This window comes from Mariniradius sediminis, assembly GCF_021491425.1.
GTDB lineage: Bacteria > Bacteroidota > Bacteroidia > Cytophagales > Cyclobacteriaceae > Mariniradius > Mariniradius saccharolyticus.
On the sequence record NZ_JAKEVZ010000003.1, the window covers coordinates 1 to 230,686 of the forward strand.

Sequence of the window (230,686 nt, forward strand, 5' to 3'; positions counted from 1 at the left end):
GCTCCAGCCTGCGGCTGCTGCGGATGCCGTTGAAGTAGCCGTAGATATAGAGCTTGAGGAAGGCCTTTGGGTCGAAGGACGGCCTTCCGTCCTCCCGGGGATTGCCTGCGGCGAAGCCGAGACGGGCGAGGTCGAGCCTGTCCACGAAGGCATCAATGACCCGGACGGCGTTGTCCGAGGGGATCTGTCCGTCAAGGCTGGAGAAGGTGATTTGGTGGCGGTCGGTCCCTGAAATGTGATGCATGGAAATTGTACCCGGGTTCTGGCGGGAAGTCCAACTAAATTTAATAAATTTAGCTGGGCCGTGAAATGGGTGCACTAAGAATGCTGGGGACTTTTTTCACGGTCTGCCGTTATGGGCAACCTTAAGTGCGACAACACGAACCAAAAAGACAGACAATTTTGAAACGGACAATAAAACATGTACTGACCATTTTTAGCTTGACAGTTTTAGTAACTTCTTGTAACAAGAATGTGCCTGCTGGTTTCTGGACAAACTTTCATAAGGACTTAATATTGACAAAAAATAGCGACCAAGGACCATGGGGCGGTCACAGAGAAATGAACTGGAAAAGTAAATCTAACAATACTTTTACCGACAAAGAATTAATTGAATTTGCGGATAAAAATGATTGGAAACTTATTGACAGCATTACATTTTCGGCAGACACTTTAACCAAGGACATATTTTCTAAACTAAGAAATGACGACTATTCCCTTGACATATTAAATGAAAGTATTTTGCCAAAACTGAAAATAACGGACAATAAAATATTTATTTTTAAAACGACTTGGTTGAAAGTTGAGCCAGGAAATACTCGTGAGACATTTGAAAACGGATTTGCAATATTAAGTTCAGACGGTACAGAATTGAAAATTTATCATTTTTGGGGAGAGTAATATGAAAGAATTGAAAAAGGGAAGACAAGAAAGGCAGCCCATAACAGGCGGTATATTTTATTGCCGAGACAGTGCAGATTTCAGCGTTTCCGCATCTAATTAACTTTCGTGTAACCTGACAGGACAGTGCTTCGAAATCGGCAACAAAAACATACCGCCAAACCGTTGGGCAACATTTTAGAAGACCAACCACCAAAGTAAGAGCAATCTAAAAACTCAATGAATGGAAAATGAAATAATTGGAAAGTGGATATTTAAAGATGGAGAAGTTATTCCTGATTCCAATTGCCTGTTAATTAGGTCTATGGTAAAAAACGACTTAAAAGAAATAAAAGTAAGTGAAGATGGATGGTCTAAGCAATATGAAGATAAAAATGGCATTATTTGGGAATTGACTTATCCTGAAAGTCATTTACAGGGTGGCGGCCCCCCAAAATTGAGACAGATTAAATGAAAAGATTATTAAACATAGTGTTCCTATTTTTTATAAGTACACAACTCTATTCACAGACTTATCTAACTTCTGAAGTAATAGAGAAGGCTGAATCTCATTTAAAACAAGCCGTTGGCGAAGAACTGTTTAATTACTTCAAACTTGACCCAGATTCTTACTATGAATACAAAAATAGAACAGGGAAAACCAAATGGGAAAACATCAATAAAGGGAAAAAGACTAAAGGAGATTTTGTAAATGGGAAAAACATTAGGTTTATATTAAACCATCCAGAATTTCAATATCAATATGTGGACAAAAGAATTTCTGTTCAATTAGCTTCTGACCTAAGTTTGAATTCTGAAATTAACTTAGACAGAATTCCAAAATATCTGTTAGAAGGAAGAAAGTCTGATTGGCTTAATGAAAATCAGCTTGATAAGATTATTGGAAATCAAGGGTTAAAAAAATCGGTAAAGAACCCAATAAAGCGACTAGAATTTGACTTTGATGAAAGAAAATACTATTGGATGGTCTTTAATACTCTTTATGAAGAAAAGTGCTATTCTGATGAAGAACTTTTGCATATAGACCCAAAAACAGGGCAAATTCTTAAGCATTATGAAGAACGACATTATGTTATGCATTGCCACTAAGGAAATAAAAACGTTGCCCAACATTGCCTAAGAGCAAGCGGGCGGGGAATGCTAAATTGAAAGTGATTACCTTTAATAAACTTTGGTTGTGGCGGACAGTGAATCGGGTTTTAATGCCCGCCTGCTCTTAGCCTTGGCCGTTGTAGTCAATTAGACAAAATGGAATTTGAAGTAACTGAGAACTTTTACAAATACAGCCCATGGCTAAAAATATGGGAAGTAATCAGAGGTTTCCTTATGCTCTTCTATATTCCTATTGCATATGGGAAACATCATTTTGATAAACTAAGGGGTATCGAAGAACCTGAACCACGGGAACAGAATATTTGGCAGAATTACATTGAATTTGACACTTATGCGCTTGAATCTTTGGCCTTGGGTAATGAAGTATCAATGCATTTATTTGAATCGGGAGCTTTAGACTTTCCTGATTGGAAAGATTGGGATAACCCGTTCAGGTTTCTACTGAAATTTAGATCTCAACCAGAAATTGAAGCACTTAACAATGCTTTCTTTGATGAAATTGACTTGAAAACAGAGTTAGGAATTTATCTAATTCGCGTGAATGAAAAAGGACAAGGAATGACTCTTTGTCTATTACCATCAAATACTCCCGAATTAATTGAGATTGTCAAATTAAAACCTCTGAGCTGGATAATGACTGAAATGGAATCCGGGACGATAGAATTGATAGGTTTTGCGGACAAAGGGAAGCTTAGAACTGAAATAAAACTAACTACAACAAAACCTAAACTGCATTAAAACGCAGTTTAGCCAATCGTTCGCGCAAATTTTTTGAATAAAATGAACGATTTCCAGCCAATCATCTACCCAACCCTGCAATCCAATCCAGTTCCCGAAATTTGTCAGTTGCTTCTCAATGTTACTTGCCTTATGTACTTGTGAAATAGGGCAAACACTCTTGAAATTGCCAAATAGTTCAACTTGGTTAGATAGGCGTTTCCCAGAATTATCAATCGGAACGAACTAATACCTGCTCACTTAAATGCATCCGCCTTCCGATACGCCTCGATGAGTGCAAGTTCGCCTTCCATGCCGGGTTTGGCATTGCCGTGTTCCATGCCGCAGACGCCTTTGAAGCCTTTTTCATCCAGCCATTTGAAGACATTGAGGTAGTTGATCTCGCCAGTGCCGGGTTCCTTGCGGCCGGGGTTGTCACCGATTTGGATATAGGCGATTTCGTCCCAGCAGGCCTCCATCATGTTGATGAGGTTGCCTTCATTGCGCTGCATGTGGTAGATGTCGTAGAGGATTTTGCAGGAAGGACTTGCGACCGCCTTGCAGATGGCGTGGCTTTGGTCGGAATGCCTCAGAAACAGCTCCGGCGTATCGGAAAGTGGCTCGAGGACCATGACCAGTCCGGCAGGCTCGAGGATTTCCGCACCGCGCTTCAGTGCTTCGATGACGTTGGAGGTTTGGATACCGATGGGCAACCTACGTTCGAAAAATCCCGGGACGACCGTGGCCCATTTGGCATTGACGCGCTTGGCGGCTTCGACGGACTTTTTGCAGGTGGCGACGAAGGTGTCCACAAATTCCTTTTTGCCTGTGGTCAGGGAGATTTTCCAGTTGTCCCCGCCATCGATGACAAATACGCCCATCCGCATCCCGAGGCGCTCGAGTGTTTTTCCGATCAGATTCTGGTCCTCCACGGATCGCCCAAGTAGGCCATTGTCCTCCAAGGAACGGAAACCCTGCGCATGCATGTACTCCAGTTGGGCGACGAATCCGTCGCCTGCATGGGCCTTGAACATCCCGAAATGCGGGGCATAGTCGAGGTGGAAGGTTTCACCGGCCTTGTTGAAGTGGGCCGCGGCCAAGGGGCTGATGGTGCCCAAGGTGGCCGCGCTTGCCAGGCCTACGTTTTTGACAAAATTTCTCCTGTTCATACGAGTTGGGTTTTACCGGGAATAGCGAATGGATAGAAACCGTCGGCATTGGGCAGGACTTTTGGCATCGCATCCCAAGCAAGTGTGGTCGGCATCAGGTTTATGTCGGCGTTGAGGGCCTCGTCCCAAGTGACGACTTTTCCGGTATAGGTGGCATAGCGGCCGAGGATAGCGGTCATGGTGCTTTTGGCGGCATTTTCCGCATCGGCAAATTTGTATTCACCCTTCACGATCGCGGCAAAAAGCTCATCGTGCTCGACTTGGTAGGGGTTGGGGTTGTTGTCCCTGTTGTGGGAGTAGAGGCTTTTGCCCTTCCAGCTTGTCAACTCACCGTGGTTGCCTGCGCTGAGGTAAGCTTTGCCTGTGGTGCCTTGGAAAGATTCATCCACACGGTTGGCGGCGCCGGGGAAGTGACGGCACTCGCTGAAGATGACTGTATCGTCGGCATAGGTAAAGGTCACGGAATGGTGGTCAAAAATTTCGCCGTGGTCTTTGCCGGTGCGGACCTGACGTCCGCCGGTACCATATGCCTTGACTGGATAGCTTTGCTTCACCCAGTTGGCCACGTCGAGGTTGTGGACGTGCTGCTCCACGATATGGTCTCCACACAGCCAGTTGAAATAGTACCAATTGCGCATTTGGTATTCCATCTCGGTTTGTCCGGGCTGACGGGCGTTGACCCAAACGCCACCGTCGTTCCAGTACACCTGTCCGCCGATGATGTCACCGATTTTGCCGTCGTGGATCTGTTTGATGGTTTCGCGGTAATTGGACTGGTAGTGCCTTTGGAGGCCGACAACAACGTTCAATTTTTTGCGCTTGGCCTCTTCTGCCGCGGCCAATACCTTGCGGATGCCGGCGGAGTCGGTGGCTACGGGTTTTTCCATGAAAATCTGTTTGCCCTGCTTTACAGCCTCTTCAAAATGATCCGGCCTAAATCCGGGAGGCGCTGCGAGTATAACCACATCAGCGAGCTTGATGGCTTCCTTGTAGCCGTCGAAGCCTACAAATTTTCTGTCTTCGGGGACGTTGACTTTTGCTGCGCCGTATTTGTCGAAGATCGGTTTGTAGCTCTTGTCGATCCGGTCGCGGAAAGCATCCGCCATGGCGACCAGTTGGATATTGTGGCCTGTGTCAAAGGCTTGGAATACTGCGCCCGTGCCGCGTCCGCCACAGCCGATGACAGCGATCTTGATGACATCAGCACCTGCCGCGTAGGCTTGGGGCATACTGAAAGGCTGCAAAGCAAGGCCGCCTGCCACGAGGGCGGATGTTTTGAGAAAGTCTCGGCGGTTTGAAAGGTTTTTCATGGGTATATCGTTTTAGGTTGTCAATAATCTGCGATTGGAGTTTGGTTGTAATAGGCCATGATTTCCTCAGGCGATGGAGGATTGAGCGGTCTCACGACCCGAATGCCCAAAAACGGCGCTTCGGGAAACCACCATTGGCTTTTTGGAATCTGTGGATCAATGCGTTTCCATTCGGCTTTGGAGGCAATCCTTTGGCTGGAACGAAGTTCGGCGGCTGGGCTTTTGTAATGTCCACCCCGGATGGCACCCGGATAAAGCTTGGCGATGGGGACGACGGGGTCTTTCAGGGTTTGCGAAGCGCGCTGCTTGTAGAGGTTGGGGTCATATTGGTCCGAAGTCCATTCCATGACATTTCCGAGGATATCGTAAAGGCCCCAAGGGTTGGGTTTTTTCTGTCCGATGGGTTTGGTACTTCCGCCGCTATTGGCGCCGTACCATGCATAGTCGCCTAGTGCTTTTTCACTGTTGCCAAAGAAGTAGGCGGTCTCGCTGCCCGCGCGGCAGGCATATTCCCATTCCGCTTCAGTGGGTAGGCGGTAGAAGATTCCAGTCTTGACATAGAGCCATTTGCAAAATTGCAGAGCGCCGTAATGGGTCATTCCGATGGCGGGCTTGCCTTCCTTGCCCATGCCGGCGGTCATGTCCAAGTAGGGAATGCTAGGTCTGGTCAATCCGTCTACTTGGGTGGGGAGTGGCTTTTCGGCGATCGCCAACTCGTAGTTTTTGTCCAAGAACAATTCGAAGATATCCCAGGTGATCTCGTGGGTTCCCATCCAAAAAGGGGAAACCTCTACGGTATGGGCAGGCATTTCGTCGGGATTGCCTTTGTTGGTGCCCATTTTGAAAGTGCCGCCAGGTATTGGCACTAGACCGAAAGAAGCTTTGGAGTCGGGGATATTTTGGGTATAAGCCTCAAAGGAAACTTGGGTTTTGGATTTGTTGGCCACCAACAAAATCCCAAACAACCCCGAAAGGACAAGGAGATACAGGGAGGTATAAAATCGATATTGAAACATACGCGATGCGAATAGATTGAAAAATAGAGGAAATCTCGCGGATTCAAAAATGGAATCTGATGGGAAACGGAAGGAATCAAATTCCCATGGCCTCCATCACTTTGCTGATACAGTTGCCGAGTTCCTTTTTGACCTCAAAATCCCAAAACCGCAGGACTTTCCAACCGTGGTTTTTGTAGAATGTATTGATCTCACGATCCCGCTGCATATTTCTTTCGATTTTGGGAATCCAAAAGTCACGGTTGGAGTGGATGCTGTCTTTTCTGTTTTCCCAATCATAGCCGTGCCAAAATGATCCATCCACAAAAACAACCAAGCGGTACTTGATAAAGCTGATGTCGGGCTTGCCGGGTAGATTCTTCTTGTTGCTGCGAAACCGGACGCCTGCATGCCATAGGGCCCGACGGAGGAGTTTTTCGGGTTGGGTGTTTTTTCCCTTGATCCGGGACATGACCGCCGAGCGCTGCGGCGTGGTGTAGAATCCCGCTTCCTCCTCAAATTTGGGAACTTGGATTTTGGGTTCGGGATAGGGGATCACTTTCTTTGCCATCACCGCATTCCTTTTCGGCTAAATTGGTTGATTCCTATGCTGTCAGCATTTTAAGTCAGTACGCTCGAACACCAATTTTCCCCTGTGATAAAGCTGCTCCACAGGTCTCAATCTGGCTACAGTCTCCGCGGAACAGCTGGCATCTACCAAGGTGAAGCTCGCCTCGTCTCCGACTTTTGGCCAAACTTGGTTTCCTTCTTTATCCAATGGAAGTAGGCCCTTGGTCCCAATCCCCAAGGCTCTGGAAAGGCCAAATTCGTGGTTGTAGCGGTAGAGTTCGGCCATCGTTTTGGCCTTGTCCAGCATGCTGCCCGTACCAAATGGCTGCCAATGGTCGGTCACGCAGTCAGTCCCCGCCATCACCTTGATACCGTGGTTCATCAAGGTAGGTATGGGCATCACGTTGTATCCGATTGGTACGGTAGTCGTGATACCGATTTCGGCTTCGGCGAGCGCTTCACAGGTGGCTTGGAGTGTCTTGGCGTCCAAAGCACCCAAGACGAAGCAGTGGCTCAAATAGCTTTTGCCTTTCAGTTGGGGATTTTCGAGGACTTTTTTGACGAGGTATTGCAGGGTAAGCAGCCCTGATTCGCCCGATTCGTGCAGATGGATATCGAGGCCTTTTCCATAGTCTAGCGCCAGCTGGATCGTGAAGTCCATCGTCTTCTCGATACTCCCATCGAGGGAATACGGATCCACGCCTCCGATAAAATCGATGTCCATTTGCGCAGCTTCTTTCATGAGTTCCTGCGAACCAGAGTAAAAAACCCCATGCTGTGGGAATGCCACAAGCTCGGTTTCAAAGCTGCCCTTTTTGTGGTCCAAGGCTTTGTACAGGTTTGTCAGTGAATGGAGCTGTGAGGTGGGTTCGATGTTGACATGGCTCCTCGCAAAATTGGTACCCTTGGATTGCAACAGCTCGATGAGCTTCTCGGCACGCTCGGTCGAATAGGGAAGCAGCTCAGGAATGACCTTTTTTTCATGCTCGATAAGTTCCTTTACGGTTTTGTATTTGCTTTCCCGGGCTTTCCAGGGACCGCCGTAGTAGGTCTTGTCTAAGTGGATATGCATGTCCTTCATGGCAGGTAGCATGAGCAAACCTTTTGCGTCAGTCCCGGTTGATGTAGCTGCCTGAGGTAGTATTTCTGTGATTATGCCGTTTTCCAACTTTAGGGTAAATAGGCCTGTTTTGGTGCCTACTACCTCGATTTCATCCCTGATAAAGCCCGTTTCCAAAAGAACGTTCTTGAGGACTACAGGGGCGGATTCAGGTCGAATGGGATTTTTAGATTCAGCCCCGAAGGAAACAGATGGGGCAAAAACCGATACTCCAGCCAAGCCAATCGTCTTGCCAAGGAATTTTCTTCTATTGATGGATTGATCGGCCATGAAAAAGGGGTTAAATGGATTTTCATTTGAAATTAGGAAAAATCCAAGAGTATTGACCCCAATTAGCGCATTTAGGATTGACGGAACCTAGTGCTTTTCAATAGTCCTCGGCAATTTTGAATACGATTGGTAACACAAAACTGGCTTCTGTTGGAATACCGTTTTCCCTGCGGGGTTGCCAAGGCTTGGCCACAAAGGATTTGACGACCCGAAGCGCCTCTTTCTGAAATTCCGGATGCACGTTTTCCGGATTCATCACTTCAAACAGAAAGACATTCCCTGAGCTGTCCAATTCCAGCGCTATACGCACCGTACCCGCCAAATCGTCTCCCAAGAGCGTTTCTGGATAGCGTAGGTTGCGACGGAGATATTCGTACCAAGCTTCAATGCCACCTTGGGGTTCGGCATCGGTGATGGTAACGGACCTTTCTTGGCCGGATTCGTCAAAATACGTTTGGGAAATGGTGTAGTTGTTAACGATCAGTCTCGTTTCCTTGATCGTTCCATTAGGGTAGAAGTAGGTGTGGCGGGTGCTATCACGGGGCAGGTAGGTCTTGTCCGTTTCCCTACTCACCCATCCGGCCGCATCAAAGTAGATCCATTTGGTCGATAAGGATTCCTTTTTTTCACCCAAAATATCCACTCGTCGCATCGCGATCGTGCTGTCCATCTTGAAAAACTCTTTGACAAGTTGGGTACTGTCCTCGGCTACCGTTGCAAAAAAATGGGGTTCGTAGGTAGCAGTATCCTTGATTTCATAGAAGTACTTGTTATAAAAGCTAACTTGGGCATAGGAGATCGAGCTATAAAAAACAAGCAGGCAAGTGATGATGCCTATGCGAAGGTCTGTCATAGAAAACATTGTAGGAGAGAAACTTCGGGAAAATTCTTCAAGCTTGAAAACCCGACTCTACTTTATTGCAGTGATTGGCCTGATAGCATCGTCGTGCTTGATGGATTTTTTCCCCAAAAGCGGAAGTTCTTCTAATTCATGGCTTGAAAAGCTATTTTTGCCGATGGTATAAATCAACCCAAATAGCCTTTTTCGATCGATTTAATTTGTTTCAGTCGCATTTGGCTTATGAAACGTTTAGTCTGGTTTGGGTTTCTTTTTCTGGGAATTTCGTTTCGCGCTTTTTCCCAGCGTGCCGACCTGCCCGGACTCATAGCAGACAAAGTCAAGGAGGAAATCAATCTTGACGGCGTCCTGGAAGAAGCAGTATGGCAAGGCGGAGATTGGGCAACTGATTTCCAGCAATTTTTTCCCTCAGACACCTCACTTGCCAATGCCCAAACCAAAGTCCGGATCGTTTTCGATGACAAGTTCATCTACATCGCGGCAGTCATGCAAAATCTCGGACCGAGGGCGCCCAACGAGTATGTGAGCACTTCCCTGCGGAGGGATTATCGCGGTGAGCAAAACGACGGCGTGAGCTTTGTCTTTGATACCTTCAATGACTATACCTCGGCGTTTCAGTTTGGAATCAACCCCTATGGCGTGCAGCGCGAATCGCTCATCGCCAACGGCGGCATGATGTCGACGGACTTGAACCTGGCTTGGGACAACAAATGGTATTCCGCTGCGAAGATCTACGAGGACCATTGGATTGCTGAGATTGCCATACCGCTGTCGACCCTGCGGTTTAACGACGGGGCGATGAACTGGAATGTCAACTTCTACCGCATTGATTCCAAATACAACGAGCGGAGCACATGGAGCCCAATTCCGAGGAATTTCAACGTTATCAATTTGGCGTTTCTACGGAAGTTGGTTTTCTCGGAACCGGTCAAGAAACCCGGAGCCAACCTATCGCTGATTCCCTATGTCGCGATGGCCACCAGCCAAAACAACCTAGAAGGTATCAACAACCCCCCCAGGCCTGCGATTGGTGGGGATGCAAAAATCGGGGTCGGTCCCGCACTCAATATGGATCTGACAGTCAATCCTGATTTTTCACAAGTCGAGGTCGATGAACAGGTGACAAACCTGGACCGTTTTGAAATCTTCTTCCCAGAGCGAAGGCAGTTTTTCTTGGAAAACGCGGATCTCTTTGCGGATTTTGGGTCGAGAAATGTGCGGCCCTTCTTCTCGCGTCGTATCGGGGTGGACATTGATACGACCACAGGCCAAAACGTACAAAATCAGATTCTCTTTGGTGGAAGGCTCAGCGGAAAATTGGATGAAAATTGGCGGATCGGTGCGATGAATATGCAGACCGCAAACGACGAACAAAGGGGAATCGTAGGAAAGAATTTTGCGGTCGCGGCGATTCAGCGCAAGGTATTCTCACGGTCCAATATTGGCCTGATCTTTATCAACCGGGAAACGCTCAACGAAAAAGTGGATATCCCCTTGTTTGATCCGACCAAATACAATCGCGTCGCGGGCATCGACTACAACTTGGCTTCGAAGGACAATACCTGGCAGGGGAAATTCTATTACCATAAGAGCTTTGATTACGAGAATCCGAGCAACTCCGATGTCGCCCACGGACAATTGGCCTACGAAAAGACCCATATCAGGGCTGCAGCCGCTTTTTCCGATGTCGGCGAGAATTATAATCCGGAAGTCGGTTTCACGCCGAGAAATGACTACAAGCGCGTATTTGGCGATTTCGCCTACCGATTTTTTCCCCGCTCCAAGTTGATCAACCGGCATGGACCAGCCATTGAAACGGAGTTTCTTTGGAACGAGCGATTGGGCACCACCGATGAGTTGCACAGCTTGGTTTATGACGTAAGGTTCCAATCATTGGCGCAGCTATCGGTTGGCGTGAGTAACAGATATACCTATCTGTTTGCCTCCTTTGACCCCACACGCACTGGAGGGGTTCCTTTGGAGGCAGGGACTGACTACAGGAATACTTTTGCGACCTTGCGGTATTTTTCCAATCCGAGGAAGAAAGTTTTTGTGACTTTGATCGCCAATGCCGGGGAGTATTTTACCGGAACGCTTAAGGGGGTACAGGGCACGATGAGTTGGCGATTGGGTTATTTGGCCAATATTTCGATGAACTTTAGCTACAACAATATCCGACTTCCGGAGCCGCAGAACAATGCTGATTTGGTCTTGGTGGGCCCAAGAATCGACTTGACCTTCACAAGGAGTTTGTTCTGGACGACCTTTATCCAATACAACAACCAAATCGACAATATCAACATCAATACACGCCTGCAATGGCGGTATGCTCCTGTGTCGGACTTGTTTTTGGTCTATACCGACAACTTTTTCCCCGATACCTTTGCCTCAAAGCAACGCGCGTTGGTCATGAAGCTCAACTACTGGTTCAATCTGTAGCTTCATCCGGAGTTCATTGTCCGAAGCATGCAAATTCGGATCACTGAGTCGTTCGTTCTCCTCGAATGAAATCAAACCTGACAAGCCAAAGATTCCCACCTGTGAAAATCTGTGCCATCAGCGGTAAAATAATAAACCACAGATTTCACAGAACGACACAGATGTGGAGGCCTGACCAGTGAATTTGCGCCAAGCCTTTCGAATACCGATCTATAAAAACCTTTTTATCAGTTTAATGGGAAACATTGATTTCCCCAATTAGGAAGATTAAGTTACTGCAACTGCTCCCGGGAATATGCCACAAAAAAGTAGACCACAGGACCGAAGATCAGTAGCGGGAAAATCAAGATAAACCAAATGGAAATGCCATCTCCCGCTGACGACCCGGTATGAAAAGAGAAATATTCTATGATCAGCAGCACCAAAATCAAGTTCAGCTTTAGCCAGCGCCATAGACGTTGGTTGATGCGCAAAACTGCGGCGCTTTTTTCTGGATTGAACTCGTATTCGTACTCGTTATGTTTTCGCTTTTTATTGTAAATAGTCAATCCTATGTAAACCAGGGTTGCAATAAATGGAATCGAGTAGGTCATTTGGCTTGCCCAAAACTCATTTGGTGACTCCAAGAAGGTGTAATCCTTGGGAACCAATTCTGCGCCAAGATGCTGGAAATAGTAGGTCTCGGCCCACAACATCACCAAGGCTCCAATCGCCAAGATCTCAACCAAAATGTCAGATTTCGTAAAAGTCGAAGGCTTTTTCTCTTCAAGGATGTTTTTCATCGGGCAATTGTTGTCGAGCTGTTTTTGCGAAGTTAATGTCTTCCGCGAGCGCGACCAAGCTGCAGGCCAACGTGCACGCCCTTCGATAAGCGCGAAAAGCAGGAAAAGGTTCTATTTCTGTGCTTCCACTCTCATTTTTTTGCCGCTCATGAGAACCCGTCGGTAGCCATCCTGTGTATCTGAAGAGATTTCCTTACCGAGGATTCTTACTTTGGAGAATTCCTCGGGAAACTCGATCGAAATGCCCCATTTGGATTGGATTTGGCTGACCTCGATGGCCAAAACGCCATCTTTGTTGGTATAAAGGAGATTGATCTCATTGTCGCCGACAAGGACTTTTTCGATGGAGGCTTCCTGCCAGTTGCTCGGCATTTGGGGACGGATGTAGATGACTTTGTTGCCGGCATCGGGCTTGATACCAAAAAACTGGTATACAATCGGGACACCATAGCTGTAGAGATTCCATGCCTGTGCCATCATGCCATAGTCCGGCGACACCTCGTAAATCGATCCTGGCAAAGCAAAGCCAAAAGACTTTGTCATCCGCTGTAGGTAGGATAAGGCCTCATCCGGACGCCCGTAGTTGTTTTCACCAATTGTCAATACTCCCGTCGGTAAGGTCATGACAGCACCTGTGTAGGAAAATACCTTGCTTCCAGCAAAGGAGCCGTCTTCACTTGCTGCGGCTTCGTCCCGGTCAATACCCGTAACATAGACCCCAAATGGGTTGGTAAACCGCTTCGCTTTGTCCAAGGCGCGGATTGCTTTATCTGTATCTGCTATACCCATTTCCATGGGTGTGTTCACCACCCAATTGTGGAATACCACAAATCCCCGTTTTTGGTCTTTGGGGTAAGTCGCAATTTTGGATCGGCTTGCCTTGAGTTCCTCGACTGCCCAAGGCTTATTGAGTGTATCGGCCCGCACAATCGCGGCATCGATCAAATGGAGCGCTTCGTCCGGTGTCCCGATGAAATCCGCAAATCCATTGAAATCCTCCACCCAGAATTCTTCATTGATTTTCTGTTTCAACCGATCTGCCAAAGCTTGGTATTCTTTTGCGAGCTCTGGTTTTCCCACTACCGCTGCGATCTGCGCCGCATCCGCGAAAGCTTTTTGGGTATAGACAGCCACGTCGACCATTTCGGAGGCAAGGCCATGGATTTCCATCATGCCATAACCGTCGGGGAAAAGGTTGCCATCTTTGTCATTTTCGTCCATCAGCCATTGGAGCCCCTTTTGGATCGTAGGGAAATATTTTTCCAAAAATTCCCGATCTCCTGTCCACTGGTACACCCACCAAATCAAGGAAGTGAATTGGGGTGTTTCGTTGATATTGCCGGGGTTGAAAACCACCCCATTGGTACTCGTCTCATGCATGATGCGTCCGTTGCCGTTGGCTTCGGAGAGTTTGTGGATCAGGTCGATGGTAGCGTAGACGAGGTCCTTGCGTCCTGTCGCGATCGCGCCCTTGAGCGTATATTCATTGTCAACGCCAAACCACCATGGATAGTCAGGCATGCCGGCGGCCAATCCGCGGCCGATTTCCGGTACATCGCGCACCAGCCATTCGGTATTGTACTTGACCCATTCGAAAGCCTTTTCAAGATCTTTGTCCGGGATGCTGACTTTTGCAGTGGCAGCGATCGTTTCGTAGTGCTTTCTTTTTGCCAAAAGGTCCAGTTCCGCATTCGCCTTCAAGTCAGCGAGCGTGGATTCCAGCTCAGCCTTGTTTTTATAGGATCCTGCGATAATAAACCGGAGGTGTTGCGCTACTTGTGGTTCGAGCGTTAATTCATAGCCCAATCTACCTGCAGTACCTTTGCCTTGGGGCTGATAGTCACAAGTCGCAGAGGGGCCCTCGGTGTATTTTGCCGGACGATCTCCGCCAAACATCACCCACCATTCATTTCCCTGATCCTTTCCGATCCAGGCATTGGCTGCTTCATCAAAAACCAACTGATCGGGGTGATCTACCAGGTTGAGCCTTTCCCCGAGCCAAACGGGCATCAGGTCGGTATGGCCCGTAAATTCAAACCCGATTGTTTTTGGACTTGATCCCGTGTTGACGATGGAAAACTCGACCACCAGTCCTTGTTTTCCGTCCGGTGCAAATTGGAAGCGCTGGATTTCCAGATCCGGTACCGCTGTGCTGAAAATATGCTTGTTCGCAAAGGGATAGTTGATAAATGCATCTGCATTGTCGAGGCAATAGGAATTGCCATCCACGCCGATGGCTGCCGTAAAGCCGTCCATCAGCTTGATGGGATGGTTCCAAATCCCGCCCATTTCTCCCTGCACATGCCAGCCAAGGTCGGGAAAATTGCCGTCTTGATGGCCCACCATATAGACCCTGTCCCCAGCCGTAACAAAGGGAGACGATTTGTATTCGGCCTTGCCTTCCAAGCCTTCGGTATCTTCAATCAAGGAAAAAAGCTGGGTTTGGCCGCTGGGCTTGGTACAGGAAAAGCCGCCAAGGAGTAGCATTCCCACCATGCCATGCGCAAAAACACGTTTCATAGGTTGACTTTTTGGATCATCAAAAATAAAGGTAGGATTTTTATCCCAGCGACTCCAAAAAACCGCTACATCATGGCACCAAGTTCACCAAAATAGCAGGTGTCTTGATCACTTTCCCATCTGCTAGCCGCAGTTCCATGACGAGTGAGTGCATTTTGGCTTCTGCCGGGCGCCTCGAAAAAGTGAAATAGTAGCTGCTGATGTTAGTCTGATTCAGGATTTCCTCCATGAAGACTTCCTTGGACATAAAGGCCTTCAGGTCTGTAAAGGCAATGATTTCTGACAGGTCCGTACCTGCCGGATGCTCGATATCGAAATCCTGATTGCTCAGCAAGGTAAGTTCCGACACGGGATTATTGTTTTCAAATACGACGGGGCAGTTGGGATTTGCGGTAAAGAAAACCTGCACAGGTTTGGTAAATTCCAGCTTCACCAGCAGTCTATCGATGGAGAGCCCTGCACTGTTCAGCCACAGTGCATTTCCGGTATTTGCTGGATCGAGGGTTCGCGGGAAGGCCTCGATTTCCTTCAACTCAAACAGGGTTTCTTTGCAGTTTTCTTCACAGGCAGTTTGGAAGAACAGGATGAGCACGACCAAGCTTAATAAGCCGATCCGATAGGAAAATTTCATAAGAATCTTGTTTGCGAGATGAATAAGTTGATTTGAAACTAGTAAAACCGATTGAAAAAAAGAAATTCGATGGAGCTTTCGAGAGGCTTTGCCTGCAGGCTTGACTGACCTCTTTGCAGCTTGAAAGCCAGTTTTTTGCCTTTGGAAGAAATACGATTGAAGTTGGTCGGCCAAAACCCATTTTTTTCCTGAATAGAATCTTATTGGATTAATTTTGCCAAAATCCCAAATCTCCATGCCAGTTATGCCGCGTTCCCTTTCCCAATTGATTGCCCTCCGGCAGGAACTCCACCGCTTCCCGGAATTGTCTGGCGAGGAGTCAGCAACCGCCCAACGGATAAGTGCATTTTTTGCTCAAATGTCTTACACGAAACTCATCCCGAATTTGGGAGGAACGGGGCTTGCCTTTGTTTGGGAAGGGGAAAAGGAAGGGCCAACGACCTTGTTCCGCTGTGAATTGGACGGTTTGCCCATCTTGGAGAAAGGCGAGGTTCCATACAGAAGCGAAAAGGTCGGCAAATCCCACGTTTGCGGACATGATGGGCACATGGCGATCTTGTCTGGATTGGGCCTTTACTTAGACGAGAGCCCACCGATGCGGGGAAAAGTGGTGCTGCTTTTCCAACCTGCCGAGGAGACTGGTGATGGGGCAAGGGCTGTTTTGGCTGATCCGAGATTTGCGGAAATAAGACCCGATTATGCCTTTGCACTCCACAATCTTCCGGGCTTTCCCCTCCACCAAATCGTCGCCAAGCCAGGAAGTTTTGCGGCTTCCTCGGTCGGGATGAGCATTTTCCTGCACGGGCGAAATGCCCACTCGGCGCATCCTGAAGCAGGCAACAGTCCCGCCCAAGCCATGGCTGAAATCATTCAAATGTTGGAAAAGCTACCAAAGGATTTTGAAGATTTTACCCTGGTGACGGTTATCCATGCCGAATTGGGTCAAATCGCCTTTGGAACCACGCCGGGCGAGGCGGTAGTTCGGGCAACGATGCGGGCATTTGACAATGCGGTGAAGGCAAGGCTTGTTGCGGTGGCGGAAATGAAGTCTTCTGAAATTGCTGGAATATACGGACTGGGGATAGAATTTAGGTACCAAGAGGATTTTGCCGCGAGCCATAACCATCCTGAGGGATTTGATATCCTCAGGCAGGTAGCCCTGGATTTGAATTTGGACTTGAAGGAAGTGGCCGTTCCCTTCCGTTGGTCTGAGGATTTTGGCTTGTTCTCGGATTACGCAAAGTCGATGTTGTTTGGCTTGGGTTCCGGCTTGGAACAACCCCAATTGCATGAGCCGAATTTTGATTTTCCGGAACAGTTGATCCCCACGGGTATTTCCATTTTTTCCAAAATCATCCAAAAACTGAACCATTGACGATGATCGACCTACCTGATTTTCATACCCATACTCCGGGGAAGACATTGGGAATACTCAATTTGGGAATAGCGGAAAGCCCATCGGTGGGGATCTATTCCATGGGCTTGCATCCTTGGTATTTGGATGGAAATTGGGAGAAGGATATCGAAATCTTGACCGAAAAACTCGAGGATCTTCGCATCCTTGCCGTCGGTGAATGCGGCTTTGACGGGATCAGAGGTCCGGAATTGGCGATTCAAAAAGCTGCCTTTGAAGCACAGGCCGCCATGGCAAAATCCCTTGGTTTGCCCATCATCCTGCATTGTGTCAAAGGGCTTCATCTTTTGCAGGAATTCCTGAAAAAGCATTCCCAACCCATCATTTGGCATGGATTCAATCTTCATCCCGATGCCGGGAAAAGTTTACTTGGCCATCCGGTGTATTTCTCTTTTGGCAAGCATATCCTCATCGAGGATTCCCATGCCCAAGCCTGGCTCAAAATCTGTCCACTGGACAAAGTATTTTTCGAGACGGATGATTCAGGCTTTCCGATTGAAGCCATATATCGGCAGGCTTCCTTAATTTTGGGCCTTCCAATCGAGCGTCTAAGGGAAGTCGCATTGGAAAATTGGAACAGGATTTCAAGTCGAAAAATACATGGATGAATTTGCTTGGCTGTCGCGAACCGAACTGATTGTTGGCCGCGCGGGATTGGAAAAATTGGCCAAAAAACACGTGCTTGTTGTAGGAATGGGTGGCGTAGGTTCCTTTGCCGCGGAGTTTATATGCCGGGCAGGCATCGGCGAAATGACCATCATCGATGGCGATATCGTTGACATCAGCAACTGCAACCGACAGCTTCCTGCGACCCAGAAAAATGTAGGTCAGGCCAAAGTCGAATGGATGGAAGAACGCCTCCTCAGCATCAATCCAAACCTCAAGATCCATGTCATCCGGGAGTTTCTCATGCCCCATGATATGACAGCACTGTTGGATGAAAACCACTATGATTTTGTGGTAGACTGTATAGATAGCTTCACACCTAAGCTGCACCTGATCGATGGAGCACTCAAGCGGGGATTTCCTTTGGTGAGTTCGATGGGCGCAGGCGGTAAAGTAGATCCCACACAAATCAAGATCGGCGATATCTCGGAAACCTACCATTGCAGGTTTGCCAAGATGGTGCGCAAGCGCCTGAAAAAAAAGCAGATTTCGAGGGGATTCAAGGCGGTATTTTCCTCGGAACTCGTAATCCGGGAGAGTCTGATGTTGACCGATGGGCGCAATTTCAAAAAATCAGCCTACGGAACGATGTCTTTTTTGCCAGCGGCATTCGGCTGTGCCTGTGCATCCGTTGTCGTCAATGACCTCCTGGCCAGTTGATACTATTGGAAATGCAGGTAGAGTGTAATGGATTTCCTCCGCATTTCCGAAATCGCATCGCGGAAAGCCGGATTGGTGGCTTCGGCCCTGTACATATTCAGCAGGCCATGGGAAAAGCGCACTTCAGGGGAGAATTTGAAATATTTGAAATAAAAGTCAAAACCCAGACCCAAATCGACGGTAACGTCTCGGCCCAAAGTGGCGATGTCCTCTATATCGGCTTCCTCCTGTTCCTTTGTCCGGAACATGTAGGAACCCCCTCCAGTGAAGAACATGCGCGTATTATTGAAGCGTTGGGCTTTGTATTTGAATAGCAGGGGGAATTCGACCATCGTGGCCTCGTTGACGTAGGTTTCGGTATTGCGCAGAAAGTTGTTCTCGCCATTTCCGGGCTGTGAGACTGAAAATGTGTTGACATCGGTTCGAAACTCGTAGAAGCCTACTTTCGGCGTGAAGAGGATGTTTGCCTGGTCGTGCAGGCGGAAGGTCACTAAGAATCCCAAGGAAAAGCCAGCGGTGTAGACCGGGACGATGCTTTGGATATCCCTTAGCTCTGTATTGTTGGGGTCCAAAAAGGCGTCTGAGTATTTCAATCGCCAATAGTTGGTATGCGTCGCCAGAAAAAATCCATAGGAAACCAACTTGTCGTCCTGTCCCGCCTTGCTGATTTCACCATACCTTGCCTGCCCCAATGCCGGGACGGTCAACAGCAGGGTAAACAGGAGGAAAAGGCTTATTTTTGCCCGATATAGATGGAACTGATGCCGAAAGTGAGCGGTTTGCATTGCGTGTTTTTAAAGCCGACTTTTTTCAATACTGCCAGGAAATCTTCTCCGTCCGGGAAAGCTTGGACTGATTCGGGTAGGTAAGTATAGGCCGCATTGTCTTTGGAGACAATCTTCCCGATTTGAGGCAGAATATATTTGAAATAAAAGTTATATCCTTGCTTCATCGGGAATTTTTTGGGCTTTGAAAACTCCACGATTACCGTCTTTCCTCCAGGCTTGAGCACCCGGTACATATCCCGGAGTCCTTTTTCCAGATTTTCAAAATTCCTGACACCGAAGGAAACGATCACGGCATCAAATTTATTATCCTCAAAAAGCAACCTTTCCGAATCTCCTGTCTGCAGCTCGATTCGGTCGTCGAGTTTTCGCTTTTTGAGTTTTTTCCTTCCCTCAGCAAGCATGCCTTCCGAAATGTCCACACCGATGATCTTGTCAGGATTCAGGGCCAAGGCTTCAATGGCAAAGTCCCCCGTCCCAGTCGCAATGTCCAATATAAGCTTGGGCTTGTCGGCAGCCAGCATTTTGACTGCTTTCTTCCGCCAGGTAATGTCGATGCCCAAACTGAGAAAGTGGTTCAAAAAATCATACTTTTTGCTGATGTTGTTGAACATCTCGGCTACTTGTTCTTTTTTGCCTTCCTGCTTGTCTTTGTAGGGTACTACTGCCATGAATCTTTGAAAATGAAGCACAATATTACTGAAGAAACCCGAGCAATCTAAAATTGTTGGCGATTATGGCAAATCACCTGCATTTCTTTGGGACTGTGGCCGACAGGAGATTTCCGCCCAAAAGCCTTACCTTTGGGCCTCAAACAAAAGTGCCATGATCAAGAAAGCCGTTTTTTCCGTCAGCAACTCCGATTATACCAAATGCCCTAAAACGGATAAACCTGAGATCGCATTCATCGGCAGATCAAATGTCGGCAAGAGTTCCCTGATCAATATGCTGGCGGGTGTCAAGGACCTCGCCAAGACATCCGGCAAGCCAGGCAAGACCCAGCTCATCAACCATTTTGAGATAGATGGCAGGTGGTACATGGTCGATTTGCCAGGGTACGGCTATGCGGTCGTCAGTAAGTCAACAAAGTCATCTTGGGAAAAGATGATCCGGGGCTACCTCACCAATCGGGCAAACCTGATTGCCGTGATGGTCTTGATCGACAGCAGGCTGGAGCCGCAGAAGATTGATTTGGAGTTTATCACTTGGTGTGGAGAGCATGACGTTCCGTTTGTCTTGGCGTTTACCAAAGCCGATAAGCTCGGGTTGGAAAAAACCAAGGTCAGCATCCAAAGATTTCTGGATGCGGCAAAGGAGATTTTCGGGGAAGAACCCCAGTATTTTATTACGTCCGCCAATAAAAGAGAAGGAAAGGAAGAGCTGATTAGGTTTTTCGAGGCCGAAATATCAGAATATTATGAGGCACTTGGCTGATCCTTGGGCATTCGACGGGATGTCTTATATTTGCAGGCCTTAACCAACAAGAAACATGAAATTCAACGAAATAGCCACCATTTCAGGCAAACCTGGTCTTTACAGAGTACTAAAACCCTCACGCGGAGGGGCAATTTTGGAATCTTTGGATGAAAAGAAGACAAAGCTTGTAGTTGGTGCCAACCATCGGGTTTCCATTTTGGCAGAAATCTCCATTTACACCATGACCGAAGAGGGCGCAACCCCGCTGTACGACGTAATGAAGAAAGTCCATGAGGAATTCAACGGAGACCCCGGACTGGACGCCAATGCTGATGCGGACGAGCTGAGGGCTTTTCTGAAGCACGTTTTGCCTGACTTTGACCAGGAAAAGGTGTATCCTTCCGATATCAAGAAATTGGTGGCATGGTATAAAATCATCAGCTCCCATGCACCGGAGGCATTTGCGGAGTCGAAGGAAGAAGCAAGCGAGGAAACGGCGGCTGAATAAAAGCTTTGCAAAAAAAGCCCCCAAGGTTATTGGAATCTTGGGGGCTTATTCATTTCGATTACATCAGGGTCCTAAGCGCATTGTACATCATGGAAAATGAGAACCGGGAGTTGTTGAAAGAAGCCGCAGGTCTGATTTCCTCTGATCTCCAAACGCCGATTTCCATGCAGGACTGGGATGAAGAAGCGCTTGTCCAGTACCTTACCCCGCTGGTCCGCGGCATGTTGGATCGGGATTTCAACCGATTTCTCCAAATCTGCTATCGGATAGACCTCGGGGAGAAAAAGCTCAAAACCATCCTTGCCGAAGCCCCACCTGAGACACTGGCCGAAACACTTGCCCGAGAGTTGGTCGCACGCCAGGTACAAAAGATACTCCTGAGGAGGAAGTACTCGGGTCACTGAACCAAGACTCCTTTTCTGGCTACTGTCGTGGCATTTTTCTTTAGGAAATTCCCCGCTTCATCCACCATGTTTTTGGAGCCGATAAAGAGTGGTGTCCTTTGGTGCAGCGCCGTTGGTTGGATGTCCAATATCCGGCCGTGTCCATCCGTAGCTTTTCCGCCCGCCTGTTCTGCGATAAAGGAAAGCGCATTGGCTTCGTAAAGCAGCCTCAGTTTTCCTTTGGGAGATTTTTGTGTAGCGGGATAAATATAAATTCCCCCTTTCAGCAAGTTTCTATGAAAATCCGCCACCAGTGATCCAATGTACCGCGCGCTGTAGAGTTTCGCCTTGCAGTGTTCTATATACTCTTGCAATCCGGCTTCAAATTGGTAATAGCTTCCCTCATTGACGCTGTAGATATTTCCGTCGGAGGGAGCGACCATGTTTTGGTGGGAAAGAAAAAACTCTCCCAAGGATGGCTCGTAGGTGAAGCCGTTGACGCCATGGCCGGTGGTGTAGACGAGCATTGTGGAGGAACCGTACAGCACATATCCTGCGGCAACTTGTTGATTGCCGGGCTGCATGATATCTTCGGGTTGAATGGGGCTACCGATGGGTGTCACGCGCCTGTAGATGGAGAAAATGGTCCCGATCGAGATGTTCACGTCGATGTTGGAGGAGCCGTCTAGGGGATCAATTGCCACGACATACTTTCCGGAGCCATTTTGCAAGTCGATTACTTCGTCGTCTTCTTCCGACACGATCGCACAGACTTCTCCGCCTTTTGTCAGGGCTCTGGTGAATCGGATATTGGCAATGACGTCCAATTTTTGTTGCTCCTCTCCCTGGACGTTGGTTTGACCAAATGCACCACCGATATTTGCCAATCCGGCACGGTTTGTTTCCCGGTTGACAATCTTTGCTGCAAGCGCGATGTCCCTCAACAACTGGGAGAGTTCTCCGGATGCGAACTGGAACTCCTCCTGTTTCAGCTTGATGAATCTGTCCAAAGTGGTGCCCACTGGATAGGCAAGGGACGAGGTGTTAGGTGAATAAAGTTTTGTTTTCATAAAATTGGAAAAATACAATATTTGGGTTTATCTACAGAAAATTACAAATAATTTCGGATGTCAAAAATTTTTGTTTTCAAATTTGGAGGGGCCTCTGTAAAAGATGCTGCATCCATTCAAAACCTTCGCAACATTTTGCACAATCGATTGCGAAATCCAACCGTCATCGTCGTGTCAGCCATGGGGAAAACGACAAATGCCTTGGAAGAAATCCTCGGGCTGAAACTGGCGGGAGAGGATTTTTCTTTGAAAAGTACAACACTGAAGAACTATCACTTGGGGATTTGTGCCGGGCTTTTTGACAAGGAGCACAGGGTTTTTTCGGTCGTCGAGAATTACTTTTCCCAGCTGGAGCGATTCCTACACAAGAAGCTCAGCAAAGAAAACTACGACGAGTACTACGATCAGGTGGTATCGTTTGGAGAGCTCATATCCTCCCGGATTGTGCAGGAATACCTTTGCGAGTCGGGGATTTTTTGCGTTTGGCAGGATGCCAGGGAGGTGGTCATTACCAATGAAGACTATCGATTTGCAAAGATTCATTGGGAAAAGACTGCCCAACTTTGCCAAAAGATACTCAGGCCGATCTTGGAACAATACCCAATCGTGACACAGGGATTTATCGGAAGTGAACCTGGTGGAAAGACCACCACCTTGGGCCGCGAAGGCTCAGACTTCACGGCGGCGATATTGGCTTCCGGTCTGAAAGCGGCTTCTGTGACGATTTGGAAGGATGTAGACGGGGTATTGAACGCCGATCCCAAGCGATTTCCAAACACCGTCAAGTTTGACGAACTGGATTACCGCGAGGCTGCCGAGCTCACTTATTATGGAGCTTCTGTCATCCATCCCAAGACGATCAAGCCGCTGGCTAATATGGGGATCCCGCTGTTTGTGAAGTCGTTTATCCATCCTGAGGGAAGTGGAACCAAGATACACCAAGTGGATAGGGCAAATACCGTTCCCTGCATCGTCGTCAAGGATTCCCAAATCCTCGTCAGTTTCAAAGTCACCGATTTTACTTTCATCAATGAAGCCCACATCCATCAAGTGTATTCTGAATTGGAGCGGCTGAAGTTGCGGGTCAACCTGCTGCAGACTTCTGCGATCAGCATTTCGATCGTTATCGACAAGGAGCTTTTCAAATTGGAAAAACTTATCGCGGCACTGACCAAGGACTTTGAAATCAGGTACAATGAAGGCTTGCAATTGATCACAGTCAAAAACCATCAACCCGAAATCATGGCAGAATTGGTGGCTGGAAAGGAGGTTTTGCTGGAGCAAATTACCAGGACTACTTTTCAGATCGTGGTAAAACCTTCAGCCAACTAGGTATTTGACGGTCTTTTCGATCGGAGGGAGGTAGCTTGTTCCAAACAATAGCAGGTGAACCAAAAGTGGATACAGGTTATAGATCGCTTCCCTTTCTTCAAATCCCGGTTCGAGGGGAAACACCTCATCGTAGCGATTGTAGAATCGCTCGGAGAATCCCCCAAAAAGCTTGCTGAATGCGATGTCCATTTCACGGTGGCCGAAATACACAGCCGGGTCAATCAGCGCAGGCTTGCCCATCGCATCTGTCATCACATTACCCGACCAAAGGTCGCCGTGAATCAAAGCTGGTTTTTCTTTTGGGAAAATTCCCTGCAACTTTGGGTAGATCGACTGAAATTTTCTTAAGAAAGGCGCATCAATCATGCCCTTGTAAAAGGCCTTTCCGACGAGCGGTTCCAATCTGTTGGAAATAAAAAAACCGCGCCAATCCTCTTGAATTGAATTGATCTGTGGCAATGAAGCGATGTAATTGTCTTCCTGTAGCCCAAACTGTTTTTGGGTAGCCATGTGCAACTCGGCCAAGCCCTCGCCCAGGTTTTCCCAATACAAATCCGCATTGCGACCAGACTCAACCCATTCCATCAGCAGGAAGTTTTGATCCTGCTCCCTGCCAAAAGCGATTACTTCCGGAACGGTGAGAGAGGTATTGGATTTTAACAGCCGTAGTCCCTCCGCCTCTCTGAGGAAAATATCAGCGGATGGCTCAAAATTTATTTTAAGAAAAAATCTCCCCGATGAGGTGCCCACAAATATGCCTTGATTGATATTCCCAGCCGCAATCAGTCTGAGGTTTACACCACCCGAAACATCTCCAAGGCATTTTGAAAGGATTTTGTCGATCAAATCCTGTTGCTCAAACATAGATATTATGCTCGCTTTTGAGGTGCTCCATGAAGTGGTCGATGGATTCATCCAATATTCGGAAAACATCGTCGAAACTATCGTCACCGCCGTAGTAGGGATCGGGGACTTCCAATTGATCGGGGTTTGGGTGGAACTCCCGCATGAGGTACACGCGTTGGTTTCCTTTGCCAAATCGGTTTACGAGGGTATTGATGTTGCGCTTGTTGGAATGATCCATCGCAATGATGTAGTGGAACTCCCGAATGTCCACCCGATTGATTTGACGGGCGCGGTGATTGATCGGGATATTGTTGCGTCCTGCACAGGCAATGGTACGTTCGTCAGGAAGTTCACCGATATGGTAATCGGACGTGCCGCAGCTGTCACAGGTGAATTTTCCATGCAGGCCTTGGGAATGAACCTTGTGGTTAAAAATCGCCTCAGCCAATGGCGAACGACAAATATTTCCTAGGCAAACAAACAATACTTTTACCATACAACGGGCTTATCTTAAAGGTCTGATAAAGATACAATTTAGCAACTTTTTGTATATGTGTAAGGCTTGGGGGGTGCAAGCAATTGAATGATAGGAAAAAATAGAAATATTATTTTGAACTAGCCATAGTTGAAGGGAAGAATTCCTCAAAAATCCGAGAATCAGTGACTTTTTGAAGAGAAAAGAACATTTCCTGAACTTCTAACCAAACAATGTTCTGAAATTTTTTTTCTGCAAATTTCGCATCAAATGGAGGGATAGATGAAGTGGAGATTTTTGAACTTTTAAGTTTCGGCTTTTAGGCTTTCTCCTTTCATTATCCTGCATAACGTTTTAGTTTCTCCATGCCCACTTGAGTTTGCATTTTATTTTGGAGACTTTAAGCGGTACCTTTGACCATCCAAACAATGATGCGGGCCATGCAGGATTCGACTTCGACAAAACCCTTGAAAAAAATCGCAGCCATCACCATGGCGCGCAATGATGATTTCTTTCTCACGCGTTGGATTGGCTATTATGGCCGGGAATTGGGCGAGGAGAATATCTTTATCTACTTGGACGGAGAGGATCAACCTATTCCGAATAATGCGGGAAAATCCAATGTCATCCACGAAAAGCGGGTCGTCGAACATGTCATTTCGGCCGAAAAACGCCGATTGGGCTTTTTGTCAACCGTTGCGAAATCACTTTTGGAGCAGTATGATATCATCATTGGTGTGGATGCGGATGAATTCCTTGTCGTGGACCCAAAACTCGGTAAAAGCCTTCGGGAATACCTCAGCGAAATCGAAATCAATCCCTCTGTATCCGGGCTTGGGATGGATGTGGGACAGCACCTTGATTTGGAGAAGACGCTCGACAAGAGTGCTCCATTTTTGACTCAGCGGTCCTATGCCTACCTGTCCTCCCGCTACACAAAGCCCTCCGTCATTTCGCAGCCAGTCAATTGGGGTTCTGGGTTTCATCGGGTAAAAGGCCGCAATTTCAAAATTGATCCAAATCTCTACCTTTTTCATTTTGGTTCGGTGGATTACAAGATGATTCAAGACAGATTCCTCGACAAAGACCGGATGGCGACGGGACGTGCCGGGCATATAAAAAAGCGCGCTAAAACGATCGATATCGTCACTCAATCGAAACCCAAGACTGAAGAAAAATGGCTGGCAATCGCCCGGAGAATGCAAACCTTTCTGAGGCCGGTGTATGCTTGGAACAAGCCTACGATGGCGAAATTAAAATGGGTAGTCAAGATTCCGGACCGGTTCAGAGGAATTGTCTGATTCGTCCGAAGCTGGGAAAAAGTCCTTTTATAATCTTGAGGCGATTTTGATCAGTCCTCTTCCTCCCGACTGCGGCCGGTTTTTCCTCTTCCCTCGACTACAAGGACGATTTCGCCCTTGATGGGGTGATGTTGATAGTATTCCACCAATTCGTCGAGTGTGCCCCGGACGTTTTCTTCAAACATTTTGCTCAGTTCACGCGAAACGCTCGCCATCCTGCTGGGGCCAAATACTTCCGCAAACTGCTCCAAGGTTTTCATCAGTCTGTGGGGCGATTCGTAAAATACCATCGTGCGCGATTCGGTGGATAGTTCCTCCAAGCGTGTTTTTCTGCCTTTCTTGTGGGGCAAGAATCCTTCGAATGTGAATCGGTCATTTGGCAGTCCCGAGTTGACCAAGGCAGGGACAAAGGCGGTTGGACCTGGGAGGCAATTGACTTCCAATCCAGCTTCCTTGGCCGCTCTCACGAGCAGAAAGCCAGGGTCGGATATGCCCGGCGTACCTGCATCACTGACCAAGGCAATTACCTCGCCCTTCTTCATCCTGTCGACAAGTTTTTCCACTGTCTTGTGCTCGTTGAAGATATGGTAGGATTGCAGCGGCTTATTGATCTCAAGGTGTTTGAGCAGCATTCCGCTGGTCCTGGTATCCTCTGCAAGTATGACATCGACGGATTTGAGCGTCTCAATCGCCCTCAGGGTGATGTCCTTTAGATTGCCTATAGGTGTTGGAACGAGATAAAGGCTTACATGATTTTCAGCACCCATACTTAAATCGCGTCGATGGCCGCGGCCAGTTTGTGGTCTTTTTCGGTCACTACGTTTCCTGCGTCATGGGTGGTGAGTTCTATCGTGACGGTATTGTACACGTTGCTCCAATTGGGATGGTGCTCGTGTTTTTCAGCCAAGAAAGCAACTCTTGTCATAAAGGCAAATGCCTGTTGGAAATCCTTGAAGCGAAAGGTCTTTTTGAGTCTATTGTTTTCCTCCGTCCACATGGTTCAAGTTGGTTTTGTTAGAGTGAAATGACACCTTCTACCTCGGCGGCTTTGTCATACACTGCCAAAATCGCATCACTGCTTGGCATCATGGCTCTGATTGTCGCCGACACGTAGGTTCCTTTGGATGAAGTTTTGAGGGTCATCTTGTTGTTGGGCAAAATCGCACCAATCTCGTTTTCTTTTCCACTAGGTACGATGAACTTGAACATATAGAGGGTGGGAAAAGAAGTTTGAGCTTCCAGTTTTTCCTTAAAGGCTGTTCTGTTGAAGGTATCTTTCATAGTCTGCAAATTTAAGGGTTAACAACCTTGAAAGAAAAATAAATCCCGAGCAACGTCTTTGGCTCTCTTTTCCTGAATTTACTGGGAATTGAAGAAAGAAAAAAACCCGAGGAATGCTCCACGGGTTCTTGCTTAATCAGTGTTTTCTGGATTTTAGAAGAATTTGTACCTGTAGTCTTTTACATCGGCCAATTCCTCCAAAGCCATCATGATCATGTAGGCAGTCCTTTGTGAGGTGTTCAAGGTCAATTGTCTTTGATAACCGCTGTAGTCAGCGATTTCGCCTGCAGGAGTCAGGCTGTTGAGTTTGATAACGATAATTCCAACGTCCTCATGGATTGGCTTGCTGATATCGCCTGGGTTTTTCAAGCCAAAGGCTGCACCGATTGCTCTTGGAGCAAATCCAACGCCCGGCAATACGGAGGCATTCAGTCTCAAGTCAGGGCTTTTGTCCAAAGAGGATTCATTTGGAAACACAGCCTGCATCTCTTCCAAAGAAGCCTTGCCGTTGATTTTTTCCTTGATGATTTCTGCTTTCTTATCGTTGCGGACTTGTACCAAAACCTGTGCACGCACTTGGTCCAAAGTTGCCGTACCTTCTTCGTAGCGCTTCTTCAACGAAGCCACGATATAGGCATTGTCCAATTCAAATACAGGTGACACCGAGCCCTCTGAGGCATCATTGAATGCCCAACGGATCACTTCCCGCGCATTTTGGAGGTTGTTGAGGTTTCTGGCAAAAGCATCTACATTGTTTGCCTGGATGATACGCAAGCCATCTTTTTCTGCGTTTGCAGTAAACTCACCGGCATTTCCGGTATTTGCAGCGAAGGAATCAGCTCTTCTGAACACGTCGTTGCGGGTAGCATCGCTCGGACCCAACTCCAACTCGATGGTAGCGATCTTGTAGGAAGTGGTTTTAGGCAATTCGGTGATGCTGATGATGTGGTAACCGTACTCAGTTTCTACCAATCTATTGATCAATCCGGTGGATTTGGCTGCGAATGCTGCTTCGGCGAATGGTTCTACGAAATCAGCTTTCGCAAACCATCCCAAATCACCGCCTCTTTGGGCTGTACCATCTTGTCCGTATTGGGCGGCCGCAGTCGCAAAGTTCAATCCGTCTTGAATTTCCTTCAGCACCTTCTCGGCATTTTGCCTTACTTCCGCTTTGGCATCGTCGCTCAAACCCTGTGCGCTGAAAAGAATATGCGCCGCTCTCATCCGTGGGGTTCCGTCAAATTTGGAAGTCACTTTGTGGCTGATATAGGTCGACCGGTTGGTCAAGAAAGGACCGTAGGTTTCGCCGACCACGATGTTGTCGACATTGCTGGTCAAGGTAGCAGGAAGGTCTTCACCTGGGCCATAGGTCATAAATGGACCATTACCCTGTGAGTTTCTGATCGCAAAGGCAGAATCAGAAGCCGTGTTGCGAAGCTCCTCAGTCAATTTGGTGATTTCAGCGATCACCGCAGCAGAGTCTTCACCGCTTGGAAGCAGATCGAAGGAAATGTATTCGAGGTCGGCCGCGTTTTTGACTTTGAACTTGTCCTTGTTCTTGGTAATGTAGGCTTTCAACTCATCGTCTGAAACCTTCACCGCCGTGTCGGAGATGGCGTAGAATGGAATGAACAAATGGTCCACATCCGCTACGCTATTGGCCATTTTGTGCTCGAGCTTGCCTTCTTTGGAAGTGGAATATTCAGAAGTTGATAGCAAGTTGTCATATTTGATCCTCAACCTGGCATTGGCAAAGGTTTTTTCCTGCTGTTCCCAAAACGCAACTTGTTCGGGGCTGGCTGTCTCCAATGACTGTAAGAAGCTGATCAACTGCGCCCTGTCAAACTCGCCAGTTTGTGGGTTGGTGAGTTGCTGACGAAGCTCGGCGACGATGTTTTTTCCTTGCACCATATCTACCAATTCAGGGTCGGATACAGTTAGTCCAAGTGCTTCATACTGTTTTGCAAAAACTTTGTCCACGATCAAGGCCTGCCAGGCTTGCTCGCGGATGCTATACATATCTGCTTCGGAAGGAGTTCTTCCGGTACTTTGTTGAAAGGAAAGCTTGATCTGTTCGATCTTTTGGATGTATTCTTCATAGGACACATCTTCACCTGCAATCTCCCCTACGTAATTCCTGCTGTTCCCCAAAAGGGTCGAGTTTGGACTCAAAATATCCCCTCCTACGAGGAAGAATATCAAGCCAACTGCGATTACACCGATTGCAAGACCTGTTCTCTGTCTGATTTTTTTAATTAAAGCCATTCGCCTTTTTTTTAAAGTGCCGCAAAATAATTCAATCTCCCCGTAAATTCAAAATAAAACCGCTGTCAATAAATTACTTAATGGGTTCACCGTCACCGTGGATTTTGAGCCTGAGTGTCTCAATCCGGTGCTCGAGTTTTGAGATGACAGTAAAAGTGTAGGAACCATAGGTGATGGATTCTCCTTTTTGGGGGATGTCTTCCGTGAGGGAAAGTATGAAGCCAGAAAGGGTCTCAAAATCGCCATAAGGAAGAGACCAGCCGTATTTTTCGTTCAAATAATCGATCTCATGTCGGGCGCTCAAGAGATACTCATGGTCCGAAATCTTCTGCTCGATCAGGTCGTCGCTGTCATATTCATCCTGGATTTCGCCGAATATTTCCTCAATGATATCTTCCATACTGACGATGCCCGATGTACCGCCAAACTCGTCCACCACCAAAGCCAAGCTCTTTCTTTCTTTGATAAATTGTATCAAGAGCTCATTGGCTAATGCCGATTCGGGTACAATGATAATGGGTGTGAGGATGTCAGCGATCTTTTTTGGCTTTTTGAATAGTTCAAGTTGGTGGCAATAGCCGACTACATTATCGATGCTTTCGCTGAAAACGATGATCTTGGTATGGCCACTTTCTGCAAATACCTGCTTGAGGTCGTCCATCGTATCATCGATTTCCACTGCTACGATATCTGTCCTTGGCACCATGCATTCACGGACTCGGATGGTCTTAAACTCGACCGCATTATCAAATATCCGCGTGTCCATATCGACTTTTACATCTTTCCCGCTGTGCCGCAGGTTGTTTTGGATAAAGCTGTTCAAGTCAGTGATCTTAAAAACCGGCTTGTCCTCGCTGTAATCATATCCCAATACCTTGGTGATAAAGAATCTACTTAGACCCACAACCAACCATACAATCGGGTACATGATCGTATAAATCACTTGAAAAGGCAGCGAGAAAGCCGACAGCAGGCTGTTTGGATTGAGCATGAAAATACTTTTTGGCAAAAACTCGGCAGTCACCAGAACCAAAATAGTCGATAAGAAAGTCTGCAATAGCATCACTGAAGCCTGATTGTTCAGGCCAGGAAGGTACGATTGCAGCCAAGACTGTATCCACGGCTCAAGCAGGTTTGCCATAAAGATGCCGTAGACGACAAGGGCGATGGTATTGCCAATCAGGGTTGTGCCCAAAACCTGTCCGGTTTGCTTCACCATCCGAGAGAGGATTTTTCCTGATAGTAGACCTTGCTTGTTTTGCAGCTCGATCTGAAGGCGGTTGGCGGAGATATAGGCCATTTCCATTCCCGAAAAGAAAGCCGAGAAAATCAAGGTAATGACCACATATATAAGGTATTGGCTTTCCATTATTTCCTTTTTTTGGTTTTGGGTAGCGCAGGCTTCTTAATGTCGCCGGTCGTCTCTTGCCCTGTGTTGTTTTTCCGATATTTATACCAAAATAGCAAAGCTACCGCCAACATAAAAATGGGGTAGGAAAAGGTGATGCCGCCCACTATAGTCTGATGTGTGCCCACGATTACCAGGGCAGCAGACAAAGAAAGCAAGAGAATATCGGTCAGTTTCATTTTTGCTACATTCCTTCCCCGGGTAGTATCGTGCGGCTGTTGGTCACTTTGTACATTTTGTATTCGTTGAAACCCTCATCGGCCTCCATTCCCGTGCCGTTGAACACGGTTTCCTTCTCACGCACGGTTACGAATTTCTCAGTATAGATCTTTTTGGCATTGGGATCCCAAAATACCTCCTCTGATGCGAGACTTTGGTCTTTTTCAAAGTTTTCGACACGCACGTCACCTTCTCCTCTGTATAGGTTGGCATTCCGATCAAAATAGCCGCGATCCGCCCGCATGGTCGTCGTCGTATTTCCTTCTTTGTCAAAAAACTCAATCTCGATGCCCTCGGGAAACTCGATGTTGCCATTTTCGAATTCCATCTGCTTTTTGGCCTTCAGGTGCGTACGTACGATCGTGGAGTCGCTATGCACGAGGTCGATGTTATACGCCACGCTGACAGGTCCGGTGTATTTTTCCAAGAGACTCACGTCCACGGTCTCCCTGCAGCCAAACAGCGTCAGCGAAAACAGAATTAACAGGATCAATTTTGAATGTGATTTGATCATTGCGCTGCAAAGATACCAAAGTAGGGATTGCTATGAAAAAAGAAAGGCAGCGTTAGCGGCTGCCTTTCCATTAAATCAATCATTTAAGCTTAGTCCCTGGTTGCCAATGTGACTGTTTCTCCAATCCAGCATCCTGTGCTGATGGTTTCACCAGCCATTTTTCCTTCCGTAAACAATTCCTCTTTGGACGGGAAGCGTGCACGTGCGTCACGCATGCCTTCGGAATTTCCTGCCTTTTGGAATGCATTGTAAGCAGCGATATAGACAGAGGAGTCTTTGGCGCGGCTTTCACCACCTTTGCAATCGTTGAAAGACATCATGTAAAGCTGACCGATCAGAGTATATGCCTCGGATACCCTTGATGGATCTAATTTTGCGGCTTCTTGCGCTGCAGAACGTGCAGCGGATTTCCTGCCTGCCTGTCCATGTACCCTTGCAAGGTCCATATGTATTTCAGCTTTTTGGGCGTCATTTTCAGCTAAAGTAAGCGCTTTTTCCAACACAGGTTGAGCTTTATCATACTCCCTTGCTTGCATGTAACGCATTGCCCTCACTTGAGAAGTAGCGAAAGTTGGATTGGCGTTGTCGATCACTTCCAAAGCACTCAAGAACGCAGGAAGTTGAAGACATTTGTATTGTACAGAATACTTGAAGATCTGCTGTGCCACCACCATATTAGTTGGGTCGGCTGCCAATCTTGGACCCAAGGTTTTCTCGATAAAATCACAATTGATCAACTCCATGGCTACCAAAAGGGCTTCCACGTTTGATTTTGGAGTCGTTACGTCCTTTCCTTGTGCTTCTGCTTCATCCAGTAGTTTGGAGATTTTGCTATGGATATCAAGTACTTGTTCGGCTGTATAAGCCTTGTTGAGCAGGTAATGTCTCCTTACCAAGTCAAAATAAGCAGCAGTATAAGCTGGGTTGATGCTTCCGTTTACTTCGAACGCCCGATCATAATATCCAATTGCTTCGGCAAGCTTGGTTTTGTCTTCGCGGAAATACTGGTATCCATAATAAGCTTTATTCTCGATCCACTTAGGCTCGTTGTCGTAGTTGGCCTTCCTCAACTCGTACACTTTCATGACAGAATCTTGGTAGACCCTTTTTTGAGCAGCGTCTGTAGTTTTTCCTGCAGCACCATGGTAGATGGTTACACCGTTGATATAGATGGACTCATTGAGTTTGGGCACATTCACCAAAAGCCAATGCAAAGGCTTGGTGGCCTCGACAAACTGCTCTGACTTCATGTAATCCACATAGGCAGCATTGTATTCCCTTGCCTTCGCTTCCATGGCTGGATCGCTAGGGAAGTTGAACTCCTGTGCCTGAACGGTGCCTACCATGGCTAGGGCCATCAGCCCTACAAGTGCGTGTTTCAGTTTCATAGTTATTAGTGTTAATCAAATACTCGTTTATAGAACCAAGTGTTATCATTCAAGGAAAATCCAAGGCTGAATCCAAAGAAATCTTCCTGAAGCAGACCATTCTCCGTTGTCCCTCTCCTTCCGACTTTGAATGCAAAATTGAGAAGAGAAAGACTGTTTACAGGAACCGAAGCTCCAAAATTGATGCCAATGTCGTTGATACTCGTTTCGTTGACTACGTACGGAGTCTGTTGGTAAAATACCCCAAACCTGAAAGTGGACCTCTTGAAGATATTCTCCACGGAGGTATAGTCCGGTACGATTTGCCCGCCAAAAGCCACCCTGATATTCTCTTTAAGGGAACTCGGATTTCCCTCAAAGGTTCGATATTGTGTAAAATCCTGTCTCTGAGCCTCTAGGCCTAGTACAAATTTATTGATTTTCTCGTAACTAATACCGAAGCCGATATTTTGCGGCACGTAGACCGAACCTTTTACATTGTTGCTCAAGATATCCCCATCCGTATCGGGCCTGCTAGCTTGACCAAATTCGGCAAGCTTCGCAAAGTCTTTTCCATTAATATTTCCAAAAGCATTATAAATGGCTCCAAGATGGATATTGCTTCTTTTTCCCGCTTTAAAGAAATAATACACGCCGGTTTTGAAGGTTACGTCGCTGACGGTAAACCGCTGGTAGTATTCCGTGCTTATGCCTGTCGGGGTGCCGTTATTGATCAGTGAGAGTTGGTTGGTCCGGATGGTGGAGCCAAAAAGGTAGGAGCCATGCAAGCCGATGCTCAGGTTTTTTGCCACCTCAAGACCACCTGATAGGTAGGCCTCAGACACGCCACCTTCTCCATCGATTCTATTGATGAAATTGTAGTCAGAATTGGTCACATCCCCATTCACCACAATACTGTAGTTGACCGAAGTGATCTGATTGAGGCCAAGGCCGAGTGAGCTTTTGCCCGATTTGATGGGAAGAGACATTGCAGCGTAGGAAAGTCCTCCACCATCCACCGTTGTACTGCCACCGGTAGAAGAAACTCCCAGCCTGTTGTAGTTAAAAGCTGCTTGGAAATTGAAAATCGTGTTGCGGGTGCTAAGTGCCGGATTCATGTAGTTGACACCCCATCCAGTACCGAAACTGATGCCCAAGCCTCCCATGGCCTGGTTTTGGGTAAGACCCGCATAATTGAATTCACCGATACCCAATGAGGTATAGGTGGAAGCACTCGATTGTGAAAAAGCCTCTGAAAATATGATAAAGGCACCTATGGTGCCCAGCAATCTCAACCTATTGGTAATGGACATTGTAGCTTAATATTCGATTCAGCCCATAGAGGACCAAATTGGGGATTACAAATATGTGGTCTTTTGTCAAGCTTTCAAAGATTTTAGAGTCACCGCCACAAATTATGACTTTCAAATCCGGGTATTTGGCCCTGTATGCCTCGATCATGCCCTGTATTTCATAGTGAATCCCAAAATAAACACCGCTTTGCATGCAGGATTCCGTGCTATCCCCAATCAGCTCCGGCTGTTGTTTTTCCGGCATCCCGACCAAAGGCAGGCGTGCGGTCTGCTGATGCATCGCGCGGAACCTCATTTGCAGCCCAGGGCTTATTCCTCCACCCAAATATTGGTCTTGCCTATCCAGCAAATCATAGGTAATGCAGCTTCCCAAATCGATTGCCAAAACGTCGTCTTTGGGGAATTTACACCGTGCACCCATGACGGCGGCCTTTCTGTCCACTCCCAATGTATGCGGCGTGGCATATAAATTCTTGAATGGGATTTTCGTTTCTCGGCTTAGAAATAGGAAATTGAAGGGCAATTTCTCCTTCAAATCAGCCTCCGAAAGGGTTACCGAACTGATGATACAGGCTTCGAAATCAACGCTTTCCGAAAACTCAGCGATATCGTGGATGTCAATAAATAACTTTTCCTCCACGAATGCCTCATCTTCAAAAACCGCTGTTTTGATCCGGGTATTGCCGATATCTACGATTAGTCTTTTCACCTTACAATTATTCCTAAAAAAGCCGGATATGTTGTGTCAGCGAAGTTACAGAAATTAGGTCCGCACCGATTTTGATTAAAATAAAATTAACTTTAGCAAAGAATTTTTAACATCATTTAACCCATGGAGCAAAAGACATTCTATAAAGTGGTTGGGCTTATGTCCGGTACATCAGGTGACGGGTTGGATATAGCTTATTGCGAATTTGAGAAAAATGATACTTGGGCTTTTTCAATCCGAACTGCTGAAACAGCTCCCTTTCCAAAAAAATTGGGCAAGAAACTGAAAAAAGCCCATACGCTCAATGGGTTGAAACTGACCAAACTCGATGTGGACTTTGGGCGGTGGATGGGTGAACAGGTCAAAGAATTTGTCAGCAGGCATGGACTGGAACCCGAAGCGGTAGCCTCTCACGGACACACTGTGTTCCACCAACCCCAAAACGGAATCTCCCTCCAAATCGGTAACGGATGGTCGCTTAGGCAGGCTTGCGGCCTCACGGTCATCAATGACTTCAGGATGCTAGATGTCCAATTGGGTGGGCAAGGTGCGCCTTTGGTCCCGATCGGCGATCAATTGTTGTTTGGTGCCTATGACTATTGCATCAATCTCGGTGGTATCGCCAATATCAGTATGGACCGCGCTGGGAAAAGACTGGCCTTTGACGTGTGTTTTTTTAATCTTTTGCTCAATCACTTTGCAGAGGCTTGTGGCAAACCTTACGACAAGGACGGGAAGTTGGCGGCAAAAGGAAAGTTACTAAAAAGGGTGCTGAAGCAATTGAATAAGTTGCCTTATTATCATATAGAAGGAGCGAAATCACTCGGTCGGGAGGATTTGGATGCTTATCTCAAGATACTCGAATGGTCAGAAGCCCATAAGCCTGCCAATATACTGCATACCTTGGTCGTACATTTTGCCCAACAACTCCAGCGGGTTTTGGAGCCCATGGAAGGCCGGCAGACATCGGTCCTGATCACAGGTGGTGGTGCCAAAAACCTGTTTTTTATCGAAAAGCTGAAAGAAACAATTGGGCCAGAGTTCGTGATTGTGCCAGCGGGTGACATGCTTGTGGATTTCAAAGAGGCGCTTGTGTTTGCTTTTTTGGGCGTTTTGCGGCTGAGGGGCGAGATAAATACACTTGCTTCGGTTACAGGTGCTTCCCGGGACAATTGTGGTGGAGTGATCTTTAACGAAGCCTAGCGGGGTTTTCCAGCCGAAGAATATTTCTATTTTTGCCGGCGATAAACCCAAAATAGAGATGAAAGATTTATTAAAAAAATTTGAAAACAAGCAGCCGGAGATTGTTTTTGAATGGAGTGACAACGAGTCCGAGGCAGAAGGCTGGGTTGTGATCAATTCCCTTCGCGGCGGTGCGGCAGGTGGAGGCACTCGGATGCGTAAAGGCTTGGACAAGCGGGAGGTAGAAAGTCTCGCGAAAACCATGGAGGTGAAGTTCACAGTATCCGGTCCTGCAATTGGTGGAGCGAAGTCGGGGATCAATTTTGACCCCCGGGATCCAAGAAAACCCGAGGTGCTCAAACGTTGGTACAAAGCCGTGATGCCACTATTGAAAAACTACTACGGCACCGGTGGCGACCTCAATGTAGACGAAATCCATGAAGTGATACCCATCACAGAAGATTATGGTCTTTGGCACCCGCAAGAGGGTATCGTCAACGGACATTTTCATGCCAGCGAGCCAGAAAAGATCAGGAAGATTGGTCAATTAAGACAAGGGGTTTCGAAGATTTTGGAAGACCCTCACTATACGCCTAATGGTCCAAAGAAATATACGGTCGCGGATATGATCACTGGATTCGGGGTAGCGGAAGCAGTAAGGCACTATTATCATATTTGGGGTGGAAAAATCGAAGGCAAGCGGGCCATCATCCAAGGTTGGGGAAATGTCGGTGCGGCAGCTGCTTGCTTTCTCGCGGTTGAAGGGGTGAAAATAGTTGGTATAATTGACCGGGTTGGAGGGTTGATTAAGGAAGATGGATTCACGCTGGACGAGATTAGGGAATTGTTTTTGAACCGGGAGGGTAACACACTCGTGTCCGATTACCTTATTCCATTTGAAGAAATGCAAGAACGCGTTTGGGATTTATCCGCTGAAATATTCATTCCCGCGGCCGCGTCAAGGCTATTGACCCAAAACCAAGTGGAAAGAATGGTACGGTCCGGACTCGAGGTAATCAGCTGCGGCGCCAACGTCCCCTTTGCGGATTCAGCGATATTTTTGGGACCCATCGGCGAGTGGGTCGACGATCGAATTTCGGTGTTGCCGGATTTTGTTGCCAATTGTGGTATGGCCCGGGTGTTTGCGTATCTGATGTCAGAAAAGGCATCGGTTACGGACCAAGCGATTTTTTCGGACGTGAGCAAGACGATTTCGAAGGCCCTGAAAAATGTCTACCAAAAGAATCCAACCAAGACAAAGATTGCACAAACTGCCCTGGAGATCGCCTTGAAACAGTTGGTATAAACATTTTACCAATCATCAGCCAAGAGGGGTGACATTTAAATTAATTCCTCTTGGCGCTGGGTCTTCATATAGTCTGTTTCATTCAAAATAGGTAGTTTAGCGGAAATAAAGTCCAATTTTGTATATTGGATTGTTGATTTTAAGTGGTGTTTTTTTCAAACCAGCATTGTTGAAAAAATTTGCTAAACTGACCTGAATGAAGAATCTATTCGCTGTTTTTGTATTGGTTTGTGGAGTTATCCTTTTGTTGGGAATCTCCACTGGCTATTCCCAAACAGACCTATCCGTACAGCAAGATACAATCGAACAGAATGACCACGATCAGCATTCGGCTGAGGCGCATGATGTACATGAAGGTCACCACGGCGCTGCACCGGTTTGGCTAGTAATTCCCTTTGTGGCCTTGTTGTTGATGATTGCCACGGGTCCGCTTTTTTACGAACATTTTTGGCACCACAATTATCCCAAAATCGCTGTAGGCCTTGCCATTTTGGTTGTGTTCTATTACCTTTTTGCGTTGCATAATGTGCACGGGCCAGTACATGCATTGGCGGAATATATTCAGTTTATCGCGTTGTTGGCCTCTTTGTTTATTGCCTCTGGTGGGATTTTGATTGAGATTGATAAAAAGGCGACGCCAATCGCCAATGTATCGCTACTCGTGATTGGAGCCTTGGTGTCAAACCTCATCGGAACCACAGGGGCTTCGATGCTGCTAATTCGTCCGTTTATCCGACTCAACAAAGGCAATATCCAGGCATACCATATTATTTTCTTCATATTTATGGTAAGCAATATCGGTGGCTCATTGACCCCAATCGGCGATCCGCCTCTGTTTTTGGGCTTCTTGAAGGGCGTTCCATTCTTCTGGACACTTACCCATAATTTTCCAGCTTGGCTGTTGGCACTGTTTGCTTTGGCGGTAATTTTTTATGTCATTGATCGCAAGTTCGGAACTGCCAACGAGGATGATTTGGAGGATGTCGTTTACACGAACAAATTCGAGATGAAAGGCTCGAGGAATTTCTTTTGGCTATTGATCATCATCCTCTCCGTTTTCTTGGATCCAAACGTATTGGATTGGGTACCAGCAATTCATTATGATGGACAGAAGTTTTCATTCATCCGTGAGATCATCATGTTCTCAGTTGCCTTCTGCAGCTATCGGTTTGCTGATAAAGCCGCACTCAAAGGCAACGAGTTCAATTTTGAACCCATCCGAGAAGTTGCATTTATATTTATCGGAATCTTCGGTACGATGATGCCCGCATTGGAACTCGTCGGAAACTTTGCCAAATCGCCCGAAGGATCGGCTTTGATCACACACAATACGCTTTATTGGGGCACGGGTGTGTTATCGGGTGTTTTGGACAACGCACCTACTTACCTTAACTTCCTCGCCGCCGCAATGGCTTCCCAAAATGCTGAGATCAGCAATATCCAAATGGTGCGGGATTTCGCGATGGACAAGTATGATGACTCTGCATTTGAACTCATGGCAATCTCTGTCGCGTCAGTGTTCTTTGGGGCGATGACCTATATCGGAAACGGGCCAAACTTCATGGTGAAATCCATCGCAGAACAAAGCGGGATCAAGATGCCATCGTTTTTCGGGTATGTGATCCGTTTTTCGGTGCCGATTCTTTTGCCAATACTCTTCCTAGTATGGTTGGTTTTCTTCGCGTTTGTGTGATAAGGAGTAGGAGTCAACACTAAAAAATTCAAAAACCCCGAAAATCACTTCCGGGGTTTTTGTTTGAAAGCCAATCAGAGGCAAGCTTGATTTTGATTTGTTTTCGTCTGAATTCAAGTAGAATGAAGTGCCTGTTTCGGAAACTCAAATCAATTATTGATTGATGCGCGAATGACCATTCGATTCGGCTTCATGAAGACGACTTTTTGGTAGCTATCGAGTACGTAGTGATCCAAATTGCCGGTAGTGCTGCGATTGAAGATCGCACCACGGGTTTCGCTTTTATAAAATGGGTTTTCTGATTTTGCGTGGAAACTCAACTCCTTGATAATCCCATCTTCGTACCGCACGACGATTTTCTGGATTTTGGCTTTTTCGCCCGGTTTCAGTTCGTGGATGAGGTATTCCTCGGAGCGCTTGGTTTCATAACTTTTTGCCAAGCTAGGCCGATTGATGTCTGCCTGAGTAAACAATTCCAGTTCCTTGATCCAATCCGCCGTGCCCATGATTTTTTCCATCCGTTCCTTTTCACCGTTGATGGTGATTTCCTTGACCACCAAGGTGCTGTCGAGGTCTTGGGCTTTGACTTCGATGTAATCTTTGAGAGGGAAGTAAATTGCTTCCTCCGATTGTTTACTTTCATTTCCGCCGCAAGACCATATGATCAAAGGAGCGACGGCAAACAGGATTCGTATGTTTTTCATAGGGTGATTTTGAGAACTCAATGTGGAAGCCAAACCAAGAAACTTTTAATGCTAGGTTGTCATTGTTGCCTTGGATCAGTTCAATAGCACATTGCCGGTCATTTCTGTGGGAACTTCAAGCCCCATAAGCGTGAGGATTGTGGGGGCTAAGTCGCCAAGCTTGCCGTTTTTCACTTCCAAGCGATTCTTGTCGTCTACCATAATGCACGGCACGAGATTGGTTGTATGGGCCGTATTGGGAGTACCGTCCTCATTGATCATGACGTCGCAGTTGCCATGGTCGGCAATCACGATTGTTGTGTAGCCACTTTCCAAGGCTTGGGTAATGACTTGTTTTGCACATTCATCGACTGTTTCACAGGCTTTTACCGCGGCTTCGAAAACGCCTGTATGTCCAACCATGTCAGGGTTGGCAAAGTTGAGGCAGACGAAGTCAGGATTCTTTTTCTTGAGTTCGGGCTTGATTTTGCTGGCGATCTCAAATGCACTCATTTCGGGCTTGAGGTCATAGGTTGCCACTTTTGGAGAGGGGCAAAGGATTCTACTTTCTCCTTCGAACTCTTTTTCTCGGCCACCAGAAAAGAAGAATGTGACGTGGGGATACTTTTCTGTTTCGGCGATCCGGATTTGCTTCTTTCCGTTTCTGGCGATCACCTCACCGAGCGTGTTGTTCAGGTTGTCTTTTTCAAACAGCACCTTCACACCTTTGAAGGTTTCATCGTAGTTGGAGAAGGTAACGTAGTGTAGGTTGAGTTTTTTCATGTTGAAATCCTCAAAATCCTGCTGGGTAAGTACTTGGGTAATTTCCCGGCCCCGGTCTGTCCTGAAGTTGAAGCAAATGACTACATCCCCCTCGGCAATGGTGGCCAAGGGTTTGCCGTTTCCGTTTACCTGGATAATCGGGCGGATAAACTCGTCCGTTACGTCATTCGCGTAGGATTTGACCATAGAGGCGATGAAATCTTTGGACATCTCTCCTACGCCGTGTACCATGGCATCATAGGCTAATTTTACCCTTTCCCATCTTTTGTCCCTGTCCATCGCATAGTAGCGGCCAACGACAGAGGCTACTTTGCCAACAGAGTGCTGTAGGTGTTCCTTCAATTCATTCAGGTAATTGATCCCACTTTTCGGATCTGTATCGCGGCCATCTGTGAAGGCATGGATGAATACTTGGCTCAATCCGTGGTGCTTGGCTGCATCACACAGTCCTTTGAGATGGTTGATGTGTGCATGCACTCCACCATCGGATACTAGCCCGATGAAATGGACTTTTTTGTTTTCTTTTTTGGCGTAGTCGAATGCCTCCACCAATACAGGATGGGTGTTGAGGTCGCCTTCTTCCACGGCTTTGTTGATCTTGACGAGGTCTTGGTAGACGATACGGCCGGCACCGATATTCATATGGCCTACCTCTGAATTACCCATTTGTCCCTCAGGTAGCCCAACGGCCAATCCCGATGCCTCCAGTTTTGAATGGGGATATTTTTGATAAAGGCTGTCGATAAAGGGCGTTTTGGCCTTGGCAATGGCGGAAACTTCTGGATTGGTACCCAAGCCCCACCCGTCCAAAATCATCAATATTACCTTTTTGTTCATGAGTCAGTCGGCTATCGTTGAATGTATAAAAATTTCTAATCACAAATTGGGCTGTAAAAATGCCTATTCTTTGGCAAGGGGACAAAATTCGGCAGATAATATTTTTTTTGGACTATGGCGAAAGTGCTATTAGGTGACGGCTAATCCCGGTCAGTGAAGTGGAAGCCACTTTCATTTCAAGTGATTAGGGAGGGGGGTGTCCACTTGATCTCGCGATATTGTTTAGAATGGATTTAATTCTTGTATGAATCAGGAATCACCTAAGAGTTGGCGCAGTATTTGATATTGGTCAGTCGTATGAATAAAATACTCCTTCTCGTTTTTTTGGCAAGCCTGTTTTTTGCACCTTCCCGCGCTGTGGAAGAAAGGGATACTGCTGCCGTTTTCAATCAGGTCTTGGCTTCGTTTCGGACGGGATCAAGTAAAGAGTTGGCGAAGCATTTTGAACCATCGATTTTGCTCAATTTGAATGGCCAAAACGGAAATTATTCCAAGACCCAGGCTGAATTTATCCTCAAGGATTTTTTCCGGAAAAACCCACCAAAGGATTTTAGCATTTTGCACAAAGGTGGAAGCGGAAATGCCTCACTCTATTATGTGGGCACTTACCTTTCCGAAAATTCACAGTTTAGGGTGTTGATCAAGGGCAATCCAAAGGATGATGGTTTTAGGATTTTCAGCATGGAGATCCTCCAGATGAACAGTTACTCTACGACGCGTCTTCGTGATTAGTCAGTAGGATTGTCTTTTCCCTTTCGCAATCTATTTTGTGTTAGAGTCCAACCGCCCGCAGGTTTACGAGCGGTTCTTTTGGTATACGCGATCTTTCCTATTTTTGGCATGTGAAAAACATACCATATCTCTCCCCCGAAAATATTTCTGCGTTTATCAGCGAAGCCTTGGCTGAGGACGTCGGACCAGGTGATTACTCCACCTTGGGTTCCGTTCCTGCAGAGGCCAAGGGACGGGCACGGTTGATCATCAAGGAACCGGGAGTGATTGCCGGATTGGAATTGGCATCAATGATTTTTAAACAATACGATGCTGATTTGGAGGTGCAACTGTTGGAGAAAGATGGGGCGAAGGTTTCGGAAGGCACCATTGGTTTGGTAGTAAGCGGTCGGGCACGTTCGATTCTCACCACCGAGAGGCTGGTACTCAACTGCCTGCAGCGGATGTCGGGTATTGCTACAAGGACTGCCCAACTCACAGCATTGATTTCCCATACCAAAGCCAGGCTCATGGACACAAGAAAGACCACCCCCAATTTCCGAATGATGGAAAAATGGGCCGTACTACTTGGGGGAGGACTCAACCACCGGTTTGCGCTCTATGACATGGTCATGCTCAAGGATAACCACGTGGACTTTGCAGGTGGCATCCGAAAAGCGATTTTGTCCTCCAGGGCTTTTTTGAAGTCAAAGGGCCTGAACCTAAAGATCGAAATCGAAACGAGAACCTTGGAAGAAGTCGAGGAAGTGCTGGCAGTCGGAGGTGTGGACATCATTATGCTCGACAACATGGATGAGGTTACCATGAGAAAGGCGGTCGCACTTGTGAATGGGCGCTATCCGCTCGAAGCCTCGGGTGGGATTACGGAGGAAAACCTCCGTGCAGTGGCCGAGTGTGGGGTGGATTACATTTCTGTCGGCGCATTGACGCATCAAGTAAAAAGCTTGGACATCAGTCTGAAGGCGTTCTAAAAAGCTTTCTTTCTCTTTGAATTCGTCAGGACTTGCAACCATGAAATATTTAGAAACTGAATTTGGAACCCATGAAATTTTCTCGTTTGCCCAAAGCGATTCTCTTTGACATGGACGGCACATTGGTGGATAGCATCCCATTTCACCAAGAGGCTTGGCTCAGGTTTTTGGAAAGTCATGGGATACACCTAGGTCCAGATGAATTCCACGCCCAAAACCACGGGACCATTGATGAGATGATCCGCAGGTTTTTCCCAGCAGTCCAGGATTCCACAGCCCTGTATGCCCTCGGCCAAGAAAAAGAAAGGACGTATCGGGAAATCTACAAACCGCATATCCACGAGGTTGCTGGCCTGACTCCATTTTTGGAGCGAATTCACACCTTGGGTATTCAAGCCCACCTCGCCACCATGGGTGACCGACCGAATATCGATTTTGTTTTGGATGGACTTGGGATCAGATCATTCTTTTCCTCCATCACAGGTGCCGAAGAGGTAAGCAAAGGGAAGCCCAATCCAGAGGTTTTCCTTCGAAGTATCGAAAAGGCTAAAGTCCACGCCTCTGACTGCTGGGTCCTTGAGGATTCCAAAGGTGGGATCTTGGCTGGAGCGGCAGCTGGCTGTTTGGTAATCGGGATCACTACCAGTCATTCTCCCGAAGAATTGATTTCCTATGGCGCCGAAAGGACGGTAGTTGACTTTTTGGAACTTATGGAAGAGTTTTGCTAAAGACTGCATCTTCAATCCCCCAAAGGCAACTCGACTTCCTCGCCCCACACGTACTTCGCAAACCAGACCCAATTGTGCCAAGTCGCCGCGAGCCTTTCCTTGGGCTTTGTGATCCCATGCCCAAATCCTTTGTAAACCACCAACTCAGCTGGGACGCCTTGGTCCCTGAGTCCTTGAAGCAGCTCATAGGCATTGGGTATGGGTACACGCCTGTCAAATTCGCCATGTTGGATAAGCGTTGGGGTTTTGGCATTTTTGATGTTAGTCATAGGTGAGGTTTTTCGGTAGATATCCTCATCGTCCCAAGGAGTGGCCTTTAGGTATTGGCGGGTAAATGGATGAATGTCCGTATTGACATAGTATGTCATCCAGTTGGAGATGCCAGCACCGACGGAAACTGCTTTGAATTTGTCTGAATTGGTTGTGAGAAATGCTGAAATGTAGCCGCCTTGGCTCCAACCCATCACGCCGATTTTTGTGCTGTCAACCATTCCTTTTGCAATCAAGTAGTCCACGCCGCTGATTACGTCCCAAGCATCTCCCACGCCGAGGTTTTTAACGTTGAGTGAGCGGAAAGCCTCCCCATATCCTGCAGATCCACGGTAGTTGGGACGCAGGACCAGGCAGCCTTTGTTGAGCCACTGGACAATCGGGTACACGTATCCTGGCACGGGCGAGGGTGTGTCGATGCCTGTCGGTCCGCCGTGGATTACGACCATCAAGGGGTATTTTTTTGTCGGATCATAATCCATGGGCTTATGTAAAACACCCTCGATCAGGGCATCGTCCTTGCTTCTCCACATGACCAGTTCGCTTTCCGCAACCTTCCATTCGGCAATCTGCTGGGTGAAATTACTGATCTGCCTCAACGTCGGTTTTTGCATGGGCGTGATCCAGATTTCGGCAAGTTGATTTCCGTTTCGAGCATTGAGTATCAGTTTTTCCGAATTCATCGAAAAGGCAAAAGCTTGAACCTGCTCGGGCATTCCGGGTATTTTGGCGAAGCTTCCATCTTTCGGTTCGATCCGGTAGATATCCCTTGCTGTCTTGTTCCAAAACAAACCATAGATGCCGCGGGGGTTCCACTGTAACATTCCCGGGTTTTCGTCCAGTTTCTCGGCGAGGCGTTTGTTGTTTTGCCCGTCGATTTGGATGCTGAAAATCTGGGCATTCCGGTAAAAGTTTGAAACCGTATCGTCGACAAAGCTCGTGTACAGAATGCTCTTCGAATCCGGCGACCAGTCTTCAAAACTGTCCGAACTGGGGTTGGCCACCAAAACCGAGACTTCTTTGGTGTTGAGATCCAACATCGAAATGTCAGACTTCACAAACGAGTTGATCAAAGGATCTGGCTGATGGGAAAAGGCAACCTTTTGTCCATCTGGGGATATCTTGAAGTCATTGACGGTAAATGCACCTTCTGTCAAACGGTGCGCTTTAGGCTTCGTGATGCAATTTTCGGCTACGCGCAGCGAATCGGTGGCCGCATAGCAGGGAAGCTCTGATGGATCCCTACCTTCGATGTCCAAGCTGATTTCCCAAAGGTGCTGCAGCGTGTATTCCTTGTCGTCCATTTCAAATGCCCCGTAGCGCTTTTGTTGTTCTCTGTGCTTTTTTGGTTCTTTTTCTTGTTTGAGGAAAAAGATGCGTTTGCCATCGGGATGCCATTCGAAAGTGGACACACCTTCATCTTCATTCGTCAAGGCAATGGGTTCGCCGCCATTGACACGCATGGCAAAGACCTGCATCTTGTTGCCGCGGTCGGAGAGGAACGCCAGCCATTTATTGTCAGGAGAAAAGACAGGAAATACGCTGCTTCCTTTTGGATTGTTGGTGAATTGATAGGGTTCCGAGCCGTTTTTTACCATCCAGATTTCAGAATCAAAGCGATTGTCTGTCCAATCGGTTTTTTGAACAACAAATGCACCCAGTTCACCATTGGGGGATATAGTCACGTAGCCGGCACCACGCAGGGAAATGATTTCTTCAAAACTTGGATTTCGTTTGGACTCCTGTGCCCAAGCGCCATGCAAAGACAGAATTACAAGCAAGGTTAAACATGCTTTTTTCATAGTGATCGTGTAGGATAGGGTAAAAATCTGTGCTTATTCTTCCAATTTAATACAGCGACTTGGTATTTCATACGGATTTGATGTTAAGGATAATCCAAGGAAACACTGATTTTCGAAATTTAAATTGTTGAATAATCATAAAAATAATTTGATTATTAAAAATAATGTAAATATTTAATATCAACATTGAAATTATTTCAACATAATAGATGTTTTATTAACTTTGAAACATCAAACAAAGACAAAAGGTCTTCTCACACTGTAGGATGTTGAAATTGGCAGACAAGCCCTCCTGTCTCGGGGGTGGGGATTACGGCACAAAGCAAACATGGAGCTCGTGTTTTGCCTAACTGCCCCGTGGAGGTTCGAATCCTTCTCCTACAGCAACCATTGATTGGAAAAGCACAAGGTTTTTCCCAAAGAATTGACGGTTTTATACTGTAGGGTGTTGAAATTGGCAGACATGCCCCCCTGTCTCGGGGGTGGGGATCACAGTACAAAGCAAACATGGAGCTCGTGTTTTGCCTAACTGCCCCGTGGAGGTTCGAATCCTTCCCCTACAGCTGGTTATTTTGGGTTTATTGTTAATTGACTAAAGCTGTGAGATTCTGTTTCACAGCTTTTTGTGTTTTTAGATTTCTGTAGGTCTGACTTTGGAGGCGATCCAAGCAGGCCTGAAAGAAGCCAGAAAAGTGATGGCGATGACGGCCAATGTTGTCCACAAGAAATCCGTCCAAATCATTTTCACGGGATAGCTCTCCACAATCGATGAGGCAATTCCCAATGAGACGATGCCAAACTGGTCCTGTGCCCAACAGGTGAAAAAACCAACCACAAGTCCAATTGCAGCACCAGTCAAGGCAATGACTGCGCCTTGTTTGAGGTAAATTTTTCGAATGAGCGATTGTCGTGCGCCCATAGCTACCATGACCGCGGTGTCCTTTTTCTTTTCGATGGCAAGCATGGATAGCGAGAAGAAAATGTTGAAGGAAGCTACGGCGAGGATAAAACTGAGCGTGAGAAACACAAAAAGCTTTTCAATCTTGATCGTCCGGAGGATTTCAGCATGCTGCTCGTCGGTGTCTTTTACAGTAAAATCATTTCCCAAAAGGGTTTTCAATCGTGTTTTGACTTGTTGGATGTTTTCGCCTTCCCTCACTTTCACTTCCAAAGCGGTGCGCTTTTGTCCATAGTTGAGCAGATCGCAGACAAACCAAATGGGGGCCAAAATGTAATTGTCGTCAAATTCCTTTTCGACACTGAAGAACGCACCAGGCTTCAGGCTCGCCCGGCTGTAAAGTTGGTTGGGGTCGATCGTACCGGCACTTCTAGGCGCTTTTGGATAATATACTTGCAACAGATCGACTGGATTGTCCAAATCCACAGAGAGAAAGAAAGCTACACCTCTTCCCAAAATCGCCATCGGCCTTGTCTCCGAGCCGAAATCCAACTGCCCCCATATATATCCTTTCTCAAAGCGGCCTTGCTGCAAGTAATTGTCACTGACGCCTTTGATGCGTGCGAGGTGTTGGTAGTCCCGGTAGCGAAAGAGCGCATTGTCTTCAATCACTTCGGTCAGCACTTCCACACCTTCTACCGATTCGATTTCTTTCAGCCAATTAGGTTCAGCCAGAAATGATTTCCCTTTTGCTGCTTCGATTTTGATCTCGGCGTCAAAGGACGCATACAGGCTTTTGACCAAATCCTCCAGGCCATTGAATACAGACAGTACGATCACCAGCGCCGCAGTCCCGACAGCCACTCCCACCATCGAGATCCGCGACAGAACCGTGATGAAGTTCCGTTTCTTTTTGCTTTTGAAATACCGGTAGGCAATGAAAAATGAAAGGTTCAAAACAGCTTGGGGTTGGGTTTAATTCTCTTCTTCGTCCTCTTCGCTAGCCTCGGGGATGTCCAAAGAACTGATTACTTTGTCCATGTGCTGTGCATAGGAACCGGATTCATCCATGAACAAGGCCAATTCTGGTACGATTCTGGCTGATTTCCCGATTCGGTTGCCCAAGTGCTTGCGGATTTCGCTTTTTCGGTCTTCGATTGTGTCGAAGACTTTTTTGTCTTTGTCCAAGAGAAAACTTAAATAAACCCTCGCTACACTCAAGTCCGGGCTGATGATGACCCGGGATACGGTCAAAAATGCATTGCCGATCATATGCTTAGCCTCACGTTGAAAAATCTCCCCCAATTCCTTTTGAATGAGTTTATTGTATTTCTGCTGTCTTTTGCTTTCCATGATTCTAATTGTTGTTGCAAATTTAGTGATTTAAAAATGGAAGCCTTAATTTCGGCCCTGTAGTTTAACCCGTCCTTCAATTCAGAAGTCTTGATCAGTTTTTTCCGAATCAACGATCCCTTCAGGCTATTTGCCGTCATGGCTATCCTGGTTTTTTTGACTGGTATTTACATTTGGGTATTGGAGGTTCCGATGTTGCAACCGGAAATGACCTGGCTGCTTATCGGGGAAAGAATGGCCGAAGGCAAAGCGATGTACATTGACATTGTCGACGACACAGGCCCCTTGTCCGCGGCAGTTTATTGGCTTTGTCATTTGGCATTCGGTAGGTCTTGGTTGGCCTTGAAGATTTTGGCCCTGGTTTTGGCGATGTTCCAGATCACCTACCTCAACGGGATTTTCATCTATTACAAGTCCTTCAAAGAGAATACCTACATCCCTGCGCTGCTCTTGGTGATTTTGTTCCATTTGTCCTTTGATTTGCTGACGCTTTCACCGGCCTTGATGGGAAGTACCTTCTTGGTATTGGCGCTGCGGCACCTTTTTTCCCAAACCGTGCTACAGAAAGAAGGCTCCGATTCCATTCTTTTGATCGGGTTGTTTGGCGGAATCGCGGCATGTTTTCATTTTCCTTTGGTCACCTTTTTGCCATTCATGTTGATTTCGGGCGTAATTGTGAGTGGGTTTTCCTTTAGGCAGTTGGTCCTTTCAATGATCGCCTACTCGCTGCCGTTTACCATCATTGCGCTTTTTTATTTCTGGAATGATTCGCTTTGGATTTTTTTCGAGGAGTTTGTCATTGATCCGCGGAGGGTGGACAGGTACGCACATGTGGGCCTGAGGGATTTGTTGGTCTTGTTTTTACCCGGAATGGTTTTTTCTGTGATGGGATTTGTGGTCGGTGCTGTGTTGCAATCACAGACGGTCAATCAACAGAAGCAATTTCAGTTGATGTTCCTTTTTGTTCTGTTTGGTATGGGGTCATTGTTTTTGAGTAATCGCATCACACCCTATCAGTTGGTGATGATTTTGCCAGGAATGGCCTATTTTGGGACTCAGCTGTTTGCGGCCTATGAAAAAGGCCCTTTCATGAAGGCACTGTCTTGGATTTTTATCTTGGGGATCCCTTTTGGTGGCTTTCTGTGGATTGTATTGAAATCAAACTCAGGGGAAATCAATACCTACGCGATTGAATTTATGGAAAAACACGCATCCACCCGGGGAAAACGAATCCTGGTTTTGGGCGAAGACTTGGGGTATTATCAGGATGCATCGCTTGGGAGTCGGTATTTGAATTACAGCTTGACCAAAAACATTCTGAACGACACGACAGACCTGCGGAATTCCGCCGAGGTCTTTAGGGTTTTTTCAACCGAAAGGCCACAAATCATCATCGATGAGGATGGTTTGTTTGAAAACCTTTCCAACCGCCTTTCGCCGCTGAAGGAAATCTATCAAAAGCAAGGTGAAGGAAGATTTGAATTGAAGTAGAAAAATTAAGTCTTGATTAAGAAATAGTTTTTATTTGTTTAATTCAATTAATTTAATTTTTAATAATCGACTTTTTCAATTTTTGTCGTTAAATTTATAATTCCTCGTACTTGAAGCTTTTTTGTTCCTGGGAAAAAAGGGCGGTCAAAATCGTTATCCTTCCGATTTTTGGCAGTACCAGGATGGTTTTAGGAAGAGGTATATTTTAGATTCCTTCACTTTTCAACCCAATTACCATGGAGCAGCATTGTATCATTGGCGAAAACACCTTACTCTCCAAAGGCCTGCAAAATTACCTTGAGATTCAGCGGAAGGCTGAGGTAAACCTCTTGTCCACGAAGGAACTCAAGTCGCTCGAGTCGGGAGTTTTCCGGAATATCCAATACGTGTGGATAGACGTCATGCAGGAAATCGATTCCCTTCTCAAACTCTCCCAACGCATTCTGCGGCAACAGGCCAAGACGAAGGTGTTTGTGTTTGGTGAGTTCCGTGATGCCCAAACCATCAAGGCGATTTTCAAGACGGGCATTGTAGGGTATTTTCTCCCCAACTGCGGCATCAAGCAGATCAAGGAGGCTATCGTGAAGGCTGGGTCTGGAAATACCTACCTTGACCCGCAGCTCGCCAAGATTTTTGTCCAAGATCTGCTCCAATCCAATACCTCGCAGGAAGCCAAACACAACCTTACCAAGCGCGAAAAGCAGATTTTGCAGCTCATCGTTGAGGAACATACCACCCAGGAAATTGCCAATAAGCTTTTCATAAGTTTTTGTACCGTAGAAACTCACCGCCTACATCTCATTCAAAAAATGGGCGTCCGAAATACCGCCGGACTCGTCAGGGAAGCCATTTCGTCCAACTTGCTGGGCTGATATCCATGAAAACCATGAGTTTTGAAAATCAAGGTTTTCATGGATTTTAATGCGGGTTTTATTGGTCAATTTTGAAATAGGAGTCATGCTGTGTCGCAGCATCAGTGCTTCTTGTTTCAGCGATTTTTAGCTCAGACGTCTCGCAACATGATAGATCAAGTATTGACAGCGATTGTTGGTTTTTTGAACACCCATATCGGGACCATGGCCCCCGATGTAGTTCTTGGAAACCTTTCGCTGACTGAATCCCCCCAGGACGAGGGTACCAACATCAATGATAGCGTGGTGGTATCTGTGGTGAATATCCAACAGGAAAGTACCTTGAGAAACCTTCCCGCCAATCGACAAATCATGGATGTGAATGGTTTGCCTCGGGGTGTCGCACGTCATCCCCCACTGCTGCTCAATGTCTTCGTATTGATCGGAGCAAACAAAAGGCAATATGACGTCGGGCTACAGCGTGTTTCCCAAGTGCTTTCTTTTTTCCAAGCCAATCCAATTTTCACGGAAGCGGAAATACCGGGTCTACCGGCAATGGGCCTCGAAAAGATCATCTTCGACCTGCATTCCACCAGTTTTGAGGAACTGAACCAGCTATGGTCAATCATGGGGGGAAAGTACATTCCCTCCGTGATTTACAAAATGCGCATGGCCTATATCGATTCCATAGAGGAGGATATGGAAGTTCCGCTCGTCAAGTCTATCGAAGCCACATTCAAAAACAAAACCAAATAGCCATGGACCGAATCATCTCGAGGTACGAGAAACTGTTTTCAATCCATTTTTCCCATCCGGAGTATCCCTCCTCGGGACCTTCGGGAGGGGTTTTGGGTGGGCTTCTCTCCTTGCAGCCCGATGAAACGACAAGGAGATTGTTCAAGGCACATGACATCCACTTCAAGGTCCGCCAGGATCACCTTCTTTGTTTTGTGCGAATCAGAACCGATGCGGATATACCTTATTTCCGCTTGCCGAGTGCTTTTTCGGCTAGGTTTCTCTTGCAGTTGCGGGAGGATTTGGCCAGACAAACGGATGTGCAAGACACGCACGGAAAGGAAAATATGTATCGGTTTCGGATCAACGTACGCGCTTCGGCCAACGCGATGAACCTAACTGGCGCAAGCTTAGGGACAATTCTTTCCCGCGATCCTGTAAGGGAATTTACAGAAGGGGAACCCGGTACTTGGACTACCACCTTTACCAACCTCAGTGGGCATTTTGGGGTCATCGATATCGTCACCGAGGGATCGAGCACTCATCGACTTTATACAGACGTAACCAACCAAGTCCTTAATTATACGCCAGCCAACGGTCGTGAGCATGAGCACCTGTTCACCATTCAGTTCAGTATGTGAGAGAATCATCAACATTTAAAAGTGTAAACCATGTCACAAATCAATGAATCCGCCATCAAGACCCCGGGAGTGTATATCAACGAAATCCCGCTCTTCCCGCCATCGGTAGCCCAAGTGGAGACCGCCATTCCGGCCTTTATCGGCTATACCCAGATCGCCATCAACGAGATCGGAGAATCCTTGGAAAACGTACCGACCAAGATATTCTCGCTCAAGGAGTATGAGAATTATTTTGGGAAAGCTGAAAACGAAGAAGGGATCACCGTATCCGTCGAAATTACTACCCAAAGTGGTGTAAGGGTCTCCATGACAGGCGATGCAGCCATCGCCAATCCATCAGACTTCACCATGTATTACCACATGAGGATGTACTTCATCAATGGCGGCGGACCCTGCTACATTATTTCAATAGGAAGCTCTTCCGGAACCGCGGATCCAAATGATTACACAGCTGGCCTTACCGCTTGTGCCGCTGAGGACGAGCCAACGATTATCGTGTTTCCGGATGCGATCAATACGCTGACCGAGGCGCAGTACTATACTTTGGTTTCCTCGGCTATCGACCAATGCGCCAGCCTGCAGGATAGGTTCACCTTGGTGGATGTACATACTCCTGGTACAAACAATACGACCACCATCAGCGGATTTAGGACAGCGTTTTCTAAGAATGACTCACTCAACTATGCCGCTTCCTATTATCCTTCGCTGAAAACCACGTTCGATTTCATGTATGACGACGATGACGTGGATGTAACCATTACGACTGATGGAACGGCCGCAGCAGCCGTGGCGCTGTCCACATTGGAGACCAGCGAGACCGCAATCTATAACTTCTGTATCGCCAAAATCCGGGAGAAACTCAGCCCCACGCTCAATCCTTGCTCGGCGATGGCGGGTGTGTATGCACGCGTGGACGGATCGAGGGGTGTTTGGAAAGCACCTGCGAATGTTTCCTTGAATGCAGTCTATGACCTCACTGCCAAAATCAGTGACGCCGAACAGGGATCTATGAACATTGACCCCACGTCGGGAAAGTCCGTCAATGCGATCCGCCTTTTTCAAGGAAAAGGATTTTTGGTGTGGGGAGCACGGACGCTCGCCGGCAACGATAACGAATGGAGATATGTAAACGTCCGTAGATTTTTTATAATGGTCGAGGAATCCTCCAAAAAAGCCACCATGCAGTTTGTATTCGAACCCAACGACGCCAACACCTGGGTCAAAATCAGGGCGATGCTGGAAAACTACCTCACCCTGCTTTGGAGACAGGGCGCATTGGCGGGAGCGAAACCCGAACATGCGTTTTATGTCCGCTGCGGATTGGGGCAAACCATGTCCGCGATCGATATTCTCGAGGGGAGATTAATCGTCGAAATAGGAATGGCAGCCGTCAGGCCCGCCGAGTTCATCATCCTTCGTTTCTCACACAAAATGCAGGAATCCTAATGCAGTGTAGTGTTTAGTCCTCAACATTTTAACAAAGACAATCATGGCAAATTATCCTCTTCCCAAGTTTCACTTCCAAGTTGATTGGGGTGGGACCAAAATCGGATTCAGCGAAGTGTCAGGCCTCGAAGTGACCATCGAGCCAATCGAATACCGCGATGGCGCAAGCCCTGAATACCACAAAATCAAAATGCCCGGTATGCAGAGCTTTTCCAACATCACGCTGAAGCGCGGTATTTTCAAAGGAGACAACGAATTCTACGCATGGTGGAATACGGTCGCGCTTAATACAATCGAGCGTCGGGACCTCATTATTTCCCTGCTGGATGAGAGCCACGCCCCAGTGGTCGTATGGCGGGTCAAAAATGCCTGGCCCATCAAAGTGCAATCCACCGACCTCAATGCTACCGGCAACGAAGTCGCCATCGAGACGATGGAGGTCGCACACGAAGGTCTCACCATGATCAATGAATAGGCATGTTCACATACCCACCTGTTGGTTTTCATTTCTCGGTCGTGTTCCAGTTGTTTCCACAGACTCCCAATGACTTCCGCTTTCAGGAAGTCAGCGGATTGGATATGGAAATGCAGATGGAAACCTTTGCCGAAGGAGGCCAAAACCGCTTTGATTGGCAGCTACCGGTCAAAGCGAGGTACACGGACATTGTGCTGAAGCGCGGCATGTTTATCGGTTCAGGTATTTTGGTGTGGTGCAAAAACGCCTTCGAAAACTTCGTCTTCGAACCGGTCAACATTATCATCAGCCTCCTCAACGAGAACCACATCCCGATCCAATCCTGGTATGTGGTCAATGCCATCCCCAAGAAATGGTCCGTGTCCAGTTTCAACGCGGAGCAAAGTTCCATCGTAGTGGAGTCCATTACACTCAGCTATCAGTATTTCAACATCATCAGCGTGGATTCCGCGCTATCGATGGCAGGAAGTGTAAGCGCATCGGGAAGCATCGGTATCTAAATTCATGTAGAAAAAAATGCCAATAGAAATCAGGGAACTCCAAATCAGGGCCGCCGTCGGTCCAAGGGAAACGCCGTCGGAAATCCCGTCGGCCAGTCCCACGGATTTGGAGGGGATAAAGCAGGAGATCGTCCGTGAAGTCACGGAGGAGGTTTTGAAGATGATCCAACTCAAACTCGAACGATAATGATTGACTTGGGGCAAAAAGCCGAAAAACTCTACGTACAAGCCTACAGCGACGCGGAATTCCAGAATCCCGTACCTGACAACAAGTTCAGTGCGCTGATCAATCCAGCCACCTACAAGGTGAGCTACAGGTACGAATTTGACTCCTCCCAAGCCCCAGGGACCTCTGCCGCGAATCTCCGGTTTAACCGAATCCTTCCTCAGGATTTCAATTTTGATTTTCTCTTTGATGCCACAGGTGTGGTAAAGGATCTGTCCGTGCTGAGCCTTGGGATCGCCAATCCTTTCGAAAAGCCAGCAACCGTCACCGACCAGATTGAAAGCTTCAAGCAGAAAATCATCAATTACCAATCCGATCAGCATCGGCCCTATTATTTGAAAATCCATTGGGGAGAGCTACTCTTCAAAGGCGTGCTCAAGCAAATGGATATCGAGTACAAGGTCTTTGCGCCGGATGGAAAGCCGATCCGGGCAGTCGCCAAATGCCAGTTTTATGGGAGTGTGGATGACAATACCCGTGCCTTGCAGGAAAACAGACAAAGCCCGGATATCACCCACGAAAGGATTTTCAAAACGACCGATCGGATCGACCGCATGTCGGAGTCTATTTATGAAAAGGATAGCCACTATATCCACATTGCCGAGGTCAATGGACTTGATAGTTTCAGGAATATTACCCCAGGGTCAAAACTCTTTTTTCCACCACTTTCGAAATAAAAAAACGCCATGATAGCAACCGAAATTGGGGACTTGGTTACCACTAGGATCCTTTTGGGGACTGGCTCCGGTGCTCCTGCAACCCAGGAGGTTTCCGGGGAGGTAAATGTCATGTCCGTTTCGGTATACCATGAGCTCAATAAAATCCCCACCGCGATTGTCAAGGTCGCTGATGGGGAGCTGAGTGATGCAAGTTTCCCGGTAGGTGATAGTGGGGAATTTGCTTTGGGGAAAAGTATCGACATCCAAGCAGGATACAATTCCCAAGACACCTCCCTCTTCAAGGGGATCATCAGTAGCAACAGCCACGGCCTTCAGGCAGGTATCTCGCAACTCCAAATGACCTGCAAACACGATGTGGTTAAGATGACGATGGGAAAGAAAAACCGCCATTTCAATGAACTGAGTGACAGTGATATCGTCGAAAGCATCCTTCAGGAAAACGGAATCACGGATTTGGACGTCCCTGCGTTTGGAAGTACGCATGAGCAACTGCTCCAAGCCAATGTCAGCGATTGGGATTTTATCCTCAGCAGAATCGACTCCAATGGTATGGCCTGCAGGATGGAGGGTACAAAGTTTGTGGTGTTCAGGCCAGACCCTTCCTTGGATGCAGTCCTTACCTTGACCTATGGAGCGGATATTTTTTCCTTTCAATCCGAATCCGATATACGCTCCCAAGCGGCGGAAGTGAAGTTCAAGGCTTGGGATTACGCCAACCAGACGGTCTTGGAGGCAAGCGCAACCGATGCCATCGGTGACAACGCCGGAAATTTTTCGACTTCGGATATGGCGGGGATTCATGGTCAGGGTTTTGAAGTCGGGACGCCATCCCATTTAAAAACTGAGAGCTTGCAGGCCTTTGCCGATTCCAAAAAGCAAAAAATGTCGCTTTCTAAAATCCGTGGGAAAATCATTTTTCAGGGAACTTCAAATGTAAAACCCGGGGATTGGATCGAATTGGAAGGAGTTGGCGAGCAGTTTACGGGAAAGGTTTTTGTCAGTGCCGTCAGGCATGACATCTATGCAGGCAGGTGGATGACCGAAGCCAATATCGGTTGGGAGACGGATTTTTTTACGGAAAAAGTCAACCCCTCCGCCATCAGCGCCGAAACCGGTCAGTTTTCCCGCATCCAAGGCTTGCATATCGGTATCGTCACCGATATCGTGGATCCTTTGGGCGAGGGCAGGGTGCGGGTACGGCTTCCCATGGTCAATGCCGCGGATGCCGGGCTTTGGGCGAGGGTCGCCACTTTGGATGCCGGAAACAACAGGGGTACTTTTTTCCGGCCTGAGATCGAGGATGAAGTCATAGTGGGGTTCATGAACGATGATCCCTCTTTCCCTGTGGTGCTCGGTATGTTGCACAGCAGCGCCAAGCCTACCCCTTTTGAGCCAGGGGAATCCAATGACAAAAAGGGATACGTGTCGCGCTCCGAAATCAAGATTACGATCCATGACGGTGACCGTAGCATTGTGATTGAAACCCCGGGCGGTAGGAAGTTCACAATGGATGATGAGGCGGGAATCATTCAGGTAGAGGATGCGGTCGGCAATATCCTCACTATGAACGATAGCGGAATTACCTGTGAATCTCCACAGGATATTTCAGTCAGTTCTTCCACCAAAATCAGCCTTGCCGCTCCTGAGATCGAGATCAAGGCAGACACGAGTGTGAAGATGGAGGGTTCTGCCAGTGTCGGTGTAAAAAGCGGCGGCACCACAGATATCGAAGGTTCCATGGTCAATGTCAAAGGAAGTCTTGTGAAAATCAATTGATAAAGATATGCCCCCAGCAGCAAGAATCACTGATATGCATCTTTGCCCGATGGTCACCGGTACGGTCCCCCATGTAGGTGGGCCTATCCTTCCCGCGGGTGAGCCGACAGTCTTGATCGGTGGATTGCCCGCAGCTAGGGTGGGTGATATGGCTGTTTGTGTTGGTCCTCCGGACACAATCGTGTCGGGTTCCGGTTCGGTGCTCATAGGCGGTAAACCCGCAGCGAGAATGGGCGATTCTACAGCCCATGGTGGTACCATTATCATAGGATGTGCAACAGTCATTATAGGAGGGTAGCGCTATGGAAAACATACAGAAGTCTTTTCTCGGTACAGGATGGAGTTTCCCGCCCCAGTTTGATCAGGGCGGTTGTAAAACCCATATGCTTAGCGACGAGGCGGATATCCAAAGCAGTCTGGAGATACTCCTTGCGACCAAAAGGGGTGAGCGGGTGATGCGCTCAGACTATGGCTGTGATCTGCACGAGTTGTTGTTTGAGCCACTTACTACCACCTTTAAAACCTATATCGTAGACCTCATCCGCACCGCAATCCTTTACCACGAACCAAGAATCGAAGTGGAAAAAATAGACCTCAATGATACGGGCGAACTGGAAGGCAGGATCATCATTACCATTACCTACAAGGTACGCTCCACCAATTCGAGATTCAATTTTGTATTCCCTTTTTTCAAAAACGAGGCAAATACACCAATCTAAATCCACATGGCCTGCACGGACAAAAACCCACTTACCAGAGAAGGTACCAACCATCAGTCAAGATCCTTGACTGCGCTGCGGCCTGATTTTGCACAGGTGGACGAAAGGTCCGTGGAGGATTTGATGCTTTTTGCTCGGAGGTATGCGGCCTTTATCAAGTACAAAAATCAAAACAACGCCGAGCACGGTACTTGGGAGCCTTTGATGCGGCAGGATGTATCGGTCGTATTGGCAATGCTGCTTTCGATCGACACGATCCAAGTTTCGGATTACATCAAGCTGCTCTACAAGAAAATCAAATTGGCCATCACAGCGGCGGATGACACAGAGGCGCAGTTGCAGTTCAAGTTTTTGTTTGATGCCGTTTTCACTTTGGTCAAAAATGTGGACGAGCAGTGTAGCCTACTCAAAAAAGAACCGGATTATCAACAAACGCTGCTTTCGCTGATACAGACCAAATTGAACCAGCCCTTTTGGCGCTTGTTCAATTTCAAAAATGACAACGCCTCCTTGGTCTCTTCATCCCATCAGATGGACGCAGAGGCACCTTTTCCTCCGGTGGATTCCAACTTGCCGCTCAATCTGACACAGTTTACCCCTACCGCGGACAAACTGAAGATTACCATGGTAGGCAGTACCGCTACAGAGCAAATCAGCCACGTGGTCAACCACAACCTTTTCAACAGCCAGATTACGCTGTTGTTGAGCGGGCTAGCCAGTGTGCTCCAAAATGCCCAGGCGCTGTTCCAAAAATCCTTGACCGAATATGACAACCATGAGCCTCACTATGGGCTTTTTATCGCTTTTCTGAGACTTTTCAAGGAAGCCCAAGATAGCCTCAACGAGTTTACCGGCAAGCATTTGGATTTCTACTACAAAGATGTCCTCCGGCTAAAAAAGAAACCTGCTGTCCCTGACCAAGCCCATGTTGCCATCACCCTCCAAAAACATATCCCTCAGCATCTACTCAAACAGGGGACAATCTTCAAAGGAGGCAAAGATCCAAACGGCAAGGAGCGACAATACAGCCTTACAGATGATGTGGTTTTCAACCAAGCAGAGGTTCAGTCGCTGAAGGCTTTCCAAATATTCCAAAAAAGGCTTTTGGTATATCCTCAAATCAACAGTTCCGATGGGATGGGCGGAAAATTCGAGGGTGAAGACAAAAGTTGGTTTGCATTTGGGGACAGGAAGATGACACCGACATCGGAAGCAGGATTTGGAATTGCTTCGAACCTGCTCTTTCTCAACGAAGGAAAAAGGACGGTTACGCTGAGGATCGAATTCGCAAACCCCTTGAAATCCGGTATCGCTTTTTCCAAGTTCAATCCATTCGGCACCATAAAAACGATCCCTTTTTCCGTATCCTTAACGGGGGAAAAGGCATGGATCGACAAAGCTGTCAATGCCACATTCAGCCAAAATTCCTCGATTTTGGAACTCAAATTTGTGTTGGAGGTTGATGAACCTGCCGTAGTTCCCTATCTGGAAAAGACCCATCAGAAAGGCTTTGCCACCAACCTACCTTTGCTTATCGCGAAGCTCAACCAAGCCGCAGGTAGTGTGCTTTATGCTGACTTGATGAACAATCCACTGCTCTCGCTCCGTCTGACGGTAGATGTGGATGGGGTCAAAAATCTTGCCCTCAGCAGTGACGGCGGCTCGATAGATGCTGCAAAGCCATTCAAACCCTTTGGGGATTTTCCAAAGCTCAATGCCAGTTTCTACATCGGCTCGCGGGAGATTTTTCAGAAGGAATTGGAAAGCCTCACGGTCAATTTCCCGGTCAACGAGCCCATGACATGCCAATACCTGCACGGCAATGTTTGGGATGACTATCCCTTTTCAAAGACTAGTGATGGTGGGTATCTGATCCAGGAAAACATCTCCGGCAATTACCTCAAGCCGACCTTGGTGAATTTTGGCGCACCTGAACTGTTGAAGGCCACGGCTTTTGAAGGGTACTTGAGATTTCGATTGAATACGGGCAAATATTCCCTCGCTTCCCATATGGCGGAAGTGAACAAAGCGCTCGACAACATCGTCGTCAACTCCCAGCAGGGCAATTTCCAATTAAAAGCTGCAGAAGGCTCTCCTGCCTCTGAGATCTCAGCCAAGGTTGACCTTGGGAACTTGGCGATCAAGGAAATAGATACCGTGAAGTTTGAGAAGATTGGAGAAATAGCCGCGCTCACTACCATCTCGGGTAATTCGGTTCCTGTTCCCAAAGAAGTCATTTCCGAAACGTTTTCCATTGACTATACCGCTTCATCCCTGATTCCGATTACCGCATCGGGAAATCAAAGACATGCACTGTATCACCTTACGCCCTTTGGGCATTTTCAGCCGATTTCGGGTGGGGAATCGTCGCTTGTCCCCAGGTTCAGCCAGGAAGGGGAGCTATTGATCGGACTGGCAAAGGTCCAAGTACCCGGTACGGTCAACTTGCTTTTCCTTTTGGCTGACGGCAGTTCCAATCCTTTGAAGAGTCAAGAATCGGTTGCCTGGTCTTTTTTGAATGCGTCCGGGACATGGTCGGAATTCGAGAAGGGCAAGGTGATCGATGGGACAATCAACCTGACGAGAACAGGCATTGTCACGCTGAATATTCCGGCAGACGCGACTTCTTCACATACGGCGCTTCCGACAGGATTGGTTTGGGTCAGGGCGTCAGTCTTGTCCAATACAGATGCAGTTTGTAGAATCATTGAAGTCAAAGCCCAAGGTGCCTTGGTCGAGTTGCTTCAGGAAGATAAGGGAGGAACGGCATTCTTGGAACACGCCCCAGCAGGCACGATTGCCAAATTGAAATTGTCTGACAATGCCATCAAGTCCATCTCCCAACCCGCCGATTCCAAAGGTGGGAAAACGGAGGAAAAAAGTCTGGATTTCTACCCTCGTGTCAGCGAGCGCCTCAGACACAAACAACGTGCGGCGACGATTTGGGATTTTGAACATTTGGTATTGCAGGAATTTCCCGAAATCCACCAAATCAAATGCCTTAACCATACCGGTTTTTATGAGAAGAGCGGGGAGAAAGTCTTTTGTGAAAATTTCCCAGGACACGTCACGCTAATCTGCATTCCCGACTTGCAGCACAAATCCAACCGCAATCCGCTACGGCCCTACACGCCCATCGGAACCCTGACCGATATTGACCTATTCCTTCAAAAGATCAAGAATCCCTTTGTCCAGCTCCATATCGTCAACCCAAGGTTTGAAGAAGTGCAAGTGGAATTTGAAGTGCACTTCCATGACAACATGGACGAGACCTTTTATAGAAACCTCCTGGATCTGGAAATTGAGCAGTTCCTCTGTCCTTGGGCTTGGGATCTGAACCAAAAGCTGGTTCTCGGTGGGAAAATCAATAAGTCTACGCTGATCAATTTTGTGGAGGAAAGGCCTTACGTCGATTTTGTCAGCTGCTTCAAGTTGCACCATATCCTTCGCGACGACAGCGGTACCATCGTCGGCAAGTTCACGGACCTCGAGGAAGTCGCGGCTTCGAGTGCACGGTCCGTGCTTGTGTCACATTTCGACGAAGCCAATTTGGCTGCGCCCCGCCATTTGATCGAAGTAGTCCAAACCTGTAACTGCTGATGAAAGCCTCTCCGACCATACCAAAGAATCCGGCGCTCCCATCTTCCATGGACTTCGAGCAACTGCGCCAATTGGGGCTTCAGCAAATCGAACGCCTGTCCAGTGCCTATTGGACCGACTACAACTCACATGACCCGGGGATTACCATTCTCGAGGCGCTTTGCTATGCGATTACCGAACTCGGCTACCGCGCAAAATTCGAAATCAAGGACCTGCTCGCTGATGCAAGTGGTCAAACGTTTTTCACGGCCCGACAGATATTGACCTCAGCGCCTTGGACGATTGCCGACTACCGGAAGCTCTTGGTGGACATAAAGGGCATCAACAATGCTTGGCTGCTGCCAGAGGGCAAGCAAGAGGTACCTGTTTTCATCCATTGTGAAAAAGACCAACTCCAATACGAAATCACAGACCAGCCGCTTTTGCTGAAAGGTCTCTATACCGTCCTTTTGGATTTGGAAATTGACTTGGAATCCGGCGATTTGAACACCGGCGATATTGAGATGGAGAATATCGCATTTCCATTTTCCCCGATGGTAGGCATCGAGGCGGGCGAGTTTCAGGTGAAGTTTGAATTGCCGAGTGTAAAGGAAATTGCGCCAAAAGTGCTCAAAGAGGAAGTTTCGTCCATCGCAATCGTCAAAAATGTCGAGAAAAACTGGCACTACAGTTTTAAGGTCGAATGGGCCGACGGCGACACCGCTGCGATTCCATTTAGGGTGAGCATTGCCAAGCATCCCAAGAAAGGAAAGGTCCAGGATAGTCATGTTTGGCTGATGCTGCAGGACAGTACCTATGCGGAAGCGATTTGGCAGGGGTATTTGGAAAAAATCCTCAAGGCCCATACGATTATCCAAAAAGCCATCAAGACGCTCCACGAAAACCGAAATATCTGCGAGGATTTTGTCAAGGTCGAGCCTATCAGCAGTGAGGAGATCGCGTTTTGTTTTGACGTGGATGCCAGGCCTGAGGCAGACATCGAATGGATACAGGCCGAGATATACTTTGCGATCCAAAATTACCTCAATCCACCCATTCGGTTTTATACGCTTCGCGAATTGACCGAACAGGGGATTCCCTCGGAGGAGATTTTTGAAGGACCGGCGCTGGGTCATGGCTTTATCAAAAGCGATGAAATCGAGCAATCCCAACTGAGGTCGGTGATCTATGCATCCGACATCATCAGTTTGTTGATGGATATCGAGGGCGTTTTGGGCGTGCGGAATTTCCTGATGACCAAGTATGACAAAGAAGGAAAACCGGTGGCTGGAGAGAAGGGGATCTCTTGGTGCATGTCAGTAGCGCCTTTGCACAAGCCGGTGATGAGTGAGAGTTTTTCCAAGATCCTTTTCTTCAAGGATGGCTTTCCCTTCTTTTCCCGATATGAGGAAGTAAAGGATACCGTCCAATTGCTCCATGCCCAAAATACGATGGGGAAATTGGTCCCCACTTTCGCGGACCTCCCTGTGCCAAAAGGAAGAAAGCGCGATACCCTGAGTCATTGGCCGGTACAATACGACCTGCCGATGGTGTATGGCGTGGGTGAATTTGGATTGCCGACAAATGCCGATTCACTCCGCAAGGCGCAACAACAACAGTTGAAGGGATATCTGATGTTTTTTGAGCAATTGCTGGCAGACTTCTTTGCCCAATTGACCAATGCCAAAACCCTCTTTTCCACCGACCCGATCAGACAGACGTACTTTGCACAATACCTTGGCAGCATCAAGGAAACGGAAGAAATCCTCCATCTTGATCTCGAAAAGGCCATTGCCAATGATCCCCTGGATACGGCAAGTCAGGAACTATGGCGCCGACTGTACGAAAACCAACCCGCATTTTTTGAGCGCAGAAACAGGTTTTTGGACCATCTCCTCGCGCGATTTGGGGAGTCGTTCAATGACTTTGCCCTGCTGATGTACCGGATCAACTTGGAAAACATCAGCTTGGAAAAAGTCGAGCCTCAGGAACTGCTGGATATCAAGATCAATACCTTGGAGACTTACGCCGAGGTTTCGCACGCGAGAAACCTTGCTTTCAATTATTTCCCCCAAACTGAAGCTTTTGAATTGGATGAAGGCAGGCTTTGGGATACAGACAACGTCTCCGGCTTGGAGAAAAGGATCAGCTATCTGACCGGAATCCGGGATTTTACGAGAAGGTTTCTGTATTGTATCAAAAACGTGGAAATCATCTGTGAAGAAAAAGAGGTTGGCGAGGAGATTCACTGCCACCACCATTTTTCGATGGTTTCACGCGCTGGTACCATCCTGGTGTCCAAGCAGTACCCAGGTAAATCCGAGGCCGAATCGGTGTTGGCCGACGTATTGGAATTGGGGATCAACAAAGACAACTTCCACTATACCAACAAGAAGATCAAGCTCAAGAAAGGCAATACAATTTTGCTGACAAGTGAGCAAAACTTCCAGACAGAGGAGTTGGCATTGGCTGAAATCAATGCAATTGTGGAGGAATTGACGGCACCCTGTCCAGACCCTGAGGGACTGCACTTGGTCGAACATATTCTTTTGCGGCCCAAGAGTAAAAACTTCGATCTGTTGGAAGTCTGTCTTCAGGACTGCGATTGTCCCTGCGAATGGGATCCTTATTCCTCTAGGGCTTCGGTGGTCCTGCCGCATTGGCCAAAGCATTTTGACAATATGGCGTTCAGGAAATACTTCGAGGACAAAATCCGTGAACAGGCGCCCGCGCATATCCAACTGAAAATCTGCTGGGTCAGCAATGAGCAGCTCCGTGAGTTTGAGGTCCGTTACCGAAAATGGATACTGGAACTCGGCAAATTCAGTGCAGGGGCAGACAATCAGCCGACTTACCAGGAAGCAAACGACAAGATGGTCGAAATCCTGTCCATGCTCCACTCGGTCTATCCCAAGGCCACGCTCCACGACTGCGAGGAGAGTGATGCCGACAAAAACCCAGTCATGCTGGGCAAAACCATTCTAGGAACTCAAAAATTATAAACATGCAGGCTTTACAATCATATCCCGTCTTTGAAGCTGATCAGGTATTGTCCAATTCCCACCTGAACAACTTGTTGAACTACCTGGAACAGCAGGAACGGCTGACTCGCATCAAGCTCCTGGGTAGAGGTATCGTCTGCGGTTTGGAAATCAACAGCAGCAATTCCGCGATTGCCATCAGCAAGGGCTGTGGTCTCAGTTCCCAGGGTTTTCTCTTCCAGCTTTGCGATACGAACTACACGCATTTCGTTGGTTACACGCCGCCTGCCTTGCCGACTGACCTTTACTTTTTGACCCAATGCAGCACCGAAAATCGCGCAAGTGTACCATTTTACGGAGAAAAGGATTTACTCGAGCTGATCCCGGATAGCGACAAGGAAACCGAAGGGAAGCAGCCGCTCACGATGCTGAAATTGCAGGATTATGTGGTCGTTGTTTTTCTGGAAGCTTCCCAAATTGACCTCAAAAACTGCGATACCCAAGACTGCAACGACAAGGGAAGCAGGCTGGACTTTGTCCAAAAGACACTTTTGGTGAAAAAGAAATTATACACCTACATCCGGCAGTTGGGATTCAACTCCATTCTGCTAAAGAGGTTCAATGTACCGGTCGCTGACATGAACACAGCGGAGGATATTCTTAATGGTTTCCTTGCGATTACAGACGACAATACACTGAAAAGGCTTTCGGAAAACCTCGTTCGGAGTTGGGATAGGTTTGCACCGCTTTTGGGCCTTCCTTTGGAAAATCCCCTCGCAGGTCTCGACCTGATCGAAATCAAAAAGAAACTCTCAGGCAATACCACCCAGCGCATTTTTGTCCAATACTTTTATGACTTTGTGGATGATCTGCTCAAGGCCTATATTGAGTTTAGGGCCCAAACCCGGGAGGTGTTTGGAGAATGCTGCCCCGAGGAAATGGATTTCCCGCTGCATTTGAATCTCGGTTCGGCCCACGAAAATACCCGCTTGGGAAGAAGGAATAGCCAGCGCCATTATTTTGAGCCTTCGCCGATTTTGGATGGACAGGGAAAAAAAGCCGAGGAAGCCGCCATGCTGCTCGAACGATTGGTGGCCATGGTGCAGGCGTTTATCGGGGACAAGCTTCGGACCAACGAGGCCATCGCCATCACGCCAAGTACCCTTGGTGGCGATTACATTTCCTACAGGGCGATTCCTTATTACTACGATTGGGAGCGTGTCAACCCGCTTTGGTACTTCAGTCGTGCCTACAACGGCAACGAGCGCTTCACATTGGGATACCGCGCGGCGCTTCAATCCGATGCGCCTGAGCCTGTCAAAAACCCCTTGCTCTATGATATCGAGCGCTACAATGCCTTCCGAATCGAAGGACATATCGGGAAAAACTACAGGACTGCGCTCACGGAGATCCTCCGACAGCAAAAACGCTTCAATTTGCCCTTTGACGTGATCGCCCTGAATGCCGTGGACCTCTCTGCCATCCTCAATGGTAGGGATATCCGCTGTCATGTGGAGGATTTGGAATCTGACTTTCGGGTGATGATCACGGGCATCGTCTGCCAGCTACAACAAATCATCGCATACGTCGGAAATCTCCGGCCCAAGCGTGCCATTATCCCCGACCGTGGGATCACAGATTTGGTATCGAGGAAAAACTTCTACATCTCCAAAAACCTTGTGGATATGCAGAAGTCCATCAAATCCGATATTTCCAAAAACATTCCCATCAGTATTTCCAATGCAGATATTATCAAAAACCTGGCGCTAAAAGATGTCGAGGAGGGCGAGAAACTAGCAGATTTTGTCGGTATGGATGTGGGACTGTTCATTGTCAACCAAAAGCCTTTCTACGACTACATCATAAAGCAGCCGGATTTGTTGGTGATTTTCTTGCAGCAATTGGCCGAGATCGTGAAATACTTGCTCGCAGTAGATCTACATACATTCGAGGAAGAAAGCTTCACAAAACTCTGGACGCCCTATTCCAAAACCGTCGAAAGTCTGATCAAGGAATCCGCCAACTCCGAAAACGAGGAGATCAAGAAATTTTTCACGGCCTCCAACCGGGAGTTGCTATTCAAATGTGCCAATGAAAAGCTTTTTGCACTCAAGGATGAGTATTTGTCGCGGATGGAAGCTTACCATGCCGCTGTCAATTTTGACAAGTACTTCAAAAAGCATCCCGGCATGGAGCATAAGGCAGGGGTGACCAAAGGAGGTACTTTTATTTTGGTCTACAATGGAGAAACCGAAAGAGTCTTGACACTTCCCGAACTGGCAAATCCGGGTCTGAATCTCAATCTCGATTTGATCCGGAACGCATTTGCCGGCTTGGCGATCAAGGAAGCGCAGCCGGCTACCGCAAACTTGGCGAAATCAGCCAATATTGTTTCAAAATCAACCGTTTCCAAAGAGATCGAATCGCTTAGCTTGGCCGCAAAACGGACCGAATTTGAGTTTGCTTCCGACCTCATCAAAGAGCTCAATCTCGGGGATGCAGCCAAGGCGGTCTTGGATGCCTTGCGCAACAGGGACAAGGAAATCAAGGAACGGGCAACACCGATTCCAAAAGGGACTGTGATTGCGGATTTCTATTTGCCCTACATGATCAATAGCGACTGTCCGCCTATTGCCTATGTGATTCCGGAGGAAGAGGAACCCGAGAATCAAGGACCAACCGCAGACGCAGGAGCGGATAGAACACTGGAAATGCCTGTCGATGGATTGGCAACAACGACACTCGACGGATCCAACTCAAAGGATCCGGAAGGAGCGGCATTGATTTTTGAATGGTCGCAGGCTTCGGGTCCTGCAGCACAGATTGTTAATCCGGATAAAGCGGCGACAGAGGTGAGATTCCAGTCTCCTGGCGTATATGCGTTTACACTTAAGGTTATGGATGACAAGGCCGCTTCCGCCCAAGATACGGTTACAATCACCGTCAATGCCCGGCCAAACGCAGCACCGATTGCCAAAGCGGGTCCGGATCAAACGGTCACGCTCACATTCAATAGACCCACTTCGACGGTTTTGGATGGCTCGGCATCTTCAGATGCGGATGGTTCGATTGTCGCCTTTGCTTGGTCGCAGGTAAGTGGTCCTGCCGCAACAATACAAACTCCAAATACAGCCGCAACGACCGTGATCGTGCCTGCCCTTGGCGAATATGAATTTTCACTCAAAGTCACCGACGATAAGGGCTTAACCGCTCAGGATGCCGTGAAAGTAACGGTCGTGGGCAGACAGAACCAGCCACCCACTGCCAATGCCGGACAGGACCAAAGTATCTTCATCCCAAATCCCAACAGTCCGGGTAGGGCGATTCTGGATGGCAGCGCATCGGCTGATCCTGAGGGTGCTGCACTTAGCTTTGAATGGAGACAGGAGGCTGGGCCGGTAACCGCGATCATTTCAACACCGAATCAAGCAAGGACGGACGTTTCGGGACTTATGCCCGGAGAATATACATTTGGCCTCAAGGTGACCGATAATGCCGGAAATTTCGCTTCGGATACAGTCCGAATTTCTGTCGCCATCAGGGTAATTGACGATGGACCACGGGAAAAAAGCTGCGGGTCTTTGGAAGAGATCATTAGGCTCTTTGAATCGTTTGACAAAGGAGGTACCACGGACCAGTTCAAGCGGTTTGTGGAAATGTTCCAATCCTATGGGCAGGTCAAGGAGTTTTTTGCGGCGTTGCGCCAAGTTTCGGGAGCGAATATTGATGATCAAATCAAGTTCCTCCGCGAAGTATTCGGCGATGGGGGATTCGAAAAAACCCTGATTGCATGGCTGAATCAGCTTCAAACCATCATCCTCGAATCCAAAGAACTGAGGGGGCTGGCACTGCAACTCTATAGGATTCTCGCATTACTGTTGATGTATATTGTTTGCGTCCAAAAAGGAGATTTTGATCGAGGCGAACTTCCCTTGGCAAATGTATTTGAGGTGATGTTAAGGCACGCCCGGGATTGGGCAGTGCTACGCGAAAGGGGGCAATTGGGCCGATTGGAGGCCCAAATCCTCAGCAGGATAGGCAATGACATCGCCGTAGCGATTGCCCAGACTGAACAAAACGGCGAAGTCAGCGCCAAACCAAACTACCTGAATTTGCTGAAAAAATGGGGAGAAATCCTGTAAAGGATGAACAGAGCCCAATACCATAAGATCCATACAGCCTCCCTCCAAGTTCAATTTGAAGGAATGGAGGGGGCGCTGGGTATGCAGGATAATTTGGGATTGTTGTTTTACGAAAAGATTGAACCCCTCCTGCAAAAGGCTTTTGACCGGTCTGCAGATCCTCGCGCGACGATCGTATTGGACAAGCTGATTTTGGACTGCGGGAAACTCTCTGGTGAAAATTGGGAAGAGGAAATGCTGCTGGCTATCCCCAAGCTGTTGGAAGAGAAACTCCAAAGCGTCCGCATGAATCCCAGGTATGAAAAGACCATCGAGCAGCAGGCCGAAGAGGTCATGGTATTTTTCCTCGAAAAAGGCTATTTCCCTTGGAACAGCCCCTTTTCTGCGCCGATAGAATTGGAAAAGGGTCTGGACATGACTACTTCCCAAGCCCTCAAACTCGCCGCGTTTTTGAGGAGGTCTTCTGTCTTTCGCATGCGTTTTCATCGGGGTTTTTCATTGGCTTTTCGAAGGGATTTCTTAAACCGCCTAGCAGATAACCCGCCTCCAGAGATCAGCGATTTATTGGATTTTGCCGCACAAAAAGCCCACGTCGATCGATCCTTTTTTGAGTCGGTTTTTGAAGTCATTGTTTCGATTCCTATGGTTTCCAGTACTGCCTGGCTGCAGTTCTTTCAAAGGATCATCGAGGTGCAACCTGAATCTCAGGTGCCGATACTCGCCGAGTTTTTTTCAGTACATTGGATGGAAAACCCGGATAGAATTTGGGAATTTTTTAATTTCAATGGTCAAGAAACTCGGGTTGGGTTTTTGGAAAGAGTAAGCCAATTGGTGCAGAAGGTAGTTGCCTTGCAGCCCGTATTGGCTGAGGACTTGGGTAAAGCGTTTTCCAATTTTGTGAAGCAAAAGATGCGTCAAAGCCCTGATACCGGTTCAAATGCCAGTACTGCGGATAAACTGCAGGCTTCCAAGGCAGACCCAAGTTCATCCCCCAACACAGCACAAACGCCTATAATGCCCCAAAAAGATGGACCTCACGAGGAAGTATTGGAGGACATATATGTTTCCAATGCGGGTTTGGTACTCCTGCACCCCTTTATTCCGGCACTTTTGGATACCCTGGAATTGCAAAAAGAGGGGCATTTCATCTCTCCTAACGCGCAAATGGCAGCAGCGAAAATCCTACAGTTTTTGGTTTGGGGCGATAATACGCTGAGTGAAAATCATTTCCCATTGATCAAAGTCCTGCTCGGGATTCCCCTGCACCAGGTTTTGGAACTGGAGATTGAGTTGGCCGAATCTTGGAAAATGGAATGTGAAGCAATGCTTTCGGAGGTAATCCAGCATTGGGCTGTTTTGAAAAACACCAGTAATGCGGGTCTGCGGGAGACTTTTCTCCAGCGGGATGGCAAGATAATTCCCGCTACAAATGGATGTAAACTTCAGATCGAGCGCAAGACCGTGGATGTACTTCTCGGCAAGTTGCCTTGGGGAATTGGCATCATCAAGTTGCCTTGGATGAACGAAATAATGTACGTGGATTGGAGTTAAAACGAAGAGATTATGGCTTCCACCGCTTCAAAAAAAGAATCCTTATCGGGGAACAATGCCCAAAGGAGATCGCCATTTTTTCAGGCGAAACTCACCGTGAATGCCCCTAATGATAAGTATGAGCAAGAAGCTGATACCATCGCCGACAGAGTCCTCGCTACAGAGGGGAAGTCTGTACATGAACTTGGCGGGGTTGGCGGACTTTTCATTTCACAGATTCAAAGAAAATGCGCGGAATGCGAAGAAGAGGAAAAAGTGCAGATGAAGAGATTTTCCAAAGGCGGGGAAGCAGATGGCGAAGTGGAATCCGCCATCCGGTCTGAGTCAGGTGGAGGTGAAGCTTTGGGAAAGGATACGCGCTCTTGGATGGAGTCCCGGTTCGGAAAAGGCTTTGGAAACGTCAGGATTCAAGACAACCACCAGTCCCATCAAATCAATAGAAAACTGAACGCACGGGCATTTACCCATCAAAACCATATTTTTTTCAACTCGGGACAATACAACCCGGAATCTAGTTCAGGAAAACAGCTCTTGGCCCATGAACTGACGCATGTCGTCCAGCAGACAGGCGGTGGTGGATTTGCAGAGCAGCTCGACGAGGAAGTTGGGATTGGGGGAAATATGATCCAGCGTGATTTGATGGTCGAGCCACCCAATCCGACGGCAGAGGCGAGGGAATTGACCGAGGCCGAGATTCAAACAGCAATTAGGTATAACGAGACGCGGTTTCATGATCCATACAATATCATGAACGTGCGGGATGTGATCGGCATTGAACAATATCCCGCAGTAATCGACCAGGAATTTGTAGAAGCGGTGGTCCGGTGGCAAGCCATGTTTGACTTGGAACAGGATGGGAAAATGGGTGCAGATACCACCCAAACCATCCTTGCGGAATTGAACGCCGCCGGCGCTACCCATGAAGCAGAGACCTTGGCTGTCGACAATACCGTCACCACGGTCGACGTGGTGCCGCGGACTTACAACACCTGTGCGCCCGGCCTGCCGTTTGAGTTCAACTGGCAGGTTGGATTCCGAACCACCATGCGCAACGGATTCATCGTCCAGCGGATCGACAACACTTTCAATGCCACAATGTGCGATGGATCTGCCTACACCGGATGGCAACCGATTCGCAGGTATTGGGAGGCATGGAGCGTGGATGGCAATGGTAACGTAAGACCGATCCTCGGCGGCGTAAATGATATGTTTACCCGTCCACTTCGTGCAGGCTCGAGGGGTAATTGGGTGATGCGCGGAACCCTTTATACGACCAAGACGCTTCCGCCCTCCTTTGTGGCGAGTTCGGTCGCTGACGCCGGGATTCTCAGGGCCACATTGACCAATCCAGGCGACGATTTCCTCGGCTATGTAGCCAATACCAGAAGAGTCGGTGGCACTTGGGACTGCTGCGCGGCCACACCGACACATACGCCTTCCTAATCTAACCTCTATGAAAAGTACCTTCATTCCTGCTTTTTCATTTTTGGAGCAAGCCATCCGCAACCGGCTTGACCATTTTTTTCATGAAAAACCGTTTCACAAGCCAGAGTTTGTATTGGAGGAAAATACAGAAAGCGACCCACTGTTGGCCTTTTTCAGACATTACCAGCTAAGCGACGAAAACATCATTCTGCTTACTGCGGCGATCGTGCCCCACTTGGTGCCGGGCTTTTTCGAACGGCTGATCCGGGATTACCTTCCACAGGGTGGTGAATTTCCTGAGTTTGGTGGGACAAAGGGGGAGAATTCACGGGGAATGGTAGCGACGGGAGAAACGGTGGTGTTCATTTTGGCCGGGATGGACCTGGAACGGCGCTTGAGTTTTCTTCCGCTTTTTGACCAGGACAATCCGCTGGTGAAGCACCGGGTACTGTACCTCGAGCCCGTCAAAAATGGAGAACCCAAGCTCAGCGGCAAGCTTTCCATCGATCCCGAATATGTGGAGGTACTGACGACCGGAAAAATCAGCCTGCCGACACTCAGCATCAATTTCCCCGCAGAACACCTCCAATCCAACATGTCTTGGGAGGATTTGGTCTTGCCACCACAGGTATGGCAACAGATCGAAGAACTGCAGGCTTGGCTTAGGCACAAGGATACCATTTTGCGTGAATGGGATATTGGACGGCGGATTAAACCCGGCTACCGTGCCTTGTTTTACGGTCCGCCGGGAACGGGAAAAACCGTCACGGCAACGCTCTTGGGGAAATATACAGGTCGGGAGGTATTCAAGATAGACCTATCGATGGTGGTTTCGAAATATATTGGGGAAACGGAAAAAAACCTCGCCACGCTGTTTGACAAGGCCGAAAACAAGGATTGGATCCTCTTCTTCGATGAAGCCGATTCACTCTTCGGAAAGCGGACAGGCGTACGTGACGCCCATGACAAGTACGCCAACCAAGAGGTATCCTACCTGCTACAAAGGATTGAGTCCTATAATGGACTTGTCATTTTGGCCTCCAATTTCAAAAACAATATCGATGCGGCGTTTATCCGCCGATTCAATGCACTGATCTATTTCCCGCTTCCGAGGACAGAGGATAGATTGGCTTTGTGGAAAAAATCCCTCCCAAGCCAGCTTCAAGCCAGTAGGGAACTCCATTTGCCCGAGATTGCGGAGCGCTACGAACTGACGGGTTCGCATATCGTGAACATCGTCCAATACCTTTCCCTGACAAGCATTGAAACAGGGAATTATGTGCTTTCCAAGGAACAGCTACTGCGCGGTATCAAGCGTGAATTGGAGAAGGAGGGGAAGTAGATTTTGAAGTAAGACAATTGATGATTCCGCAAAATGAAGGGACGGATGAAAGAGCAGAAAACCACAACGCAACCCAAAAATTTCACCCGTAAGGGGGATTTTTTTTCGTCCGATCAGATTTGCAAGGATACCAAAGTGAGCCTGCCCTCCGACCAGCGTGAGAAGGCGGCGGTAGATTTGGCGGGGCAAATCATGGGATCGACCAGAGAGGCCGCGACGCCACATCCAGGACCGGCATTCATTTCCGATGCAAAGTCTTCTACAGGGACCGCCCTGCCAACGGATACGAAGACGCAAATGGAGCGTTCGTTTGGTCGGAATTTTTCGGACGTACGGATTCATACCGACGATCATGCCACCCAATTGAGCAAGGAAATCAACGCCAAGGCATTTACGCTTGGCTCGGATATATTCTTTCAGAAAAAGTATTTTGATCCAAGGGGTGGATTGGGCAAGCGGCTATTGGCCCATGAACTCGCCCATACGATCCAGCAAAAAGAACTTTCGGGATATAATTTTATCCAAAGGGAAGGGGAGGAACAAAAGGATAAAGCAAAGGAGACCCCAAAAGTCGAAACGAAGGTAGAGGTTGTGACTGAGCAAAACATTACAAAAGGGGAAACCAAAGGAAAAGCGACGACAACCCGCTCGGCGGAGCAATCTGTTGGGGAGGGAGTTACCGCAAAAGCTTCGGAAAAAACCACAGGAGATGCTCGGACAGCATCTGCTGAGTTGGCGGCAAAGGACAAATCAACTGGTCTCTCGGCATCGACGGGAATAAAAGCCGAAGAGTCTACCGTTGATCCTACCCAAGCGGACAAAGCGAAAGGATTTATAAAGTTAGGAGGGAATTGGACATTGTTTGACGCCCGGCTGAAGTTGGAGTCGGGTATTTCTGCCGAAACGGATTTCAAGTACAAACCCTCGGTGTCTATAGACGGCAAGGCGGTCTTTTTCCCCAATGGGAGACTTTCGCCTGAGCTTGCGGGGAAATTCCTCTATGGAAAGGATGGTCCCTCCGGGCAAATCACACCTGGATTGAACTTCAAGATTACCGATGCACTTTCAGCCAAAGCAGGAGTCCCCATCACAATTGATTCTTCCGGAAAGGTCGGCGCCTCCGTTGGACTTGGCTTTGTGATCAAGTTCCCATAAGAGAAAGCGGGTGAGGCAATGCTGGTATTCTTGTGGCTGCCAATATTGTGTATGCTCGATTATTGCTCCCAAACCCTGAATCATCCTCGACATATTCCGTGCCTTATGGATCGATATTCCGTGTAGGCTTGATGCATATTCCGTACATAAGGCATCTCTTATTGATGGCCAAATAGTAGAAAATAGGGAGGGCTTGGGCCTTCGGCTTAAAGTGGATGGGAATCACGAAAGGATAGATGGACAGCGGAGATTGATATGCTGTACATCATTAACTTTTTGTTATTTCATGCTAGGGTTAGCCTTATTAATCTTCTAAAAATTCCCTAAATTTATCAATCTCGAAGTTTCACTTTTTACACCTTAATTTTTACGCTATGGAAAGCAGACATGGATTCACAAAAATGACCCTGGCCGAGTTCGGAACCTGGCTTGGACAACAGCGCGTCGGACGGACAATCCTCCACATCCAACAACACCATACCTGGAACCCAAGCTATGCGCATTTCGACGGTAGAAACCATTTCGAACGGCAGCAGGCCATGAGGAATCACCATATCGGCGCCAACGGCTGGGCAGACATCGGTCAGCATTTTACCACTTTCCCCGACGGAACGATCCTCACTGGCAGGCCCTTGGAGCGTGTCCCGGCGTGCATATACGGGCAAAATTCGAATGCCATCTGTCTGGAGCATTTCGGGAATTTTGATAGGGGTGGTGACAATATGACTCCCCAGCAACGCGATACCATCGTCAAGATGACGGCCATGCTTTGCAAGCGGTTCAACCTGCCAGTCAATGTGTATTCCATCGTGTATCACCATTGGTTTGATCTGAGTTCGGGCGTGCGCAACAATGGCGGCAGGAATACCAAGTCCTGTCCAGGTACCAATTTCTTTGGAGGTAATTCGGTCTACGATGCCACCAAGCATTTTTTGCCCTTGGTGCAGCGGGAGTTGGATGGATATCAGCCCGCCACTTCCAGTCCCAACCTCAAAGGATATGCAGTCGTCACCGCCTCACGCCTCAATATCCGCGACGCACCGACAACCACAGCCCTTATCGTAGCTGATCGCGAACCACTCCTGACCGGGTCCATTTTGAGGGTTTATGACGAAAAGAACGGCTGGTCGCGCATATCCAATTCCCAATCGCATTGGGTGGCGACCAGATTTACCCAACCTGTAAAGTATGCGACCGTCAAGGCAGATGTCCTCCGTGTACGCAGCGGCCCGCAAAACACATTCTCCATGGTGGGCACGGTCGGAAAGGGCGAGGAACTCTTTGTCGTCGAGGAAATTGGAGGATGGAGTAAAATCAGCCTGGAAGACCGCTGGGTCAACTCAGGATTCTTAAATTTTCCCTAAAGAAAAGGTTATACTCTCAATCACAATAGGAGGGCGAGAGCCTTCCTTTTTTGCTTTCTTACAACGGCTTGGGATGACTTCTCTGCTTTTTCGATCGAAGGATGCATGTAAAAAAAATTTTCATTGAGTTTAGATTAGATTAAATCTAAATAAAATAAATTTTATTTACTTTTGTGCCTTTCAGGATCTTGTATGTGGAAAGTCGTTCGTAAAGTCTTCCAAAAAATCCACCTCTACGCGGGGCTCACCGCGGGCTTGGTGGTGATCGCCGTCTGCTTGAGCGGCACGATTTACGTCTACAACACCGAAATCCGCGAGTGGGCAGACAAGGATCGGTACGTGGTGAAGCCGGGCTCGGAGAGGATTCCGCTGGATCATCTGAAGACACAGCTGGAAGGCAGTCTGGAGGGGGAAGTGACTTCTGTGCAGATTTATGGTAGCGAAGACCGCAGCGTTATTTTTTCTCTTAAAAAGGCTGAGGAAGAACGTCCCATCAATTATTATGTAGATCCCTATACCGGAGGTATTCTGGCATCCAACAAAGACAAGACCTCTGCCGAAACTTGGATGGGATACATGTTTTCCTTACACAGATGGCTGCTGCTTGATCAGGTAAAAGAGCCCATCCTATCCTCCATGAGCAATATGGAACTGGGACGATTGATCAATGGAATTGCCACATTGCTTTTCTTGTTGGGAGTCTTGACAGGCATCGTCATATGGTTTCCCCAAAAAATCAGCGCATGGAAACAAGGCTTGACAGTCAAATGGTCGGGAAATTGGAAAAGAATCAACCATGACTTGCACAATACCCTGGCATTTTATTCCCTGATCTTTCTTTTCATTATGTCTGTCACAGGTCCTTTCTGGTCTTTCCAATGGTACAAGGAAGGTTGGCAGAAAACTTGGGATACTTTCCAAGCCCCCAAATCAGAACCGAAAGTTGAAATCGAAGCACCGAAATTACCTGCGGCTGATTTTTCACTGGATGAAGTACTTTCAAAAACACAGGCGCGGCTTTCCTACCCCGGAAACGTCAGGATTTCCATTCCTGCTTATGCTGACGAGCCCATCAGCGTTAGCAAGTCCCAAATTGGGTTCTGGGCAAGGGCGGGTGCCGACCAACTTTCATTTGAACAATCGCGCCTTGAGCTTGTCGAAGCCAAGCTTTTTGCCGACTTGAGTTTTCGGCAGCAAATCGGCCGCTCGGTGAAGAGCCTGCATACTGGAGAGATTTTTGGGCAGGCAACCAAGTTCCTATGGTTTTTGGCTTGTATGGTAGCGACGTCGTTGCCAATCACAGGTACGTTGATTTGGTGGAACAGAAGGACGAAAAAGAAGCAGAAGAGATCCCGCCGCATGAATCTTTCCCAAAAGCCGGTCTTGGAGACATCTGCCTCCTGAGCACCATTGCCTTCTTGGAAATCCCTTTTCAGCGGATATTGGGTCAAATGAAATCCATGCCCAAGCGTTACGATTTCTTGGAATTGGCGACAGTTTGGTTGGATTTAAGAAAATTTAGGTAATTTTCCATTCCCAGCCCACACGCAAACACCCCATCAAGATGGCTCAAGCCTCCAAATCATTGCAAGACAAGAAAAGGAAGATTTACATTTTTCTGGCTTTGATAGTCGTACTGACTACCGCTCTTGTTATCAAGAAAATTTACCATCGAGTGAGCAGCGAAGGAACAGTTTCTGACGCACAGGTTTCCAATCAGGAAAGCCCCTACGAAAAACAGCTCCACCTGCTTTCCGAGGAAATCAACAAGGGCTGTCCGACGCAGGTAGATCAACAGACCCGCTTGGATAATACAGAAATCGTGGGAAAGAACGAGTTTCGCTACAATTATACGCTGATAAATCTGGAAAAGGGGAATTTTGACGAGGCGGACCTCAAGCAATACCTTTCCGCCCAGATCTTGGCAAATCTAAAGGATAACGAGGGCATGCGCTTGTTTCGTGAACAAAAGACCAAACTTTCCTACCACTATAAAGACCGAACCGGACAGCCGCTTTTTGAGCTGAATTTTGGGGAAGGGGAATACAACTGAGCTTCAGTACCAGGATTTGGGCAGGAAAAATGATGTAAAGCTTTGTCTTCCGACCTGCGTTATTTTCCACGAATTTTTTCTTTATTTTTAAGGTAAACTTATTGACACCATGAAGCTTTTTTGGATCGTTACGTTTATCCTCGCGGCCTGCGGGGGAGGAAGTTTGGAAGTTCCAACCAGTGAAATGGCTGATTTTGAGGAAGTGCTTGATGTTCCAGTTACCGGACAGCCCGCTCCTTTTGCCTCAGAATCCAATCTCTCGGAACCAGCCCTAGTCGAAAAGAAAATTCGGAAATCCGGGAATATTTCCTTCCAATCCCAGGATTTGGAGAAGGACTACGCACAAATCAAAGGCCTTTTGCCGCGGTACAAAGCGTATATCGAAAATGAAAACCAATCCAATGACCAGTATCGCCGAAACTACCAACTGAGCATCCGGGTGGAGGGCGCCTATTTTGATAGCCTATTGAATGCGATCGCCGGGCTCGCTTGGCGCATCGAATACAAGACCGCCAATATTGATGACGTGACTGCGCAGTACTATGACCTCAAAACCCGCATCGAAAACAAAAAGGCTTTGGAGCAGCGGTACAGGGAGCTCTTGACAAAAGCCAATGAGATAAAAGACATTTTGGAAATTGAAAAAAACATCAACGAGGTACGCACCGACATCGAAATGATGCAGGGCCAATTCAATTACCTTAGCAGCCAAATCCAATACAGTTCCCTGAATGTCACATTCTACGAAGAGCTCCCCTATGCCGTTAATTCCGGCCAAAAGAAAGGATTTGGCAACAGGATACTGAATGCACTCAGCAATGGTTGGAATGGAATGCTGACGATATTGGTCGGATTCGTGACGATTTGGCCATTCTATCTGATAGGATTCGGGATCTTTTTATTGATCAGGTTTTTGAGAAAAAAAGTCAATAAAAACCCATGAAAACCCGATTGATTCCAGTAATTCTGCTGATGTCGTTGGCTTGCACTACGATTCATGAACCTACGCTTTATACCAGGAATAGGGACAATAACTGTTACAAACAATACTATTACGACTATCACGAGGACGAAATCCCGCCACCGATCCATAGTGTCGAACTTGCCCCTGTCGTCGCTGAAAACTTTTCCTTTTCAAGTATCAATATCGCCCACGCCATGGGCATGTTGGAGCTACTGAATGTCTACCTGTCCAGCCTCGAGGCGTTTGAAAAAAATCCAAGTTTGGAAAATCGCCTGCGCCATTTGGAGCGGTTCCAGCAACTTTCCCAACAAATCGAATTTGCTGAACTGGAAATCACATCTGTCGTTTCTGAGATCAACTGTGAAGAGGAGCGGATATATCAAGTTGCTAACTACCTCAGGGGTAAGGAAAATGAGAAGACTTCCAGACTGACCATTGCCTCCATTGTCGTGGGAGGTGTTGGCGCGATCATGGCTGTAGCCTTGGTAGGACAGGGCAAGGCGCCAGAATTGGTCGGTTTGGGTACAGGTATCACAGAGGCTTCCCTCGGTTTGCTGATGTTGTTCAACGAGAAGGAAATTGAGTTTTCCCATGAAAGGAACCATCTAAGGGAAATATGGGAAGCCCCGACTGTGTCAAAGGTTTTTCCCGCTCCGGTTTGGTACTATCTCAATTATGTCGCTGACAATCCTGATGCAGAACCCGCCAAGAGAGAGCAGATTATCAAAAATTGGAGAAGTTTGGCCTTTTACGACGAGGTAAAGGAAAAACATCGGGCCGAATTAAGGGATAGGTTTTTTGGCACCGGAGGGCGCTACAACAGTGATGAATTGACCAACCGGGCGAATATGTACGAGCAACTCAATTCCGAGATCAACCTGATGCTTCAAGACTTGAAACATCTTTCTTTCGAAATCGAAAAGGTCCAGTCAAAAAAATTGAAAGGATGGGCGGATAGCAACAAGAGCAGCATTTAGACCTGGGAGGCGATTTTTTTCAGTGCTTCTACCAATCGATCCAGATCAGAAAGTTTGGTGTACACATGTGGCGATACCCGGACCAAGTGGATATTTTCGACTGAAATCGGGGAGGTATGGATCTTGTATTTAAGCATCAATTCCCGCTCCAACTCGCCTGGCGTCAAACCTTCTACCGATACCCCTGCCAAAGCACAGGAAAACTCTGGCTTGAGGGAAGTATGAATGTGGACCCCCGGGATTTCCTTGGCTTTCTGCGCCCAATAATCTTTGAGGTAGCGCACACGCTCCTCTTTCCGTTTTGTTCCGATAGCATTGTGAAAGTTGAGCGCCTCGCCGATCCCTTGCTCGATGGGGAAGCTACGGGTTCCGAGATTCTCAAACTTCCGGATATCCCCGCTTTTTGGGTCACCCGCACAGACCAATGGCCAAACCTTACCGATTTTCTCCTTTTTGATCCACAGCATCCCGCTGCCAATCGGGGCCGACAGGTACTTGTGCAGACTTGTGCCAAAATAATCCCCGCCCAAGTCCGGAATCTTGAAATCCAATAGGCCGTAGGAATGTGCCCCATCAATGATGACCTCGATGCCTTGGGCATGTGCCATGTCGCAGATTTTTCTGACGGGCATGATCTGACCGTTCCAATTGACCACATGGGTGAGATGGATCAGTTTGGTTTTGGAAGTGATGGCTTTGCGGTAGGCCTCCACGATGATGTCATCGTTTTCGATTGGAAAGTCAAAAGTGAGCTGCTTGTATACAATTCCTTCCCGCATTGCACGCTGCTTCCAAGCCTGCATCATATTTGGATAGTCTTGGGTCGAACCGATTACTTCGTCCCCTTTTTGTAGATCCAGTCCATAGATGATTGTCACCAAAGCCTCTGTGGAATTCCTGTTGATTGCTACTTCCTCGGGGTCGCAGCCTCCTAATTGCGCCAATGCCGCCCTTAGGTTTTCCCGGCCTTGGTCGAGTATTTTCCACATATAGTAGGATGGCCCTTGGTTTGCCATCGTGTTGAACCTTTCTACGGCTTGCTGCACCACAATCGGGCTGGGTGATACGCCGCCGTTGTTGAGGATAATGACCGGAGAGGCGGAGGCCGAATATCCCTGTTGGATGACAGCCCAATAGTCCTCGTTTTGGGCCATTTCCAAGGGCTCCAAATGCCGGTAACGTTCCTCCAATTCGCTCCAAGTTGCAGCATGCAGCTCTTGGAATAGGCTGTGTGCCGAAAACGCACTTACAAGCGCTCCGGCCTTTTTGAGGAAGGCTCGTCTGTTATCCATGATTGGGTTGGGGGATATTTTCAAGGAAACTAGTGAATATTCGAATTGGAAACTGGTAAAAAATGACAGTTGGGCAAAAAATGATTCAGACAAAGTGCTAAAAAAGGAACCTAAAGGAAAAAAGACAGATGTCGCTTTTTTGGCATTTGTCATCATTGAAGCAAATATGACAAAGGCGACACAGTAAAAGAGAAGTGTCTGCCATTGATATGTTACTTTTTGGGTTCTTTAATTCAACATAACCTTTTACTAATTATGAAAAGATTAACCTTATTGTTTTTTCTGCTGGCAGGCGTGGTTCCACTTAGTCAGGCACAAGCCCAAAAGAAACCCAATATCTTGGTGATCTGGGGCGACGACATCGGAACCTGGAACATCAGTCACAATAACCGTGGCATGATGGGGTATCGCACACCCAACATCGATCGGATTGCTAAGGAGGGGATTGCATTTACGGATTATTATGCACAGCAGTCCTGTACCGCTGGACGGGCGGCATTTATCAGTGGATCTGTTCCGGTGCGTTCGGGTATGACCAAAGTCGGTTTGCCGGGTGCAAAAGAAGGCTGGCAAAAAACCGATGTCACCATGGCAACTGTTTTGAAAGCCCAAGGCTATGCCACCGGGCAATTTGGCAAAAACCACCAAGGCGACAGGGACGAACATTTGCCCACAATGCATGGCTTTGATGAGTTTATGGGGAGCCTATACCACCTCAATGCCGAAGAAGAGCCTGAAAACAGGGACTACCCTAAGGATATGGTCTTGGCAAACGGAAAGACCTTTTATGAGACATTCAAGCCACGTGGAATTCTGCATACCAAATCAGATGGCAAAGGTGGACAAACCATCAAGGAGCTTGGACCGCTGACCAAAAAGCGTATGGAGACCATCGACGATGAGACCGTCGCTGCGGCAAAGGAATTTATCAAAAAACAGGTAGCAGCAGGCAAACCTTTCTTCACCTGGTGGAACGGTACCCGCATGCACTTCCGCACCCATGTAAAGGAAGAGCATATTGGCATTTCTGGTCAGGACGAATATGGTGATGGTATGGTCGAGCACGATATGCATGTGGGCGAATTGCTCAAACTTCTGGACGAGTTGGGAATCGCGGATAATACCGTCGTGATGTATTCGACGGACAATGGCCCGCACTACAATACTTGGCCAGATGCCGGCACGACTCCTTTCCGTTCGGAAAAGAACTCCAACTGGGAGGGTGCTTATCGGGTGCCTACATTCGTTCGTTGGCCTGGGAAGTTCCCCGCAGGCATCACGCTCAACGGCATTGTGTCCCACGAAGATTGGCTGCCGACCTTTGCTGCGATCGCAGGAGATACCAACGTGAAGGACAGGCTCCTCAAAGGGACTACCATCAATGGCCGTACTTACAAGAACTATATCGATGGATACAATCAGCTCGACTATCTGACTGGAAAAAGCCAGGTGTCTCCGAGAAATGAGTTTTGGTATGTCAATGACGATGGCCAAGTGGTGGCTGCACGCTATGGTGACTGGAAAGTTGTGTTTTTGGAAAACAGAGGCGAAGCCTTTGGCGTGTGGCGAGAGCCTTTCGTTGAGCTTCGTGCGCCTTTACTCTTCAACCTACGGAGAGATCCATTCGAGAAAGCGCAACACAATTCCAATACCTACAACGACTGGTTCTTGGACCGTCCTTTTGTGATCGTGCCAATTCAAGGACTTGCGGCGAAGTTTCTAATGACAATGAAAGATTATCCACCTTCACAAACTCCCGGGTCATTCAACCTAACCAAAATCGAAGAGATGTTGAGAAGTGCTGGCGGAGGTCGATAGCAGATGATTTATCACTGAGCAGTCCTTTCGGGTTGCTCAGTTTTTTCCACATTTCAATGAAACGATGCTTCGATGTTTGGCGTGGCCTTCAACAAGGTCCTAGGAAGAATGTGATTTTTTAAGCGTTCATCTCATTTTGGGGGAAAAAGACATCTCCCTTTGATTTGAGCATTTTTTCCTCCAATTTTCAACTTTTGAATTTTGGGATGGAAATCGTCATTCACTTAAAGGATCTGGTTTATTTGGGTTCCCATTTGTTTGGGATGGTGATTTCCGCCGTGTTGCTTTATGTTGGAGTGCGTAAATATGCCCCAAACGTCTTTTTGGGTTTCTCATTCTTCACTTTGACATACGGTACCTTCATCGCCTGGCTGGTATCCTCCGGAAATTTCGTCCATTTTCCGGCACTTTACCGGACCGGTAATATCGGAGGACTTTTATTTCCTGCATTTTTCTACCTGTACATCAGGGCCGTGCTTTATCCAAACTCACATTCAAAGCGTGACCTGCTTTTTTTCCTTCCGGCGTTTCTCTTTGTGGCGGACTATTCCCATGTGTTATTTGGGATGTCGATTGCGGAGAAAAGAGCGCTAATCATGCAGGAGATTTTTGATCCACAGCTATTTGTGGCGTATAACCAATCATTGTTTCTCCCAAAAAATTTCCATACGCTCTTTCGGACCTTTGTCATTCTTTTCTATTTGTTTCTCTCCGTTCGACTGTTGATTCAGCGATATAGGGGAAAAGAAATTCCGAAATTCGAGCGACCTTGGCTCAATTGGATGGTCATCTACTTGGGTTTTCTGTCTTTGATGGTCTTTCCGTTTTTGGCGGCCAATCTGTTGAAAATGGGAAGTCTGCAATATGACCTTTCCCATCTTACGGCCTCCGTTTTGATATTGGGTTCTGGGTTCGCCATTTTGTTTTTCCCCAAAGTGCTATATGGCCACAATGAATTTGAATACCTCCGCGTGGTTCAGGAGGAGAAGGCCGAACAAGACCCAAAAACAACAGAAGTATGGCCAGCCGAGAAATCAGCGCTTTTGGAAGGGAAACTGAAAGAAGTTATGGAAATCAAAAAGGCCTATTTGCAAAAAGGCTATACCCTCGCCGACTTGGCAAAGGACACCAAAATCCCCGCCTACCAACTCACCTACTACATAAACCAAATCCAAGATTCAACTTTTCATGACTTGATCAATCGACACAGGATAGAGGAAACCTGTAGCATCATCCAATCAGGCGAATTCCAGCACCTTACTTTGGAGGCGCTGGCAGAGAAAAGCGGCTTCAACAACCGGAATTCCTTTTCCGTTGCTTTCAAAAAATTCAAGGGCATGAAGCCTTCGGAGTTTTTGAAGGAATTCCAGCGTGGTTAATTGGTTTTGAAAAGGGTACGAAGACAGGATTTTATCTCATATTCGCCTCCTCCATCAGCCTTTTCGCCTCCGGTTTTTGGCTGCGTTGGAGGGCGTCTTTCGCTTTGTCGATTTCCCCCTGCTTGAGCCAAGTCAGTCCTAGATACCACCAAGCATCATCGGCAAAGATGCTGTTTTGACTTTCCAAAGCGGTCTGGAAATAACTTGAGGCTTTGTCACCTTGCTCGGAAGCCAAGTAGGATACTCCCAAAAAGTAATTCAGCGTGTCGTTTTTTGGCTTTTGCTGTAGTAGTTTTTCCCAGCGCTCGATGGCTGCTTGGTATTGGGCCATTTTGTAATCTACCATTCCCCGGTCAAATTCGTACTGATCACTGACGCCCATGGCAGTCACAAGTCCCGGGTCGGGCTCAAAGTAGGCGGTAAAGAGGCGCTCATTCGCAGACTGTCCACCACCCACAAGTACCCACAGGCCCAAGGCAAGGATAAGCGATGCGGCCACCGCCCAGGGGATCCAAGCAAGTTTCTTGGAAACCTGGGGTAGGGGAACGGTTTCGGTCGCAGCAATCTCTTCGTGGAATCTGTCCAGCGTATGGCGGAGATTGGTCGTTTCGACTTCCTGTAGGATGATCCTGATTTCCTTTACGTATTGGCGCAGGGCGGCATCGGCAGCCATTTCCTGTTCAAATGCAAGTCGCTCCGCCTCCGGCATTTCCCCGATGAGGTAGCGCTCGATCCTTTCAAATTCTTCTTGCGATATGTGGTTGGAATTTTCCAATGTCTAGGATTTTATTTGGGTCTTTACTTTTTCTCTCAGGCGCTGTATGCAGCGGTATTTGGTGTTTCGGGCTGTCGCTTCCGTCCATTGAAAGGCCTTGGCGATCAGTTCCATGGATTCCTTGGCGAAGTAAAACCGCCGCAGGATTTCCCGGCAGTTGTCCCCGAGGTTATTGATCTCGGCGGCTACCAATGTCCGGTACTGCATCCAGTCGTTGTCTTCCTCCTCGTCGATCTTGTCATGCTCCGTCTGGAGGAGGACGGTTTTCTTGAATTGGGAGGACCGGAGGAAGTCCAACCATTTGTTTTTGGCAATCTGGTATAAGTATCCCGTGAGTGCGCTGCCGTTTTCGGGTGTGAATTTGTTATCCTTTACATTGTTCCAAAAGGCGATAAATGCTTCTTGAAACAGGTCCTTGGCTTGGTCCTCGTCGCCGTTGTTGTCGAGGACAAACTTCCGTATCTTGGGGAATTGGGATTGGTAAAGCCAGCGCAGGATAGCGGCATCATTGGCGCGGACGCCATCGACCAACTGCTCCTGTGTGTAAAAAGTATCTTTCTGCATGTTAGCAGAAATATACTCAATTCCGGCTTTGAATCAATTTCTTTGCCTAGTACCGATACATCGGGCTGGCAGGGAGATGTCATCAGCATAAATTCAGAAAATTATTGCCAGGTGGGGTTGATAGCTGATTGCTTTGAAATCCATCGAAAAGTAAATGCCATTCATCATTTGGGTAGGGGAAATGAATCATCGAGAATTTGGTTAAATTTGAAATATGGGACAAGCTGTTGACATAGAGTCCAAACTTCAACAATTGATGCCACTTTTGGCAGATCGGTTTCATGTTAGCAAAATCGGGTATTTCGGTTCCTATGCTGCTGGACAACAGACGGAAAGAAGTGATTTGGATTTGTTGGTTGAGTTTTCTCAACCGATTGGGTGGGAATTTTTTACACTGGAGAAATTCCTCGAAAAGGAATTCGGTCTTAGCATCGACTTGGTGACTAAAGAAGCATTGAAAGAAAGGATAAAAAGACCAATCCTAGACCAAGTAAAATACATTTGAAACCTAGCAAGCGAGACAACATCTTGTATCTTGAAGACATCGTATTGGCGATGGAGCGAATTCAGGAATATATCCATGGCTTAGACTTCAATTCTTTCAAACGGGATTACAAAACAGTTGACGCAGTGATCCGGAATTTTGAAGTAATTGGAGAAGCCAGTAAAAACATATCCAAAAAAATCAAGGACAGCTACCCCAATGTTCCCTGGGAAGAAATGTACAGGCTAAGGAACAGGATTTCCCATGAGTATTTTGGAGTTGATTATCGCATAATTTGGGATATTATTTCCAGGAATCTACCTGGCAACCTTACTGAAGTCAAGGATATTATAGAAAAGGAACGTTTGAAGGAATAAGATACAGGTGGCATAGCGCAAGAGATCCCTTTGTCCTCTACAGATACATCGGGTTGACGGGGAGACCTCATCACATTTTTTGAGAAGAAATCAGCCGAGGATTCCCCCGGCTGATCGTAGCTGCCTCAAATGAAAAAATCAAAACTGGTCGATGCTTTGGTACACCGTAAGATTGTTGGTGAGCAAATCCACCAAGAGGGCCTGGTGGGCCTGCACAAAGGCATTGTTGGCGGCCGCATTGGTATAATCCGCATTGCCGTTGAAGATAAGCGCGACAGCCATTCCATTGCTTTCCGTCATGTAAGACGACCTGGTTCCAGGCAAAGCCCCATAGAAATACAGCCTACTTCCCCATCTGACGATGCCATTTCCAAAGTCTGGACTGAGGGGTGCCGGGCCTGAACCCTGCAGAAATTGGCTGTAGGTCGAGGCATTCAGAATGTCGGGTCTGGTAGGCACGCCATCGATGGCGGTTACGAATTTCAGTAGATCACTTGCGTTGATCACCAAGCCGCCGTCACCATCCCTTCGCTCCAAAGCGATGTTGTACTCAAATCCCTTTGTCCCACCTTGCCCATAGTATTTGACTTCGTTGGGGTGTCTTCCGCTGAGCGTGCCTTTGCCCATGATGGCGCTGCCGATTCCAAGTGGGTCCAGGAAGTCATCCTTCATGAATTGATAGAAGGACTTGCCCGATACTTTTTCTATCACCCTCGCGGCGACAAAATAGTTGGTATTGATGTACCAAAAACGGGAGCCTGGATCGTGTTTGAGCAGGGTATTGTCCAGCATCCAATCAAAAAAGGCCTTGTTGTTCATCGCAGGATTGGAATCTATCGCATCGCGGTCGTTGGACAATACCCAGCCACCGGTCGTCATTTGCAGCAAATGCCTTACAGTCACATTGAGGACCCGCGCGCTGTAGGCCTTGGTGCCGAATTCTGTTCCCAGAATTCCTCCAGACCCAAATACTTTGTCGTCGAGTGTAAGCTTACCGGCCTGTACGAGGCGCATAATCGCGACTCCCGTAAAGGTCTTGGAAACACTGGCGACTCTAAACCGGTGCTCAGTGGTCATGTCCACATTCGCTTCTACATCTGCTTTGCCGTAGGCCTTTTTGTACACGAGCTTTCCATTCTTGGAAATCGCCAAAGAAGCTCCCGGGATTTTGTGGGTAGTCAAAAACGTATTGATCTTGGCATCGATTACCTCGATGTCCTTTTGGGTTTCGGGAGTTGGGGTGATAGGTGTCGGGTCTTCCTCCTTGGGACTACAGGCTATGCAAAACAATAGAAACGAGAGCATGAATGTGCCCAATGTGCTGAATCTGAATCTGTTCGAGGTTTTCATTTTTTTGGTATTTGGTTGGAAAATAGGCTGCAAAACAATTTGAAGATCATGCATCCCTAGATCCATGGGGATTTGGGAATCAGATACATTCTTACATCGGGAGGATTGGAGCTTGTCATCAATTCTTTTTGAAAAAATTATTTGCAGTCTTCTTTGCTAAAGGTTTTGGATACAAAATGTGACGTTTTTTGGGCAAATGAATGATTGGAAGATGGTCGTCAGGCTACACATTGACCGTCGAAAACTTGCCGTCTCGGTACCATACTTTTCTTTTTTTCCAAATCAACCCGGCAATTCCAAGGATAGCAAGGGCCAACAAGGTGTACTTCCACCAAGGGATATTGGTGTCCAATGCTATCGGGCTGGGATCCCCGATCAGTACAATCCCGGCCCAAAACTCCGGGGATAATGCCCTTCCGCTGGCATGGGCAAGATAATGCAACTTGGCCGCCCGCAGTGCCGAGGGCTTATCCATGCCTTCCGCCAGCTTCTGGTAAAATATCTCAGTGATTTGGCTGCTCGCCTTTTCGTCAATCTTCCACAGGCCTACCAAAAGGCTTTGGCTTCCGGCATAGGTGAAGGCATGGGCGAGCGAAAGCATGCCTTCGCCAGGAGCTACTGTACTTTTGCCCGTTTCGCAGGCAGTCAAGACGGCCATCTGCGCGCGGAGGTTGAGCTTGTATATATCAAAGGCGAAGAGTTCGTTGCTTCCTTCCAGACTGGCAGGATCTCCGGATTTTGAAAAAATCAACTTCGAAAAATCGGGGCTGAGGTTGTTGGATTCGGCATGGGTACCAATGTGCAGGATACGGTTGTCCCCAGCCGAACCAATAAAGTTTTGGATTGTGGACTGGGTTTCCGTAAACGTTTTTCCGCCAAGTAATCTCTTCATCCTTGACACTAGTTCTTGGGTAAAAGGCTGCGGAACCAAAGTCAGGTAGGCGCGGTCCAAGTACAGGGAATCACGCACTCGGCTGAGGTAATCGATTTTCATTTGATCCGAAAAGCCCGGTGCAAAGGCCACGTAATTGGACTGATATGATTGTGGATTTCTGCCGGACTTCAGCAGATGCGAATGGAAATGGTAGCTGATGCTGTGTTTTGACAACAAACAGCCGTTTGCGAATTCACTGTAGTCATTGAGCCGTGTCGGAGTGAGAAGTTCGAAACTGAGGTTATACAAATCACGATCCGGGATGATGATCACTTTCTCATGCTTGATATATGGCAGAAGCGGCTGCCAAAGATGGGAATACAATTGGTTTAGGATTGCTAGGCAAACCTGGGGTTGATTCCAGTTTTCCGTCAGCGTAGCGATGTGGTTCTCCATTTTTCCATAGTCCAATTTGACCAAGTCCCTGGAGTCCGCGTCCATCACCATCGCGGTAAGATCATCTCCGACAAACATATAGCGAATTAGGCTGGTCCCGGCGGGAATGGTCTTTTGGATATCATCCAAACTGGCTTCGAGATTTCCATACCTGAATTGGTAATAATTAGGAAACTTTGTCTTCAGGGTTTCCAAGAAACCTTCCCAAGCACTGTTTGCAATGAGGTAAGATTCAAATCCCTCGCCATCCATTTGCAGCGATTGGGCCAAGTCGGTCTTGAGTTGCAGTTCGGTTTCCTGGATATCAGAAGGCACATTGGCAAAGCGCAGGTTGTCGAAGCGCTGCAAGCGTGAGCGAAGGCGGTTGAACACCGAGGATTCATGACGGGAGAGGAGCGATTCCATGTACCGTTTTTCTCCCGTGATTTCGAAAAGCTCCAGATCCAGTTTTTTGGCAAAGTCATACAATTCCTGGTTGTCGGCGATTAGCAAGCCCATGTCCTGATCGGATTGCAGGACGGTTTTTCTTCGCTCGATCGCATCAATCGCTTCATCCAGCATGGCGATGGATTTTTCGAGAAAAGCTTGGTCCCTTTGGGTTTCCAGAAAATAGGATGACTTCACTTGTATCAGGATAGCCTTTGGTTTTTGGGTCTCGATTTGGATGGAATCCAACCAAGACCGCTCTCCCCTCAGAAAATCCTCCTTGAAAGTTTCCAAAGCAGTTCTGCTCAATCGCAGGGATTCACCATAGGACTTGAGCAGAAAATGAACCTCTGCTAGGTTGATTTGGTGGTTGAAATCAAGCAGCGTTCCTGCGCCTTGGTTGGCGCGCACATACTTCAAACCTTTTTCCGCTGCATTCAAAGCCTCCTTTTTCAGTCCCGCTGCTGCAAAGAATGTGGATGCACTGGTTAGAAAATCCAAGTAGATAAAATCATAATCACCTCCGAGGATTTTCTGGTATTCGGCATCGGCCTTTAGGTACCAGTTCTTGGCCGAATCGGTATTCCCGCGTGACTCTTCCAACCTTGCCAAAGTCCCAAAGGCATCGGCTTTCCAATCTATATAGTCCCCCTCAAACTGATCCATCAATCCAAGCCATTGGCGCAAGAGCAACTCCGCCTGGTCATATTCTCGAAGCGCAAAGTAGATCTGCCCCAACAATATCTGCGACTTAAAGACCTCCGCACTTTCGGGCCCAAACGTGCTTTTCTTTTGCTCATAGGCATACTCGAGCAATTCCCGTGCTTTGGAATAGTTGCCGAGACCCTTGTGCATACCAGCCAGATTGTCGATGGCTTGGTAGAGGAATTCTTGGCCTTTGGCGATTTCCAATGGATCGGACATGGCCTCGATAAAATCACTCAGGTGGCCGATCGTCATTTCCATCGATTGGATGCCGGCCGAGGTTTTGCCTAAGACCGCCTGTACGCCAGCGAGGTTGTTGAGTACCATGGCAGGGCGATAATGTTGGTTTTTGGGTGTGTCTTCCATTTTTGGGAATTGCTTCAAAGCTTCCGAGAAGTAATATTCCGCGGAGTCGAACCGCGACCCAAACCAATTGATATTACCGAGCGCGTTGTAGCTCAGGTACATAGACTCAGGATCGAGTTTGGGTTCCTTGCGATAGAGCGCAATGGCCTTAAATGAATGTTCTTTGGCTTGCTCCCTTTTTCCCAAATAGAGTGAATAGCTGGCTAGGTTGTTTTGGATCCTTCCCCGGTCCTTGAAGCTGGTTTTCGGATCTTTGCTGGCCCAGTCAAAAGCTTTGATGTTTGCCTCGTAGGCCAATGCAGTAGCTCCGATATATTCAAAATATCCGGCTGCTTCCCGAAAGGCCTGTTTGTTAAGATTTGGGGCAAGGCCCTTTTCCAGGAATTCGTCGACAAAGCGATTCACTGCTTCGATACCTTTGGCATCGCCACCTTTTTCCCCTGCAATCCTTCCCACGTAGGACACATACCTGGGAAGGGAATCGTCCATTCCTTCGGCTGCAGCGAGTTTCAGTTGTGCCTTGAGCGCAGAATCTGCCTTCGATACTTGATTATTCTCAAGAGCATTTTCGATCCAAACCAAGCCTGATTGTCCTACTTGGGCAACAGTTTCCTGCCGGCCCAGCCAAAAAATCAGAATCAAACCGGTGAAAAATCTGGCTGACATGCTGTGTGGTTTTGAGGAAAAAGGGGGGCTCAAGTCCTTGAAAAAGAAAGGCTGTCCCTCCCCGCTGATTTGTGAAATTTAAAGAAAATAATGAAAGATTCGAAGTGCCTAATCCGTGATTTCGATCACGATGTTGGCCCGGCCTCCGAGTGGTTTGTAGATTCCAATATAGTGGTCAAGCTTCGACAGGCAATCGTCCCGTTTTGGCCCATCGCCCCATGATCTGCTGATCGTGAACAGGTAATTCCCATCAAGGGTTTGGTTTGGTCCTGCCCCTGGATATCCATATTCTACGGGAGGGGTTTGTCCAGGTCTCCAAGTTGAGGTTCTGTTGTCCCAACGGTAGGGTTTCTTGAAGCCATAGAATGTAACAGTGTATTTGACGGCTTTGGGATGAATTGGAACCACTGCCATAAAATTCGCACCGACGTTGCACCGTGTTGCGGTACTGTTATCCCATGTCTTTACTTCTAGCGGAACATCCAATACAATCTTTTTGGGGTCATTGGCGACGGTTAGTTCGCCTTTGACGATTTCTCGGAGTACCCAGTTTCCATCTGATTTACCTTTGAAATATACCCGTGCAATGAATGTTTCTTTGCCTTCTTTGACCTCTTTATCCAGCACCTCATAGTTCAAGGCATTCCCCATGGTCGTGGCGCTTTTAAGTGTGCCATTGAATTTACCGTATTTCCCGGAAGTCTCCCATTCGACTTTGTAGTCCAATGCGTCGTTTTGAACTATGTCATTTACCCCATCTGTCCTTTCAAGGTAAAGCCTCACGCTTTGCCCACCCATCAGGGTGATTTTTTCGGGCTTCATGACGAGCTTGAGTTTTTTGACGTTGATCTTGGCTTCTGCTTTTCCAAGACTTGTAAGGGTGGTTCCTTTTTTGATAAACACTTCGACCGTGATTACGTCCATGTTATTACCATCAGACAGGTCCGCAGCCTTCGCGTCACTTCGATAGGTCATCATGGCGGTGCTTGTCTCCACTTGTGTGTGTTTTTTGCTTTGATGGTAGAGGTAGATGTATTTGCCTGGTGTGGACCATTTGTAGACGAAGGACTCGCCTTCTGCCAGCGGCGTCTTGGTTTCCACTTTGACGTTGTAATAGGCCGATGTAACGATCATTTCCTCTTTTGGGGTCATGACAAGGTCATCTGCCTTGACTTTGGCGGTGAATTCGACCAGGTAATCGGACAAAGCAATATGGTCCAAAAGGAACTTGTAATCTGCTGCCTTGAGGACGTAATCAACCAGTTTTATCGCATTTAGCGCTGACTTCACCTTTTTGGTTACTTCCTCGGGAGTCTCTGTGACAAGACCTGGTTTTTTGGCCTTGAGGATCTTCAATCCATCCAGTGCCAAATCCTCCACCATATCATCAAATTTTTTGCTTGGATATTCTGATATTCCCATCCAAATGGTCTCTTTGAACGCTTTAATGTAATCCCCTTCTTTAAGGGCTTGTTCAATCGCGGGGGAGGACTTTACGAAAACGTCAATGGTCCAGAGGATGTCTTTAAATTCATCGGATTGGGTTCCAAACAAAGCATCATCCATGCTCAATACATCAAATATGAAGGGCACTAGAAAGTCCAGTGCAAACGTCTCTATAATCAACCGATCGAGCTTTTCCTTTTCTGCATTGGTGAGGTCCAAACCTGAAATGTTTCCCATTCCAGGACCAACAACCCTTACCTTGTACGTAGCTTCAGATTCTGATTCCTTCATGGGGAGGTTGACCGGGCCATTTTCTGTCATGGCAAATTCAGGTTCCTTTTCCATGATTTTTCCCATCATCCATTCTTTCAAAGTTCCTGAAAATGAGGTGATCCCGATTCTCGGATTGATAGCAATATCTTTTTCGGAAACATCGGCTCCACCAATTTTTTGTTTAATGGTGGTTTCCAAACCCTCTTTGTCTTTAAATGCGGTTTTGTAAGTAAACGCATGGGCCCTCCTTCTTCTCTCATTTCGAATATTTACGTTTTGGTGGTCCAATTCATAGACCTGAATTCCGCTTTTGAACCCTTTAGTGTCCACATCGATCTGTTTTGCTCGGATGTCAATAGTATCTGATGGAGCAAAGGTTGAGAGGTACGCTGTCAGCGAATTCATGAATTTCCCGGTCTTTAGCATATCTGGGCTGGTTGAAAATTCGTTCGATAAAGATTGGCTGAATTCAGACATGCCGTCCAATGTTGAAAATCCTTCCAAGTATTTCTTCTTGATTTCGTGGGGCTGAAATGAAATCCCCATACCGAAGTATACCAATACCGAAGCGGTCGTGGCAATGGAAATTTCCTTGTTGGTATCCGTTATAAATCCAGCCAACAGGGTGTTTCCGGCTTCATCTACCAGAAAAGCCAATTTGGAGGCGCCGGCAGCAAACCGGACTTTGGATTTGCCTGTGTTGTCTACCGGGTACTCGGCAAAACCCGAAAGTAGCTTTGTTTTGGAAAGATCGACAGTACTACCCGTAGGCAGGACGATGTTGACGTCCGACGTCGGGAAGACAGTTTGTACAGGATCGGTGCCCGGGTTTGTACCCGGATTCTCTTCTTCCTGGCAGGAAAATACCAGCGACAGGACCAGCAGTAGGGGAAAAGTGTATTTTTTCATGGCGGCTAGCAGTTTTTGGAAACACATCGGCTGATTTGGTCATTGTCATCAAGGAATTTGAGGATTTTTTCAAAAACTTTTTGTCGCTAAGCTGAAACAGCGACCAATCGCCCCGAAAGCAAGAAATCCCCGGAAAACGGGGATTTCTGTACAGGATTTCAGGTAACTCTAATCCCTTATTTCGATTTCGACATTGGCATAGCCACCCCAACCTTTGTAGAAAGCATGGTAGCCGGGAATATTGGGGTTACAATCGACCGGTTGCCCGGAGCACCAGGTGCTGCTGACCGACAGGTGGTATTGGTTACCCACGATGCCCGTTTGGCCTCCCGGAGGATAAAGCCAATCGGAGGGTGCTTCCTTGCCAGCCTGCCAGCTCCAGATTTTTGTCGGGGAAATATTCCCTTGTTTGAGCCCATATATTTTGACGGAGTATTTCACGGCTTTTTCATGGATTGGTACCTGGGCGATAAGGTTAACTCCGGCCGTGTAGCCTCCACCTTGACTGATATTCCAGTCCCGGGTGATGAGGGGCACGTTAAGGACGATTTTCTTGGGGTCGTTGACAACTTTTACTTTTCCGGTTACTATTTCTCTCAATACCCATTCTTCACCGGGCTCACGGAAGTAGACATGTGCGGTGACTGTCTCTATGCATTCCTTTAATTCGTCTTCCAAGGCTTGATACACGATTTTATTACCTCTTGTCGTGGCCGTTTTTGTAACCCCATCAATCATCCCGCAGCTACCGCTTAGAGTCCATTCCACTTTATACTCCAGCGTGGGTGTGCTGATGATGTCGTTGATATTGTCGGCACGTTCCAAGTATAGGGCCACGCTTTCTTTGGATTTTCCGTCGAGTGTGATTCCGTCCGGTTTCATCAAAAGCTTCCTTTTGACCACATTCACAGTAGCCTCACCATCCCCCACCAATGTCATGGTTGTTCCGGATTTGATATAGACCTCAACCTTGACTGTTTCAAAATTATTGTCTTCCAGTTCATTGACATTCTTTTCACTTCTGAAGTTGACAGTAGCCGAACTCGTTTCGATCATGGGGCCTTTTAGATTTCCGGAGGATATTATTCCATATGTTCCAGTGGTGGACCATTTGTACACAAAGGTTTGGCCTTGAGATAGCTGGGTTTTAGCTTCTGCTTTTAGCGCTAGATTGGCAAATGGAACTACCGTAGATTCTTTGGGATCAATTTTGACTTCACTTCTGATCGATTTAGCGGTAAATACATCCATCTGATTGGACATCCCCAATTCAACCAAGAGTTTGGTCATATCCAAGAGCTTTCCAGTGAGCTCCACAGACTTTACTAAACCGGCATATTTTTCGACAGCTTTCGCATTGGTATAGTCCCTGTCAATATCGATCCAGGAGGGATCTGAGCTGTTTTTGTATTTGTTCACTATTGGTGTGATGATCTTTTGTTTGAGAATTTCCTGGCCTGCGATATCCAAAAACAAGTACTTGACCACTTCAAAAGTTGCCGTTTTCCAATCCCCTTTCTCTACAAAGGCCCAAAGCTCTGGAGACTTGCTAAAAACCAGCTGTATGGCTTCCAACCCTAATTCCGGGTCTTTCATGTCTTTGATCTCAGAGAAAACCTCAGCAAGCATAGGCATCACAAAATCCAGTGTCAATTGCTTCATCAATAGCAAATCATACATTTTTTTCTCCTCCTCGGTCATTTCAGACGAACCTATCGGCATGAAGCCTGGACCTACTACCCGTACTTTGTAGGTAGCTTCGTCCTCATTGTCACCTAAAGGAAGCGGAATAGGATCGGTTTCCTTTCGGGCTTTTTCTATTCCCTTATTTTGGATCTGTTCAGCCAAGGAGCCAATAAGCCCATCAAATGCGGAAGTAGGTTCTATTTCCTTTGTGGTCATCGCTTTTTCACCTTTTCCTATGGCGGAAAGCACGACCGTCTCTTTATCTGCGCCTTTGGTTTTATAGGCCGTTTTGTAAAAAAATGCATGGGCACGTCTACGGTATGTGTTTGCCAATTTCACGGTGAGGGCGTCATTCTCAAAAATCTGAACTCCACTCTGAAAACCAGTCGGGTCGACGTTGATTTGCCTGGCGCGGATGTCAATCGGATCTACAGATTGGGAGAATTCAGACAGATATTGCCCCAAAGGCTGTTCGTAGCTACCCTTGGCGATGAAGGAAACATCGGCTTTTATCCCCTGCTCAATCTTGTCTTTGAATTCCTGCATACCCGGAAGAGCTGAACCAGATTGCAGATAGTCTTTTGTTACTTTTTCGGGCAAGTAGTACACCCCTGTCCCCAGATAAAATAGTGCTTCGGCAGTAGTAGCCGCACTTATGGTTTTATTCTGATCATGGATAATTCCCATCATCAGAATTTGGTTGTTCTCATTCTGAAGGTATGCCATCCTGATGATCCCGTCAGGAAGTATAGCTTTTGACTTTCCGGATGCATCAACATTGAAATCCATCAAGCCGGTGCTCAGTTTGGTTTTGCTGAGATCAAGGCTCACACCCGCAGGTAGGATGACATTGACATCCACTGTTTTTGCCAACAGCTTGGAAGCAACGGGTGGATTCGGCCCGGGATTCGGATTCGGACTTTCCTCCTCTTGGCATGAAAAGAAGAAGGCCAAAAAGAAAGTCAACAAAAGGCGAAAAGATGAAGTTTTCATGGTGCAGCTATTTGGATATAGTTGGCCATCGTATGGAATCGAAAATATCATCAATAAAAGCCGGGATTTTTTCAAAAAAATTTTAGAGCTTGGAATTCCCAAAGCCGAATCACAGATGATGAAATACCTCGTTTTTTCCCTTCTTTTTCTAGCCGCCTGTACCCAATCCGTACCGACGCCCCCCGCAGCCGTCGAGCCCGTTCCCTCGGAGCACCAACTTGCTTGGCATGAGCTGGAATACTACGCTTTTGTCCATTTCAACATGAACACCTTTTCGGATATGGAATGGGGTATGGGAGACGAGTCACCGGCTGCTTTCAACCCGACCGAATTGGATGCCAAGCAATGGGCGCGGGTCGCGCGGGATGCGGGGATGAAAGGGATCATCATCACCGCCAAGCACCACGATGGATTTTGCCTGTGGCCTTCGGCGTACACCGAGCATTCAGTCAAAAATTCCCCTTGGCGCGACGGAAAAGGTGACCTGATCCGCGAACTGCGGGAGGCCTGCGACGAATACGGCCTCAAAATGGGAATCTACTACTCCCCTTGGGACCGCAACCATCCTGCCTACGGCAAGCCCGAGTACATCACCTACATGCGCAATCAGCTCACCGAACTGCTGACCAACTATGGCGACATCTTCGAAGTATGGTTTGACGGGGCCAATGGCGGCACAGGCTACTATGGCGGTGCCAATGAAGACCGCAAAGTGGACAAATTTACCTACTATGATTGGCCAAATACCTATGCACTCGTACGGGAGTTGCAGCCGGGTGCGGTGATGTTCAGCGATGGCGGCCCGGATGTCCGCTGGGTCGGCAATGAGGAAGGTTTTGCCTACGAGACTACTTGGGGCAACTTGATGCGTGATTCCGTCTACGCAGGCATGCCCGAATACCCCGAAAAATATGCCTCCGGGCAGGAAAACGGGACACATTGGGTACCTGCCGAAGCGGATGTATCGATCCGCCCCGGATGGTATTACCATGCCTATGAAGACCACAAGGTCAAATCGCTCGCCCAACTCGTGGATATCTACTACAACAGCATTGGCCGCAATAGCGCACTGCTGATCAATTTCCCGGTAGATCGCAGAGGCCTGATCCATGAAAAAGACGTCGAGCAAATCATGAAACTCAAAACCAAAATCGACGAGGATTTCGCAGAAGACTTGGCGCTCAATGCACAGATCGAAGCCAGCAATGAGCGAGGTAAGGGTTTTGAAATCGGGAATGTGCTTGATGGAAAAAAAGAAACCTATTTGGCAAGTGCGGACGGGGTGATTGAAAATACGGTTACGCTGGATTTTGGAAAGCCGACAAGGTTCAACAGGTTTTTGGTACAAGAATACATCGCCCTCGGGCAAAGGATCAAGGGCTTTGTCTTGGAGGCTGAAACGGCGGAAGGTTGGAAGGAAATCCATAAAGGCACCACGGTGGGTATCAAGCGGATCTTGCGGTTTGACGATGTAGAAGCCAGTAAATTGAGATTTACCATCTCGGATGCCAAGGCGAGTCCAACCCTTGCCAGGATTGGCGTTTTCCATGCGCCGAAGTTGGTTGTCGAACCCGAGATCATCCGCGATAAAAGTGGCCAAGTCAGCCTGCAGGTGCCGGAGAAATCCGTGGATATTTTCTACACCTTGGACGGTACAGAACCCAGCGCGGAAAGCCAACGGTTTGAGAATGCGTTTTTGGTCGAAAGGCCAGCTGTTTTGAAGGCTGTCGCTATCGACAAAGAGTCCGGAAGGAAATCGGAAACCGTGGTCCGGTACCTCGATATACCCAAAGCCACGTGGATGGTCGTTTCCAATGACAGCATCGCCGCAAGGGCAATTGATGAGGATAAGGACACATTTTGGAAAAGTGCCAACAATGAAATCGTGATCGACTTGGGGGCGGAGACAGCTTTGCAGGGCTTCACTTATTGGCCACCTCAAAACAGGTTTATGAGCGGGGTGATTTCCGCCTATGTTTTCGAGGGAAGTATGGATAGGAAAAACTGGAAAACCCTCGCGCGCGGCGAATTTTCCAATATCCAAAATAATCCGATCGAGCAGACCGTACGATTCCCGGAGGCAAGGGCGAAGTACATTCGCCTCAAGTCACTCAAGACCACCGATGGCAATCCGGCTTCCTTTGCGGAGGTGGGCGTAATCACTGTGGAATAGTTTGACGGTGAACTCAGGCTACCTTTCGGGTTGGTAATCAAACGGCAGTAGATCAGCGACTTTTTCCCAAGCCATATAGCCTTCCATGTAGAGGTCATAGGGATGGTAATAGCTTCCATTTTCGAAGATTTGGACGGCTTTGGCACGCATCAGGATTTTGCTGATTTGTACAGATTCCATATTTGGGATGCCGGGTTTTGGTTTGAGGACGGATGGATGGAGGTTACCGATGCTGAAAAGTCGGAACGATTCAGGCTCTTTTTCCCCCGTGAAATAGACAAAAAACGGACGGTTGTCTGTAATGAAAACTTTGCCATCAGACGTTCTTTGCACCAATTGCTCCAAGGGCAGCGGTGTCAGGCCTGGGAGCAAAAGCGTATCCTGTAGGATTTCCTTTGCCCCGTTTTTCTCTGGGCGCAATTTGTCAAAACCCTCGGAGGAAATGGAAATTGTTGTGGAGGAGATTTCGCGTGTGACCTTCTCGGTTGGGAATAAGTGAAAACCGTTGGCTTCAAGGTTTTTTTCATACACAGCCCGCATCAGGTGCATAACGCTGCCGGTGTAGGCGGTTTTTCGATTCTGCTCGATCTTTACCATCCGTCGTTTGGGAAGATTTTTTTCCACAAAAAACGGATATCCCGCATATGACACTTGGCGGGCTTTTTTGTCATAGACAAAGGCCGTCAACACATATTTGATATCGTAACCAAGGCTTGGGTTTTCTATCTGCAACATGTCAGTGGCCCGCGCGACGAGGAGATTGGGGTCGGACTCCGAATCCAAGATGATGACCTCGGGATTTTTGATCGTACAGCTGGCAGCGTTGGGACTGCTTCCCAAAAAGAACTGGACAAAAACCTCATAATTTTGATACCAAGCCGGATCTCGTTTCGATTCTACCGACTGTTCACCAAGGTCAATCACCAAAGGGGCAATCCTGAATTCGTAGGAAGCACGCAGGGCTTTGGTGGAGATTGCATAGGTGAAAGGCTGGAATCCCACATGGCTGATCACAAGCTCATGGTCTCCTGCCGGAATCTCAAATGAAAATGTGCCGTCGGGTTCGGTAATTGCCCCAAAGCTGGTATTGTTGAGAAAGACGGTCGCAAAAGGAACAGGTTCCAGGCTTTCGCCATTGAGTACCCGTCCCTTGATTTGGTATTGGGCAAAGGCTTCCTGGGAGAAAAATGCCAATGCCAATATGGTGACCAACTTTATGTACCCAGCCGTTGTCATCCCCTATTTCACTTTGAAAACATAGGAACCGAATACAGGCTCATTGTCTTTGGACAGGCCTTCGATAAGGACTCTTACCTGGGGATTTCCTTCTGTGAGTCGGAATGAAACAGAGCCTTTGCCATAAGCATCCGTCTTCAACATCGGTTGCCAAGAAATTGTGGAGCGATAATCCAATGCAACGGGTGAATTGATATCGGGGATCGCGGGCGGTGTATAGAACTCGCGGATGGGTGCGTAGCCCTTGGTGATGAGTGTCGTATTTCCCAATATTTTGATTTCTGAAAAATCCCGGTTGGGGTTCCCAGCTTTGGTAAGGATATTGACCACGCCGCCTGCCCCTTCTGAACCAAATACGGCCCCTTTGCTCAATCCACGAAGCACATCGATCCGCTCGATGTCGGCAACGGGTAGTGCAGCAACAGTTCCTGGCATCGCCCGCATTCCATCTATGAACAATGTCGCACCGCCATTGCCTACTATGGAGGGAGCCCCGCCACGAATCACTATAGTGGGTGGTGGACTGATGCTGAACACATCGCCGCGCACATCCACCCCGGGGAATCTCCCCCTCAATAACTGGAAGACATTCTGAAAATAGACGTGTTCTTCAGTCACGATAAATGCACCATCAGGCTCATTGTTGTACTGAATGGCACGATTGTCGGGCAGCAAATCACTTCTCTTTCCCGTCACCGTCACTTCTCCCAATTCTATTTCCTGGTTGAGCCGAAACTGCTCCATCATGTTTTTGGCTTCCTTGACCGTCACGAGATAATCGTCAAAATCGGTGTATTGCTTTCCCGGGACAAATTCCGCTGGGATGTAGAATCCTGGCATTGGGATTTCGACCCGGTAGATTGTCACCTCATTCTTTTTGAGTTCCTTGACCTGTCCGGCCTTTTTTTCCTTTTCAGTGTAGGCCTGCATATAGACGACAACCGAATCCTGATAATCCATTCCCGTGAATGCAAAGTTGCCGAGACTGTCGGTCATACCCTCGTAAAGAATCGGCATTCCATAAAGGTTGGAGACCAGCATCGTAAGCTTGTGTGATTCTTTTGTGGGTTTTTCGCTCACGGTATGGACTCTCCCGACCAAGCTCAACCCAGGTTCAAACCCATATTCTGGCCCTTTTTCTAACCTTGAAAGATGGCTCCAGGAAAACCGCCTCCATCCCTGCGTCAACAGCAGGTTGTCGAGGTGTTTTTCAGCATCCTTGTTTTCGGAATTGAAATAGGAGGAGGGCATCTCCACGGTCCCCTTCACTTCGGAGACGAGCTGCAGGTAGGAGAAAATGTTCTGGGTTCCTTCTTGGTAGTTTACCTGAAAGTCGTCGATCACGGCAACTGAGAATTCGCCTTCTATTGGACTTCCAAACTCATCCTTGATTTCGAATTGAAGCTCCACTTCCTCTTTGGGTCTAAAGGACTCCTTGTTGGGCGAAAAATCAAATGAACTTTGGGCAAACGGATGGAAATACACCAAGCGTTCTGCCAGCAAATGCGTTTCGTCGTCCATCAGGGTAAAGGTGACCACGCCTGGCAGGAAATCATCCTTGGAAGCAGTCCATTGCATTTTGCCGTTTTTCGGTGATAATTGTTTTTCATACACCAACCTGCCTTTTGAAAGTCCAATCAACTTGAGTGTCTCAGGCAGCGCTTCAGGTTGGATATTCACATGGCTGACCTCAAAGCTTACATTTTCGGTGTCGGCGTTGGCATCGATATGGAGAACATACCCGGTAGGTTCGATTTTGGAGAAATTGAATGTTTCCCAAAAGCCCCTGGCTGTTCGAGCCTTCACTTCGTATTTTTCCCCGGCTTGAGGAGTGAATTCAAAGCTTCCCATGCCGAGGTGCTCGGATTCAAAACGACGGATCGTATCTCCTTTTGAATTGAGTATCAAACCAATAAAATCTGTTCCACGGCCATATTCATCCACGGCCTTGAATCCCACTTTGTTTCTGAGGCCTGTGACGAGGTAGCCACCTTCAGGAAAAAATTTCAAGTCTAACTTTGGGTTGGTGTTTGCAAAGTCATATGCCTCCCCGAGCGGTCCGATCCAAATATGCTTTTCAAAAAAAGCCTCCTCCCCAAAATTCTTCATCCAATTCGTGTAGGCTCGGATGGTGAAGATTCCCGGTTTCAAGTCTTTGGGCAGTGGGATATCGCCCCGCCCGCTTCCCGAGTCCAGTTTGATGATTATCTCGTCCACCAATCGATCGAATGACCGCTCGATCAGATCGACATACAGCGGAACAGATTTGCTTCTTCCCACTGATTCGCTGCCATCCTCCAGAATCGCGTAGGCCTTGATCCAAATCGTATCCCGGAGTTCATAGTGCGGCTTATCGGTGTGGAGGTAGACGCGTTCCCAAGGGTATTTTTGGGAGTAGGAGGAGATGGACTCCGACAGTTGCTGTTTGGTGTCCTGCCCAAAGCTATTTGAAGCTAAAGCGGCGAGGACCGAAAGGCAGACGATATATTTTGGCAGGGTCATTGACATAGATGTGAATTTAGGGAAAGAACGTAAAACATCAAGAATAGAGTTTTTGATGGAAACCGAAATTGGTACTTGCAAACTCTGTCAATTCCCGGCCGGGATGATCACTTTTCAACCAAATAACGGCTGTGATAGTCATAAGTTTTTTAAATGTTAAAAAAGATTAAGATAAGCGTTTTTAATTAATTATGTCTGCCATAAAAGAATATTATCCGACAATCCAGTACCAACCCAAGACTGTCAAAAAAGAGAGGGGGATACCCACTCCGACGAGGAGCGATGCCAGCTTGGGCTCCAGGTCATGGCTGATGGCAATGATCGAACCCGTGATCATCGGCGCCATCGCTGTCTCTACCACCGAGACCTGGAATAATAGACCATCCAATCCAAAAAGGTACCTGTACAAAAGGAAGATGATTGCCGGGATAAGCAGTAGCTTATATCCTAGCCCCATCCAAAGGTGCCGATTGCTGAGGGCGGAAAAACGGAGGTTCAACTGCATTCCCACTGCCGTAAGTGCTACGGGCGTTAACATGGCTGTCAGCACGTCCACTACCGGGAGTACAAATTCCGGGACTTTCCATCCCTGCATGTTTATCAAAATGGCGAAACAGAAAAAAATGAAGGGCGGAAAACCGAGGATCTTTTTGGTGATGTCGCGTTTGCGTTTTTTCCCTTTTCCATAGATGTTGGCAACGACGATGGCCACGCTGCTGACGATGATGAAAGAACCCGCCTGATCGATCAAAAACGCCAATTGAACCGCCTCGGGGCCATAAAGCGCATTGACCATCGGAATGCCGACAAAAGAAGTATTTGCCAATCCCGCCACGATAATCAGACAGCCTGTAAGTGACCGTTTCCATTGGAGTTTCCTCCCGAGGGTTCCGAAAAGGAGCCAGGATACCCCAAAATTGATCCAAGCGGTGAGAACGGGCAGCAAGAGTTTTTTCTCCAATTGGATGTTTGGCATGTATTTCAAAGCCAAAGCAGGGAGAATCACGTAGATCAAAAATTTATTGAGGTAAAAGGAAGCATTCTCCGGCACAAAACTCCAACGGCGGGAGACAATCCCCAAAACCAAGAAGAACAGGATCAGAAAAAGCTGCAGCATTTGCGGGGATTTTTGAAAATGGCTTTAGATTCCTAAATAAGCCCAAAATCTAAAATTAACACAAGGGTAAATTTACAATAACTCTCCAGTCAGAATTTTGCGTTTCTTTTGTATCACCAAACGAAAGCAGCATGAGACTGATCCCGATGGTTGTAAACGGCCAGAAAATAGTCCAACTCTCCCAACTCACGATCGACCAGGCAACCGACCTTCGGAGTTGGTTGCCGCCTCAGTCCATCCAAAAGGTAAGATTCCAGGGCATGGACCTCAATGACTGTATCCCTTTCGAGACTTACGACTACTGGTTCAAAACGCACCACATCCAGACTTTCACCTACGAGACGATTCTGGATTTTTAGTTTGGGAGTTCTCTTGTTGACTAAAATACGAGCATCGTGTTTCCGAATGTGCTATTGCGTCTTTCTTCAATCTAGTCCCAGTCTTTTTCGCTTGGAAAAAAAATAGTCACCAAGTCCGGGATAGAAATCACTCACAACCTCCGGTATTCCCAACAGCGTCAGTTCAAGGTTTCCTGAAGGGTTTTCGTCGGCAGGTTTCATTGTTTCGATCATACAGATCATCTTCTTGATTAGCAGCGGTTGCTGCGAAGTGCTTGGTTCAAGCACAATGTCATTGCCATAAAAGTCGATAGCTTCAAAGGCAAAGCCCTCTTCGGTTTCTGTCACATAAAGTGATATGTCTTCTCCCCATTGGCTTTCGGGGTAGTGCAACTTGGCGATGAGGACGGGCTGGTATTTTTCGCCTCCATAGCTTAGTGGTTGAAAATCAGGATCAATCATATATTTTTTTCAATTTATCAGTCATTATTCCCGTCCGTAAAATAAACCAAAGTCCTCCGTTGTGAGTTATCGATTTTACTATATTTGCCCTGTTTAATTGAAAAATTCGCATTGTGAGCACGTTTAGACAAATACTGCCTGCATTCAGCCACTTCTGCTTAACATTGATGTTGAGCGTGTTGGCCAACGGCGTATTGTTTTTTCACTCGCATGAGTTGGCCAACGGAAAGATCATCACCCATGCCCACCCGATTCTGACCGAAGAGCAGGAATCTTTACCGGACCACGGGCATACGGACACGGAATTGATCACGCTGGATCTGATTTCGGATGCGGAATACGACTTCTTTGTTTTAGAGATTCCGGTGCCGGAGATAGTGCTTACTCCTGTGGTGCCAGGTTCCGTTTTTTTTACATCGGATATTGACCTTCAAACTCAGGTCGGATTTGAACACCGAGGCCCACCCGCCAGGGCTTGATTCTTTTTTGGGTTGATCCTGTGAAAGGTAATCCTCGTTTTTTCCATCCCCAATTTATCTGTTCATTCCCAAGCAATGAGAATTATACTGGCTCTCGCCATGGTGTTCATTACTTTGAGCGCTTTGGCTGCACAAGATTTAAAATTATCGGGTCGGGTAGTCGATAAAACCAGCAACTCCCCGATCCCAGGCGTTACTGTATTTATTCCCGAGCTCAACAGGGGTGCCGTAACTGACCTCGACGGGACATTTACGATCACATCCTTGCCACAAAAAAACCTTACGGTCCAGGTTTCCTTTGTGGGTTATGGGACGATTGTGAAGAGGATTGAAGCAAAGGCAAACATGGATGAAATCGTCATCCAACTCGAGGAAGACATCGCCAACATGGACGAAGTGGTAATTTCCGGCGCCTATGTCATGAGCAAGGAGAGTTCGCCAATTTCGATCGAAAAACTGGGTCGTGCAGATATACTCAAGGCTCCTGCACCGAGTTTGATGACGGCATTGACAAGGACTCCCGGCGTGAGTGAGATATCACTTGGACCTGGAATCAGCAAGCCTGTCATCAGGGGACTTTCATTCAGTCGGGTATTGTCTGTGTATCAAGGAGGAAGGTTCGAGAACCAACAATGGGGAGCCGACCATGGTTTGGGCCTTAGTGAAACAGGGATCGGAAATGTTGAAATGATCAAAGGCCCTGCGTCGCTGATTTACGGTTCGGGCGCGATGGCCGGAGTAGTCAATCTGATCGAGGAAAAAGACGCTGCCCTGGGCGATGTCGAAGGCGACGTTAACCTGCGCGCCTACAGCAATTCCCTTGGGCTTCGCTCTGATTTGGGTGTCAAGGGAGCTACCACTAACGGCTTTGTGTGGTCCGCAAGGGGTGCAGTAGAATCCCATGCAGACTACTTGGATGGCGATGGGCGGGCCATTGGAAATACGCGATTCAATACCCAAAACTTCAAAACTGGGGTGGGTTTGCAGAAAAAATGGGGAGATACACGCTTGCGGTATACCTATCTAAAACAAAAACTTGGCATTATGGAGCCGGACATTTTGGATGAACTGGTGACCACGCGCGGAGACCGCAAATCACAAGTACCCTACCAAGATGTCACTGACCATTTTTTCAATTCTGAAACAAATGTGTTTTTGGGAGAAGACAAGCTCAAGGCCACCTTCGGATATCACATGAACTTCCGCGAAGAAGTAGAAAGCGGCCCAGATGTAGTGGATTTGGGATTGAAGATCAACAACTTCCTCTATGACATCAAATACTTCAAGTCTATCAATCCCCATTTGGAAGCGATCGTTGGTGTACAGGGTTTCTACTTCAAAAATATCAACTACGCCAATGCCCAGGAGTTTCTGATTCCAGATGCCACGAAGGACGACAGGTCTTTGTACGGATTGTTGAATTACAACAAAGACAAGTGGGTCCTACAGGGCGGATTGCGCTATGACTACCGAAAAGTAGTTGCAGACGCTTCGGCGCAGCATTTTATAGATTTTGGATTTATACTTCCCGGAGAACCTGAGGATAGACGCTTGACACGGGAGTTTGACGGCTTCACTGCAAGCGGTGGCGCTACTTTCCGACCCAACAGCCATTGGAGATTCAGAGCCAATGTGGCCCAAGGTTTCCGTGCGCCTGATTTGGCGGAGCTGTTCTCAAACGGCGTACATCCCGGCACCAGCAGGTTTGAGCGGGGAAATGCTTCTTTCCAACGCGAGCAGAATATCCAGACCGATTTTGGGATCCGCTATGCCGGAAAGGGCTTCGCGCTTTCGGGGGAGGTTTTCTACAATTTTATCGACAATTACATCTTCTTTGCGCCTACCGGGGAAATGGAAGGCAACCTCGATATCTGGGAGTTTGAGCAGGCGGATGCGAGGCTATATGGCTCTGAGTTGGAGTTTGAGCTGAACCCGACCCAAGCCAAATGGTTTGGATTCACGACTTCGTACAGCATGGTCATCGGCCAAAGAAGGGATGACTGGAGCTATTTGCCCTATATTCCAGCATTCCGCTGGATCCAATCGGTGGATTTCAGGCTGCAGGATATGGGAGCGATCAAGCGTCCTTATATCAGCGTTTTGGGCTCATGGATTTTTGACCAGAACAGGGCCGCGCCATTGGAAGAAGCGACGCCCGGATATTATCTATTGGGGATGAACGTGGGGGGCAACATTGAGATTGGTAAAAATACGCTGGATGTGTATTTGTCTGGCACCAACTTGCTCAACAAAACTTACCTCGACCACATGTCCCTTTTCCGCCCTTTCGGCATCAACCAAATGGGTAGAAACATTGCGCTGAATGTGAGGATACCGTTTTGATCAATTGTCAAGTACTTTCTGAATCCCACCTTCTGTTTGGACGGTGGGATTCTTATTTTCTTTCATTGGATTATCCATTGGTTAAAGCTATTTTTGGCGCTGAATTGAAATTCCCCCCATGAAAAGAGACCAAGTGATTTTTGACCTCATCTCGAAGGAAGAAAACCGGCAGCGAAGAGGCATCGAATTGATTGCATCCGAAAACTTTGTTTCCAAGCAGGTAATGGAAGCCGCAGGGACCGTATTGACCAACAAATATGCGGAGGGCTTGCCCGGAAAGCGGTATTACGGAGGCTGTGAGGTGGTAGACGAAATCGAGCAGATTGCGATCGACCGCGCCAAGCAGCTCTTTGGTGCGACTTGGGCCAATGTGCAGCCGCACTCAGGAGCACAGGCCAATGCCGCAGTTTTTCTTGCCTGCCTCAATCCCGGTGATGCGATCCTTGGTTTCGATCTCTCCCATGGCGGTCACTTGACCCACGGTTCACCGGTCAATTTCTCCGGGAAACTTTACCAGCCACATTTTTATGGTGTGGAGGAAGCAACCGGCGTCATCGATTATGACAAAGTAGAGGCTAAAGCCTTGGCCGTAAAGCCAAAAATGATCATCTGTGGTGCCTCTGCATACAGCAGGGATTGGGACTACGAGAGACTCCGGGACATCGCTGACCAAGTGGGCGCATTGCTATTGGCGGATATTTCCCACCCTTCGGGATTGATTGCGAGGGGCTTGCTGAATGATCCATTGGATCATTGCCATATCGTCACGACTACCACGCACAAGACTTTGAGGGGACCAAGAGGCGGATTGATCCTGATGCGGGATGATTTTGACAATCCGTTTGGGCTAAAGACCCCAAAAGGAGAGTTGAGGAAAATGTCTTCACTTTTGGATTCCGGCGTGTTTCCAGGTACCCAAGGTGGACCGTTGGAGCATATCATCGCGGCGAAAGCCGTTGCCTTTGAGGAGGCTTTGTCAGACGACTACATGGCCTACATCCTCCAAGTGAAAAAGAATGCCGCTGTCATGGCGCAGACTTTTGTAAGCTTGGGCTACCAGATTATTTCCGGAGGTACTGACAACCACTTGATGCTGATTGACCTCCGCAACAAAGACCTCACCGGAAAACTGGCTGAGGAGACGCTCGGCAAAGTCGATATTACGATCAATAAAAATATGGTTCCTTTTGATACCCGTTCACCCTTCGTTACTTCAGGCATGAGGGTCGGTTCGGCTGCCGTCACCACGCGGGGGCTGAAAGAGGAAGATATGAAGAAGATCGTCCACCTGATTGACAAGGCACTCCACAATCACGCTGATGATAGTGTCCTCGCTTCCATCAAGAAGGAAGTGAATGATTGGATGATCCAGTTTCCGTTGTATTAATTATATCCTTCATCTGTGGCGCTAGATCAGTATAAAGACGAGGAAGAGGAAGGCATGTCCTTTTTGGACCATTTGGAGGAATTGCGTTGGCATCTCTTGAGATCGCTGGCTGCGATTTTGATTCTGACCATTGTTGCGTTCCTTTCAAAGGGGATTGTGTTTGGGCAAGTCATTCTTGGTCCTTCCAAGGTTGATTTTATCACCTACAGGGTTTTGTGCCAGGTCGCAGATTATTTTGGGATTACCGCTCTTTGTATCGATACGCTTCCGTTTACGATCCAAAGCCGTCAGATGACGGGGCAGTTTTCCATGCACCTGACCTCAAGTATGGTGGTGGGATTGGTGATTTCGTTCCCCTATATTTTTTGGGAGTTTTGGAAATTCATCAGCCCTGGCCTTTACAGTAAAGAAAAGCAGGCAGCGAGAGGTGCGGTGTTTTTTGTTAGCTTGCTATTCTTTGCAGGTGCAGCATTTGGATACTTTATCCTAGCCCCGCTTTCGATCAACTTCCTGGCCAACTACCAGTTGGATCCCACGATCCTCAACGAATTTGATATTACATCTTATGTCAATACGTTGGTAATGCTGGTTTTGGCATCAGCGATCATGTTCCAACTTCCAGTGGTAATCTATTTCCTGTCCATGTCGGGCTTGGTTACTTCGGCAATGTTGAAAACTTATCGACGTCATTCGATTGTTGTAATCCTAATAGTGGCGGCAATTATCACACCGCCGGATGTGATTTCACAGTTGTTGATTGCAATGCCAATTTTGGTACTTTACGAAGTCGGGATTATGATTGCCAAGAGACTGGAAAAAAAGAGAGCGGAGAAAGAACGCCTGGAGAACCTCAAATACAATGACAATGCCTAAGAAAATCGCCATCGGTGGGGACCACGCCGGATTCGAGTACAAGAATAAAATGATTCTTGCATTGCAGGAAGCTGGATACGAGGTCAAGGATTTTGGACCCTTTTCCAATGCTTCCGTCGATTATCCGGATTATGTGCATCCTTTGGCAACGGCGATAGAACAGGGAGAGTTTGACCTTGGAATCGTCATTTGCGGAAGTGGCAACGGCGTGGCCATTACCGCCAACAAGCACCAAGGCATCCGCGCCGCGCTCTGTTGGAATGAGGACTTGGCAGCGCTTGCCCGTCAGCACAACGACGCCAACGTAATTGCTATACCTGCGAGGTTTGTGTCCTACGATTTGGCTGAAAAAATGGCCAAGCTGTTTATCACAACCGAATTTGAGGGCGGAAGGCACGAGAATCGGGTAAAGAAGATTGCTTGTCATTAAAAATTTGAAAACCCTCGGAGGAATCCGGGGGTTTTTGTTTTTTGAACGTTGGAGATGAATAAAACCGCCTTCGGGATTTTTTTCTGCCATTTGAAATCAGGCACTAAGTCCGACAATACCACCAATCCTCCATTTTTTGTTCCCCAGCTTTGCGTTTCTCTTTACCTTTCCCAAAAATTCCACCCATGAAGTATTGGTTGATTTTCTGTTTGTTCATTTTGAATTGGAGTGCTTTTGCCCAGACCCTGTTGACATTGCGGGATGCACAGTCGAAGGAAACGATTCCCGGCGTCGTGGTCAAAATCCAAGGAGGCTCCAACCAGATTTCCGATCAAAATGGGCAAGTAATTTTGAATATTTCCTCATCGGTTGCCGTCACTTTTTCACATATCGCTTATCAGACTTACAGTATACAAATTGACCCAAATCAAGGTCAAATAGAGATTTTGCTTTCTCCTGCCTTAAATTCCCTCGGCGAGGTGATTGTGCAGGGTTTTGAGTCGGAAAGGCCCATCACGCATCAGGCAGGTGCCATCAGCAAGGTGCGCGAAATGGAATTGTACCGCTTCAACGAGAATTCGTTTCTCTCGGCTTTCAACACCAAGCCAGGTATTCGGGTTGAAGAAAGAGCGCCGGCAAGCATCCGTATTTCGATACGGGGAAGTGCCCTACGGTCTCCTTTTGGTGTGCGCAATGTGAAGGTTTATTGGAACGATGTGCCCTACACCGCGCCGGACGGTACCACGGCCATGAACCTGCTGGACCTTTCCAACATCCAAAACACGGAGATCATCAAAGGCCCCGCGGGAAGTATCTTCGGCGCGGGGAATGGCGGCGTCATCAGCATGGAAAGCAGGAAGCAGGTCGAACAAAATCTGCTTTCGACGGATTTTGGAGTCGGGGATTTTGGCTTAAGGAGGTACAGGATAGGCATTGATCAAAAAACCGAGAAAGGTGGCGTCAGCGCTTCTTTTGTTTCCCAAAAATCAGATGGCTACCGGGAACATAGCGCCATGGACCGGAAGGTTTTCCAACTCGCCTTGCACAGCAATCCTTCGGAAAGGCAGTCCATTTCCACCCAAATCCTGTACGCAGATTTGTTTTACCAAATTCCCGGAGCGCTCAACCAAACGCAGGTGAATGAAAACCGCCAACAGGCGAGACCGGGCTCAATGGCACAAAACAGTTCCATTGCACAAAAAACCCTTTACGGTACGCTCAGCCACCGGTATCGACTGACTGACAAAGTCCAAAATACCACGGCGCTTTACATCAACACCAACGATTTTGAAAACCCTTTTATCCTTGACTACAAGAAAGAGACGGGTTTCAGCTACGGCGGCCGTACCAAATTCAACTTTCAGGACAGATGGGCTGGGATGCCCGTGAGGTTTGTGGTAGGAGCTGAATACCAATTGGGAAAAACATCTGCCCAGAATTTTGGCAACCGTGGCGGCCAAGCGGATACGATCCGTTTTTCGGACGAGCTACAGACCACGCAGGCATTTCTTTTCCAGCAATTCGAGATTGATTGGACACAAAAGCTGATCATGACGCTGGGCTTTAGCGAGAATTTTACCCGCTACCAAATCAATCGTACCGTGGATGCCGGTCCCAACGATCCATCCAACAACACCAAAAAGTTTGACCCGGCTTTCGTCCCCCGCTTGGCATTTGTCTATAAGCTCAACGAGCTGTCGGGAATCCATGCCAGTGTCAGCTCGGGATTTTCGCCGCCGACCGTAGCTGAAGTTCGTACCAATGAGGGAAGCATCAACCTGGACCTGCAAGCCGAGCGCGGCATCAATTATGAACTGGGCTATCGAAGCTCATTTGGGATTTTCAACCTGGATGCGACAGCATTTTATTTCAGGCTTTCGGAAACCATCACTTCCTATACCAATGACCAAGGAGTGGTCTTGTTTCGAAACGCCGGGGCAACCGACCAAAAAGGCGTGGAGGTTTCTTTGGATTATGCGCTGCTGAGAAATCAAGCCACTAGGATCCAAGAGATCAAGTTGGCCCATGCGTTCACGGGCCATTATTTCTATTTTTCAGACTACGAAAGTGGGGGCAATGATTTCTCGGGCAACCAACTGACCGGAGTTGCTCCAAATTCCTTGGTCAATATGTTGGATATCAGGAGCAGGTTTGGATTGTATGCCAATGTCACCCACCATTATGTGGATTCGATTCCGCTCAATGATGCCAATACCGTATTTCAGGATTCCTACAACCTTCTTGGTGCGCGTTTGGGATGGAGGTATCTGTTGGGTGCGAGCTGGGACTTGGAGCTGTATGCCGGCGTGGACAATTTACTGGATGAAGCCTACAGTCTTGGCAATGACCTGAATGCCTTGGCAGGAAGATTCTTCCAGCCCGCGCCAGGGAGAAATTACTATGGTGGGCTGAAACTGGGATTTAGGTACTAAGTTGTCAGCGAATCAAGCTTCGAAAATCCGCAATGCCCTTTTGCTCAGCCAGTTTCAACAGCTTCATCAGCAGTTGGGCGGTGAGAAAAGCGTCGCCTGCGGCTGTATGCCGATCGTCCAGCGGTATTCCATAACGGGCACAAACTTCGTCCAAGGCATATTCTCCAGGCTTCATGGGTATTTTTTGGGCGAAGGGCCCTTTCTCCAAGCGAAGTGCCAGGCTATGTGTATCGAGTAAGGGATTCAGGAATTTGGCGAGCCCAAATGGACGAAGCGTTTTTTCCAGCATTTGGATATCAAATCCAAGATGATGGCCCACCAAGATATCCGTCCCGATATATGCCAAAAAAGCCTCTGCAAATCCGAGTTTTGACAGGGGATTTGATGGATTCAGGATTTGGTGGACGGCAACGGATTCTTTTTTGAATTTCTCCGTATCCAAATAGAGTTCGATAGAATCCTTCACCTCAATCAGGTATCCTTTCACCTTTACCGCTCCAAAAGAAAGAATCTCATCCCTGCGGATATCCAAACCTGTGGTTTCTGTGTCCAAAACGGTAAATTGGAGTTGGGGTATTTTCCGTAGCGGTGAAATCGGCTTTGAGAACGCATCTTCGTAATGCCGAACAAAATCGGCTTTATGGATTCTTTTTGGGAATAGGAAGTCGAGCAAGCCCATATCAGCCCTTGAAAAAATCCAGTTGGTACCGAACCTGCACGATCTTCTGCAGCTCATCGATCGGAGCAAAAGCATTTTTCAACAGCTGTCGTTGCAATTTCCCAAGGCTTCCCGGGTCAATATAGCGGCCATCGGTTTGGGTGTTCAGACCCTCGATCGCCCGCATCCGCATGAGTATTTCATAGGCTTTGCCTGCTTCCTGCATCAATTCGACATAATTGAGCTCGAGTTCCGCCAACTTCTCGAAGCGCTTGAAGGTATTGTTGATACCAACCACTCTGTGGCTCAATACCAGCAACCGCGCAATGTCAGCCAATGGCATCATTGCCCGCAATTTGATATCGAACTTATCCTTTTGTTCCCCCGATTTCTCGACGAGGAAGTTTTTGAAAAAGCCCAAAGGTGGGGGATTCGTGAGCGCGTTTTTTGCCAAGAAATTGAGGAAAATATTTCGATCCGCGATCTCTTGGTAGATATGGGAGCTTAGTGCTGTGGCTAGGGACTTTTCTCCGTAGACCGGCCTGAAGTCAAAGAAGATCGTGGCGTTGAGTAAAGCTTTTTGATTTGGGCTGAGGATCCAGTCGGAGAAATACTTTTTCCAAGCGGAAACTGGTTGGCACCATTGGGGATTATTGGCCATCATTTCAGCGGGACAGGCTCGAAATCCGCATGCCATCAGGCTTTCTATCACTTCCTGGCCGATCAGCTGCATGTAGGCCTGCGCTTTTTCGGCATCCGAATCAGACACATCCTCATAGACAATTGCGTTGTCCAAATCAGTTCGGAGCAACTGCTCTTCCCTGCCTTCACTGCCGAGGGACAAGAAACAGAAATTGAGATCACCGAATTCGGAATATTCAACAGCATGTTTTTCGACCGCCAATTGCACCGATCTTTGGATGATCGTATCGTTGATCTCAGTGATCACACTTGCCACAAAGTCCATAGAGACTTCATTTTCGAGGTAATACTTCAGCAGCTTTTCGGCTTGGTCGCGGATTTTTGCCATTTCTTGAATGTCCCAGGTATTCATCAGGGCATGTATCAGGACAGCCGGGCTATTTCCCTGCGAAAGCAAGATATCGTGGTCGGAAAGGATTCCACAAACCGGACTGCCGTCGGTTCCGTCTTGGGTGATGATGAGGTGGTGCAGCCTGTTTTTGATCATGCTGAGGTACAGGTCTGAAAACCCTGCATCTTGGCTTTTGGTCAGTACCGGGCTGCTCATCAGTTGTTCGACAGGTGTCGCCATGCTAAGGCCTTCCGCGACCACCTTGTTGCGCAGGTCCTTGTCGGTAATGATGCCGAGGGGATGGTGGGATTCGTTGACCACGACAATCGAACCGACGCCGCGTTCGGCCATCAATCGGGCAGCGTTTTGGATAGCTAGTCCGCTTGGGCAGGTAAGAACTTCTTTTGAAAACCGCCAATCAGATTGACCGGTGAAAATCATCAATCCGTTGTCTTTGGAGATGTCTTGGAATGCCGTCCGCGCCTTTTGTGACTGGGAAAGGTCCTTGCGGACGACCAACTGACCCGAGGCGAATCCAGCCGCAAAGAATAGGGCTACTCGGCTGTTTTCCTGCAATATCTTCTCAAAAACTGCTACCGGAACCGCATATACCAAGCTGTCCTCGATTGCCAAGGCATCGAGGATGTAGGGGCGCTTTCCCAGCAGTGCCAAGACGCCAAAGACGTCACCTTCATCACATACCTCTGCGACCTTTGTCGATATTCCATCCTGCGCCAAAAGATGTACCTGTCCCTCCTTCAGCACAAAAAAGAATTGTTGGGCGGGTTCGCCCCTGCGAAACAGGTATTCCCCTCGGCCATGGTAGCGAACTTCGACAGCGCTGGCGACCGCAGACAGCGACCGTTCATCGAGGAAGGAGAACGGCGGGAACCTTTTGAGGAATTCCTGGACGCGGTTGATGATGACGTTGGACATTCGAGATAGGCCGTCTTTGTTGACCCTTAGCCAATTTGGCAGGTTTGGTTCTTGGCACTGTACTTGTTTACTTCAAAATCTAGATCTATCAAGCCATGAAGCCGTTCAGATTTCTCCAACCGCTGCGACGATTGTTTTGGGCACTCATCATAGCCTATATGGTCGGCATTCACAATTTTTACAAGCAGGAAATGGATTCACCTGATTCGATCGTGTCTTCGATAGAAACGGATAAAGAACAGGAAGACACGATGCCAAAAGCCTAGCTGAGATAATCCAGCCAGGCCTCTGTTTCCTCTTTGTTATTTCCTCCCAGCAATAATCTTTTCCACCACCTCAGGATCCAAAAGCGTAGAGGTATCTCCCATGTTGTCCAAGCTTCCTTCTGCAACCTTCCGCAGGATGCGGCGCATGATTTTTCCGGAGCGGGTTTTGGGAAGGCCGGGTACGATTTGGATTTTGTCAGGCTTGGCGATTGGACCAATGATTTTGCTGACGGTTTCCTTGATTTCATTGATCAGGTTTTCTTCTGTCCTGTGCGACATGTCGCAAATGACGTAAGCGTAGATTCCCTGTCCTTTGATTTCATGCGGATAGCCGACTACTGCCGATTCGATCACCAGGGGATGTTCGTTGATGGCGTTTTCGACCTCGGCAGTACCCATGCGGTGGCCCGAAACGTTGATCACATCATCGACACGACCCAAAATCCGGTAGTAGCCGTCGTGGTCACGCTTGACCCCGTCTCCGGTGAAGTACATGCCTTTGTAGGAGGCAAAGTAAGTTTGTCGGCAGCGCTCGTGGTCTCCCCAAGTCGTCCGAATCATAGATGGCCAGGGGAACTTGATGCAGAGATTCCCCTCGACGGAGTTTCCGGTCAATTCATTGCCCTCGGCATCCACGATGGCCAGTTGAATACCGGGGAGTGGCAAAGTCGCAAAGGCGGGCTTGGTGGGTGTGATCCCCGCAATCGGTGAAACCAAAATCCCTCCAGTTTCGGTTTGCCACCAAGTATCGACAATCGGGCAGCGGGATTTGCCGATATGGGTATAATACCATCGCCAAGCTTCCTCATTGATCGGTTCGCCAACCGAGCCCAATACTTTGAGTGAGTCCAAGTTGTAGGGCTCGATGGGGTCCGTGCCGTAGGCTTGTAGCGCGCGTATCGCGGTAGGTGCGGTGTAGAATTGGTTGACCTTGTGTTTTTCGATTACCGCCCAGAATCTCCCCGCATCGGGATAGGTAGGTACGCCCTCAAACATCAGCGTGGTCGCCCCAGCCAGCAAGGGCCCGTAGACGATGTAGGAGTGTCCTGTGATCCAGCCGATATCTGCCGTGCACCAGTAGACATCTCCGGGTGCATATTGGAATACATTCTCGAAGGAATATTTGGTGTAAACCATGTAGCCGCCCGTGGTATGGACGACGCCTTTTGGCTTGCCCGTGGATCCAGAAGTATAGAGGATGAAGAGTGGATCTTCGCTGTCCATTTCTTCCGCTACATGTTTTTCTGAGGCGCCATTGATCAACTCATGCCACCAAAAATCCCTCCCGGGTTTCATGGTGACCTCTTGGCCGGTCCTTCTGCAAACGATGACCGTCTCGACGGAGGACTTTTCCAAAGCCTCATCGACTACGGCCTTGACAGGGATTTTTTTGTTGCCACGGAAATTGCCATCCGAAGTGAGGATCGCTTTGGCTTCGCAGTCATTGATCCTGTCCGAAAGCGCGGTCGAACTGAATCCGGCAAACACCACCGAATGAATTGCCCCGATCCGTGCACAGGCAAGCATCGCCACGGCTGCTTCCGGAATCATGGGCATATAGATGATTACCCGGTCACCTTTACCGATTCCTTTTGAGAGCAGTACGTTCGAAAACCTGCAGACTTCGCGGTACAATTCTGCATACGTGATATGGCGCGCTGATTCTCCCGGCTCGCTGGGCTCCCAAATGATCGCGGTCCGGTCTCCGTTGGTGAAGAGGTTTTTTTCGAAGATATTCTCTGTGATATTCAACTTGGCGTTGACAAACCACTTGACGCTCGGCCCTTCAAAATTCCACTTGAGTATTTTGTCCCATCTCTTCCTCCAATAAAAGGAATCGGCGATTCTCGCCCAAAAGTTTTCGGGCTCGGTGACGGATTTTTGATATTCGTAAAAATAGCCGCTCAGCGTATGTATTCTATCACTCATGGTGTCTGGTATTTTGGTTTTTGTTAAGGCTGGATGCTAAAATAAGGGATTTGTAGGCAAAATCTGGACAAATTTCACCCAAAGGACAGAATCAATGGATCAAATAAGTGTGGGGGATCAATGTCCCGTAGCCTGTCCGGCGCCTCTCGGAATCCGAATTTCCTCTACCATCCTTTGGACTTCCTGTGGGGGTGCCGGGGTAAATCTCGAAACGAGCATACACACGACGAAATTGATCAACATGCCAATAGAGCCAATCCCCTCCGGCGATATGCCAAACCACCAGTTTTCGGCGCTGTTCATCTCAGGAGCCACAAACTTGAAGTAAACGATATTGGCCATCGTGAACACAAGCCCGCAAAGCATTCCCGCGATTGCTCCTTCCTTGGTCATTCGGGAGGAAAAAATTCCCATGATGATCACGGGAAAGAACGATGCCGCCGCCAGTCCAAAGGCAAAAGCCACCACTTCCGCCACAAAGCCTGGAGGATTTACGCCAAAATACCCCGCCAAAATTACGGCCCCTGCCGCTGCAAGCCGGGCAATTCGGAGTTCTTTCTTTTCGGACATTTTTGGGTTGAAGGTTCGGAACAAATCCCTGGAAACCGAGGTGGAAATGACCAAAAGCAAGCCCGCAGCCGTGGACAGTGCAGCAGCCATCGCGCCAGCTGCCACCAATCCCACGACCCAATTGGGTAAGTTCGCTATTTCGGGATTTGCGAGTACCATGATGTCCTTGTCAATCGTCAGTTCGTTGGCACCGGGGTCAGCAAGGTATTGGACGACGCCATCACCGTTTTTGTCGTCCACTTTGATCAGGTTTGTTTTTTGCCAGTTGGTCATCCATGCTGGAAGCTCATCGATCGGTTTTTCGACAACGGTATCAATGGCATTGTAAATCCCAAATGCCGCTACCGCTGGGGCTGTCGTGTACAAAATGGCGATGAAAATCAACGCATATCCTGCCGATAATCTGGCGTCTTTGACCCTTGGCACCGTGAAAAACCTTACGATTACATGAGGCAGTCCCGCAGTGCCGACCATCAGCGCAAGGGTAATCGCCAACATATCCACCATTCCTTTTCGGCCGGAAGTGTAAGCTGCAAAGCCTAATTCCTGAAGTACTCCGTCAAGCTTGTCCAAAAGTGCGCTGCCGTCGGCCACTGTACCGCCTAGTCCTACTTGTGGAATGGGATTGCCGGTCAGTTGCATCGAGACAAAAATCGCCGGAACCATATAGGCGAAAATCAGGACACAATATTGGGCCACCTGCGTGTAGGTGATGCCTTTCATTCCGCCTAAAACCGCATAGAAAAACACGATACACATTCCGATAACCACGCCAGTGTTGATATCGACTTCCAAATACCTTGAGAAAACAATTCCCACGCCGCGCATCTGTCCAGCGACGTAGGTGAATGAGATGAAAAGTGCACAGATCACAGCCACGACACGGGCTTTGTTGGAATAGTACCGATCTCCGACAAAATCCGGCACCGTGAATTTTCCGAATTTCCGAAGGTATGGTGCCAACAGCAATGCCAGGAGTACATATCCACCTGTCCAGCCCATCAAGTACACCGAACCGTCATAACCCGCAAATGAAATAATCCCTGCCATCGAGATAAAGGAAGCGGCCGACATCCAATCCGCTGCGGTTGCCATGCCGTTTGCTAAAGGCGACACGCCGCCACCGGCCACGTAGAATTCCTTTGTCGAGCCTGCGCGCGTCCAAATGGCAATGGCAATGTAGAGTGCAAACGAAGCACCAACGAGTATATAGGTCCAGGTGATGATATCCATATCGAAATAGCGATGCCTTAGTTTTCGTTGACGTCAAATTCCTTGTCCAGCTTGTCCATCCGGTACACGTAGACAAAAATCAAGATCACGAAGCTGTAAATCGAGCCCTGTTGGGCAAACCAAAAACCTAGCTTGAACCCGCCGAGTTTGATGGCATTCAGCGGTTCGACCAAAATAATCCCAAACCCAAACGAGACAACAAACCAAATCAGGAGCAGGGAAAATAGCGTTTGAAGGTTTTTGCGCCAATAAAGCTTCTTGGAGGTATTTTGATCCATGGTATGGGGAAGGATTGGTTTAAAAACAATATCCAATCGGTAATTTTCCTCCTAAATTCGATATTTCCAAATGAAATGGGATGGGGAGTCGTTCCAGGGGAAATAATCCCTTGGCAAATATTCTGTGGGCGTATTTTTTCTTTGGACTATTTGAATTTGCAAAAAACACAGATTTCTCCTAACCTTTCGCCGGGTGTTTTCAACAGGAAATGGCGGGTACCGGAAAACAGATCAAACCACCATCTCCAGCGCCACCGCCAAAGCAAAAGCTGCCATGCTGATCAAAACCTTGTTGAGATAGAAGCGATGGTCGGGACTGCTTTCGAAAAATATCGTCGTGGAAATATGCAGGAATCCCCCGGCGACCATGCCGTAGAAAATACTCAAGGCCTCTTTTTCCATGATCTTGCTTTCGTAAAGAAAATTACTCAGCAACATACCGAGCGGGGAAGCCAAGGCAAATACGACCAACAATGCGAATACCCAACGCTTCTTGATGCTGCTCATCAGCACGGCTACCAAAGCAAATGCTTCGGGGCCCTTGTGCAGCAAGATGCCTAACAGGAGATTTCCATTACCATGGCTGTGATGGTGGTGATGTCCTTCATGGTCGTGATCATGGGAATGACCCAATATTTCGCCAGTTTCAGTCAGGAGCGTGCCTTCCAAAAATGCATGGAGAAAAAGCCCGATCATGATTGTCCAAACCCCCACCTGCACGCCGTGGTGATGGTCATGGTCGGGATGATGGATATGCCCATGCTCCACGCCTGTCGACAGCAAGGCCAAAATCTGCTGCAATAAGAAACCCAATAGTATGTACAAACCCATCCGTGTCGGATCGGATGATTCCATAAACAGCTCTGGCAAAATATGCAATACCGTAATCGCAAACAGATATGAGCCAGCAAATACGAGCACAAGTTTGAAGTATCGCTCCTCCCAACTCGGGATGAAGTATGCCAAGCCACCAGCTAGCAGCGCAGTAAAAAACAACAGGAGAAAATTGAACAGCATCTAGGTTTGGTTCAATAGGTGATGGGTATGTGTCAATTTGTAGGAAATGAAAGATAAGGTTTCATCCCTTCGCTCGCGTGGAACTGCATTTGGCCGAGGGAGTCGTTGAAGATCAGGAAGATTTCAAAATCCTTCAATTGTTCTTGCAGCGCGATGGCTCTTTCTGTTCCCACGACCATCATAGCCGTGGCCATGGCGTCTGCCCGCATGCAGTTTTCCGCCACCACGGTTGCGCTGAGCAATCCATGCGACACAGGTCTGCCGGTTGCCGGATTGATCGTATGGGATATTTTCAGTCCGTCTACTTCGTAGTAGTTGCGGTAGTTTCCCGAGGTGGCCATTCCTTGGTTGTTGAGTGCGAGAATGCTGAACAGGTCATCTGACCGTCCCAATTCTTCCGGCTTATTGACTCCGACTTTCCAGAGTTCGCCTTTTTCATTGGTGCCCCTCGCGACAAGCTCTCCCCCGATTTCGACCAAGAAATTTGATATGCCATTATTTGCGAGAAAATCCCCGACCACATCCACACCGTAGCCTTTTGCGATGGCCGAAAAGTCCAGGTAAATCCCCGGTTTTGTTTTCCGGACTGAAATGGAATCAAACTGGATATGGTTGAATCCGACGAGTTTAAGGATTTCCTCGATATTAACGCTATCCTTGAGTTGGGGTCCTCCCGGACCAAAACCCCAGAGATTTACCAAGGGCCCGACCGTTGGGTCAAATGCGCCTCCAGTTTCCTCAAAGACCTTTTTGCTCTCAATCAGCACCGGCAGAAAATAGGGCAGTCCAAAGCGCAATGAATCTCCCTGATTTAGGCGGCTCAGCTCCGAGTCCGGAATGTAGGTTGATAAGGATTGGTTGAAAACACCGAGGAGCGAATCGATTGCCTGTTGGAAATTGCGCTCCTCTGCATCCAAATACACGATTCGATAGGTAGTGCCCATGGTGTTTCCTGTGAGCGTTACCTTTCCGGTAATTGTCTCCTGTTCCTCAGATGCGGGCTTTTCCTGCTTGTTTTGTCTGTAAAGCCAAACGATGGCTACCAAAAACAAGAGGATTATGGAATAAATGATGTTCTTGTTGGCGTTGGAACGCATGACATGGAATTTTCTCGAAAGTTAAGGCTTATTTTCCAAACAAAGTTCCAAATCCAAACATCAAATGCAATTCGATTGCAGAATGTCGGACGAGGAAATGGGAGGCAGTAGCTTGCCCCGATTTTTCTATATTTGCAGATAGGCCAACCGGAAGTATGAGAGAAGATTATTTGAGTGGTGACAAAAGTAAAATGAATTCCTCTGACCGGGAGATAGAACGGGCATTGCGCCCCTTGAGCTTTGATGACTTCACGGGTCAGTATAAAATTGTAGAGAACCTCAAGGTTTTTGTCTTGGCTGCAAAGCGGAGAAATGAACCGCTCGACCACGTACTCTTGCATGGACCTCCCGGCTTGGGAAAAACCACCCTGAGCCATATCATTGCCAACGAGCTCGAAGCGGGTATCAAAATCACTTCAGGGCCTGTTCTTGACAAACCCTCCGATTTGGCGGGACTTTTGACCAATCTGGAATCGGGAGACGTACTTTTCATTGACGAGATCCACCGCCTCAATCCCGTTGTGGAGGAATACCTCTACTCGGCAATGGAGGATTTCAGGATTGACATCATGTTGGACTCAGGTCCCAATGCCCGCTCGGTGCAGATTTCCCTGAATCCATTCACACTCATCGGCGCTACCACACGGTCAGGATTGCTGACTTCTCCGTTGAGGGCAAGGTTTGGGATCAATTCAAGGCTGGAGTATTACGATGCCAAGTTGCTGACGGACATCGTGACGCGGTCTGCGGGGATATTGCAAACACCGATCGATGAGGTAGCTGCTTTTGAGATTGCGAGAAGAAGCCGGGGGACACCACGCATCGCGAATATGCTCCTGCGTCGGACCAGGGATTTCGCCGAAATCAAAGGCAACGGGAAGATTACCCTGGAGATCGCCAAGATTGCGCTACAGGCACTCGATGTGGATGAAAATGGCCTTGATGAAATGGACAACAGGATCCTGCTGACGATCATCGAAAAATTCAAGGGCGGCCCGGTAGGTTTAGGGACCATCGCTACTGCCTGCGGCGAGGAATCCGAAACGATCGAGGAGGTATATGAACCGTTTTTGATCCAAGAAGGATACCTGAAGCGGACATCCCGCGGTCGAATGGCCACCGAACTCGCCTACAAGCACCTGAAGATCAAACCCAATTTCGGGGGAGGAATGGGAACTTTGTTTGACACGGAAATTTAGGATAGAATGGACGGCCTTGCCGAAAAATATGCCCAGATCGTCAAGACCCAAGCCAAAAGCTTGGGCTTTGATTTTTGTGGCATTGCCAAGGCGGGTTTTTTGGAGGAGGAGGCGCCAAAGTTGGAAGCCTGGCTCAACAAGAATTTTCACGGCCAGATGTCCTACATGGCCAACCACTTTGACAAGCGCCTGGATCCGACCAAGCTGGTCGAGGGTGCCAAGTCCGTGATTTCATTGATTTACAATTATTTCCCTGGGAAGAGGCTTCCCGAGGGCCCCGAAGACCTCAAGATCGCCAAGTATGCATATGGACAAGACTACCACTTGGTGGTCAAAGACCGACTCAAGACCCTGATGGAAAACCTCCGAAAGGAAATCGGCGAGATCGGTGGAAGGGCCTTTGTCGACTCCGCCCCGGTAATGGAACGTCAGTGGGCGCAGAAGTCCGGATTGGGTTGGTTGGGAAAAAACAGCCTGTTGCTCAACAGGGATATGGGAAGCTTTTTTTTCCTCGCAGAGTTGATCGTCGATGTGGAAATCAGCCCTGACCCGCCGATGGTCAAGGACTATTGCGGCACTTGCACCCGCTGCATCGACGCTTGTCCGACGGATGCCATCGTGGCTGATGGTGTCGTGGATGCATCCAAATGCATTTCTTACCTGACCATCGAGCTGAAGGAAAACATTCCCGCCGAGTTCAAGGGGAAAATGGAGAACTGGATTTTTGGCTGCGATATCTGTCAGGATGTCTGTCCATGGAACAGGTTTTCGAAGCCGCACAGGGAGCCGCTTTTTGAGCCGAGCCCCGATTTGGCGAATATGGGCAAGCGCGAATGGCTGGAAATCACCGAAGAAGTATTCCAGCAGGTCTTCGCCAAATCCCCCCTCAAGCGTAGCAAATGGAGCGGCTTGAGGAGGAATGTTTGGTTTGTTGAAAGCAGGGAAGGTTAGTCAAGTAGTCTGTGTAGTTCGAATTGTTCTGGATAGACCCTGGCATCAGGAAGGCCGAAAAAGATTTTTCCTTCGATCACAAATAGTTTGCCTCTCCTCCTTTCTACAAAAGGGATTGATTGTAAGGGTGTCAATTTGTTGTCCGTGAGGTTTAATCTGAAGATTTCTCTGCTTCCATCCGATATAAATAATTGATTTTGAAATCCAACCATGGAAGGCTGACCATCTCTATCATACCATGTACCGGATGACACAGGGATGGGTTCCGTTCCGATTGTCAAAGAACGAATAATCAACTGGCTTTGCTCGAAGGATCGACCCAAAAAATAGACTCTATTATTAGCGATGGCATATGCTTGGGAATCTTTGAATTCTTGTGGTACTAAAATGCCCGTGTCGATCCAGGTTTGATTCGAAGGATTGAAATAAAAGTAACTTTCCCTGTTTAGAAATACGACGTAAATGAGTCCGTTTAACTCAAAAATCTTATTTACAAAAGTGGGTCCTTCAGACATGTCGGGCAGTTTTGTCCATTTCTTTGAATCCAAATCAAACTTGTGAAAGTCGGTATATCTGAGCAAATCTTCGGAGTTTGCCGGATAGTATCCCCCAAGACCATAATAGATCGCATTTTCGTTTCTTAAATACAAGAATCCATAGCCGGCTATATCTCTCGGTTTTGGATTCTCGGGTAGTCGACAGCAAAACGATAAATTTCCGGACAAGTGATCAAAAAAACTTACGGTGGATTGGTCTTGATTCACCCCAAATACAGTTTCTCCGAAGTTTTCGAAATGGGTGAAGTGGTGGGTATTTGGGTCTATCGTCGCCGCCAACTCCCAGCTTGACAAAACAGTTATGGGTTCAGGATATTCTACGAAGTCCTCCCATAGTATTGGCTTTAGTCTGAGTTTGTACTTTCCTGCTTTGACGTTTGGAAATCTGAATGAGTAATTGTTTTGTCCTGATTTTTCGACTGTTATGCCGATAGATCCGAATCCTTCCTCCGGTACCAAGTGTGCGTTGTTGACCCATTCAGTTGGTTCAGACGTAGAAAAACTTACTGTTTCACCCACTTTGACTGAGGTCTTGTCTACAGATACAATCGTCGGCGCATCCAGTTCGAAGACTCCGGGAAATCTGAATGCCGATCCATACAAACGGAGCACCAAGTCGAATTTTTCTCCGAATAACTCTGTAGGGAAGGCCTGACTACCAATTCTATTCGCTTCAAAAACAATTTTCTTCCTTTCGCTTGAAATCATTTTGATCTGAAACAACTCTTCTAATCCCTGAATCTTAACCTCAACTTGGCGCGGATCAGAAGGGAAAAAGTCCCCTTCAATCGTCACATCGTGCCATGCAAGCAAGCGACTTGGAGTAACAGATGTCACGCTAGCATCCTGTATTCCTTTACTGGTAAATTCAAGCGCCTCGCCTCGAATCATTTGTTGTCCTTTTCTAACAAAAGGAGTCACTACATATACTTGATCTTTGACTAAGTCGTACTTTAATCTAATGCGGTTTATTGATTTTGGGCTGCCGGTGTTTTCCTCGGTAAAAGTAAAGTTGTCATAGGCTGCTTGAGAACGATACTCCACCCCATATGCGTCCACAGTCGCCGTCCCTTCTTTCAATATCTCAAACTCCACCGTCGCACCGGTACCGTCAATCTCCGTGACGGCGAGGCTTTTGATCAGCGGATAATCCCGCTCCGTGACGGTCGAATCCAATTGGCACCCGCCAATTACCAGCCATAGGCTGATGATGAAATAGCTGATTCTCTTTTCCATATACTTAGAATCTATATCCTATCTGTAAATTGATGAAGGTGATTTTGCTATCAATCTTCTGGCCTGTTAGGGAATTGCTCTTGATGCCGACGTGTGCCTTGAGCGGAATGATATCAAGGCCAATTCCGTAAACCATTCCTCGGTGCTGCTCGGCAATGGATACGGGTCTGTTGTCCATTCGCACCTCTGCGGGCTTGACCAAGGCCCCGGTTTGGATAGACTGTTGGCTGAGGGTCATGGAGAGCGTATAACCGACTTCAGTATAAAGCCGCAGCACTTGGGGCTTGAGGTCAAGGTAGTACCGTGCCGAAATTGGAAGCTGAACACCGATCCAAGTCAGGCTGATGTCTGTTTCAAATACTTCATTTGGCCTGACGGTCATCGTATGAAAGCCAGTCGAATTGAAGCCTGCTAGGTACGGCATAAAGGAAACCGACAGATTGCGCCGAAAATTGGGGAAAGCTTCTACGCCTATCCCGCCCGTCAGCAGCATCATCGATTGCTCGACTGTGGCGTTCTGAAATTCAATCGGTATTTGGACATTTCCAGCCCCGGTTCCTACGAAGGGTATGACCGAAATCGGCTTTGAAAACGTCCGCGGCTTGGTGACCTTGTGGTCGTTTTGAAGCAAATAGGGAAGCGAAAACTCATTCCGGTTGGTAAGTGCGATCAGATTTGCCACCAAAGGATTGTCGAGTTCCTCGGCAAGTGTTTCTTTGTAGCTTTCGTCCAGGAGCTTGAGTTCTCCGGATTTTGGATTTTCGATGTAATAGGAGGAGGTTTGACCTTGTCGCCTGTAGACCTTAAAATTGGGGTTATCGGACGGTAGGTATTCCAAGAATACACTTTCGCCATCGACGGTTCTTCGGAAAAAAAGCCGATCGTTATACCTGAACTCAGAGACTTCATCGATGCGGTAGGTAGTCGGAATATCCCTTTTAAATTTTTTGAAATTGATCTCGGAAAAAGCTTTGCTGGGCAATTTTTCGATGTATCCGTTGAAGTGGACGGTGTCCATCAATAGGATGTAGTCGCTGTTTTTCTTTTCACGTTGCTGAGCCTTCGCCGGCAGGCACAAACCGACTAGCAATAATGTATACGTGAAAAATCGGCTGGCAAACAAGACTGTTTTGTAGGACGATTGGTGTGACATGGGTCAAGAGGAATTGAGCGCAATAAAACTAATCCTGCTGCTATAACAAAAAATTTTATGCTTAATTTTAGTTTTATGTCGAAGAATATTTGATTTGACACGGGTTAGATGAAGCAAGGTGAAAATCAAGGTTAACCCAGATTTATTGGATAGATTTGTATCCCCAAGCACCACCCAATGAAACTTAGAGAAATAACCACGCCCCGTGACGAGCAAGATTTCTTGATGGCTCATGTCCGGATAAACCAGCCTTATCCCAATTGGATAAGGCCGTTTGACAAGGATATTTTGGAGGTTTTTGACCCGAAGAAAAATCGCCTGCTCCGTACGTCTAAGGCCGTACGATGGGTGCTTGAAAATGAAAAGGGAGATCTTGTTGGTAGAATTGCCGCATTTGTCAACCCGAAATACAAAAGCAAGGGAGACGATGTGCCAGTTGGAGGTATTGGTTTTTTTGATTCGGTGGATTCACAGGAAGTGGCGAATCTGCTGTTTGACAAAGCGAAGAATTGGCTGGCCGGACACGGCATGGAGGCTATGGACGGTCCCATCAACCTCGGCGAGCGCGACAAATGGTGGGGTCTTTTGGTGGAGGGATTTGAGCCGCCCATCTACAATACCAACTACAATCCCCCTTACTATCAGCGCTTGTTTGAAAATTACGGATTCAAGGTTTTCTTCAATCAAATATGTTGGGGACTCAAAGTGGCAGATTCAGCCAGTCAGCTGGATTCGAAGTTTTATGAGGCCCACAGAAAAATAGCTGACACAGGGGAGTATTATGTCAGACACATCAACAAGTCCCAATTGCCTCAGGCTGCCAAGGATCTAAGTATTGTGTACAACAAGGCCTGGGCGAAGCACCAAGGCAACAAGGAAATCACTCCAGAGATGGCGCTGAAAATGCTTAAATCCATGAGCGCGGTGATGGACGAATACCTGATTTGGTTTGCTTACCACCACGATGAGCCGATTGCGATGTGGGTCAATCTTCCTGACATCAACCAAATTGTCAAGCATCTCAATGGCCAATTCAACCTTTGGGCGAAGCTGAAGTTTTTCCTTATTCAGAAGTTTAGCAAGATGGAGAAGTTTGTTGGATTGGTGTTTGGTGTAGTGCCAGAGTTTCAGGGCAAGGGCGTAGATTATTTTATGATTGTGGAAGCCGAAAAAGTCATCAAAGCAAAAACCCATTACAAAGACCTCGAACTTTATTGGCAGGGTGATTTCAATCCCAAGATGCTGAATATCTCAAAAAATTTAGGGGCCAACCAAACCCGACGGATGGTCACCTACCGGTATTTGTTTGACCCCAATAAGCCTTTTGAGCGCCATCCAATTTTGGATTAAATGGCGCTTAAGTATGTATTAACCAGCCAAAGCGACAAAATACTTGTCTAATACGGGCTGATATTTTCTGGAAAATTTCTGGTAACACCATTCTTTAAACTCTTGGATTTCGGCGGGCATCAGAAGATTCAGCGCCTTCCGCAATTCTTTTTCGAATAGTTTTTTGTCGAAACTTACTTTCGTCAAAATTGTCTTCACGTACTCTAGCATATGTCAAACAGTTTAAGGTGAAAAGAATTGGCAACGCCTAGTTTTACGACACGTAAATAGGTTTGTTGCGTTTAAAATATAAAGCTATTTTGCAGGCCTTATTGATTTGCCTACCATGTTGAAAACGATTGTCGGTACTGTATTGGTATTATTTTGGGTGTTAAATTTTGCCCAGGCCCAAGAGGTGACGATTGAACTGGGACCGAGCGAAATAGGTCTGAACGAGACTTTCAGCATTAAGGTCACTATTTCAAATGACAAAATCAAGTCCTACGACGAATTTCCGGACATTCCGAGTTTCCAAAAGCAGGGCTTGTCGCAATCTTCCTCGATGAATGTCATCAACGGACAGGTGAGCAGCACCAATTCCATTATTCAATATTACAAACCCACCAAGAAAGGGGAATTTACCTTGGGTCGGTTTAGCATCAAGATTAATGGTGTTGATTATACTTCTCCCGGCAAGACAATCACGGTCGGCGACCCCCGTGGGGCCCAGCGCCAGTCCAATGTGTTTGACCCCTTCAATGACCTTTTTGGAGCTACGCCCGAGGAGCCGGAATTTATCGAAATTGAGGATGATGCATTTTTTGCGTCCACGGTGGACAAGGAGGAGATATTCGTAGGGGAGGGTTTGAACGTTAGTCTGGCATTCTACATGTCTGAGACCAACCAGGCTCCATTCCAGTTCTATGAGCCCGGAAGGCAACTGGATGAGATTTTGAAAAAAATGAAGCCTTCAAATGCCTGGGAGGAAAACTTCAATATTACCAATATCCAACCCGAACGTGTTAGCTTCAACGGCAAAAATTGGATCAAGTACAAAGTGTACGAGGCCACCTTTTTCCCTTTTTCCGAAGGAGAAATCACCATTCCGGCCATTTCTTGGGAAATGATCAAGTACAAAGTAGCGAAGAACCCGACTTTCTTTGGAGCCAATCGCTTGGAGGATTTCAAGAAGTTTTATTCTTCGGCCAAAAAGATAAAGGTGAGGCCACTTCCCCCTCATCCACTTCGCAATGAGGTTAGTGTCGGCGTTTTCCAACTTAGGGAAAATATTCAGGAATTTGAAGCCCAAACTGGAGAAGGGTTCACGTACAATTTTGGTATCAGTGGGGAAGGAAACATCAATTCCATCAATCCCCCAAAAACAAAACAAATCCATCTTCTCAATACCTACGACCCCAACGTCCGACAGCAAATCAACCGCGGTAACGGGCGTGTCACAGGAATCAAGGAGTTTAATTACTATATGACCATCAATGAACCGGGCCAAGTGAAATTGGCGGACTATTTTGACTGGATATACTTCAATCCGGTGACCGCCAAGTACGATACGCTCCGCCCCAAGGCAATCATCAACGTCAGCGGGGATTCCAAGGTCAACCAAGCGATATCCAATCAGCGCTTGGGCGGCATTTATGATTTGATCGATGTGGAAAACAACAAACTTTCAAACAAGCGATATAAGTACTATTTTTCAGTTTTGATGAATTTATTATTGGTCGGATCGGTGATTTTGCTGGCCGTCCTGATTATGAGAAAAGGCAATGGGTAATTCATTCGGGAGAATTTTCAGAATCAGCACCTTTGGGGAATCCCACGGATTGGGCCTTGGAGTCATCATTGAAGGCTGTCCTGCAGGCCTGCCGATTGATGAGGATTTTATCCGCGAAGAAATGCAGCGGCGAAAGCCCGGTCAGTCCAAAATCACAACACAAAGAAAAGAGGAGGACGAATTCCAGATCCTTTCCGGGGTATTTGAGGGCAAAAGCACGGGTACGCCCATAGGCTTGGTTATCATGAATACCGACCAGAAAAGTAAAGACTATAGCCATATTGCCGACAAATTCAGACCTTCCCATGCCGATTTTACCTATTTCGAAAAGTACGGAGTCCGTGACTACAGGGGTGGAGGCCGCAGCAGTGCGAGGGAAACGGCCGCTCGGGTAGCGGCAGGAGCTATCGCAAAGTTGTTTCTAAGGCACTATGGAATCACCGTTCAGGCTTTCGTAAGCCAAGTCGGTGACTTGAAATTAGGGAAGTCTTACCAAGAATTGGATTTAGCAAAGACCGAGGATAATATCGTTCGTTGTCCTGACTCGGAGACGGCCGATCGGATGATCGAGCTGATTGACCAAGTGAGGAAGGATAGGGATACCATTGGCGGTATCGTGAGTTGTGTGGTCAAGGGTACACCGGTAGGTTTGGGAGAGCCGGTTTTTGACCGTCTCCATGCAGATCTGGGGAAAGCCATGCTGAGTATCAATGCCGTAAAGGGCTTTGAATATGGAAGCGGCTTCGAAGGCGTGAAGATGCGTGGGTCTCAACATAACGATGCCTTTTACCAAGAGGGCGACCGCGTCCGCACCCGAAGCAACCACTCGGGTGGAATCCAAGGCGGTATCTCAAACGGCGAGGATATCTATTTCAATGTCGCGTTCAAGCCAGTTGCCACGATCATGCAGGATCAAGAATCCGTCAACGAGTCGGGCGAATCTGTGGTTGTCTCGGGAAAGGGCCGCCATGATCCTTGTGTAGTGCCGCGGGCGGTCCCGATCGTAGAAGCGATGGCGGCGCTCGTTTTGGCGGATCACTTGTTGATAAGCCGTACCAATAAGTTATAACCTCAACATTTCGACATGTTCAAGAAAATCTCCCTCCCTACCCAGATCATCATTGGCCTCGTGCTCGGACTCGTATTTGGTTTGGTCATCATCAAGTTTGGATTGGATCCTTCGTTCACCCTTGATTTTATCAAACCCGTCGGGACAATTTTCATCAATTCATTGAAAATGATCGCGGTGCCCTTGGTCTTTGCTTCATTGGTGATCGGCGTATCTAATTTGGGGGATATCTCCAAATTGTCCCGGATTGGTGGAAAAACACTATTTGCCTATCTCGTGACAACAATCATTGCGATATCGGTAGGTTTGTTGTTGGTGAATTTGCTTCGCCCCGGCGAAAGTCTTCCGCAATCCACCCGTGACAATTTGCTATCACTCTATGACGATACCGTTGGCACAAAGGCGAGCCAAGCAGCCCAGGTAAACCAACAGGGCCCTCTCCAGCCGATTATCGATATGGTTCCCGAAAATATCGTGAAAGCCGCCGCTGACAATGGCAGTATGCTCCAGGTTGTGTTTTTTGCCATCATCGTCGGCATTGCCTTGCTGCAGATTCCAAAAGAGAAAGCCAGGAGTTTCACCTCATTTTTTGATGCGTTCAATGATGTCATTATCAAAATCGTCGAATACATCATGCTCATAGCGCCTTACGGTGTGTTTGCATTGATGGCCTCACTGATCGTGGAGATCGCTGGCGAAAATCCCGATTCGGCTGTTGAATTGCTTTTTGCGCTGGCCAAATATTCCCTCATTGTCATAGGAGGGTTGGTCTTGGTCGTCGCCGGGGTGTATGTGGTTATTTTGAAGAGTTTCACCAAGTTGCCCGTTAAGGATTTCTTCAAAGCGATTCGTCCTGCGATGTTGCTGGGATTCTCTACCTCATCAAGTAATGCTACGCTGCCCGTGACCATGCGTCAGGTGGAAAACGAGATAGGTGTCTCTGAGGAGATCAGCAGCTTTGTGCTTCCTTTGGGTGCGACCGTTAACATGAATGGGACAAGCCTTTACCAAGCGGTGGCGGCGGTCTTTATCGCTCAAGCCTTGGGTATGGACCTGACACTTTCACAGCAATTGACAATAGTACTTACCGCGACTTTGGCGGCAATTGGCTCAGCTGGTGTCCCTGGCGCCGGCTTGATTATGCTGATTATCGTACTGGAGGCTATTGGCGTGCCCGGTGCTGGAGTAGCGCTGATCATCGCCCCGGATCGGATTTTGGACATGTTCCGTACGGTGGTCAATATCACGGGCGACGCCGTGGTGTGCGTCGCGGTAGCATCTACCGAAGGTGAACTTCCCGATGGGCTTATTCGGCAGTCCAATCCGTTTACTCCGAATCTGGAAAACAAGGAGTAGCGCTGCAAAGACGCTGCTAAAGGGCTGGAATTCTTTTCCTCTAAATCCTTAAGGGGGTGCTGGAATAGGGGTGTTTTCCCCTATATTCAGGATCATGAAATTGATCGACATTCAAAATCCTCCAACTTCGCTGAAACATGGGCTCGGTTTTTTGGGGCCAGGATTGATTTTGTCGGCTTCGATCGTAGGTTCTGGAGAACTGATCGCCACCACGGTCCTAGGTGCAAAGGCTGGGTTCGTGACTTTTTGGGTGATTTTGTTGAGCTGTCTAGTGAAAGTAGCCGTCCAACTTGAGTTTGGGAAAAACGCCATCCTTTCAGGGCGGCCCTTGATGGAGGAATTCAACCATTTCGAGGGCCCCCGTCTTGGAAAAGCGAATTGGGCAGTCTGGTCTGTTTTTGCTCTTACCCTATTCAAAATCCTACAATTAGGCGGTATGCTGGGTGGAGCGAGCATCATTCTCAGCCTTGTTTTTCCGCATATCCCTGTCGCGGTTTGGGTGGTTTTGTCCGGTTTGTCGCTGAGCCTTTTTGTTTACAAAAACAAATACTTCCTGATTGAAAAAACAGCAACCGTGCTGGTATTTGGGTTTACGATCTTCACTTTAGTCTCCCTGGTAGCACTCTTTTTCACGCCATTTGCATTCAGTTGGGAGGAAGTGCACTCTGGATTGGAATTCAAACTTCCCCGGGAGGCGATATGGGTGGCAATTGGGGCATTCGGTATCACGGGCGTGGCGAGTGATGAGATCATTGCCTATACTTATTGGTGCCAGGAAAAGGGATATTCGAAATATGTGGGGCCAAATGATGGCAGTGAGGCGTGGCGAAATCGCGCCGATGGCTGGCTGAGGGTGATGTACCTGGATTCGTTTTTGGCCATGGTGGTATACACCATCGTTACGGCTGCCTTTTATCTGTTGGGTGCGGCGGTATTGCATGGGGAGGAAAGCATTCCCGATGGCAACGATTTGATTTTGGCTTTGGCGGGAATCTATACCGAGACGCTGGGAACTGGTGCCAAGTTGGGGTATTTGGCAGGAGGGTTTTTCGCACTTTACTCAAGTGTGTTTGCCACCTTGGCCTACTGGTCCCGCTTACTGCCGGATGTTTTTGCCCAATTTGGCTGGATAAAGGCATCCAGAGATCGGGTTAAATGGGTCGCTATTTTGGCTTGGGCATTGCCCGCTATTTGGGCGCTTACCTTCCTTTTCGTCAAATTACCCGGGGTCATGATCATTTCGGGTGGCGTAGTCGGTTCGGTTTTGCTATGGGTAGTCGTTTGGGCAGCGATCAAGTTTCGTGCTAAGAACCGCTCTTTGAAACTATTGACGGGACCTTGGACCGAGGCATTTTTTTGGGTGAGTGTAGCGGCTATTTTGGCAGTCTCCGTATATGGCCTGAGCAAGTTGTGGTGAGTGAGCGCATGGATTGCGAGGAGCATTGCTATCATTTTTCCATTCGTTTGCAAATCCAATGTTAATGCGTAAATTGCGTTACGTAAATTGCGTTACGTAAATTGCGCAATAAAATCTCTAATTTGAAAATAATATGAAAACCCCCGACAATCCATTCGTACTGCATACCTATCACGGTAAGAAATACTTCTGTGACAGGGAACATGACATCGAGAAATTGCAGGAGCACATCCAAAACGGGCGAAATGTGGTCTTGTATGCTTGGAGGCGATTGGGGAAGACAGCCTTGATCCAGCGGTTTTTCGATCTGCTCGAAGAGGAGGGAGAGCACGAGACGATTTTTGTGGATTTTTTGGCCTGTCATTCGATCGATGAAGCGGTACAGGCCATTGCCAGTTCACTGTATGATCGGTATGGGAAATTGGAGACGGGTTTTTCCGCTTCCTTGCAAAAACTACTGGCTTCGATAGGGGCAACGCTTAGCTTTAGTCCACTTACCGGTGCTCCTGAGCTAAGTGTGGGCGTGCGCCCTCCGGACAGCGAACCCAAGTCATTGACGGCCTTGGGCGAGTTTCTGCGCGAAAGGAAAAAGAAAATCGTGCTTTGTTTGGATGAGTTCCAGCAAATCGCCCATTTTGAAGAAGCCAAAGCGGAGGCTGTCTTTCGGTTTTGGACACAGCAATTTCCCGATATCCGCTTTATCTTCAGTGGAAGTCACCGCACGATGATGGTCGAAATGTTTGCATCGACAAGTCGTCCATTTTACCAAAGTGCCCAGCTGATGTCTCTGAAGCCTATCCCTTTGGACCGCTACACGGATTTTATCCAAGGGCATTTTGCTGATGCCGGTAAATCCATTTCCAAAGAACAGATTGAGCGAATCTATAATTGGGCAAGGTCGCAGACTTACACCATCCAGTTGGTTTGCAACTATTTGTATTCCCGGTCGACCGTCGTCGAAGATGCCGAAATCGAGCAAGTTTTGGTAGAAATCTTGGAGCAGCAGCAGGCGGTTTTTGCCAACTTCCCAAAAATCCTAACCCATACCCAATGGCGGGTTCTCAAGGCTATCGCCAAAGCCGAACCTTTGCACAATCCACTGAGTAAGGATTTTCTGCTGAAGTACCGTCTTGGAGCGGCAAGTTCGGTCAGCACAGCCCTGAAGGCCCTCCAAAAGTCCGAAATGGTCGTAGTAGATGAGGGTGCCTACTTGGTGCACGAAGTTTTGCTCGCTCGTTGGATGGCAAGACTTTAGGACGTTTTACTTGTGGTCTTCTTCTTCGAAAAGAATCTTCAGATAGCTTTCGTACCGATAGGGATGTATGTATCCTTCCTCTACTTTTTGCAGGACAATACAGCCAGGTTCGTTGACATGGCGGCAGTTGTTGTAGCGGCACCGCCCTAAGAAGGCGCGCATTTCGACGAAATAGTGGGAAAGTTCAAATTCGTCGATATCCAAAATCCCAAATTCCTTGATGCCCGGCGTATCGATCAAGTACCCATCGCCCTCCCATTCAAACATCTCGGCAAAAGTGGTTGTATGCACGCCTTTTGAGCTGAATTTGGAAATCTCCTTGGTACTTTGTTGTGCCGCGGGGATCAGTTGATTGAGCAATGTGGATTTTCCCACGCCCGAATGTCCTGATAGCAAAGTGGATTTTCCATCCAGCAGTTTTCCCAATTTTGATTTCAGGTCACGATCGTTCAGTGCGGATACTTCAATCACAGGATATCCGAGTGGGTCGTAGATCTCGTGAAGTATTCCGAGAAAGTCACGGTCTTTTTCAGATTGAATCAAATCTGCCTTGTTGACAATGATCGTCACCGGTATCCTAAAGCTCTCCGTGCTGACCAAAAAACGGTCAATGAATCCGAGCGAAGTCCGGGGCAGCGACACGGTCACGATCAGAAATGCCTGGTCGATATTGGAAGCGATAATGTGGGAGAAATGGGTCTTTCTGGTGGATTTGCGGATGATGTAATTCTCACGGGGCAAAATCTCCATGATGACCATATTGCTGGAATTTTCCTCTTTTTCCAACTCCACCTCATCACCTACCGCGATCGGATTCGTCAGTTTGAGATCGTCTTGCTTGAATTTTCCGCGTAGCCTTGCCTGCACATATCCAGCCGGCGTCTTGACAGTGTACCAGCTTCCGGTTGATTTGATGACCTTTCCGAACATGGATTATTTTTGTCCAAAAATAGCTGATTTCACCATCTTTTCTTTGCGAAAAAATGCCCGCTACGCCGATCACAAAATCAGACGCAGCGGGTTAGAGAAACTATCATTCAGATTGCGAACTACCCTTGATGTTGTACCAGTCGATGTTGCGGGTGATGTACATTGTCGCGGCCAAGATTACAAATAAGCCAACGCTTCCCATCAAGAGTGCATAATCTTCCATTTGTAAGGTCACGAAAATGAACCCAAAGGTTCCCAGCAAAACACCTCCCAAAGCGAGGGTATATTTTTTCGATTTGAATAGCGGCAGGGAATACAGGCATATAGTGATGATCACCGCTGACATCGCCACCAAGTATGCGAAGTTGAAATTACTATGCTCAGAAATCGCGATGAGTAACACGTAAAAAAGGCAAATAGAAAGGCCTACCATCAGGTATTGGAATGGGTGGATGTTTTTCTTTCCGAGGATTTCTACCAAGAAAAACATCAGGAAAGTAAGCGAAATGGTCAGCAGCGCATACTTGGCCGAGCGAAGGGATTTTTGGTAATCTTCCATAGGGGAAAGCAATTCCACACCGAATGCTGCGGCTTTCAGTTGTGCGTTGAAGGAATCGTCTTTCCACTGTTGGGGGAAGTTCCTGTTGAGCTCAAGCACCTTCCATGAGGCTTCAAATCCCTCTTCGTCCAGTTTTCGGTCATTTGGCAGGAATTTCCCGTCGAATTTTGGCGACGACCAAGCCGAACTCAGCTTGATTTCGGTGGTTTGGCCGACCGGGATGAAGTAAATGCTTTCGCTTCCCCGCAGTTTCAATTGAATCGAAAAGGGGATCTCAGCTCCGGGGCTAAGCTTTTCCATGGGCAATGCCACGTGGAACCCCGCCGTTTGGAGGTCGGGAATGGTGGATCCTGGAGACACGGTGAATGTTTCGGTCCCCCATTTGAGATTCACCACTTCTTCGACGCCACGAAGGTCGCCGAGCCCCACGTTGATTGTGGCCTTTTCCCCCTTGATGCCGACAAAGTGCGCTTCGTCAAATGCGGCGGGTACCTGAAAAGTCCCCCTGATCTCGATATCTGACCGATATACGATCGCGGTGAATATGCCCCTTTTCAGCTGTTCGGGGTATATCGTACCGGTTACCTTTAGGTCATCCGGCACGACATGGAGGTGCTCTACATAACTGCTCGTTTTCTGGTTTTCGGTTTTTTCAAACTGCATCGGAAAAGTCAGGATCGGACCGGAAATGAGTTGGGCTTCGGCCCATTTGCTGCCGATTTCGGCAACGGCGGTTTGTTTGAGCATTTCCCGTTCATGGATCAGCTCTTGGATCATAACTGCGGGAATCAGCAGCAAAATGGCCAAAAAACCAATTACGATGAGTTTGAACGTGATCGCAAACTTCGACAGGAAGGCGAAAGGGGAGGTGTTTGTTGTTTCCATTTTTATTGATATGAAAGTACTTTGTGATTCAAAGTGAGTGGATAAATTTTTTTATCTTAAGAGTTTTTCGATCGCGTTGAGGTGTTTGACGAAGGCGGTTTTTCCGGCATCGGTCGCGGCATATTTGGTATTTGGCTTGCGGTCTACAAATTCCTTCTGAAAGCTGACATACCCTTCTTTTTCCAACATTTTCAAATGGGTTGCCAGATTACCATCGGTCGCGCCGAGTAGGTCCTTGAGGCTGTTGAAGTCCAGGAAATCATTGACCATCAGGGCGGACATAATTCCCAACCGCAGCCGGTTTTCAAAAGCTTTGTCTAAATCCTGCAGTAAATCTTTCACGACCCGTATTTCAAATGCATCCTGACTCCGTAGATGATATGCAAGACTCCAAATCCCAAAGCCCAAAACAACAAACCATAGCCCACAAAATAGGCGGCCAATAATCCCAAAGCCACCTGCATCAAACCCAAAGCGCGCACTTCCGATAGCGTGTATTTGCTGGCATTGACCAAAGCAAGTCCATAAAATACCAAGGTGAGCGGGGCGACGATGCCTACGTACCCGCGCAACAAAAATATCAGGCACAAAATCCCTCCTGCCGCAAGCGGTATCATCAGGTTGGAAATGAGCCGTTTGGTCTGTAGGTCCCAAAGTTTCTGTTTGGTCTTTTCGGCTTTTTTTTTGGTGAAAAAAACGCCAGCTACTAGCGCCAAGACCAGAATTACCGTAGCCAAAATCAACAACTGGCTGATGGTCTGAGGCGTTAGGATTACCATCCTATATCCGAAAAAGGCGTGATCGACATAGATATACGTGTAGGCGATATAGGCACCGATGAGCGCAATTACGCCTGCCACGATACCCGACATTCCGCTCAAGGAGATAAACCGCGAGGATTTGTCCATGATCTCACGGATTTCCTTCAAGTCATCAAGGTATTTTTCTTTGTTCATAAAAAGTACTTTGTATATCAAAGTAAGATAATTAAATCGAAAGCGGCAACAGCTTTTGGAATTTTTAACAAACTCAATTGCAAAATCCTATTCCTTTGATTTCAAAGCCCACTTCATCAATGGACCGCTTGTCATGGAGGTAACCAATGCCATCACCACCAAGGCAACAAAAAGCTTTTCATTGATCAGTCCAGCTTCCAATGCGATCAAACCAAGGATGATTTCCATAGCTCCACGGGCATTCATCCCAAAACCGATGGCTAGGGATTCTTTCTTTTGAAACCCGCCACGAAATGCCCCATATCCACTTCCAAGAATTTTCCCGGCAAATGAAATAGCCAAAATGGCCAACGTGAGCATGAGGTCAAAATTGGCGACAAAGTTGATCTTTAGCCCGATAGAGACAAAGAAAAGCGGAGCGAAGATGTTGTTGATAAATTGGTGAACGATTTCTTTGGCCCGCTCAGACATATGGTCCGAGTCCCCCAAGGCCACACCTAAGAGAAAAGCGCCGAATATCGCATGAATACCCAACCATTCGGTGAACGCAGCCAATAGGAAACAGAAAGCCATTGAAACGGAAAGTACCCCTCCCGGCCAAGCCATCTTCTTGTTGACCCAAGGAAGTGATTTGTTGATAAGGAATTTTCCCAAGGTCAGCATAAAAAAGGTGAAGATCAGCGTGATGCCAATGGTATTGACCATGGACAGGTTGCTGCTTTTTCCCATTAGAGAAAGAATCACCGAAAAAATCAGCCATCCAATGATATCATTGACCATGGCGGATGCGACGATTAGCATGCCCATTTTGGTCTTAAAGAGATTCGTATCCATCAATATCCTTACCACCACGGGCAATGCTGTGATCGACATGGCAGTACCCATAAAGAGTGAAAAGAGCAGACGATCCCCATCAGCCAATCCGAAGAAATCTGGAAAAAAATAAGGAAATACAAAACCGAAAATAAACGGCACCACCAAACCAAGGAAACTTATATTGATTGCCGACTTTCCTTGTGACCAGACAAGATGGAGCTCTACTTCAAGGCCCGCTATAAAAAGTAAAAGCACAACCGCCACTTGTACAAAACCGTCCAGTGCAAGATTTGCCTGCTGATTACTCATGAAAAGAAATTCGTGAATTTCAGGTAGGAAGGTTCCCAAAATCGTCGGCCCCAACAATATGCCCGCGATCAGTTCCCCTACTACTGCGGGTTGTTTGAATTTCTGCGCTACTTCTGCAAAAACTCGCGCAAGCATCAGCATGGCAGCTAACTGCAGCAAAAGGTTGACGACTTCTTGGTGTGTCAGGTTCTCCATGCAGCCCTAGGATTTTTTGATGATCAGAAGGTTACACGGCAGGTTGCTCAAAATTTCTTCCAAATCATGGGGGAAAAGCCTGTCCAAGAAACCAAGCTTTCCCTCATCCCCTACGACGAGTAGATCAGCCTTTATGTCCTCCGCAAACTTGGCGAGTTCGACGGCCCATTTGCCGCAGGTGATCTTGACATTTACCTTAAGAGAGCCTTTGTCCATCGTTTTGAGGATATCTTCCACATAGGCGATTTCCTCGGCCACAAGTTTCTTGCGTACGGAGGACACCTCCTCTTCCGAGCCTTCTCCTGCAGTAGCCATCTTCATTCCGTACATTTTGATCTCGTTGACGACATGTACTTGCTTCGCGCCGTCGATTTTGCACCATTCGAGTCCCTTTTCGATCACAAAGGGTGTGTGCTCGTGTTGGGTTCCGTTGATGACGACTTTGCTGAAAGGCGTTGGTTTTTCCAAAGGCTCGATCAAAGTCAACACAGCGCATTTCGATTTTCGGATGATTTTTCGGGCGATTGAGCCGATGTAATAATTGACAAAACTTTCGCTTTTCAGTGCCCCTGCTACCAGCAAATCGACCTGCTCAGCTTCGCACATTTGGAGGATCTTCTTGGCGGGCTTGCCTGTTTCCCAAATCACCTTCACGCCATCGATCGGCAATCCAATATTGTCGAGCGTGGCGTTAAGCTTTGATTCAAGTGCATCTGTTTTCTCGCCGACATGGATCAATACTAGTTGGGCGCCAAAGATGTCTTTGATGCGTTTTGACTCGGCGATCAATGCTTCCATTCTGGGGGAAAAAGCAATGGCGAGGGCGATTTTTTGGTACATGGCTGTTATTGACTGGAAATGAAAAGTACAGATTTTTTGGTAAAGTCGGGTTTAAAAAGTCGAAAAGAACCCAAGAATTCAAAGCAATTTCCAGTGCGTGCCCTTCAGTCCAATGCCGTAATGAGTGGAATCAGGAATTTCGAATTTCCAATTTCGAGTATTGAAAATACCCCCTTTTCCCCCATTTATCCACAGCCTTTGCCTTCCAAAACCACGGTTTCCAATAGGCGAAATGATTGCTGAGATTAGAATATAATTTTTTGTAACATAGGCGGCGCAAAAGGTGCATAGCAATGCCTTTTCAAAAACTAAACCTGATATACTTTATGAAGAAAATGTACTTATCGCTGATAGCCGGGGCAGGATTGCTGTTTGCCGTGCAATCAGCAGTCTTGGCACAGGGCGACTATCCGACGCTCAGCCAAGTCAGCCAACGGTTGCAGTCCGTAGCCAATGGCAGCGGGGGCTCGGCCAAGCTCAGTTCCCTCACCAAAACCGCCGGGGGCAAAGACATCTGGGTCCTCAAAGTCGGCAAAGGGGATATCGACAACAAGCCCGCGATTGCGGTCGTAGGTGGCGTGGAAGGATTCCATGTACTCAGCGTCGAGTTGGCTGTGCAGTTTGCCGAAAGACTCGTCAAGGAACATGGCAACGCCTTGGACAATACGACTTTCTACATTTTCCCCAACATGTCTCCGGATGCTTATGAGCAGTATCATGCTGCACTCAAGTACGAGAGAAGGGGCAATGCGGCCAAGGTTGACCACGACAGGGACGGTCAGGTCTCCGAGGACGGATATGAGGACCTCAACAAAGACGGATTGATCACGATGATGCGTGTAGAGAGTCCAATGGGCGATTATGTCGCACACGACAAGGATCCAAGGATAATGGTCAAAGCTGACCGCGCCAAAGGTCAAAAGGGAACGCATCTGGTGATGTCAGAGACCCGCGACAAAGACAAGGATGGAAAGTTTGGGGAGGACTTGGAAGAGGGAATCGCCTTCAACCGAAACCAAACCTACAAATTCCCGATTTTCACGCCACTCGCAGGGGATTACGCGGTTTCGCAGGCGGAAAGCCGTGCGACGCTCGATTATCTCTTTGAACAGTGGAATATTTTCGCCTTCGTGACTTTTGGACCCTCCAATAACCTATCTGCACCGTTGAAATTCAGCGCAGCGGATGCGAGAAAGCGGGTCATTACCTCCATGCTCGAAAAGGACGTCGCGATCAACGCCATGGTCTCGGGCATCTACAATGAAACCGTAAGTCAAAAGGCCTTCAACCAAAGCAACCAAGGTACCGACGGTGATTTCTTCCAATGGGCCTATTTCCATTTTGGGAGATTGAGTTTCAGTACACCAGGGTGGTGGGTTCCTGAAGTAAAAGGGGAAGATGGAAAATCCAATCCAAACGCAGAAGCCAATTTCCTAGCTTGGGCGGAAAAAGAGGGAATCCAAAATGCCTTCATCCCTTGGACCTCTGTCAGCCATCCCGACTTTCCTAACCAGAAAGTGGAAGTGGGCGGAATCCGTCCTTTTGTAATGCACAATCCTCCCTATGCGAAAGTGGGTGATATAGCCAAAGAGCACACGGATTTCATTTTGAAACTGGCTGGAATGGCTCCCAAGTTGGAGTTTCACAATGTGCAATCAGAAAAACTCGGCAACGGATTAACCCGCATTACGGCCGATTTGTACAACAATTCGCCACTGCCGACCCATTCGGAAATGGGTGAAAAGTCCAGGTGGCTTCGCAGTATCCGAATAGACATCAACCGTGACCCAAAGGATATCGTCTCCGGCGACAAGATCAAGCTTATCGATAAGTTGGGGGCTTACGAAAAGACCACGCTCAGCTGGATAGTCAAAGGTACGGGCTCTATCGATATCAAAGCAGGTGCGGCCCATACAGGAATTGCGACACTCAACGTGAAACTTTAAACCAACAAAAAGATGAAATTCAATAATTGGATATATACTACATTCCTTGGGTTGGCCTTGAGTTTGGCCGGCTTGCAGGAGGGCATTGCGCAGGAGAAATATTTCCGCGCGATTGGGACGCCCCATAATCCCAAAGTTCAGGTTTCATGGAATCGCTACCATTCCAACATTGCATTTGAGGAAATCATGAAAAACATGGCCAAAAGCCATCCTGATATTGTAAAGCTCGAAAGCATCGGCAAGTCCTACCAAGGCCGCGACATTTGGGTCCTGACCATTACCGATTTCAAAGCAGGTAAGGCTGAGGACAAACCAGCGATTTGGATTGATGGCAACATCCACTCCAACGAAATCCAAGGGACCGAGTTTGTGCTCTATACGGCTTGGTACCTTTCTGAAATGTACGGGGACTTGGACTTTATTACCCAGCTACTGAAGGATAAGACTTTTTACCTTGCTCCGACGATCAACCCAGACGCCCATGATAATTTTATCTATGAACCCAACACGCTCAACTCTCCAAGATCGGGCATGATCAATATGGACGATGATGGTGACGGTGTCATCGGTGAAGACGGCTTTGACGACTTCAATAAGGACGGCCATATCACCATGATGATCCGCAAATCGCCAACCGGCAGGTATGTGAAGGACCAATTGGACCCAAGAAAACTTGTCATGGTCGCTCCAGATCAAAAAGGTGAATATGAAATGCTCGGTTTTGAAGGGATGGACAATGATGGCGATGGTTCAGTCAATGAAGATGCAATCGGATATTATGATCCCAATAGGGATTGGGCATGGAACTGGCAGCCTGACTACGTGCAGCGTGGCGCTTGGAAATATCCATTCTCTGTGCCGGAAAACAGGGTAGTGATGGAATTTGTCATGAAGCATCCAAACATTGCCGCCGCCCAATCCTATCACAACTACGGTGGTATGATTTTGCGCGGGCCGGGTGCAGAAGAGGATTTGGGAACTTATAATCAAACCGATATCCGGATCTATGACGCGATCGGTAAAAAAGGAGAAGAGTTTATGCCGGGCTACAAATACCTCGTGGTCTACAAAGATCTTTATTCAGTATTTGGTGGCCAGTTGGATTGGTTCTACGGCGGACGAGGCATATTCACGTACTCCAATGAATTGATGACTTCCTACCTCTATTTCCACCAAAACGCCGGTAGGGGTAATCAGGATGAGCAAATGAAAGTCGATACCTATCTGACTTTCGGTGACGCCTTCGTGGACTGGAAAGAATTCGACCACCCACAATATGGAAAAATCGAAGTGGGCGGTTTCAAAAAGAACTTTGGGCGTTTGCATCCGGGATTTTTGTTGGAAACGGATGGCCATCGAAACGCGGCCTTTACCATCCTCCATGCCTACCATACGCCAAAGCTGAGCGTGATGGACGTGAAGGAAGAAGACTTGGGCGGCGGCATGAAAGCGGTCACGGCGACGATCTACAATGAGCGTTTGATTCCGACACACTCATCACAAGACCTCAAATACAAGATCGAAAGGCCTGATTTCGTGACGATCTCCGGTGCGAAGGTCTTGGCGGGATTTGTGGTCGAGAATGAGGATTTCAAGAAGTACGCCGAACAAAAGGTCAATCCGGAGAAAATTGCCGTAGACAATATTCCCGGCATGGGCGCGGTCAAGGTGCGATGGATCGTTTCCGGCGGAGGCAATTACAGCATCACGGTCGACTCTGCCAAAGGCGGCAAAGCATCCTGGAAAAAGCAGTAGTGATACCAATTTGGATTCAAAAAGAAACGGCGGGCTTCAGGTCCGCCGTTTTTTTTTGGGTATCTGAAATTATGCCATCAGAACAACCTGTCTGACTGCTTTCATCATCCGAATGACTTTCTCACGCTTCCTTGCAGGATTTTTTGCAAAGGAATAAGTTTCAGCTAAAGGCCATCAAAACACTACAACATTGGTCTAGCATCTCGTATCTCGTTTCTAATGTCTCAAAACGCCTCTCCGATAAACAAATAGAATCCGCTTCCTTCCTCGGTAAACGCCACATCGAAGCGCGTGTAGATATCTTTTTTTGGGAAAAGCAAAAACCTCAGCCCACCGCCTGCTGACCAGACGACTTTGTTGATCGCGGCTTTGGAAAAATCAGGAAATACTGTCCCAGCCCCGGCAAATACCGCCGCGCCGATCCGTTTCGAAAAACCTAGCGGTAGTGGAAGCATACGGAATTCCAGTTGGGTAGCGATCTGGTTTTTGTCGCGAAAACGTCCAAGATAATACCCCCGCATCATGCTGTCGCCACCCAAAAGTGCAAGCTGATTGAATGGAACATTTCCAGAATAAAACTGTCCGATACCTTGCCAAGCCAAGACGTTGTTTTTGCCAATCGGCTTGAAAATCCGAGCATCGGCAGTGATTCCTTCAAATCCAAAAGTGCTCCAAGCTTCATTGTAATTGAGGTAAGCCAATTCGGCAAAGAAACCTTTGCGCACGTTGAGGACATTGTGGCGGTTGTCATATACCAAGCCGAGGCCCAGTCCGAGGTTCGTCGAGCCTTCATATCCCAATGGCAATTCAAAATTTGGGGCGCTTTCGGACGGTTGGAAGTCTACGCGGGACATCCGCTGAAAGTCCGTTTCGAGTCCAACGTAGAAATCCTTCCTGATTTCCCGCAGGACCCTTTCTTTTATCAAGATTTGATTGGCATCCACCAAGGCTAGGTATTCTTCAGGAGAATCCATGCCGATCCCATGGTACTTCAAGGGGAAACTTTGTAGCCGAATCCGACCCAGAAAAAACCATTTGCTCTGATCTGAATACAGCGCATGGTCAAACCAGATCCCGTATTGACTTTCCAAGGTGATGAAAGTAAATCCACTGATTTCACTTAGGCGATTTTCGATATTTCCCTTGGCATGGTACACATAAAGTGTGGAAAAGCCGATTTCCCAACTCGTTTCCGGGGCATAGGCCAGGGTGGGGTAAATCACAAACTTTGGTTTTGCCGATTCGGTAGTGTCGTTGAGGATGCTGTTGATATACCGTTTTGCTAGGCTCTGAGAAAAGACATCACCAACTGAAACGCAAAGGAAAAAGACCAAAAAATATTTCATAAATAAAGGCAAATCATTCATTTGAGCACTCTTCTAGGTCGATCGGATCAATGAGTCGATGTATTTTATGTGTATCCGCTTTCTTGCACGTAGCCATTATATAATTGGTTGAAATACCGATTATACCCTCTGTGGACAGTGGTCTGTCGTCTGTGGACGAGCATCCGCAATCAAAAAAATCTCTTATAGTCCAACGTGCAACATTCCGGATACTCATAATGTATTTTAACCCGAAGCGATCAGGTAATGTTTCAAACCACAAATTCCCTAAAATTTTCTCGGTGGACAATCTTAACCGATGTTTGGTATGTTTTTTCAAATACCGCCGGAATCTTAGCGTTAGCTTTTGGATTCCATTTGAATTCAAATCCTCTAACCTCACCGTTTCCTTCTTCAACATAATCTACCTCCTGTTGTTGAAAGTTTCTCCAAAAGTATCCGTTTACAAAATTTCGCTGATAAGCATTTCGTTTCTTGCGCTCAGCGAGAAGAAAGTTTTCCCAAAGCGCACCCACGTCTTGTCTTAACTCTAATGGGTTGAAGTTTTGGATAATTGCGTTTCTAATGCCGTTGTCGAAGAAGTAGATTTTCTTGTTCGTCTTTATCTCGTCACGCAGGTTTCTACTAAAGCTGGTGAGTGAAAATACCACAAAGCTTTGCTCCAAAAGGCTGATATAATTTGACACCGTGTTTTTGTCAATTCCAACCAACTGGGCTACTTCGTTATAACTTACTTCGCTTCCAACCTGAAACGCCAATGCTCTCAAGATTTTTTCTAAAACTTCAGGTTTTCTTATGCCTCCAAACGCCAGGATATCTTTGTAAAGATAGCTGCCTGTAAGTTCATCGAGCAGTTCAATTTCATCTCCTGGATTGTTGATTACATCTGGGTAAGAACCAAACACCATGCGGTTGTTTAGCTGTTGGAGAGCAGATAAATAGCCGCCATTTCCTTCTAATTCTTGCCATGAAATGGGAAACATTTCATATTCCCATTTCCTTCCGGTAAGCGGTTCGTTGATGGAAGCATTCAGTTCAAAGGCAGAGGAACCTGAAACCAACAGCTGTACATCCGGAAAGTTGTCGACAATGATTTTCAGCGTAAGTCCGATATTGTGTATTCTTTGCGCCTCGTCAATAAACACATACTGATGATTTCCAAAAATGGTCCTGAGGGTTTCTACATTTGGATCCGTAAGCGACTGCCTGACGGTTAGTATATCCCCATCGAGAAATAGGTATGGCCTATCCTGCAGTACCTCCTTGATGAGGGTAGTTTTACCGACTTGCCTAGGTCCGATCAACAGGATCGCTTTGCGTTTTCCAAGTTTTGATTTGATGGTGTTTTCAAGAGATCTTCGTAGCATGGTGATTTCTATTCACCAAATTTAGCTAAATTCAGTGAATATATTCACCAAATTTTGGCCAAATCGGTGAATAGAACTTCTAATCCCACAATCTACCAAACAAGCGCTGACAGTTTTTGAATGCCAACTTCTCCAGTTGGCTCGCGCTGAGGCTTTTAGAGAGTGTTTCCAATATCGCCGGATATTTGGATGCGTCTTCTACGATTGGGAAGTAGAAGGGAAAACGCTTGGGATCGGGGAAATCCTTGGTGTAGAAAAAGTCCGCTCCAAAGCAGATGTTTTCCTCTCCGCCCAGGTCAAAGCCGTAGAGGAAATGTTCAAAAATCCGCTCGGGATGTTTGTCGTCCAGAAAAGCCCGTAGGAAATTGATCCCAATGATGCCCTTACGGCGGATAATTTCCTTGGCAAACTCATCGTTGAGGTTGCGCTTGTGGTCCCAGATTTTCCGAAAATTGGAATGGCTCGCAATCACCGGAATATCCAAGGAAAGCGAGTCGACATGGTCGAGAATGCCCTCGGCCAGCCAATCCGAGGTGTGGGAGAGGTCAATGGCGATCTTTTTCCCGGAGATGTAGTCCAAGAGCTTTTTCCCATCGTCCCTCAGGCCGATTTTTTCGGTATAGTTGCCACCGCCAAACCTGTTTTCGGTATGGTGGGTGAGGCTGATATAGGCGATGCGCTTGGTGAGCTTCAGGATCAAGTCGAGTTGTTCAAAGGCTTTTCCGATCGGAACCCCCTCTTCCGCCAGACCTGCGGCATTTTCCACGGCTGTCACCAAACCGATTTTTTCCTGCATTTCCAGATTCCTGACAAATTCCCCATCTGCTTGGCAGACGTTTTTTGGATACTTCATGAGCATTTCGCGGTAGGCGTATGCCTGCTTTGTAGCCAAATCCATACTTCCGGGCTTCACGTCCGTGTAAATCGCACAGATCTGCAGGCGGACATGTCCAGACTCCAACAATGGAACGGCACAGGCAATATCCTCGGATTTCAGGGGGGAGGCACCGGGGATTTTTGCCAAGTAGGACAATAGGTCGCAATGGGTATCAACAATCGGGAATTTCATCGGAAGGACTGTTTAAGCCTCAAATTAAACCAAAATAAAGGGAGTTTTTTGATACTTTTACCGTGAAGCCAAAATCTGAATTCCCCATGCCAGTAGCCAAGCCCATCAATTTCCTGAAGTGGATAGAGGAAAACCGCCATCTCCTCAAGCCCCCGATCGGCAACCATGTGATTTACAAAGGAAACGATGATTTTATCGTGATGGTCGTCGGTGGGCCCAACTCACGCAAGGACTTCCACTATGACGAAGGCGAGGAGTTTTTCTACCAAATCGAAGGCAACATCACCCTCAAGGTCGTGGACGAAGGCGTCGTGAAGGATATCGAAATCAAGGAAGGGGAAATGTTTCTCCTGCCCGCGCGCATGCCGCATTCGCCGCGTCGCCCCGCCAATACGATTGGATTGGTGATGGAACGCTACAGAAGGCCGGGAGAGAAGGATGGGTTTATTTGGCACTGTGAAAACTGCGGCAACAAGCTTTATGAGGAATTTGCCGAGATTACCGATATCGTCAGCCAACTGCCGCCAATCATGGAACGCTTTTGGGGCAATCCGGAAAACACCACCTGTAAAAAATGCGGAACGGTGATGGAGAGGTGAGGGATGGAAATTTAAATGAAAGGCTGTACTTTGTTGTTCCAAAAACACAGGATTTTGACCTTATTTTCGCCTACCTCATACAGGAAGGAAGTATGTCGGTCCAACATGCCAAGCCTAATTTGAGGTCGAATATCAGATTTTTTGAATAAAAACGGGTTTTCCTCTAATAAGCCCAGGACCCTCCATGTATTTGACAGAAAGGCATTTGCCACTTTCTGTCCCCATTTTTCTTCGATAATTATTTTTAGGTCGTCCAAAGTGCTCAGCGCAGTCGGAGAAAAAATAATCTCATACTTCATCGTTTGGCGAAGTATTCTTTTGCATCATTAAGTGAGATTGATTTGCCTTCAGCTATTTCCAGGCGGCTTATTTCAACAGTTTCTTTTATTTCGCGGGGAATTGTATCCCAAAAATCCCTGTTTTCCATCACGGTGAATTCCACATCGATGGATTTGAGCATCGCTTCGATTTCCTGAAGCTGTTTCTCATTTTTTGGAGTGATTAGAATCTCTTTCATGTTGAAAATTTAAGAAATTTCTGGCGATCGGCAACAGGTTTTGCGTACCTGCTTCAAAACCTCAACTCTCCCGTTTCCTTCCCTTTTACCAGAATCATGCTTTTCGGTTTTTTGTCCAGGTAGAAGTTGATGATATTCTGCTGGCCCTCGAAGTGGTCAAAAAGCAACGTGCTTTTGATTTCCACGGTTTTTGGAAGCGGGATTTCTGTTGCTTCCAGATAAAACCAAGCGGCGTCTTCCTCGATCTCGTAGCCGAGATATTCCAGCGCTACCACCTTTCCGTTGATTTTGATTTGGTTGTGGGATAGGAGGTATTCACGAATCATGCGGTCGAGTTCAGTTTTATTGGTAGGCTGCAGAAAGTTGACTTTTTGACCGTTGTCCTTGGAAAGAGCCACTTCAAGGTCATCCCAAAATATCTTTTGCTCGATCTCCAAAGATTTTTGATCGGCCTTGTACCGAATCTCTGTCAGACTGATGTAAAAGGGGTGAAAAATCACCTTCCATCCCCAAATCAGCAGGAAAATAAAAGAGAATTGCATTCCGCGTGGTTGAAATTGTTTTCTTTGCAAATTACTCAATCTGACGAAGCTTGCGTACCTCGGCGGTACATTTATCCATTCACCCATGGGCCAGTTCCAACTCTATTTCCAACTAGGCATCCAACATATCCTTGATATCAAGGGCTTTGACCATATCCTTTTCGTCGTGGCATTATGCGCGATCTACATCACCAGGGATTGGAAAAAAATCCTAATTCTCGTCACGGCATTCACGATCGGACATTCGATTACCTTGGCTTTGGCCACGCTCAAGCTGGTAAAAGTCGATTCGGCTTGGGTCGAATTCTTGATTCCGACCACGATTGCGATCACAGCCGTGAGCAATATCTTCAAACCCAAGCCCAGCAGCGGCAGGGGAATCCAGATCAATTATTTCTTCGCGCTTTTCTTTGGCTTGATCCACGGCTTGGGCTTTTCCAATTACCTGCGGTCTTTGTTGGGAAAAGAAGCCTCCTTGTTTGAGCCATTATTGGCTTTCAACCTTGGCTTGGAAGTGGGGCAGTTGGTCATTGTGGCGATTTTCATGGTGGTTTCCGGCATTTTGGTGGGGATCGTGGGCATCAATCGGAAGGATTGGGCGCTTGTCATTTCCTCGATTGTATTGGGGATGGCGATCATGATGATGATCGATACCAAGTTTTGGTAAAAATTGGAAAATTGGAAAATTGGAAAATTGGAAAATTGGAAAATTGGAAAATTGGAAAATTGGAAAATTGGAAAATTGGAAAATTGGAAAATTGTTGATTTTGGAAGGTGTTGTATGCTAATAAATAGGGTGCATCTGAGTTCGTCAGTCTTGAATCTTGAGTCTTATGTCTTTTGTCTTTAAAAAAAAGGCCAAATTGATTAACAAACAAACGTGTATGAGAAAGCTATTACCAATTGTTGTGTTGATGTTTTTGGGAATCCAACCTGGATTTGCCCAATGGTCTGCGCAAAACCACGCCGAGCGCTTTGAGCAACTTGGCACCATGCTGCGCTCTCCCAATGTCTACCGTACCGCATCCGGTGCGCCGGGGCATATGTATTGGCAGCAAAAGGCCGACCACGAAATCTCGGTCGAGCTCAATGATGACAACCAATCCATCAAAGGCTGGCAGAAGGTCACCTACTTCAACAATTCCCCCGATCCGCTCAAATACCTTTGGATCCAACTCGACCAAAATGAGCGTGCGAAGGATTCCAACACCCCCAAAACAGCCGAAAGCAGCATCAATCCGCGTATGAACCTGCGGCAGTTGGAGAGCATTCTTTGGCATGATTTGGACCTTGGCTACAAAATCCACTCCGTCAAGGACATGACAGGCAAGGATATCCCCGTCACCATCAACCATACGATGATGCGGGTCGATTTGCCTCAGCCTTTGCTTCCCGGTCAAAAAACCGAGTTTACCGTGGATTGGAGTTTCAATATTCACGACAGGATGAGTTTCATCGGCGGCCGTCCCGGCTATGAGTATTTTCCCAACGACGGGAACTACCTCTATACCATGGCGGAATGGTTTCCAAGAATGGCTGTCTATTCAGACTTCGAAGGCTGGCAAAACAAGCAATTTGCCGGTCGGGGTGAATTTGCCTTGACTTTTGGTGACTACAAAGTAAAGATCACCGTCCCCGCGGACCACATGGTAGGAGCGACCGGCGTGCTCCAAAATCCACAGGAAGTCCTCAGTCCAACCGAACTGCAGCGTTGGGAAACTGCCAAAAAAACCTATGACAAGCCCGTCATCATCCGCACCCAAGCGGAGGCCGAGAAACTTGAAAAAGCAAAATCCAAGGACAAAAAAACCTGGGTTTTCCATGCCGAAAACGTGCGTGATTTTGCCTGGACTTCCTCAAGGAAGTTCATTTGGGATGCGATGGCGGTGAAGCAGGGAGGCAAAGATGTGATGGCCATGTCATATTATGCCAAGGAGGCCAATCCGCTTTGGGAACAGTATTCCACGCGGGTCGTAGCACACACGATCAAATCCTACGCCGCCAAGACTTTTGACTACCCATATCCAACGGCGATATCCGTGGAGGCGACCAACGGGATGGAATATCCGATGATTTGCTTCAATTATGGTCGACCTGACGCGGATGGTACCTATTCCGATGCGATCAAGTACGGCATGATTTCGGTCATCATCCACGAGGTCGGGCACAACTTCTTCCCAATGATCGTCAACTCCGACGAGCGTCAGTGGACTTGGATGGACGAAGGCTTGAATACCTTCATGCAGTACATGGCTGAGCAGGAATGGGACAGAAACTATCCATCCCGTCGCGGACCGGCACACAAGATCGTGCCTTACATGCGCAGCGAGAAAAATACCTTGGAACCCATCATGACCAATTCGGAAAACATCATCCAGTTTGGGCCGAATGCTTATGCCAAGCCGGCCACTGCTTTGGTCATCCTCCGGGAAACCATCATGGGCCGGGAGCTTTTCGATTACGCTTTCAAGGAGTATGCCCAAAGGTGGATGTTCAAGCACCCGACGCCAGAGGATTTCTTCAGGACGATGGAGGATGCTTCCGCAGTCGATTTGGACTGGTTCTGGAGGGGTTGGTTCTTCGGCACAGAGCCGGTAGATATTGCCCTAGAGACGGTCAATTGGTACAAAATAGATAACCTCACCCCGGCGGAAAAAAAGGCTGACGAGAAAAAAGCCTTCGAACGCGAAGAGGATTATATCAGCAAAACCTTCAACCAAAAGGACGTGCCACAGACCGTGGTTGAAGCCGATCCGGCGACGCGGGATTTCTACAATTCCTACAATCCATTTACCGTGACGCCGGAGGACGAAAAGGCCTACAACGACTTTATGGCGAGACTGAGTCCAAAGGAAAAGGAGCTGCTAAATTCCGGCCTGAATTTCTACGAGTTGAAGTTCAAAAACGTCGGCGGGTTGGTGATGCCGCTGATCATCCAGTTCAACTATGTGGACGGTACTTCCGAGGTCGAAAGGATTCCCGCAGAGATTTGGAGATATGATGAATGGGAAGTGTCCAAGGTATTTGCCAAGAAAAAGGAAGTGAAAAGCATCCTGCTTGACCCCTACCGGGAGACTGCGGACATCGACGAGTCCAACAACCATTGGCCACCACAGTATGTGCCAAGCCGATTTGAGATGTTCAAAGGAGCAGGAGGAGTAAGAGGTGCAGCCTCGGGTGACAATCCGATGAAGCGCGCCAAAAGCAAAAAATAGGCACTTGGAAAAAAGAACCCCGGAGGTCAATCTTCCGGGGTTTTTTCTTGATTTTTTTATCGAATCATTCCCGCCCAAAACAGCGTTTTTGGCTCTTTTTTAAATATCGTAATACCATTTTAAAAGTATACTTTACAAATAGTACGAGAGGGATATCTAGGATGGCCGAGGTTTTTGAAAAACTCACTGGGGACTTGCGCAATCAAATGACCTCATTCAGCCCAAAATAGAAGGCTTTTTGGTCCCCGATCGCAAAGTCAAAGCGGATATTGAGTCCGTCGGAATTGATGCGGTAGCGAAAGCCGACTCCTGCGCCATACCTGAACCGTTCCCAGCCAAATTTTCGGATTTCGGGCGCCACCAGTCCTGTATGTCCAAAAAATACCATTCCAAGGTTACGGTAGATAGGCAAGCGATATTCTCCTTGGAATACCAAAGCATGACGATCCCGGAATTTTCCTTCAAAAAATCCCCGCATCAAGTCGCTGCCGCCTATTAGCGAAAGATGCTGGAAAGTGGGAGTTCCCCAAGTGAAACTGGACCAAGCCTGCAGCGCAATCACTTGTCTTTTTCCCACCGAAATATACCTTCTCACGTCACCGACCACATGCTGAAAATCGTATTGGCTTCCCAGAGTTTGTGAAAAAACCATCCATTGGAGGCGATTGTACCAACCGCGGGTGGGTTGGAAAAGGATATTCCGTGTATCGTGTTGCAGTATCAAACCCAAGCCCGATAGGCGCTGTCCATCATAACCTGGTACTTGGGTGCTTTCCAACAAACCTCCTGCCACACGGTCGGTGATATTGTCCAAGCGGAACTCATACCTTGGACCGAAGTAGATGCCCTTTGCGATTTTTCGTTGGTAAAAAAGGTGGAAATACGCATAGCGCGTCGTGTACACTTCCCCCTCCTCAAGTTGCGGCTCATTGCCGATGCCGAAATACTTGAACGGGAAGCGGGATAGTTCCAATCGACCGTTGAAATAAGATTTGTTTTGGTCAGCCCAGAGGTCCAGTTCGGTAGTAAGGATCGCCTGATTGTTGAGCGTATATAGAAAAGTGATAGGAAGACTTGAGGGCCGCAAGAGGCTGTCGGCGGTGTTTTTGTGCCGAAAAACCCGAATCGCGCGGGCGCCGAGACCAAGACTGGTCTCCGGGGAATAGATGACTGCGGGAATGACGGTCCATTTGTCCCCGGACAATTTGTCCACGACGAGATCGCCAAAATCAAAGAGCTTTTCCACGGCTTTTTTCTCCTGGATGCTTTCAGTTTGGTTTTGGGAAAAGGAGAATAATGGCAAGAACACAATCAGCGACCAAACCGCTGCGATTCTGACACCGAGGCTAGTGATTGGCAAAATAGGAATAGGACTAGTCAAAATATTTCTCTACCTCTTCGCGGATGATGACGTATTGGAATACGTCACCGATTTTTCCGTCTTTGATGTAGGCATGGCGGAGAATGGCCTCAGGTTCAAATCCCGCATTTTCGAGCACTTTCATCGAGGGCACATTGTAATCGTAGACTTGGGAGTAAATCCGCTTGATCTCGGGAAATTTTTCCAAGGCATATTCGACAAAAAGTTGCACCGCCTGTGATGCAATTCCTTTTCCCCAGAAAGCTTCGCCGACCCAAAACCCGATTTCCATATTGGTCCTCAGCTCGTTTTTTCCAATTTCGCAGCCTACCGAGCCGACCAACTTACCTTCATACTCGATCGCAAAATTTTGAGGGGGGTTAAACTTTTGGTTGTGCTCTATCCAGTGACGCGCGTCGTGGATGGTATAGGGCGAAGGGAAACTGTCGCGGAGGTTTTTGGCGATTTTTGGGTTGTTGGCGATCGGGTACAAATGGTGGAAATGTCCCTCGTGCCAAGTATTCAGACAAACGTTTCCTTTTCCTATGATTTTCATCTACTTGCTGATTTCTCTTTTCAATATACTCCAAAAACGCCAAGTTTGACAGGTTTTTCTCGAAAACTCGGGAGAAACTTCAGGCATTTTCAAATGGTCTTTTTCCACCTGATATGCTTGGAATTTACTATTCCACGCCGCCCGCATTCATTTTCTCAAGGTTTTCCGCGAGCCGTAGGGCTGAAATAAAATCTTCGATATTGCCATCCATCACATCCGGCAAGTTGTACACGGTCTTGTTGATCCGGTGGTCGGTCACGCGGCTTTGGGGATAATTGTAGGTGCGGATCTTGTCAGAGCGATCTCCGCTGCCCACCATGGATCTGCGCTGTGCGCCGACGGCTTCGTTGTGTTTTTCGAGCTCGATTTCATATAACCTCGAGCGAAGTACCTTTAGCGCTTTTTCGAAGTTTTTGATCTGCGATTTTTCGTCTTGGCAAGTCACGACCAATCCCGAAGGAAGGTGGGTGAGACGAACCGCCGAATAAGTCGTGTTGACCGACTGACCACCCGGCCCCGAGGAACAGAAGGTATCTTTACGGACATCATTCATATTGATGTTCACTTCTACCTCGTCCATTTCGGGCAAAACGGCCACTGTTGCTGCGGATGTATGTACGCGTCCCTGTGTCTCTGTAGCGGGCACGCGCTGTACGCGATGCACGCCGGATTCGTACTTCATCATGCCGTAGACGTCCGCGCCTGTGATCGTACTGATGATTTCCTTGTATCCACCCGACGAGCCAAAGGTCAAATCAAGGACGGTGAGTTTCCATCCTTGTTTTTCGCAGAATCGCTGGTACATTCGGAACAGATCGCCTGCAAAAATCGCCGCTTCATCCCCTCCCGTACCTGCGCGGATCTCTAGAATGGAATCCTTGGAATCGTTCGGGTCTTTTGGAATTAGCGCCTGCTTGATGGTTTCTTCCAATTCCGTCTCTTTTTGCCGCAGTTCGTCGAGCTCAGCTTTGGCCATTTCACGAAAATCAGGATCCTTTTCCTTTTCCAGAATTTCCTTGGTACTGTCGATATTGTCAAGGACCAGCTTGTAGTCGTCGTAGAGCGTGACGATTTTTTCCAGGTCTTTGTACTCTTTATTGAGCTTGGTGTACTTGGACATGTCCGACATGGCGTCCGGTTGGATGATCAACTGGCCTACCTCGATAAACCTGTCCTTGAGAGCTTGTAATTTGTCAAGCATAAATGGCTGTGAAATTGGATGCCGCAAAATTAGGAAAAATATCGGTTTTGGGATTTTCCGTTCCAGCCGTTCAATTCTGTTTATCTTTGCAGCTTACTTGAAACGAAATGAAGCTTTTCCCCAATTTGGTCAGGGCGGTGGTCGAGGCTATCGATGAGGTTTTCCATCAAAACCGGTACGCCGACAAGGTGATCGAAAAGGTATTGAAGTCCAATCCAAAATGGGGCGCCCGAGACCGCGGGTTTATTGCGGAGACGGTCTATGACATGGTGCGCTGGAGGCGACTGATCGAATACCTGAGTCCAAGCGGGGATTTGTACCATCTTTTTGGCACGTATTGGCTCATGCATGACCGGACGCTCCCGGATTGGAGGGAATTCAAAGGTCTTCATCCTGACCATATATCCCGGAAGTACAGGCAGCTGGACAACCGCGCCATTCTCCAATCTATCCCCGATTGGCTGGATGAGATGGGGAGCAAGCAATTGGGGGAAAAATGGGAAAAAGAAATCGACACGCTCAACCAGCAGGCGGAAGTCGTGCTCCGGGTAAATACCCTTAAGATAAGCCGTGAGGATTTGCGCCAAAGACTCGCGGCAGACGATATCGACACCTACCTGCCTCGGGGCTACAAGGATGCCTTGGTATTGGCCAAGCGCCAAAACATTTTCCAGCATCCGGCATTCAAAGAGGGACTTTTTGAGGTACAGGATGCCTCCTCCCAAAAGGTAGCCACTGCCCTCGACGTAGAGCCGGGCATGCGTGTCATCGATGCCTGTGCGGGTGCGGGAGGAAAGTCCCTGCATTTGGCTGCCCTGATGGAAGACAAGGGAAGAGTGATTTCCATGGACACGGAGGCTTGGAAGCTGCAGCAAACGAAGTTGCGCGCAAGGCGAAATGGCATCAGCATCATCGAACCCCGTCCGATCGAAGGTACCAAAACCATCAAGCGACTCAAGGAATCCGCAGACAGGCTGCTCTTGGACGTGCCCTGTTCTGGATTGGGTGTACTCAGACGCAATCCCGATACCAAATGGAAGCTTTCCCCTGAATCCATCGAAAAGGTCCAATCGATCCAGCAGGACATTCTGCAGCGGTATTCGACCATGCTCAAACCAGGTGGCATTATGGTCTACGCAACCTGCAGCATTTTGCCTTCCGAAAATCAAGACCAAGTCAACACCTTTTTGGCGTCTACCGCAGGTAAGGAATTTGAATTGATCGAGGACGAGAAGGTATTGGCACAGGAAAGCGGCTTTGATGGTTTTTACATTGCAAAGCTGAAGAAAAGGGCGTCGATATAACCCGGGATTTGGTTTACCGCCCGGGGTTTTTTGTTTGGCTTGTTTTTGCATAAATTACACTGTAAACAAACCCCCGCCGCTATGACCTTGGAAGCTGTTTTTGGGATGGCCAGTACCTTGGCCTTTTTTTCCTGGATTGCCTTGTTTGTGTTTTACCCTCGAAAGTGGGTGTACCAAACTCTCTTCACCGGGGTTTTGGTGTTGTTGGGATTGACTTACATGTTTTATGTATTGCCTGCCCTGTTGGGTACTCCCGAAGGTGGATTCAACTCACTTGCTGAAGTCAGGGCATTGTTCCAATCCGACGAGGCACTTTTGGCCGGCTGGATCCATTACCTGGCCTTTGACCTGTTTGTGGGGATGTGGATCACGAAGGATGCTTGGGACAAACATATCAGTCGTTGGCTGGTCCTCCCCTGTTTGATCTTGACATTTATGATGGGGCCAGTTGGGCTTTTGACATATATGCTTGTTCGTGCTGCCAACACCCGGCAACTGAATCAAAGCCCTTACCATCCATGAATTTTTTTTCGGAACTGAAGAAAAGGAGCAAGTCGCTTTTTTGGGCAGGAATGCTCAATTTGACTGCATTTGCGGTATTGTTGGCTTTGTCCTTTTTCGATGATCGCCTTGTCAGCGGAGCCAACGTCTGGCATAAGCCGATGAAGTTTTCGATTTCAATTTGTGTCTTCCTGTGGACAATGGGCTGGTATTTGGATTATCTGCCCCAAATCCGGAAGGTCCAGAAAATCAAGATCACCATCATTTTGGCTTTGGTATTGGAGCAGATTGTCATCATCGGACAAGCCGCACGGGGTCAGCTTTCGCATTTCAATATCTCCACCATCGGCAATGCATTCCTTTTCCAGCTGATGGGGATCGCGATCGTTGTTAATACCGTTATGGTTTTATGGGCGCTGTTGCTGCTGCGACCCGTAGAAAACCTGCCCTTATCCTATAAGCGCGGGCTTCAGATCGGCATGTTCATCTTTATCTTGGCAAGTCTGGAAGGGTTTATGATGGTGGGCAATCTTGGCCATACCATTGGTGCTCCGGATGGGCAGGAAGGGATTTTCTTTCTGAACTGGGCCAAGGCTTACGGGGATCTGCGGATTGCCCATTTTTTCGGATTGCATGCCTTGCAGGTTATTCCGCTTTTTGCCTGGTTTGTGGCGAGGGGAAAGGTCAACTGGGTGTATGGATTCGGCTTGGTGTACTTTGTTTTTTCCTCCCTTACCCTTTGGAATGCTTTGGCAGGAAATGGAATTTGGTTTTTGGGTTAAAAAAAAAGACCTGAAGGGTTTTTGAATCCCTCAGGTCTTGTGGATTAGAGTTTGTCCATTCTATTTTTCAATTGGGTATCCTTTGGCCGCATACCAAATGCCTCCGTAAATGTGTTGCATAAAATCGTGGCTGAGAAATGCCCAATCGGTATGTCCCAAAGCCGTGTAGAAAATCCGACCCCCGTCATATTCATGCGTCCATGCCATCGGGTGAAATTCGCCCATGCCATCTTTGGCATCATAGGAAGTCTCGTCCGCGGTGATCAATACACGTACGTCGGGATTGAAGTTTTTGAAAGCATACAACTCATCCGTCCAAAGCCATTTTTCTGGAAGATGGTAGGTGGCAGGATGTTTCCTGTCGATGACATTAAGCCTTACGGATTGGATATGGGGGTGATTTTTGAACTGTGCCCCGATGAGTTTGGTATACCAAGGCCATTCGTATTCGGTGTCCGTGGCCGAGTGGATTCCGACGATTCCTTTTCCACTACGTACGAATTTTTCAAAAGCCGCTTTTTGCTCGGCATTGAAAATCGTCCCCGTCGTACTCATCAGGATGATGACATCGTAGCGGGCAAGTTTTTCATCGGTGAAGATTGTCTCATCCTCGGTCGTGTAGACTTCAAATTGATTGTCGCGAGCCAGTTTTTTCAAGGCAACCACACCGTCGGGGATAGACTGATGGCGAAAGCCCTTGGTTTTGCTGAATACCAAAGCCCTGAATTGGGCTTGTGCCATTGATTCGATAGGAGCAACTGCCACCAATAGCAGGGCGGAAAGGAGCAAGGAAAAGAAATGGATGGGGCGCATGTTTCGGTGTTTTTTGGGTGGTGATATTGATGTGTGTTTCAGTATTTTCATTCGGGTCACTCCAATATAATACATATTTGGAACGATTGATTCAACTAGACTTAGCGTCAACGGATAAGAGCAAACTTTTCGCCTGCTTCTTTTCGCGAAAAGGCATTGAAATGCCACCATTCCGAACCAATCCCTGTGAAGCCTCCGTGTGCCATGACTTTGCGGAGGATTTCGCGGTTTTTGATATGTTCGGCGGTGATTCTTCCTTCTTGGAGCATTTGGGCTTCCCTGTCAGGGTAGGCTGCGTAGCCAAAGAAATCAAAGGGCGTACCCATATCCAAGGCCTCGCCGGTGTCTTGCCGTGCCAAAGTCAAATCTATGGCCACGCCATAGTTGTGCAATCCGCCGATCTTTGGGTCGGCCACGTAGAGAGGCTTGATGCTGTCGGGCTTGTCCAAGCTGTCCCACATCAGCTGTTGTACCCGAAGTGGTCGCACGCCGTCATAGACAAGAAAGGTCAGCTCGGGATGCTCTTCTTTCAATTTTGAATGGGCCTTTTGGAGCATGTCCGCCACCACCGGCTGTACATAGCATCGGGTAAGCTCGCCATAGACGTCCTTCCCGAAAAAATTGTCCGTCGTGGAATACTTGAGGTCCACATATATTCCGGGAATGATTGCTGCGATATCAACCAATCCTCCATCTATGAGACTTTGCTCGAGCTCGGATACTTCGTAGACGATCTTGAACTGTTCCCCTCCGACTTCCACCAAATCATCCATGACCACACCTGTCGCGGTCTGCTCGTTCATTTTGGACTCGCAGCCGAGTAGAATCAGCACAAAGAGGATTTGCAGCAGGTTATTCATCATCTCATGATAAGTTCTTTTTGACCAAAGTAGCAGCAGCTTGTGCAGTTGGCAGGATGACAATATCAGCCAAGACCACATGTGGGGGCCTGCTCACTGCAAATGCGATGGTATCTGCTATGTCTTCCGCGGTGAGAGGCTCATAGCCCTTGTACACTGACTTGCTTCTCTCCGCATCTCCCTTGAATCTGACTAGGGAAAACTCCGTCTCGACAAGTCCAGGATGTACCCCAATCACGCGGATACCGTGAGGATTAAGATCCATGCGCATGCCTTTGGTCAGGGCGTCGACGGCGTGTTTGGAAGCACAATAGACATTGCCGTTGAGATAGACTTCTTTACCCGCTATCGATCCAATATTCACGATTGTCCCGCGGTTTCTTTGGGTCATGCCGGGAATGATCGCCTTGGATACATACAAAAGGCCCTTCACATTGATATCCATCATGGCGTCCCAATCATCGACGCTTCCCGTTTGAATCGGGTCAAAACCGTGGGCGTTGCCGGCATTGTTGATTAGGACGTCTATTTGTTTCCACTCTTCGGGTAGATTGCCCAAAATTTCGAAAACCGCTTCTTTGTCCCGTACGTCAAATTGCAAGGTCAAAAGTCGGGTTCCTTGGGGGAGTTCATCGGATAGCGCGGATAATCGGTCCTGTCGTCTTCCTGTGGCGATGATGTCGTATCCAAGTCTTGCAAGTGCGATTGCTGTGGCTTTCCCTATTCCCGAGGTAGCTCCTGTGACCAAGGCAATTTTTCTCTCCATGGTCTGAATCTAAGAAGATTTGACAGAGAAAGAAATACAAAAATTGATGGGTGGATTGGGAAGAGTGGCGAGGTGTTTTGCTAGGAATTGAAGTGGTATAGGAATACGAGTACGCCAGTAAATGCGGGTTTTTTCTGGTCTTTGATTTCCAACTTGACATTTACCTCCGCCTTTATAGTGCCCCTTAGATTTGCGAGGCTTTTGAGGTTGGCATTGAGACGGACCTCATTGTTGACCAGGACAGCTTGGGCAAATCTCAAGCTTTCGATACCATAGTTGACCATCATCTTGAGGTTGTTGACATGGATGATTTGGTCCCACAAGTATGGAACCAAGGAAAGTGTGAGGTAACCGTGGGCAATCGTATCCCCAAAAGTACCTTCGGACTTGGCGCGCGCCGGATCCGTGTGAATCCACTGATGGTCCAGGGTTGCCGTGGCAAATTGGTTGATCTGCTCTTGCGTAATCCGATGGTAATCGGAGACTCCGAGTTCCTGACCTACATATTTTTCGAAATCCTCAAAACTTCCAATAGTGATGATGCTCATGACAAAAGTCTGTTTGAAAAAATAAAGGTAAAAAATATTTTTTTTGAGGCTCACACAAATCCTTTGTTAAGCTGGGAAGCAATCTGACGCCTTAATCAAAAAAGAAAAAAATTCCCACAGGATTATTTTTTTAATTCAACTACATCGATAAATTTGGATAGTTACCCAGCCAGTATGCGTGCTATCTTTTCCCTTTGTTTTATCGCTTCATTTATTTCCGGTGTTTTTTCTCAGGCAACTGCCCAAGAAGAGGTGGCAGCCTTCTCCGAAATAACCAGGCATGATCAAATTACCCTTGGAAATGACATGTCAGTTCTTTATAGGAAGCACCACGTCTTGATCATAAAAAATGCAAATGGACTTGATCACGCCGCTTATTCATTCCATCAGAATTCCAGAAATAAGTTGCTTGCATTTGATGCCACGGTGACCGACCTCATTACAGGAAAGGTAGTCAAGAAGTTTAAATTGAAGGACCTTGGTGAGCGTTCTTTGATTAGCGACATCAGTTTGTATCAAGATGATAGGGAAAAATTCTTCGATGCGAGAAACTTCCCGATTCCCTGCAAGATTGAAATAATCGCAGAACACAGCAGCCTGGACAATTTTTTTATCAATTCTTGGGATCCACAGGAATATTGGAACCAAAAGGTCGTCAAGGCCGAGGTGGTTGCTTCCTATCCACCGAGCGTTGGATTGCGTTTTAGGGAGATGAATTTCGAAAAAGGTCCAGCCAAAGAAGTGAGCGAAGGAAGTATTCAATTGAAGTGGGTTTTTGAGCAGATGGAGCCCAAAGCACCCAATCCTGGAGAGGATTATCCGTGGGTGCAATTTGCACCGGCGCGGTTTTCACTGGATGGAATTTCCTCGGATATGCGGACCTGGGAGGGATTTGGGAAATTTTACGCCCAATTGATTGCCGGAAAAGACGAACTACCCAAGCAATTCAAAGCGGAAGTACACAAAATGGTGGAAGGGGCTACCGACGATTACGAAAAAGTCAGTAGGCTTTATTCTTATCTCCAAAAGAACTTCCGCTACTTGGTGATTTTCCTCGGTATCGACGGCTGGGAACCACGAAAGGCGGAAGATGTCTTAGAAACAAAATACGGGGAATGTAAAGGCCTTTCAACCTTGATGAAAGGTATGCTTAGGGAGGTCGGTATCAACGCACAATATGCCTTGGTGTTTGCTGACGACAAAAAGAAGCGGCCGCTTGCACCCGACTTTCCCGTACACAGTTTCAATCACGCATTCCTGCGGGTTCCAATCGGTGATGATGTGATTTGGTTGGAATGTACAAATGATTTTCTTCCAGCTGGATTTTCTGGAAATTTTACCTCAGACCGAGATGTTTTTGTGATCACCGAAGATGGGGGATTTTTGGATCGCACGCCCAAATATGCTGAGGCCAAGTTCCATCAAGTGAGAAACAACTATAGCCTCGAACTCCAGCCAAATGGCGATGCGAACTTCTCAGGTTCCAATACCTATGGAGGTTTTCCCGCTATTCCTTTTTGGGCATTGGAGCGGTATGCGGATGAGAATACAAAAAAGAGTTACCTGAATTCCCAAGCGGCGGGAAGTGGTGCAATCATCGCCAACTTCACACTGCAAAACATCGCCAGCAGGGAAGTCCCCAGCACGACAATCGATTATTCAGGGATCGTTCAGCGGTTTGCACAGCAGACTGCCAAGCGGGTGATACTGCCGACACATTGGAAGAAAATGGACGCAGATTTTTTGGGAGAAGGCAACCTTAACTGGGAAGAAAGCCTCGAAATCACGCTTTTGCCAAACCTTTCTCTCGAGTCGGGAATCGGTGAATTCAAACATCAGGACAACCTTTTTGACTATAACCTTTCTTCTCAACTTGTAGAAAACAAGCTGATCGTCAAAAGTAGTTTGTTCGTTCACAGTCCCGAGCCACTCGGGAAAGAAGACAAAGCCATATTGGTTAACAAAATCAACGACCAGTTCAAAAAAACCATCATCCTGAAAAAATCCGAAATGCCATGAGAATCAAGCCATTTCTTTCGCTGCTGCTGTTTAGCCTTTTTACAAGCATATCATTCGCCCAAAACCTCAAATTCGGAAAGTTCAGCCAAGAAGAAATCGATCTTAAGGAAGTAGACTTCGAACCCGGTGCTGATGCTGTGGTACTTGCTGAAGTGAGTTTCAACTCATTTACCGGCGGAGTCTTGGGATCGGATATACACAGAAGGGTAAAAATATTGAAAGAGTCGGGCAAAGACAATGCGAACGTAAAGCTGCAGTTTTATGCCAAAGACAAAATCGAGGATATTGTGAGACTCAATGCCCACACAGTCAATTTTGATGGTCCGAATATGTCGATTACCAAACTTGAAAAGGAGGATTTTTTTGAGGCTGATCTTGGCAATGGCTGGAAGGAAGTCCGGTTTTCGTTGAAAAACGTGCAACAAGGCTCCATCCTGGAATATTCGTACACCAAAATCTCAAAAAGTGTTAGTTTTCTGGATCCATGGATTTTTCACAATGATATCCCCACGCTGCGCTCGACCTACACAATCAGCATTCCGTCCTACTTCAACTACAGATACCTGCCACAGGGCGAAAAAACCATTGCATGCAATTTTGTAAAAGGAGACGGGCTCTATGAGTGGACTGTGACTGATCTGAACTCGGTCAAGCCAGAACCTATGATGACCAACTATGCGGATTACTTCGAAAAAATAAGCTTCCAGTTGGCCGGATACGCATTTATCAATTCTGGTTCCTACGGGGGAGAGTCGGGCTACAAAGACACCTATGGTACTTGGCAGGAGCTGACCAAGTTTATCGTGGGATTAGAAAAATTTGCTCAGTACATGAAGCCCCAAGGTTCGCAGAAAGACTATTTCGTAATTCCGATCAAACAGGACCAAGCCGAACTGGAAAAGGCAAAGGAAATTTATGCTTGGGTCCAAAAATCAATCTCTTACAACGAAAGGGACGGTAATTTCCCTTCCCAGACATTGAAGTCACTCATCGAAACAAAAAAGGGGTCCCGTCCGGATATGAACTTGATGCTGATGGCAGCATTGAAAGCCAATGGGATTACAGCCTATCCGCTGATGATCAGCAGCAAAGGAAACGGGCATTCACGCTTGGTCGACACGCCTTTCTTGGACCAGTTTGACCAATTGATCGTATTCGCAAAAGTTGACGGAAAAGACTACTACCTCGATGTGACCAATCCTGCGCGTCCATTTGGGTATCTTCCCCTGAGATTCCATGCAAACCATGGGTATATCATGCTCGAAGAAGGCAGCGGATTGATCCCACTTCAAATCACCCACCGCTCCGGCATTTCCCAAATCGTCAGCATCAAGCCAAATGCTGAAAACCGTCTTGTTTTCGAAACCAACCTCAGGTTTACAGACTATGATGCGCTGACGAGGATCAATGAAGAAAAACCTGTTGCGGATACCCTGAAGGCGGAGTTGCTCGGGAAGGAAGCTGCGCTACTTGTCAAGGATTTTACCTTTTCCCAAAAAAGTGAGCCGCGCAAACAGCTCGATACCAAGTTTGTAGTGGAAGCCGAGGCCATGGATGCCGATATGCAATTCATCAAACCCTTTACCTTTATGCGCTGGGATGAAAATCCTTTCCAATCCACGACAAGGACGTTTCCCGTGGATTTTCTTTACACGTTTAGCGACAATTATTCCGCCCAAATCCAAATCCCTGAAGGATACGAATTGGATGATTACCCCGAGGCTGTCAAGCTCACGATCCCGACTGGCAGTGCAGTCTTCACTTATGACATTACGCCCCTTTCCAACCAAGTAAATATCAACGTAACAATCGCACTGAAGTCCAGCCTCATTTACCCCGACATCTATCCGGATTTGAAATATTTCATGGAGATTCTGACCTCCAAACTCCAAGAACCTGTCGTGTTGAAGAAAGTTGCCAATCCTTGATTCTGCTGTAGCGCCGCACTTTAATTTGCCCCAAAAAACACATTTCTTTGCGGAAAATAGCACCGCTCATGAGCGAATCAACCACAACTAAGTACATCCATGGCTACCTCGACGAAGAGCAGGAAAGGCTCCGCGAGCAGGCCCTGGTCATCGAAAATCCGATTTACGATTTCATCGATTTTTCGGGGGTGAAAAAACTGCTCGAAATCGGCAGTGGTGTGGGTGCGCAAACAGAGATTTTGCTCAGACGCTTTCCGCACCTGGAGATCACAGGCGTCGAGTACGAAACAAAGCAGATCTCCAAGGCATTGGAAAATATGGCTGCCCTGGGCTACGGCCCTGACAAAGTGCATTTTGTCCAGCAAGATGCCCGACACTTGCAGCTTTCGGAAAGCTATGACGGGGCTTTCCTCTGCTGGGTGCTGGAGCATATCCCCAATCCAATCGAAGTACTGCACAGCATGAAACCCTTCCTGAAGCCCGGCGCCATGGTGTCAATTACGGAGGTCTTCAACAAGACTTTCTATACCTATCCCTATCGTGCCGAGGTCATGGATTATTGGGAGACCTACAACCAATACCAGGTCGAAATCGGCGGAGATCCACAAGTTGGTGCCCGCTTGGGAGAAATGCTGCGCGAGGCGGGTTATTACCACATCAGCCTGCGCTCAGGTGGTTTCCATTTGGACGGAAGGGAACTTGAGGAAAAAAAGACGGTTTTCGAGTATTGGAAAAACCTCATGAGTAGCGGTGCACCGCTCTTGGTACAGGAAGGAAAAGTGACCGAGTCCCAGGTGAAAGCCATGCAAACGGCCATAGATGAGCTGAGGGAAATGGCAGATTCGGTTTTTTATTATAGATTTATCCAAGCCACCGCCTTTGCCTGATATCCATGAAGCTGATCCGCCGATTTTTCAGATTGATCTTCAAAATCATCCTTTGGTTCTTTATCCTGAGTATCGGGTTTACGATACTTTATCGCTTTGTGCCTGTGCCCATTACGCCGCTGATGGTGATACGGCTCTGGGAACAGGCTTGGGACGAGAAAAAGGATATACGCCTGACGAAGGATTGGGTGTCGATGTCCAAGATTTCAAGACACATGCCCCAAGCCGTCGTGGCTGCCGAGGACCAGAAGTTTTTGGACCATTGGGGATTTGATATGGAAGCGATGGAAAAGGCCTGGCAAGGGAACAAAAGAGGCAAACGGATCAAAGGCGCGAGTACCATCACCCAACAGACTGCTAAAAACGTCTTTCTGTGGCCCGATAGGAATTTTGTGAGAAAAGGATTGGAGGCCTACTTTACACTACTGATTGAACTGCTATGGTCCAAGGAGCGGATCATGGAAGTATACCTCAATGTGATCGAAATGGGTGATGGCATCTATGGCATCGAAGCCGCCGCCCAGACCTATTTCAAAAAACCCGCTGCCAAGCTCAACCGCAGCGAAGCGGCCGTCATCGCCGCCGTCCTACCCAATCCCCGCCGCTGGAATCCATCCCGACCGACCGGCTATATCCGTGGTCGCCAATCCTGGATCATGCGCCAAATGAACAACCTCGCACCGGTAGGGATGGGGAATTGATGGGGAGATTTTTCTCGGATGAATGTAAATGGATTGTTGGTTTCCGGATTTTTCAGGCTGCTGCTGACTGTGATTTTTTCATCGATTGAACAAAATCTATTATCTTAGGAGATAGTGGGGAGGCGAGGTAAAACTTCGCTTAGCCGACAGAATTCAGAGTTAAAGGCGAAGTGATTTTTCGGGTATATTCAGGTTAGCGGCAGGCAATAGACAGAAACCTCGATGATCAATATCACAGACATAAATGAGAGAATTAAAACTGACTTTGGCGACAAAGCCTCTGTTGCTTTTGAAATTTTTAAAGATGCGATAGTAAAGACTGACTATCTAAATCATCCAAGAATAATTCGCTGCATAATATTTTTAGCGGACAAAAATATTGAAAAACTAAAATCACATATCCAAACTGCAATAAATGACCCACGTGATGTAATGTTTTGGGCAGAGTAGACGAATGGCGACTTCGAACAAAATCCTAAAAGAGTTCGAGACTTTAATAGAGCTTTTGACCAGTCCGAAATAAATGTGAAAGAATAATTCGAATAAAAGTTATGATCAATAGTGCAGACGAATTTGTCCAACTTAGACAAAGTGAAGATATTAATGAGCAAAGAAGGGCTTCAAACGACTCTGCGGACATTGGTGTTTGGCATGAGATTATTCAAAGATTTCCAGACTTTAAGCTTTGGGTTGTTCACAACAAAACAATTCCAATTGAAATTCTTACGCTATTAGCTAAGGACAAAGACCCAAAAATTAGAATTGAAGTAGCGCGTAAACGAAAAATAAGTGACGAAATATTTTCTTTTCTATCGGAAGACGAAGATGAAAATATTCGTTATTCGTTAATGTGTAATTCGAAATTATCACTTGACAAAAAACAAACTATTAAAGTGGACGACTCAACTTGGTTGACAGCAAAACTTGAAGAAATGATTAAAAACGCCGGCAGCTAACGGCACATTTGCAATATGCGGGGTTTCGTACTCCGCATGCAGTTTAGTTGTATTTGAAAGTTTTGTGCCCTGCATAATCAGAAGTGGTGAAATCCCTTTTATCATCCGACCCCCATCATCCCCAAAACCTCCTCAATATACTCCCGGTTGTTGGAAAGGCGGGGAACCTTGTTTTGGCCACCGAGTTTGCCTTTGGACTTGAGCCATTTTTCGAATAAGCCCTCTTCGGCAAAGTGGATTTTGGGCGCGACCAAGGCCAAGTCCTTGTACCGCTTGGCATCATAGTCCGAGTTGACAGCTCGGAGTGTATCGTCAAGTATCGTTGAAAAAACAGCTCTGTCCGATGGCATCCTGCCAAACTCTATCACCCATTCGTGGGCGGCCTTGCTTTTGGAATCTCCGAAATAGACGGGTGCTGCCGTGAAGTTGAGGATAATCGCCCCGGTGGATTCGGCGGCTTTTTGGATCGCCTGCTCGGCATTTTCGACAATGACTTCCTCGCCAAATGCATTGATGAAATGCTTGGTCCGGCCCGAAATCCTGAACCGGTAAGGGCTGGTATGGGTGAATTTGACCGTATCACCGATCTTGTACCGCCAAAGTCCGCCGTTGGTACTGATGACCATGGCGTAGTTTTTCCCGATCTCCACATCTCCGAGCGTGATTACCTTCGGGTTTTCCTTTTCCCATTCTTCCATGGGAATGAATTCGTAGAAAATCCCATAATCCAACATCAGCAGCAGTTCGTCGGAATCCTTTTGGTCTTGGATGCCGAAGAATCCCTCGGAGGCGTTGTAGGTCTCGACATAGTGCATTTTGGGCGAGGGAATCAGCTCCGCAAAGAGATTCCTGTAAGGCCCAAAGGCCACGGCACCGTGAAAAAACACTTCCAGGTTGGGCCAGACTTCGAGGATGTTTTTCGCCTTTTTGACTTCCAAAATCCGCCTGATCAAAACCACCGTCCAAGTAGGCACGCCGGAGATGCTGACGACATTTTCGTCCATGACCTCGTAGGCCATGCGCTCGATTTTGGACTCCCATTCGCTCATAAGTGCCACGTCCAGACTTGGTGTCCGCGCAAACTGTGCCCACAGAGGCAAATTGTGCATGATAACCGCAGAGATATCCCCGACTTGGCTGTCGTTTTCGGCATCCAGGGGATTATTGGCAAGGCTGCCGCCAATGCTGAGGCTTTTTCCCGTGAAGAGTTTGGTGTCGGGATAGTTGTTGACATAGAGCGAGAGCATGTCCTTTCCGCCCTTGAAATGGCAATCTTCCAGTGATTCCTGGGAGACGGGAATGTACTTGGAGCGGCTGCCCGTCGTACCCGAGGATTTCGAAAACCAATAGATATCCGTGGGCCATAGTACATTTTGCTCGCCCCGCATGGTCTTTTCGATGTAGGGTTTGATCTGCTCGTAGTCGTGGATGGGTACTTGGGATGCGAAATCCCTGTGATTTTTGATGTCGGAAAAATGGAACTTTCTCCCAATTTCGGTGCGCTTGGCCTTTTCGATCAAGTCTTCGAAAACCTGCGTCTGCACGGCGATCGGATGGTGCATGAAATTCTCGATCTGACCAATGCGGTTCTTGAAGACCCAGGTCATAAAAGTGTTGATCACTTCCATCAGGTGAAGACTTTTCTTTTGAGTTCAAAATGTTGGCCAAGGTAGACCCTGCGTACCTGTTCGTCGGCTGCGAGTTCCTCTGCCGTCCCGGCTTTCAGCAGTTTTCCTTCAAACATCAGGTACGCCCGGTCGGTAATCGACAGCGTTTCGTTGACGTTGTGGTCGGTGATGAGGATGCCGATGTTTTTGGTCTTGAGCTTGGCGACGATGGTTTGGATTTCCTCGACCGCAATCGGGTCCACGCCAGCAAAAGGTTCGTCCAGCAATACGAACTTGGGGTCTACGGCCAAAGCACGCGCGATTTCGGTCCTACGGCGCTCGCCTCCGGATAGCACCATGCCGAGGTTTTTGCGCACATGCGTGAGGCTGAATTCCTCCAACAGGGTCTCTACCTTTTCCTTGCGCTCGGCTTTGGTTTTGTTGGTCATTTCCAGCACGGCGAGGATGTTTTCCTCTACGGACAATTTTCTAAATACAGATGCTTCCTGCGCCAGATAGCCGATTCCCAGCTTGGCACGCTTGTACATCGGGAGCTTGGTGATGTCTTGGTCTTCCAGGTGGATGACGCCTTCGTCGGGTTTGATGAGTCCCACGATCATGTAAAATGAAGTCGTCTTTCCTGCTCCGTTTGGTCCCAAGAGACCGACGATTTCGCCTTGTTCCACCTCAATGGACAGGTTGTTGACGACTTTTCTTCCTTTGTAAATCTTGATCAGGTGATCTGCCCGTAGCTTCATGCACTAGTCAAATTTGATGTCTTTCACGTATAGTTGGAGGGAACTTGTATTCCTGAAGGTATTTTCCCGGATTTCAAAGGCAAGGTCAAATCGCATTTTCCGGTTGAGCATCTTGATGATGATTTCGTCGGGGTAGATGCTTTGGTCAGCCATGCCAAAGGCGATACAGACAGGTTTGGTTTGCTGCCCATCCTGCACGACGTTGAATCGGAGGTGTTTTTCTTTGAGAATTTTCACGTCTTCGGCATAGACCTGTTTGACACAAAAGATCGGCTCCGGGTTGCCGGGACCGAAGGGTGCCATTTGCTTCAGGATATTGTAGAATTTGTAATTGATCTGGTCGAGGAGGATTTCGTCGTCGATTTCGAGGACGGGCATGCGGTGGATTTCATCGATCCGCGCGCTGACGACTTCCTCAAACTTCGCCTGGAAAGCAGGCACCTTGTCCACCGACAAGGTGAGGCCCGCTGCGTACTTGTGTCCGCCAAACTGCTCCAGTAGATCACTGCATTCGCTGATGGCCTCGTAGATGTCGAAATCAAACACCGATCTCGCGCTCCCTGTAGCCTTGCTGTTGGACTCGGTGAGTATGATCGTCGGGCGGTAAAATTTCTCGATACAGCGGGAGGCCACGATTCCGATCACGCCTTTGTGCCAATCTTCCTTAAAAAGCACGGTGGTTTTCCGTTGGTATACTTCCTCCATGCTTTGGATCATGGAGAGGGCTTCTTTCGTGATATTCTCGTCAAAATTTTTCCTTGCCGCATTCACCGTGTCCACAAGCTCTGCACGCTCAAGCGCGTCTTCAAGATCTTGGGAAATGAGCAATTCGACCGAGGCTTTGGCATGCTCGAGCCTGCCAGAGGCATTGATCCTTGGGCCAATTTTGAACACGATGTCGGATATCCCGATGTCCTTTTCGATTTTGCTGCGCAAGATCAGGGCCTTGATTCCAGGTCTCGGGTTGTTATTGATCCGCTCAATGCCGTAGAAGGTGAAAATCCTGTTTTCGCCCGTGATCGGCACTATATCCGCGGCAATACTCACGGCAAGCAAATCCAGGTAAGCCATCACACGGGCCGGATCTTCCTTTCGATAAGCGGACAGTGCTTCCAAGAGCTTGAATCCCACGCCGCAGCCACTCAGCTCTTTGTAAGGGTATCCACAGTCCTGCCGCTTCGGATCCAAAATCGCGACAGCAGGCGGGAGGATATCGCCAGGCGTGTGGTGGTCGCAGATGATGAAGTCTACGCCGAGGTCTTTGGCGAGCTGGACTTTTTCGATGGCCTTGATGCCGCAGTCCAGCGAAATGACCAAGTTGAAGCCGTTTTCCGCCGCCCAGCGGACACCACGCTCGGAGATGCCATAGCCTTCCTTGTAGCGGTCGGGAATGTAAAAATCAACTTTGTCGTAAAACCGGCGCAGGTAATCGTACACCATGGCCACGGAAGTCGTCCCGTCCACGTCATAGTCCCCATAGACGAGGATTTTTTCATCGTTTTGGATGGCGTAGTGGAGGCGATGGACGGCCTTGTCCATGTCCTTCATCAGGAAGGGGTCATGGAGCTTATCCAAATCCGGACGGAAAAAATCCTTCGCCTTCTGGAAGCTATCCACGGCCCGATTGACCAGCATATTGGCCAAGATCGGATTGACGTTGATCTCTTTTCCAAGGGATTCGACGGCTTTGGCGTTTGCTTTTTCGCGAATGATCCATTTGTACTCCATGGGGCTAAATTACTAAAACCGCTCGTCTATCCCTGCCTATGGATTCTAATTATTGCAAATGTTTGTTAAACAAAAAAACCCAACGCTTTTGGCGCTGGGTCTCAATAGTCGGATAGTTTGGTTTCTTAGCTGTTGGCAACCAACTTCACGTCCAAGCTGACTTCATCATAGATGAGCTTGTCGGCGAGGTTTTCGAAGTAGCTTCCAGAGCGGTATTTAATGTCGAATTTTGTCCTGTCAAAGGTGATTTTTGCAGTCGCGGTGATCTTGCCGCCCACGACCTCAACCTTGGCAGGGAATGTCACGGGATTTGTGATGCCTTTGATGGTCAGGTCTCCGGTGATTTGGTAGTCTTTGCCGTTGCTGGATTTCGCTTCTTTGATCTTGAAGCTGGATTTGTTGAATTTTTCTACAGAAAAGAAATCATCAGATTTCAAGTGGTCTGTCAGTCTCTTGTTGGAGTTGGCATCGGTGATGTCTTCGACTGTGATGCTGGTCATGTCCATTTCGAAGGAACCGCCGGTGATCTTACCGTTGGCATAGTCCATCTTGGCATCGGAAAGCTTCACTTTGCCATAGTGCTCGCCGGTGACTTTGGCGGCCTTCCAGGTAATCGTACTTTCAGTGGTACTGACGGTGACAGGAGCTGTGGCTTCAGTAAACATCCAAGAAATGAGGACGAGGGAGAGGGAAATCAGCATTTTCATAGTAATTGAATTAGTTTAGATGAATATGTTTGGTTTTATAAACGCGGGTTAGACTTCACTTATCCGATAGGGTTTAATGTGTTTGGGATTATTTTTTTCGTAGTGAAAAAACCATGCCAACAAAGGCTAAACGCTGCAGCGCCGCTACATGTTTGGTCAAAAAGCTGCCTAATGGAAAAATTAACGAGAAGTGTTTCCTATTGCTTGAAGCTGTATAGGTAGGGTGCCTTGTGGTTTTTGCCGCTAAAGCGTTTTTCGTGGCGTTCGAGAATCTCCATGCTGAGCATTTTCCTTTGGAAACTTGTCCTACGGAGTTTTTCGCCCAAAATCGCCTCATAGACCGCCTGCAGCTCGTTCATGGTGAATTTTTCGGGCAAAAGATTTCCCCCGATCAGTTTTCTATCCAAGTTGAAGCGCAGGGTTTGAAGTGCTTTTTCCACGATTTGCCGATGGTCCAAAATCAATTCGGGCAGTGCATTGACATCGTACCAAGCCATCGAATCGGATAGGGAATCAGGATTCAAAGTTACCTTTTCGTAGTCTATCAATGCATAATAGGCCACCGTCACGAACCTGTCCAAAAGCCAATAGTCCTCAGGTAGGGTATAGCCATTGGCTTCCAAAATCGTCTTCATCACGGCCGGTTGGAATCGGGCCACACTCCCAAACGTATGGAATTGCTCGAGGTAAATCTCGGCTATTCCTGTCCTTTCCCGAAGGCCACGCAGGACGGCATCGTCGAGGTTTTCGTCCCGAAGGACAAATCCTCCCGGCAGCGCAAACCAACCGGTAGCATGGTATTCCATAAGCAGGATTTTCAATTTTCCTTTGGAAAAACCAAACACTACGGAATCGTAGGCAATGTGGGACAAATAGGAATTGGCTTCGGGAAGGGGCATGAAAAGCAAGGCGATTTGATAGCAAATAAATAGGATTTTTGTTTGAAAACAATTTATATTGTCTCACAGTGTAACAATAGACTCAAATCTAGCCCATTCATGAAAAAAATGTTTGTAACCAGCCTTTTGGTCTTTGGCCTCGCGAGCATCGCGTGGGCACAAGGAAGGGATGGATTTCCTGTCCAAATTACAACAAATAATGGTGTAGTGGAAGGCAATCTGGATACCCGTACCGGCGTTCAAAAGTATTTTGGAATTCCTTTTGCGAAGCCGCCAATAGGGGAACTCCGATGGAAAGCGCCGCAGCCGATGGATAACTGGACTGGCGTATTGGTGACCAAGGATTTTGGGCCGAGACCGGTACAGAAGCTTATCTGGGGCGATATGAACTCCCGGTCCAACGGCGTCAACGAGGATTGTTTGTACCTGAATGTGTGGACGCCGGCAAGTCGGAATACAAAGGATTTGCCTGTGTTGGTCTACTTCTTTGGCGGCGGATTCGTGGCGGGAGATGCTTCCGAACCGCGCTATGATGGAGAAAATATGGCCAAAAAAGGCGTTGTCGTGGTTACGGTCAACTATCGCCTGAACATCTTCGGCTTCCTGGCCCATCCCGAGCTGAGCGCAGAATCCACTTACAAAGCATCCGGCAACTATGGCCTTTTGGACCAATCCTTGGGTTTGAAGTGGGTTTATGACAACATCGCGGCATTTGGCGGTGATCCGAAGAAGATCACAATTGCTGGTGAATCCGCCGGCTCGATATCGGTAAGCTATCAGATGGCATCACCGCTTTCCCGAAATATGATCGCAGGCGCCATTGGTGAAAGTGGTTCAGGTGTTTCGGCATTGGCACCGGTTCCGCTGGCGGAAGCAGAAAAGATCGGTGAGGAGTTTTTTAAGAAATTTGGAGTAAAAAACATTGCCGAGGCCCGAAAGCTCAGCACCCGCGAGATCTACGAAATGTACAACGAGTCTGGGAGGTTTGGATTCCCGGTGGTTTTGGATGGCTACCTATTACCCAAGTCCTTGGTGGAGATATTCAATGCCCGCGAGCAGGCCCAAGTTCCCCTTTTGCTAGGCTGGAATACCCAAGAGAACCCGGGAGCGGCATTTATGCAGGGACTGCCCAATACCAAGGAGAATTTTATCACCAAGGTCAAGCAGGCCTATCCAAAGGACTTCGAAGAGGTATTGAAATTGTATCCCCACGACACGGAAGAGCAAGTTGCCTATTCTGCCATGGCTTTGGCGGGAGACAGGTTCATTTCCTACAGTACTTGGAAGTGGTTTGATCTGCATTTGAGAAATTCCAATCAGCCGGTCTACCGATACTTGTATGCCAAAATCCGTCCGCCATTGGTCGACGAAAGCATGGAGGCCGGGCTCGCAGGCGGTACTTCCAAGCGGCCTTCCAATGCCCCTCCCAGACCAAAAGACCTTGGCGCACCCCACGCCGCAGAGATAGAATATGCCATGGGCAACTTGGAGCGAATCAAGGAATTTGCTTGGACGGCGGATGATTACAAGACCTCGGATACGATGTTTGAGAACTTCACGAATTTTGTCAAAACCGGAAATCCGAATGGACCGAATCTTCCCGAATGGCCCAAAGCAACTGCCAGCGATCCGAATCCGCCGGTGATGCTCATCGATACAGAATCGAAGTCCGTCAAAGCATTGGACGATGTGCGGTACAAGTTTCACGACCGGTTTTTCGGGAACGACAAATAGTTGTTGGTGGGAAAAACAGAGGGGCTTCTGCCCCTTTTTTTGTGAGCTTTTACTGAATAATCCGACCAATTAATAGAAATTACGATGGCCGGCCGACTCAATTTTCAAACCTGGAAGAAGGTATGCTATGAAGAGGATCTATAATTCTGGGATTTGTTCACGTTCAGAAGAAAGTTTTTTCTTCTCGGTGGGAAAAACCAAGACATTACTTTTTGTTTGTCTCCCGTTAAGGGGAAACGGTTTTTTGATGGGCCAACCTTACCAATGCTCTAATTTCAGTTGAAGCCTAACGCAAAATATCCTACCTTAAAGCCTTGACAGTCAATCACACCTTTTTCTTAAACCTACTTAGCCATGAAAAACATTTCAAGAAGGGATACCATCAAATCCCTCACGCTCGGTGCAGGCATTAGCCTATTGTCACCACTTTCCATTTTATTGTGCAGCAATGCTCCAAAAAAGGAGAAACTGGGGGTTGCGCTCGTCGGCTTGGGGTACTATTCGACAGATCTATTGGCGCCGGCATTGCAGCAAACCCAACATTGCTATTTGGCTGGGATCGTCACTGGGACTCCTGCCAAGGCCGAGGCATGGAAAGCCAAATACAAGATTCCAGACAAGAATATCTACAACTACGAGACCTTTGACAAGATTGCTGATAACCCGGATATCGATGTGATTTATGTGGTTTTGCCTCCATCCATGCACAAGGAGTATGTCATCCGCGCAGCCAAAGCCAAGAAGCATGTCTGGTGCGAAAAACCCATGGCGGTCACCGTGGCCGAATGCCAAGCCATGATCGATGCCTGTAAGGCCAACAAGGTGACATTATCTATCGGCTATCGCTGTCAGCATGAACCAAACACCCTTGCCTATCAAAAGATCGTAAAGGACGGCTCCTTGGGCAAGGTGCTTTCGGTGGATTGCGCGGCAGGTTATCGTGAAGGAAGGACCGACCATTGGAAACAAAAAAAGGAAATGGGCGGCGGTGTGATCTATGACATGGGCGTCTATTCCATTCAGGGCGCACGTCTTGGTTCCAACTTGGAGCCTATTGCAGTCAAATCAGCGAAAGTTTGGGCGGAGCGTCCCGAAATCTACAAAAATGGCTTGGGCGAAGTGGTCGAAGCTGAACTCGAATTCCCGGGAGGCGTACACGGCAAAGTCAAGACATCCTTTTTTGAAAACATCAATCACCTCAAGATCAGCTGCGAGAAGGGGATGATAGAAATGTCTCCGTTCCAAGGCTATGCCGGTAATAAGGGCAAAAGCCCGCTCGGCGAAATTAATTTTCCCTATCAGGTACCATGGCAGCAAGCCAATCAAATGGATATGGATAGCCTCGCGATCATGGCTGGGAAACCAATGCCTGTGCCGGGAGAAGAGGGATTGAGGGATATTAGGATCGTGGAAGCGATATTGGAATCCGCAGCTGCAGGAAAAAGGGTGGTCATTTGAGATGACCACCCTTTTTCGCCGTTTTTTTGCCGCGTTTGAATTGCTGCCTTATTTGATGGGTTTGTAGGCGATGTTGTATTTGGACCAGATTTCATAGATGGGGTTGCCTGTGGAGCTGAGCCCACTGTGGTGCCATTCGCCGTCGATTACTTGAAAATCGAAAGACAACTTGGCGCCAACCCTGCTATCATCCCGAGAGAAAAATTCGATGCTCTCGGTGTATTTACCGTTTTCTGCGGTGTAGGTTCCCCCTCCAGTGCCCATGAACTCCTTGGTCTCTGAGTTGAATGCGACCCATTGGAATCGGCCGCCACTGAGGATTTTGATGGTTCGTCTCGCACCTGGAGTGCTTCGCCTGATTTCGTTTTCCTGCTTTCTGCCTGTGATCACCCAATTTGCGGTCAGCGCATCCTTTCTATCACCCACCCGTTCCCAGGTTTCTTCCATTTTATTTGTGCCTTCGTTGAGGGTAATCGTCATCTTATTGCCCTTGATATCCAACGCGAATTTGGTGGTTTTGCCGACCCACTCTGGATTTGGGGTATAAAAATCAAGGATCTCGTGATAGGCTTTCCCCTCCAGTGAATAATTGCCGCCACCTGCACTGATAAACTTATTAGTTCCTACTTCCTTTGCCCCAAATGCAAAGTAGCCGTCTTGGTAGATTTTGATGTATTCCTTATCGGTTACAGCCTTGCCGTTTTGCTGGGTGAGTTTCCAGGCTCCGTCGATTTGTTGGCCTTGCACAAAAAAGGCAAGGAGTAAAAGAGGTAAAAGAAGGTATCCTTTCATGGTCTGATTATATTTGGTTTATCGAATTCCAAATTATCAATAATGCCCGTGGAATGAAAACATTTATCCTTGGACACTCTAAAGAAGAGGTTTTGCGGTTGGTTCCGGAAAATTCGATCAGACTCGTTCAGTTAGGAGAAGAGAAAATCTGCCTGACAAGGAAAGGAGAGACTGTGTACGGATTTGAAGCTTTTTGTCCACACCGACGCGTTTCCTTGGCCCAAGGCTTCGTTACGCCCTTCAGGGAAGTGGTCTGTCCGCTGCATCAATATAGGTTCGATATCAAGACAGGCTCGGTCAGGTTAGGAGATTGTCGGGATTTGCAGGTTTTTTCTACTGAACTGACTGATGTAGGCCTTAAGATTCTTCTACCAGATCAGTGAAGTCTTGCCCCGTTAGGTACGGCTTGGTCGACTGAAGCGAGTACAATCTTGCCTTCGGAGTCGGAAAACCCAGTCACCAAGACTTCCGAGATAAAATCAGCGATTTGCTTTGGAGGAAAATTGCAAACGCACATGACCTGCTTGCCAATAAGGGATTCCAGCGTGTAGTGATCCGTGATTTGGGCGGAAGATTTCTTCACGCCAAGTTCACCCAAATCCACCCAAATTTTATAGGCAGGCTTCCTCGCTTTTTCAAAATTTTCTGCTCGGATAATCGTCCCGATCTTAAGCTCAATTCTTAGAAAATCAGTGTAGTCAATCGTTTGCATAGAATTTTTATTTTCTTAAATTTGGAAACTTTTCGAAAGAAAAGCTGTTCAATCTACTCAAACCTCCAACATATAATGTTTCAAACAGCCAACTATTTGCTGGAAAGTTGCAGGACGTTCAGTCTGACAATGTTTTTCTGTCTGTTATTTGGTTTCGCGGCTTTCGCTCAAGGAGAGAAAGATCGGATTATGCCAGACGGACCCAAGAACGTGGAATCTGTACAGCAGTTTGACAGCCCGGATGGGTCAATTGATGGTGTGAACAAGACAAGCGCCACAGCAAAGACGCCTGGGGTTCCCATTAAAAAAGAAAACCCAATTTTTAAACAAGGGGGGGAGAAAGACGCCAAGAAAGAGGAAATCTCCACTTTGTCCTTCAATCTTTTCCTGTACATTGTGGACAAATTCAAAGAAGATTAATGCAAATACCAATTACATATATGAAAAAAGAGGCTGCGTGGCCTCTTTTTTTTTGTGCTTAATTCTTCAAAACAGACATTTTGGATACAAAATCCCAAACTGCAATTCCCGCGCTTACTGCGATGTTAAGCGAATGCTTTGTGCCCAATTGAGGGATTTCGATCACGTAGTCCGAGGCCTTCAGTACATCCTGTTCCACGCCAAATACCTCGTTTCCAAACACCAACGCATATTTCTTTCCATTTTCTGGCGTAAACTCATGCAGCATCTTGCTTTTGTCAGCTTGCTCAAAGGCACAAATGATAAAACCTTGGGTTTTGAGTCTTTCCACTGCGTCCAAAGTATTAGGGACGTGTTCCCAATCGACGGATTCGGTCGCACCAAGAGCTGTCTTCTGGATTTCTTTGTGGGGAGGCGTACCGGTGATTCCACACAGGTAAATCTTCTCGACCAAGAAGGCATCTGCCGTTCGAAAAACAGACCCGACATTGTTGAGGCTTCTGACATTGTCAAGCACAATTGTGAGCGGGGATTTGGATTCTTTTTTGAATTCTTCTACGGACAGCCTATCCAATTCCTCCATGCTTAATTTTCTCATACGGCTTTGTTTCCCTTTTGATATATTTTAATTTCGGCGCCTAGGGGAAACCAAAATTAAGGAAAGAAATTAAATCGGAATCATGGCCAAAGTGAAGGAAGCGGACGGGAAAGAAACACCTTTGATGAAACAATATAATGCCATCAAAGCAAAGCATCCCGGTGCGCTTTTGCTTTTCAGGGTTGGTGATTTTTATGAGACGTTTGGAGAAGATGCCGTCATCGCGAGCAAAGTTCTCGACATCGTCCTGACCAAGCGGGCTAATGGTGCCGCATCCCATATCGAATTGGCTGGATTTCCCCACCATTCCTTAGATACTTATCTGCCCAAGCTCGTCCGTGCGGGCAACCGTGTAGCTATCTGCGATCAACTCGAAGACCCAAAGGAGGTCAAAGGCATCGTCAAACGTGGGGTGACCGAACTCGTGACGCCCGGCCTTTCCTTCAATGATAATGTACTTGACAAAAGGAAGAACAACTACCTTGGATCGATTTATTTTGGAAAGGAACAGTTGGGTATCGCTTTTTTGGACCTGTCTACCGGTGAGTTTATGTGCGCCGAGGGGACACAAGCCTACATCGAGAAACTTGTCCAGAGCTTTTCGCCGTCAGAGCTGATATATTCCAAAGCGGACAGGACGCGGGCGCAAGAAATGCTCAAAGATCAATATGCGACATTTCATTGTGAGGATTGGGTTTTTCAGTTGGATTATACTTATGAGCGGCTCACCAAACATTTTTCTACACAAAATCTAAAGGGCTTTGGAATAGAGACATTGACCCACGGAATAGTGGCTGCCGGTGCGATACTTTTCTATTTGGAGGAAACCGAACACAAGGAAGTCAAGCATATCACTTCCATTTCCAGAATTGCGGAGGAAAAATATGTCTGGCTCGACAAGTTCACCATCAGAAACCTCGAGCTTGTATACCCACAGCAAGAGGGGGGAGTTCCTTTGATCCAGATTTTGGACCAAACAGTGACTCCTATGGGCAGCCGCATGATGCGCAAGTGGATGGTGCTGCCACTAAAGGAAAGGGAACCGATAGAAGACAGACTGAAGGTGGTCGAGTTTTTTGTCGAAAATTCGGATTTGGGAGAAGAAATCCTTTCCCACTTAAAGCATATTGGCGATCTCGAAAGGCTCATCTCAAAAGTTTCTGTTGGCCGGATCAATCCCCGGGAAATGAATCAGCTCAAAAGGGCGCTGAAGAATACAATTCCCCTTCAGGAGATACTTAAGAAGGCAAACTCCGATGCCTTGAACAAACTCGCCGACCAAATCAACCCCTGCGGATATTTGTTGGAGAAAATCGAGAGAGAGCTTCAGGAAGATGCTCCGATGTTGGTACACCAAGGTGGAATCATAAAAAGTGGCGTAGATGCGGAATTGGATGAATACCGGTCTTTGGCCAATACAGGCAAGGACTACTTGATCGCCTTGCAGCAGCGGGAGGTCCAAATCACGGGTATTTCCTCACTCAAGGTTGCCTATAATAAGGTATTTGGCTATTACCTCGAGGTCACCCATGCACACAAGGACAAAGTACCGACAGAATGGATCAGGAAACAGACTTTGGTCAATGCGGAGCGGTACATCACGCCAGAGCTCAAGGATTATGAAGAAAAAATCCTGCACGCAGAAGAGCGCATGATAGGGATCGAGATGCGGTATTTCAACGCGCTTGTTCAGTACGCCTCAGAATATGTCATCCAAATACAGCAAAACGCCAAAGTGTTGGCGACGATTGATTGCTTGTTGTCTTTTGCTAGGGTAGCAAATGCCAATCAATATGCCAAGCCGAAGATCGCCGATACGGATTCTTTGGAAATCAAGGATGGGCGACACCCGGTGATCGAAAAGCAACTTCCCCTTGGGGAGAGCTACGTGCCAAACGACATTTACCTCGACAACGAAAACCAACAGATCATCATCATCACTGGCCCGAATATGGCTGGGAAGTCAGCTTTGCTGCGGCAAACTGCCTTGATCGTCCTGATGGCGCAGATGGGGAGTTTTGTGCCTGCATCCTATGCGCGGATTGGGATCATCGACAAGGTGTTTACCCGGGTCGGAGCTTCTGATAACCTCTCAAAAGGGGAATCCACATTCATGGTCGAAATGACCGAGACGGCTAGCATTCTCAACAACTTATCCGACCGAAGCCTGGTATTGATGGATGAAATCGGACGCGGGACCTCAACCTACGATGGGATTTCTATCGCCTGGTCGATCGTCGAATACTTACACAACCATCCAAAATTCCGCGCAAAGACACTTTTTGCGACGCATTACCACGAACTGAACCAGCTTGCCGAGGATTTGCCAAAAGTCAAAAATTTCAATGTGTCAGTGAAGGAGGTCGGAAATAAGGTAATCTTTATGCGCAAATTGAAAGAAGGCGGTAGCGAACACAGCTTCGGTATCCACGTAGCCCAAATGGCTGGAATGCCCAATCCGGTTGTGTTCAGAGCATCAGAAATTATGGTTCATCTTGAAAAAGACAAAGCTCTGAAATCACCCCAGGAAAAAATCAAGCAATTGCCCAAAAACAATTACCAATTGAGTCTTTTTGACATGGATCCAAAATTCAAGGAAACCCAGGAAATGATCAAAAACATCGACATCAATACGATTTCACCCATAGAAGCGCTACTCAAATTGCATGAAATCAAGAAAAAACTCGAAAATTGAAGGTCTCGGAAAATTCCGTAAATTCAAATTGGAAATTGCAGAAAACTTTTAGCGAGCAATAAGTATGGAGTTGGGTCTTTTGGAAGAATTAAAGAAGCAAAACAAGATCTCCGAGTTTTTTTCTATTTGGAAGGGGAGGGAATTTGTTTCCTATCCAGGCGAAAAGCAACTAATTGCAGACCTTCGCAAGATTGCGGATGGCTTGGGCATGAGAGATGGGCTCATTTTGGGATGTTTCGATTATCGTGACATGAGCTTGGCTTTTTTCACCGAAAATATAGAGCAGTTGAGCGGGTATTCGGCAGATTTTCTGCGACAAAATGGTCTGGTCGGCGTCATTTCCGCCCTACACCCTCAAGATGCCAAAGAGCATGCGGAATTTAACAATCGGATTCTGAGGGAATTTGAAAAAGCCAGCCTTTCGGAAAAAAGGACTTTTGAGGCTTCCTATACACTACGGTGGCTTCACAAATACACCAAGGAAGAGATTTGGTTTTTTGTAAAGGCAAAGCCGTATTTCATCGATGAGGATGGGAATTATATCCTCGATCTTCATATTGGCCTCAAAATAACCAACAACGAGTCGCTTAAGGAATACGATTGGAGTTTTTCCTACACCAAAGACAGCGGCCGAAAAATCACCTTTAAAAAGGAGAATTTGGATACTACATTACTCTACCTGACCAGGAAAGAAAAAGAGGTTGCTAGGTGGCTTTTAGAAGGATTGGATTCAAATGAGATTGCAGATAAAATGCATATCTCTGTGAATACGGTTTTCGTCCACCGGAAAAAATTACTTAAAAAGCTGAATGCCAAAAGCTCCGTGGAATTGGCGAAATTACTCACCATGCAAGATCTCATGTAAGAGAAAAAAATTTCGACTTGCTTTTTGTGTATTTCAAAAATACCTTACCTTTGCACACACATTTTGAGAGGACATAAGGTCAGGTCAAAACACAATCAAAAAGCGAGAGTAGCTCAGTTGGTAGAGCACGACCTTGCCAAGGTCGGGGTCGCGAGTTCGAATCTCGTCTCTCGCTCAAAAAAGCCCTTGAAAAAGGGCTTTGTCGTTTCAGGGAAGATCGAATATTTCTCGATTTGACATTCGACATTCGATATTCAAAATTTTTATCATCGAATAACGAATAACGAATAACGAATAACGAATAACGAATAACGAATAACGAATAACGAATAACGAATAGCAGGCTTTCGGCAGGCGTTTTCGAAAGATTGAATGCATCTACACCGCAAGGGTATAGATGAAGCCGGGATGGTGGAACTGGTAGACACGCAAGACTTAAAATCTTGTGGCCGCTTAGGCCGTACGGGTTCGATTCCCGTTCCTGGTACAGCTGCTTTGCAGCTTTCAAGGACTTCTCCAAAAGGGAAGTCCTTTTCTTTTTTGTCTCAAGCCCAGATTTTTCACTGATCGGCCGGGCCATTTGGGAAAACTCTTGTTTTAGATCAGGGATTTTTATCATGATATTTCAAAATTAATCCTGTGATATTTCAAAATTAATCCTGTGATAATTCAAAATTAGTCTTTTGATATTTCAAAATTCGGAATACATTTGTAGAAAAAAAATGTTGATTTCCAGACATATAGTAGCTGCAATCGAGGCTTTGATTCCAAAGTATCCGATTATCGCGCTGACTGGCCCAAGACAGTCTGGAAAGACCACATTGCTCAAAAGTCTTTTCAAAGGGTATAGATACGTAAGCCTTGAAAACCCTGACCACAGAAGCTTCGCAGAATCGGACCCCAACGGATTTCTACGCGAGTATGACCGACATGTGATTTTTGATGAAGTACAAAGAGTGCCTGCGCTTTTTTCCTACCTACAAGGAAAGGTAGACGAGAGAAGTCCGGAAACCGGCATTTATGTGCTTTCGGGATCGCAAAATTTTCACCTCATGGAGCGGATCACACAAAGCTTGGCCGGGAGGGTAGCGATCTTTAAGTTGTTTCCCTTAGATACTCAAGAACTAGAACATGCGGGCTTATTGGAAAATGACTTCCTGGACCAAATGATAAAGGGCTTTTATCCCGCCATTTATGACAAGGAAATCCCCTCAAAAACCTTTTACAGCAACTATATACAAACCTATATCAACAGGGACGTCAGCGAACTGATCGCGGTAAGGGACATGCGGCTTTTTCAAAACTTTCTGGCATTATGTGCCGGAAGAGCGGGACAATTGCTCAACCTCAATTCCCTCGCCAATGAATGTGGCATCAGTCAGCCTACGGCAAAAGCATGGCTTTCTGCGCTGGAACACAGCTATATCACATTCCAGCTTTATCCTTATCACAAAAATTTCAACAAGAGAATCATCAAAACCCCAAAGCTGTATTTCTACGATACGGGGCTGCTGGCGCATTTGCTGAAAATCCAAAATGCCGAACAGATCATTGCCAATCCACTAAAAGGGGCGATTTTCGAAAATATGGTGATCGCGGATTATTTGAAACAAATGCATCACCGAAACGACCTGTCTGATCTTTGGTTTTGGAGGGATACCTCTGGTAACGAGATTGACTTGATTGTTGATAAAGGCTTTGAAAAGACCATTGTTGAAATCAAAGCGACCCAAACAATCCTATCAAACCTGATGGATGGATTGGCGAAATTTGAAGCGATTTCTGATGAGCCCATTTCAAAAAAAATACTCGTCTATGGCGGTGACCAGTTCCAATCGAGGACCATGGCGGATGTGGTTCCATGGAGTAAGTTTGGGCTTTGAAGGTGAGAAGTCCGTGATAACTTTCCTCCTTCACCCGAAACTCCTCCAAAAATCCTTCTTGTACTGAATTGGGGTAAGGCCCATTTTTTCTTTAAACTGCCGATTGAAGTGGGAAAGTGTTTGGAAGCCGCATTCCATGGCGATCTCGCTGATGTTGCGGTCCATCTCATGCAGCAGCTTGCAGGCTTGGGCCAGCCGCACATCCATCAAAAACTCAGAGAATGTCCTGTTCATCCTTGATTTGAAGTACCGCGAAAAGGCACTTTCCGTCATATTGGCCAATGCTGCGACTTCCGAAAGCTGGATTTTCTCTTGAAAATTCTCCATCACAAACTCGTACACCTTCCGCATCCGGTCCTTTTCGGACTCCTTGTTGTTGTTGGTATAATGCTCGTGGGTGATCGGCGTGCATTCCTGCGATTCGGCAAGTATTCCAAGAATTTGTAGTAGCAAGAGTAGACTCTCAAGACCCCTCTTGTGCGGCAAATCCCGTAGCATCGGCCGCAACTTTTGGTTGGTCTCACCCGTGATTTCCAATCCCCTGTAGGACTTTTCGAAAAGGTTTTTGATCGCCAAAAATTCTTCTTTTTGTGCGTAGGAACTTCCCAAAAAATCTTCTCCAAAATAAACCACGATGCCATGCGTGGAAAGAAGGCTCTCCTTTTCGAAATATTCGGCATCGTTGCGCCAAAGGTGGGGCAGATTGGGTCCCGTAAAAACCATGTCAAATTCCCGAAAGGGCTTCATTTGGTCCCCGATGAAGCGGGTCCCCCGCCCCTCCAAAACCAAAAACAACTGATACTCCTGATGGAAATGCCAAGCCTTGTCAAAATGGGGCGCGATGAGTTCTTTGGCTACGAAGGCCTTGTTTTCAGGAATCCTGGATTTTTGGAGCGCTTGTTTCATAACTTGCCTGATTATATCATAAAATCTTCCCAATTACAATTTTTTGGACAAAATACTGTCAGAAATCATCAAAATGCAGGAAGATTAAGCGGGATTTTATTTCGAATTTTAACTTCTCAACATGTGCGTAAACCCAAAATCGATATTCCATGAAGGCATATTCCCCTATTCTGCTTCTTCTGATCTTTTTATGGTCATGCGGCCAAAAGCAAAAATTCCAGCCACTCAGTGATGGTCCCCGTAGGGCCGAAATCCTGTTTTTGGGACATGACAGCAAACACCACGATTCGGAAAAGCTGATGCCAATATTGGCGAGGGCGCTTTTTCCAAAAGGAATCAATTTTACCTACACTTCGGATCCTAACGACCTCAACGAGGAAACGCTCAACATGTACGATGGGATCATGATTTATGCCAACCATGACGAAATTACCCCTGCCCAAGAAGCCGCGCTGAAGGCCTATGTGGAAAGCGGCAAGGGTTTCATTCCCATCCACAGTGCATCTTACTGCTTCAGAAATTCCGATTGGTATGTCTCTGCGGTCGGAGGGCAATTCAAATCCCACGGCACAGGGGATTTTACAGTAGATATCGTCAAGCCGGAGCATCCGATTATGGCAGGCGTGGAGGTTTTTGAGACTTGGGATGAGACATATCTCCATACAAGCATCAATCCCGATATGACCGTGCTCATGGAACGGGAAGAAAATGGGCATCGCGAGCCATGGACTTGGATTCGTGAACAAGGTAAGGGACGTGTTTTCTACACAGCCTATGGACATGATGAAAGAACTTGGTCCAAGCCGCAATTCCACCAATTGGTAGCCAATGGGGTTCTTTGGGCGATCGGCGATAAAGTCGCCGGACAGGTAGCTTCATTCGATATCCCGCAACCGACATTTCGGGATGCTGAGATTCCAAACTACGAAAACCGCGACCCTGCACCTAAGTTTCAGTTGCCAATGAGTCCAGAGGAGTCCATGAAACTGGTTCAGGTTCCCGTTGGTTTTGAGTTACAGTTGTTTGCCTCCGAGCCGGATATCGTAAATCCGATGGCCATGTGTTGGGATGAGAAAGGAAGGCTTTATGTCATCGAAACTAAAGATTACCCCAATGAAGTGCGTACAGAAGGCGGAAATGACAGGATCAAGATTTTGGAAGATACCGACGGAGATGGAAAAGCTGACAAAATCACGGTGTTTGCTGACGGGCTGAACATCCCTACCAGCATTATGGCCATGAATGGGGGTATTTTGATTTCCATGGCACCGGATTTCATTTTTTTGAAAGATACAGACGGCGACGACAAGGCCGATGTGCGTGAAGTCATCATGACAGGTTGGGGTAAAAGCGATACCCACGCCGGGCCGTCCAATCTCAAATATGGATTTGATAACAAGATTTGGGGAGTTTTGGGATATGCAGGTTTTAGAGGTACCGTCGGAGGAGAGGAATTCAATTTCGGTCAAGGTGTTTATCGTTTTGAAAGAGATGCGTCAGCCTTGGAGTTCCTTGGTTCGACCAGCAACAATACCTGGGGTCTAGGATTTTCTGAAGATTTCAACGTTTTCATCTCGACAGCAAACGGTCAGCACAGCGCCTATATGGCGATGACGAGGGAGTTTGTCAAACGGCCGATCTCCGGTGGCGTCAACAATACGGTGTTTGGTATCGAAACCCACTCAGATATGCCTCACTTGACGCCGGCCCTGCGTCAGGTAGATTACCATGGTGGCTATACTGCGGCGGCAGGACACAATTTTTACACGGCTCGAAATTTCCCGAAAAAATACTGGAACCGCATCGCTTTCGTAGCAGAGCCAACCGGCAGAGTACTGCACAACGCAATCATCGAAAAGGACGGTTCAGGGTTTATAGAGAAAAATGGTTTCAACATCCTTGCTAGCTCAGATGAATGGTTCTCGCCGGTTCATGCCGAAGTCGGCCCTGACGGGGCATTGTGGGTTGCGGACTGGTACAATTTTATCATCCAACACAATCCTACGCCGCGGGGATTTGAAAATGGAGCTGGAAATGCCTACATCAATCCCCTGCGGGACAACAAGCATGGCCGCATTTACAGGATTGTCTACAAGGGTAATGACGATTACAAAACCCTCCAAATTGATCCAAATTCCAATAAGGACTTGATCAAAGGGCTGAAGAGCGACAACATGTTTTGGAGGATTACCGCCCAGCGGCTGATCGTCGAAAAGCAAAACAAGGACATTGCCGGAGACCTGTATAAATTGGTCGGTGATCGTTCTGTGGATGAAATTGGTCTCAATGCACCTGCAGTGCACGCCCTATGGACACTTCATGGCCTTGGGCTGTTGGATGGAAGTGATGCCAATGCTTTGCAAGTTGTTACCAAAGCGCTCAGCCATCCGTCAGCTTCCGTAAGGAGAAATGCGATTATGGTATTGCCCAAGGATACCAATCTTTTCACAAAACTTCAAGCGGCCAAGCTTTTTGAGGATGCTGATTTCAATGTAAGAAAAGCAGCATTCCAGGCACTTGTACATGTTCCTGAAGATCCCAACGTCGGCAATTTCCTCTACCGTGCGAGTTTGGACGAGGAAAATGCCAAGGACAAATATCTTCCACAGGTGATCTTTGCGGGCGTATTGGCACATCCTGCGTATTTTGAATCCAACATCATGACGCTCTTGCAGGGAGAAAAAGCCGACACGCTTTACACCTTGACAGACAGAATTGCCAAGAGCTTCGTGGAGGAAGAATACAACTTGGATAGGAGGGCACCGATTGCTTTCCCACCGGATGTCAAGGACAAGGAAATCCATATCCGAACTGAATTGGCGAAAGGAAATGGTGGCCTCGTTGGTGCAATTATCGCCCAAGGAAACAAAACCAACGGCTACACCATGTATGTCGTCGATGACAAACTGAGCTGGGTGGTCAAGCAAAACGGCAAATCCTTCAAAATCACGAGCCCAAAGAAAATACCTGATAACCTATTTTCAGTGTATGCCAATTTGCTGGAAGATGGAAGCATGAGCCTGTACATCGACGGAGAATTGGTCGGGAAGCAAAAGGCGAATGGATTATTCACTGAAGACCTTGTGCCTGCGAACATACGGATCGGCGACGACTGGAATGGTGAAAACCAAGTTGGCGACTATGAAGACGATAATTGGCTGCGTGGCCGAATGTCCAACGAGAGCTCTATCAGCTTCAAGAATCCAAAATGGGATACCGGGGACATGGTGGCGGCGATTCGCGGAGGGTCCAAGCCGAAATTCTCCCGTGAAACAGCACTGGTTGTGAAAGTTGGTGTCATTCCACACGAAATGAAATACAACGTTACCAGCTTTAAGGTCAAAGCCGGGCAGGCGGTGATTCTGGATTTCGAAAATAAGGATTTCATGCAGCACAACTTGATCATTGCCACTCCGGGCAGTTTGGAGAAGGTTGGAAAAGCAGCGGACGACATGGCGCGGGATCCCAAAGGCATGGAGAAAAACTATATCCCTGATATGCCTGAGATCATTATTTCCTCCAAATTGGTCAATCCGGAAAGCGTGGAAACGCTTATGTTCTACGCGCCAAACCAGCCGGGCGAATATCCATTTGTCTGTACTGTGCCAGGTCACTGGCGAATCATGAACGGAAAAATGATCGTGGAATAATGGCTTTGGACGTAACTTTTGGCGTGAGTACCTGGCTTTGGACCTCGCCATTCAATACCAAAACCCTGGAGCTTTTTCCCAAAATCAAAAAGATGGGATTCGATGCGGTGGAGATTCCTGTCGAAGACCCTGCATTGGTTGATGTGAAGGAAGTCAAGGCAGCCTTGGCGGACAATGGACTGAAACCCATCATTTGTGGCGCTTTTGGCCCGACAAGGGACCTTACCCATGATGACCCGAAGTTCCACCAGATTTGTTTTGATTACCTGCGCGCCTGTTTCGAGATCAGCGCCGTCTTGGGGGCTCGTTTTGTGGCGGGCCCAATGTATTCGGCTGTCGGCAAGGCCCGTTTGGTTTCCGACGAACAAAGGAAAATCGAATGGGACCGTGCTGTCAACAACTTGTACAAGGTTTGTCAAATGGCGGAAAGTTTTGGCCAAGAGATCGCTTTGGAGACGCTGAACCGCTTTGAGACCGATCTTGTCAATACTGCCAAAGACTTGATGAAAATGGTGGCAGATATCAACCATCCGGCAGCCAAGGTGCTATTGGATGGCTTCCACTTGAGCATCGAAGAGGCCAATCTCGAGGAAGCGGTGAGAACCGTGGGTGATAAACTTATTCACGTCCAAGTCTCGGAAAATCATCGCGGTATTCCCGGAACAGGGCAAACCAACTGGGAATCGTTCAGGCGTGGCTTGGAAGCGGTCGGGTACCGAGGCGTGGTTTCGATCGAAAGCTTCACTCCTAACGTGCAGGAACTGGCAGGAGCCGTTTGTATTTGGAAGCCGCTTGCCCCAAGCCAAGATGGATTTGCCGAACAAGGCCTGAAGTTTTTGAAAGAGTGGGCGGGGAGGATTTAAGAATGTAAAATGATGAATGATATATGCCGAATGGCTTTGGAACCTGAGGAGACTTCATGATTCGAAAATCGGAGTTTAATGTTTTTGACCCCTCATCAATCAATATCGAATGACGAACGCCGAATAATGAATTACGATTTGCTCTACCCACCACCTTCCATGGTCTATTTACTATGGACTTTCGACTCGGAACACTGCAATAACCAATTAACTATCAACTTTCTAACTCTACCATCATGACCCAAAAGAAAATCAATATCGCTATCATCGGACTGGGCTTTGGGGCGGAATTTATCCCCATCTATCAGAAGCACCCCCTCGCCAATATGTATGCGATCTGCCAAAGGAATGAACAAAAGCTCAACGAAATCGGGGATGCGTTCGGCGTGGCAGTCAGGTACACGGACTATGATGAATTGCTCAAGGATCCCAACATCGATGCCGTCCACATCAACACGCCGATTCAGTCACACGCGGAGCAATCTTTGAAAGCCCTGAGGGCTGGGAAGCACGTGGCCTGTACCGTGCCCATGGCAACCACGGTGGAGGAATGCCGCCAAATCGTGGAGGCATGCGAGGAAACTGGCCTGACGTACATGATGATGGAGACAGTCGTCTATTCCCGCGAATTCTTGTTTGTCAAGGAAATGTATGAGAAAGGGGAGTTGGGAAAAATCCAGTTTCTCCGCGCAAGCCATCAGCAGGAAATGGCGGGCTGGCCGGGCTACTGGGAAGGGCTGCCGCCGATGCACTATGCTACGCACTGTGTGGGGCCGGTTTTGGCTTTGCCGGGCGCACAGGCCGAGTACGTTTCCTGCTTTGGTTCGGGAAGGATCGATGAAAACCTGATTCCAAAATACGGTTCTCCCTTCGCCATCGAAACCTGCCATATCAAATTGAAGGATTCGGATTTATCTGCCGAAGTGACCCGTTCGCTTTTCAATACCGCGCGACAGTATCGGGAAAGCTTCGATGTGTATGGTTCCAAGAAATCCTTCGAATGGACTCTGATCGAGCACAAGCCGCATGTTATCCATACCGGGGAAGAGCCTTCCTTGGTGGAGGTACCTGACTATGCGCACCTTTTGCCTAAGGAAATTGCTTCCTTTACGACCGCGGGCGTATATGATTCCGATGACAACCAACACCTATCCTTCATCCAAGGCGCTGGTCATGGCGGTTCGCATCCCCATTTGGCTCATGCGTTTTTGACAGCATTGGCAGAAAAGAAATCACCTTATCCGGACCACCGCCAATCCGCCAACATCACCTGCGTGGGTATTTTGGCACATGAGTCTGCGATGGCTGGTGGAAAGATTATTCCTTTGCCGGAGTTCACCTTGAAAAAATGACTTGAAAGCCCTCTGATAACCGGAGGGCTTTTTTTCTATCTGGACCTCACAGCCCCGACTTAAAAATCCGGTCCATTAAAACCCATTTTTCTCCGGGTTTTGCCCAGGGAAGTGGCTGCTGAAAGCCCCACATCAGCGCTTCCCATTTGGCAATTACGGGGTTGGCAGCGTCCATCTTGGCTTTCTGCTCAAAGGAAAAATCATCCACGGTTTCCAGTATCATAAACATCCGGTTGCCGGTCCTGAAAATCTCTATATTCAGGATACCACAGTCAATATCATACTGCGTCACTTCCGGCCAAGCGGCACCCGGCGCATGGTATTTTTCATATTCCCGGATAGAGTCTGGATTGTCGATCAGGTCAAGGGCGAGGCAAAAGCGTTTCATCGTTTGGAGGTTAGGGTGTTTGGAAGAATGGAAGTTGGTACCAGGGGGTATTTTTTGAACTAATGTTATTGTCGGAAGTGTTTTTGGAATTCATGGATCGTGCGCGTTGCTGCTGCGTTCGAATCCGGCCAGGGAAAGGCTTCCGCGGAAATGTAACCTTGGTAGCCGATTTCCTTCAAAGCCTCGGCAATTGGTGCCATATCCGTATGGCCGAACCCCATCGGTTTTCGGTTCGAATCTGCAAAATGCACATGACCTATATACTTTCCGAATTCCTGAATGCTTTGTGCCAACGCTGTTTCCTCAATGTTCATATGGAAAAGATCCGCCAAGAGTTTGACTTGATTGGGTTTCAATGATGCCAACAGTGACACACTGCTTTCCAAGGTATTGAAAAGGTTGCTTTCATAGCGGTTCAGCGGTTCATAGATCAAATGAACGCCAAGGGATGACGCTTTGTCTGATAGGATTTCAAGACTCTCTCTGAACCATTCGACGGTCTGCTGCCGATCCGCCCCCGGCTGGACATTGCCTTGCATAGAGCCAATGATCGCGGGTGCTCCGAACCTTGCGCCGAAAGCGATCATATCCGAAACGAAGGCCTGCGCCTTGGCGCGCATTGTCGTATCAGGGTCTGTCAATGTCAAGCCATGCAGCACCTTACCCGCACCGGTGCCTACGGCAGCCAAGCTGAGTCTGTGTTTTGCCAGAAGTTTTTCCAGTTCACTGGGATCGATGCTGTCTGCAGAAGCCGTAAACAGCTCCACGCCATCAAATCCCAACTCTGACGCTTGCTTCATGCCCATTTCCAGATCATTCCAAAAAATCCAAGGCCCGGTTTTGATCTGCGGGACCAAGGCTATGGTGACAGCGGATTTGATCATTGGTCTTCGAGATTAAGCATGATTTTGATGATTCCCTGCGGATTTGCCGCCCAAGCCGCCATCGTTTCAGGCCCTTGGTCGATAGAGATGACTTTGCTGACTACGGCATCTACTGGAAATTTCCCTGCTTCCAGATAGGAAATCACTTCCGGGAAATCCGTCCTGCCCACACAATTGCGCGAGCCGAGGATTTCGATTTCCTTTTGGACAAACAAAGATGTATTGAAGGAAACCGGCGCCTTTGCATAGCCGATGCAAACTACCCGACCGAGAAACGCCACTTCCTCCACAGCTGCTTGGTAGGTAGCCGGACTGCCGACTGCTTCGATGATTACATCCGGCCCGTCCCCTGCGGTAATTTCCTGCAGCGCCTGATGTAAATCTACTTCGGACGGATTGATCGTATGCGCCACACCGATTTTGCGCGCAATCTCCAGCTTGGAATCGTCGACATCGATGGCAATCACTTTGGCACCTTTATTCACCGCAGATGCAACAGCGCCCAGGCCCACAATTCCGCAGCCGATCACGGCAACGCGGTCCTCTGCACTTACCCGTCCGCGGCTCACTGCATGGAAACCCACCGTCAGCGGCTCCACCAAGGCGAGTTCGCGGAGACTGAGTTTCTTGGAGGGAAAAACATCCTGCCAAGGTGCCGTGACATACCGGGTCATCGCTCCTGGACGGCGGACACCCATCGTCTTGTTGAATTTGCAGGCATTGGGCCGACCTTTGCGACAGGCGACACATGTCCCGCAGGCGAGATAGGGGTAAAGCGTTACTTTTTCTCCAGGACGAACCTCGGAGGGGACATCAGCGCCAATTTCCACGATCGTGGCTCCAACTTCATGTCCTAGGACATTGGGGTATTCCTGCAGCGGGAAAAGGCCTTTGAAACCATTCAAGTCTCCCCCGCAAAATCCAACCATGCCTACCTCGAGCAGGACTTCACCGGCCTTGGGTGTAGGTTTTTCGATTTCCCGGACTTCCGTTTTTCCGACTTCGGTAAGAAACAGTGCTTTCATTTAATTCATTTTGGGCGTTTTTGCCTTTTTCTAATCAACATTTTTGGGAAGGAAATCAAACAGCTTCGTCTCGATCAAATATTGTTTTCAGGCCTTCCTTCATACCACATCTGGTTTTTGACCGGGGCGACGAGTTGCTGGATCTCCAGCATAAGCTCGCTTGGAATTTTTACTTCCAAAGCATCGATGTTCTTGTCAACAATATGAGTTTCGCACATGCCCACGATCGTCGTAGCGATCGCTTTATGGTCGACGGCATAGCGAATAGCGACATCACTCAGACGCAGACCATATCGTTTACAAAGCGCCGACAATTTTGGCTGCGTGGCCTTGACGGCTTCCGGCGAACGGTGCCACGGGGGTAATCTCTCCTCAGAAAGAATCCGCTGCAGCAGTGGTGCGGCATTCATCAAGCCGAAACCTTGTTCCTTGGAAAGCGGTATCAGTTCATCATTAATCTGGTCCTCAAGCAGGTTGTAATGGGCCCACGACAAGACCGTATCGGGCTGGGTCTCCCGTGCTATATGCGCCAGATACCGGACGGGAAGTCCTGTGATTCCCCAAAACCGCGCTTTTCCGGATTGGACTACTTCCTTTATTGCAGGCACTGCTTCTTCTATGATAATCTGCTTGTCCACAAACTCGATGTCATGCAGTTGGAACAAATCCAGGTAATCCGTCTTCAGCCGCATCAAGGATTCATCGATGCTCGCGAGGATTTTTTTTCTGGAAAAATCAAAATCCTGCAATCCATACCTGCCGCACTTGCTGGCGAGGATAATTCCCTGCCGCCTGCCTTCGAGTGCCTTTCCGAGTCTGGACTCTGCAAGCGTCAATCCGTAAAAAGGCGAAACATCGAAAAAATTAATGCCCCGATCGATGGCCTTGTGCACCGAGCTGACGGCTTCATTTTCATCCACTGGATCAAAGACATTTCCCATCGGGGATGCGCCAAAGCCGAGTACGGAGACATTTAATCCGGTTTTGCCAAGGGTTCTGAATTGCATGTTTTTTGGTGGAGTGCGTTAAGATTAGCTAAGACCCAAGATAGGGCAAAATGGGAAAAATCCTTGATCCGCCTATGGAAGAAATCAAGGAATATGTTGTTTAGCAACTGAATTTGGGGAAGTATTGGTTGAAATCTCTTGCTAGTCCCATTGCGATGATATTCTTGTAATAATCATCACTTACCTGCCGTTAGGGTCGTTCTATTTTTGCATTATGCAAAACGTCCACCTTGGCCTCAAGGAAAATTGGAGGCAATTCAGCCTGTTGGTCATCGTCAATGCTTTTGTGGGCGGGATGGTCGGGCTCGAGCGGAGCATTCTACCCCAAATCGCGGAGGTGGAGTTTGGCATTGCCGCAAAAACGGCGATTCTCTCCTTTATTTTCGTTTTTGGTATCGTCAAAGCGCTGACAAATTACTTTGCTGGTGCTTTTGCCAATCGGGTGGGGAGAAAAAACCTGCTGGTTTTGGGCTGGCTGTTTGGCCTGCCAGTTCCTTGGATCCTGATGTTTGCCCCTGATTGGAATTGGATTGTAGCGGCTAATGTGCTGCTTGGCATCAACCAAGGTTTGGCTTGGAGTAGCACCGTGGTCATGAAGATTGACTTGGTCGGCGAAAAGCAGCGAGGCTTTGCGATGGGCCTCAACGAGTTTGCTGGCTACTTGGCAGTCGCTGTGGTGGCGTTTTTGACAGGCTATATAGCCTCGGCCTATGGACTTAGACCTTACCCTTTCTATATCGGAATTGGGCTGGCGGGATTGGGTTTGTTGGGGTCAATTTTCCTGGTAAAGGACACCAAGCACCATGTCGCAAAGGAACAAGAATTCTCTTCCATTCCCCGTCTTCGAAAACAATTTTGGGAAACTTCCTGGCGGCATCCCAACCTTGGGGCTGTGACACAGGCGGGCTTGGTAAATAACCTGAATGACGGCATGATTTGGGGGATTTTCCCCATTCTTTTGTCCGGCAAAGGCTTCGATTTGGCGCAGATAGGAATTGTTACCGCGGTGTATCCGGCGGTTTGGGGAATAGGACAGTTGTTTACCGGATTGTTAGCGGACGTTTTTCCGAAAAAGTGGCTTCTGTTTTGGGGAATGTTGCTGCAAGGTGTGGCGTTGCTTTTGTTTGTGTTTGCCAGGGATCTGTGGGGATACGTTGTTTTATCTGCTGTTTTGGGATTCGGGACGGCCTTGGTTTATCCGACATTTTTGGCAACTGTGGCTGAAAATACCCACCCCGGAGATCGGGCCAACAGCATCGGAATTTTCAGGCTTTGGCGGGATTTGGGTTACGCCATCGGAGCAATATTGACGGGATTTCTTGCGGATGCTTTTGGGATGACTGTCTCCATTTGGGCGGTTGGCTTGTTGACAATTTTTTCGGCAGGGGTCATTTCGGTCCGGATGATAGTACCTATTCCTCCTCGGTTCAAAGCTTGATTTCACCCCACGGTTAGACCAAGGGATTCATCGTCGGATCAGAAAACAAAATAGTCAGATGTCTAAATTATTTTTCGATGTTCTGTTCTTGGTCGGGATTTTTTGGATATTTTTCGACGCCTAATCTATATCCTTATGCGTAAATTACTACTTACCTGTTTTGTCGTGTTTTTGTGTTTTGAAGCATTTTCCCAAGAATCCATCGAGTGGACACCCGAATACGAAGTCACCTTGGAAGACTTCAAATCCAAGGGTACCAAGATCGACCCCTCCCTTAGCTCCTATTACCTTGGCGCCGGGATCAAAATGGATTTCAACTACGCGATGAGTAACTACGAGTACATGTTTACCAAAAACTTTAACTCAAAGGTCACCGTCGTATTTCAGCCAACGGCCTCGACCATCAAGGCCCCCAATTTGGAAATGGCCAACAATATGGTCGCCATGGCGGATTTTCAGTTTGATTTGGCGGAGTTGTATGCGCGCAAGTTCAGAAAAAAGATCTACGACGAAAAGGAAGCTTTTTCAGACCCCAACAAGCTCGGGGCCTTCTTTGAAAGCGTGAATAAGGATTGGAACGATAGGAGCACCCAATCCATGGAAGAAGCCGATCTCGGGATGAACCGGGAAGCGCTCGATCGCATGCACAAGGAAGTGCTTCTCGAGCTCGAGCAGTACCCTGACTTTTGCAAAGAATGCAAGCCGGTGAAGAAGAAAAAGTGAGGGTTAGCAATTGATCAAAATTTCTCCTCCGCAATAATCACATCGTAATCAAAACCCTTCAAATGAAAAATCAACGGTCTTATCTTCTTTTGATGCTTTTGTTTTCTATTGGCATATTTCATCAGGTCTGCTTTGCCCAGGGAACTATTTTTCTAAACAAGTACAAGCGTCCGATTAAGGATGTAACAAAGTATGAGCCGCGTTATTTTCAAACTACGGAGGAAAGCAAATCAAATATTCGAGTTGCGAAGACTTATAACTTGGACAGTGTTTTGGTACAAGAGAAGGTCGAGTATCTTGGGAAAAAAGGGAATGTATTACAATATTCGTTAAAGGATTTTGATCAAAATTCCCGGGCCGTTATCAGAGTTTATCGAGTAGATAATTCCAGTAAGTCTACTGTTGATTCTGTGTTTCATTCTAATGGGATACTTGCGGCTTTCAAAAGAACTGCGAATTGGCAACTGGTTGAGGAAAAAAGATGGGATAACTCGGGCAATCCTTTAGACCTCGGGCTCTTTCGGGAGGCTTCCATTGTTGGCGGGCCGGAGGCCTGGGACAACTTCTTGGGTAGTAACCTGAATTACCCCTCTGAAGCGCGGTCCGACCGAGCCGAGGGCATGGTATATCTAGCGTTCCAATTGGACGAGGAAGGAAGAATTTCCGAGATTGAAGTAATGAATCCAGAAGACGTGCATCCAGCGTTGGCCAATGAAGCCTTGAGGGTGATGAAAAAGTATCGGAAAAATTTCTCTCCCAAAGTCGAAAACGGCAACCCGGTGAAGACGGAAATGTATCTGCCAATTCGTTTCAAACTTTGATCTCATCAGATCCAAGTTAGTCAGAAGTCGGCAATTTCATCTCCTAGAAGTAATCGTACAGTTTAATCCAAATAATACACCCGCTTCACCCGGCTGCTGATATTGGTTAGCAGTTCATAGGGAATGGTCCCGATGCGTTCGGCGAGTTCCTTCAGAGAAATGCCGGGTCCATAGATCAAAACTTCATCGCCTTCACGCACCTCCAAGCCCGTCACGTCCAGCATGGTCATATCCATGCAGACATTGCCGATCACGGGTGCACGGTGTCCATGGATGAGCACGAAGCCCCTGCCATTGCTGAACCGTCTGTCATAACCGTCCGCATAGCCGATTGCGATGGTGGCGATTTGGCCGTCCTTGTCCATTTTCCCCTTTCTGCTGTAGCCAATGGTTTCTCCTGCTTTTAGGTGTTTTACTTGGGAGACAGTGGTTTTCAGGCTGCTGATTGGTTTCAAGTGTCCCTCATATAGTCCGCTGACCTCTACGCCGTAGAGCCCGATTCCCAAGCGCACCATGTCCATTTGGTATTCGGGGTACCTGACGATGCCCGCTGAGTTGAGTGCGTGGCGGAGTGGGCGGTAGCCGAGTGCTGATTCCAAGGTGGCGCACATTTTCAGGAAATCCTCCAATTGTCGGATCGAGAATTCATGGTGGGCCTCCTCGTCGGCACCTACGAGGTGGGTGTACATACTGGCTATTCTCAGTTCGGGAAAATCAATGATCAGCGTTTTCAAATCCTGCAAATGCTCCATTTCGAAACCAAGGCGGTGCATGCCCGTGTCAAAGTCGAGGTGGATATGCATGTCGGTGCCTTGGTGGCGACAGTATTTTCCCAGTTGTTTGAAAAAATCCAGGCTGTAAACGACAGGTTCCAAGTGGAACTGCTGCAGGTGGATGAAGGACTCCTGTACCGGATTGAGTACCATAATCGGCAGCTTGATACCTGCTTCCCGAAGTGCGACGCCTTCATCGGTGTAGGCGACGGCGAGGTAGTCGGCCCCCATTTGCTGTAGATGATTGGCGATCTCGGCGGCCCCACCTCCATAGGCGAAAGCCTTGACCATCACCATGATCTTGGTATGGGGTAGGATTTTTGATTTGTAAAAATTGTAATTGTGGGTCAGCGCATTGAGGTTGATCTCCAGAGTGGTACCATGTATCCGCTGCTGCAGCCGATCGACGATTTGCTCGAAGCGGAATTCCCTTGCACCCGTGATGAGGATCAGGTCGTTTTCGAAATTGAGCTCGGAGATACCGGCAACCAATGACTTGGTGTCCGCAAAATGGCGCGATTCGCCTTGAAAATGGGAAAGTGCCTGTCGAATATGCTGTCCAACCGCCACCAGAAAGTCAACCCGGTGGTATTGGAGGAGCTCGGCGATTTTTTGGTAAACCTCCTGGGGCTTTCCCACCTGCAACATGTCTGAGAGGATCACCACTTTCCTGTCTTTGGGCCGCTGCGCGCTCATAAAGTCTAATGCTAGCCTAAGCCCTGCCAAGTCATTGTTGTACGTATCATCGATCAATAGGCAGTCGTTGATACCTGGCTTCAAGGTTAGCCGCATTTCCACAGCTTTCAGGTGGCTGATGCCTTCTTGGATATCTGTCGGCTCCAAACCCAAGGTGAGTGAGGCCACAATTACATGGCGAATGTTTTCGAGCGATGCCTCGTCCAAGAAGGGAACCGAAAAGGTAAAAATGCTCAAATCCGGCCGCATCAGCAGGATTTTGGCATGATCCGGATCCTTGCGAACGGTCAGGGTATAGTCGCAGCCGACATCGTCCGACCAGACAATCAGACGCTCCTCTCCCAATTTGTCCAATAAATGCTGGTGGATCGCCGCATGTTCCTTTCGGCAAATGACAAATTTACTGTGGTCAAACAGCAGCGCTTTTTCCTTCAGTTTTTCTTCCATCGAGGGAAAACCTTCCTCGTGGGCGGTACCGATATTGGTGAAAATCCCGATTTCGGGTTTGAGGATCGCTTCCAATTTGGACATTTCTCCCTGTTTGGAGATACCGGCTTCCATGATGGCGGCTTTGTCGGTGGCGTGGATGCCAAACACGGAAAGTGGTACGCCGACTTGACTATTGTAGCTCTTGGGGCTTTTGGCGACGGGGAATTTTCTTCCCAAAACCTGCCCCAGCCATTCCTTTACGATGGTCTTGCCGTTGCTCCCGGTGATGCCGACGAGGGGGTTTTTAAACAGACTGCGCTGGTATGCCGCCAGTTGGTGGAGTGCGGCATGCGTATTGTCAACCAGGATGAAACTTGCCCGATGGGACATAGACGCAGCGTCGGGGAAGTCATTTTTCACCAAAAAACAGCTCACTCCCAAATCCAACAAAGAAGGCACGAACGTGTGACCGTCAAATTTGGCGCCTTTGAGTGCCACAAAAAGCGTGGACTCTGGCTGCAGAATGTTCCTCGAATCGATGGATACCATCGATATAAGCGCGTCCTCTGAGGGTCCGAGCAATTGCCCTTGGACAATATCGGTAATCTGTCGGGGCGTGAGCGATTGGATCATAACCTAAAAATAGCAATTGTCGATCAATGCTCTTTCTTTTTAAAAAATACTTGCTTGATCCATCGAGGTAAGAATATCGCACCCAAAAACAAATAGGGATAGTACGTCAGCAACCTCCACAAGATACTCGTCACGAAGGTGTAGCCATTGAGGAACTCGGCAAAGAACTGGGCAAAGAAAAACTCTGCCGTGCCACTGCTGCCCGGGGTTGGCGATATCATCATTACGATCCACATGATGACCTGTCGGGCGAAAATCGTGATGTGCTCATAGATATCCAAATCAGCATAAGCTCCAATTAGTGCATTGAGCATCAAGTACCTGGAACTCCAAATGAATATCGTCGCAACAATTATCGTCACCCAATATTTGGCGTTTTTACCTATGAGTTCCTTCGAGGCTTCGATGATTTGGTTGCCGTACTCGTTGGCTGAATGCTTCCATTTCCGAAGCCATTTGATGGAATATATTTTTAACAACACCCATTTGAAAACCCGGGGCTTGTAAAAAAGCGCCAATGCCATCACGAGCGAGTACGAAGCATACAGTCCATAGGAAATCCAAAACAGGACCTCGATACTCCTACCAAACCGCATTTCCATGATCCTTCCAGAAGGGAAAATGTTTCCTTGGGCAAAATACAGGATGATGGGGGCGCCAATGACAAAAAACAGGTTATCTAGGATCGCCGTGACCATCACGTAAGCGATGGCCTTTCCAAGTTTGATTCCTTCCCTGTTCAGAATAAAAATGGCAACTGCCGAACCGCCGACCACCGAAGGTGTTACCGCAGACGCAAATTCCCAAAGAATGATCACATATAATGCCCTTGACCAAGTGAGTTGCCTGTCCGTGATTTCCCTGATTCTGAAAATGTACCCTACATCCCGTCCCAAAATCACCAAGATCGCCAAAAATATCCAACCAACCGATGCGTCAAAAACCCCTTTGAGCGTATTGGCATTGACCGAGGGATCTGTGTAAAACATGTAAAAAACGATCGCCAAACCAATGAGGATTGGAACCCATACTTTATTGGGGTTGAGTGTCTGGAAAATCTTCTTGTTGTCCAACTTCATACTTATGCAGCGGCAACAGGTTCTTTTTTCTCAACCCAAAAATTGTTGAAGCCTTCACCTATCGTGATTGTCACGAGTGAAAGCTGCAGGAGATCCAAAATGGCCAAAAATGTATAAATCACAAATATTTTGTCGGGTTTGTACTGAACAAACTCCGTGAAGGGAACCCGGTCACGAAAGCTGATCTTTTCCAAGACAAAATCCTTTTGTTGCTCAATGGTATATGGATACTGCACAACCGTGTGTTTGGTTTCGTCAGTCCGGTTGGCATATTTGGACATGACCTTTTGGAAGACCTTCAAAAGCTTGAACAAGTCCAAATCCTGCATCTCTGCATCCACATCCTCAGCCTTGGAAAGCTGCTCCAATTCCCATTGGATATTGCCCCTTTTTTCCTTGGAGAGTCTTTGCTCTTCGAGACTTGCCAACTCGACGATCACGGATTTGTACTTTTTGTATTCCAGCAAGTGCCTGATCAATTCCTCCCTAGGATCGATTTCGTTCCCCTCCTCATCCGATTCGGGTCGAGGCAGTAGCATCCGGGATTTGATTTTCATCAACGTGGCTGCAAAGAGGATAAATTCGCTCGCGACTTCGATCTCCATCTTCTCCAAATGGTGGATATACTCCAAAAAGTCCTGGGTGATTTTGGCTATCGGAATGTCATAGATATCCAGCTCATCTCTTTCGATGAAAAAGAGCATCAGGTCGAAAGGTCCCTCAAAGAGAGGCAATTTGATTTCGAAACTCACTGGAAACTATATTATTTATATTATTTTTGCGCCCGAACGGATTTCAAAGATATCCATTTAATGGTAAATTAAACACCCTACAGGTAAATTCAAGCCTGTATCGAAAGCCACTCCCGAAATTATCTTTTTCAAAACATTATGCGGATGCTGTTGTTTATTACCTTTATCATGTAACACATTGCTGATGACCATCAAACCTGGAAAATTGCTCGCACAGATCGACTCACCCGACGATCTCAAAAAATTTTCGAAAGACCAACTGGTCCAAATTTGTGATGAACTGAGACAGTACATCGTGGATATCGTGTCGGTTTATGGCGGACATTTCGGCGCGAGCTTAGGCGTAGTGGAGCTGACCGTCGCCCTGCATTATGTGCTGAATACACCGGAGGATCAACTTGTTTGGGACGTTGGACATCAGGCCTACGGACACAAGATTCTCACCGGGAGAAGGGATAATTTCCATACCAACAGGGTATATGGAGGTCTTTCGGGATTTCCAAAAAGGAAAGAAAGTGAGTTTGACACGTTTGGCGTGGGCCATTCAAGCACCTCCATTTCCGCAGCTTTGGGGATGGCTGTAGCTTCCAAATACAAGGGGGAAAAAGACAAACAGCACGTGGCCGTTATCGGCGACGGTTCCATGACTGGTGGGATGGCATTTGAGGCGATGAACCATGCGGGCGTTTCCGATACCAATCTGCTGATTATTCTCAACGACAATTGCATGTCCATCGACCCCAACGTGGGGGCACTCAAGGACTACCTCACAGATATCACCACTTCCCATACCTACAACAAGGTAAAGGATGAAGTGTGGAGCCTTTTGGGTAAAATATCCAAATTTGGCTCATCAGCCCAAGAGATCATCTCCAAAATCGAAGGAGCCATCAAGTCCGCAGTTTTGAAGCAAAGCAACCTCTTCGAATCGCTCAATCTGCGCTATTTTGGCCCTGTCGACGGTCATGATGTCAACCACTTGGTAGAGATCATCTCCGACCTTCGCGATATTCCAGGTCCAAAAATACTTCACTGCGTGACCGTCAAAGGCAAAGGCTATGGCCCAGCCGAAAACGGCAACAAGACTACTTGGCACGCACCGGGGCTATTCGACAAGGTCACAGGGGAGATTTTCAAAAAGGTTCCAAGTGCGCCCCAGGCTCCAAAGTACCAGGATGTGTTTGGACATACCATTGTCGAATTGGCCAAAGAAAACCCCAAAATCATGGGGGTGACACCTGCGATGCCTTCAGGCTCTTCCATGAATATCATGATGAAGGAAATGCCTGACCGCGCATTTGACGTGGGTATTGCCGAGCAGCATGCTGTCACGTTTTCTGCCGGCTTAGCCACGCAAGGGCTAATTCCGTTCTGCAATATCTATTCATCCTTCATGCAGCGTGCCTACGACCAGGTTGTGCACGATGTGGCGCTGCAAAATCTTCAGGTAGTTTTTTGTCTGGATCGCGCCGGCTTTGCGGGAGCGGATGGGCCGACGCACCATGGGGCCTATGATTTGGCCTATTTCCGTTGCATTCCCAACATGGTCGTTTCCGCGCCTATGAATGAAGAAGAACTCCGCAACCTGATGTTCACAGCCACGCAGTTCGAAGGGCCGTTCTCGATCCGTTATCCGAGAGGCCAAGGCGTAATGCCGGAATGGAGAACGCCTATGCGCGAAATTCCGATCGGCCAGGGACGCATCGTGCAGGAAGGTGAGGAAGTGGCTATTTTGACAATCGGACACATTGGGAACTATGCAGTCGAGGCTTGTGCAATGCTTGCGAAAGAAGGATTGAAGCCCGCACACTACGACATGCGATTTGTGAAGCCGCTTGACGGAGAGCTATTGCAGGAAGTTTTTGGGAAATTCAAGAAAGTACTGACTGTGGAGGATGGCTGTATCATGGGTGGATTTGGTTCTGCCGTGATCGAATGGATGTCAGACCACGGCTATGCCGCCCAGGTAAGGCGCTTGGGGATTCCGGACCGCATTGTGGAGCATGGCGAACAGATCGAGCTTCACCGCGAATGTGGCTTCGACCCCGAGGGAATTGCCAATGCCGTACGGGAAATGGTGGAGGTTGAGGTTTAGTAGGGCCTATGCCGACGGTTCTGAATGTCTTTGGGTATCGCTTCTTTTTCTATTCCAACGACCATGATCCCCCGCATATCCACGTTGAAAAGGGAAATGCTACGGCAAAATTTCTTCTCAGGCCTATTGAATTGGTAAAATCGAAAGGATTTGGAGCAAAGGACCTTAAAGAAATTCGTAAATTTATTGAGCTTTATCAGTTGACACTAGAAGGATCTTGGAATGAGTATTTTGACAATAAGTAAATCACCCTTAGCAATAGACGTCAGGTTCGATGAGGCCAGAATGTATATTTCTTTAGAGGATGGACGGGAACTTAGTATTCCTTTGGAGTGGTTCCCAAAGCTACGAGATGCAAACCAAGAGGCACTTTTGAATTTTCGTTTCATTGGTGGAGGAGAAGGTATTCATTGGGAGTCCTTGGACGAAGACATTTTAGTGACAAACCTATTATAGGGAGAACAAATTTTGGTCTAACGATTACGGTAGCAGCTAGGTGATATTTCTCGAGCTTAAGCTATCAGCGAATAAGTTCTACTAATGTTGTTTGAGTTGAGCCGATTTTGGTCATTGACTTTAAGAAATCAAAGGTTCATCATTTGGGGTTGAAAGCTCCTTTAAAATCACCGATCAAATTGACGATGCATTTTATATAACCAATACTTCATCGTTACTTTTGGGTTATTAAAGTGCCTTGAAAGAAAAATTATTTTTATGCCCCACTTCACCAAAACCGGCCAAGGACAGCCTCTGATCCTGATCCATGGATTTTGCGAATCCAAAGAAATATGGATTGAAATGACCGAAGCCTTGGCGGCTACGCATACCGTTTTTGCCTTTGACCTGCCCGGTTTTGGGGACAATCCCCTATCGAAAAAGGAAATCTCGATGGAAAGTTTGGCCGCTGACATGGCCGATTGGATGGAGAGGGAGCGGATTGAGTCGCCTATTGTGATTGGACATTCCTTGGGCGGTTACGTGACCCTCGCGTTGGCGGAACTTTTGGGCCCAAGATTGAAGGGAATTGGCCTTTTCCACTCGACCGCATTGTCGGATGATGCAGAGAAAAAACACACCCGCAACAAGGTCATTGCTTTTTTGGAAAAGAACGGCATTGACCCGTTTTTGGAATCCTTTGTTCCAGGGCTTTTCGCTCCATCAAAGGCTGTGCATCTCGAAAGCAGGATTCAATGGTTGATCCGAGAGGGAAAGCGCAGCAGTACCGCCGCATTGATCGCTTACACCGCGGCCATGCGGGACAGGAAGGATAGGTTGGATGTTTGGAAGCATTTTTCGGGCAAAAAATTGTTGATCTCTGGACGTTTGGACACAGCGGTGAAAATTGAAAACAGCCGTCAACTCCAGCCTTTCGCAGACTTTTATCTCGAATTGGAAGATGCAGCGCATATGGGGATGTTTGAAGAGCCCGAAAAGTGCCTAAAGACGATTCAGGTTTTTATGGCTAACTGAATTTGCTCAGTTTCCTTTTGATCCGAGGGCGTTGCTGACAAAATCCCTCCCCAAACTCTCCCTGTACTGATACACAAAGTCGACACCCAACTCCCGGTACCTCTCAGCGTGGTCTTGGTAGCGGCTCAGTGCGAAAACCCGAAAAGACCGATCCTTGGCCCTTTTCATTTCGGTCAAAATCGTCAGGTTGGCAGTAAAGTCGCTGATAGTCAAAAAGATTAACTTGATGCGTTTAAAATCCACCTTTTCCCATAATTCACTGTCTGTCCCATCGGCCCACAGTACCTGGTGACCTTGCGCTTGGAGCTCATCAATCCGTTCGGCATCAAAATCCAGCCCAAGGACTTTTTTCCCATGGAGGGTAAGCAATGATTCAAAGGTAGGTTTGCCGATACTGCCCAAGCCGAGGACGAGAATTTCCGCAGTGCCAAAGTTTGTTGGTTCACAATCCACACTTTCAGTTTTCTTTCCAAGCCTAAGGATTCGTGCCTTATACCTGTCAAAAATCACATGGGCATTGGTCGCCAGCGGTGCCGCCAAAATAAATGAAAACGACATGAGCAGCGCCAAGACGACAATCCATTCACTCGGTATCAGCCCGATTTGTAGGCCTACGATCCCGACGATCAAGCCAAACTCACTGAAATTGGAGAGACTCAAGGCGCCAAGAAAGGCAGTACGGGGCTGAAGCGGAAATCGCAAAAGAACAAACAGGAACAATATTCCCTTGAGCAATGCCAAGGGCAAGAGTATCAAGGCAGCACCAAAAGTGGAGAGGCTGGGCAATCCAACGAGACCGACGTTGAGGAAGAAGGCGATCAGAAAAAAATCCTTGTATTCCGCCATGCGCTCATACAGATCCTCAGCCTTGGGATGGTTGACCAGCAGCATACCAATCACCAAGGCCCCTAAATCCGGCTTGAGTCCGACCAGCTTGAAGCTCAGGGCTCCCGCGATAAATGTGGCAAAAAAGCCAAAAAAGGAAAAAAGCTCACCATGGTCCATTCGCTGGAGTAGCTTGTCGAGAACCTTTTTCAGAATCCACAGAAATGCGGGCATCGCAAATACCCAAAGCGAGGGAACTACCCGATCTGAAAAAGCAATAAACAGTACCGCAAAAATGTCTTGAATGATCAGGATACCAATCGCGATTTTCCCGTGGTAGGAGTCAAATTCCCCTTTTGCCTCTAGGGTCTTTACCACAAAGACGGTGCTGGAAAAGCTCAGTGCGAAACCCAACATCAGGCTGCTTTGCATACTCAAACCGACGAAAATGCTGAACCCAAAATAGGCAAGCAGCACCATGATACCCGAAACTGCCAAAATCGTCAGCACCATATGGACGCTTGCCGTCGCCCATATTTCCGGCCTGAGCAGCTGCTTTACTTTGAGCTTGAGTCCGATGGTGAACAAGAGAATCATCACACCGATATCCGCCATGGCATCGATGACGCTGTTGAGATTGCCGTCCTGAAGTCCGGAAAAATTGATCAGAAATCCAGCAACTAAAAAACCTACCAAGGGAGGGAGTCCGATTTTTTTGGTGGCAAATCCGCAGGCAAAGGCAACTGAGAGCCAAATTGCCGCTACATAAAGTGGATCTGAGATACCCATGGCGTTGGTGTAAAATGAAAAGGAACTCATAATTCGGTTTCCCGGAATGCCTTTCGACAAAAGGCCCACATTGAGGGATTGCCTACACGATGGTTGGCAATGGAAAAGTAGTCCTTATTTGGCAAGTATAAAACGAATTCTTTTTTGTGATTGGTCATTGTCATTGCCACATACCAGGTAAATGGATGCAACCAGGGTTTTGAAAACAGCAAAACCACTTTGGATTCCCGATTGGAACTGAATCCATCATTCGGGCTTGAATCATTTTCCCCTCTTATCTTGGGCCAAAATTTCAAGTAATCTTTTGTTGTCGGGATGCTCCAAAAACTGGTTGAACTCCAAGAAATACTTCCCGGGATCCTCGCCGACAAAGGCTTCGTAGCACCCGTCTTTTCCGGTATATCTTTCCTTGATAATTGGCAGGGGCTGATTGGCTTGCGCATATCCATGCCAGCCGTCCCAGTCTTTCACAATGAATGATATACTCGTCCCTTTCATTTCGGTGTACCGGTGCATGCCGCGCCGCTCATCCACCAATCCCACATATCCCGTTTCGGAAACCTTGTACACCTTGGCCCAGCCTTGGTCCACGATGAGTTCAAAACCCATTTTTTCCTCATAGAAAAGTTGCGCAGCCTGCATATCCTGGTAGTACAGCCAGGTGACTGCCCCATAAAATCCCATTCCAGCCGCCACACTGTCACTATGCGTTGGCAAGGCGGCAAAGCGCCTGAGCTGCGGCATCAGGCGTTCATTTTCGGGATGTTGTTTGAATGTCTCAAATTCCAGCAGGTAGCCTTCAGGATCCACTGCAACAAAGCCGTCGTGGGCATTGTTGGTTTTTGGCTTGTACTCGTATTTGATTTGTACATTGTGGGCCTTCAGGTAGGTGTACCATTCCGGCAATTGGTCGGTCAGGAGGGCAATCGCGACGGTTTTAGGTTCCTCAGCCTTGTGTCGACCGACCGCAGCATCGACCAAGGTCACGAAAGCATCCTGCGAAATCCGAAGCGTAAGGGCAAAACCATAATCCGACACGATCTCCAGCCCCAACAGCTTCTGGTAAAAATCCCGCGCCCGCGGAAAGTCCTTGTAGTACAAAAAAAGGTTAGTCGCGGAAATCCCAAAATCCGCCAAAGTTCGGAAGTCCGAATTTTTTGCCAAAAGTCGATTGATATGCGTGACGGGATAGCCCAGTAGCCGACCGAACCTGCGTGCTTCTGCCTCTCCCGAGGTTCCATCGCTCAGGGTCTTTTTCAGGTCAAGGTAAGCGTCCAAGCTGTTGCCCGAATAGAAGATCAGCACTTCCTTTCCTTTGGCGACATCTGCTGGGAACAATTGCGTTTGTACCAAATCAGCTTCCCGGTAGACGGATACACCATGCTTTTTGGCGATTTCCTCCGCTTTTTCAAAGAGACCATTCGTCTCTTCCGGAGCGAGTGGTGCACTCAAGGCAATCGGTTTGACGCCGGCTGCGACCATTTCGGCAAATGCTTCCATTTGTCCCAAATACTCGGCTTGTTGGGTTTGGTCTTTGTTTTGGCAGGAAAAAAACAATAAAACAACCAATGGCTGAACAAGCATCCAAGGTCTTAGGATGGTTTTGAAAAAGGGATTTTTCATGTGTGAAGCTGAATTGACAAATATCCAAACAGCGTCAATATAGGCCAAAATCAATCAAGCCAAAATACCATCTGAAAAATCCCAGCAACCGAACCGGATCAATCAGTCCTGTGGAATGGTAATGACCACGTTTCCGGTTTTCTGCCCTGTCTCGACGTAGCGATAGGCTTCGACGATATCTTCCAATTCATAGGTTCGGTCCAATACCGGTTTGAAGTACCCCTTCGCCGCCAATTCCCCCAAGAAACGGATATCCTCTTGTTCAGTGGTGGGAATTGGGAACAGCAGTCGCTTCCCTTTGGATTTGCTCAGCAAGATCGCTTTCCAGACGTTTTCTCCATTTTTGCCCAATTCGGTCGACATGTATTTTCCCTGTGGTTTCAACAACGGTTTGCATGCACCCCATGAGCTTTTGCCCACCGCATCGAAAATCAGGTCGAACCTCGTCGCTAAGTTGGAGATATCTTCCCGGGTGTAGTCGATCACCACATCCGCTCCCAGCGATTTCACCAAATCCACCTTTGCGGAAGGACAGACCGCGGTCACATGTGCACCGAAGTATTTGAGCAGTTGTACGGCTGCCGAACCGATTGCGCCGGTCGCGCCGTAGACCATCACTTGCTGTCCTGCTTGGGTCTTTGCTGCGCGGATATTGCCGAGTGCGTAGTGGGAACCTTCCGTCAACATGGCCGCGGTTTGATAATCAATGCCATTCGGTACCTTGGCGATCCCTGCGTTTTCGGAGATCGTCTTGAATTGGGCGTGGCCCCCAAAGTGGGCATCGTCGAAGCCATATACCCGATCAGCGATTTGGAATTTTTTGACTTTTTCGCCCACCGACACCACTTCTCCCGCAAATTCACAACCCAATACAGGCTCCTTTGGACGGAAAAGTCCACTCCAAAACCGGGAGATGAAGTATTCCGCACTTCTGAATCCACAGTCTGTCCGATTGACCGTGCTGGCAAAAACCTTGATCAAAACCTCATCCGATTTCGGGCTTGGATTTGGGATGTCTTGGATTTGGACCACCTCCGGCGGACCATAGGACCTGTACACAGCGGCTTTCATAAGCTGGAATTTTACATGAAAAAACAACACTAGATAGGCAAAAAAAACCATTTCCTGTTTTTGGAAATGGTGGACTCCTTTTTTGGGGCTTGAATGCAGGTTTTTTGGGATCAATTGCCTAAGTGAAAACCTTCATCGACACGATTGGGTGGGGATAGTTTCCACCGAGACTCACCCCATATCGTTTGAGTTCGGAGGTGTTCAATTCAAATGGCCTATGAATATCAAAGCCCGGTACCTTCCCCAGTTCCGGGATCCAATGCCGCACATAATCGCCTTTTTTGTCATGGTTGCTGCCCTGCTTGAGGATATTGAAGTACCGGTTTTCGCGCGGGTCGTTGCCTACGCCAGCCACATACATCCAATTGCACCAGTTGCTGCACACATCGTAATCGATCAATTTGCTTTCAAAATAGGCTGCGCCCCAGCGCCAGTCGATGCCAAGGTCATTGACCAAAAAGGAGGCTACGTTTTGCCTGCCGCGGTTAGACATAAAGCCCGTTGAGTTGAGTTCCCGCATATTGGCGTCCACGAAGGGAATGCCCGTGTGGCCGTTTGCCCATTTCCAAAACAGGCTTTCGTCCCGTCTCCACCGGTCTGCAAATGGTTTGATTCCCTTGAGCTGGAAGATCTTGTTGCCGTGTTTTTTGGCAATAAAGCGGAAATAGTCCCGCCAAATCAGCTCAAAGACCAGCCAATAGGTCGAGTCGTTTTTGACACGTTCCTTCTCATAGCGCTTCACTTCCCAATAAATCTGCCTTGGGGAAAGACAACCGAGGGCCAACCATGGCGAGAACTTGCTGCTGTAGTTAGCACCTAGCAAGCCGTTGCGGGTATTCTTGTAGTCCTTGAGGCAATCAAGGTTCCAAAAATAGGTCTGAAGTCGCCTGAGGCCTTCTTGTTCACCACCTTTAAACATCAACACGCCTCTTCCCGTGTCCTCAGGCTCCTTCAAACCAAATTCCGACAATGCAGGAATCTGCCCTTTTTCTATTTCTATCTTAGGAAAATTGATTGAATTCGGCGTGGAAGCATGCAGCCGTACTTTGCAGAATTTTTCGCACTCTTTTCTGAATTGGGTAAAAACCTCCGGCGTCTGCCCAATTGGGAAGGGTAAGTCTTCAATGTGGAAAAGCGTATGCTGCCAAAAGGAGCGGGTTTTGATTCCCTTTTTCCAAGCCGTGGATTCGAGTGCATCATCGACCTGTTTTTCTTCGTCTGTGACTTCTTCTGAGAAAAAGATCGCTTCAGCCTGCAAGCTTACGGCCAAATTGGGGATTTCCTTTTCTGGGAATCCATGCAGCACGACTAGATCGGCCCCCAATTTTTGGAGATTTTGGCGCAGTTCAGAAACAGATTCCTTAAGGAACTTCGCCCTCAAGTTGCCCATCTTCTCCATCCCCAAATCAATCTCCCCAAAATGCCTCGGGTCGAAGCAATACACGGGTATCACTTCTTCCGCTTTTTCGCAGGCCATGGAAAGCGTGACGTTGTCATGGATGCGGAGGTCATTTCTAAACCAAACAATAATGCGCCTGTATTTCATAACTATTCGGCTAACGGGCTGTCCAAGAAAAGTGTTTGGGCTTCTCAGGAATAATTCGTAAATCATTATCCCAAGATTTATTTATGAAAACGATCTTTGCCGCGGTTCTTTTTACCATTTCGCTGGGTCTATATGCTCAGGAAATGGCTCCCAACAGGGTTTTTTGGGAAAAATTAAGTGCGGGGTGTGGGCAGGCATTCGAAGGGCAACTCATCAGTCCCCCTGCGGAAAATGATCCATTTTTGGGTAAAAGGCTGACCATGTACATCATGGAATGCGGGCCTGATTTCCTACACATCCCATTTTATGTGGGCGAAGACAAGTCCAGAACTTGGGTTTTGACGATGAAAAACGAATTGATCCAACTCAAGCATGACCACAGGCACGAAGATGGATCACCGGATAAGGTGACACAATACGGTGGATTGGCCAGCAATACGGGTTCGGCGACGACCCAGATGTTTCCAGCTGACCAAGAGACCGCCAATTTGATCCCCCATGCGGCGCACAACGTGTGGTGGATTACGGTGGATGATACCAGTTTCACCTACAATCTCCGAAGAATCGGTACAGAAAGATGGGTAGCTGTAAAGTTCGACTTGACCAAGCCTGTGGAGAATCCCGGGAGGCCATGGGGATGGTAACAGGATTTTTGAAAGAATTGAGCCAATTGTGAATGTAAATCGGACAGCCATGCGTTTCCCTTTCCTTTTTTTTCTTGTCCCATTGGTCGTTTGGAGTATTGTTCCCATCCATGCGCAGGGTTTGTTTGATTCGGAAGCAGTACTGGAGATCCGCTTAAAGGGCGACGTGAATACACTTTTCAAAGACCTGAGTGGCAAGCCTGAATACCTTCCTTTTGAGCTTTTGTTGGAAAACCAAGCTTCCGGAAACGAGGCCCTTCCAATCAAAGTCCGTACCCGGGGACACTTCCGAAGGGAAATGGGCATATGCAGCTATCCGCCCTTGTTGCTCAATTTTCCCGAAAAGGGGGAAAATCCCGGGATTTTCCACGGTTATGACAAACTGAAACTCGTCATGCCTTGCAAGGGGGAGCGGTACCTCTTGCGGGAATATTACGTCTACAAAGCCTATCAAATTCTCAATCCGGATGGACTACGGGTCCGTTTGGTACGGCTGACGCTGGAGGATACCGGAGGGAAAAAGGAAAAAACGGAAACCCTAACGGGATTTCTTCTGGAAGAAGAGGAGGCAGTGGTCCAAAGGACAGGATTGGAACTCGTCGAGCGGGATTTGATTCGCCCACATCAGACAGACTTGGAAGCTTATCTGCGGATGTCCATTTTCCAACTCATGATTGGCAACACGGATTGGTCCATCGAGTACAGGCAAAACATTTATTTGCTCAGAAAATCGGAAAATGACCGTCCTATACCGATTCCCTATGATTTTGACCATGCCGGAATGGTCAATGCTCCCTATGCCAAGCCTGCGCCGGAGTTGGAAATGAGCGCCGTGACCGAACGTCGTTACCGGGGCTTTTGTGTGGAAAACATGGCCGATTTTGTGCCTACGCTCGATACCTTTCGTGGGCATAGAGATGCGTTTTATGCACTTTACAATGGAAGTTCGATTTTGGACGAAAAAGACATTAAATTCAGCATCCAATATTTGGACGAGTTTTTCAAACTCCTTGATCAACCCAAAAAACTCGAAACCCTTCTCAAGTATCCCTGCCAACCCGGCAGCACCGGCAATGTGATTATCAAAGGCCTCAAACAATAAACCATGAAAAACCTACTTTACCTGATTGCGTTTTTGGTGACGCTTCCTTCATTGGCCCAGCAGCCGCTCAGTTTGGCGGAAAGACTGGGTTATTCCAAAACCGACAAATTGCTCATCATCCATGCCGATGATATCGGGATGGCGCATTCCGAAAATGTCGCCACCATCCACGCCATCAAGACGGGTGTAGTCAATTCGACCAGCATCATGATGCCTTGTGCCTGGTCGACAGAGGTTGGTGAGCTCATCAAGGATATGCCCAATTTGGACATCGGCGTCCATATCACCCTGACAAATGAGTGGCATACTTACAAATGGGGACCTGTTACTTCCAAGTCTGAAGTGCCGGGATTGGTGGGGCCGGATGGATTTATGTACAAGGATTGTGCGTCTGTCGCCAAGAATGCCAGTCCCGAGGAGGTCGAGAAGGAAATGCGCGCCCAAATCGAAGCTGCGTTGAAAATCGGCATCAAGCCTACACATTTGGATTCCCATATGGGCTGTGTGTTTTATGGAAGGCCGGAGTATTTGGTGTCATACCTCAAGCTTGCCAAGGAATACGGCATTCCAGCCATGGTCAATCCCCAAATGATGGAAGGCATCATCCGACCCAATGCTGCCCTTTTCAAGGGGATTGATATCGACAACATCCCGGTCATTGACCATGTGGCTATCGCAAGCGAAAAGATCTATGATGAAATCGGTTTGGATGAGTACTACACCCGATTGCTGAAGGACCTACCGTCCGGCGTCACCGTCCTGCTCAACCATATTGCTTTTGATGATGAGGAGATGCAGGCGCTGACGACCAAGTTTACCCATTGGCATGCGGGCTGGAGACAGGAAGACTTTGATTTCTTCACCAGCAAAAAGGCAAAGGACCTTTTGGCGGCCAACAATATCAAGTTGGTCACCTGGAGGGAAATCGGGCAGTTAAAATAGCTGGGTGCCGACAGGGTATGGTTTTGCCGCTTTTGCGAAGGCAGCATACAAAGCGAGTACTCCACCCGCTTACTCATTTGCAGAGAAACTTTCCCTGAAATTTTTGCCAAAGTATCGCTTCGCCTTTTTTAGATTTTTTCTAAATTGGGAATTCCATTTCAAAAGCAAACGCCATGACAACCGAACAACAAACCGCCATCGAACAAGAAATTGCCCAACTCAAAAGCAGCCTTACGGGCAACATGTTTCAGGATATGGATGCACGCGACCGTATCCACAACCTGGAGATGCAGCTCAAGGGCATCAAGCCAGTAGATAGTCATTTTGACTGCGTGGGCTGTGGAAGCTAATTGATTTCCAAACCTAAACGAAAAGGGTTTTGTCGGTTGTCCCAAAAAAGCAATAGATAGACCCTTTTTTCATTTTCGTTCACTTTGTAAAACAAGGTCGTGTTTTGGTGCAAAAACCCATGGTGGACATGCTCACGGCCCTCTAGTTTTTTGAAAATCCTTGGGTCCAAAGCAATAGTTTCGATCAGGGAGTTTGCTCTGTTAATGAATTTTTCGAGTTCTTTTTCGCCGAAAAAATTGAATAGATAATCGCAAATTTCTTCAAATGACCGGAATGCGCGATCGGTCCAGATTACTTCATAATCCATACTTGGATTTGATTTCTTCCATAGCTGATTGATGCGTGCGGTATTTTTTTTCGGTGATTTCCTTCTCAGCAATATCCAGCAGCCTATTGATCGTTTCCAATTCACTTTCCGCATCAGGTGCCATAAATTCATAATGGTGCTGTTCCAAAAACTCCGTGAGCACTTTTTCCTGTTGGGGATTGCTGATTTTCACCAAGATCGTTTTCATAACCGACAATGAATAATTGTTTGACAAAGATACTTTTGCTGTAATTTAGGTAAAATTCCTATGCAAGCCATCCGATACTTTGTCATTTATAAGCCCTTCGGCATCCTCAGCCAATTCAGCGGAGGGGAAGACACCTTGAAGTCTTTGGGGGATTTTCCATCGGATGTATATCCTATCGGCCGGCTTGACAAAGACTCCGAGGGCCTCCTTATCCTCACCAACGACAAGACGCTCAACCACTACCTGCTCAATCCAAAGTTTCACCACCAGCGAACGTACTTCGCACAGGTAGAAGGCATTCCCGAACCGGAGGACCTGAAAAAGCTCGAATCGGGCGTGGACATCAGCATCGAGACGGGAACCTATCGTACCAAAAAGGCGATTGCCCTAAAACTCGCCCATCCACCTGCGTTTCCGGAAAGGAATCCGCCGATTCGCTACCGGAAGTCTGTCCCTGATACCTGGATCAGCCTGACCCTGATCGAGGGTAAAAACCGCCAAGTCCGCAAGATGACCGCAGCCGTGGGATTTCCCACCTTGCGCCTGGTACGCTGGTCGGTGGAAAATCTGACTATAGAAGGCTTCCTAGTTGGCGAGGTGCGTGAAATGGAAAAAGACGAAATCTACCGCCTGCTGAGGGTTCAGAAGATTTTTTTAAAGCAGGAGGGTAAGAGAAACAAAAGCTGAGCAAATCGAAACCCCGATTTTTGTGTCGATTCGAAGGATCCTTGTTGAACCTCATATTCTTGTTTACAAGGAGATGATTTTCTCTGGGCTTGTGAAGTGTGGAAAGCGTGAGAGTCACTGAAATTTTTTCGCCTTTTCCTTTCTGAATGGGACAGAGAAAACACCTGGAAAGCTTGTTTTACATCGCCTCAAATTTTTTAGCTTTGACGCCATTCCTGCTTGATGGATGCAGGATTTGAAAATTAACCCTAAACAACAAATATGGTTTTCTTCGGTACTCGGGTGACACAAGTCGCGACGGAAAAAATTGCTTACGAGTGTCCAAATTGTGGCACGAAGAATAGTGTTCAAATGTTCGTATTCCGGCGGTTTGCGCACGTCTTTTGGATACCGATGTTCCCTATGTCCAAGACAGGTGTGACCGAATGTTCCCATTGCAAACAGGTTTTGCGAAAAGAGGAATTTCCCCCAAGGTTTAGAGATAGCTATGAAATATTGAAGTCAAAAAGCAAGACCCCGATTTGGACTTTTTCGGGGTTGGTGTTGTTTGCTATTTTGCTTGTGGTCGGGGGAATCAGAAGTAACCAAATTAAGGAAAGAAACGCCGAATTGATTTTGTCCCCTCAGAAAGGGGACGTGTATGAAATCAAACTGGACTACAAGCAATATACGCTTTACAAAGTCGATGAGGTGGTGGGAGATACGGTTTTCGTGTTGCCACACCAATATGAGACCAATAAAAGGAGGGGAATAAAGGACTTAAAAATGAGGGGAGATGATGACTTTGTGCTAGAGCGCTTCCCGATATTGAAGGAGGAATTAAAGATTAAATTAGAGGAAGGCGAAATCATGAACGTCGACCGAAAATAACCTCGAATTTCTTTCCACAACCTCCATTTTCCATCAAGACTCCTGAAGGCTTGGACTGAATAGGTTCACTACTTTCCTTTGGTTTGACCCATCAATTGGCAACCTGCGGTTGGTTCGGCTGATGTTTGTATTCCCCTCACACCATCACCAGCCCATATTCCCGCAGTGAGCGCCAGGGTTTTGAACCTAGGAACCTGTCAAACTCGCCCAAATTAGCCGAGCTGTAGTGCTGCTCGAAATCCGCAAAAGTCATTTCCTTTTTTCCCGCCTTGGGCATCATTTCACGGACCATGGTTTCCAACCATTCACCTTCTCTTGGGCTGACGGAGATAGTATCGGTGCCATTCTTGTTTTCGATCACTAGACGATACGTGGTCGTAGTTTTTCCTTTTTTGAGGTTTTCGGATATCTCCAGTTCGGGCAGGTTGCCCAGCCACACCATCTTGGCGTTGGGTTTCATCACCTTGCCGGTTTCGACCATAATGGCGTTTTCGATAAAATGCGGGGATACCTTCGTCTTGGGGATTTTAAAGTCAAACCATTCCTGCAGCGGAAATTCGAAGCAGATGCCATGCATGTAGTTGAACAGGGCTTTTTTCAGACCTTCGCCAAAAAGCTCATGATCGGCGCCCTCGGGATCCTCGTGGCTGAGGTCATTGTCTGCAAACAGCCCCAATTCAGGTCCTGTCCGCACGACTCTAAACGCTCCGGGATCGATCCCGATTGGTGCATGGGAAGTCATTGCAAACAAATGCCAGAAACCCGATTGCAGGACGTTGTTCAGGAAGAGTTGCCGTACCATTTCGAGGCTATCGATGGTTTCTTGGGCGGTTTGTGTCGGGAAACCGTACATCAAGTAGGCATGGACCATAATCCCTGATGCGGTAAAATTTCGGGCGACACGCGCGACTTGGGCAACGGTGACGCCTTTCTGCATCATCTCAAGAAGCCTATCTGAAGCAACTTCCAATCCGCCCGAAACGGCAATGCAGCCCGAAGCCCGCAGCAGCCGACAGAGATCCTCGGTAAATCTTTCCTCAAAGCGGATATTGGTCCACCAGGAGATTTTGAGGTTTCGCTTGAGGATTTCGATCGCCAATTCCCGCATGAGTGCGGGCGGCGCCGCTTCATCGACAAAATGGAATCCCGTTTCGCCCGTCTGTGCAATCAATTCTTCGATACGGTCACAAAGGATCTGGGCACTGACGGGTTCGTAGTTTTTGATATAATCCAAGCTGATATCGCAAAAGGAGCATTTTTTCCAATAGCAGCCATGTGCCATCGTCAGCTTGTTCCAGCGCCCATCCGACCAAAGCCGGTGCATGGGATTGGCGATTTCGATGACGGAAAGGTATTTGTCCAATGGCAAACCGGAGTAATCAGGCGTACCCGTTTGGCTGAAGGGAATGTCCATGTGCTTGGAGCCGTTGCAGTAGCGCACTTTTCCATCCATGAGTACGAAGGTCCGTTTGAGTTCCGCGATTTCCCTTTTTCCATCCAAATGCTCCAGAAGACAGGTCAGTGGCCTCTCCCCATCGTCCAAAGTGATGAAATCCAGGTATTTGAAAACCCTTGGTTCCTTGAGCGAACGGAGTTCCGTATTCGGATACCCGCCACCCATGGCGACTTTGATGTTTGGGAAATGGGTCTTGATGAATTTTCCGCAACGTAGTGCGCCGTAAAGATTTCCCGGGAAAGGCACGGAAATGCACATCAGGTACGGATCGGTTTCTTGAATCAGTCTTTCCAATTCCTCCAACAGAAACTGATCGGTAAAGGACTCCGAACCCTCCAGTGCCCCGTGCAGCGGATCAAAAGAAGTCGCCGACCTTCCCAAGCGCTCTGCGTACCGGCTGAAGCCAAAGTGCGGGTCCAAAGCCTCGCTGATCAAATCCCCGATATCTTCGAGGTACAGAGTGGCAAAATGCCTCGCCTTGTCCTGAATGCCCATGGTACCAAAGGCCCAGTCCAGATCATCCAATTGCGCAAACCGGGAGGCCTGCGGCAAAAAATCACCTTCGCAGATCGTGTAGGCCAAAGTCGGATTGTCGAATTGCAGGAAGCGGATCACCGGATCGATGGTGTGGAGGTAATCCTGCTGCAGCTTGACAATACGGTGGCAGTTGGCTGACAAGTCCTTCAGCCCGCGTCGTTCTATTGCCTCAAACACTTTGGTCAAGCCTTCTTTCGAAAAAATCCTCAAAATTACCCGAATTCCAAGGTCACTTTGGAATGCCTTTTTGCCAATCGTATTCAGGTAACCCTTGATGTAGGCAGTCGCCGGGTAGGGGGTATTGAGTTGGGTAAAGGGTGGGGTTATAAGGAGAATGGGTTTGGACACGGGAAAATGGTTTGGGTCAAATTTCAGGAATTTCTGTGATAACCTTTTACAAAAGAAAAAAGATGCTTCGAGGGTTCTATCTTGGTTTGTGAATTTCACACCGTGTGGGTTCATTGATTAACCTGCCCGATCACGCTGAGCTGGGTTTCGGAAATCAAGTATTTTTGGGAAATTTTGCGAGTTTCTTTTTCCCTTTTCACCCAATCGCCCGTTTATCCATTCATGCAATCCAAAATTGATAGAATTATTATAATTTAGGCGGGCTTTTGGGATGTGTGATTTTCCACGATCGTAAAGGCCAGAATTAAACCAACACCAAGATCCAAGATGCATCAGGAGAAAATCAAACAGGTCATTGAAGAAGTAAAGAAAGTAGTCGTAGGCCAGGACCGGATGGTCAATCGTTTGCTGATAGGCTTATTCACCAATGGGCACATATTGTTGGAAGGCGTACCGGGACTTGCCAAAACCCTAACGGTAAATACCTTGGCCAAGGTGCTGCATCTGGATTTCAGAAGGATCCAATTTACCCCGGATCTACTGCCCTCCGACTTGATCGGTACGATGATTTATAACCAGCAGGAGGCGGACTTCGAAGTCAAGAAAGGGCCAATCTTCGCCAATATCATCCTCGCGGATGAAGTGAACCGATCTCCTGCCAAGGTGCAGTCGGCCTTGCTTGAGGCGATGCAGGAAAAGCAGGTCACCATCGGTGAGACGACATTCCAATTGGATAGACCCTTTCTCGTTTTGGCGACACAAAACCCGGTCGACCAAGAAGGAACCTATCCTTTGCCCGAAGCGCAGGTGGACAGGTTTATGATGAAGGTGCACATAGATTATCCCTCCAAGGCCGATGAATTGGAAGTCATGCGTCGCATGGCCAATATGCAGTTCAATTCCGAAGTCAATGCAATCCTTTCCAAGGAAGACATTTTTGCCATCCGTACCCAAATCAACGAAGTCAAAATCGCCGAGCCACTGGAGAATTATATCATCGAGCTTGTCTTCGCGACAAGGTTTCCTGAAAAGTATGGTTTGAAGGACGAAGCGAAGTACATACAGTTCGGTGTTTCTCCCCGCGCAAGTATCAATTTGAATCTGGCATCCAGGGCCGTGGCTTTTATGGAAGGCAGGGATTATGTCCTTCCAGAGGATATCAAGGCGGTCGCGGAGGATGTGCTCAACCACAGGATTATCCTCAATTATGAGGCGGAGGCAGACAATGTGAGTACCCGGGATTTGGTTCGGATATTCCTCGAAAAAATCCCGATTAACAAAACCGTAACATTGAAATAGGCCCAAAAGCCGCAAAAACGAGATCCCCGGGATACCGGGGATTTTTTTTGTACCTCAGTTTAATTCAATATTAAATTCCGAATTGATTTTTAAAAAAACCGTAAAGCGGAAAATTCTACCAACCATTTTTTTTGAGTCAGTTTTGCAGCGTGTTCATCAAATACGCTAACTAAACTTAACTCTTATGAGAAAATTTAATGCCCTGTTGTTCATCTTCTTGGCAGCAGTACTTGTCTTCACCAGCTGCGGGGAAGATCCAGCACCTGACAATCCAGTTACAATTAGTGGAATCCCTGCTACTGCAACTATTCCTGCGGGAGGTACTGTAGGACCAGTTACAGCTACGGTGACTGCACCTGATGGATTGGCTTCTTTCGAAGTAAAGAAAGACGGTGCCGTTGTAACGACTGTTCCTTTGAACGGAGAGACTTCTGCTACGCAGACATTCACATACACTGCCACACCTGCCGATGCTGGCAAAAACTTGGTGTTTGAGTTTACTGCAAGAGATAGAAACGGTTCGGTGGCTACTGCGACGCACGTCCTCACCGTACAAGCCGAGGAGACCACAGTGCGGGTTACTGGTAACATTACCGGAAAAGTAACATGGGTTGCTTCCAAAACTTACATACTGGGAGGAAGAGTAGCGGTGGTAGATGGTGCGGAATTGACCATCGAAGCAGGTACTGTTATCAAAGGTGAGGCTGGTTCGGGAGCCAACGCGACCGCGCTCTTGATTGCTAGAGGTGGAAAATTGTTTGCAAACGGAACAGCTGAAAAGCCCATCATATTCACATCTGTTGCCGATGAGATCGTTTCAGGTCAAGTAGCTAGTCCAAACCTTGAGCCAAACATTTCTGGTCTGTGGGGTGGTTTGTTGATCTTGGGTCGCGCTCCAGGGTCCTTTGCAGGTGATGTTACAGAAGTTCAAATTGAAGGTATTCCACCATCAGACACAAATGGTCTATATGGAGGCAACCAGCCTGCGGACAATTCCGGTGTCATCAAATATATCTCCATCAGACATGGTGGTGCCAATATTGGTGAAGGAAACGAAATCAACGGCCTTACATTGGGAGGTGTTGGTTCAGGAACTGTGATTGAAAACGTAGAGGTGATCGGTAACCAGGACGACGGTATCGAGTTCTTCGGCGGAACAGTAAACGTTAAAAATGCAATTGTTTGGAACGCTGGTGATGATGCTATCGACACTGACCAAGCTTGGTCGGGTACATTGGACAACTTCATCGTGCTTTGTGGTTCTGAGACGGACCATGCTTTGGAAATTGATGGTCCGGAGGGTTCATTCCTTGCAGCACATACTGTTAAGAATGGTTCCGTCAGGGGAAGCACTGCAGCAGAATTGGGAGATTTCAGGGATGGAGCCAGAGGCACTTTTGAAAATATCTACTTCTTTGGTTTCCCTGATCCTGCGGCAACCGCTGGAAGAGGTGATTTCTCACTCTCCGGTGACAAAACCTTGGCCAACTTCGCAAGTGGAGATTTGAAATTCAATGCGCTTCAAGTGACTTCTCCTGCTGGCGTTACATTGACGACGGTATTTAGAAACGGAACCCATGTTCACGCTTCAGAAGTGGCACTTCATGCAAATACAATAGGTGCTACCAAATCAGCCTTTGCTGGCTGGTCTTGGTCAGCAGTTTCGGGAAATCTGAATGACCTTAAATAAACAATGATTAACTCATTGGGGAGCCATCTATGGGGGCTCCCCAATTTGACTTTTTTATACTGCCATAGTCGAATGCTGTACACAACAAAACACTTATATGAAAAAGCTATTTCTAATAGTCTTATTTATCGGAATTAGTCTGTCTCCCATCTATTCGTTTGCCCAGAAGGGTACGATCAGGGGGACGATATTTGATCAAGGTACCGGCGAGCCGCTTTTTGGTGTATCGGTATTGCTTGTGGGTTCCCAAACGGGTGCTGTAACGGACTTTGAGGGGGATTTTGAAATCCAAGCTGACCCGGGAGTCCATAGTCTGAAAATCACATTTATTTCCTACAACCCACTTGAAATTGGAAATATCGAGGTGACTGCAGGTAAGGTCACTGTATTGGATAACATCCAAATGACTGAATTTACCTCTGATTTAGAGACGGTGACTATCTCCGCCGAAGCGATTAGGACGACAGAGGCGGCATTGATGTCTGTCAAGAGGAACGCGGCCAACCTGATGGACGGGATTTCCAATTCTACATTCAGGCAGATCGGAGATGGCGACGCGGCTGCGGCTATCAAGCGGGTTACAGGTGTTTCCGTGCAGGGCGGAAAATATGTCTACATCCGTGGATTGGGCGATAGATACACCAAAACTATTTTGAATGGTGTCGAAATTCCAGGTTTGGATCCGGATAGGAATACCATCCAAATGGATCTCTTCCCTACCAACGTAATCGACAATATCATTGTCTCGAAGTCCTTTACCGCAGAATTGCCAGCGGACTTCACCGGTGGTGTGGTAGATATTGAGACTAGGGATTTTCCTGAGGAAAAAACGATGGTACTGAGCGTGACGGGAGGATATAATCCTGCCATGCACCTTAACAACAATAACCTAGCGATCCAAGGCGGAAAGACCGATTGGTTGGGTTTTGATGACGGTACACGGACAATTCCAACCCAAGGGATTTCCGATATTCCTCAATTTGCTGAAGTTGTCGGAAATCCGAACAGCGCACGTGGCCAACTTTTTCAACAAATTCTGAGGGATTTTAACCCGATCCTTGGAGGGACGCAAAAGAGAAGTCCTCTTGGTGATATCGGAATGGGTTACTCTATTGGAAATCAGTTTTCGATCAAAAACAAGAAATTCGGGTACAATCTGGCGTTTACATACAGGAACGAGACGGAGGTATTCGAGAACGCCGAGTACAACCTTTTCGGAAAGCCAAGAAATGCCAATGATTTTAACATGGAAGCTCTTGAGCTCTCTAAGGGAACGCTGTCTGTTAACAACGTGCTTTGGGGAGGTGTAGCTGGCTTGGCATATAAATCTGAGTTTACCAAGATCAAATTGAACTTCCTGCGTCTCCAAAACGGTGAGTCCAAAGTCGGTAGGTTTGATTTCTTGAATTCAAATCTCGGTGCCAACTTTGAGGCTGACCAATACAACATTGAATACAACCAAAGAGCAATGTCTAATTTGCTTTTGGCCGGAGAACATTTTCTTGGAAGAGGCAAATGGGAAGTGAAATGGAAAATTTCGCCGACACTTTCTACGATTGAGGATCCAGATGTAAGGATCACGAGGTTTAGGCTTCCAAATAACACCATCGGTACTGAAGTCGGACTTCCGACCAGAATTTGGAGAAACCTCGAGGAAAGGGGACTTTTCGGAAACTTGAACATAATCAATAATTATAAGTTCATGCAAAGTGCCGCCAAATTGAGATTCGGTGGTGCTTACATCTACAAGAACCGTGATTTCTTGATCGAGAATTTCCAATTTCCAACCGGAAGCACCCAGTTCAATGGTGATCCAAATCAGGTCATGAATGAGGAGAATCTTTTCTCTGCCACCAACAGGAACGGAGTCAGGTATGATCCACTCTTTATCCCAATCAACCCCAACCAGTTCAATTCATATCTGCAAAACTTTGCTGGTTATGCATCCACCGAAGTAAATCCAACATCTAGCTTGAAGGCAATCGTCGGATTGAGAGCTGAAAAATACACGCAATTCTACACTGGAACGAATCAGACCAACACGATCGTATTTGACAATGAGAAGGTCTTGGATGACTTGGATCTTTTCCCGACTGTCAACTTAATCCAGTCTGTCGGAGCCAATCAAAACTTCCGTGCGGCCTATTCGAGAACGATCGCTAGACCTTCGTTTAAGGAAATGTCCTTCGCCGAGATCATTGACCCAATTACTGGTAGGACGTTCATCGGTGGTTTGTTTGAAGAGACAACCAATGGCGGTACAGAAGTGCTTTGGGATGGAAATCTTCAAGCAACCAGAATCAATAACTTTGACCTGAGGTGGGAGAAATTCCTCAAAAGAAATGAATTGGTTTCGATCTCAGGTTTCTACAAGACCTTTGACAAACCGATTGAAATGGTTCAGTTCCTTTCCGATCCAGGAGCTTACCAGCCTAGAAACGTGGGATCAGGTACTGTTTTGGGCGTTGAGTTGGAGTTGAGGAAATCATTGGATTTCATTACGCCAGCGATGGAGAATTTCTTCTTCAACACCAATATCACCGTGGTAGACTCGCGAATCGAAATGTCGGAGTCGGAGTTTAGGTCAAGACAGCTCTCTGCCAGGGAAGGGGAGCAAATCGACCGCTTCAGGGTAATGGCCGGTCAGGCGCCTTACTTGATCAATGCTGGATTTTCTTACAATAATCCAATCAATGGCCTTGAGGCTGGCGTATTCTACAACGTACAAGGACCTACCTTGAACTTTGTTGGATTTGGAAATAGGACCGATACTTACTTGGTACCATTCCATTCCCTGAATTTGAACATCAACAAGACTTGGGGTAAGTCAGAAAGGGTACAGACTACCTTCAATATTACGAACCTTTTGGATGACGAGAGGGAAGAGATTTTCTCGATGTACAATTCCGAAGACCAAATTTTCTCTCGACTCGCACCTGGAAGAAGGGTTGCCTTTAGAATTAGATATTCGATTTGGTAATCTGATTTAGATACTTCCAAAAAAGCCTCTGAAATTCAGGGGCTTTTTTGTTGCATCAGTGTTAATAAATGGTTAAGTTTACTTAACAATAAATTAACATTGGTATGAAAGCCTATCTCGTTTCATTCCTTTTGTTTTTCTGCATCATCGAAAGCCATCAAGCCGCAACGCTTGACAATGGTAATTGGGTCGCCCAAAATAGGCCGAGTAGCGAATCGGTTGAGGATTTTTCTTCAGACGACTTTGTATCGCATTGGTCACAAAACCATACGCTCTTTCGGAAATTGGTGACAAAGCTGGAAAAGGACTACAAAAGGTATAAAGGACATCCGCGATTTCTCAAGTCCCTGTATTTTCGGACAGAAATGTACCTGTTGGAAGAATATCAACAATATTCCTTGTTGGAGGATGTGTTGCAAGAGGGCAAATTCGATTGTGTATCAGGTTCATTATTGCTGGCGTCTCTGCTCGATCGATTTGAAATACCCTACAAGATCATGGAGACTTCCCATCATGTGTTTGTCATAGTAGAACAAGGTGGAGAAGAAATCATTTTGGAAAGTACCGGAGGTATTGATGGGTTTATTTCGGGCACTTCAGAAGTAAAAAACTATCTGAGTGTGTTTGGGCCCGACAAAACCCCAAATCTAAACCTTAATCCGAAGCTCAGGGAACTTGAGTCAATCCTTAACCCATCCATTTATCGACAGATTTCAATTTCCCAACTCAAGGGGCTTGAGCATTTCAATCGGGCGATATTTTACAATAATGAGGGAAATCTATCTGCTGCAATCGAGCAACTCGATGAAGCCAAGCGCTTTTATCCTTGTGATCGAGTAATTGCGATGGATATCCTGTTGAAAAATCATCGAATTCTTGCCGAAAATGAATGAAAAATACCCTAAACAGGGTATTTTTTTTGACTTTACGCCGTGGTAATTTTGAATCATCAGATTTGAATTTTTCCACGGTTTTTTGATAAAAATTGAGGGGCAATAGTTCTACTTTTTGCCCCTCTTATTTTTTTGTATGTTTTGTTACGATTTATAGCACCCGCATCATCAATTTTGTTTGGGAAGGTTTTTGGAGGTCGATAAGGTAGCCATTGACGATGGCATATTTCAGTTTGCCGTTTTCAGCCAGGAAGAAGCTCGGGTTGTTGCCCGTCCTGAGTCCTTTCGGGTAGGCCTTGGCTGTCTTCAGAATCCAAATTGGTAGATTGTGAAGTTCCCTATCTTGTGCCTCCCGGACCTTTACCGCAAGGTATCCAGCGTTTAATAGTTCCAAGGCTTTGTCAGGATTTATGTCGGAAACACTCGCAAATTCCAGTTCATACACTTTGCCCTCGACTATCTCAAGACCGCTTGCGTCCAACTCTTCATAGCCGTAGAATATCGACAAGTCACCCAAATCATCGATTGCGCCCGTTACGAAAAATGACCCATTGGCATCTGTTTCCCTCCTTCTGATGCCAATGTCCACCTTGTATTCATGATCAGCATATTTCATCCCAAGGTTTCGGACAACCACATCCATCAGGCGGGTGGCATTGTCCGGGATGCTGTAATAGTCATCCAGACTGTAGGAAGTATATTTTTGCTCCGCAATTTCGAGCAAGGCATGAAGCATGATCATGAAGTTGAGTTTGCGGATTTGCTGCTTCTCGGGATCGTTTGGATAGCCACCGGACTCAATCAGAATGGTACTTGTGCCCCATTTCTGGAAATTGTCACCAAATGCCCTGGGCTCGAAGGCGTCGTCGTATTTGCCGACGTGTCCGGGAGCTACTTCCTGCATCATCTTGTTCATGCCGACGATTACCTGCATGGCCCTTTTTCGAACTTCATCCACTTCTGTTTCAAAATTGAAAGCTGGTGCCAATACTGAAATCGTGGCAGGTGTTCGAGTCTCCCCAGCCGTATAGTAGATCTGCTGGTCGTGGAGGTTGAATCCGAATTCCGGAGAAAACTCATCTCTTGCATTTTTCAACAATACGGCTTCCGGTGATGCCAAGGTAAGCGCATCCCGATTCAGATCTATGTCCAGAGCATTTCTTCTGATCCATTGGTCCATTCCGTCCGGATTGACCATAGGGATAAATCTTAGCGTCAGTTTGCTCAACAAGGTGTTCCTGATGTCATCAAAGCCATCATTTTTTCCTTCCAGAAAATTAAAAATGTCAAACAGGGCCATGGTAGCGGTACTTTCGTTGCCGTGCATTTGGGACCAAAGCATCACTTTGGTTTTGCCTGTGCCGGTTGTCATTTGGTACACAGTTTTTCCCTCGACGGACTTTCCGACTGGTTGGACCTCGAAATTACCCTTTCTCTCCCTGACAAGTCCTATGACCGATTCGTATTTGAATCTCCGTTCATAAATTGATGCCTCTTTGTAGCGCTCGTAGGCTTGTTCCAGCCTCGATGGGTTCGACGGTTTTTCAGCAATACCGGAAGCCCGACAGGCTGGTGCTAATGGCAAGGTGAATATCACTAAGGCGAAAAAAAGAATCCGGTGTTTGAAATATGGAACGGTCATAGCGATGTTAATTTTCGGCTAAGTTATAAACTTAGACAGGAAAATAAATTTACTTTTACCCTCAAATTGCCTCCAATGAAGCTCTCATATTTCGTAAAAGACCTACCGCTGAAGCACACGTTTACCATTGCCCACCAAAGCCGTGATGTACAAGATACTGTCATTGTGAAACTGGAAGACGGGGACTTTTTTGGATTGGGGGAGACCACCACCAATCCTTTCTATGGTATGACCGCTGAGAATATCACCGCGCGCCTCGATGCGAGTAGGGGTATGGTAGAGAATAGAGCCTGGCAAAGCCCCGAACAGCTTTGGGAAATGGGGCAGAGTACTTTTGAAGGCAATCCCTTTGCCCAATGCGCTTTGGATATGGCCGCGTGGGATCTGTTTACTAAGAAGCAGGGCAAAAAGTTATATGAGTACCTTCGACTTGACCCCTCTAGGATTCCTGTTACCAATTTCACCATCGGGATCGATACGGTCGAGAAAATGGTGGCCAAAATGAAGGAAGTGGACTGGCCGTTATACAAGATCAAGCTGGGGACAGACCATGATTTGGAGATCATTCGAGAACTGAGAAAACACACCGACGCTGTATTTCGAATCGATGCCAACTGTGCCTGGACTGCGGAACAGGCAATCCGAAATTCGGAAGAACTAGTCAAATTGGGTGTGGAGTTTATGGAACAGCCCCTCGCCAAGGACGATTTGGAAGGAATGAAAGAGGTCTATCGATACTCAAAGCTCCCGGTGATGGCCGACGAAAGCTGTATTGTAGAATCGGACGTCGCCAAATGCCAAGGACTATTTCATGGCATCAATATCAAATTGGTCAAAGCGGGGGGCTTAACGCCCGCCCTCAGGATGATCCAAATTGCCAAAAGCTTGGGAATGAAAACGATGGTGGGCTGCATGACAGAGTCATCGGTTGGGATCAGTGCGATTGCCCATATTGCTCCGTTGTTGGATTACGTCGATATGGACGGGGCAATGTTGCTGGCTAATGATATCGCTTCGGGCGTAAGTATCAGTCCTGACAAAGTCACTTTCCCTGAAAGGAACGGAATCGGTGCTGTTTTGCTATTTTGAAATCAAACCCAATCACTTTCCTGCCTAGGTTTCTTTGAATCAAGTGGTGAAGTTTTGACCCTGGGGCACGTTTTTATTTGAGTTCCTTTTCGAGCAATGCCAAGATCCTGTTTGCCTCCTCGATTGTTGCATTGACGAGCGAGGCGGCAGATTGGGTGATTTCTGTCAACCTCTCCGCTTCGGCGGCGGTTTGTACAAGACCCTGAAAATCGAGGTTCAATCCAACACCCTTGAGTGCGTGGCCTGTTTGTTTCACACCCTTGAGATCACCTTGGTCAAAATGGCTATGCAGTGCTGATTTGAGTTTTGAAATGTTGGAGATACTGACTTCCACCAATTCCCGGAAAAACTCCGGATCGGTTTTTTTATACTCGTCAAATTTTGAGGAAATGGCTTGGCTTTGTTCCTCTATGGGCTGGGATCCGAGGTATTTTTCGATCATGCCGGCAATATCCGACACCAAAACAGGCTTGCTCAGATAATCGTCCATTCCTGCCTCGATACAGCGGTCATATTCCCCTTTGACAGTACCGGCGGTCAGCGCCACGATCGGTGTATGGCGGTCTTTTTCTATAACCCTGATTTGTTTAGTCGCCTCGTAGCCGCTCACCTCAGGCATTTGGATATCCATGAAGATGATATCTGGAACGTCCCTTTTGTATTGGGCAACAGCTTCTGCACCATTGTAAGCTTCAGAGATTTCGCTGGAAGGAAGGAGTTTTTTGACAATGGACTTCGCCAGTAGCATATTGACTGGGTTGTCGTCTACCAACAGTACTTTGTAGGCGCCTTTAGAGGCCGGCGTTTCTTTTTCTTCTCGTTCCAGGATGATAGCCTGTGCAACTTCCAAAGATGGTTCCTCTATCTGCTCAGCAAACGGCAATTCCAAAGTGAAAAAGAAAGTACTTCCTTGTCCAACTTCAGTCTCAAGTTCCAGCTTGCTTTTCATCAATTCGAGCAATTTGCTGCAGATTGTGAGTCCGAGCCCAGTGCCTCCATATTTTCGGGTAGTTGAAGTGTCTTCCTGAGCAAAAGCCTCGAAGATTGTTTGTTGTTTTTCCTTGGAAATGCCGATACCGGTATCTTTTACCGAGAAAATCAACGCTTTTCGACTTGGGCTGGATCGCTGGGAGTCAACAGATATATCCAAGCCAATCATGCCACTGTGGGTGAATTTTCCGGCATTGCTCAAAAGATTGATGAGAATTTGTTTGATCCTCGTGAGGTCTCCTTGGACAAATTTGGGGACTTCGGCATCGACGTTCAGTTTGAGTTGAAGCTTCTTCTCATCTGCTACGGGCTGTATGATTTTCAGCGTTTCTGCAGCCACATCCCTGACGTTGATCCAATCTTGGCTGAGTTCAAGTTTGCCAGCCTCGATCTTTGAGAAATCTAGGATGTCGTTGATCAAGCCGAGCAGGAGGTTGCCAGACTGGATGATCGATTTGAGGTATCCTTTTTGGTTATCCTCCAAGTTTGTTTTCATCAACAGGTCCGAGAAACCAATCACACCATTTAGTGGGGTTCTGATTTCGTGGCTCATGTTGGCCAAAAATTCTGATTTTGCAATACTTGCCTCCTTCGCTTGCTCCATGGAATAGATCAGGTTCTTTTCCAGGTTTTTGCGTTCAATCGCATTGGAGATGGAGTCGGCAAAGGAGATGAGCAATGCAGTTTCGGCATCGCTCCAATGCCTTTCATTGGTGCAGTCATCAAATCCTACAAATCCCCAAAAATGGTCTTCCACATAAATTGGGATTAGAAGTATCGAAAGAATATCCTGACTTTGCAAAAGTTCTTTCAACTCTGGGTCTTCGTCCATTTGCGACACGATGCCGTGAAAGGAGTTGTTTTGCAGGAAGTTGCCCACAACTTTTTCACCAAACATCCCTATCGGCAGGTCGCTCAGGTTCGGGTTGTTAATCTCAGGTGGAACACCGAGGGCACTCCATTCGAACCTTTGTGAACTTAGAATGTTGCCGTTTTCTTCGATCCGGTTTTCGAATAGGTATGCTCTATCAGCACCTGCACCGTCGCCAATAAGTGTGACCGCTTTTTGTGTTGCAATTTCAAAATCCTGGTTGGAAAGAAGTTCCTTGGTCGCAAAAGCGATTGAAGTAAGCATTTTTTCCTTGCGCAGAAGTTCCATGTTGACGTTCTGCATTTTTTCCTCATTGGCCTTAATGAGGACTTCTGTGGCCTTTTGTTCGGAGATATCCCTTATAATCAGATACTGGAAATTGTCTCCATCGGGATGTTCACCGTTTATTGTTCGGAGATAAACGACGTATGACTTTTCGGAGATCTTGTCCTCGATTTCGATGGTGGCTTTGGTTCCATTT

201 protein-coding genes and 3 tRNA genes (1 of these 204 cut by a window edge) are annotated in these 230,686 nt (G+C 47.5%); 109 read left to right on the forward strand and 95 right to left on the reverse strand.

The window, feature by feature from the left end; translation table 11 throughout:
- On the reverse strand, window positions 1-244 hold a 244-nt coding region (locus L0U89_RS04500), incomplete at its 3' end, for a transposase (RefSeq protein ID WP_439651535.1).
- 158 nt (window positions 245-402) lie between these two features.
- On the opposite strand from L0U89_RS04500, the gene L0U89_RS04505 reads away from it, so the two are divergent.
- From L0U89_RS04505 to L0U89_RS04520, 4 genes are all read left to right on the forward strand, one after another.
- Window positions 403-900 (forward strand): hypothetical protein, encoded by a 498-nt coding sequence (locus L0U89_RS04505; RefSeq protein WP_234860440.1) that lies wholly within the window; start codon window positions 403-405, stop codon window positions 898-900.
- A gap of 223 nt (window positions 901-1,123) precedes the next feature.
- Window positions 1,124-1,354 carry an Imm27 family immunity protein gene (locus L0U89_RS04510; RefSeq protein WP_234860441.1) on the forward strand — a complete coding sequence of 77 codons (231 nt, stop codon included), beginning with the start codon at window positions 1,124-1,126 and terminating at the stop codon, window positions 1,352-1,354.
- On the forward strand, window positions 1,351-1,989 hold the full coding sequence (locus tag L0U89_RS04515; RefSeq protein WP_234860442.1) for a hypothetical protein: 639 nt from the start codon (window positions 1,351-1,353) through the stop codon (window positions 1,987-1,989). The genes L0U89_RS04510 and L0U89_RS04515 overlap by 4 nt, the downstream gene beginning before the upstream one ends.
- Window positions 1,990-2,148: 159 nt before the next feature.
- A complete protein-coding gene (locus L0U89_RS04520; protein WP_234860443.1) occupies window positions 2,149-2,751 on the forward strand; it encodes a hypothetical protein in 603 nt (200 codons plus the stop codon).
- Between the two features lie 236 nt (window positions 2,752-2,987).
- Here the strand turns inward: L0U89_RS04520 and L0U89_RS04525 are convergent, their stop codons facing one another.
- The 6 genes from L0U89_RS04525 to L0U89_RS04550 all read right to left on the reverse strand — a co-directional run bounded on the left by L0U89_RS04525 (window position 2,988) and on the right by L0U89_RS04550 (window position 9,017).
- The gene (locus L0U89_RS04525) at window positions 2,988-3,899 is read right to left on the reverse strand and encodes a hydroxypyruvate isomerase family protein (RefSeq protein ID WP_234860444.1); all 912 of its coding nucleotides are present in this window, start codon (window positions 3,897-3,899) and stop codon (window positions 2,988-2,990) included.
- Window positions 3,896-5,209 carry a Gfo/Idh/MocA family oxidoreductase gene (locus L0U89_RS04530; RefSeq protein ID WP_234860445.1) on the reverse strand — a complete coding sequence of 438 codons (1,314 nt, stop codon included), beginning with the start codon at window positions 5,207-5,209 and terminating at the stop codon, window positions 3,896-3,898. Before L0U89_RS04530 ends, L0U89_RS04525 begins: the two co-directional genes overlap by 4 nt.
- A 20-nt stretch (window positions 5,210-5,229) precedes the next feature.
- Window positions 5,230-6,225, reverse strand: coding sequence for a formylglycine-generating enzyme family protein (locus L0U89_RS04535; protein ID WP_234860446.1), 996 nt, complete (start codon window positions 6,223-6,225; stop codon window positions 5,230-5,232).
- A 76-nt stretch (window positions 6,226-6,301) separates the two neighbouring features.
- Window positions 6,302-6,775, reverse strand: coding sequence for a very short patch repair endonuclease (locus L0U89_RS04540; protein WP_234860447.1), 474 nt, complete (start codon window positions 6,773-6,775; stop codon window positions 6,302-6,304).
- A gap of 42 nt (window positions 6,776-6,817) precedes the next feature.
- The gene (locus L0U89_RS04545) at window positions 6,818-8,164 is read right to left on the reverse strand and encodes an amidohydrolase (RefSeq protein WP_234860448.1); all 1,347 of its coding nucleotides are present in this window, start codon (window positions 8,162-8,164) and stop codon (window positions 6,818-6,820) included.
- A gap of 97 nt (window positions 8,165-8,261) precedes the next feature.
- The gene (locus L0U89_RS04550) at window positions 8,262-9,017 is read right to left on the reverse strand and encodes a TonB family protein (protein ID WP_234860449.1); all 756 of its coding nucleotides are present in this window, start codon (window positions 9,015-9,017) and stop codon (window positions 8,262-8,264) included.
- A gap of 228 nt (window positions 9,018-9,245) precedes the next feature.
- Between L0U89_RS04550 and L0U89_RS04555 the strand changes: the two genes are divergently transcribed.
- The gene (locus L0U89_RS04555) at window positions 9,246-11,462 is read left to right on the forward strand and encodes a DUF5916 domain-containing protein (protein ID WP_234860450.1); all 2,217 of its coding nucleotides are present in this window, start codon (window positions 9,246-9,248) and stop codon (window positions 11,460-11,462) included.
- Window positions 11,463-11,734: 272 nt separating this feature from the next.
- On the opposite strand, the gene L0U89_RS04560 is transcribed toward L0U89_RS04555, so the two are convergent.
- From L0U89_RS04560 to L0U89_RS04570, 3 genes are all read right to left on the reverse strand, one after another.
- Window positions 11,735-12,244, reverse strand: a complete 510-nt coding sequence (locus L0U89_RS04560) for a hypothetical protein (RefSeq protein ID WP_234860451.1) — start codon at window positions 12,242-12,244, stop codon at window positions 11,735-11,737.
- A gap of 111 nt (window positions 12,245-12,355) precedes the next feature.
- The gene (locus L0U89_RS04565; RefSeq protein WP_234860452.1) at window positions 12,356-14,764 is read right to left on the reverse strand and encodes an alpha-L-rhamnosidase-related protein; all 2,409 of its coding nucleotides are present in this window, start codon (window positions 14,762-14,764) and stop codon (window positions 12,356-12,358) included.
- A 70-nt stretch (window positions 14,765-14,834) separates the two neighbouring features.
- Window positions 14,835-15,395 carry a hypothetical protein gene (locus L0U89_RS04570; protein ID WP_234860453.1) on the reverse strand — a complete coding sequence of 187 codons (561 nt, stop codon included), beginning with the start codon at window positions 15,393-15,395 and terminating at the stop codon, window positions 14,835-14,837.
- A 244-nt stretch (window positions 15,396-15,639) separates the two neighbouring features.
- Here L0U89_RS04570 and L0U89_RS04575 point away from each other — a divergent pair, with 244 nt between their 5' ends.
- Genes L0U89_RS04575 through L0U89_RS04585 form a run of 3 tightly spaced genes read left to right on the forward strand, consistent with a single transcriptional unit; the run spans window position 15,640 to window position 18,135 of the window.
- Complete coding sequence (locus L0U89_RS04575; RefSeq protein ID WP_234860454.1) at window positions 15,640-16,770, forward strand: amidohydrolase; 1,131 nt, start codon at window positions 15,640-15,642, stop codon at window positions 16,768-16,770.
- Window positions 16,771-16,772: 2 nt separating this feature from the next.
- Complete coding sequence (locus L0U89_RS04580) at window positions 16,773-17,417, forward strand: TatD family hydrolase (RefSeq protein WP_234860455.1); 645 nt, start codon at window positions 16,773-16,775, stop codon at window positions 17,415-17,417.
- Complete coding sequence (locus L0U89_RS04585; RefSeq protein ID WP_234860456.1) at window positions 17,410-18,135, forward strand: tRNA threonylcarbamoyladenosine dehydratase; 726 nt, start codon at window positions 17,410-17,412, stop codon at window positions 18,133-18,135. Before L0U89_RS04580 ends, L0U89_RS04585 begins: the two co-directional genes overlap by 8 nt.
- Before the next feature lie 2 nt (window positions 18,136-18,137).
- On the opposite strand, the gene porT is transcribed toward L0U89_RS04585, so the two are convergent.
- Together porT and ubiE are read right to left on the reverse strand one after the other, a co-directional pair.
- Window positions 18,138-18,920 (reverse strand): type IX secretion/gliding motility protein PorT/SprT, encoded by a 783-nt coding sequence (porT, locus tag L0U89_RS04590; RefSeq protein ID WP_234860457.1) that lies wholly within the window; start codon window positions 18,918-18,920, stop codon window positions 18,138-18,140.
- Window positions 18,869-19,591: a bifunctional demethylmenaquinone methyltransferase/2-methoxy-6-polyprenyl-1,4-benzoquinol methylase UbiE gene (ubiE, locus tag L0U89_RS04595; protein WP_008628040.1), complete on the reverse strand. Its 723-nt coding sequence runs from the start codon at window positions 19,589-19,591 to the stop codon at window positions 18,869-18,871. Before ubiE ends, porT begins: the two co-directional genes overlap by 52 nt.
- A 154-nt stretch (window positions 19,592-19,745) precedes the next feature.
- Here ubiE and yihA point away from each other — a divergent pair, with 154 nt between their 5' ends.
- The 3 genes from yihA (at window position 19,746) to L0U89_RS04610 (ending at window position 21,248) form a co-directional block, all read left to right on the forward strand.
- Complete coding sequence (gene yihA / locus L0U89_RS04600) at window positions 19,746-20,354, forward strand: ribosome biogenesis GTP-binding protein YihA/YsxC (protein ID WP_234860458.1); 609 nt, start codon at window positions 19,746-19,748, stop codon at window positions 20,352-20,354.
- Between the two features lie 55 nt (window positions 20,355-20,409).
- Entirely contained in the window at window positions 20,410-20,844 is a 435-nt protein-coding gene (locus tag L0U89_RS04605) for a DUF5606 family protein (protein WP_234860459.1), read from the forward strand.
- A gap of 89 nt (window positions 20,845-20,933) precedes the next feature.
- Complete coding sequence (locus tag L0U89_RS04610) at window positions 20,934-21,248, forward strand: hypothetical protein (RefSeq protein ID WP_234860460.1); 315 nt, start codon at window positions 20,934-20,936, stop codon at window positions 21,246-21,248.
- Here L0U89_RS04610 and fbp read toward each other — a convergent pair.
- The gene (gene fbp / locus L0U89_RS04615) at window positions 21,242-22,297 is read right to left on the reverse strand and encodes a class 1 fructose-bisphosphatase (RefSeq protein ID WP_234860461.1); all 1,056 of its coding nucleotides are present in this window, start codon (window positions 22,295-22,297) and stop codon (window positions 21,242-21,244) included. The genes L0U89_RS04610 and fbp overlap by 7 nt on opposite strands.
- 57 nt (window positions 22,298-22,354) lie before the next feature.
- Between fbp and L0U89_RS04620 the strand changes: the two genes are divergently transcribed.
- Entirely contained in the window at window positions 22,355-23,629 is a 1,275-nt protein-coding gene (locus L0U89_RS04620) for an aspartate kinase (protein WP_234860462.1), read from the forward strand.
- On the opposite strand, the gene L0U89_RS04625 is transcribed toward L0U89_RS04620, so the two are convergent.
- Together L0U89_RS04625 and L0U89_RS04630 are read right to left on the reverse strand one after the other, a co-directional pair.
- Window positions 23,618-24,493 (reverse strand): fructosamine kinase family protein, encoded by an 876-nt coding sequence (locus L0U89_RS04625; RefSeq protein WP_234860463.1) that lies wholly within the window; start codon window positions 24,491-24,493, stop codon window positions 23,618-23,620. The genes L0U89_RS04620 and L0U89_RS04625 overlap by 12 nt on opposite strands.
- Window positions 24,486-24,971 (reverse strand): low molecular weight protein-tyrosine-phosphatase, encoded by a 486-nt coding sequence (locus L0U89_RS04630; RefSeq protein WP_008628000.1) that lies wholly within the window; start codon window positions 24,969-24,971, stop codon window positions 24,486-24,488. Before L0U89_RS04630 ends, L0U89_RS04625 begins: the two co-directional genes overlap by 8 nt.
- Window positions 24,972-25,417: 446 nt before the next feature.
- Here L0U89_RS04630 and L0U89_RS04635 point away from each other — a divergent pair, with 446 nt between their 5' ends.
- Window positions 25,418-26,251, forward strand: a complete 834-nt coding sequence (locus tag L0U89_RS04635; RefSeq protein WP_234860464.1) for a glycosyltransferase family 2 protein — start codon at window positions 25,418-25,420, stop codon at window positions 26,249-26,251.
- A gap of 50 nt (window positions 26,252-26,301) precedes the next feature.
- Here the strand turns inward: L0U89_RS04635 and rsmI are convergent, their stop codons facing one another.
- From rsmI to L0U89_RS04685, 10 genes are all read right to left on the reverse strand, one after another.
- Window positions 26,302-27,018 (reverse strand): 16S rRNA (cytidine(1402)-2'-O)-methyltransferase, encoded by a 717-nt coding sequence (gene rsmI / locus L0U89_RS04640; RefSeq protein WP_234860465.1) that lies wholly within the window; start codon window positions 27,016-27,018, stop codon window positions 26,302-26,304.
- Between the two features lie 2 nt (window positions 27,019-27,020).
- The gene (locus tag L0U89_RS04645; RefSeq protein WP_234860466.1) at window positions 27,021-27,248 is read right to left on the reverse strand and encodes a 4a-hydroxytetrahydrobiopterin dehydratase; all 228 of its coding nucleotides are present in this window, start codon (window positions 27,246-27,248) and stop codon (window positions 27,021-27,023) included.
- 17 nt (window positions 27,249-27,265) lie between these two features.
- Window positions 27,266-27,532 carry a DUF493 family protein gene (locus L0U89_RS04650; RefSeq protein ID WP_234860467.1) on the reverse strand — a complete coding sequence of 89 codons (267 nt, stop codon included), beginning with the start codon at window positions 27,530-27,532 and terminating at the stop codon, window positions 27,266-27,268.
- Between the two features lie 153 nt (window positions 27,533-27,685).
- A complete protein-coding gene (locus tag L0U89_RS04655) occupies window positions 27,686-29,797 on the reverse strand; it encodes a peptidylprolyl isomerase (protein WP_234860468.1) in 2,112 nt (703 codons plus the stop codon).
- Between the two features lie 73 nt (window positions 29,798-29,870).
- On the reverse strand, window positions 29,871-31,166 hold the full coding sequence (locus tag L0U89_RS04660) for a hemolysin family protein (protein WP_008627982.1): 1,296 nt from the start codon (window positions 31,164-31,166) through the stop codon (window positions 29,871-29,873).
- Window positions 31,166-31,384, reverse strand: coding sequence for a hypothetical protein (locus L0U89_RS04665; protein WP_008627981.1), 219 nt, complete (start codon window positions 31,382-31,384; stop codon window positions 31,166-31,168). The genes L0U89_RS04660 and L0U89_RS04665 overlap by 1 nt, the downstream gene beginning before the upstream one ends.
- A 5-nt stretch (window positions 31,385-31,389) precedes the next feature.
- The gene (gene lptC, locus L0U89_RS04670) at window positions 31,390-31,917 is read right to left on the reverse strand and encodes an LPS export ABC transporter periplasmic protein LptC (RefSeq protein WP_234860469.1); all 528 of its coding nucleotides are present in this window, start codon (window positions 31,915-31,917) and stop codon (window positions 31,390-31,392) included.
- A gap of 110 nt (window positions 31,918-32,027) precedes the next feature.
- Window positions 32,028-33,326, reverse strand: coding sequence for a tetratricopeptide repeat protein (locus L0U89_RS04675; protein ID WP_234860470.1), 1,299 nt, complete (start codon window positions 33,324-33,326; stop codon window positions 32,028-32,030).
- An 11-nt stretch (window positions 33,327-33,337) separates the two neighbouring features.
- The gene (gene bamG / locus L0U89_RS04680; RefSeq protein ID WP_234860471.1) at window positions 33,338-34,618 is read right to left on the reverse strand and encodes a BamG family beta-barrel-assembly machinery protein; all 1,281 of its coding nucleotides are present in this window, start codon (window positions 34,616-34,618) and stop codon (window positions 33,338-33,340) included.
- A complete protein-coding gene (locus L0U89_RS04685; protein WP_008627973.1) occupies window positions 34,602-35,327 on the reverse strand; it encodes a type III pantothenate kinase in 726 nt (241 codons plus the stop codon). The genes bamG and L0U89_RS04685 overlap by 17 nt, the downstream gene beginning before the upstream one ends.
- A gap of 123 nt (window positions 35,328-35,450) precedes the next feature.
- Here L0U89_RS04685 and L0U89_RS04690 point away from each other — a divergent pair, with 123 nt between their 5' ends.
- From L0U89_RS04690 to L0U89_RS04700, 3 genes are all read left to right on the forward strand, one after another.
- Window positions 35,451-36,530: an anhydro-N-acetylmuramic acid kinase gene (locus L0U89_RS04690; protein ID WP_234860472.1), complete on the forward strand. Its 1,080-nt coding sequence runs from the start codon at window positions 35,451-35,453 to the stop codon at window positions 36,528-36,530.
- 58 nt (window positions 36,531-36,588) lie between these two features.
- Window positions 36,589-37,815, forward strand: a complete 1,227-nt coding sequence (locus L0U89_RS04695) for a Glu/Leu/Phe/Val dehydrogenase dimerization domain-containing protein (RefSeq protein ID WP_234860473.1) — start codon at window positions 36,589-36,591, stop codon at window positions 37,813-37,815.
- A gap of 196 nt (window positions 37,816-38,011) precedes the next feature.
- Complete coding sequence (locus L0U89_RS04700) at window positions 38,012-39,508, forward strand: sodium:proton antiporter (RefSeq protein ID WP_234860474.1); 1,497 nt, start codon at window positions 38,012-38,014, stop codon at window positions 39,506-39,508.
- Between the two features lie 149 nt (window positions 39,509-39,657).
- Here the strand turns inward: L0U89_RS04700 and L0U89_RS04705 are convergent, their stop codons facing one another.
- A complete protein-coding gene (locus L0U89_RS04705; RefSeq protein ID WP_234860475.1) occupies window positions 39,658-40,212 on the reverse strand; it encodes a hypothetical protein in 555 nt (184 codons plus the stop codon).
- A gap of 75 nt (window positions 40,213-40,287) precedes the next feature.
- The gene (gene gpmI / locus L0U89_RS04710) at window positions 40,288-41,811 is read right to left on the reverse strand and encodes a 2,3-bisphosphoglycerate-independent phosphoglycerate mutase (protein ID WP_234860476.1); all 1,524 of its coding nucleotides are present in this window, start codon (window positions 41,809-41,811) and stop codon (window positions 40,288-40,290) included.
- Between the two features lie 297 nt (window positions 41,812-42,108).
- Here gpmI and L0U89_RS04715 point away from each other — a divergent pair, with 297 nt between their 5' ends.
- From L0U89_RS04715 to L0U89_RS04725, 3 genes are all read left to right on the forward strand, one after another.
- Entirely contained in the window at window positions 42,109-42,543 is a 435-nt protein-coding gene (locus tag L0U89_RS04715; RefSeq protein ID WP_234860477.1) for a DUF4783 domain-containing protein, read from the forward strand.
- A gap of 110 nt (window positions 42,544-42,653) precedes the next feature.
- The gene (gene nadC, locus L0U89_RS04720) at window positions 42,654-43,514 is read left to right on the forward strand and encodes a carboxylating nicotinate-nucleotide diphosphorylase (protein ID WP_234860478.1); all 861 of its coding nucleotides are present in this window, start codon (window positions 42,654-42,656) and stop codon (window positions 43,512-43,514) included.
- Window positions 43,515-43,585: 71 nt separating this feature from the next.
- Complete coding sequence (locus L0U89_RS04725; protein WP_234860479.1) at window positions 43,586-44,242, forward strand: HAD family hydrolase; 657 nt, start codon at window positions 43,586-43,588, stop codon at window positions 44,240-44,242.
- Between the two features lie 11 nt (window positions 44,243-44,253).
- On the opposite strand, the gene L0U89_RS04730 is transcribed toward L0U89_RS04725, so the two are convergent.
- Window positions 44,254-46,314 carry a S9 family peptidase gene (locus L0U89_RS04730; RefSeq protein ID WP_234860480.1) on the reverse strand — a complete coding sequence of 687 codons (2,061 nt, stop codon included), beginning with the start codon at window positions 46,312-46,314 and terminating at the stop codon, window positions 44,254-44,256.
- A 439-nt stretch (window positions 46,315-46,753) separates the two neighbouring features.
- Between L0U89_RS04730 and L0U89_RS04735 the strand changes: the two genes are divergently transcribed.
- Window positions 46,754-46,877, forward strand: a tRNA-Asp gene (locus L0U89_RS04735).
- A gap of 68 nt (window positions 46,878-46,945) precedes the next feature.
- Here L0U89_RS04735 and L0U89_RS04740 read toward each other — a convergent pair.
- Window positions 46,946-48,169: an ABC transporter permease gene (locus L0U89_RS04740; RefSeq protein WP_234860481.1), complete on the reverse strand. Its 1,224-nt coding sequence runs from the start codon at window positions 48,167-48,169 to the stop codon at window positions 46,946-46,948.
- A gap of 18 nt (window positions 48,170-48,187) precedes the next feature.
- Window positions 48,188-48,565 carry a 30S ribosome-binding factor RbfA gene (gene rbfA / locus L0U89_RS04745; protein ID WP_008627954.1) on the reverse strand — a complete coding sequence of 126 codons (378 nt, stop codon included), beginning with the start codon at window positions 48,563-48,565 and terminating at the stop codon, window positions 48,188-48,190.
- Window positions 48,566-48,655: 90 nt separating this feature from the next.
- Here rbfA and L0U89_RS04750 point away from each other — a divergent pair, with 90 nt between their 5' ends.
- The 24 genes from L0U89_RS04750 (at window position 48,656) to L0U89_RS04865 (ending at window position 79,638) form a co-directional block, all read left to right on the forward strand.
- Window positions 48,656-50,056 carry a hypothetical protein gene (locus L0U89_RS04750; protein WP_008627952.1) on the forward strand — a complete coding sequence of 467 codons (1,401 nt, stop codon included), beginning with the start codon at window positions 48,656-48,658 and terminating at the stop codon, window positions 50,054-50,056.
- 236 nt (window positions 50,057-50,292) lie between these two features.
- Window positions 50,293-50,928, forward strand: coding sequence for a response regulator transcription factor (locus L0U89_RS04755; protein ID WP_008627950.1), 636 nt, complete (start codon window positions 50,293-50,295; stop codon window positions 50,926-50,928).
- A 147-nt stretch (window positions 50,929-51,075) separates the two neighbouring features.
- Entirely contained in the window at window positions 51,076-51,663 is a 588-nt protein-coding gene (locus L0U89_RS04760; protein ID WP_008627948.1) for a Pvc16 family protein, read from the forward strand.
- 2 nt (window positions 51,664-51,665) lie between these two features.
- Entirely contained in the window at window positions 51,666-52,283 is a 618-nt protein-coding gene (locus L0U89_RS04765; RefSeq protein ID WP_234860482.1) for a hypothetical protein, read from the forward strand.
- Window positions 52,284-52,313: 30 nt separating this feature from the next.
- Window positions 52,314-53,729 (forward strand): phage tail sheath family protein, encoded by a 1,416-nt coding sequence (locus tag L0U89_RS04770; RefSeq protein ID WP_234860483.1) that lies wholly within the window; start codon window positions 52,314-52,316, stop codon window positions 53,727-53,729.
- Window positions 53,730-53,772: 43 nt separating this feature from the next.
- Window positions 53,773-54,204 carry a phage tail protein gene (locus L0U89_RS04775; protein ID WP_234860484.1) on the forward strand — a complete coding sequence of 144 codons (432 nt, stop codon included), beginning with the start codon at window positions 53,773-53,775 and terminating at the stop codon, window positions 54,202-54,204.
- A gap of 2 nt (window positions 54,205-54,206) precedes the next feature.
- A complete protein-coding gene (locus tag L0U89_RS04780; RefSeq protein WP_234860485.1) occupies window positions 54,207-54,704 on the forward strand; it encodes a phage tail protein in 498 nt (165 codons plus the stop codon).
- 16 nt (window positions 54,705-54,720) lie between these two features.
- Window positions 54,721-54,891 (forward strand): DUF5908 family protein, encoded by a 171-nt coding sequence (locus tag L0U89_RS04785; RefSeq protein ID WP_234860486.1) that lies wholly within the window; start codon window positions 54,721-54,723, stop codon window positions 54,889-54,891.
- Window positions 54,891-55,607 (forward strand): CIS tube protein, encoded by a 717-nt coding sequence (locus L0U89_RS04790; protein WP_234860487.1) that lies wholly within the window; start codon window positions 54,891-54,893, stop codon window positions 55,605-55,607. The genes L0U89_RS04785 and L0U89_RS04790 overlap by 1 nt, the downstream gene beginning before the upstream one ends.
- A gap of 9 nt (window positions 55,608-55,616) precedes the next feature.
- Window positions 55,617-57,386, forward strand: a complete 1,770-nt coding sequence (gene vgrG, locus L0U89_RS04795) for a type VI secretion system tip protein VgrG (RefSeq protein ID WP_234860488.1) — start codon at window positions 55,617-55,619, stop codon at window positions 57,384-57,386.
- 7 nt (window positions 57,387-57,393) lie between these two features.
- Window positions 57,394-57,684, forward strand: coding sequence for a PAAR domain-containing protein (locus L0U89_RS04800; protein WP_081610476.1), 291 nt, complete (start codon window positions 57,394-57,396; stop codon window positions 57,682-57,684).
- Window positions 57,685-57,688: 4 nt separating this feature from the next.
- On the forward strand, window positions 57,689-58,105 hold the full coding sequence (locus L0U89_RS04805) for a GPW/gp25 family protein (RefSeq protein WP_234860489.1): 417 nt from the start codon (window positions 57,689-57,691) through the stop codon (window positions 58,103-58,105).
- A gap of 6 nt (window positions 58,106-58,111) precedes the next feature.
- On the forward strand, window positions 58,112-61,705 hold the full coding sequence (locus L0U89_RS04810) for a baseplate J/gp47 family protein (protein ID WP_234860490.1): 3,594 nt from the start codon (window positions 58,112-58,114) through the stop codon (window positions 61,703-61,705).
- Window positions 61,705-64,686 (forward strand): baseplate wedge protein, encoded by a 2,982-nt coding sequence (locus tag L0U89_RS04815; RefSeq protein ID WP_234860491.1) that lies wholly within the window; start codon window positions 61,705-61,707, stop codon window positions 64,684-64,686. The genes L0U89_RS04810 and L0U89_RS04815 overlap by 1 nt, the downstream gene beginning before the upstream one ends.
- A gap of 2 nt (window positions 64,687-64,688) precedes the next feature.
- On the forward strand, window positions 64,689-68,807 hold the full coding sequence (locus L0U89_RS04820; protein ID WP_234860492.1) for a PKD domain-containing protein: 4,119 nt from the start codon (window positions 64,689-64,691) through the stop codon (window positions 68,805-68,807).
- Between the two features lie 3 nt (window positions 68,808-68,810).
- The gene (locus L0U89_RS04825; RefSeq protein ID WP_234860493.1) at window positions 68,811-70,358 is read left to right on the forward strand and encodes a contractile injection system tape measure protein; all 1,548 of its coding nucleotides are present in this window, start codon (window positions 68,811-68,813) and stop codon (window positions 70,356-70,358) included.
- 12 nt (window positions 70,359-70,370) lie between these two features.
- Window positions 70,371-71,801: an eCIS core domain-containing protein gene (locus L0U89_RS04830; protein WP_234860494.1), complete on the forward strand. Its 1,431-nt coding sequence runs from the start codon at window positions 70,371-70,373 to the stop codon at window positions 71,799-71,801.
- Between the two features lie 10 nt (window positions 71,802-71,811).
- On the forward strand, window positions 71,812-73,125 hold the full coding sequence (locus L0U89_RS04835; protein WP_234860495.1) for an ATP-binding protein: 1,314 nt from the start codon (window positions 71,812-71,814) through the stop codon (window positions 73,123-73,125).
- Window positions 73,126-73,170: 45 nt separating this feature from the next.
- The gene (locus tag L0U89_RS04840) at window positions 73,171-74,280 is read left to right on the forward strand and encodes an eCIS core domain-containing protein (RefSeq protein WP_234860496.1); all 1,110 of its coding nucleotides are present in this window, start codon (window positions 73,171-73,173) and stop codon (window positions 74,278-74,280) included.
- Between the two features lie 374 nt (window positions 74,281-74,654).
- Entirely contained in the window at window positions 74,655-75,644 is a 990-nt protein-coding gene (locus L0U89_RS04845) for an N-acetylmuramoyl-L-alanine amidase (protein ID WP_234860497.1), read from the forward strand.
- A gap of 192 nt (window positions 75,645-75,836) precedes the next feature.
- Window positions 75,837-77,048, forward strand: coding sequence for a PepSY-associated TM helix domain-containing protein (locus tag L0U89_RS04850; RefSeq protein WP_234860498.1), 1,212 nt, complete (start codon window positions 75,837-75,839; stop codon window positions 77,046-77,048).
- Window positions 77,049-77,208: 160 nt separating this feature from the next.
- The gene (locus tag L0U89_RS04855) at window positions 77,209-77,697 is read left to right on the forward strand and encodes a DUF8479 domain-containing protein (protein ID WP_234860499.1); all 489 of its coding nucleotides are present in this window, start codon (window positions 77,209-77,211) and stop codon (window positions 77,695-77,697) included.
- A 109-nt stretch (window positions 77,698-77,806) separates the two neighbouring features.
- Window positions 77,807-78,640 carry a DUF4349 domain-containing protein gene (locus L0U89_RS04860; protein WP_234860500.1) on the forward strand — a complete coding sequence of 278 codons (834 nt, stop codon included), beginning with the start codon at window positions 77,807-77,809 and terminating at the stop codon, window positions 78,638-78,640.
- Entirely contained in the window at window positions 78,637-79,638 is a 1,002-nt protein-coding gene (locus L0U89_RS04865) for a hypothetical protein (protein WP_234860501.1), read from the forward strand. The genes L0U89_RS04860 and L0U89_RS04865 overlap by 4 nt, the downstream gene beginning before the upstream one ends.
- On the opposite strand, the gene L0U89_RS04870 is transcribed toward L0U89_RS04865, so the two are convergent.
- Window positions 79,635-80,930, reverse strand: a complete 1,296-nt coding sequence (locus L0U89_RS04870) for an aminotransferase class V-fold PLP-dependent enzyme (protein ID WP_234860503.1) — start codon at window positions 80,928-80,930, stop codon at window positions 79,635-79,637. The genes L0U89_RS04865 and L0U89_RS04870 overlap by 4 nt on opposite strands.
- Before the next feature lie 255 nt (window positions 80,931-81,185).
- Between L0U89_RS04870 and L0U89_RS04875 the strand changes: the two genes are divergently transcribed.
- The gene (locus tag L0U89_RS04875; RefSeq protein ID WP_234860504.1) at window positions 81,186-82,748 is read left to right on the forward strand and encodes an arylsulfatase; all 1,563 of its coding nucleotides are present in this window, start codon (window positions 81,186-81,188) and stop codon (window positions 82,746-82,748) included.
- Between the two features lie 206 nt (window positions 82,749-82,954).
- Window positions 82,955-84,127, forward strand: coding sequence for a helix-turn-helix domain-containing protein (locus L0U89_RS04880; RefSeq protein WP_234860505.1), 1,173 nt, complete (start codon window positions 82,955-82,957; stop codon window positions 84,125-84,127).
- Between the two features lie 31 nt (window positions 84,128-84,158).
- On the opposite strand, the gene L0U89_RS04885 is transcribed toward L0U89_RS04880, so the two are convergent.
- Together L0U89_RS04885 and L0U89_RS04890 are read right to left on the reverse strand one after the other, a co-directional pair.
- Window positions 84,159-84,902, reverse strand: coding sequence for a tetratricopeptide repeat protein (locus L0U89_RS04885; protein WP_234860506.1), 744 nt, complete (start codon window positions 84,900-84,902; stop codon window positions 84,159-84,161).
- A gap of 3 nt (window positions 84,903-84,905) precedes the next feature.
- The gene (locus L0U89_RS04890) at window positions 84,906-85,466 is read right to left on the reverse strand and encodes an RNA polymerase sigma factor (RefSeq protein ID WP_234860507.1); all 561 of its coding nucleotides are present in this window, start codon (window positions 85,464-85,466) and stop codon (window positions 84,906-84,908) included.
- A gap of 214 nt (window positions 85,467-85,680) precedes the next feature.
- Between L0U89_RS04890 and L0U89_RS04895 the strand changes: the two genes are divergently transcribed.
- Both L0U89_RS04895 and L0U89_RS04900 read left to right on the forward strand, forming a co-directional pair.
- On the forward strand, window positions 85,681-85,971 hold the full coding sequence (locus tag L0U89_RS04895) for a nucleotidyltransferase family protein (protein WP_234860508.1): 291 nt from the start codon (window positions 85,681-85,683) through the stop codon (window positions 85,969-85,971).
- Complete coding sequence (locus tag L0U89_RS04900; RefSeq protein WP_040480447.1) at window positions 85,968-86,327, forward strand: HepT-like ribonuclease domain-containing protein; 360 nt, start codon at window positions 85,968-85,970, stop codon at window positions 86,325-86,327. Before L0U89_RS04895 ends, L0U89_RS04900 begins: the two co-directional genes overlap by 4 nt.
- 138 nt (window positions 86,328-86,465) lie before the next feature.
- Here the strand turns inward: L0U89_RS04900 and L0U89_RS04905 are convergent, their stop codons facing one another.
- The 4 genes from L0U89_RS04905 to L0U89_RS04920 form a co-directional block, all read right to left on the reverse strand.
- Window positions 86,466-87,677, reverse strand: coding sequence for a serine hydrolase domain-containing protein (locus L0U89_RS04905; protein WP_234860509.1), 1,212 nt, complete (start codon window positions 87,675-87,677; stop codon window positions 86,466-86,468).
- A 223-nt stretch (window positions 87,678-87,900) separates the two neighbouring features.
- Window positions 87,901-91,170 carry a CHAT domain-containing protein gene (locus L0U89_RS04910; RefSeq protein WP_234860510.1) on the reverse strand — a complete coding sequence of 1,090 codons (3,270 nt, stop codon included), beginning with the start codon at window positions 91,168-91,170 and terminating at the stop codon, window positions 87,901-87,903.
- A 108-nt stretch (window positions 91,171-91,278) separates the two neighbouring features.
- Window positions 91,279-93,798 carry a hypothetical protein gene (locus L0U89_RS04915; RefSeq protein ID WP_234860511.1) on the reverse strand — a complete coding sequence of 840 codons (2,520 nt, stop codon included), beginning with the start codon at window positions 93,796-93,798 and terminating at the stop codon, window positions 91,279-91,281.
- Between the two features lie 168 nt (window positions 93,799-93,966).
- Window positions 93,967-96,477 (reverse strand): hypothetical protein, encoded by a 2,511-nt coding sequence (locus L0U89_RS04920; protein ID WP_234860512.1) that lies wholly within the window; start codon window positions 96,475-96,477, stop codon window positions 93,967-93,969.
- Between the two features lie 115 nt (window positions 96,478-96,592).
- Here L0U89_RS04920 and L0U89_RS04925 point away from each other — a divergent pair, with 115 nt between their 5' ends.
- On the forward strand, window positions 96,593-98,650 hold the full coding sequence (locus tag L0U89_RS04925; protein ID WP_439651536.1) for an alpha-L-fucosidase: 2,058 nt from the start codon (window positions 96,593-96,595) through the stop codon (window positions 98,648-98,650).
- Window positions 98,651-98,668: 18 nt separating this feature from the next.
- On the opposite strand, the gene L0U89_RS04930 is transcribed toward L0U89_RS04925, so the two are convergent.
- From L0U89_RS04930 to L0U89_RS04940, 3 genes are all read right to left on the reverse strand, one after another.
- Window positions 98,669-99,886 carry a carboxypeptidase-like regulatory domain-containing protein gene (locus L0U89_RS04930; protein WP_234860513.1) on the reverse strand — a complete coding sequence of 406 codons (1,218 nt, stop codon included), beginning with the start codon at window positions 99,884-99,886 and terminating at the stop codon, window positions 98,669-98,671.
- Between the two features lie 3 nt (window positions 99,887-99,889).
- A complete protein-coding gene (locus tag L0U89_RS04935) occupies window positions 99,890-102,394 on the reverse strand; it encodes a TonB-dependent receptor (RefSeq protein ID WP_234860514.1) in 2,505 nt (834 codons plus the stop codon).
- A 205-nt stretch (window positions 102,395-102,599) separates the two neighbouring features.
- Entirely contained in the window at window positions 102,600-103,505 is a 906-nt protein-coding gene (locus tag L0U89_RS04940; protein WP_234860515.1) for an AEC family transporter, read from the reverse strand.
- Between the two features lie 131 nt (window positions 103,506-103,636).
- Here L0U89_RS04940 and L0U89_RS04945 point away from each other — a divergent pair, with 131 nt between their 5' ends.
- Window positions 103,637-103,864 carry a hypothetical protein gene (locus L0U89_RS04945; RefSeq protein ID WP_234860516.1) on the forward strand — a complete coding sequence of 76 codons (228 nt, stop codon included), beginning with the start codon at window positions 103,637-103,639 and terminating at the stop codon, window positions 103,862-103,864.
- A gap of 66 nt (window positions 103,865-103,930) precedes the next feature.
- Here L0U89_RS04945 and L0U89_RS04950 read toward each other — a convergent pair whose 3' ends face one another.
- Complete coding sequence (locus tag L0U89_RS04950) at window positions 103,931-104,305, reverse strand: UDP-glucuronosyltransferase (RefSeq protein ID WP_234860517.1); 375 nt, start codon at window positions 104,303-104,305, stop codon at window positions 103,931-103,933.
- Between the two features lie 113 nt (window positions 104,306-104,418).
- Here L0U89_RS04950 and L0U89_RS04955 point away from each other — a divergent pair, with 113 nt between their 5' ends.
- From L0U89_RS04955 to L0U89_RS04980, 6 genes are all read left to right on the forward strand, one after another.
- Window positions 104,419-104,784 (forward strand): DUF8478 family putative metalloprotein, encoded by a 366-nt coding sequence (locus tag L0U89_RS04955; protein WP_234860518.1) that lies wholly within the window; start codon window positions 104,419-104,421, stop codon window positions 104,782-104,784.
- Window positions 104,785-104,859: 75 nt separating this feature from the next.
- A complete protein-coding gene (locus L0U89_RS04960; protein WP_234860519.1) occupies window positions 104,860-107,127 on the forward strand; it encodes a TonB-dependent receptor in 2,268 nt (755 codons plus the stop codon).
- A gap of 118 nt (window positions 107,128-107,245) precedes the next feature.
- Window positions 107,246-108,514, forward strand: a complete 1,269-nt coding sequence (glyA, locus tag L0U89_RS04965) for a serine hydroxymethyltransferase (RefSeq protein WP_234860520.1) — start codon at window positions 107,246-107,248, stop codon at window positions 108,512-108,514.
- A gap of 15 nt (window positions 108,515-108,529) precedes the next feature.
- Window positions 108,530-109,387: a twin-arginine translocase subunit TatC gene (gene tatC / locus L0U89_RS04970; protein WP_234860521.1), complete on the forward strand. Its 858-nt coding sequence runs from the start codon at window positions 108,530-108,532 to the stop codon at window positions 109,385-109,387.
- The gene (gene rpiB / locus L0U89_RS04975) at window positions 109,380-109,817 is read left to right on the forward strand and encodes a ribose 5-phosphate isomerase B (protein ID WP_234860522.1); all 438 of its coding nucleotides are present in this window, start codon (window positions 109,380-109,382) and stop codon (window positions 109,815-109,817) included. The genes tatC and rpiB overlap by 8 nt, the downstream gene beginning before the upstream one ends.
- A gap of 185 nt (window positions 109,818-110,002) precedes the next feature.
- Window positions 110,003-112,249: a TonB-dependent receptor domain-containing protein gene (locus L0U89_RS04980; RefSeq protein WP_234860523.1), complete on the forward strand. Its 2,247-nt coding sequence runs from the start codon at window positions 110,003-110,005 to the stop codon at window positions 112,247-112,249.
- Window positions 112,250-112,253: 4 nt separating this feature from the next.
- Here L0U89_RS04980 and L0U89_RS04985 read toward each other — a convergent pair whose 3' ends face one another.
- Both L0U89_RS04985 and L0U89_RS04990 read right to left on the reverse strand, forming a co-directional pair.
- On the reverse strand, window positions 112,254-112,985 hold the full coding sequence (locus L0U89_RS04985) for a 3'-5' exonuclease (protein ID WP_234860524.1): 732 nt from the start codon (window positions 112,983-112,985) through the stop codon (window positions 112,254-112,256).
- The gene (locus tag L0U89_RS04990) at window positions 112,930-114,876 is read right to left on the reverse strand and encodes a DUF294 nucleotidyltransferase-like domain-containing protein (RefSeq protein WP_234860525.1); all 1,947 of its coding nucleotides are present in this window, start codon (window positions 114,874-114,876) and stop codon (window positions 112,930-112,932) included. Before L0U89_RS04990 ends, L0U89_RS04985 begins: the two co-directional genes overlap by 56 nt.
- A gap of 95 nt (window positions 114,877-114,971) precedes the next feature.
- Here L0U89_RS04990 and L0U89_RS04995 point away from each other — a divergent pair, with 95 nt between their 5' ends.
- Window positions 114,972-115,142, forward strand: coding sequence for a hypothetical protein (locus L0U89_RS04995; protein WP_234860526.1), 171 nt, complete (start codon window positions 114,972-114,974; stop codon window positions 115,140-115,142).
- Window positions 115,143-115,178: 36 nt separating this feature from the next.
- On the opposite strand, the gene acs is transcribed toward L0U89_RS04995, so the two are convergent.
- The 5 genes from acs to L0U89_RS05020 all read right to left on the reverse strand — a co-directional run bounded on the left by acs (window position 115,179) and on the right by L0U89_RS05020 (window position 121,266).
- Complete coding sequence (gene acs / locus L0U89_RS05000; RefSeq protein WP_234860527.1) at window positions 115,179-117,071, reverse strand: acetate--CoA ligase; 1,893 nt, start codon at window positions 117,069-117,071, stop codon at window positions 115,179-115,181.
- Window positions 117,072-117,188: 117 nt separating this feature from the next.
- The gene (locus tag L0U89_RS05005; RefSeq protein WP_234860528.1) at window positions 117,189-118,874 is read right to left on the reverse strand and encodes a sodium:solute symporter family protein; all 1,686 of its coding nucleotides are present in this window, start codon (window positions 118,872-118,874) and stop codon (window positions 117,189-117,191) included.
- A 17-nt stretch (window positions 118,875-118,891) separates the two neighbouring features.
- Window positions 118,892-119,152 (reverse strand): DUF4212 domain-containing protein, encoded by a 261-nt coding sequence (locus L0U89_RS05010; protein WP_234860529.1) that lies wholly within the window; start codon window positions 119,150-119,152, stop codon window positions 118,892-118,894.
- A 231-nt stretch (window positions 119,153-119,383) separates the two neighbouring features.
- Window positions 119,384-120,169, reverse strand: a complete 786-nt coding sequence (locus L0U89_RS05015; protein ID WP_234860530.1) for a ZIP family metal transporter — start codon at window positions 120,167-120,169, stop codon at window positions 119,384-119,386.
- 32 nt (window positions 120,170-120,201) lie between these two features.
- Entirely contained in the window at window positions 120,202-121,266 is a 1,065-nt protein-coding gene (locus tag L0U89_RS05020) for an FAD:protein FMN transferase (protein WP_234860531.1), read from the reverse strand.
- A 155-nt stretch (window positions 121,267-121,421) separates the two neighbouring features.
- On the opposite strand from L0U89_RS05020, the gene ruvB reads away from it, so the two are divergent.
- Window positions 121,422-122,465, forward strand: coding sequence for a Holliday junction branch migration DNA helicase RuvB (ruvB, locus tag L0U89_RS05025; RefSeq protein ID WP_234860532.1), 1,044 nt, complete (start codon window positions 121,422-121,424; stop codon window positions 122,463-122,465).
- Window positions 122,466-122,471: 6 nt separating this feature from the next.
- Complete coding sequence (gene queG / locus L0U89_RS05030; RefSeq protein WP_234860533.1) at window positions 122,472-123,416, forward strand: tRNA epoxyqueuosine(34) reductase QueG; 945 nt, start codon at window positions 122,472-122,474, stop codon at window positions 123,414-123,416.
- Here the strand turns inward: queG and L0U89_RS05035 are convergent.
- Both L0U89_RS05035 and L0U89_RS05040 read right to left on the reverse strand, forming a co-directional pair.
- Window positions 123,413-125,209 (reverse strand): Kelch repeat-containing protein, encoded by a 1,797-nt coding sequence (locus L0U89_RS05035; RefSeq protein WP_234860534.1) that lies wholly within the window; start codon window positions 125,207-125,209, stop codon window positions 123,413-123,415. The genes queG and L0U89_RS05035 overlap by 4 nt on opposite strands.
- 4 nt (window positions 125,210-125,213) lie before the next feature.
- Window positions 125,214-126,362 carry a hypothetical protein gene (locus tag L0U89_RS05040; protein WP_234860535.1) on the reverse strand — a complete coding sequence of 383 codons (1,149 nt, stop codon included), beginning with the start codon at window positions 126,360-126,362 and terminating at the stop codon, window positions 125,214-125,216.
- Window positions 126,363-126,539: 177 nt separating this feature from the next.
- On the opposite strand from L0U89_RS05040, the gene L0U89_RS05045 reads away from it, so the two are divergent.
- A complete protein-coding gene (locus L0U89_RS05045; protein WP_234860536.1) occupies window positions 126,540-127,712 on the forward strand; it encodes a hypothetical protein in 1,173 nt (390 codons plus the stop codon).
- 18 nt (window positions 127,713-127,730) lie between these two features.
- Here L0U89_RS05045 and L0U89_RS05050 read toward each other — a convergent pair whose 3' ends face one another.
- Window positions 127,731-127,922: a hypothetical protein gene (locus L0U89_RS05050; protein ID WP_008627831.1), complete on the reverse strand. Its 192-nt coding sequence runs from the start codon at window positions 127,920-127,922 to the stop codon at window positions 127,731-127,733.
- Between the two features lie 115 nt (window positions 127,923-128,037).
- On the opposite strand from L0U89_RS05050, the gene L0U89_RS05055 reads away from it, so the two are divergent.
- From L0U89_RS05055 to L0U89_RS05075, 5 genes are all read left to right on the forward strand, one after another.
- Entirely contained in the window at window positions 128,038-129,480 is a 1,443-nt protein-coding gene (locus tag L0U89_RS05055; protein WP_234860537.1) for a BatD family protein, read from the forward strand.
- Window positions 129,473-130,549 carry a chorismate synthase gene (gene aroC, locus L0U89_RS05060; protein ID WP_234860538.1) on the forward strand — a complete coding sequence of 359 codons (1,077 nt, stop codon included), beginning with the start codon at window positions 129,473-129,475 and terminating at the stop codon, window positions 130,547-130,549. Before L0U89_RS05055 ends, aroC begins: the two co-directional genes overlap by 8 nt.
- A 15-nt stretch (window positions 130,550-130,564) precedes the next feature.
- Window positions 130,565-131,905 carry a dicarboxylate/amino acid:cation symporter gene (locus tag L0U89_RS05065; protein ID WP_234860539.1) on the forward strand — a complete coding sequence of 447 codons (1,341 nt, stop codon included), beginning with the start codon at window positions 130,565-130,567 and terminating at the stop codon, window positions 131,903-131,905.
- Window positions 131,906-131,999: 94 nt separating this feature from the next.
- Window positions 132,000-133,322, forward strand: coding sequence for an Nramp family divalent metal transporter (locus tag L0U89_RS05070; RefSeq protein WP_234860540.1), 1,323 nt, complete (start codon window positions 132,000-132,002; stop codon window positions 133,320-133,322).
- Window positions 133,323-133,455: 133 nt separating this feature from the next.
- Entirely contained in the window at window positions 133,456-134,577 is a 1,122-nt protein-coding gene (locus L0U89_RS05075; protein WP_234860541.1) for an AAA family ATPase, read from the forward strand.
- Between the two features lie 6 nt (window positions 134,578-134,583).
- Here the strand turns inward: L0U89_RS05075 and rsgA are convergent, their stop codons facing one another.
- The 6 genes from rsgA to L0U89_RS05105 all read right to left on the reverse strand — a co-directional run bounded on the left by rsgA (window position 134,584) and on the right by L0U89_RS05105 (window position 140,067).
- Window positions 134,584-135,507 carry a ribosome small subunit-dependent GTPase A gene (rsgA, locus tag L0U89_RS05080; RefSeq protein WP_234860542.1) on the reverse strand — a complete coding sequence of 308 codons (924 nt, stop codon included), beginning with the start codon at window positions 135,505-135,507 and terminating at the stop codon, window positions 134,584-134,586.
- A gap of 103 nt (window positions 135,508-135,610) precedes the next feature.
- Window positions 135,611-136,951 carry a cell envelope integrity protein CreD gene (gene creD / locus L0U89_RS05085; protein WP_234860543.1) on the reverse strand — a complete coding sequence of 447 codons (1,341 nt, stop codon included), beginning with the start codon at window positions 136,949-136,951 and terminating at the stop codon, window positions 135,611-135,613.
- 51 nt (window positions 136,952-137,002) lie between these two features.
- Window positions 137,003-137,293 (reverse strand): winged helix-turn-helix domain-containing protein, encoded by a 291-nt coding sequence (locus L0U89_RS05090; protein ID WP_234860544.1) that lies wholly within the window; start codon window positions 137,291-137,293, stop codon window positions 137,003-137,005.
- On the reverse strand, window positions 137,290-137,907 hold the full coding sequence (locus L0U89_RS05095) for a hypothetical protein (RefSeq protein WP_234860545.1): 618 nt from the start codon (window positions 137,905-137,907) through the stop codon (window positions 137,290-137,292). The genes L0U89_RS05090 and L0U89_RS05095 overlap by 4 nt, the downstream gene beginning before the upstream one ends.
- 87 nt (window positions 137,908-137,994) lie before the next feature.
- Window positions 137,995-139,227: a cation:proton antiporter gene (locus L0U89_RS05100; protein WP_234860546.1), complete on the reverse strand. Its 1,233-nt coding sequence runs from the start codon at window positions 139,225-139,227 to the stop codon at window positions 137,995-137,997.
- A 6-nt stretch (window positions 139,228-139,233) separates the two neighbouring features.
- Complete coding sequence (locus tag L0U89_RS05105) at window positions 139,234-140,067, reverse strand: universal stress protein (protein WP_234860547.1); 834 nt, start codon at window positions 140,065-140,067, stop codon at window positions 139,234-139,236.
- Window positions 140,068-140,393: 326 nt separating this feature from the next.
- On the opposite strand from L0U89_RS05105, the gene L0U89_RS05110 reads away from it, so the two are divergent.
- Both L0U89_RS05110 and L0U89_RS05115 read left to right on the forward strand, forming a co-directional pair.
- Window positions 140,394-142,013 carry a M14 family metallopeptidase gene (locus tag L0U89_RS05110; RefSeq protein ID WP_234860548.1) on the forward strand — a complete coding sequence of 540 codons (1,620 nt, stop codon included), beginning with the start codon at window positions 140,394-140,396 and terminating at the stop codon, window positions 142,011-142,013.
- 12 nt (window positions 142,014-142,025) lie between these two features.
- Complete coding sequence (locus tag L0U89_RS05115) at window positions 142,026-143,768, forward strand: M14 family metallopeptidase (protein ID WP_234860549.1); 1,743 nt, start codon at window positions 142,026-142,028, stop codon at window positions 143,766-143,768.
- A gap of 224 nt (window positions 143,769-143,992) precedes the next feature.
- Here L0U89_RS05115 and L0U89_RS05120 read toward each other — a convergent pair whose 3' ends face one another.
- The 3 genes from L0U89_RS05120 to L0U89_RS05130 all read right to left on the reverse strand — a co-directional run bounded on the left by L0U89_RS05120 (window position 143,993) and on the right by L0U89_RS05130 (window position 147,550).
- Entirely contained in the window at window positions 143,993-145,114 is a 1,122-nt protein-coding gene (locus tag L0U89_RS05120) for a BamA/TamA family outer membrane protein (protein WP_234860550.1), read from the reverse strand.
- Between the two features lie 251 nt (window positions 145,115-145,365).
- Complete coding sequence (locus tag L0U89_RS05125; protein WP_234860551.1) at window positions 145,366-146,481, reverse strand: ATP-binding protein; 1,116 nt, start codon at window positions 146,479-146,481, stop codon at window positions 145,366-145,368.
- 79 nt (window positions 146,482-146,560) lie between these two features.
- A complete protein-coding gene (locus tag L0U89_RS05130; protein WP_234860552.1) occupies window positions 146,561-147,550 on the reverse strand; it encodes a dipeptidase in 990 nt (329 codons plus the stop codon).
- Between the two features lie 86 nt (window positions 147,551-147,636).
- Here L0U89_RS05130 and L0U89_RS05135 point away from each other — a divergent pair, with 86 nt between their 5' ends.
- Window positions 147,637-148,149 (forward strand): 3-hydroxyanthranilate 3,4-dioxygenase, encoded by a 513-nt coding sequence (locus tag L0U89_RS05135; protein WP_234860553.1) that lies wholly within the window; start codon window positions 147,637-147,639, stop codon window positions 148,147-148,149.
- 11 nt (window positions 148,150-148,160) lie between these two features.
- Here the strand turns inward: L0U89_RS05135 and L0U89_RS05140 are convergent, their stop codons facing one another.
- From L0U89_RS05140 to L0U89_RS05150, 3 genes are read right to left on the reverse strand one after another with little or no spacing between them, the layout of a single operon-like run.
- A complete protein-coding gene (locus L0U89_RS05140; RefSeq protein ID WP_234860554.1) occupies window positions 148,161-148,448 on the reverse strand; it encodes a type II toxin-antitoxin system RelE/ParE family toxin in 288 nt (95 codons plus the stop codon).
- Entirely contained in the window at window positions 148,445-148,666 is a 222-nt protein-coding gene (locus L0U89_RS05145; protein ID WP_234860555.1) for a hypothetical protein, read from the reverse strand. Before L0U89_RS05145 ends, L0U89_RS05140 begins: the two co-directional genes overlap by 4 nt.
- A 53-nt stretch (window positions 148,667-148,719) precedes the next feature.
- Window positions 148,720-149,208 (reverse strand): DUF6702 family protein, encoded by a 489-nt coding sequence (locus L0U89_RS05150; RefSeq protein WP_234860556.1) that lies wholly within the window; start codon window positions 149,206-149,208, stop codon window positions 148,720-148,722.
- A gap of 85 nt (window positions 149,209-149,293) precedes the next feature.
- On the opposite strand from L0U89_RS05150, the gene L0U89_RS05155 reads away from it, so the two are divergent.
- Window positions 149,294-149,875: a HupE/UreJ family protein gene (locus L0U89_RS05155; RefSeq protein WP_008627779.1), complete on the forward strand. Its 582-nt coding sequence runs from the start codon at window positions 149,294-149,296 to the stop codon at window positions 149,873-149,875.
- A gap of 217 nt (window positions 149,876-150,092) precedes the next feature.
- Window positions 150,093-152,423: a M1 family metallopeptidase gene (locus L0U89_RS05160; RefSeq protein WP_234860557.1), complete on the forward strand. Its 2,331-nt coding sequence runs from the start codon at window positions 150,093-150,095 to the stop codon at window positions 152,421-152,423.
- A gap of 202 nt (window positions 152,424-152,625) precedes the next feature.
- On the opposite strand, the gene L0U89_RS05165 is transcribed toward L0U89_RS05160, so the two are convergent.
- The 3 genes from L0U89_RS05165 to prfA all read right to left on the reverse strand — a co-directional run bounded on the left by L0U89_RS05165 (window position 152,626) and on the right by prfA (window position 155,540).
- Window positions 152,626-153,783, reverse strand: coding sequence for a BamA/TamA family outer membrane protein (locus L0U89_RS05165; RefSeq protein WP_234860558.1), 1,158 nt, complete (start codon window positions 153,781-153,783; stop codon window positions 152,626-152,628).
- A gap of 13 nt (window positions 153,784-153,796) precedes the next feature.
- Entirely contained in the window at window positions 153,797-154,339 is a 543-nt protein-coding gene (locus L0U89_RS05170; protein ID WP_008624515.1) for a GNAT family N-acetyltransferase, read from the reverse strand.
- Between the two features lie 127 nt (window positions 154,340-154,466).
- Window positions 154,467-155,540, reverse strand: coding sequence for a peptide chain release factor 1 (gene prfA / locus L0U89_RS05175; RefSeq protein ID WP_008624513.1), 1,074 nt, complete (start codon window positions 155,538-155,540; stop codon window positions 154,467-154,469).
- A gap of 107 nt (window positions 155,541-155,647) precedes the next feature.
- Between prfA and L0U89_RS05180 the strand changes: the two genes are divergently transcribed.
- The 3 genes from L0U89_RS05180 (at window position 155,648) to L0U89_RS05190 (ending at window position 158,127) form a co-directional block, all read left to right on the forward strand.
- On the forward strand, window positions 155,648-156,844 hold the full coding sequence (locus tag L0U89_RS05180) for an RsmB/NOP family class I SAM-dependent RNA methyltransferase (protein ID WP_234860559.1): 1,197 nt from the start codon (window positions 155,648-155,650) through the stop codon (window positions 156,842-156,844).
- 81 nt (window positions 156,845-156,925) lie between these two features.
- Window positions 156,926-157,366 carry an ABA4-like family protein gene (locus tag L0U89_RS05185; RefSeq protein ID WP_234860560.1) on the forward strand — a complete coding sequence of 147 codons (441 nt, stop codon included), beginning with the start codon at window positions 156,926-156,928 and terminating at the stop codon, window positions 157,364-157,366.
- Entirely contained in the window at window positions 157,363-158,127 is a 765-nt protein-coding gene (locus L0U89_RS05190; RefSeq protein ID WP_234860561.1) for a hypothetical protein, read from the forward strand. The genes L0U89_RS05185 and L0U89_RS05190 overlap by 4 nt, the downstream gene beginning before the upstream one ends.
- Window positions 158,128-158,187: 60 nt before the next feature.
- On the opposite strand, the gene L0U89_RS05195 is transcribed toward L0U89_RS05190, so the two are convergent.
- The 4 genes from L0U89_RS05195 to L0U89_RS05210 all read right to left on the reverse strand — a co-directional run bounded on the left by L0U89_RS05195 (window position 158,188) and on the right by L0U89_RS05210 (window position 161,114).
- Window positions 158,188-158,940, reverse strand: a complete 753-nt coding sequence (locus tag L0U89_RS05195; RefSeq protein WP_234860562.1) for a ThuA domain-containing protein — start codon at window positions 158,938-158,940, stop codon at window positions 158,188-158,190.
- Between the two features lie 107 nt (window positions 158,941-159,047).
- The gene (locus tag L0U89_RS05200) at window positions 159,048-159,800 is read right to left on the reverse strand and encodes a M15 family metallopeptidase (RefSeq protein ID WP_234860740.1); all 753 of its coding nucleotides are present in this window, start codon (window positions 159,798-159,800) and stop codon (window positions 159,048-159,050) included.
- A gap of 4 nt (window positions 159,801-159,804) precedes the next feature.
- On the reverse strand, window positions 159,805-160,566 hold the full coding sequence (locus tag L0U89_RS05205; RefSeq protein WP_234860563.1) for an SDR family NAD(P)-dependent oxidoreductase: 762 nt from the start codon (window positions 160,564-160,566) through the stop codon (window positions 159,805-159,807).
- An 80-nt stretch (window positions 160,567-160,646) separates the two neighbouring features.
- Window positions 160,647-161,114: a MaoC family dehydratase gene (locus tag L0U89_RS05210; protein ID WP_008624496.1), complete on the reverse strand. Its 468-nt coding sequence runs from the start codon at window positions 161,112-161,114 to the stop codon at window positions 160,647-160,649.
- 306 nt (window positions 161,115-161,420) lie between these two features.
- Between L0U89_RS05210 and L0U89_RS05215 the strand changes: the two genes are divergently transcribed.
- The 6 genes from L0U89_RS05215 to L0U89_RS05240 all read left to right on the forward strand — a co-directional run bounded on the left by L0U89_RS05215 (window position 161,421) and on the right by L0U89_RS05240 (window position 167,605).
- On the forward strand, window positions 161,421-163,133 hold the full coding sequence (locus tag L0U89_RS05215; RefSeq protein ID WP_234860564.1) for a transglutaminase-like domain-containing protein: 1,713 nt from the start codon (window positions 161,421-161,423) through the stop codon (window positions 163,131-163,133).
- The gene (locus L0U89_RS05220) at window positions 163,130-165,061 is read left to right on the forward strand and encodes a DUF3858 domain-containing protein (RefSeq protein WP_234860565.1); all 1,932 of its coding nucleotides are present in this window, start codon (window positions 163,130-163,132) and stop codon (window positions 165,059-165,061) included. The genes L0U89_RS05215 and L0U89_RS05220 overlap by 4 nt, the downstream gene beginning before the upstream one ends.
- 68 nt (window positions 165,062-165,129) lie before the next feature.
- Entirely contained in the window at window positions 165,130-165,948 is an 819-nt protein-coding gene (locus tag L0U89_RS05225) for a class I SAM-dependent methyltransferase (RefSeq protein WP_234860566.1), read from the forward strand.
- Between the two features lie 5 nt (window positions 165,949-165,953).
- Window positions 165,954-166,649, forward strand: coding sequence for a monofunctional biosynthetic peptidoglycan transglycosylase (mtgA, locus tag L0U89_RS05230; RefSeq protein ID WP_234860567.1), 696 nt, complete (start codon window positions 165,954-165,956; stop codon window positions 166,647-166,649).
- 222 nt (window positions 166,650-166,871) lie between these two features.
- A complete protein-coding gene (locus tag L0U89_RS05235) occupies window positions 166,872-167,099 on the forward strand; it encodes a hypothetical protein (protein WP_234860568.1) in 228 nt (75 codons plus the stop codon).
- 101 nt (window positions 167,100-167,200) lie between these two features.
- The gene (locus L0U89_RS05240; protein WP_234860569.1) at window positions 167,201-167,605 is read left to right on the forward strand and encodes a hypothetical protein; all 405 of its coding nucleotides are present in this window, start codon (window positions 167,201-167,203) and stop codon (window positions 167,603-167,605) included.
- 101 nt (window positions 167,606-167,706) lie between these two features.
- On the opposite strand, the gene L0U89_RS05245 is transcribed toward L0U89_RS05240, so the two are convergent.
- The 5 genes from L0U89_RS05245 to L0U89_RS05265 form a co-directional block, all read right to left on the reverse strand.
- Window positions 167,707-169,233 carry a GH3 auxin-responsive promoter family protein gene (locus L0U89_RS05245; protein WP_234860570.1) on the reverse strand — a complete coding sequence of 509 codons (1,527 nt, stop codon included), beginning with the start codon at window positions 169,231-169,233 and terminating at the stop codon, window positions 167,707-167,709.
- Window positions 169,233-169,970: an LPS export ABC transporter ATP-binding protein gene (gene lptB / locus L0U89_RS05250; RefSeq protein WP_008624485.1), complete on the reverse strand. Its 738-nt coding sequence runs from the start codon at window positions 169,968-169,970 to the stop codon at window positions 169,233-169,235. The genes L0U89_RS05245 and lptB overlap by 1 nt, the downstream gene beginning before the upstream one ends.
- A gap of 3 nt (window positions 169,971-169,973) precedes the next feature.
- A complete protein-coding gene (gene recJ, locus L0U89_RS05255) occupies window positions 169,974-171,698 on the reverse strand; it encodes a single-stranded-DNA-specific exonuclease RecJ (RefSeq protein ID WP_234860571.1) in 1,725 nt (574 codons plus the stop codon).
- Window positions 171,699-171,823: 125 nt separating this feature from the next.
- Window positions 171,824-172,399: a YceI family protein gene (locus L0U89_RS05260; RefSeq protein WP_234860572.1), complete on the reverse strand. Its 576-nt coding sequence runs from the start codon at window positions 172,397-172,399 to the stop codon at window positions 171,824-171,826.
- Between the two features lie 203 nt (window positions 172,400-172,602).
- Window positions 172,603-173,304: an NUDIX hydrolase gene (locus tag L0U89_RS05265; RefSeq protein WP_008624476.1), complete on the reverse strand. Its 702-nt coding sequence runs from the start codon at window positions 173,302-173,304 to the stop codon at window positions 172,603-172,605.
- Window positions 173,305-173,403: 99 nt separating this feature from the next.
- Between L0U89_RS05265 and L0U89_RS05270 the strand changes: the two genes are divergently transcribed.
- Window positions 173,404-175,038, forward strand: coding sequence for a carboxylesterase/lipase family protein (locus L0U89_RS05270; RefSeq protein WP_234860573.1), 1,635 nt, complete (start codon window positions 173,404-173,406; stop codon window positions 175,036-175,038).
- A 354-nt stretch (window positions 175,039-175,392) separates the two neighbouring features.
- The gene (locus tag L0U89_RS05275; RefSeq protein WP_234860574.1) at window positions 175,393-176,496 is read left to right on the forward strand and encodes a Gfo/Idh/MocA family protein; all 1,104 of its coding nucleotides are present in this window, start codon (window positions 175,393-175,395) and stop codon (window positions 176,494-176,496) included.
- A gap of 48 nt (window positions 176,497-176,544) precedes the next feature.
- Here the strand turns inward: L0U89_RS05275 and L0U89_RS05280 are convergent, their stop codons facing one another.
- The gene (locus L0U89_RS05280) at window positions 176,545-177,288 is read right to left on the reverse strand and encodes a DUF4488 domain-containing protein (protein ID WP_234860575.1); all 744 of its coding nucleotides are present in this window, start codon (window positions 177,286-177,288) and stop codon (window positions 176,545-176,547) included.
- Window positions 177,289-177,341: 53 nt separating this feature from the next.
- Between L0U89_RS05280 and L0U89_RS05285 the strand changes: the two genes are divergently transcribed.
- Entirely contained in the window at window positions 177,342-177,671 is a 330-nt protein-coding gene (locus L0U89_RS05285; protein ID WP_234860576.1) for a Rieske (2Fe-2S) protein, read from the forward strand.
- On the opposite strand, the gene L0U89_RS05290 is transcribed toward L0U89_RS05285, so the two are convergent.
- Window positions 177,665-178,000 carry a tRNA-binding protein gene (locus L0U89_RS05290; RefSeq protein ID WP_008624463.1) on the reverse strand — a complete coding sequence of 112 codons (336 nt, stop codon included), beginning with the start codon at window positions 177,998-178,000 and terminating at the stop codon, window positions 177,665-177,667. The genes L0U89_RS05285 and L0U89_RS05290 overlap by 7 nt on opposite strands.
- Before the next feature lie 75 nt (window positions 178,001-178,075).
- On the opposite strand from L0U89_RS05290, the gene L0U89_RS05295 reads away from it, so the two are divergent.
- Window positions 178,076-178,420, forward strand: a complete 345-nt coding sequence (locus tag L0U89_RS05295; protein WP_234860577.1) for a hypothetical protein — start codon at window positions 178,076-178,078, stop codon at window positions 178,418-178,420.
- 58 nt (window positions 178,421-178,478) lie between these two features.
- Here L0U89_RS05295 and L0U89_RS05300 read toward each other — a convergent pair whose 3' ends face one another.
- Complete coding sequence (locus L0U89_RS05300; RefSeq protein WP_234860578.1) at window positions 178,479-179,018, reverse strand: RNA methyltransferase; 540 nt, start codon at window positions 179,016-179,018, stop codon at window positions 178,479-178,481.
- A gap of 82 nt (window positions 179,019-179,100) precedes the next feature.
- Here L0U89_RS05300 and mutS point away from each other — a divergent pair, with 82 nt between their 5' ends.
- The 5 genes from mutS to L0U89_RS05325 all read left to right on the forward strand — a co-directional run bounded on the left by mutS (window position 179,101) and on the right by L0U89_RS05325 (window position 184,461).
- Window positions 179,101-181,713 (forward strand): DNA mismatch repair protein MutS, encoded by a 2,613-nt coding sequence (mutS, locus tag L0U89_RS05305; RefSeq protein ID WP_234860579.1) that lies wholly within the window; start codon window positions 179,101-179,103, stop codon window positions 181,711-181,713.
- 64 nt (window positions 181,714-181,777) lie between these two features.
- Entirely contained in the window at window positions 181,778-182,578 is an 801-nt protein-coding gene (locus L0U89_RS05310; RefSeq protein ID WP_234860580.1) for a helix-turn-helix domain-containing protein, read from the forward strand.
- Between the two features lie 102 nt (window positions 182,579-182,680).
- A tRNA-Gly gene (locus L0U89_RS05315) sits at window positions 182,681-182,753 on the forward strand.
- A gap of 227 nt (window positions 182,754-182,980) precedes the next feature.
- Window positions 182,981-183,065, forward strand: a tRNA-Leu gene (locus L0U89_RS05320).
- Window positions 183,066-183,300: 235 nt separating this feature from the next.
- Window positions 183,301-184,461 carry an ATP-binding protein gene (locus L0U89_RS05325; RefSeq protein WP_234860581.1) on the forward strand — a complete coding sequence of 387 codons (1,161 nt, stop codon included), beginning with the start codon at window positions 183,301-183,303 and terminating at the stop codon, window positions 184,459-184,461.
- A 30-nt stretch (window positions 184,462-184,491) separates the two neighbouring features.
- Here the strand turns inward: L0U89_RS05325 and L0U89_RS05330 are convergent, their stop codons facing one another.
- Window positions 184,492-185,367 carry an AraC family transcriptional regulator gene (locus L0U89_RS05330; RefSeq protein ID WP_234860582.1) on the reverse strand — a complete coding sequence of 292 codons (876 nt, stop codon included), beginning with the start codon at window positions 185,365-185,367 and terminating at the stop codon, window positions 184,492-184,494.
- A gap of 149 nt (window positions 185,368-185,516) precedes the next feature.
- Between L0U89_RS05330 and L0U89_RS05335 the strand changes: the two genes are divergently transcribed.
- The 3 genes from L0U89_RS05335 (at window position 185,517) to L0U89_RS05345 (ending at window position 191,232) form a co-directional block, all read left to right on the forward strand.
- Window positions 185,517-189,017: a PVC-type heme-binding CxxCH protein gene (locus tag L0U89_RS05335; protein WP_234860583.1), complete on the forward strand. Its 3,501-nt coding sequence runs from the start codon at window positions 185,517-185,519 to the stop codon at window positions 189,015-189,017.
- Entirely contained in the window at window positions 189,017-189,880 is an 864-nt protein-coding gene (locus L0U89_RS05340; protein WP_234860584.1) for a sugar phosphate isomerase/epimerase family protein, read from the forward strand. The genes L0U89_RS05335 and L0U89_RS05340 overlap by 1 nt, the downstream gene beginning before the upstream one ends.
- 236 nt (window positions 189,881-190,116) lie before the next feature.
- Entirely contained in the window at window positions 190,117-191,232 is a 1,116-nt protein-coding gene (locus L0U89_RS05345) for a Gfo/Idh/MocA family protein (protein ID WP_234860585.1), read from the forward strand.
- Window positions 191,233-191,278: 46 nt separating this feature from the next.
- Here the strand turns inward: L0U89_RS05345 and L0U89_RS05350 are convergent, their stop codons facing one another.
- The 4 genes from L0U89_RS05350 to L0U89_RS05365 form a co-directional block, all read right to left on the reverse strand.
- On the reverse strand, window positions 191,279-191,620 hold the full coding sequence (locus L0U89_RS05350; RefSeq protein WP_234860586.1) for an L-rhamnose mutarotase: 342 nt from the start codon (window positions 191,618-191,620) through the stop codon (window positions 191,279-191,281).
- Window positions 191,621-191,685: 65 nt separating this feature from the next.
- The gene (locus L0U89_RS05355; RefSeq protein ID WP_234860587.1) at window positions 191,686-192,504 is read right to left on the reverse strand and encodes a sugar phosphate isomerase/epimerase family protein; all 819 of its coding nucleotides are present in this window, start codon (window positions 192,502-192,504) and stop codon (window positions 191,686-191,688) included.
- Window positions 192,501-193,529, reverse strand: coding sequence for a zinc-binding alcohol dehydrogenase family protein (locus L0U89_RS05360; RefSeq protein ID WP_234860588.1), 1,029 nt, complete (start codon window positions 193,527-193,529; stop codon window positions 192,501-192,503). The genes L0U89_RS05355 and L0U89_RS05360 overlap by 4 nt, the downstream gene beginning before the upstream one ends.
- Before the next feature lie 74 nt (window positions 193,530-193,603).
- On the reverse strand, window positions 193,604-194,536 hold the full coding sequence (locus L0U89_RS05365) for an aldo/keto reductase (protein WP_234860589.1): 933 nt from the start codon (window positions 194,534-194,536) through the stop codon (window positions 193,604-193,606).
- A gap of 214 nt (window positions 194,537-194,750) precedes the next feature.
- On the opposite strand from L0U89_RS05365, the gene L0U89_RS05370 reads away from it, so the two are divergent.
- The 3 genes from L0U89_RS05370 (at window position 194,751) to L0U89_RS20590 (ending at window position 197,518) form a co-directional block, all read left to right on the forward strand.
- Window positions 194,751-195,974 (forward strand): MFS transporter, encoded by a 1,224-nt coding sequence (locus L0U89_RS05370; protein WP_234860590.1) that lies wholly within the window; start codon window positions 194,751-194,753, stop codon window positions 195,972-195,974.
- A 135-nt stretch (window positions 195,975-196,109) separates the two neighbouring features.
- The gene (locus tag L0U89_RS05375; RefSeq protein WP_234860591.1) at window positions 196,110-196,697 is read left to right on the forward strand and encodes a hypothetical protein; all 588 of its coding nucleotides are present in this window, start codon (window positions 196,110-196,112) and stop codon (window positions 196,695-196,697) included.
- Between the two features lie 410 nt (window positions 196,698-197,107).
- Window positions 197,108-197,518 (forward strand): energy transducer TonB, encoded by a 411-nt coding sequence (locus L0U89_RS20590; protein WP_234860592.1) that lies wholly within the window; start codon window positions 197,108-197,110, stop codon window positions 197,516-197,518.
- A 62-nt stretch (window positions 197,519-197,580) separates the two neighbouring features.
- Here L0U89_RS20590 and L0U89_RS05385 read toward each other — a convergent pair whose 3' ends face one another.
- From L0U89_RS05385 to L0U89_RS05395, 3 genes are read right to left on the reverse strand one after another with little or no spacing between them, the layout of a single operon-like run.
- On the reverse strand, window positions 197,581-200,049 hold the full coding sequence (locus tag L0U89_RS05385; protein ID WP_234860593.1) for a bifunctional UDP-N-acetylmuramoyl-tripeptide:D-alanyl-D-alanine ligase/alanine racemase: 2,469 nt from the start codon (window positions 200,047-200,049) through the stop codon (window positions 197,581-197,583).
- 23 nt (window positions 200,050-200,072) lie between these two features.
- Window positions 200,073-201,128 (reverse strand): lysylphosphatidylglycerol synthase transmembrane domain-containing protein, encoded by a 1,056-nt coding sequence (locus tag L0U89_RS05390; RefSeq protein ID WP_234860594.1) that lies wholly within the window; start codon window positions 201,126-201,128, stop codon window positions 200,073-200,075.
- A 2-nt stretch (window positions 201,129-201,130) separates the two neighbouring features.
- Window positions 201,131-201,880, reverse strand: a complete 750-nt coding sequence (locus L0U89_RS05395; protein ID WP_234860595.1) for a segregation and condensation protein A — start codon at window positions 201,878-201,880, stop codon at window positions 201,131-201,133.
- 184 nt (window positions 201,881-202,064) lie between these two features.
- On the opposite strand from L0U89_RS05395, the gene dxs reads away from it, so the two are divergent.
- The 4 genes from dxs (at window position 202,065) to L0U89_RS05415 (ending at window position 205,445) form a co-directional block, all read left to right on the forward strand.
- Window positions 202,065-203,975: a 1-deoxy-D-xylulose-5-phosphate synthase gene (dxs, locus tag L0U89_RS05400; protein WP_234860596.1), complete on the forward strand. Its 1,911-nt coding sequence runs from the start codon at window positions 202,065-202,067 to the stop codon at window positions 203,973-203,975.
- A gap of 8 nt (window positions 203,976-203,983) precedes the next feature.
- Window positions 203,984-204,220 (forward strand): DUF4160 domain-containing protein, encoded by a 237-nt coding sequence (locus tag L0U89_RS05405; protein ID WP_234860597.1) that lies wholly within the window; start codon window positions 203,984-203,986, stop codon window positions 204,218-204,220.
- The gene (locus L0U89_RS05410) at window positions 204,198-204,431 is read left to right on the forward strand and encodes a DUF2442 domain-containing protein (protein ID WP_255777826.1); all 234 of its coding nucleotides are present in this window, start codon (window positions 204,198-204,200) and stop codon (window positions 204,429-204,431) included. The genes L0U89_RS05405 and L0U89_RS05410 overlap by 23 nt, the downstream gene beginning before the upstream one ends.
- 258 nt (window positions 204,432-204,689) lie before the next feature.
- On the forward strand, window positions 204,690-205,445 hold the full coding sequence (locus L0U89_RS05415; RefSeq protein ID WP_234860598.1) for an alpha/beta fold hydrolase: 756 nt from the start codon (window positions 204,690-204,692) through the stop codon (window positions 205,443-205,445).
- A gap of 6 nt (window positions 205,446-205,451) precedes the next feature.
- Here L0U89_RS05415 and L0U89_RS05420 read toward each other — a convergent pair whose 3' ends face one another.
- The 4 genes from L0U89_RS05420 to L0U89_RS05435 all read right to left on the reverse strand — a co-directional run bounded on the left by L0U89_RS05420 (window position 205,452) and on the right by L0U89_RS05435 (window position 211,299).
- Window positions 205,452-207,089, reverse strand: a complete 1,638-nt coding sequence (locus tag L0U89_RS05420) for a cation:proton antiporter domain-containing protein (protein ID WP_234860599.1) — start codon at window positions 207,087-207,089, stop codon at window positions 205,452-205,454.
- 231 nt (window positions 207,090-207,320) lie between these two features.
- Window positions 207,321-208,682 carry a VOC family protein gene (locus L0U89_RS05425; protein ID WP_234860600.1) on the reverse strand — a complete coding sequence of 454 codons (1,362 nt, stop codon included), beginning with the start codon at window positions 208,680-208,682 and terminating at the stop codon, window positions 207,321-207,323.
- Window positions 208,683-208,784: 102 nt separating this feature from the next.
- A complete protein-coding gene (locus tag L0U89_RS05430) occupies window positions 208,785-209,753 on the reverse strand; it encodes an NAD(P)-dependent alcohol dehydrogenase (RefSeq protein WP_234860601.1) in 969 nt (322 codons plus the stop codon).
- A gap of 118 nt (window positions 209,754-209,871) precedes the next feature.
- Window positions 209,872-211,299: a DASH family cryptochrome gene (locus tag L0U89_RS05435; protein ID WP_234860742.1), complete on the reverse strand. Its 1,428-nt coding sequence runs from the start codon at window positions 211,297-211,299 to the stop codon at window positions 209,872-209,874.
- An 83-nt stretch (window positions 211,300-211,382) separates the two neighbouring features.
- Here L0U89_RS05435 and L0U89_RS05440 point away from each other — a divergent pair, with 83 nt between their 5' ends.
- The 4 genes from L0U89_RS05440 to L0U89_RS05455 all read left to right on the forward strand — a co-directional run bounded on the left by L0U89_RS05440 (window position 211,383) and on the right by L0U89_RS05455 (window position 214,337).
- Window positions 211,383-211,943, forward strand: coding sequence for a hypothetical protein (locus tag L0U89_RS05440; RefSeq protein WP_234860602.1), 561 nt, complete (start codon window positions 211,383-211,385; stop codon window positions 211,941-211,943).
- Window positions 211,944-211,992: 49 nt separating this feature from the next.
- A complete protein-coding gene (locus L0U89_RS05445) occupies window positions 211,993-213,045 on the forward strand; it encodes a CotH kinase family protein (RefSeq protein ID WP_234860603.1) in 1,053 nt (350 codons plus the stop codon).
- A 3-nt stretch (window positions 213,046-213,048) separates the two neighbouring features.
- The gene (locus L0U89_RS05450) at window positions 213,049-213,987 is read left to right on the forward strand and encodes a polysaccharide deacetylase family protein (protein ID WP_234860604.1); all 939 of its coding nucleotides are present in this window, start codon (window positions 213,049-213,051) and stop codon (window positions 213,985-213,987) included.
- A gap of 173 nt (window positions 213,988-214,160) precedes the next feature.
- Window positions 214,161-214,337, forward strand: a complete 177-nt coding sequence (locus tag L0U89_RS05455; protein WP_234860605.1) for a hypothetical protein — start codon at window positions 214,161-214,163, stop codon at window positions 214,335-214,337.
- Here the strand turns inward: L0U89_RS05455 and L0U89_RS05460 are convergent.
- The gene (locus L0U89_RS05460) at window positions 214,334-214,645 is read right to left on the reverse strand and encodes a type II toxin-antitoxin system RelE/ParE family toxin (protein ID WP_008624399.1); all 312 of its coding nucleotides are present in this window, start codon (window positions 214,643-214,645) and stop codon (window positions 214,334-214,336) included. The genes L0U89_RS05455 and L0U89_RS05460 overlap by 4 nt on opposite strands.
- Window positions 214,635-214,853 (reverse strand): hypothetical protein, encoded by a 219-nt coding sequence (locus L0U89_RS05465; protein WP_234860606.1) that lies wholly within the window; start codon window positions 214,851-214,853, stop codon window positions 214,635-214,637. Before L0U89_RS05465 ends, L0U89_RS05460 begins: the two co-directional genes overlap by 11 nt.
- Window positions 214,854-214,913: 60 nt before the next feature.
- Between L0U89_RS05465 and L0U89_RS05470 the strand changes: the two genes are divergently transcribed.
- Window positions 214,914-215,540 (forward strand): pseudouridine synthase, encoded by a 627-nt coding sequence (locus L0U89_RS05470; protein ID WP_234860607.1) that lies wholly within the window; start codon window positions 214,914-214,916, stop codon window positions 215,538-215,540.
- A 402-nt stretch (window positions 215,541-215,942) separates the two neighbouring features.
- Entirely contained in the window at window positions 215,943-216,410 is a 468-nt protein-coding gene (locus L0U89_RS05475; RefSeq protein ID WP_234860608.1) for a hypothetical protein, read from the forward strand.
- A 136-nt stretch (window positions 216,411-216,546) separates the two neighbouring features.
- Here L0U89_RS05475 and L0U89_RS05480 read toward each other — a convergent pair whose 3' ends face one another.
- On the reverse strand, window positions 216,547-218,751 hold the full coding sequence (locus L0U89_RS05480) for a B12-binding domain-containing radical SAM protein (protein WP_234860609.1): 2,205 nt from the start codon (window positions 218,749-218,751) through the stop codon (window positions 216,547-216,549).
- A gap of 327 nt (window positions 218,752-219,078) precedes the next feature.
- Here L0U89_RS05480 and L0U89_RS05485 point away from each other — a divergent pair, with 327 nt between their 5' ends.
- The 4 genes from L0U89_RS05485 to L0U89_RS05500 all read left to right on the forward strand — a co-directional run bounded on the left by L0U89_RS05485 (window position 219,079) and on the right by L0U89_RS05500 (window position 225,613).
- Window positions 219,079-220,050, forward strand: coding sequence for an AAA family ATPase (locus L0U89_RS05485; RefSeq protein ID WP_234860610.1), 972 nt, complete (start codon window positions 219,079-219,081; stop codon window positions 220,048-220,050).
- Between the two features lie 184 nt (window positions 220,051-220,234).
- On the forward strand, window positions 220,235-221,740 hold the full coding sequence (locus L0U89_RS05490; RefSeq protein ID WP_234860611.1) for a beta-helix domain-containing protein: 1,506 nt from the start codon (window positions 220,235-220,237) through the stop codon (window positions 221,738-221,740).
- A 97-nt stretch (window positions 221,741-221,837) separates the two neighbouring features.
- Complete coding sequence (locus L0U89_RS05495; protein WP_234860612.1) at window positions 221,838-224,720, forward strand: TonB-dependent receptor; 2,883 nt, start codon at window positions 221,838-221,840, stop codon at window positions 224,718-224,720.
- A gap of 104 nt (window positions 224,721-224,824) precedes the next feature.
- Window positions 224,825-225,613 carry a hypothetical protein gene (locus L0U89_RS05500; protein ID WP_234860613.1) on the forward strand — a complete coding sequence of 263 codons (789 nt, stop codon included), beginning with the start codon at window positions 224,825-224,827 and terminating at the stop codon, window positions 225,611-225,613.
- A 151-nt stretch (window positions 225,614-225,764) separates the two neighbouring features.
- Here the strand turns inward: L0U89_RS05500 and L0U89_RS05505 are convergent, their stop codons facing one another.
- Window positions 225,765-227,255 (reverse strand): M14 family zinc carboxypeptidase, encoded by a 1,491-nt coding sequence (locus L0U89_RS05505; protein ID WP_234860614.1) that lies wholly within the window; start codon window positions 227,253-227,255, stop codon window positions 225,765-225,767.
- A 75-nt stretch (window positions 227,256-227,330) separates the two neighbouring features.
- On the opposite strand from L0U89_RS05505, the gene L0U89_RS05510 reads away from it, so the two are divergent.
- Complete coding sequence (locus L0U89_RS05510; RefSeq protein ID WP_234860615.1) at window positions 227,331-228,344, forward strand: dipeptide epimerase; 1,014 nt, start codon at window positions 227,331-227,333, stop codon at window positions 228,342-228,344.
- Window positions 228,345-228,417: 73 nt separating this feature from the next.
- Here the strand turns inward: L0U89_RS05510 and L0U89_RS05515 are convergent, their stop codons facing one another.
- Window positions 228,418-230,686: the 3' portion of a histidine kinase N-terminal 7TM domain-containing protein gene (locus L0U89_RS05515; RefSeq protein ID WP_234860616.1), read on the reverse strand. Its footprint extends 884 nt past the window's final position; only the last 2,269 of its 3,153 coding nucleotides appear in the window; its start codon lies off the right edge, out of view; the stop codon is at window positions 228,418-228,420.

Bases quoted from the DNA above. Each gene is read 5' to 3' on its own strand.
- L0U89_RS04510 (WP_234860441.1), top strand. From the start codon at position 1,124: ATGGAAAATGAAATAATTGGAAAGTGGATATTTAAAGATGGAGAAGTT.
- L0U89_RS04515 (WP_234860442.1), top strand. From the start codon at position 1,351: ATGAAAAGATTATTAAACATAGTGTTCCTATTTTTTATAAGTACACAA.
- L0U89_RS04520 (WP_234860443.1), top strand. From the start codon at position 2,149: ATGGAATTTGAAGTAACTGAGAACTTTTACAAATACAGCCCATGGCTA.
- L0U89_RS04525 (WP_234860444.1), bottom strand. From the start codon at position 3,899: ATGAACAGGAGAAATTTTGTCAAAAACGTAGGCCTGGCAAGCGCGGCC.
- L0U89_RS04530 (WP_234860445.1), bottom strand. From the start codon at position 5,209: ATGAAAAACCTTTCAAACCGCCGAGACTTTCTCAAAACATCCGCCCTC.
- L0U89_RS04535 (WP_234860446.1), bottom strand. From the start codon at position 6,225: ATGTTTCAATATCGATTTTATACCTCCCTGTATCTCCTTGTCCTTTCG.
- L0U89_RS04540 (WP_234860447.1), bottom strand. From the start codon at position 6,775: ATGGCAAAGAAAGTGATCCCCTATCCCGAACCCAAAATCCAAGTTCCC.
- L0U89_RS04545 (WP_234860448.1), bottom strand. From the start codon at position 8,164: ATGGCCGATCAATCCATCAATAGAAGAAAATTCCTTGGCAAGACGATT.
- L0U89_RS04550 (WP_234860449.1), bottom strand. From the start codon at position 9,017: ATGACAGACCTTCGCATAGGCATCATCACTTGCCTGCTTGTTTTTTAT.
- L0U89_RS04555 (WP_234860450.1), top strand. From the start codon at position 9,246: ATGAAACGTTTAGTCTGGTTTGGGTTTCTTTTTCTGGGAATTTCGTTT.
- L0U89_RS04560 (WP_234860451.1), bottom strand. From the start codon at position 12,244: ATGAAAAACATCCTTGAAGAGAAAAAGCCTTCGACTTTTACGAAATCT.
- L0U89_RS04565 (WP_234860452.1), bottom strand. From the start codon at position 14,764: ATGAAACGTGTTTTTGCGCATGGCATGGTGGGAATGCTACTCCTTGGC.
- L0U89_RS04570 (WP_234860453.1), bottom strand. From the start codon at position 15,395: ATGAAATTTTCCTATCGGATCGGCTTATTAAGCTTGGTCGTGCTCATC.
- L0U89_RS04575 (WP_234860454.1), top strand. From the start codon at position 15,640: ATGCCGCGTTCCCTTTCCCAATTGATTGCCCTCCGGCAGGAACTCCAC.
- L0U89_RS04580 (WP_234860455.1), top strand. From the start codon at position 16,773: ATGATCGACCTACCTGATTTTCATACCCATACTCCGGGGAAGACATTG.
- L0U89_RS04585 (WP_234860456.1), top strand. From the start codon at position 17,410: ATGGATGAATTTGCTTGGCTGTCGCGAACCGAACTGATTGTTGGCCGC.
- porT (WP_234860457.1), bottom strand. From the start codon at position 18,920: ATGCAAACCGCTCACTTTCGGCATCAGTTCCATCTATATCGGGCAAAA.
- ubiE (WP_008628040.1), bottom strand. From the start codon at position 19,591: ATGGCAGTAGTACCCTACAAAGACAAGCAGGAAGGCAAAAAAGAACAA.
- yihA (WP_234860458.1), top strand. From the start codon at position 19,746: ATGATCAAGAAAGCCGTTTTTTCCGTCAGCAACTCCGATTATACCAAA.
- L0U89_RS04605 (WP_234860459.1), top strand. From the start codon at position 20,410: ATGAAATTCAACGAAATAGCCACCATTTCAGGCAAACCTGGTCTTTAC.
- L0U89_RS04610 (WP_234860460.1), top strand. From the start codon at position 20,934: ATGGAAAATGAGAACCGGGAGTTGTTGAAAGAAGCCGCAGGTCTGATT.
- fbp (WP_234860461.1), bottom strand. From the start codon at position 22,297: ATGAAAACAAAACTTTATTCACCTAACACCTCGTCCCTTGCCTATCCA.
- L0U89_RS04620 (WP_234860462.1), top strand. From the start codon at position 22,355: ATGTCAAAAATTTTTGTTTTCAAATTTGGAGGGGCCTCTGTAAAAGAT.
- L0U89_RS04625 (WP_234860463.1), bottom strand. From the start codon at position 24,493: ATGTTTGAGCAACAGGATTTGATCGACAAAATCCTTTCAAAATGCCTT.
- L0U89_RS04630 (WP_008628000.1), bottom strand. From the start codon at position 24,971: ATGGTAAAAGTATTGTTTGTTTGCCTAGGAAATATTTGTCGTTCGCCA.
- rsmI (WP_234860465.1), bottom strand. From the start codon at position 27,018: ATGGGTGCTGAAAATCATGTAAGCCTTTATCTCGTTCCAACACCTATA.
- L0U89_RS04645 (WP_234860466.1), bottom strand. From the start codon at position 27,248: ATGTGGACGGAGGAAAACAATAGACTCAAAAAGACCTTTCGCTTCAAG.
- L0U89_RS04650 (WP_234860467.1), bottom strand. From the start codon at position 27,532: ATGAAAGATACCTTCAACAGAACAGCCTTTAAGGAAAAACTGGAAGCT.
- L0U89_RS04655 (WP_234860468.1), bottom strand. From the start codon at position 29,797: ATGGCTTTAATTAAAAAAATCAGACAGAGAACAGGTCTTGCAATCGGT.
- L0U89_RS04660 (WP_008627982.1), bottom strand. From the start codon at position 31,166: ATGGAAAGCCAATACCTTATATATGTGGTCATTACCTTGATTTTCTCG.
- L0U89_RS04665 (WP_008627981.1), bottom strand. From the start codon at position 31,384: ATGAAACTGACCGATATTCTCTTGCTTTCTTTGTCTGCTGCCCTGGTA.
- L0U89_RS04675 (WP_234860470.1), bottom strand. From the start codon at position 33,326: ATGAAACTGAAACACGCACTTGTAGGGCTGATGGCCCTAGCCATGGTA.
- bamG (WP_234860471.1), bottom strand. From the start codon at position 34,618: ATGTCCATTACCAATAGGTTGAGATTGCTGGGCACCATAGGTGCCTTT.
- L0U89_RS04690 (WP_234860472.1), top strand. From the start codon at position 35,451: ATGGAGCAAAAGACATTCTATAAAGTGGTTGGGCTTATGTCCGGTACA.
- L0U89_RS04695 (WP_234860473.1), top strand. From the start codon at position 36,589: ATGAAAGATTTATTAAAAAAATTTGAAAACAAGCAGCCGGAGATTGTT.
- L0U89_RS04700 (WP_234860474.1), top strand. From the start codon at position 38,012: ATGAAGAATCTATTCGCTGTTTTTGTATTGGTTTGTGGAGTTATCCTT.
- L0U89_RS04705 (WP_234860475.1), bottom strand. From the start codon at position 40,212: ATGAAAAACATACGAATCCTGTTTGCCGTCGCTCCTTTGATCATATGG.
- gpmI (WP_234860476.1), bottom strand. From the start codon at position 41,811: ATGAACAAAAAGGTAATATTGATGATTTTGGACGGGTGGGGCTTGGGT.
- L0U89_RS04715 (WP_234860477.1), top strand. From the start codon at position 42,109: ATGAATAAAATACTCCTTCTCGTTTTTTTGGCAAGCCTGTTTTTTGCA.
- L0U89_RS04725 (WP_234860479.1), top strand. From the start codon at position 43,586: ATGAAATTTTCTCGTTTGCCCAAAGCGATTCTCTTTGACATGGACGGC.
- L0U89_RS04730 (WP_234860480.1), bottom strand. From the start codon at position 46,314: ATGAAAAAAGCATGTTTAACCTTGCTTGTAATTCTGTCTTTGCATGGC.
- rbfA (WP_008627954.1), bottom strand. From the start codon at position 48,565: ATGGAAAGCAAAAGACAGCAGAAATACAATAAACTCATTCAAAAGGAA.
- L0U89_RS04755 (WP_008627950.1), top strand. From the start codon at position 50,293: ATGGAGCAGCATTGTATCATTGGCGAAAACACCTTACTCTCCAAAGGC.
- L0U89_RS04760 (WP_008627948.1), top strand. From the start codon at position 51,076: ATGATAGATCAAGTATTGACAGCGATTGTTGGTTTTTTGAACACCCAT.
- L0U89_RS04765 (WP_234860482.1), top strand. From the start codon at position 51,666: ATGGACCGAATCATCTCGAGGTACGAGAAACTGTTTTCAATCCATTTT.
- L0U89_RS04770 (WP_234860483.1), top strand. From the start codon at position 52,314: ATGTCACAAATCAATGAATCCGCCATCAAGACCCCGGGAGTGTATATC.
- L0U89_RS04775 (WP_234860484.1), top strand. From the start codon at position 53,773: ATGGCAAATTATCCTCTTCCCAAGTTTCACTTCCAAGTTGATTGGGGT.
- L0U89_RS04780 (WP_234860485.1), top strand. From the start codon at position 54,207: ATGTTCACATACCCACCTGTTGGTTTTCATTTCTCGGTCGTGTTCCAG.
- L0U89_RS04785 (WP_234860486.1), top strand. From the start codon at position 54,721: ATGCCAATAGAAATCAGGGAACTCCAAATCAGGGCCGCCGTCGGTCCA.
- L0U89_RS04790 (WP_234860487.1), top strand. From the start codon at position 54,891: ATGATTGACTTGGGGCAAAAAGCCGAAAAACTCTACGTACAAGCCTAC.
- vgrG (WP_234860488.1), top strand. From the start codon at position 55,617: ATGATAGCAACCGAAATTGGGGACTTGGTTACCACTAGGATCCTTTTG.
- L0U89_RS04800 (WP_081610476.1), top strand. From the start codon at position 57,394: ATGCCCCCAGCAGCAAGAATCACTGATATGCATCTTTGCCCGATGGTC.
- L0U89_RS04805 (WP_234860489.1), top strand. From the start codon at position 57,689: ATGGAAAACATACAGAAGTCTTTTCTCGGTACAGGATGGAGTTTCCCG.
- L0U89_RS04810 (WP_234860490.1), top strand. From the start codon at position 58,112: ATGGCCTGCACGGACAAAAACCCACTTACCAGAGAAGGTACCAACCAT.
- L0U89_RS04815 (WP_234860491.1), top strand. From the start codon at position 61,705: ATGAAAGCCTCTCCGACCATACCAAAGAATCCGGCGCTCCCATCTTCC.
- L0U89_RS04820 (WP_234860492.1), top strand. From the start codon at position 64,689: ATGCAGGCTTTACAATCATATCCCGTCTTTGAAGCTGATCAGGTATTG.
- L0U89_RS04825 (WP_234860493.1), top strand. From the start codon at position 68,811: ATGAACAGAGCCCAATACCATAAGATCCATACAGCCTCCCTCCAAGTT.
- L0U89_RS04830 (WP_234860494.1), top strand. From the start codon at position 70,371: ATGGCTTCCACCGCTTCAAAAAAAGAATCCTTATCGGGGAACAATGCC.
- L0U89_RS04835 (WP_234860495.1), top strand. From the start codon at position 71,812: ATGAAAAGTACCTTCATTCCTGCTTTTTCATTTTTGGAGCAAGCCATC.
- L0U89_RS04840 (WP_234860496.1), top strand. From the start codon at position 73,171: ATGAAAGAGCAGAAAACCACAACGCAACCCAAAAATTTCACCCGTAAG.
- L0U89_RS04845 (WP_234860497.1), top strand. From the start codon at position 74,655: ATGGAAAGCAGACATGGATTCACAAAAATGACCCTGGCCGAGTTCGGA.
- L0U89_RS04850 (WP_234860498.1), top strand. From the start codon at position 75,837: ATGTGGAAAGTCGTTCGTAAAGTCTTCCAAAAAATCCACCTCTACGCG.
- L0U89_RS04855 (WP_234860499.1), top strand. From the start codon at position 77,209: ATGGCTCAAGCCTCCAAATCATTGCAAGACAAGAAAAGGAAGATTTAC.
- L0U89_RS04860 (WP_234860500.1), top strand. From the start codon at position 77,807: ATGAAGCTTTTTTGGATCGTTACGTTTATCCTCGCGGCCTGCGGGGGA.
- L0U89_RS04865 (WP_234860501.1), top strand. From the start codon at position 78,637: ATGAAAACCCGATTGATTCCAGTAATTCTGCTGATGTCGTTGGCTTGC.
- L0U89_RS04870 (WP_234860503.1), bottom strand. From the start codon at position 80,930: ATGGATAACAGACGAGCCTTCCTCAAAAAGGCCGGAGCGCTTGTAAGT.
- L0U89_RS04875 (WP_234860504.1), top strand. From the start codon at position 81,186: ATGAAAAGATTAACCTTATTGTTTTTTCTGCTGGCAGGCGTGGTTCCA.
- L0U89_RS04880 (WP_234860505.1), top strand. From the start codon at position 82,955: ATGGAAATCGTCATTCACTTAAAGGATCTGGTTTATTTGGGTTCCCAT.
- L0U89_RS04890 (WP_234860507.1), bottom strand. From the start codon at position 85,466: ATGCAGAAAGATACTTTTTACACACAGGAGCAGTTGGTCGATGGCGTC.
- L0U89_RS04895 (WP_234860508.1), top strand. From the start codon at position 85,681: ATGGGACAAGCTGTTGACATAGAGTCCAAACTTCAACAATTGATGCCA.
- L0U89_RS04905 (WP_234860509.1), bottom strand. From the start codon at position 87,677: ATGAAAACCTCGAACAGATTCAGATTCAGCACATTGGGCACATTCATG.
- L0U89_RS04910 (WP_234860510.1), bottom strand. From the start codon at position 91,170: ATGTCAGCCAGATTTTTCACCGGTTTGATTCTGATTTTTTGGCTGGGC.
- L0U89_RS04915 (WP_234860511.1), bottom strand. From the start codon at position 93,798: ATGAAAAAATACACTTTTCCCCTACTGCTGGTCCTGTCGCTGGTATTT.
- L0U89_RS04920 (WP_234860512.1), bottom strand. From the start codon at position 96,477: ATGAAAACTTCATCTTTTCGCCTTTTGTTGACTTTCTTTTTGGCCTTC.
- L0U89_RS04925 (WP_439651536.1), top strand. From the start codon at position 96,593: ATGATGAAATACCTCGTTTTTTCCCTTCTTTTTCTAGCCGCCTGTACC.
- L0U89_RS04930 (WP_234860513.1), bottom strand. From the start codon at position 99,886: ATGACAACGGCTGGGTACATAAAGTTGGTCACCATATTGGCATTGGCA.
- L0U89_RS04935 (WP_234860514.1), bottom strand. From the start codon at position 102,394: ATGTCAATGACCCTGCCAAAATATATCGTCTGCCTTTCGGTCCTCGCC.
- L0U89_RS04940 (WP_234860515.1), bottom strand. From the start codon at position 103,505: ATGCTGCAGCTTTTTCTGATCCTGTTCTTCTTGGTTTTGGGGATTGTC.
- L0U89_RS04945 (WP_234860516.1), top strand. From the start codon at position 103,637: ATGAGACTGATCCCGATGGTTGTAAACGGCCAGAAAATAGTCCAACTC.
- L0U89_RS04950 (WP_234860517.1), bottom strand. From the start codon at position 104,305: ATGATTGATCCTGATTTTCAACCACTAAGCTATGGAGGCGAAAAATAC.
- L0U89_RS04960 (WP_234860519.1), top strand. From the start codon at position 104,860: ATGAGAATTATACTGGCTCTCGCCATGGTGTTCATTACTTTGAGCGCT.
- glyA (WP_234860520.1), top strand. From the start codon at position 107,246: ATGAAAAGAGACCAAGTGATTTTTGACCTCATCTCGAAGGAAGAAAAC.
- rpiB (WP_234860522.1), top strand. From the start codon at position 109,380: ATGCCTAAGAAAATCGCCATCGGTGGGGACCACGCCGGATTCGAGTAC.
- L0U89_RS04980 (WP_234860523.1), top strand. From the start codon at position 110,003: ATGAAGTATTGGTTGATTTTCTGTTTGTTCATTTTGAATTGGAGTGCT.
- L0U89_RS04985 (WP_234860524.1), bottom strand. From the start codon at position 112,985: ATGAGCTGCAGAAGATCGTGCAGGTTCGGTACCAACTGGATTTTTTCA.
- L0U89_RS04990 (WP_234860525.1), bottom strand. From the start codon at position 114,876: ATGTCCAACGTCATCATCAACCGCGTCCAGGAATTCCTCAAAAGGTTC.
- L0U89_RS04995 (WP_234860526.1), top strand. From the start codon at position 114,972: ATGAAGCCGTTCAGATTTCTCCAACCGCTGCGACGATTGTTTTGGGCA.
- acs (WP_234860527.1), bottom strand. From the start codon at position 117,071: ATGAGTGATAGAATACATACGCTGAGCGGCTATTTTTACGAATATCAA.
- L0U89_RS05005 (WP_234860528.1), bottom strand. From the start codon at position 118,874: ATGGATATCATCACCTGGACCTATATACTCGTTGGTGCTTCGTTTGCA.
- L0U89_RS05010 (WP_234860529.1), bottom strand. From the start codon at position 119,152: ATGGATCAAAATACCTCCAAGAAGCTTTATTGGCGCAAAAACCTTCAA.
- L0U89_RS05015 (WP_234860530.1), bottom strand. From the start codon at position 120,169: ATGCTGTTCAATTTTCTCCTGTTGTTTTTTACTGCGCTGCTAGCTGGT.
- L0U89_RS05020 (WP_234860531.1), bottom strand. From the start codon at position 121,266: ATGCGTTCCAACGCCAACAAGAACATCATTTATTCCATAATCCTCTTG.
- ruvB (WP_234860532.1), top strand. From the start codon at position 121,422: ATGAGAGAAGATTATTTGAGTGGTGACAAAAGTAAAATGAATTCCTCT.
- queG (WP_234860533.1), top strand. From the start codon at position 122,472: ATGGACGGCCTTGCCGAAAAATATGCCCAGATCGTCAAGACCCAAGCC.
- L0U89_RS05035 (WP_234860534.1), bottom strand. From the start codon at position 125,209: ATGGAAAAGAGAATCAGCTATTTCATCATCAGCCTATGGCTGGTAATT.
- L0U89_RS05040 (WP_234860535.1), bottom strand. From the start codon at position 126,362: ATGTCACACCAATCGTCCTACAAAACAGTCTTGTTTGCCAGCCGATTT.
- L0U89_RS05045 (WP_234860536.1), top strand. From the start codon at position 126,540: ATGAAACTTAGAGAAATAACCACGCCCCGTGACGAGCAAGATTTCTTG.
- L0U89_RS05050 (WP_008627831.1), bottom strand. From the start codon at position 127,922: ATGCTAGAGTACGTGAAGACAATTTTGACGAAAGTAAGTTTCGACAAA.
- L0U89_RS05055 (WP_234860537.1), top strand. From the start codon at position 128,038: ATGTTGAAAACGATTGTCGGTACTGTATTGGTATTATTTTGGGTGTTA.
- aroC (WP_234860538.1), top strand. From the start codon at position 129,473: ATGGGTAATTCATTCGGGAGAATTTTCAGAATCAGCACCTTTGGGGAA.
- L0U89_RS05065 (WP_234860539.1), top strand. From the start codon at position 130,565: ATGTTCAAGAAAATCTCCCTCCCTACCCAGATCATCATTGGCCTCGTG.
- L0U89_RS05070 (WP_234860540.1), top strand. From the start codon at position 132,000: ATGAAATTGATCGACATTCAAAATCCTCCAACTTCGCTGAAACATGGG.
- L0U89_RS05075 (WP_234860541.1), top strand. From the start codon at position 133,456: ATGAAAACCCCCGACAATCCATTCGTACTGCATACCTATCACGGTAAG.
- rsgA (WP_234860542.1), bottom strand. From the start codon at position 135,507: ATGTTCGGAAAGGTCATCAAATCAACCGGAAGCTGGTACACTGTCAAG.
- creD (WP_234860543.1), bottom strand. From the start codon at position 136,951: ATGGAAACAACAAACACCTCCCCTTTCGCCTTCCTGTCGAAGTTTGCG.
- L0U89_RS05095 (WP_234860545.1), bottom strand. From the start codon at position 137,907: ATGAACAAAGAAAAATACCTTGATGACTTGAAGGAAATCCGTGAGATC.
- L0U89_RS05100 (WP_234860546.1), bottom strand. From the start codon at position 139,227: ATGGAGAACCTGACACACCAAGAAGTCGTCAACCTTTTGCTGCAGTTA.
- L0U89_RS05105 (WP_234860547.1), bottom strand. From the start codon at position 140,067: ATGTACCAAAAAATCGCCCTCGCCATTGCTTTTTCCCCCAGAATGGAA.
- L0U89_RS05110 (WP_234860548.1), top strand. From the start codon at position 140,394: ATGAAGAAAATGTACTTATCGCTGATAGCCGGGGCAGGATTGCTGTTT.
- L0U89_RS05115 (WP_234860549.1), top strand. From the start codon at position 142,026: ATGAAATTCAATAATTGGATATATACTACATTCCTTGGGTTGGCCTTG.
- L0U89_RS05120 (WP_234860550.1), bottom strand. From the start codon at position 145,114: ATGAAATATTTTTTGGTCTTTTTCCTTTGCGTTTCAGTTGGTGATGTC.
- L0U89_RS05125 (WP_234860551.1), bottom strand. From the start codon at position 146,481: ATGCTACGAAGATCTCTTGAAAACACCATCAAATCAAAACTTGGAAAA.
- L0U89_RS05130 (WP_234860552.1), bottom strand. From the start codon at position 147,550: ATGAAATTCCCGATTGTTGATACCCATTGCGACCTATTGTCCTACTTG.
- L0U89_RS05135 (WP_234860553.1), top strand. From the start codon at position 147,637: ATGCCAGTAGCCAAGCCCATCAATTTCCTGAAGTGGATAGAGGAAAAC.
- L0U89_RS05140 (WP_234860554.1), bottom strand. From the start codon at position 148,448: ATGAAGTATGAGATTATTTTTTCTCCGACTGCGCTGAGCACTTTGGAC.
- L0U89_RS05145 (WP_234860555.1), bottom strand. From the start codon at position 148,666: ATGAAAGAGATTCTAATCACTCCAAAAAATGAGAAACAGCTTCAGGAA.
- L0U89_RS05150 (WP_234860556.1), bottom strand. From the start codon at position 149,208: ATGCAATTCTCTTTTATTTTCCTGCTGATTTGGGGATGGAAGGTGATT.
- L0U89_RS05155 (WP_008627779.1), top strand. From the start codon at position 149,294: ATGGGCCAGTTCCAACTCTATTTCCAACTAGGCATCCAACATATCCTT.
- L0U89_RS05160 (WP_234860557.1), top strand. From the start codon at position 150,093: ATGAGAAAGCTATTACCAATTGTTGTGTTGATGTTTTTGGGAATCCAA.
- L0U89_RS05170 (WP_008624515.1), bottom strand. From the start codon at position 154,339: ATGAAAATCATAGGAAAAGGAAACGTTTGTCTGAATACTTGGCACGAG.
- prfA (WP_008624513.1), bottom strand. From the start codon at position 155,540: ATGCTTGACAAATTACAAGCTCTCAAGGACAGGTTTATCGAGGTAGGC.
- L0U89_RS05180 (WP_234860559.1), top strand. From the start codon at position 155,648: ATGAAGCTTTTCCCCAATTTGGTCAGGGCGGTGGTCGAGGCTATCGAT.
- L0U89_RS05185 (WP_234860560.1), top strand. From the start codon at position 156,926: ATGACCTTGGAAGCTGTTTTTGGGATGGCCAGTACCTTGGCCTTTTTT.
- L0U89_RS05190 (WP_234860561.1), top strand. From the start codon at position 157,363: ATGAATTTTTTTTCGGAACTGAAGAAAAGGAGCAAGTCGCTTTTTTGG.
- L0U89_RS05195 (WP_234860562.1), bottom strand. From the start codon at position 158,940: ATGCGCCCCATCCATTTCTTTTCCTTGCTCCTTTCCGCCCTGCTATTG.
- L0U89_RS05200 (WP_234860740.1), bottom strand. From the start codon at position 159,800: ATGAATAACCTGCTGCAAATCCTCTTTGTGCTGATTCTACTCGGCTGC.
- L0U89_RS05205 (WP_234860563.1), bottom strand. From the start codon at position 160,566: ATGGAGAGAAAAATTGCCTTGGTCACAGGAGCTACCTCGGGAATAGGG.
- L0U89_RS05210 (WP_008624496.1), bottom strand. From the start codon at position 161,114: ATGAGCATCATCACTATTGGAAGTTTTGAGGATTTCGAAAAATATGTA.
- L0U89_RS05215 (WP_234860564.1), top strand. From the start codon at position 161,421: ATGTCAGTTCTTTATAGGAAGCACCACGTCTTGATCATAAAAAATGCA.
- L0U89_RS05220 (WP_234860565.1), top strand. From the start codon at position 163,130: ATGAGAATCAAGCCATTTCTTTCGCTGCTGCTGTTTAGCCTTTTTACA.
- L0U89_RS05225 (WP_234860566.1), top strand. From the start codon at position 165,130: ATGAGCGAATCAACCACAACTAAGTACATCCATGGCTACCTCGACGAA.
- mtgA (WP_234860567.1), top strand. From the start codon at position 165,954: ATGAAGCTGATCCGCCGATTTTTCAGATTGATCTTCAAAATCATCCTT.
- L0U89_RS05235 (WP_234860568.1), top strand. From the start codon at position 166,872: ATGATCAATATCACAGACATAAATGAGAGAATTAAAACTGACTTTGGC.
- L0U89_RS05240 (WP_234860569.1), top strand. From the start codon at position 167,201: ATGATCAATAGTGCAGACGAATTTGTCCAACTTAGACAAAGTGAAGAT.
- L0U89_RS05245 (WP_234860570.1), bottom strand. From the start codon at position 169,233: ATGGAAGTGATCAACACTTTTATGACCTGGGTCTTCAAGAACCGCATT.
- lptB (WP_008624485.1), bottom strand. From the start codon at position 169,970: ATGAAGCTACGGGCAGATCACCTGATCAAGATTTACAAAGGAAGAAAA.
- recJ (WP_234860571.1), bottom strand. From the start codon at position 171,698: ATGGAGTACAAATGGATCATTCGCGAAAAAGCAAACGCCAAAGCCGTC.
- L0U89_RS05260 (WP_234860572.1), bottom strand. From the start codon at position 172,399: ATGCTGATTTCCCTCTCCCTCGTCCTCATTTCTTGGATGTTTACTGAA.
- L0U89_RS05265 (WP_008624476.1), bottom strand. From the start codon at position 173,304: ATGCCCCTTCCCGAAGCCAATTCCTATTTGTCCCACATTGCCTACGAT.
- L0U89_RS05270 (WP_234860573.1), top strand. From the start codon at position 173,404: ATGAAAAAAATGTTTGTAACCAGCCTTTTGGTCTTTGGCCTCGCGAGC.
- L0U89_RS05275 (WP_234860574.1), top strand. From the start codon at position 175,393: ATGAAAAACATTTCAAGAAGGGATACCATCAAATCCCTCACGCTCGGT.
- L0U89_RS05280 (WP_234860575.1), bottom strand. From the start codon at position 177,288: ATGAAAGGATACCTTCTTTTACCTCTTTTACTCCTTGCCTTTTTTGTG.
- L0U89_RS05285 (WP_234860576.1), top strand. From the start codon at position 177,342: ATGAAAACATTTATCCTTGGACACTCTAAAGAAGAGGTTTTGCGGTTG.
- L0U89_RS05290 (WP_008624463.1), bottom strand. From the start codon at position 178,000: ATGCAAACGATTGACTACACTGATTTTCTAAGAATTGAGCTTAAGATC.
- L0U89_RS05295 (WP_234860577.1), top strand. From the start codon at position 178,076: ATGTTTCAAACAGCCAACTATTTGCTGGAAAGTTGCAGGACGTTCAGT.
- L0U89_RS05300 (WP_234860578.1), bottom strand. From the start codon at position 179,018: ATGAGAAAATTAAGCATGGAGGAATTGGATAGGCTGTCCGTAGAAGAA.
- mutS (WP_234860579.1), top strand. From the start codon at position 179,101: ATGGCCAAAGTGAAGGAAGCGGACGGGAAAGAAACACCTTTGATGAAA.
- L0U89_RS05310 (WP_234860580.1), top strand. From the start codon at position 181,778: ATGGAGTTGGGTCTTTTGGAAGAATTAAAGAAGCAAAACAAGATCTCC.
- L0U89_RS05325 (WP_234860581.1), top strand. From the start codon at position 183,301: ATGTTGATTTCCAGACATATAGTAGCTGCAATCGAGGCTTTGATTCCA.
- L0U89_RS05330 (WP_234860582.1), bottom strand. From the start codon at position 185,367: ATGAAACAAGCGCTCCAAAAATCCAGGATTCCTGAAAACAAGGCCTTC.
- L0U89_RS05335 (WP_234860583.1), top strand. From the start codon at position 185,517: ATGAAGGCATATTCCCCTATTCTGCTTCTTCTGATCTTTTTATGGTCA.
- L0U89_RS05340 (WP_234860584.1), top strand. From the start codon at position 189,017: ATGGCTTTGGACGTAACTTTTGGCGTGAGTACCTGGCTTTGGACCTCG.
- L0U89_RS05345 (WP_234860585.1), top strand. From the start codon at position 190,117: ATGACCCAAAAGAAAATCAATATCGCTATCATCGGACTGGGCTTTGGG.
- L0U89_RS05350 (WP_234860586.1), bottom strand. From the start codon at position 191,620: ATGAAACGCTTTTGCCTCGCCCTTGACCTGATCGACAATCCAGACTCT.
- L0U89_RS05355 (WP_234860587.1), bottom strand. From the start codon at position 192,504: ATGATCAAATCCGCTGTCACCATAGCCTTGGTCCCGCAGATCAAAACC.
- L0U89_RS05360 (WP_234860588.1), bottom strand. From the start codon at position 193,529: ATGAAAGCACTGTTTCTTACCGAAGTCGGAAAAACGGAAGTCCGGGAA.
- L0U89_RS05365 (WP_234860589.1), bottom strand. From the start codon at position 194,536: ATGCAATTCAGAACCCTTGGCAAAACCGGATTAAATGTCTCCGTACTC.
- L0U89_RS05370 (WP_234860590.1), top strand. From the start codon at position 194,751: ATGCAAAACGTCCACCTTGGCCTCAAGGAAAATTGGAGGCAATTCAGC.
- L0U89_RS05375 (WP_234860591.1), top strand. From the start codon at position 196,110: ATGCGTAAATTACTACTTACCTGTTTTGTCGTGTTTTTGTGTTTTGAA.
- L0U89_RS05385 (WP_234860593.1), bottom strand. From the start codon at position 200,049: ATGATCCAATCGCTCACGCCCCGACAGATTACCGATATTGTCCAAGGG.
- L0U89_RS05390 (WP_234860594.1), bottom strand. From the start codon at position 201,128: ATGAAGTTGGACAACAAGAAGATTTTCCAGACACTCAACCCCAATAAA.
- dxs (WP_234860596.1), top strand. From the start codon at position 202,065: ATGACCATCAAACCTGGAAAATTGCTCGCACAGATCGACTCACCCGAC.
- L0U89_RS05405 (WP_234860597.1), top strand. From the start codon at position 203,984: ATGCCGACGGTTCTGAATGTCTTTGGGTATCGCTTCTTTTTCTATTCC.
- L0U89_RS05410 (WP_255777826.1), top strand. From the start codon at position 204,198: ATGAGTATTTTGACAATAAGTAAATCACCCTTAGCAATAGACGTCAGG.
- L0U89_RS05415 (WP_234860598.1), top strand. From the start codon at position 204,690: ATGCCCCACTTCACCAAAACCGGCCAAGGACAGCCTCTGATCCTGATC.
- L0U89_RS05420 (WP_234860599.1), bottom strand. From the start codon at position 207,089: ATGAGTTCCTTTTCATTTTACACCAACGCCATGGGTATCTCAGATCCA.
- L0U89_RS05425 (WP_234860600.1), bottom strand. From the start codon at position 208,682: ATGAAAAATCCCTTTTTCAAAACCATCCTAAGACCTTGGATGCTTGTT.
- L0U89_RS05430 (WP_234860601.1), bottom strand. From the start codon at position 209,753: ATGAAAGCCGCTGTGTACAGGTCCTATGGTCCGCCGGAGGTGGTCCAA.
- L0U89_RS05435 (WP_234860742.1), bottom strand. From the start codon at position 211,299: ATGAAATACAGGCGCATTATTGTTTGGTTTAGAAATGACCTCCGCATC.
- L0U89_RS05440 (WP_234860602.1), top strand. From the start codon at position 211,383: ATGAAAACGATCTTTGCCGCGGTTCTTTTTACCATTTCGCTGGGTCTA.
- L0U89_RS05445 (WP_234860603.1), top strand. From the start codon at position 211,993: ATGCGTTTCCCTTTCCTTTTTTTTCTTGTCCCATTGGTCGTTTGGAGT.
- L0U89_RS05450 (WP_234860604.1), top strand. From the start codon at position 213,049: ATGAAAAACCTACTTTACCTGATTGCGTTTTTGGTGACGCTTCCTTCA.
- L0U89_RS05455 (WP_234860605.1), top strand. From the start codon at position 214,161: ATGACAACCGAACAACAAACCGCCATCGAACAAGAAATTGCCCAACTC.
- L0U89_RS05460 (WP_008624399.1), bottom strand. From the start codon at position 214,645: ATGGATTATGAAGTAATCTGGACCGATCGCGCATTCCGGTCATTTGAA.
- L0U89_RS05465 (WP_234860606.1), bottom strand. From the start codon at position 214,853: ATGAAAACGATCTTGGTGAAAATCAGCAATCCCCAACAGGAAAAAGTG.
- L0U89_RS05470 (WP_234860607.1), top strand. From the start codon at position 214,914: ATGCAAGCCATCCGATACTTTGTCATTTATAAGCCCTTCGGCATCCTC.
- L0U89_RS05475 (WP_234860608.1), top strand. From the start codon at position 215,943: ATGTCCAAGACAGGTGTGACCGAATGTTCCCATTGCAAACAGGTTTTG.
- L0U89_RS05485 (WP_234860610.1), top strand. From the start codon at position 219,079: ATGCATCAGGAGAAAATCAAACAGGTCATTGAAGAAGTAAAGAAAGTA.
- L0U89_RS05490 (WP_234860611.1), top strand. From the start codon at position 220,235: ATGAGAAAATTTAATGCCCTGTTGTTCATCTTCTTGGCAGCAGTACTT.
- L0U89_RS05495 (WP_234860612.1), top strand. From the start codon at position 221,838: ATGAAAAAGCTATTTCTAATAGTCTTATTTATCGGAATTAGTCTGTCT.
- L0U89_RS05500 (WP_234860613.1), top strand. From the start codon at position 224,825: ATGAAAGCCTATCTCGTTTCATTCCTTTTGTTTTTCTGCATCATCGAA.
- L0U89_RS05505 (WP_234860614.1), bottom strand. From the start codon at position 227,255: ATGACCGTTCCATATTTCAAACACCGGATTCTTTTTTTCGCCTTAGTG.
- L0U89_RS05510 (WP_234860615.1), top strand. From the start codon at position 227,331: ATGAAGCTCTCATATTTCGTAAAAGACCTACCGCTGAAGCACACGTTT.